Genomic DNA, 230,686 nt, shown 5'->3' with positions numbered 1-230,686 from the left:
CTTCTTGCTGAACCTCGGTCTGGAAACGCTGCACCTGCGTATGCCTCAACATTGCGGCAATGCCCAGAAAGTCGCCGAATACCTTTCTAAGAATGACAAAGTGGCATGGGTAAACTATTGCGGTCTGCCCGACAATAAGTACTACGAGTTGGCACAGAAATACATGCCGGGCGGTTCGTGCGGCGTTATCTCCTTCGGGCTGAAAGGCGGTCGTGAGGTGTCCATCAAATTTATGGATTCACTGAAGCTGGCTGCTATCGTAACCCACGTTGCCGATGCGCGTACCTGCGTGCTTCACCCTGCCAGCCATACGCATCGTCAGCTTTCTGACGAGCAACTGTTGGAAGCCGGTATCCGTCCCGACCTTATCCGCTTCTCGGTGGGTATTGAAAACGCGGATGATATTATCGCTGATATAGAGCAAGCGCTGAATGCGTAACCAAATAAATTTTGCACCACAGCGAAAAAGAAATATCGCTGTGGTGCAAAACCTTTTTTCAGATGATTTCGGCCTGATAAGCCGGAAGTCTTATTCCACTTTCAACGTAATCGGCAAACTCGCCTTACCCTGATAGAATGTCCCTGCCTTAACGACCGAAGCATCGCACTTCATCGGCATTTCCCACAAAGCGGAATTTACAGTCGGTTCTGAACCATCCATTGTATAACGTATTTCAGCGCCTCGAATGGCTGTATTGGCGTAAAGTGTACCGTCTTTCACCAGCAATCCCGGATGCGGCAGGCGGAAATTGATACCGTTCTTCGCCCAATAAGGCATTTCCATATCACTGATTTTTTCATAATACAGCGCCAGCGCTTTGTCGAAAGCTTGTTGTTCCTGTGCGCCTCGCAGTTTTTCCCATGCCGGATAAGCATTCCAACCACGCTCTGCCAGTCCCATGATTTTCGGGAAAAGAAGATATTCCACACCGCTGAAGCTACGGATTGTTTCGGCAAACAGCTGACCTTGTACACCCAGAATATTCTTTCGGCCTTCTGCCGTCAGAACAGTTTTTCCTTTTTCCGCTTTATCCAAATCAACAGAATCCCCTGCTCCATCCGTACGCAATGAACGATAGATGCTGAAAGGAAGCATGGAAAAAGAGATTGCCTCATCCACATAGCCGCCCCAGTCGAGCCCGCGCTCATCAGGATGCCCGTTGTAAGCCATATCCATATAGAAATTACCCACATTGCAGAGAATCACCGGATAACCGTTGTTGGCAATCTGATAAACCACTTCATCGTAGCCCGGAACCGTATTCCAGCAGTACACGCCTGCCGCCTGAGTCCGCAATTGCCGGTGAGCCTCTTCGGTATGCCCCAAAGCCACTTCCTGCCACCCGCTGAACTTCAGACCGTTCCTTTGCATGATGCCGGCCATTTGCGTGATGAAATACTCTGCCAAATCATGCGGTTTCGTCATACCTTCCTCTTTCATCAATGCCCGGCACTTGGGAGAACCCAGCCATACGCCGCGCGCCACCTCATCACCGCCAAGATGCACCGTAGTCAGCGGTACGCCGGCTTCCTCATACATAGCCGCAAGTTCCTGAATCACTTTCTCCATAAAGCGGTAGGCGGAAGGCATGGCCACATTTATCACATTGTCCGTATAATACTGCACGGACGCATAGCGGGAAGTATCTTCCGGCTCACTCAACAGATATTCGGCGGCCTTTTCCATATCCGTATCCTTATACCTGTTGTAACGTGCTTTCATGGAAACGATAGCCGCACGGGCATGTCCGGGAGATTCTATTTCCGGTATGACGCGGATATGCCTTTCGGCGGCGTAACGTAGCAAACCGATAAAATCCTCGCGGGAGTAATGTCCGTTGCCTACCGTTGAGGCATCCGGGTCATAGCCGCCATCGTAACAGGGATAGAGGCATCGGCTCTCGTCAGTGGTATGTCCGCGACAGCTGCCTACGGCCGTCAGTTCTTCCAGTCCCGGAATTTCCAGACGCCATGCTTCGTCATCCGCAAAATGGAAATGAAGCACATTCATTTTGTAAGAAGCGAAAATATCCACCAGCTTTTTCAGATTGTCCGCGGTAGTGAAGTTACGGGCAATGTCTATCATCTGCCCGCGGTACAAAAGGTCGGGATAATCTTCCACGGACATGGCGTCCAGCCGGTACGGCGCTTTTTTATCTTTCAGCATCGCCAGCAAAGTCTGCGTACCGTTGAAAACTCCGTGCGGCGTGGCGGCGCTGATTTTTATCCGGTCGCTGCCTATAACCATATCATAGTATTCATCGTTCACAGCTTTCGCCTTGTCGGCCAAAGTTTCCAAAGCAATTGTGACGGGAGCTTGGTCAACTATCTCCAAACCATACAAGGCGGACAGTTTCTCTTTCAGCAGCCTCGCCTCGCCGGCATACTCGCCCGGATAAGCCAAAGCCACCTTACCGTCCAGCACAACACCACCCTCGGCAGGCGTTACTTTCTTTACCGACGGCAATATATCCGACTGCTTCAAAGCCGGCGCATGCGCCAAACGGAGGTTCGATTCGTATATCTTAACCGCATCCGGATAGCCGGACAGTGATTCCGGCGAGGGCAACCCAAGCGCATTCAGCGTTACGGGAAGCGGCTTGCCTTCCTTACCGTCTGTCGCAGCTACCCAATAAGTACCCTCGGGCACATGCGAGTTCCGGTCCAGCTTGTAAGAACACAGGAAAGTGATACGCATGGAATCGCCGGGTGCCAGCGAAGTGAAGCTTTCCGTCGGATACATCTTAAAGAAGTTTCCGTTCACCGACTCCACCTTAACGGCAGGATTCCCCGCCTGCTTCACATTGCGGGGAAGCTGTGAATAATAGATTGTCCAATCTTTGGGAAGAGGAGCATCGGAGATGTTTTTAAGAACAAAGGAGTTCTCATAATAGCCGGGAGCAATGTCGCTCGCCCCCATTTCCCAGGTCAGGGAAACCGGAGCTTCGGATTTGTCACTCGTTCCGCATCCCGCCCAAAACGGCACGGTGCAAAACAATAATCCTGCAAAAGGAAGTTTCAAAATTTTCATAAAATACTTGTGTTAAGTTAATAATCGGGGGTAATTACTTAAATCTACTGCCAAAAATAAGCATTTTTAGTTTATTTACTGATAAATCTAATAGAAATTATCAGTCACAAGCTACAATTTAGAACTTTTATCTCTAAATTTGCGACCAAATTATAACCATTTTAACTAATCTACCATGGCTAAGATAACCAAAGAAGCCGCCTTGCTTTATCACTCGCAAGGCAAACCGGGAAAAATTGAGGTAGTGCCGACCAAGCCCTACAGTACACAAACCGATCTTTCACTCGCTTATTCTCCGGGCGTTGCGGAACCTTGTCTCGAAATCGAGAAGAATCCGCAAGACGCGTACAAATATACAGCAAAAGGTAATCTGGTAGCTGTAATTTCCAACGGAACCGCCGTTCTCGGTTTGGGCGACATAGGCGCGCTCAGCGGCAAGCCCGTTATGGAAGGAAAAGGGCTGTTATTCAAAATTTATGCCGGTATCGATGTATTCGATATTGAAGTGAACGAAAAAGACCCCGATAAGTTTATCGAAGCGGTCAAGGCAATCGCCCCCACTTTCGGCGGTATCAATCTGGAAGATATCAAAGCTCCCGAATGTTTTGAAATAGAACGCCGTCTGAAAGAAGAGCTCGACATCCCTGTGATGCACGACGACCAGCACGGTACAGCCATCATCTCCAGCGCCGGACTGCTGAACGCCCTGGAAGTGGCAGGCAAGAAGATTGAAGATGTAAGAATTGTGGTGAACGGCGCAGGCGCTTCCGCCACCTCTTGCACCAAGCTATACGAGTCGCTCGGCGCGCGCCGTGAAAACATCCTGATGCTGGACAGCAAAGGCGTCATCACCAGCGACCGCGAAAACCTGACCGAACAGAAACGTTACTTTGCAACCGACCGTCGCGACGTGCATACCCTTGCCGAAGCCATCAAAGGCGCCGACGTATTCCTCGGCCTGTCCAAAGGCAATGTATTGACACAGGATATGGTACGCAGCATGGCCGACCATCCCATTGTGTTCGCCCTTGCCAACCCTACTCCGGAAATATCTTACGAGGACGCCATGGCCGCACGCCCGGATGTATTGATGTCTACCGGCCGTTCCGACTATCCGAACCAGATTAACAACGTCATCGGCTTCCCCTACATCTTCCGCGGCGCGCTCGACACGCAAGCCAAAGCCATCAACGAGGAAATGAAGATTGCCGCGGTACACGCCATCGCCAACCTCGCCAAGCAACCCGTACCCGATGTAGTGAACGAGGCCTACCATGTAAACAACTTCACTTTCGGTCCTGAATACTTCATCCCGAAACCGGTAGACCCGCGCCTCATCACCGAAGTATCTTGCGCGGTAGCCAAAGCTGCCATGGACAGCGGCGTAGCCGGCAAGAGCATCGAAGATTGGGATGCCTACAAACTGCAACTGCGCGAACTGATGGGCTACGAAAGCAAACTCACCCGCCAGCTCTACGACACTGCCCGCCGCAACCCGCAGCGCGTAGTCTTTGCCGAAGGCATTCACCCGAATATGCTGAAAGCTGCCGTTGAAGCCAAAGCCGAAGGTATCTGCCACCCTATTATATTAGGTAATGACGAAGCAATCGAGAAATTGGCGAAAGAACTCGACCTCAGCCTCGAAGGCATCGAAATCGTAAACCTGCGCCATCCTGACGAATCGGAACGCCGCGAGCGTTATGCACGTATCCTTTCCGAAAAGCGTGCCCGCGAAGGCGTTACCTACGAAGAAGCCAACGACAAGATGTTCGAGCGCAACTACTTCGGTATGATGATGGTGGAAACCGGCGAGGCCGACGCTTTCATCACCGGATTGTACACCAAATACAGCAATACCATCAAGGTAGCCAAAGAAGTAATCGGCATCCGTCCGGAATACAAGCATTTCGGTACCATGCACATCCTTAACTCCAAAAAAGGTACGTACTTCCTTGCCGACACGCTCATCAACCGCCATCCCAACGCGGAAACACTGATTGATATCGCCAAACTGTCGGAATATACCGTACGTTTCTTCAACCATACGCCCGTTATGGCCATGTTGAGCTACTCCAACTTCGGAACAGACAAAGAAGGAAGTCCGGTAAGCGTGCACGAAGCCGTGGACTATATGCAGCAAAACTATCCCGACCTTGCCATTGACGGCGAAATGCAAGTGAACTTTGCCATGAACCGCGAACTGCGCGATGCCAAATACCCCTTCACCCGTCTGAAAGGAAAGGATGTGAATACGCTTATCTTCCCGAACCTGAGCTCCGCCAACTCCGCATACAAATTGTTGCAGACAATGGATATGGATTCCGAGCTTATCGGCCCGATACAAATGGGGTTGAACAAGCCTATCCACTTCACCGACTTTGAAAGCTCCGTACGCGATATAGTAAACATCACTGCGGTGGCGGTTATCGACGCCATTGTAGATAAAAAGAAAGCCGGTAAATGAAAAGACGATTATCCAAATTCCAAATAGTTTGCATTACGCTTCTTTGGGCGGCACTTTGTTACATCGTCTTGACTTCCGCCGAACGAATTGACGGGCCAATCATTCTAACGCTTATCATTTCGGCGGCATTGGTATTCATTCCTGTAATAAAAGCTCTCAAAAGAGGATAAATAATATCTTTTTATTCCTTTTTGCGGGATAAAACAACATTTTTGCTGTTTTATCCCGCATTTTCTTTATAAATTGTTTGCTTGTATCATTTTTATGTTTACTTTTGCAACCGCAACGAGAGATAAGGCGATAAGGTAATAAAGTGATGAGGCTTACACTCATGTTCATCGCACGATGATACAAAAGCAACGCCATCACCCTACCGCATCACCACTTTATAACACAAATATGTAACCAATTTAAAGAAATAGATTATGAATGCAGCTAAGGTATTAGAAGATTTGAAAAGACGGTTCCCCAACGAACCGGAGTATCATCAGGCAGTAGAAGAAGTTCTTTCTACCATTGAAGAAGAGTACAACAAACATCCGGAGTTTGACAAAGCCAATCTGATTGAACGTCTTTGCATCCCCGATCGCGTTTACCAATTCCGTGTTACTTGGGTGGATGACAAGGGTAACGTACAAACCAACATGGGTTACCGTGTACAGCACAACAACGCCATCGGTCCGTACAAAGGCGGTATCCGCTTCCACGCTTCCGTGAACCTGTCCATTCTGAAATTCCTTGCTTTCGAACAGACTTTCAAAAACTCACTGACTACCCTGCCTATGGGTGGCGGTAAAGGCGGTTCGGACTTCTCTCCGCGCGGCAAGTCAAACGCAGAGGTTATGCGCTTCGTTCAGGCTTTCATGCTGGAACTGTGGCGTCACATCGGTCCCGAGACTGACGTTCCCGCCGGTGACATCGGTGTAGGCGGCCGTGAAGTAGGTTTCATGTTCGGTATGTACAAGAAGCTGACCCACGAGTTTACCGGAACATTTACAGGAAAAGGCCGCGAATTCGGCGGTTCGCTGATCCGTCCGGAAGCTACGGGTTACGGTAACATCTACTTCTTGCTGGAAATGCTGAAAACCAAAGGCACAGACCTTAAAGGTAAGACCTGTCTGATTTCCGGTTCGGGTAACGTAGCCCAGTACACTGCCGAGAAAGTATTGGAAATGGGCGGTAAAGTTTTAACGATGTCCGACTCCGACGGTTACATATACGACCCCGCAGGTATCGACCGTGAAAAACTGGATTACATCATGGAGTTGAAGAACCTCTACCGTGGACGTATCCGCGAATATGCAGAGCAATATCCGGGCGTTAAATACGTAGAAGGCGCACGTCCCTGGAGTGAAAAAGCGGATATTGCCTTGCCGTCCGCCACTCAGAATGAAATCAACGGTGACGATGCCAGAAAACTTATCGCCAACGGTGTAATGGCGGTATCCGAAGGCGCCAACATGCCTTCTACTCCCGAAGCCATCAAAGTATTCCAGGAAGCCAAGATTCTGTATGCTCCGGGTAAGGCGGCCAACGCCGGCGGTGTATCGGTATCGGGTCTGGAAATGACTCAGAACTCCATCAAACTGGGTTGGAGCTCCGAAGAAGTAGACGAGAAGCTGAAAAGCATCATGAAGAATATCCACGCCGCTTGCGTGCAATACGGTACGGAAGAGAACGGTTACGTGAACTATGTGAAGGGAGCTAACGTTGCCGGATTCATGAAAGTAGCCAAAGCCATGATGGCACAAGGTATTCTGTAAGAACAGACAGCCATAGTATAATAAAACAGAGGCGGGAAGATACAATGTTCCCCGCCTCTATTTTTTTATTTAATAATATTGTCTACATTTACTCCCCGTTAAAAGAGATTTCAAAACGATATGACAACAAAAGAAATTCCCGTACTACTCCTTACCGGTTATCTGGGCAGTGGCAAAACGACCTTGGTAAACCATATTCTCGCCAATAAACAAGGTATCAGATTCGCGGTTATCGTCAATGACATAGGCGAGGTAAACATCGATGCAGACCTCATCCAAAAAGGCGGCGTTGTGGGCAAGAAAGACGAAAGCCTCGTTGCGCTTCAAAACGGTTGCATCTGTTGTACGCTGAAAACGGACTTGATAGAGCAAATAGGCGAAATCATGCGGATGGAGCGTTTCGATTATATCGTCATCGAAGCCAGCGGCATCTGCGAACCGGAACCCATCGCGCAGACCATCTGCTCCATTCCCCGCCTGGGCGGCATGTACACCAAGTATGGCATCTGCCGCTTGGACTGCATCACTACCGTAGTGGACGCCCTGCGCCTGCAAAGCGAATTCTCCTGCGGCGACGACCTTACCCGGAAAGGGATTGACGAAGAAGACATTGAAAATCTTATCATCCGGCAGATTGAATTCTGTAATATCATTCTTCTGAACAAGGCGACGGAAGTAAAGCCCGAAGAGCTGGAACGCATCAAGCTGATCATACGTACCCTGCAACCCGCGGCCGAAATCATCGAATGCAATTACGCGGATGTGAATTTAAAGAAGATTATCCATACAGGCATGTTCGACTTTGAACGGGTGGCTACTTCGGCGGAATGGATTCGCGGAATAGAGAAACAGGCCACCGAAGAGGAAGAGAAAGAAGCGCACGGACATCACCGCCACCATGAAGACGGGCATGCGCATCCTCACGAAGAACACGAGCACCGTCACGAAGCGCACGGACACCATCATCACCATCACGAAGGGGGCGAAGTGGAAGAGTACGGCATCGGCACTTTCGTTTACTACCGCCGTCCGGCATTCGACATTCACAAATTCGACCACTTCATCGCCACCAGATGGAGCCGCAACATCATCCGTGCCAAAGGCGTATGCTATTTCAGCCACAACCGCGACATGTCCTACCTCTTTGAACAGGCAGGCGCCCAGAAGCAACTGACCGAAGCCGGCTTGTGGTATGCCACAGCACCCGAAGAAGACCTGATTGAATTAATGCGTCAGGAACCCGGCCTGATGCGTGACTGGGATGATAAGTACGGAGACCGTATGCAGAAGATAGTCTTCATAGGACAGCACATGGACAAAGAGCAGATTATACGCGACCTCGACGAATGCCTTGAATAAGGCGTATTTCCGTTTCCACCGGAGAAGACGGCTGTTTCCCTAATGGAAACGCCCGTTCCCCTTAAAGGAAACCCGAATTTCCAAGCAGGGAAACCGAAGTTTCTACCGTAGGAAACTGACGTTTCCCTTTAAGGAAACCGGAGTTCCCGCCATGGGGCAGCCACATTACGCTGCATTTCAGCCGGCTATCCCCACCAGTCATACCGTTCTACGTACTCGTCGAAGTAGTCATCAAGCCGCAGGCCGAGAGCTTCCGCCTGGCTGACAATGTACTGCTGGGCCGTAGGGTCAATAAGGTATTCCCCTTTACGGGCGAGGTAATAGTTCTTACGCCCGAAGTAGGAAATAAGCCGCAAGCGGAATGTGCCCGCCACCCGAACCGTCAGCAACTCTGCCACCCGGGTGAAACCGCGGGCGTAGCGCACCGGCGTATTCGGACGGTAATATTCGCACTCTCCTTTCATCGACTCCAACTTCCGGGGACTAAGCGTAGGCAGGAACGGATATTGCGGGGAAGCGTTCCGCAAGGCTATATAGCGCAGGCAGGTAAAGCGTTTCGTACAATCGGCAGAGGCACATACACCGAAGTTGTAAGGCGCCTGCGAATTCTCTAAGTTATTCATTTATTTTACAGATTAGTTTGTCTCAACGCTTCATAGACAGCCGGATGCAGGAAATAGCGCACGTCCCTGCCCTCTTCCATCGCCTGGCGGATAAAGGTAGAACTTATTTCGAATGTGGGCGAAGAGGCCAGTTTTACATTTTGAGGTAAAGTATTCCCGTCCACCGCATAACCGGGACGGGGATAAATAAGAATAAAGTTTTCCGCAAGAATACGCTCCGACTGATACCAGCGGGAAAAGAGCGCCCAGTTATCAGAACCTATGATAAGGTGGAAAGTATCCTGCGGGTAAGCCTGTTTCAATTTATCAAGCGTATGGACGGTATAAGACGGGCGCGGCAGATGAAACTCGAAATCGGAAGCCCGGAACTTGGGATACCCCTCGATGGCAAGCCGCACCAGCTTCAGGCGAAGCTCATCGCTCATCAGAGAAACTTCTTCTTTCAGCGGATTATGCGGTGTCACCATAAACCAAACCTCGTCCAACCCTTCGTATTCACAAAGATAATTGGCAAGAGCCAGATGTCCGATATGTACCGGATTGAACGAACCGCTGAAAATACCTATATTCACTTGGTAAATTGAAAATTAAGAATTGAGAATTAAAAAATGCCGGAGACTATGCTATCAAAGTTCTCCTTTCAGACGCTTCCAACAGCCGTAAATATTTACGCCGCTTATGAACATCACGATAAGCATGGCTGCGGTCGGAGTGTATTCCTTCAGGTCGACATTCAATATAGCCAAAACAATAGCTCCCAGGAACAGAACGATATTCAGGACTAACAGGAGCTTATTGGCTCTCGGCGATAGCTTTTTGATTTTTGTCCGCTTCATCGGTTCAAGAATTGAGTTATTACTTTTAAAGCTTCCGCTTTAGCCGTCTCCAAATCATCGTTCACAATCACCGTATCGAACTTCGGCGCGAAACCCAGTTCGTATTCGGCTTTCGCCACACGGCTCTCAATTACTTCGGGAGCATCCGTGCCGCGGCCTACCAAACGCTTCCGCAGTTCTTCCACCGAGGGCGGCTGGATAAAAACGGACAAGGCACGCTCTCCGTAGAATTTCTTGATATTACAACCGCCCACTACATCTACGTCGAATACAACATTCTGTCCGGCCGCCAACTGCTTTTCCACCTGCGCTTTCAGCGTTCCGTAAAAGCGGTCCTGATACACTTCTTCGTATTCCAGAAACTCATCATTGGCGATGCGGCTCCGGAACTCTTCAGGAGCGAGGAAGAAATATTCCACACCATTCCGTTCGGCGCCGCGTGGCGGACGGCTGGTTGCGGAGATAGAAAAAGCCAGGTTCAGGTTCTGCGTCAGCAGATAGTTGATAATTGTGGACTTGCCCGAACCGGAGGGGGCGGAAAATATAATCAGTTTACCCATCTATGGTATTTGCTATTTGACGATTGACAATTTACTATTTAATACGCTGCATGAATATTCGGGACTTGTTCCTTACATCACATTCAGGACTTGTTCCTTAATCTGCTCCAACTCATCTTTCATCTGCACTACAATCTTCTGCATTTCAGCGTGATTGGATTTACTGCCCAAAGTATTGATTTCGCGTCCCATCTCCTGCGCGATAAAGCCTAACTTCTTGCCTTGTCCGCTGCCGCTCTCGAGCGTGCTGATAAAGTATTTCAGATGATTGGAAAGACGTTGCTTCTCTTCATTGACATCAAGTTTCTCAATATAGTAGATAAGTTCCTGTTCCAAACGGTTCTTATCATAATCTACGCTCAATGTCTTTTCAAGGGCATCCGTGATACGGTCTTTGACCTTTCCTACCCGTTCCTGCTCGTACGGGGCGACCGACTCAAGCAACCGGGCTATATTCCCGATTTTCTCACGGAACTTCTTCTCCAACGCCGCGCCTTCCTGCTTGCGGAAATCTATCAGATGCCCGATAGCCTCTTCTACCGCTACGTGAGCCACCGCCCACTCCTCGTCACTCAATTCCTGCGTTTCATTCTTCGTCATTACGTCCGGCATACGAAGCAGTGTAGCAAACCAATCGGCAGGTTCGGGGATACCGGCAGACGCGGAAATCTCCTTAATCCGCTTATAGTACGCCTCTACCAACTCCTGGTTGATAGGAGTGGCCAGTTGTTCCGCATCTTTCTTTTCAATCCAAAGGCTGAAATCGACCTTGCCGCGTTCCAGCATCCTGGATATTTCATTGCGGATTTCCATTTCCTTTTCCCTGTAAAGCGGAGCGATACGGGCAGACAAATCCATAGCTTTGCTGTTGAGCGACTTAATTTCAACATTGATTTTCTTATCGGGCAATTCGGCAGTTGCTTTGCCATAGCCTGTCATAGATTGTATCATAACAGTATAATTTTATTTTCTTAGCTAATTATCAAAGAGTTACAATCCGCGTAAATCTCTCTCGCCCGTAACTCTTCTCCAAAATATCCGACAAAGATAGCTATTCTCAATGATTATTTATTGCATTCATTGAGAATTCTTTGAGCAAATGTCAAACCAAGCTTTCCTACAAACAACTTGTGTAATCGAAACAAATCACGTAAATTTGCCACAATAAAATTCAGAATAGAAGTTATGTCATGTATCTTGCACATTGAAACGTCCACTTCAGCCTGCTCCGTAGCTGTGAGCGAAGACGGGCAGAACGTTTTCAAAAAAGAAGACCTGAACGGTCCTTCACACGCAGTATCATTGGGAGTATTCGTGGACGAGGCGTTGTCGTTTGCCGACAGCCATGCCATGCCGCTGGATGCCGTTGCCGTAAGTTGCGGCCCCGGTTCGTACACAGGATTACGCATCGGTGTATCCATGGCGAAAGGCGTTTGTTATGGCCGGAACCTGCCTCTCATCGGCCTTCCTACCCTGAAGGTGCAATGCGTGCCGGTGTTGCTTTATCACGACGATTTACCGGAAGATGCATTGCTGTGCCCTATGATTGACGCCCGGCGCATGGAAGTGTACGCCGCCGTGTACGACCGCGCACTGAAACCCGTACGTGACATAGCAGCGGACATTGTAGATGAAAACTCATACCGGGAGTTCTTGGATAAGTCCCCCGTCTACTTCTTCGGTGACGGTGCGGCCAAATGCAAAGAAAAGATAGTCCATCCCAATGCGCATTTCATCGACGGTATCCGTCCACTGGCAAGCATGATGTTTCCACTGGCGGAAAAGGCAATAGCCGAAGAAGATTTTAAAGACGTCGCCTACTTCGAACCGTTCTATTTGAAAGAGTTCGTAGCGAGCCAACCGAAAAAACTTATTTAGTGATGAGTGTTTAGTGATTAGTGATTAATGCCATGCGGCATAATAGCGCAGCCTACTAATCGCTAAACACTAATCATTAATCACTAATCACTAATCATTAATCGTTAATTACTAAAAGATTATGCAATATAATACTCAACAAAAACGGATGCCTTTGCCCGAATACGGACGCAGTATCCAAAACATGGTAGACCACGCATTGACAATCGAAAACCGCTCCGAACGTCAACGTTGTGCAAACACGATTATCAACATCATGGGAAATATGTTTCCCCACTTGCGTGATGTACCCGATTTCAAGCATAAACTTTGGGACCATCTTGCCATCATGTCCGACTTCAAGCTGGACATTGATTATCCATACGAAATTATCCGCAAAGATAATTTGAAAACCAAACCGGAAACAGTCCCTTATCCCAGTACCAAAATACGTTACCGCCACTACGGCCGTACTTTGGAAGTACTGATTAAGAAAGCCATCGACTTCCCCGAAGGAGACGAGAAGCAAAATCTCGTTGCACTGATATGCAACCACATGAAGAAAGACTATATGTCCTGGAATAAGGATACTATCGACGACCGCAAAATAGCGGACGACCTTGCAGAACTGTCCGACGGCAAACTGCAAATGACCGATAACCTTCTCCGCCTTATGTCTGAACGGATCGAGCAGAATTATCGTCCGAAAATGAATAATCAGAACAACAGGAATAACAATAGAAATAATAAAAGAAAATACTAAATAAAGCGATTAGCGATTAGTGGTCAGTGATTAGCTTTTAATGCCATACGACATCACCCTTCCACCACTAATCGCTAATCACTAACCGCTAATCACTAACCACTACTTCCATGGCCTCATTTGTAATAGAAGGCGGACACAGCCTTTCCGGTGACATTTATCCTCAAGGAGCGAAGAACGAGGTGTTGCAGATTATCTGCGCCACGCTGCTCACCGCCGAAGAGGTGACAGTGCACAACATACCGGATATTCTGGACGTGAATAACCTGATTCAACTGATGCGGGATATGGGAGTGAACGTATCGAAAAAAGGCATCGATACATACAGCTTTCAAGCGGCCAATGTTGATTTTGCCTATTTGGAGAGCGACGAGTTCCTGAAAAGATGCTCCAGCCTGCGCGGTTCGGTTATGCTCGTAGGACCAATGGTAGCGCGCTTTGGCAAGGCTATGATTTCCAAACCGGGCGGAGACAAGATAGGACGCCGCCGTTTGGATACACATTTCATCGGTATACGGAATTTAGGAGCCGACTTTGTTTACAACGAAAGGCGGGAAGTCTACGAAATATCCGCCCGGCAGTTGCAGGGAAGCTATATGTTGCTGGACGAAGCATCTGTAACGGGAACCGCCAATATCGTAATGACGGCTGTACTGGCGAAAGGTAAAACAACCATTTACAATGCCGCCTGCGAGCCTTACATACAACAGCTATGCCGGATGCTGAACCGTATGGGCGCAAAAATAGAAGGCATCGCTTCCAATCTGCTCACCATCGAGGGGGTAGACGAACTGCATGGAACAGACCATACCATTCTTCCGGACATGATTGAAGTAGGAAGCTTCATCGGTATGGCGGCCATGACGAAAAGCGAGCTAACCATCAAGAACGTTTCGCACGAAAACTTAGGTATCATCCCCGACAGTTTCCGGCGTTTGGGCATCAAAATGGAACAACGGGGTGATGATATCCATGTACCTGCACAGGACACCTATCAGATAGAATCCTTTATCGACGGTTCTATCATGACAATAGCCGACGCTCCCTGGCCCGGCCTGACACCGGACTTGCTGAGCGTATTACTGGTAGTCGCCACACAGGCAAAAGGCAGTGTGTTGATTCATCAGAAAATGTTTGAGAGCCGCCTCTTCTTTGTGGATAAACTGATAGATATGGGAGCGCAAATCATTCTGTGCGACCCGCACCGTGCCGTAGTAATCGGACATAATCACGGCTTCAAACTGCGTGGCGGTAATATGACGTCACCGGATATCCGTGCCGGCATCGCTTTGCTGATAGCCGCCATGAGCGCCGACGGTATCAGCCGTATTCATAACATCGAGCAGATAGACCGGGGATATCAGAACATAGAAGGACGGCTGAATGCGCTCGGAGCGAGAATAACGAGAATATAAACGTGATAAGGCGATAAAACGAGATGATACGAAAAGAAGAAGTATATAAAATAGGTATATTCAACAAACCTCACGGCATTCACGGAGAATTGTCATTCACCTTTACGGATGATATTTTCGACCGTGTAGAGGCTGAATATCTCATTTGCTTGCTGGACGGGATATTCGTACCGTTCTTTATCGAAGAATACCGTTTTCGCTCAGACACCACGGCTCTCGTCAAACTCGAAGGAGTAGATACGGCGGAACGCGCACGGATGTTTACCAACATTGAGGTTTATTTTCCAGTGAAACATGCCGAGGAAGCCGGACCGGGAGAACTCAGTTGGGATTTCTTCGTAGGTTTCCGTATGGAAGAAACGCATCACGGCAAACTGGGTGAAGTAACGGATGTAGATACTTCTACCATCAACACTTTGTTCGTGGTAGATTATAAAGGAGAAGAATTGCTGATTCCGGCACAGGAAGATTTTATTATGGACATCGACCAAAAGCATAAGGTTATTACGGTAGACTTACCGGAAGGATTACTCGCTTTGGACGATACGGAAGAGGTGTAAATAAGGCAGTAAAGTGTAAGGTTCAAAGTATAAATAGAAAAGTTTATAAGTGACAGCGAATAAGAAGAAAAAAAGAAGAAAAGCCTTCTGGAGTAATATCAAGTTCAAATACAGGCTGACCATTACGAACGAGAATACCCTCGAGGATATTGTCACATTACGTGTGTCCAAACTGAACGGAATCTCCGTACTGCTTTCCGTACTGACGGTACTCTTTCTTATCGCCTCTCTGATTGTCGCTTTCACTCCGTTGCGCAATTACCTGCCCGGATATATGAACAGTGAAATTCGCGCACAGGTCGTAGAGAACGCCTTGCGTGTGGATTCACTCCAGCAACTGGTGGACAGACAGAACCTGTACATAATGAATATTCAGGATATTTTCCAGGGTAGAATAAAAGCCGATACGGTTCATTCCATTGACTCGCTGACGACTGTACGGGAAGATTCACTCATGGAACGTACGCAACGCGAGGCTGAATTCCGTAAACAGTACGAAGAAACGGAAAAATACAACCTGACAAGTATCACCTCACGCCCCGAAGTAGACGGACTGATATTCTACCGTCCCACCCGCGGTATGATTTCATCTCCCTTCAATGCCGAAAAGAAACACTTCGGAACGGATATAGTCGCCAATCCGGGAGAAAGCGTATTGGCTACTCTGGACGGAACGGTCATTCTGAGCACCTACACAGCCGAAACCGGCTATTTGATAGAAGTACAGCATAATCAGGATTTTGTATCCGTCTACAAGCATTGCGGTTCTCTGTTGAAACGTGAAGGCGATACCGTAAAAGGCGGAGAAGCCATTGCTCTGGTAGGAAATACCGGACAACTGACAACCGGACCGCATCTGCACTTCGAGTTGTGGCACAAAGGAAGGGCGGTGAATCCGGAACTTTATATTGTATTTTGAGAATGAGAAATAAAATATAAAGTAAGACATAAGGTATAATTTATAAATCTGAAATCATAAAACTGATGAAGAAACAAATTGCCATACTTGGCTCTACCGGTTCTATCGGTACACAGGCATTACAGGTCATAAAGGAACATCCCGACCAATACGAAGCCTATGTACTGACTGCTAATAACCGGGTAGATGATCTGATTGCCCAGGCTCGCAAGTTCAAGCCCGAAGCAGTGGTAATAGCAAACGAAACGAAATATCAACAACTGAAAGACGCGCTTGCCGACCTGCCGATTAAAGTGTATGCCGGTGAAGAAGCTTTATGCCAAATTGTAGCGGAAGCTCCTATCGACATGGTACTGACCGCCATGGTGGGCTATGCCGGACTGAAGCCGACCATGAACGCCATTCGCGCGCGCAAAGTGATAGCCCTCGCCAACAAGGAAACATTAGTCGTAGCAGGCGAACTCATCAATGACTTGGCGCGTTTCAGCGGCACTCCTATCCTACCGGTGGATTCCGAACATTCCGCCGTATTCCAGTGTTTAGCCGGAGAGGTAGGCAATCCCATCGAGAAAGTTATACTGACAGCCTCCGGCGGTCCGTTCCGCACTTGTACAATGGAACAGCTCGCCACCGTAACCAAAGCACAGGCTTTGAAACACCCCAATTGGGATATGGGAGCCAAAATCACAATAGACTCTGCTTCCATGATGAACAAAGGCTTTGAAGTGATTGAAGCAAAATGGCTGTTCGGCGTACGCCCCGACCAGATAGAAGTAGTGGTACATCCGCAATCCGTCATTCACTCGATGGTACAGTTTGAGGACGGAGCGGTAAAAGCACAGTTGGGAATGCCGGATATGCGATTGCCCATTCAATACGCATTCTCTTATCCGGAACGCCTGAAAGCGTCTTTCCCCCGACTGGACTTCAAGCTATGTACAGACCTGACATTCGAGCAACCGGATACGAAACGTTTCCGTAATCTGGCGCTGGCATACGAAGCCTTGCATCGCGCAGGAAATATGCCATGTATCGTCAATGCCGCCAATGAAGTGGTAGTAGCCGCTTTCTTACGGGACGAAATATCGTTCCTCGGCATGAGCGATGTCATTGAGAAGACAATGGCACGCGTCTCTTTTATACAGAAACCTACTTACGAAGACTATGTAGCAACTGACGCAGAAGCCAGACGAATAGCCAAAGAACTGATAGTTAAAAATTAAATTGTAAATAATAAAATAGTAAATAATTAGATGGAAACATTCTTGATCCGTGCCCTGCAACTTATAATGAGCCTTTCATTGCTCGTAATAATCCATGAAGGCGGGCACTTCCTCTTCGCCCGCTTATTTAAGACACGAGTGGAAAAATTTTGTTTATTCTTTGACCCGTGGTTCACTCTGTTCAAGTTTAAACCGAAAAACAGTGAAACAGAATACGGCATCGGTTGGTTACCTTTAGGCGGGTATGTCAAAATCGCAGGTATGATAGACGAATCCATGGATACCGAACAGATGAAACAGCCTGTACAACCGTGGGAATTCCGTGCCAAACCGGCATGGCAACGTCTGCTGATTATGGTAGGCGGTGTATTGTTCAATTTCCTGTTGGCGTTGTTCATCTATTCCATGATACTCTTTACCTGGGGAGACGAATATGTACCTTTGCAGAAAGCTCCGCTGGGTATGGACTTCAACGAAACGGCTAAAGCGATCGGCTTCCGTGACGGTGATATATTAGTTTCCGCCGACGGCGTTCCTTTTGAACGCTATGGAGGAGATATGCTGACAAGCATCGTCGATGCACGTCAGGTTACCGTATTGCGTGACGGACAGGAAGCATCCGTATACATTCCCGAAGATATGATGGAACGCCTGCTTGCCGACAGTGTTCGCTTCGCTTCATTCCGCTACCCGTTTGTCATTGACAGTATTATGCCGGGACAGCCTGCCGCACTTGCCGGATTACAACCGGGCGACAGTATCACGCAATTGGACGGACGCAATATTGCTTACTTCGACTTTAAAGAAGAAATGCAGAACCGGCAAAAAGCGGCTGACGACAGTACCGGCCGTCTCCTCACCCTGACTTACGTCAGAGCCGGAGTAGCGGATACCGTAACGCTGACCGCAGATTCTTTATATCAAATCGGCATCGCCGCATCCCTGCAGACAAACAAGCTGCTACCTGTTGTCAAGAAAGAATATAGTTTCTTCTCGTCTATTCCTGCCGGAGTTACTTTGGGGGTAAATACGCTGAAAGGGTATGTCAGCCAGATGAAGTATCTTTTCTCTAAAGAGGGCGCCAAGCAACTTGGCGGTTTCGGAACAATCGGTAGTATATTCCCTGCAACATGGGACTGGTATCAGTTCTGGTACATGACGGCATTCCTTTCGATTATACTCGCTTTCATGAACATTCTGCCCATTCCGGCATTGGACGGCGGACATGTTTTGTTCCTCATCTACGAGATTGTAGCACGTCGCAAACCCAGCGATAAGTTTATGGAGCGTGCACAAATGGTGGGAATGTTCCTGTTATTCGGCCTGCTAATCTGGGCAAACTTTAACGATATACTCCGGTTCTTTTTCTGATAACAAGATACAAAAAAACACATCGTCTGTTATGGTCAAACAGATGATGTGTTCAGTACTGACAGATGGTGCATTTCATATAAACGTATCATCTGTTTTTTTATATTCTTATACCAAGTGTGCAATCCACTCCTCGCGGTCGCCCGGCAGAAGGTCGATAACCGGAATCTCAACCATTGTATAGCAACCCGGTTGCTGACGCATTGCGGCACGCGCCACACATACCAGCACTTGCGCGGTAAGCGCAGGATTATTGATACGCATATTGAATTCGAACAACTGGTTCTGCGTTTTTCCTGAAACGCCTTTACGGGTCAGGTTTACACCATGTCCCATATCGAGCAACGCGTCTACGCTCGGAACAAGTTTCACATGCGTCTCATCATTTACAAAATACGGATCGGCCTTGATAGCGGCAGCTACTTTCTCAAATTCGTAACCGTCGTTCAGCTCGATGTAGACCATACGGCGATGTATACCCGTACCGGTAGGAATAGTCATTGAGAGGGCAGCTTTTACACCTTCGATGGCTTTTACCGCCACCGTATGTCCCATACTCATACCCGGACCGAAGTTGGTATAAGTAATTCCCTTCGGCGCAATAGCTTCCAGCAAGGTGCGTACAACGGAATCGCTTCCCGGATCCCAACCCGCAGAAATAATAGAAACAGTGTTATGAGCTTTCGCTTCAGTATCCAGGGTACGACGTAATGCCGGAATGCCGGTATGAATATCGAAACTGTCTACCGTGTGAATTCCAAGCGCCAATATCTCTTTAGCATATTTCTCAACGCTACGTGTAGGAGTACAAAGGATGGCCACATCCACATCCTTCAGCTCTTTAATATCTTTCACAACGGAATACTCACTCAATTCCGCAGGACGGTTCTCCGCCCCCGCACGACGTACTACTCCGGCTATTTCAAAATCAGGAGCCGCTTGTAATGCCTCAAGTACAAAATGTCCGATATTGCCATAACCAACGATGGCTGCTCTTACTTTTTTCATCTTTTTACCGATTTTAGTTATCAACTTTCTATTTTATGAGCGCAAAAGTAAGCATTTTCATTTATATCTTAGTATAGAAGACTTCAAGTTTCACAGAGTTTTTCTTTTTTTAGAGACTAAAAGTCAATAATAATTCCTACATTCGCAGAATAGGAATAATAATTATATGATAGAATACATTAAAGGTGAAATTGCCGAGTTGAGTCCGGCAAGCGCAATTATAGACTGTAACGGTTTGGGGTATGCCGCAAATATCTCCTTGAACACATATGCCGCCATACAAGGAAAAAAAAGCTGCAAACTATATATTTATGAAGCTATCCGTGAAGATGCATATATCCTTTATGGTTTTGCAGACAAGCAAGAACGTGAGTTGTTTCTGCTGTTGATTTCCGTATCAGGTATCGGTGGCAATACGGCCCGTATGATTCTTTCAGCCTTATCCCCCTCCGAGTTGATAAATGTTATCAGCACGGAGAATGCCAATCTGCTGAAAACGGTGAAAGGAATCGGTTTAAAAACAGCCCAGCGTGTGATAGTTGACTTAAAAGACAAAATAAAAACCGGTGGAATGGTTTCCGGAGCGGCCGATATAACCGGTCCTGCCTTTACTGCCGCCAATGCGCAAGTACAAGAAGAAGCTGTGGCCGCCCTCACAATGTTGGGATTCGCACAAGCTCCTTCGCAAAAAGTAGTAATGGCCATCCTAAAGGAAGATGCCAATGCACCGGTAGAACAGGTTATCAAACTGGCTCTGAAAAGATTATAACCCCATACATATTATTCACACATTAAAAGCAAACAAACAATGAAGCCAGTTCCTATTCTCATGAAACAATGGTTGGGCGCCAATGAGCGCACGCGTGTGCTACCCGGTGACCAATGGTATCTCAAATTTGCAGCGAGTATCTTCCCGCTAGTACAACAATCTCCTCTGTTCAAGGAAAACGACTATGTGCAAAAAGACGCCACGGTCTCGCTCTGTATGTATTTTCAAGATGTAATTGCCCAGACCGGCGGTTGGAAAACATTCACCGAATCATATTATGCGCTGTATAATACGTATCTTCCTTTCTATCGGTTATCCGACAGCTACATCCCCGATGAAATCAATCCGGAAGATATTGCATTTGTACTGTGGACATTAAAATCCCACTTCGCACTCTATGGACCGGATGAATACACATTGCAAGATCCGTATGATAAGGACTTGCTGGATTTGGCTCAAGAAGTTTATAAACTGATGGATGAAGAATTTGAAGAAGCGCCTATCAACGAAGAACCCTCTTCATTTTTATGGGTAATGGGACCGGATTTGTTAGATATGCCTTCCACTCCTCTTCCGGAAATCACTCCTGAAACAAAATTGAGCAAGGATGTTGAACATTGCCTGGAATACAGCGGTGGCAAATCTTTACTATACTTTGCTACCTATAAAGAACTCTGCAAATTCTTTGTTGAAGTCCTGAGATGGGAAGATACTCCTTCCGCTCTACTCCCCGACTTAGAGTATAAGAAAGAATTCGTAATATACGCCAATGCCAAAGGCATGCTAATAGCCCATAATGTAGCCGCCTATTTTTGTGAAGGGCACAACCCGATGTATAATGCCGAACGCGCTGCTGCCGAAGGCTACAAACTCTTTTGCCGTCCGGGAACCTGCCCGTTCGACTTAATAAAGTACGGTATGCTCAAAGGAATATTACCTGACGTGCAGCTTCCATTTACCAACGGCAAAGAAGTATTACAGAAAAATTGGGACTTTATCGCCCGTTATTATCTATGTGAATATTATGAAGGTGAGTAAAAACACACAATCGCACCCCAATCGGAACAATAAAGCCAAACCTACAGGAAAGAGAATCGGTAAATCAAAACCATCCAAGGCTAATAACCAATTGAACAGAAGGGTGAAGTGAGTGATAAGCGGTTAGCGATTAATGATAAGTGATAAGTGATAAGTGATTAGTGATTAGTGATTGCCATACGGCATAATTGTCAGCTAATCACTTATCACTAATCGCTAACCGCTTATTGTTTATTGTTTATCATAATTCTATGATTTCCTCTTTGCACAAAGTCAGTTTCTCCAAACCATCGGTTGTTACAGCCCATGAGTTTTCAATTCCGACAGGACCTATACCGGGCAAAACGATTTTGGGTTCCAGAGCAAAGACCATACCCGGCTCCAACTCCTGCTTCATACGGGGCGCCAGTACGGGCATTTCATTTATTTCCAGACCAATGCCATGACCTATGAATTTCGCTTTTTGGTCTACTCCCATAAAGTAATCCGCAAAACCGGCTTTCGTTACTATTTCAATAGCTTTGTTGTACATATCTTCACAAACAGTTCCCGGTTTTGCCATCGCCGCAATCTCCTCTTGTATTTCTATACACGTCTGATGCGCGGTATATGCCTGTTCCGGCAACCTGCCTATGGAAAATACACGGCTCATATCACCCATATAGCCATAGAAATTTCCACCCATATCTACCATAAAGCACTGTCCCGCTTGCAGGAGAGTACCACTCACACCGCCCGGCAAGGAAGGATCGAGCCCTTTACCGCCCAATGCAAAATCATACGGAGAGGGAACCGCCGCATTGTCACCGGCCAAAAGACTTCCCATAAAAATCTCCATACTCTGTCCGAATACGCGGAATATCCCCAAACATCCCTCCAAACGCATCAACCGTTCTATTTCAATGGATAGCTGACGGTCGGTCATTCCCGGCTGATAAACCGAGGGAATCTGTTCGTACGCCTTTGTGTGGGCAGCTCCGGAACGGCGGAACATTTCAATTTCTATCGGAGTTTTTACACTTCGAGCCTGACGAATCAACGCGGTACCGCAAGGCACAACCTCTGTTTCGGGAAAACAGGCAGCCAAGCGATTATATTCCGTAAAGGATAGTTCATCACCTTCCAGCATCAACTTAGCAGGCAAAGGCAAACCACATTCCTTCAACAATTCGGTAATTTGTTCCGGCTTACGGATAGGATGGATATGTTCGCCCTCGATATCATTAGGGCGTTTTATGAACAAACGCGCAGGAGCATTCAACGGCAAATATAAATATCCGCTGACAACGCGACCGTACGTATAGATTAAGTTTACATTGCAGGTGATAAGAGCAGCATCAATGCCCTGCTGCACCATGAGAACACGTATCTTATCACGTCTTAATTTCAATTCCGGTTGTAACATCTCTTTGTTATTTATTATTCTGGAATGCAAAGGTAAGAAAAATAGTGATTAATCATTAACCGCCCATCATTAAAAAAGATGCTGCCCACACCTTCGCAGGCCGGGGCAGCACAAACCACAAATACAAATACAACTAAACAAAGTTTTTCCTTAGATAATTCCCTGACCCATCATGGCATGGGCTACTTTCATGAAACCGGCAATATTAGCGCCTTTCACATAGTTAATGTAACCGTCAGGTTCGGTTCCGTATTTCACACACTGGGTATGGATACCGTGCATAATGGCGTGAAGTTTTTCATCCACTTCGGCTGCACTCCAGCTGATATGCATAGCATTCTGTGACATTTCCAAACCACTGGTAGCCACACCGCCCGCATTCACAGCCTTACCCGGTGCATACATAATCTTGTTTTCGATAAATAGGTCGATGGCTTCGGGCGTACATCCCATATTGGAGATTTCACCTACGCAAGTCACCTTATTATCAATCAGATGCTGTGCGTCTTCACCATTCAGCTCATTCTGCGTTGCGCAAGGCAAGGCGATATCGGCTTTCACTTCCCACGGACGTTTACCCGGAACAAAAGTAGAACCCGGGAATTCATCGGCATACGGAGCTACAATATCATTGCCCGATGCACGAAGCTCCAACATATAATCTATCTTTTCGCCACTGATACCGTTCGGGTCATAAATATAACCGTCGGGACCTGAAATGGTAATGACTTTCGCCCCCAACTGGGTAGCTTTGGTAGCTGCTCCCCAAGCCACGTTTCCGAAACCGGAGATGGCAACCGTCTTACCTTTAATATCGATACCTTTGGTTTCCAACATCTGATGTACAAAATACAATCCGCCAAATCCTGTTGCTTCAGGACGTATCAATGAGCCGCCGAATTCCAACCCTTTACCGGTGAAAGTTCCCGTAAACTCACGCGTCAGCTTCTTATACATACCGAACATATAACCCACTTCACGGCCGCCCACACCGATATCACCGGCAGGCACATCCATATCCGGACCAAGATGACGCCATAATTCAAGCATGAAAGCCTGGCAGAAACGCATCACTTCCGCATCGCTCTTACCGCGCGGAGAGAAATCGGAACCACCTTTACCACCCCCCATAGGCAGAGTAGTCAACGCATTTTTGAAGGTTTGTTCAAATCCCAAGAATTTCAGAATAGAGAGATTTACAGAAGCATGGAAACGGATACCGCCTTTGTACGGACCGATGGCGTTATTGAACTGTACACGATAACCGAGGTTCGTCTGCACCTCGCCTTTATCATCTACCCACGTAACGCGGAAAGTAAAAATACGGTCAGGTTCAACCAATCGTTCTATAATCTTTGCCTTCTCGAACTCAGGATGCTGATTGTAGATATCTTCGATAGAAAGAAGTACTTCCTTTACGGCTTGAAGATATTCAGACTCGCCGGGATGCTTTGCCTCCAAAGAGGACATGATACGTTCGATATTCATAATATTACGTTTTAAAGGTTCTTACCTCGTTATTCAATAATCATTCGAGCAAAATGTCAATAAATAACATTGCAAATATAGGAAAACTTTTCAAAACACCTAAACTTTACGGCAATATTTTGATTAAATAATAATAAAACGTCAAATCTCATAAATTATAAAGAATAACAAAAACAGAATTGAGCAGCGCCATACAAGTGTCTTGCAAAGGTAATTCTTCATTCTTCATTCCTCATTCTTCATTTAAATTGCTACTTTTGTCCTCCGAACTAATAAACCATGAGAAAACATGCTTAGTAAGTTTAAACTAAATCAGCTCTATTTCAAAGATACGCAGTTTGCAAACCTCATGACACGACGTATCTTCAATGTGCTTTTAATCGCCAACCCTTATGATGCTTTCATGCTGGAAGACGATGGCCGTATCGACGAAAAAATCTTCAATGAATATACCTCGCTCTCCCTGCGTTACCCGCCGCGCTTTACACAGGTATCTACTTGCGAGGAAGCGCTGGCCCAACTATCGTCCATGCCATACGACCTTATCATATGTATGCCGGGAACAGGAGATAACGAGGGATTTGACGTAGCGCGAACCATCAAAGGACGATACGAGCATATTCCCATGGTAATTCTAACGCCGTTCAGTCATGGCATTACCAAACGTATTGCCAACGAGGACCTCAGTTCGTTCGATTATATCTTCTGCTGGTTGGGAAATACCGATTTACTGGTGTCCATCATCAAACTGATTGAGGACAAAATGAATCTGGAGCATGACGTCAGTGAAGTGGGCGTACAGATTATTCTTCTGGTAGAGGACGGAATCCGCTTCTACTCCTCTATCCTGCCCAATCTTTATAAATTCGTATTGAAGCAGAGCCAGGAATTTTCTACCGAAGCGCTGAATGCCCACCAACGTACGCTACGCATGAGAGGACGCCCTAAAATCGTCCTTGCGCGTACCTATAATGAAGCAATCGGCATATACGAAAAATACAAAAACAATATACTGGGAGTTATCACAGACGTTCGCTTCCCCCGTGTAGAACGTGGTGAAAAAGACGCGCTTGCCGGTATCAAGTTATGCGCCGCCATACGAAAGGAAGATCCGTTTGTCCCGTTGATTATACAATCTTCCGAATCGGATAACGTTTCGTACGCAGCTAAATATGATGCGTCTTTCATCGATAAAAACTCCAAGAAGATGGACGTAGACCTGCGACGTATCGTATCGGACAATTTCGGTTTCGGCGACTTCATCTTCCGTAATCCCGATACGCTGGAAGAGATTGCCCGCGTCAAAAACTTGAAAGAACTCCAAAACATCCTTTTTGCGGTTCCGGCAGAGTCGTTCCTCTATCATATCAGCCGCAATCATGTGAGCCGCTGGCTCTATTCGCGTGCCATGTTCCCCATTGGCGAGTTCTTGAAGCCTATTACCTGGAACAGTCTTCAGGATGTAGATGCCCACCGTAAAATCATTTTTGAGGCAATCGTAAAGTATCGCAAGATGAAGAATCAGGGTGTGGTGGCTGTCTTTAAGCGTGACCGCTTTGACCGCTACTCGAACTTCGCCCGCATTGGCGACGGCTCATTGGGCGGTAAAGGACGTGGCCTGGCATTCATTGACAATATGGTGAAGCACCATCCGGAATTCGACGAATTTGAGAATGCCCACGTCGCCATACCCAAAACGGTAGTGCTTTGTACGGATGTATTCGACGAGTTCATGGATACCAACAACCTGTATCAAATAGCCCTCTCCGATGCGGATGATGATTTGATTTTACGATACTTCCTGAAAGCCAAACTGCCCGACCGCTTGGTTGAGGACTTTTTCACTTTCTTTGATGTAGTAAAATCCCCTATCGCTATCCGTTCTTCCTCACTATTGGAAGATTCGCATTACCAGCCTTTCGCCGGAATATACAATACTTATATGATTCCTTATCTGGACGACAAGTATGAAATGCTCCGCATGCTCAGCGATGCCATCAAGGGAGTTTACGCTTCTGTATATTTCCGTGATTCAAAAGCCTATATGCAAGCAACAAGCAACGTTATCGACCAGGAAAAAATGGCAGTCATCCTGCAAGAGGTAGTCGGAAATCAGTATGGCGACCGCTACTATCCATCCATGTCGGGTGTAGCACGCTCGCTCAACTACTACCCTATCGGAGATGAAAAGGCGGAAGAGGGCATTGTCAATCTGGCACTCGGATTGGGTAAATATATTGTAGACGGCGGTATGACACTTCGTTTCTCTCCCTATCACCCCAACCAGGTCTTGCAAACCAGCGAGATGGAGATTGCACTAAAAGAAACCCAAACGCGTTTTTATGCGCTCGACCTGCGTAATGCCGGTCATAACTTCTCCATTGATGACGGTTTCAACCTATTGAAATTACATGTTAAAGAGGCTGAGAAAGACGGTTCCCTCAATTATATAGCTTCCACCTATGACCCTTACGACCAGATAATCCGTGACGGTTTATATCCGGGTGGGCGTAAAGTGATCACCTTTGCCAATATCTTGCAGCATGATGTATTCCCACTGCCCCGTATCCTACAATTGGCATTGAAATACGGACAGCAGGAAATGCGCCGCCCTGTTGAAATCGAATTCGCAGCTACCATGAGCCGGGAAAAAGACAAGACCGGCACATTCTATCTGTTACAAATCCGTCCGATTGTCGATAGTAAGGAAATGCTTGATGAAGACCTTACAGCCATTCCCGATGAACAACTATTGCTCCGTTCCAACAATTCATTGGGACATGGAATAATGAATGAATTGCAGGATGTAATTTACGTAAAAACTGATGATTACAGCGCTTCCCACAATCAGGAAATAGCCTGGGAGATAGAAAAACTGAACCAGCAATTCTTGAACGAAGGAAAGAACTACGTCCTGATAGGCCCGGGCCGCTGGGGCAGTAGCGATACATGGCTCGGCATTCCTGTAAAATGGCCTCATATCAGTGCAGCACGTATTATTGTAGAAGCCGGGCTGACAAACTATCGTGTCGATCCCAGCCAGGGAACGCACTTTTTTCAGAACCTGACTTCTTTCGGTGTCGGTTATTTCACAATCAACGCGTTTATAAATGACGGTGTATATAATCAAGACTTTCTGAATGCGCAACCTGCTGTACATGAGACCAAATACCTGCGTCATGTACACTTTGAACATCCGATAACAGCTAAGATGGACGGAAAGAAAAAGCAAGGAATAGTATTACTACCCGAACCGTAACATTTTATAATTAAAAATAAGCTAAAAAGTACATTAATCAACTTTTCTTTTTTTGTAGGAAATGGGACAAATGATGTCCCATTTTTCATTTATCGCTGTAAAATAGAGCTTTACACGGTTATTTTATTGCCAAAAAACAGTATCTTTGCGCCCAGTTTCAAGTTTTAATAGGTAAAAAAGATAATTAAGTATTGTCAATGGGCAAAAAATACACAACTATTTTAACTCTGTTTGTCATAATATCAGTTTTATTCGCGGGATGCGAACAAGACGAAAGACATGCTACAGGTTATGGCACAATGAACATACAACTATCCGCTAATCCAAGCATGATAGAAGTAGGCAGTTCATCCGATACACGCGGTCAATCCGATAAGCAATCGGCTATTACGACCACCCGTATGGAAGAAGTACCGGAAGCGTCATCATTTTCATTATCTTTATCCAATGAAAAGGCAGAAGTGAAGCATTGGGATTCTTATGCAGACTTTAAAGAAGGAGAGAAAATAGCTATTGGCAATTACACGCTGAAGGCCTACTATGGTGACGAAAAGAAAGAAGGTTTTAATGCTGCCTACTATGAAGGAAGTACAAATATCCAGATCCTTGAGAATCAGAATACCACTGCTGACATCACCTGCTACATAGCCAATGTACAGCTTACCGTGATTTGTTCAGAAGCTGTTCAAAAGTATTTTACAACATTTGAGATGCAGGCCCGTTCAAACACCGGCACAACTATTGATATTGCAAAAGACGACCAACGTCCTGTCTATTTAAAGCCCGGCAGTTTACAACTTGAAGCAAAAGTAAAAAAACAAAATGGTATAGGACAAACTTTAAGACTACTGGATATTGATGAGACCGAAGCACGCCAGCACTACATTATTCAAGTCGATGTAAATGGTGGTGATACGGGAAGTGGAACATTGAACATTACCTATAATACCGTCAAATCCGAAGAGGTTGTAACAATAGATATTTCGGACGCATCGCTCAATTTAAAAGCTCCGGAATTTACTGCGCAAGGTTTTGATAACGGTCAAACTATTACCTTACGTGAAGGTTCTCAACCGGAATCAATGAAAGTTACTTTAAATGCCCGTGCAGGTATCAGAGAGTGTGATTTACTTATAGAATCTCCTTATTTGAATTCTGAACCAGTAGGAATAGATGGTTTAGTGAAGCTTGTGCCTACAAGTGATGCCGCCAAAGCGATGAAACAGAAAGTAGTAGACAAAGGACTACGTCTTCTCGGACTGGAGGATGGAAAGATAGAACGGTTGGCATTGATTGACTTTACACAATTAATAATGAATATGGTATGTACCGGAGATAATGACGAATCCAGTAAGTTTACCCTACGTGCAGTGGATAAACGAGGTGTAGTACATGAAACGGAACTCTCCTTTACTACTACTTTGCAAAGCAATCAATTCTCATTCCCTGCAATTGCCAAAACGGTACTTATTGGAAGCACTGAAGCCGAAGCAGAAATTAACCTCTTAACATCCGGCATTACAGGAGAACAGGATGTTAATAATGTTATCTTTGAATACAAAAATGAAGCGAGCGAATGGGTAAAAGCTACCACCGAATGGGTAAGCGATAATACAGAAGAGGTCAAAAAACATAAAGTAAAAATCAAGAAGTTGCCCGAAATACATAGAAACTTAGTAGTACGCGCACGATATGGTAGTAAAATTTCTGAAGAACAGACATTGAGCTACCATATACCAGAATTTACTATTACGGCTGATGAGAATGACATCTGGGCACGGAAAGCAACTTTACAGGTAAAAGCTAACACAGTAGAAGCTCAAAATGCAGTACTGAAATATTTAAAATTGACATACAACGGTTCTGAAATATCAACTACGCGAAAAGGAAATACATACTTGTGGAGTGGATTAGAACCTGGAGTTACATATACCATAGTCGGAATATGCAATGAAGGTGGAGAGGTTACAAATAATGTAGAATACTCCTTACTAACAGAAGCAAAAATACAGTTGCCCAATCCAACATTTAACGAATGGACTTCTGGACGTTACAACGGGACAACTATAAATAAAGGTGGCCCATGGGCAAAACGAGGAGCTGGATTCGATTTTTCTGGATATACAACAACAGAAGAATATCAAAAAACAACATTAAGTGTAAATACGCCTGTAGCATGGGAAAATGTAAATGAAAAAACAATGCCAAATTTAACAGGAAATGCTGTTAATACTTGGTATATTGTACCCTCTACAGATAAAGTCATAATTGATGATAACACATATGTAAGAATAAGGAATGTAAGTTGGAGTGGAGTAGGAGGCGATATTTCCCCATTAGGTAGTATTGGATATTTTATAAATAAAAACGAATGTTATGCCAGTTTTCCTGGATTTGAACAATTAAATACTCCATCAATAACCTTACAACAATCTGCAGGTCGATTATTTTTAGGTTCTTATTCATATCAAAACGAAAAAGATATAGTAAATGAAGGATATCCTTTCTTTAATCGTCCTTCTCAATTAAAATTTAAATACAAATATACATCCAAAACAAGTGGGCTTACCACCGACAAAGGATATGTAAGAATTATGCTACGGAAAGGTTCTAAAAGTATATTAAAGGATAAAGAATATCTTGAATTAGATTTGGATGAAACAGCTAATATATTAACAAAAACTCTTGATATCCAATACCCATCAGTAGGATGTGAAAAACCAGATAATATATGTATAATGTTTTGTTCTTCTATTGGTGGAAAAGATTGGTTAACGAGCGAAGAAAAAATTGATAATCCAAGTGTTACAAGCCCAGAAAGCAAAGCTCAAGCCTGTGTTACCGGCTCCGAATTATATATTGACGATATTGAATTAATCTATTAATTATATAGATATGAAGAAACTATACACCTTTTTTTATTTATGCTGTATTCTAATCAGTTTTATTGCATGTGATAGAGAAAAAGTAGAATATACAGAAGGAGGCGATCCTCAAATGGTGGATATACGTTTAAAAGAACTTTTAAACGTACAAGTAACAGAAGCTCCTACAGCACGTTCTGTTACAAATACCGATGAATACATTGTTTCATTATACACAAAAGACAATAGTTTAGTAGAATCATGGACTTATAAAGATATGCCGGACTTAATCAGTGTATTATCCGGTGATTATTATATCAAAGCAATGTCCCATCAATTAAAACAGGTGGATACGAAAGCATATTTTGAAGGGACTTCGGAAGTCTTCAGTATTAAGCCAAGTGCTATTACAGAAGTAAAACCGATTACATGTGAAATGAAAAACATAAAAGCGGTGGTTACTTTCGATGAAGCCCTTAAAAAATTTTTGGGGACAGATGTTACCGTTACCATAGTTGTTGGAGAGAACTCCCATACTTATTCAGATATTGAAGAGGCCATCAACAATCCTATCTATTTTGCACCTGCAAAAGGTGAAATTACAGTGGTCTATGTAATCTTTGACGGTACAGTGGATACCTATAAAGAAAACTTTACTAAAACATACTCTGCGACATCAGGCAGTGCAGTGAACATTAACTTTACATTAACAAATGTGAGTGAAGATGTTATCGAAGATTCCGGTTTGGTATCTTTAAAAATGAAAGTAGATTTAAGTGTGACAATTATTGATAAAAATTATAACATCATAGCTGGTGAGGAAACAATCCCTGATGATGAAGATGAAGAAGAAGATAAAACTAAGCCTACTATTACAGGGCGTGGTTTTGATATAAAAGAAGCCCAAAAAGTTCCTTCCAGTGGCCAACTGACGTGTGTAGTGGATATTACTGCTTCTAATCGTTTGACACATTTGTATGTGACGATTGACTCGGAAGTTCTTACCGAAGACGAATTGGCCGGAGTAGGCTTGAAAAAGAGCTTTGATCTTGCTTATCCGGAAGAATTGCAAGAAGGATTAGGTAGTTTAGGATTCCCTGTTGCAGATCAGGTAATCGGACAGAAATCATTAGAATTCAATATTACAACTTTCGTTCCATTGCTTGCCGGTTTAGGTTCCGGTACGCACAAGTTCATAATCAAAGCAGTTGATCAAAACAACGTGGTAACAGAAGAAACGTTGACATTGATTACCGGCAACTAATAAAATATGAAAAAGCTATTTTTATATATCTTATTATGCGTTCTATGCTGTCTGACTTCTTGTAGTGAAGAAGAATTGAACGGCAATGGAATTTTAGCCTTATCGGTTAAGATGGGGGCAAGTGTTCCTTCTACTACCCGCACTCTGCCAACGCTTGATGAACTCAATAACGGCTGTGTCGTCAAACTTCGTAATAGCGATAGTAAACTAATCCGGGAGTACGAAGGAATCAGCACTGTACCTTCAAGTCTAGAATTAGTCACAGGCATGTATACAATAAGCGGGTCAGCCGGCATCAAAGTAGATGCGGCATATGATGCACCTTATTATAGTGGTTCTATGGACTTTGAGATTAAACGAAATCAAACGACCCCCATTACTCTTCCTCTCTATGTACAGAACACTGTGGTAACCACAGCTTATACAGAAGTAGCTGCTGCAAAGTTTAAAAGCAGTAAAGTAACCGTATCCATGTCAAGAGGAGCTTTGGAATTTGACAAAGAGCATCCGGAACTGACTGGTTATTTTATGCTTCCTACAGGAGAAACAGAACTGGACTGGAAAGTCGAAGCAGTGACAGTAGATGATATTTCCTACACTAAAGAAGGCACATTGAAAGATATAAAAATATCTACCAAATATACTCTGACTTTTGATTACGAAGAATTAGACCCACAAGATGGCGGTATGGCCATAACCTTGAATGTAGCCGAAGAGCCTATGTTAAAAGCATGGAATATAGGGATTAGCCGGCAACCTCGTATAGAACGATATGAAAATGGTGTTTTTCACTCCTTAAATGACCCTGTTAACTTTGCTCTTGACGATTCCGGAAAAGATGTAGACGTATTTGTTCTTACTACCTCGGAACTTAAAAGTTTAACACTAACATGCCCGGAATTTATTTCAAAGGTAGGCTTAAAATCAAGCTCTATTGACGTACTGACGATGGCGGATAATGTCAAAGAAACTATCAAAGATAAGGTTACTTTTGCAAATTACTATGACGAAGAGACTACCAACTCTATTGTTAAAATGACTTTTAAGGCTGCATTTTTTGCCGCTTTCGCAAAAAAAGAAGGAGAAGAAGACAAAGGGGGAGATTATCTGGTAGTTATAAAAGCAACCGATGCCAATGGTAAATATCGTACGGCAAATTTACGTATTTTAGTATCGAATGCTATTGTAACCACAGAATTGGTAAATGACTATGCCGTTTGGGCACATAGAGTTACAGTAGAAGCAAATGTCAACAAAACGGCCTATGACGCAGCGGAATCAAAAGATTTGGCTTTTGAATATAGAGTATTAGGCAGTGAAAATGAATGGGATAAAGCTGTTGCCACAATTGAAGAAAACAACCAAAGTAAAATGTCCGCACTTATCATAGGACTTACCCCTGGTACAACTTACGAATATCGAGCATGGTGCTCAGGTCAAAGCAGTGAATCGCCAACCTATACATTCACCACGGAACGAACAATCCAACTTAAGAACTCCAGCTTTGAGGATTGGTCGCAACCGGACAAGCCCCTACTCTTATACAAAAGTGGAGACGATATGTATTGGGATAGTGGTAACTGGGGGTCCACAACCCTGTCTGCTAACGATAATGTCACTACTTATGACGAGTCGTTGAGAGCACCGGGAACAACCGGCACACGTTCTATCAAGATGAAATCCGCCTTTGTCGGTTTAGGTTCTATCGGCAAATTTGCAGCTGGTAATGCCTTTGTGGGCAAATATATCAAAACTATCGGAACAAGCGGTGCGCAAATAGGTTTTGGGCGTCCACACGCTGCCCGCCCGGATAAATTAGTAGGATATGCCAAATACAATCCCGTTGCCATAAACTATTCCGATTTAGATTATGTAAAAAAAGGCGATATGGACAACGGATATGTTTATGTAGCTATTGGTGACTGGCCGGAAGACGGAACCGGTGACAATAATGTTCCATTTCTGGTAGACACTTCTGCTAAAAAGTTTTTCGACAAAACAGGGCCAAATGTCATTGCCTATGGAGAGATTATTTTCCCGGAAGCAACAGAGGGGGATGGTATGATACCTTTTGAAATAGAGTTAAAATACAAAGATACAAATCGTAAAGCCAAATATATCATTCTGGTAGCAACTTCCAGCCGATACGGTGATTACTTTACCGGTGGTACCGGTAGTACATTATGGTTAGACGACTTAGAATTGATTTATAATAATGATTAAACTAATAATAAAGTTTATATTTCTCATTAGCCTGCTATGTAGCATAATTCCGACAATAAATGCTCAGGGAATGAGAAATATAACGATGCATAAGTTTGTACCCAAAGGTCAATGGATCGTGGGCAGTTCAATCTCTTATTCACAGTCCGAACAGAAAGATTATAATTTTCTTGTAATAGAATCTGTGTCTGGAGATGGATACACTTTCAAAATCAGTCCATTATTATGTTATGCTTTTGCAGATAATATGGCTGCAGGCGGACGTTTCGGTTATAAACGTTCGCTGACCAAAATCAACCAGATGGATTTGGAAATAGGTGAAGACCTAAGTTTTAACTTGAACGATGTTTATTCTTTGAGCCACAGTTATTCCGGTATGGCTATGTTTAGAAATTATATCAGCCTGGGTAACAGCAGACGATTCGCTTTATTTGCAGAAACCCAGCTAACGTTTGAAGGCGGACAGTCTAAATTCATAAATGGTAAAGGAGATGATCTTACCGGTACATTCAGTAAAAAGTACAGTGTAGAGTTAGGAGTAGCTCCGGGATTAGTAGCTTTCATAAACAATTATACGGCAGTAGAAGTGAATATTGGTGTATTAGGTCTCAATTATGGGCATACCCGTCAGGTAACTGATCAGATACATATCGCTAATCAATCTTCCAGTTCCATCAATTTTAGAATCAATATATTCTCTATTGGAATGGGGATTGCTTTTTATTTATAAGAATACAGCCAATGAATACATATATCAGAATATTGTGTTGCACTTGCCTAGTCTGTCTTGCTTTTCCTTTATATGCTCAAACCGACACTTTAAGGATAGCAGATGACCATAAGATAACCAATGTATCAGATACAATCTCTGAAAAGAGATTTTTAGGAAGGTTCGACAGAGGAATTGTGAACCATTTGTTCGTGAAACGAAAAACATGGATGACTGGCTTAACCGTATCCTATGCCGGATACGACAGTGAAGATACTCAATTCTTATCACTATTGAAAGATTTTGATTGTAAAGCGAAGTTATTCACGATCAATCCTTTTGTTGGCTACTTCATTAAAGAAAACATTTGTATCGGTATTAAATTTGGATACCAAAACGTATACGCCAATTTAGGGAATATAAGTTTGGATATAGATGATGACTTAAGCTTCTCATTAAAAAACATGTCTTTTGACGAGCACTTGCTAAGTACCACCGTTTTCTACCGTTCATACGTAGGGCTGGACAGGGGAAAACGTTTTGGACTTTTCAATGAAACCTCTCTCTCATTCAACACAGGCAGTTCACGTTACAAACGTGGTAGTGAAGAAAATTTTAAAGATACCCAAACACGTATTCGTGAAGTACACATCGGATTAAATCCGGGAGCTACAGTATTTATTATGGAGAATATCAGTGCAGAACTTTCATTCGGAGTGGCAGGATTCAAATATAGGGAAGAAAATCAAACCACCAATGGAGAAAGTTCCGGTTGGAGAAAATCAAGTGGAGCGAATTTTAAAATTAATATACTGAATATAAGCATAGGTATTGTTGCATATTTATAATTATGAAGAGAAGAATTCTAAATATCAGCCTCATATTGATTTGTTTCCTATCTTGTATGCAAATCAATATTTCCTGTATCAGCAATGATATTCCCTACCCGGTCATCTCACTTCAGATACTTACATTTGAAGTAGAAGGACAGGAAGGAAGTACAATTATCGATAAGGTAACTCGTACTGTCACTGTACCGTTAAAAGAGACTATCAATTTAAAAGAGGTAGTAGTCAAACAGTGTAAGGTGACCGAAGGTGTAGAAGCTCCATTGGACTCTGCAACAGTTATTGACTTATCTTCACCCAAGAAGTATACTATATCTTTATATCAAGACTATGAATGGACAATCCAAGCAAGTCAGACAATTGAAAGAAAATTGACAATCAAGAATCAGTTCGGTAAACCTAAAATCAATAGCAAGACACATGAAATCACTGCCGAAGTTGCTAAAATGGCCAGCCAAAAGAACGTATATATATCAGATATCAAATTAGGTCCGGCCGAAATCTCAACCCAGACTTTCTTAGATCCATCAGGAAACGAGGTAGAGATTCCATTAAACACTGCCCTTGATTTTTCTTTTCCAAAGACCGTGATAGTACGCTACCATGACATTGAAGAGAAATGGACTATCTCCATATCTAGAAGTGATAAAAGTGTGGCAACCGGCGAAGCTGACGCATGGGTCAATGTGGCATGGCTTCATGGTAATGGTGAAGAAGGCGCCAACAATGGATTTGAATATAAACCTGCAGATTCTTCAGAATGGAAGGTCGTAGCAGCCGAAAATGTAAACGACGATGACGGAGAATTAACTGCACGTCTTTCAGGATTGAAGTCTAACACAACCTATGTTTACCGTGCTTATTCGGGTAGTGACTACGGAGAAGAAGTATCTTTTACTACAAGTGAACCCGTTACACTGCCGGGCGGTTCTTTCGACGAATGGCATCAAGTAGATAAAGTTTGGAATCCTTGGGCTATAAACGGTACTCCTATTTGGGATACTGGAAATAAAGGCGCCACTACAATGGGAGATAGTAACACTCAACCGACTGATGACACTTGGAATGGTAAAGGAAAAGCGGCCAGACTTGAATCCAAATTTATAGGTCTCGGCAGTATTGGCAAGTTTGCTGCCGGTAATTTATTCATTGGAGAATATATCAGAACTGAAGGAACGAATGGAGTACTTGATTTCGGGAAACCTTTTACAGCTCGGCCGACCAAACTAAAAGGACATTACAAATACTCTACAGCCCCAATATCTTATGTATCTTCCGGATATGAACATTTGAAAGAAAAGCCGGACACTTGTGCTATCTATATAGCGCTGACAGATTGGAAAGAACCTTTAGAGATACGTACCAAACCCTCTGATTTATCTGTATTCAACAAGAATGATCCGGGTGTCATTGCCTATGCAGAATTTTATAGTGGCGAGACAGTCACAGAATATAAGTCATTCGAACTGACTTTGGACTATCGGGACACAAGTCGGGTTCCTACTTATTTAGTTCTCGTTTGCTCTGCCAGTAAATTTGGTGATTTCTTTGTAGGTGGACCTGGAGCTTTACTTTATGTAGACGATTTCAGTTTAGAATACGATTACTAAATAAACACACCGTGTATTCACTCATAATGCATGGTGTGTTCTATATTAACAAACCGCCGCAGCGTTATCACCACCACCTCGCTCGGCGCAAACAAACGTACGTTCTTACGGGACGTACCGATACCATTAGTAATGATAATCGGCGTATTATTTGAGTTATACCTCAACCCGGTAAGGAAACGCTGCCCGTAACGAGACGGAATGACAGGAGCATACAGTCCGAATAAAGTAACCTGTCCGCCATGCGTATGTCCGGCAAGCACGAGGTCGGTATTGGTAACAGGAACATCCTCGGCATAGTCGGGAGTATGCGAAAGCAATATAACGAAGTCATCGGGAGAGAGCGAAAGCGTAGGCGACTGCCCGTTCTGTCCGAGGTTGAAAGGATTGCGTACTCCGGCTATCACAATCCGCCCACCGTTTCGTTTCAGAGTATCGGCTTTATGCTCCAGTAAGTGAATACCTTGACGTTCCATTTCCTTCAGGATATCATGATAACAAGCTTCATAATCATTGTTTCCAAGAACAGCATAAGTCCCCAAAGGTGTTTTCACAACTCCCAATGCCGCAATGACATCCGGAACATACTCACAACCTTCATGCAAATCACCGCCTATCAGCAGAGCATCGAGACGCAAATTATTCAGCAGGCGGGTTATATCCCTCAATCCTTTCTCCTTCAGCAAACTCCGGTAATGCAAATCGGAAACAAACCCCAGCCTGCATCCGTCGAACGCGGCAGGTACATCACGGTGTGTAAACTCATACTTCCTGACACGCTTCACATTCTTATATCCGGATGCCGAAGACTTGGACATCCGAATGGAATACTCTTCAGGGAGAGGTGAGGTAAAACTCTGCGTAGACCGACACGAAGAAAAGAACAGCAATCCCAAAACAGAAAAAAACAACAGGCTCTTACACCCTCTATAACACAACACCTGACCCATGGACTTATCTTTATTGTTTGATACAATGAATAATTTTACCCGAACAGTAGTGCAAAGATAACAAATCCTTTAACTATCTTTGTGGTATAACTTTCTAAAAGAACAACATGAAAGCAATAACGACCAACTCGTTCTACGCATGGATACTCGCCGCCCGTCCCAAGACATTGACGGGAGCCGTCATTCCCGTACTGATAGGCTCTTCCCTGGCATTCGCCGATGGAAAATTCGACATCATACCGGCACTGCTATGCGTATTGTTCGCCTGCGGCATGCAGATTGCCGCCAACTTTATCAACGACCTTTACGATTATCTGAAAGGCAGCGACCGTGCAGACCGCCTCGGCCCTGAACGCGCCTGTGCACAGGGCTGGATTACCCCCATAGCCATGAAACGGGGAATAGCAGGAACGCTTATATTCTCCTGCCTCATGGGTTGCGCCCTGCTGCAACAATGTTGGGGACGCTTACCCCACGGCGGCTGGGAACTGATACTGTTAGGGCTGCTCTGCGTAATATTCGCATTCTTATATACCACCATCCTCTCCTATCAAGGATGGGGCGACCTACTCGTATTGGTTTTCTTCGGCTTCATCCCCGTAGGCGGAACTTACTACGTACAGGCCCATATCATTACGGCCGACGTATGGGTAGCCTCGCTCATCTGCGGCCTGGTAATAGACACCTTACTGGTCGTAAACAACTACCGCGACCGGGAACAGGATGCTCTCAGCGGCAAGCGCACACTGATTGTCCGCTTCGGCGAACCTTTCGGCCGTTACCTGTATCTGGGATTAGGCATAGCAGCCGCCTTGCTCAGCCTGTGGTTTGTTTACAACGATAAAATAGAACCGCTTGCCTTCATTTGGGCTCCCTGTGTCTACCTGTACCTGCACGTACTGACATGGCGTAAAATGGCAGCAATACGAAGCGGTAAAAAACTGAACAGCATATTAGGTGAGACCTCACGTAATATGCTGTTCTTTGGCCTGCTGCTGAGCCTTGCCTTTATTCAGTAACTATTATTTCTTTCCGTACATTCTTTCGTAGTACTTCTGATAATCGCCGCTGGTCACCTCTTCCACCCAGTCCTGATTATTCAGATACCATTCGATGGTCTTAACGATACCGACTTCAAATTTTGTTTCGGGATACCAGCCTAAGGCGTTCGTTATCTTGGTGGGGTCGATGGCATAACGCTGGTCGTGACCTAAACGGTCTTTCACGAACGTTATCAACTCTTCGTTTATCCAGCTGATGTCAATCTGTCCGTCGGCGTCTTTCACTTGTTTTTTCAAGACTGCGCGATATTTCGGTTCTTCTTCCATCAGACGGCGGATAGTGGCGATAGTCAGTTTCACAATCTCCAGATTGGTCTTTTCGTTATGGCCGCCTACATTATAAACCTCACCCTCTACGCCTTTGCGCACAACGAGGTCGATGGCTTTGCAATGGTCTTCCACGTACAGCCAGTCACGTACATTGCTGCCGTCACCGTATACCGGAAGACTCTTACCTTCGAGGATATTCTTTATAATCAACGGAATCAGTTTTTCCGGGAAGTGATACGGGCCGTAGTTATTGGAACAGCGGGTAATGGTAACCGGCATTTTATAGGTATCATGATAGGCCATCACCACCATATCGGCACTGGTCTTAGACGCACTGTACGGGCTATGCGGACACAGCGGCGTATTCTCCGTGAAGAAACCTTCCGCTCCCAGCGAGCCGTAAACTTCGTCAGTAGACACCTGGTGATAGCGCACTCCGTTACGCCAGGTAGGATAACCGGATTCGTCCTTTCCCGTTACCCACGCACGACGAGCGGCATCCAGCAGATTCTGAGTACCCAGAATATTAGTCATAAGGAAAAGCTGAGGATTCTCGATACTGCGGTCTACATGGCTTTCTGCTGCAAAGTTCACCACATAATCGAATTTATATTTCGCAAACAGTTCGTCGGCAAGAATGCGGTCGCAGATATCGCCTTTAACGAAAAAACAACGTTCATCATCAATATCTTTGGCAACAGTACCCAGATTTCCGGCGTAAGTCAAGGCGTCCAATATCACAACTCTTATATCATCGTGCTTCGCCAGAATATACTTTATATAATTAGCTCCGATAAATCCGGCAGCGCCGGTTACAAGATAAGTCTTCATAAATTAAAAATTGAGAATTAAAAATTAAGAAATAGAGAAGTCACATGCTTCTTGTCAGCGGTACGAGTCCGCAAGTTCCATCAAATACTTGCCATATTCCGTCTTGCCCAGTTGTTCACCGAGGCGATGGAGCTGGTCTACATCTATCCATCCTTTGCGCCATGCTATCTCCTCGATACAGCTCACACGGAATCCCTGACGGTTCTGTATGGTAGCAACGAAATTGCTGGCTTCGAGCAGACTGTCACAGTTACCCGTATCAAGCCAGGCGAAGCCACGGCCGAAAAGCTCTACTTTCAATGTACCTTCTTCCAGATAAAGACGGTTGAGGTCGGTAATTTCATATTCACCGCGGGCAGACGGTTTCAAAGCGGCGGCTTTTTCCGTCACTGTGGAGTCATAGAAGTATAAACCAGGAACCGCATAATTGCTCTTGGGCTGTGCAGGCTTCTCTTCCAAAGAAATGGCCTTACCGTCGGCATCGAACTCCACCACGCCATACGCACGCGGGTCTTTTACATAATAACCGAAGATACACGCGCCTTTCTCGATGGAAGCGGCACGCTTCAACATGGCGGAAAAGCCCTGACCATAGAACATATTGTCACCCAGAATAAGGCATCCCGGCTCACCGTTCAGAAACTCCGCTCCAAGCACAAAGGCCTGTGCCAATCCGTTGGGATTCTCCTGTACCTTATAAGAAAAAGACATGCCAAGCTCCTCGCCCGTTCCTAACAAATCGCGAAACATGGGTAAGTCGCGCGGAGTGGAGATAATCAGCACTTCACGTATTCCCGCCAGCATCAAAGTGGAAAGGGGGTAGTAAATCATGGGCTTGTCGTAGACAGGCATAATCTGCTTGGAGATAGCCTTGGACAATGGATAGAGACGAGTGGCGCTGCCACCTGCAAGAATAATTCCTTTCATATTTCAGTTCTTTATTGGATTGACTTCAAATGTAGAATAAAATAAGAAGGAGGACAATGCCCCACGGCTCTCGTTGCTATTCAAGGTGCAAATATCTAAAAAAAATAAGACCTACCCAAATTGAAACCTAAAAATCTATTTTCCAAATGGCTTTGGCACTTCTTCCCATCTTACTTTGACGACTATTAATTGCATTTTTATCCCATTGGTCATAATTTTCAGCAATGTCTTTGGTATCTTTAAAAGACGATTCTCTATAAATCTCTTTTTTTACACTATATTCAGAATTACCTAAGTTTTTATTTAAACTTTTTTCAAGTAAACATTGATTTCCTAATCTATACACTAATTGTTCAGCGGATTCTTCATCTATTTGCCAATTTTCACTTGGATTTTGTGGCAAGATATGTTCTATAGTATCCACCTCACTATATAAATCAACTTCTCGCTGACCACCATTATACTTATTCAATTTGCCCAATATATATTTAACGATTCTATTATTGCGAGAGTTGTTGACCATACTTTTAGTATTAAACATACCAACGAACTCTTGATCATCAACATAGATTTTCTTTAATAAAGATTTAGGATAACTCTTTTCTTTGGTTATTTTGATAGCAATTTCATTAAATACTCGTTCAATGTCATTCGGATTTTTACCACAGATAACATTATATCTAAAGCCTAAAATCGTAACATCCTTTAATACTTCAATAAATAAATTCTCTGACAAATTAATCTTCGCAGCCATCAGTAAAGAGTAAGGTTGCTTTAAACCAAACATATTCAAAAGTTCAACTTGATGACAGATACTTTGATTTCCTTCCCAATATTCATCAGTATGATCTTTTAACGCCATGTAAATATCACTATAAACTATCATATCATTGATGATTTCAAAGACCTGTATATCAGTCTTTATATCATTTCGAATAGCTTTAAATAAATCATTTGCCCTGACTGTTTTATTTTTAGAATTCCAATAATAACGCACAAAATCAGGAAGTTTCTCGGCCCTTATATTTTTAGTAAGTATAGACCATTTATCTTCAAGGGTATCTAGCCGCCCCGGATGTTGTACATTAGTATCGACTAAAGAAAATAAATAGTTTTTCAGTAAATCTGATGAAGATAATTGGACACCTCGAGCATTCAATGTCTCAAATACCCTAAATGCATTCATTTCATCATTCACTGTAATAATTGTAAAAAACAAATTATCTACAAGAGTAGTGATAAATTGTGCATATTCCCTTCCGCTATTAAACTTACTGCTCAGTTCACGTTCATACCATTCAAAACATTGTTTCATCAATTTTTCTGTTGATGAGGTATTTCTCGTTCTAAGATCCCCAAGCTTCACTATATATTCTTTGTAATACCCATTATTATTTCTGTTCAATACAAGAAGATTATCATATTCCAAAGTAACCGGATCTATATTTCCGATATATGTATTGAGTAGGCTTTGTTTTCGCTTTTCATTTTCTTCTACATCTTCTCCCCTATCTATAAGTTTTTGTATCGATTTAATTGCGGCAAGAATGATAAGAGTAATCGTAGTAAAACGTTGTTGACCATCAATAATGAGATATTCCTTACTATTTGTAGTTTGTAATACTAAATACCCCATATAGTGATCTCCATTTTCCAATATCATCTTATCAATATCAACCCATAAATCATCCCATTGCTCACTATCCCAAGAGTAATCTCTTTGAAATTTAGGTACTATATATCTACGCCCATTACCAATTAATGAACCAAAATTACTCGTTGTAGTATTCTGTATTCCTTTCATAATAAATCAGTTATTACCTCACAAAGGTAATTTTTTTAATTGACAAAACTCTTAACTGCAATATTTATTTTCCTAATGTATCAATATTTGTTTAAAAGCTCTCAGCCTGCAAGCTCTATGACTTCAAGGTCTTTAAACACACCGCCGTCTATAACGAAACGCACCATCGTACGCACCTTGTGAAAACCGTAAATACCTGCCGCACCGGGGTTTATATGAAGCATACCCAGTGTCTTGTCGAACTTCACCTTTAATATGTGCGAATGCCCGCTGACGAACAGCTTGGGCGGACGTACCAGAATGCTTCCCTGTACGGACGGATCGTACTTGCCGGGATAACCGCCGATATGTTTCATCAGCACCTCGGCACCGTCTACCGTAAAACGGAGCACCTGGGGATAAAGCTGACGCAGGTCTTGCCCGTCTATGTTGCCGTACACCGCGCGAAACGGACGGAAAGCCGCCAGTTTCCGCGCAACTTCCAATGTACCGATATCACCCGCATGCCATATTTCGTCACACGGCTCGAAGTATTGCAAGTACTTCTCATCCCAATATCCGTGCGTATCCGACAGTAAACCAACTTTTGTCATCTTTCCTTTGTTTATATCTGCAAAGGTAGCTATATTTGGAAAATAAACCTAATCTTATGGAGAGCAGATATTTCAAGCGCGACATCAGTTGGCTGTCATTCAACTACCGGGTACTCCTGGAAGCAGAAGACGACACACTGCCGCTGTACGAGCGCATCAACTTTATATCCATATACTCGTCCAACCTGGAAGAGTTCTACAAAATACGTGTAGCCGACCATAAGGCCATCGCCACCGGCGCCGCGCATAGCGATGAAGAGAGCGTACAGTCTGCCATGCAGCTGGTAGCCGAAATCAACGAGGAAGTAAACCGCCAGCTGGAAGAGCGTATCCGCATCTATGAACAGAAGATACTGCCCGCACTGCGGCAACAGCACATCATTTTTTATCAGAGCCGCAACGTAGAGCCTTTCCATAAAGAATTCCTGAGACGCTTCTTCCGGGAAGAAATCTTTCCATATCTCACTCCCGTGCCCGTCAGCAAGGACAAAGTCATATCATTCTTGCGCGACAACCGTCTGTATCTGGCCGTACGCCTCTATTTAAAAGGTGTGCCCTCGGACGATCCCAACCGTATACAATACTTCGTCATGAAGCTGCCCTACAGTAAAGTGCCCCGCTTCATTGAGCTGCCCAAGCATGAAAAGAACTATTACCTGATGTTCATCGAGGACATTATCAAGGCCAATATCGATACGATTTTTCCCGGTTATGACGTAGACAGCAGTTATTGCATCAAGATTTCACGGGATGCGGATATACTGATAGATGAATCGGCCAATACATCCGAGATTATAGAGCAGGTAAAGAGTAAGGTTAAAAAGCGCAAGATAGGAGCAGTCTGCCGTTTTGTATACGACCGTGCCATGCCCGACGATTTTCTGGACTTTCTGGTAGACGCTTTCCGCATCAACCGTCAAGAGCTGGTACCCGGCGACAAGCACCTCAACATGGAAGACCTGCGGCATCTGCCCAACCCGAACAGTGCCGTACGCCCCATCCGCAAGCCCCAGCCCATGAAGCTGACTTGCCTGGACGAACGGGAGTCCATCTTCCGGTATGTGGAGAAAAAGGATTTGCTGCTGCACTATCCCTACCACTCTTTCGAGCACTTCATCCATTTCCTGTACGAAGCCGTACACGAGCCTACCGTACGCGAAATTATGGTCACCCAGTATCGTGTCGCGGAAAACTCCGCCGTTATCAACACCCTGATAGCCGCTGCGCAGAATGGCAAGAAAGTAACCGTTTTCGTGGAGCTGAAAGCCCGCTTCGATGAGGAGAACAACCTGGCAACCGCCGAGATGATGAAAGCAGCCGGCATCAATATCCTGTTCAGCCTGCCCGGACTGAAGGTACATGCCAAAGTAGCCCTTGTGCTGCGCCGCGACAGGCAAGGACACAAACTGCCCAGTTATGCCTATATAAGTACCGGAAACTTTAATGAGAAGACAGCCACGCTCTATGCCGACTCCGGCCTGTTCACCTGCAACCCGGTACTCGTAAACGACTTGCACAACCTGTTCCGCACTTTCCAGGGTAAGGAAAATCCCGTATTCCACCGTCTGCTGGTAGCGCGTTTCAATCTGATACCCGAACTGAACCGCCTCATCGACCATGAGATAGAACTGGCAAAAAGCGGAAAGCAGGGAAGGATTATCCTCAAAATGAACGCCCTGCAAGACCCCGCCATGATAGAGCGGCTGTACGAGGCTTCGCAGGCGGGAGTCAAGACAGACCTTATCGTACGGGGTATCTGCTGCCTGATTCCCGGACGGAAATTCAGCCGTAACATCCGTGTAACACGTATCGTAGACACTTTCCTCGAGCATGCCCGCGTATGGTACTTCGGGAATGGCGGAAAACCGAAACTCTTTCTCGGCTCACCGGACTGGATGCGCCGCAACCTATACCGCCGCATCGAAGCCGTAACTCCCATCTTAGACCCGGACTTGAAACGGGAGCTGTCTGATATGCTCTCCATTCAGCTATCGGACAAGCGCAAGGCCTGTTTTGTGGACGACCGCCTGCATAACCGTTGGAAATCAGCCCGTCCGCAAAAGGAGAAGATACGGTCGCAATATACTTTCTACGAATACTTGAGGGACAAACAACGACAATTCCCCTCATAACATAACCCCTCAACATTGTAAAGTAGCCCCTCAGGCTTCCAAAATATTACTTCAGGAAGCGTAAAGGGCTACTTATATTTTGCACATATACCGTGCTATCTATTGTTATCCTGAACTACGATGCGCGTGTCAACGAGCCGCTACGGTAAAGTCGGCAGACAACCCCTCGGCACTGCTTGTTCCTACCCATAACCTGAAGTCACCCGGTTCCACGCCGTAAGTCATGTCATACCCCCAAAAGGCAAGCTCGGAAACAAGCAGGGAGAATGAAACGACCGTAGACTCTCCTGCCTTAAGTGCCACACGGCGAAAAGCCTTGAGTTCCTTTACCGGACGGGTCACCGAGCCTATCTTATCCTGGATATACAGTTGGACAACTTCCACACCGTCATACCGCCCCGTATTCTTCAAATCCACTGTTACAAGCAGTTCACCGCCTACGGTAAGCATGTCCGAAGCCAACTTCAGATTACTATACTCGAACGTCGTGTAAGACAAGCCATAACCGAACGGGAACAACGGCGTATCACCTGCATCAAGATAGAATGAACGGCATCCTACGGAAGTCTGCCCCGCCTCAACAGGAATTTCGTCTATCAACATTTCGGTAGGATTGGCAGGACGTCCGGTATTATTATGCGCGTAATACATAGGTAGTTGTCCCGTCATACGCGGGAAAGTAACCGGAGTCTTTGCACTGGGATTGACCTTTCCGAACAGAATGTCGGCAATGGCAGGGCCGCCCATTGTACCCGGGTGGAATGAGTAAAGCACAGCATCCGAAGCCTCCACCTCTTTACCGATAGTGAGCTGGCGACCTGCCATGACTACCGTCACCAACGGCTTGCCGACAGCAGACAATGATTTTATAAGCTCGCTCTGCGCTCCTTGCAGGTCGAGGTTGGCAAGAGAATGCGCTTCACCCGAAAGAATAGACTCCTCTCCTACAAAAACAATTACCGCGTCCGCACGGCGTGCCGCGCTTACGGCTTTCACAATACCGCTCCGGTCCTTGTCGCGGCTATAAGCCAGCGCAGGTTCGAATATGACATTCACCTTGTCGCCGTACATCTCCTTAATGGCTTTCAACGGGGTAACGGTATGTTCCTTTTCGCCGTCGAACACCCATGTTCCCAGTTGCTCGTACGGAGCGTCCGCCATAGGGCCGACGACGGCTATCGTACGTACATTATCCGTCAGCGGAAGTGTCCCGTTACTGTTCTTCAAGAGAATTACCGATTGTTCTACAGCTTCTTTTGCGGCCTTCAGATGTTCCTCCGCATATTTCACACGTTGCGGTGTAGCGATATAAGGATTATCGAACAAGCCCATACGGAATTTCAGGCGGAGAATATTGCGCACCGCATTGTCTATCGCCTGCATGGACACTACATTTTCCTCCAAAGACCGCTTCAGGTTCTTGATAAAGGTCTCACTCACCATATCCATATCCACCCCGGCATTGACCGACTTCTCGGCGGCATCCTTACCGTCTGCGCAGAAGCCGTGATTTATCATTTCGGCAGCCGAAGCCCAGTCTGTCACTACCATTCCGTCAAACTTCCATTCATCGCGCAGGATGTCTTTCAGTACGAACTTGTTTGCCGTACCCGGCACGCCGTCGTTATCATTGAACGAAGTCATGAAAGTGGCACATCCCGCATCTACTGCGGCCTTGAAAGGGGGAAGATACACATTACGCAACACTCTTTCGGGAACAAACGTAGAATTATAATCCTTACCGCCTTCGGAAGCGCCATAAGCCACAAAGTGCTTTGCACATGCTGCCATTGAAGTAGGGCTGTTCAGTGAGCTTCCCTGAAAGCCCTTTATCATTGCCGTACCCATTACCGAAGTCAGATAAGGGTCTTCTCCGCAACTTTCAGCGATGCGTCCCCAACGCGGGTCGCGTGAAATGTCTATCATAGGCGCAAACGTCCAGCGGATACCATCGGCAGAAGCTTCCACGGCAGCTATACGTGCACCGCGCTCTACTATCTGAGGATTGAATGTGGCGGCTTGCCCCAGCGGAATGGGGAAGATAGTTTTATAGCCATGTATCACATCTCGGGATACCAACAGGGGAATACCCAAACGGGACTCCTCTACCGCCACTCTCTGTATCTTGTTCACCAATGCCGAATCGGTATAGTTCAGTATAGAGCCTACCTCGCCCTTACGTACCTTGCCTGCCAGCTCGTTGAAATCCCACGGGCTTAGCTGGTTCATCTGCCCCAACTTTTCTTCAAGGGTCATCTTGCCGAGCAAGGCTTCCACTTTATTCTCTATTTCCAAATCGGCATTCGTATTTTTTGTACCGCAAGCTGTCAGCGACAAGGCGGCAACGGCTACGGTAAATAATGTATTGGTCAGTTTCATAAATCTGTGTTGAAATTTAGTTCTTTAAATATCACTAAGCCACCGTGTGCCATTTGCATCAGAAAGCACAAATCGGATAAAAGGCTTCAGTAGGTGCAGGCCAAAAAGTTTGTACCCCATTAGTACTATTCATTAGGTATAGTCCCTTATCACCACCTGCTTCTGCATAATAGTAGGTAACAGAAGGAATATTACCTAATAAAGTTTCCGCCCCAATTTTCTTTAACGATTTATTGATGCACTCTTGGCCTAAAGCAGAATTATCCTCTAACGCATCTTTACCTCTTATAAGATATTTAAGTTCATTGAAGGAAGAAGCATACCAAGAAGTGGTATTCGGTATGATTTCCGACTTATGGCTATCCAAAGCAGTAAATGAAATATCTTCTGATTCTAATAAATTCTGCGTCATCATATAGCCATTGGATATATTTTTATTTGTGTAATTATCATTATCTATTTCTTTTAAAGCATTTTCTATGCTATTTGCATCTAAGCTTCCAAAGCCCTGTCCTTTTTTCAACGAAACCACCAAACCGTGTATACCTTTATATCCTCTCAAAGTTACGTTTTCCAAACCATTCGTTGTTTTAAAACTACTGAAATCATCATCATCCAGTATATGGAACACAACACCTTTACATGTCAGTCCGGCAGGAATAGCAGCGGCGCTACCCGGAATGATAACCACATTATTGGTAGCGTCGGATACGCAATAAAAATCACCTGCTGCCACAGTTTCCTCATCACCACCCGCCGACGGTATCGTGCACGGGAAAGTATATTGCGTACCGGATACCATAGAAGTAGTGCTGCTTATCGTCTTTGCCGATACGTTGCCCGATATGGTATAGAAATATCTGAATTCGTTCTGCTCCAACTGTACACCATCCTTTATCAGACAAACATAAGTACCGTTTAGAGTAGCCGGAGTGTACATGGCATCACCTATGGATAATCCAACATCGGACATTTCCACATTGTATGTGAACTCCTCCCCGTCCACATCTACAACAGATTCAGCCGAAAGCTCTATCAGGGAAAAAGCGTGCTCGAAGTTGATATCCAGTTCCGGAACAGGATTGGCAATCTCGCATACCAGCAAATCCATTTGCTTAAAATCGTCTAAAGAACTTTGATCGGCCTTTATCTCCACTGTATTCTTCAAGGCTTCTAAAGAAGCTATATTCGTTGGGAGACTCTCGTTATACGGATAGTAAGCGATAATCTTGCTTATGGCAGAAGTATAATATGCGTCATCACCGCCAAACCAGCCTCCGGCTTCCGTATAGGAGAATGGAACGTTGCCTATCTGTTCATTATCATCTATCAGTATAAGCCCGAGTTTATCATCGTTCTCAAACTTTATGGCATAGTCCGTATAGAATGAACGCGTACTCTGATTTGCTCTAAAACCGGTTTGCTCTACTGTATGGATAGTGAGAATGTCATCAGAAACACCCGTTGCGCTTTCTTCGTCCAAGCCCGGCATATTATCTTGTGCGCAAGCCGAGAGCAGCAATAACACAGATGCCAGTCTGATATATAAATATAGTTGTTTCATAATTGTTTATTTTTAGTGATTGATTAGAAAGTCAGGATAAGACGGACTTTGTTTTTAGCGTCCACCTGCTTATAAAATTCGGTACTGCCTATGGCTCCGTTCGCATTGAAGTTTACAACGTAAGCATTGGTATTCCCGCCATCGAATGAACTATCCCAATAAGTACCGTTCAACGGAATGTAATTGGGGTATGAAGCATTCGCAAGAACAGCCAAGTCCTTCAACTGTGTGTGAGAAGGCAAATACCAACCGGATGTATTCTCCGGTGCATCCTTACTGGTAGAAGCCGATGCCGCCGGCACTTCTATCCTTTTTTCCTCAGCTTTCGCTATAAGATATTTCGTATTAGGATATCCCAAATACTTAGTGGTTTTTCCATCTCCTACTCCATTCTCCGGATAGTCATCCCCGGATAAACCTTCACTATCAGTTCCAGTCCGCCATTGGAAGGTATCATCTTCATCATTTACCTCATCCTTTAAAGCCACTACATAGCCGCGGATATTGTCTTCAAGTTTTGAACCTGCATAATTTGCAATATCATCCGTAGCATGCTTGCCTATCTTATATATTATACCTATTGTATTGCCATCTTTATAATCCGAGCCGAACTTTCCGTCTTTATAGAAGTAATAACCTATTTCCATATACTCCTCAGTATATGCCAACTTTATGTCTGAACGGATATTGCTGAAAGTAAACGTAACCATACCACTACTCTGAGCTACCGTACGTACCCGGTCACATAAACCTTCGAAATTGATACCGCCGCTCGGTTTACTCTCCTTATAAGTTATGGAGAAACTATTATCAGTATTGATTATAAAGCCTTGCTCATCCAAGCCATCATATCCATAACCATCCATTTCTTTTATTTCTTCAGGAATCACAACCTTAAAATTAGCATCCACAATATCACCACCATCGATATTCCCATTGCTCCAACCTATTTCACCGGACTCCATATCCACTTTCAATCCCTGTTTGCTGACCGATAAGTAATACCGCTGCCATACATTAGGCAGCAAGTCACCCGTCTTCTTCGCCACATCGTTCGCATCGTCCTTGCTCGGGGTATACGTATATACGTCTCCTCCGATTTCTATCCGTATCAGAGGCTTTCCCCACATATCACCCGACACCAGCATGGCTTCTCCGTTTCTGTAATATTCTCCTCTCGTATTGTGAGTAGCAATCAGTTGGTCTGCCTCGCCTACCGGTGTCACCTCACCATCCGTGTACATTACCGCTCCATAGCCTACAAACGAAATCTTCGCGTTGTTTACCTCTTCTTCCGTGTACCCTTCAAACTTCTGAAGCTCCCACCACATCCGGGTCATCCGGTGCTTAAACACAAGGCGCATATTCTTGGAATTGACTTTGGCAGTACTTACCAGCAAATCGCAGTCAAAGAGTTTCTTCTCCGTAGTCTGATCTGTCAGGTCTATCAGTTCATCGGTAAGCGGGCTCCATGCCAACACGTCGTAGCTTGTTCCGTCCCACACATAAGGCGTGTCCTCGGTAGACATTTTTCCGTCGGCTGCCACTTTGTAGGTTTTCACGGTTTCGCCTACTTTTATGCCTACCAGTTCGTCACCGTCCCATTGATTATTTGTTATTCTGCTTACCGCCTTGCCTATCTGGGCGGAGAAAACGATGTCACCTCTCTCCCGGCTGTTATCCAATCCGGTTTCATCCGCGCACGAAACGAGCACAAGGGACATAACCGCCATAAGTCCTATATAACAGTTGTGTATATTTATTAGATTCATAATTCTGATTCTTTAAAAGTAGATTGACAATTTAATTAAGGTCGGGCTCTAAAAGTCCTTTGTCGGAGTCTGCTCCGTTAAAGTCCCAGCTTCCTATCGTTCCGTTGGAAGAAACGTCGCCTCCCGCGGCACCGGGTTGTTCGGGACTTGTCGATTTGCGGTACACCCTTACATAATCCACATACATGCTTTGGGGAAATACGGTGTCTTCCGTAGGATTGCCGCCGAAAGTTCCTCCTACCGCCACATTCAGGATAATGAAGAACGGGTGGTCGAACACCCATTCGCCATCGGTTACATCAACAGCCTTTACTCTTTTATAAAGCACATTATCCACAAAGAAGTCTATTTTAGTCTCATCCCATTCTGCCGCAAACACATGGAAGTCGGTGTCAAACCGCTGTTTCTCGTATCCAAACGTCTGGGTTATGGCGTTTCCCGCCGAATGCCCCGGAAGATGCAAGGCGCTCGATACGATATTGGGCTGGTATCCCTTGTTCTCCATAATGTCTATCTCGCCGCATGCAGGCCATTCGTCCGTAGCGTAGTTGGCGCCCAGCAACCAGAATGCAGGCCAGATGCCCGGACCGTACGGCAACATCAGACGCGCTTCAAAGCGTCCGTATTTCTGTTCAAACAGTCCTTCCGTCTTAATTCTGGCGGAAGAATACGTTATCCCCTCATAGTTGTCCTCCAATGCGGTTATCTTCAGGCATCCCAGGTTGTTGTAAGTTACATAAGAGGCGTTCTCTACTCTGTCGGTGTAGTTTTGCAGTTCCTGGTTGCCGTTTCCCGTAGCGCCCGTTTCGTGCACCCATTTCGAAGGATCGGGTTTACCGTCTTCGGTCGGCGTATCAAATTCATCCGACCAGGAAAGTACCCATTCCGTACGCTCGATGATTTCCTCATCCTTTTCGCAGCTACCCAGCAACAATGATAAGGAAATGGTAAATAAGCCCAATAATACGATTCTATAATGTTTCATAAGTCATCATCTTTAATAAAAATAAATATTATCCAAAAGAATGTTCTTGGTATTACTGTCACATCCCAGAACCAGTTGCGTTATCTGCTTGCCCGCATCGTTCAGCGGAATATCGAGCGAAAGCCATTGCCCCGCTTTGAAATCGGGATGCGTGGCCTTTGTAGCCAAATAGACAATATTGTTATTGCTGTTACTTTCGTGTATCTCGACTTTGAATTCAGAGCCTGTACCTATCTCGTCCATGCTCAATACATCCAAATGAAGATGTGTCATCGCCGAGCAATCGGCAACCGAATTGAATACGATGCCCACAAAGTTCAGATTGCTGTAATATCCGATATGATTGTCGCCGGTATCCATATCCTCATACTCCGCTGTGGAGTACTGCCACCGGGGATTCCAGTTGGCGGTAATCTTGTTCCTATAAGAATCGCTGAACAAAGAGAGTACTTCCGATTCATTTCTTTCGGGCGTAGGAGCGAAATCATAACAGTGCAGTTTTATCTGTCCGCCCGCCTCTTTCAAAGAAATAACCGCCTCTCCGCTTTTATGAACCGTTATGGCGTTATCTGCCACAGAAGCCACATCCGGGTCGGAAGATTCGAAGGTGAAGAACTTCGAGGAAACCTGCATCGTCTGGTTTACTCCATTCGGCAGGTTTATGGTTTCCGTAAGTGTCCCTATATCCACTTTTCCGGGGAAGCCGGGTCGTTCCACATCCTCTATATGGGCATGAGCCAACGTACCGAGGTATTCAAACTTAACCTCATCAATCCATATCGTATAGCCCTCGCCATCCACCGCGCCGGCGGAGTAATAGAACAAGCCTTTTTCCGAAAGCAGCTTCGCCGCGTTGGGAATAGGAATAATAACCTTGTTCCAGTTGGCATTCAGCTTTACGTCCTGTAATCCTACCAAATAGTCTTCCGTGTCATAATTTCCTATCCCGACTTCCATTTTAGCCGGCACGGAAGATTTGGCATAGAACGTCAACGCGTCATACTCCGAAAGGTTTCTGCCGGTAGAAGAATAGAAGACACCTCCCGCATAGTTGCCCATCGGGTCGCTCGGAACAGGCACTTCCACCCTTATAGATGTAGTACCGCTGTATTTGGTATCCGTATCCGTATCGAAATTTGTCACTTTTCCCCATGCCTGATACTGCAAATCGGACGAGAATCCGTCGATAAATACTTCCGGCAGATTGGGGTAAGTCGCCAACACATCCGTATCTATCTCCCTTGTGCATCCGGACAGCGAAAGCACAGCCACCGCAACCAGAAGTTTGGCTGATATATTGTTTTTGTATTTCATAAGTATCGTATTTATTTATCCGTTGATTAGAAAAGACTGAATGCTATGTAAGTTCTCACTTCCCATTCGTTGCCGCGTCCCGCACCGATGATATCCGTACTCGACTCAAAGCCGCCTACTCCGTCCGCAACATATCCGGCGACATAGCGGGGAGAGTATTGGTCCAATGTTCTGTACGTACCTCTGATACCCACACGGGTAGACAACTTGCCAAGCCATTTAGGCTGCGCGAGGTTGGTGGACAAGTCCAGCATACCCTGGAAAGGGAAAGTCAGATTAAAATCCTTGTGATAGTCATAAGGCCCCCAGTCGTTGAACTTTGCCTCCATGTTCAGTCTTAATTTCTTATAAATCATTCTCACTTCGGCACCGGCCCTTCTGATAAGGCGCGCATCGTCTCCATTAGCCTGACCCGTTCCGTAGTATGCGCTTCCTATTATTCCGAAATCATTGGTGATGCGCGAAGTTATTTTAAGGTTCGTCTCCCAGAGATCGTGCGCCGGGGCAGCTCCCCCAAAGGCAAAAGTGGAACGTCCGTTAGCCTGTATACCTATCGCCGCATCCTGTGAAGTGGGATGATGACGGTAAATAAAGCCCAATGAAGCGGCAAACGGAGCGTCTTCGTTGTTCTCATTCTCCCAGTCGTACATCCATGTGGCGGGTGTAGGGTCGTAGGTCAACAGAAGCTCGCCCGCGGTCGTTTCCCTGTTATCTCTCACGGCAAAGGGGTCATCGAGGATATTTCTGGGTCGGCCGGGAGCATTCACGCCATTAGGCATCGGACCTACAAGCGGTTTCTGCCATAAGAAATTAGGCGCTATCTGGAAATTGCCTATATTATAGGTAAAACCCGCAAGAACATTGGACTGGTTTCCGCTGCCGCTATCTTTCAGCCGCCACCCGGTAAGCGTACGGGTATAGTCCGTTCCACCTTCGGCCACCAATCCCATTATCGCACCCTGCGCATAGGCGTTGAACCGGCCGCCGCTATAAGTAAGCTTCAGCTTGCCGCCAAACGTATCGGAGGTCTTCACTACGTCCGAATAGACAACGGCATCCGCCTTATCTTCCTTGGTAGCCTGAAATGTACGTCCCACCAACGTCGTTCCCGACCATAAACCGCCGGCCACGATGTTGAAACGTCCGAATGTCCGTCCTACCATAAAGGAAGCCCTGGTGTTCTTGGGCGAAGGAATGGCGTATGACGTAGTAGAGCCTCTGCGTTGCGATAAGTCGTAATGGAAAATACCGGCTACATCGAACTTGCCTATATTCCGTTGATACTTGACGAGCAGAGCCGGGTTCGCTCCCCACCACAATTCCGGACCGAAGGCCGCTTTAAAGCCTTTAAAGAATCCCTTACCTTCGATTTCCGTCCCGAAAGGGGCTTCACCGCCATAAATGTCCATATTGTCGCCATAATTGGCTTCCGGATAAAATCCGAAGAAGTCTCCTTCGTATCCCCAATGATAGTGCCCCTTGCGGAAGAATGTTTTCAGGTTAAAGAGTTTGCCGTTCCAGTCAAAGCCCGCGCTATAAAGTTTAAACCGTTCCAACGGACCTAAATCCACATACTCGCCGTTTCCGTCCACTATATATCTGGAACGTCCCCTGTTCTCATAGAATATCTCATCTATCGGGTTCTCGGCTACATTTCCCAGAAAGTTTACGGTAACCTCCGCCTGCACATTCTCCGTCGGATTCGAAGCGACGCCTACATAGAAAGACTCCGTATGGTCGAAACCTTTAAAAGCGGGAAATTCGGTAGGAACATCCGGTTTGGAGCTTGGAGTAGTCGTGTGCGTCCCTCCCGTATTGTAAGTCGAAAATTCTCCTCTAAGCTCGCTGAGCCGTATCAACCGGGTGGTTTCACCCTGCAAGGCAGCCTTGTCGCTACGGGCGGATAAGACAGAAGACATTACGTTTATATCGGAAAACTTATTCAGGATTGAGGAAGTATTGGTTCCCGAAACATAAGGATTAATCTTATGTATATCTCGCAGCACATAGTATGCGGCACGCGGATAAAGCTCGTATATCCCCCTGTTGTCAGGCGTTCCTTTGGCGCATATGCCAAACCACTCCTCATTCATATTGTTTTCTCCCTCCACGTGGTCGAACAAATATCCGCCGTTGCTCCACGAAGCCTCGGTGTCGTGTACATCCAGATTGGTCGTCTGCCCTGATTTCCACCATCCGTCGGCAAACTGGAAGGTAAAACCGCCGATGGAGTTATTGTTGTTGCCTACTCCGGCCGCATTCAGATATATCTCCGCCCAGTTCTTGAACAATATATCCGCCTGTTCCTTTTGGGCTTCTTTCATCGTTACGGCATTGAAGGCGTCCGAACCGAACTCGGTAAACAGTACCGGCTTTCCATATTCCGCCTTTACCCTGCTGAACAAATCACCGAAAGAGTCGCCGCGATAGCAGTTCACGCCAAAGATATCAACATCCTTGCACTCCCGGGCTATGATGTCGAGGAACAAAAGGTCACCGTTACAAATGGCTATGGGATAGGATGCGTTCATCTTCTTCATTTCTACCGCCGCCTCATTAAACAATTTATAGAGATGAATTGCCTGAATGGTAGATTTACAGTCTTCCACCGGAATATCTTCGGTTTCGGCTCCCTGCCAGAACAAACCGTAGTTGTTTTCATTACCGAGCAGATAGAGAAGCAATCCCGGTGTATTATCATATTCTTTCACCAGTTCCTTGGCCTCATCCAACAGGACTTTCCGCACTTCAGGCAAAGAATAGTCGGTATTGCTCATCCACGCGCCGTTCAGCGTCACTCCATAACGTCCGAAAGAACTGTATATCATGGTATAGATACCGTATTTCTCATAAATATATTGTATCCACCTGGCAGGCACACCCATATGCTGCCTGATGGCGTTTACTCCCATATTCTTCAATAGAGACATGTCGATATCCAACGCGGCTTTAATCACGTCGTCCGGTCTGGTCCATAAAGAATACGAATAGTTGGTCCCTATCGGGAAGTAATCCCAGTTCATGCCATTCACCATAAAAGGCTTGCCGCCTACAAGCAGTTTAGCTCCCGTATGGTCGTTCAATACAGAAACTTTCTCCTGCTGTGCCCGCAGAGGACCTGCCAGAAGAATTAATAAAGATAATAATAATGCATTTTTCATAATTAGTAAAAAGATAACAAATTAGCACTCTGTGAATTGTTTTTTTCTTGTCTCATAAATTAAATTTAAAAGGTAACACTATTTTTAATTTTCTGAAACAAAGGTAACATGGCAGTACATACCATGTATACGCAAGTAAGCAGTAGAAGTAAATAAGCGTTAATATCACTTCACTGATTACCAGCAACATAACAAACACAAAGAGTAAACTTTTTCCGATGATAAATGATAAAGACACCTTTCCTATTTCTGCATTTTCCCTAACAAATGCACTCTTTCGGCAAATTCGTCTTTAGGGATAGCCGCCTTATTCCGGGTCTTCAGCCGATTGTTATAAACCGTCTGCGGAGAGCAATGGAGAAACTCCGCAATCTTTACACTGTCGTTTATTCCGAGCCGGACAAGAGCATATATTCTCAACTCCGTATTCAGGAGTTCGCCTTCTTTCAGGACAATTCTTTCTTCATCACGCAAAAGAGAATTGAAGTCCTCCACAAAATCCGGATATACATGAAGAAAAATAGCGTCGAAGCTATGGTAAAACTCTTTCAGTTCCCCCTGTACAATGGTATTACCCGAAACCAGTGATTTTATATCATCTATTTGACCTGCTTTAAGCTTCCTGCCGATGTTTTTCCTATACTCCTCGAGTTTGGTGATATAATTGGAGCATAGAGAAAACACATATCCTATGTATTCCTCTTTTACATAATTGGATTCCAGCAACCTGTTATTACTTTCCTTCAACCGCTCGTTTATCTCGCTGAGCTCCTTGTTTACATCCGCCAGCATCCTGTGAGCATCGGAAAGTTCTCCAACGTGCAAGTTAAGAAGCCGGTTCGCTTCATCCAGTTTTTTGCGGGAACGCGACAATTTCCCGAATTGAAGGCAGATGAACAATACGGATACGAACAGAACGACGGACAAGATGCTGACAATGCGGAGCGACTTACGCAATTTGCCTTCCTGCATTTCATTCCTTTGGCTGTAAGCATGCTGAAGTTTGTCCATTACCGCCGAAATATTTATCACACGTACCCTGTTGGGATATAACAAGGCCGCCTTCAGGCAATGGCTTATATAGACATACCCCCTGTCTATGTCTCCTTGCAGGTAAAGCATATTGGAGAGTTCTTCCAAAGAAGCTATATCACGGTTACAGTTTTTTATATCCGCTATCGCCGAGCAGGCCAGATACTTTTCGTAATTATATTCATCGCCCTCATTATAATACATAACGGCAAGCGCATAGGCGTTGATAGCGTCAGTCCGGGTAGCAAGCAACGACTTATCCACTATCTCCTTTAGCTTCGCTTTTATGCTGTCGCCTTCCGCGGAACGGGGATACTCCTTGTGCAGCGATGCGCAAAAGCTATAATACGAAGGATGTTCAGGCGTAATGTGATGCTTGGCCTCGTGCTTTAATTCCGTTTCAAGAGTATGATAAGAGTTTACCAGTTCCAGACGGCTCCCGATAAATTGCACCAGGTGCGAGTACAAGTATATTTTCGTATCATAATATTGAAATATCGTCTCCTCACCCAGCGAAGCCATGTCCACATGTTGCAGCTCCTTTTCGGCTTCGTGCAGCAGACCTTGAGCCGTAAGAAGAAAAACTTTATTCAATATCCACTCCTGCTTCTTGTCTTTCCGCCCCAACAAACCCGCTATCTCTATATTATCATCCACATATGCCATAGCCGAGTCTGCATTATAAACAAAATATTCATCATACAACATTTTGTTAATCCACAGTTTGTCTTCCAGTTTCAATGCCGAAGCCCGCTTACCCTGCAGTTCTTCTATCCTTTCTTCTTTCTCCAAAACATACTTTCCGCTGTTTGCCAATACCGAATCCAGTCTGGCAAGCAGCAAACTCATTTCGTTACTTCTGGAATAAAGCGTTCCAGAGACGACAAGCAATAACAATAGTGCCGATATCCTTCTCATCATAAAAAAATGTATCACATTAATTTACATCTATCTTATATTATATTTTACTATAATGAACAAAAGTACAAAAAATAATATTAACAACAAGCAGACCATTTATACAACCCTCTATTCGCCGATGTAACATTTCTGTAACATATATGACATTTCCTTGCAACACAAAAAACGTTCCTTTGCAGCCGGAAATAAAATACATGTTATGGAAACTATCTACTTATGCATTGTCATCTTCCTGTTCGTCCTCGCGGTCTTCGACCTTGTGGTGGGTGTCAGTAATGATGCGGTTAACTTTCTACAATCTGCTGTCGGAGCAAAAGCAGCATCGTTCAAGACCATACTGTTCATAGCGGGTATCGGCGTATTTATCGGCGCCGCCCTATCCAACGGTATGATGGACATCGCCCGCCACGGTATCTACCAGCCGGAGCATTTCTATTTCGCGGAAATCATGTGTATCCTGTTGGCCGTGATGCTGACGGACGTGGTGCTGTTGGATGTATTCAACACCATGGGAATGCCGACATCCACTACCGTGTCCATGGTCTTTGAATTGTTGGGCGGTACGTTCGCCCTCGCGCTTATCAAAGTGTACGGCAGCGACACTCTCGGACTGGGAGACCTTATCAACACCGACAAGGCATTGTCCGTCATCATGGCTATATTCGTGTCGGTAGCCATCGCTTTCTTCTTCGGTATGCTGGTACAATGGCTGGCGCGTATAGTCTTTACCTTCAACTACACCGGGAAGATGAAGTACAGCATCGGTATCTTCGGCGGTATCGCGGCTACTTCCATCGTCTACTTCATGCTGATAAAAGGCTTGAAGGACAGCTCGTTCATGACACCGGAAAACAAGCACTGGATACAAGACAACACCGCCATGCTTATCGGCTGTTTCTTCGTATTCTTTACCATATTGATGCAGGTGCTGCATTGGTGCAAAGTAAATGTGTTCAAGATAATCGTGCTCTTGGGAACTTTCGCCCTTGCCCTCGCCTTTGCCGGCAACGACTTGGTGAACTTTATCGGTGTGCCTCTCGCCGGTTACTCCTCTTTCATCGACTATACCGCCAACGGCACTGCTGCCGGCCCCGACGGTTTCCTGATGACCTCGCTGCTCGGCCCCGCCAAAACGCCGTGGTATTTCCTTATCGGCGCGGGCGCCATCATGGTATATGCGCTGTGCACATCCAAAAAAGCCCATAATGTAATCAAGACTTCCGTTGACCTTTCCCGTCAGGATGAAGGCGAAGAAAACTTCGGCAGCACTCCCATAGCACGTACATTGGTGCGCTTCAGCATGACGGTGGCAAACGGACTTTCCAAGGTAATGCCCGAAAGCGGCAAACGCTGGGTTGAAACCCGCTTCCAAAAGGACGAAGCCATTATCGCGGACGGTGCGGCATTCGACTTGGTACGCGCTTCCGTCAATCTGGTACTCGCCGGCCTGCTGATTGCCTTAGGTACTTCGCTGAAACTTCCGCTCTCCACCACTTACGTCACTTTCATGGTGGCTATGGGTACCTCGCTCGCCGACCGTGCCTGGGGACGCGACTCCGCCGTATTCCGTATCACCGGTGTGCTGAGCGTTATCGGCGGTTGGTTCATTACTGCCGGAGCGGCGTTCACCATCTGTTTCTTCGTTACTTTCGTCATCTATTTCGGCGGAACAATCGCTATCGTCGCCCTTATCGGCCTGGCCGTATTCATGCTGATACGCAGTCAGGTAATGTACAAGAAGCGTAAAGAGAAAGAAAAAGGCAACGCCACCATCAAGCAACTGATGCAGAGCACGGACAATATGGAGATTCTGGAATTATTGCGCAAGCATACCCGTGAGGAACTCGGCAGAATACTGGAATTCACCGAAGATAATTTTGAACGTACGGTTACCGCCTTCCTGCACGAAAACCTGCGCGGATTGCGTCGTGCAATGGGTTCCGTGAAGTTCGAGAAGCAATTGGTAAAACAGATGAAGCGTACCGGAACGCTCGCCATGTGCCGCCTGGACAACAATACCGTTCTCGAAAAGGGACTTTATTACTATCAGGGCAATGACTTCGCCAGTGAGTTGGTATACAGTGTAGGACGTCTTTGCGAACCGTGTCTGGAACACATTGACAACAACTTCAAACCGCTCGATACAATCCAGAAAGGCGAATTCGCAGACGTAACGGAAGATATCGTGTACCTGCTTCAAGTTTGCCGTCACAAGCTGGAGAATAACGATTACAGCAACTTCGAGGAAGATATACACAAAGCCAACGAGCTGAACGGCCAGCTTGCCCACCTGAAACGTGAAGAATTGCAGCGTATTCAAAGCCAATCCGGCAGCATCAAGGTCAGCATGGTATATCTGACGATGATACAGGAAGCGCAGAATATAGTGACCTACTCCATCAACCTGATGAAGGTGAGCAGAAAGTTCCAGGCGGAAGAGTAGCCAAAGCGGCCAAGAGAGTATATCAAAATGAAAATCGCTCCGTCCAGAATGACGGAATGATAACCGAAACCCGTTCAGTTCGTCCCGTGAGATGTTTTATTTCGTCTTACGGGACGATTTATTTTATCCCGCAGGACGAATGTTTTCATCCCGTGAAAGGAATATTTCCGTCCTGCGGAACGAATATCTTTATGCTGCGGAGCAGACTCATTTTTTCGTAAAAATGGACAAACAGAACAAGTATTATATATTATTTTTACCCAATAAAACCCGCTTTAGGGTTCAGAAGGTTCAAAGGTTCACTATGACCCTATTTTAGGGCCCCTTTTGAAGATATTTATCTGATTTACAATATATTGACTGTTTCAACAATCACTAATTCAATCAATTTCCGTTCTCATGCGGATTTACCGCATTGTAAGGATATATCCATTACCGCCGATTGTAGGATATACACAAAAAGGATAATCAGCAGGATATAGTAAAAAAACAAGTCATTCCATACTTGCTTGGAAGTGATTTTCGGGGGGGTAAAGGGGGTCAAAGTGAACCTGACCCCGAAATGAACCCTAAAACTTCGGACATACCGATAAAAACGCAAGGTAAAACACTAATTACCAAATAGATGGGCTACATCCGCCGTTTTATCTTTTCACCACTCATTTTCCCGGATTTTCCGTGATTTCCCCCTTCTCCGGTAAACGCCCTGTTAAGAAAAAACATGTCAAAGCCTATTTCAGTCCCATCTTTTCCGCCCGTTGCAGCATAAACGCGCGGGCGGCTTCGTACTCATTGGGAATGATGCCGTCCAATATGGCGTCCTTGATGGCGCTTTTCAATGCCCCGACCTGCCGGCAGGGCGGCAGATTGAATGTTTTCATAATCTCCTCACCGCTGACAGGGGGCTGGAAATTGCGGATACGGTCGCGTTCTTCCAAGTCTTTCAGTTTCTGGCGCACCAGTTGGAAGTTGTTCAGAAAGCGTTGTTTGCGCTCCATGTTCTTGGAAGTGATATCGGCCTCGCACAGCGTCATAAGGTCGTCTATATCGTCTCCCGCCTCAAACAGCAAACGGCGGACGGCGGAGTCGGTCACCACATCGTCCGCTATCACGATGGGACGCATGTGCAGCCCCACCAGTTTCTGCACGTATTTCATCTTCTCGTTCATGGGAAGCTTCATTCTCCGAAAGATGTCGGGTATCATCTTCTCGCCGATGAAATTATGGTTGTGGAATGTCCATCCGGCACGGGGTTCCCAACGTTTGGTCGCCGGTTTGGCTATATCGTGCAACAGGGCCGCCCAGCGCAGCCAGAGGTTACCGGTCTTTTTGCTGATGTTATCGAGCACTTCGAGCGTATGGTAGAAATTATCCTTATGCGCTCTGCCATTGCGGGTTTCAACGCCTTGCAGGGCAACCAGCTCCGGGAAGATAAGTTGCAACAGGCCGGAACGGTCTAAGTCGATAAATCCTTTGGATGGAACGGGAGATAGCAATATCTTGTTCAGTTCATCCGCAATGCGCTCTCTGGATATGATGGAGATGCGTTCTTTGTTACGGCACAAAGATTCAAAGGTATCATCATCGATGTAGAAATTCAGTTGGGTGGCAAAACGGATGCAACGCATCATGCGCAAGGGATCGTCACTGAAAGTGATGTCCGGGTCGAGCGGCGTGCGGATGGTTTTCTCCCTCATGTCCGCCATTCCGCCAAAAGGGTCTGCCAATTCTCCATAGCGTTCCCGGTTCAGGCACACCGCCAAGGCATTGATGGTAAAATCCCGACGGTTCTGGTCGTCTTCCAACGAGCCGTCCTCTACAATCGGCTTACGCGAGTCGTGCGTGTAGGACTCTTTACGCGCCCCCACGAACTCCACTTCCGTGCCGTGATACTTTAACTGCGCCGTACCGAAATTCTTGAAAACAGAAAGGTGGGCGCCGCGTCCCAAACGCTTGGCAAGCGCCTCGGCCATCGCAATGCCGCTGCCCACCACCACCACATCGATATCTTTGGAAGGGCGTTGCAGGAATATGTCGCGCACGTAGCCGCCGACTACGTAACACTCCAGCCCCAACTCATCCGCCGTTTCGGAAATCCGCTTAAATATGTTGTCACTGAAACGTTGCTTCAGTTCTTCTGTCGTCAATTCAATCATTTGCCAATAAATCATTTTGAGGGTGCAAAGATACGGATATTATTTTTTATTTTTGTCCCCACTAACATCAAGAATGAAAATTATGAAGAAAGCAGTGTTCCTTGCGTGCCTCTGCTGCACGCTCTTCTCTTGCAGCAATGTGGAGAAAAAAGCAGGCGAGAAACTCCGGGCAGCCCGCGAAGCGTTTCAACGCGGAGATTACAGCGAAGCGAAGATACAGATTGACAGCATCAAGATACTCTATCCGAAAGCTTTTGAAACACGGCGCGAGGGTATCGGGCTTATGCAACAGGTGGAGCTGAAAGAGCAGGAGAAAACACTTGTCTACCTCGACAGCATGCTCCAAGACAAGCAAAAAGAAGTGGACGCCCTCAAGAAGAATTATACTTTCGAGAAAGACGCCGAATATCAACGGACAGGCAATTACCTGCATCCCTCGCAAGTGATAGAAAAGAACCTGCACCGCTCTTACCTGCGTTTCCAAGTAGATGAAACAGGGGTTATGAGCATGACTTCCATCTATTGCGGTCCGCACAACATTCATCACTTAGCCGTAAAAGTTACCGCGCCCGACGGCAGCTTTGCCGAAACTCCGGCTTCCAAAGACAGCTATGAAACGACCGATTTGGGAGAGAAGATAGAAAAAGCGGATTATAAGTTGGGAGAAGACGGCAATGTAATCGCTTTCCTCAACCTGAACAAAGACAAGAACATACGTGTCAACTATCTTGGCGAACGCTCCTATACCACTGTCATGACACCGAACGACCGCAAGGCGGTGGCGGCTGTTTATGAACTGGCGCAGTTACTGTCTTCCATTACGGAAATCAAGAGAGAGATGGAAGAAGCCAACCTGAAGATTGAGTTCGTGAAACGCAAGATACAGGAAAGAGCAAGCAAAGATATAAAATAACGCTTCGAGCATAGTTGATGACAGCCCGTTACGCAAAACACAGTGAAGCGTCTACTCCCCGCTCATAAAGAGGGCAGATGCTTCACTGCGTTCCACCCCCTCTCTTATAAATTAGGATTCGCATTCGTCTCCTTTTCCGGAATGGCATATAGATAATACACACTGTTCGGTACAAACTTCGTTCCGTCGGGGAAGGAAGTAAACCAATGGCCTTCGGGATTATATTCTTTATAAGTATCGCCTTGCTGCCAGCAATCGTATTTCCGCTCCGCTTCCTCTTTCGTCAACGGTACACGCTCTACGGAACGTTGCGTACGGAGAATATCGGTAATGCCGAATCCCTCACCCCACAGTTCGCGCCGGCGTTCCAGCAAAATATCATCGATAAGCCGGTCTTGCGTCTTCCCCGTCAGGTCATAGCCGGCAAGTCCGCGGGCATTGCGTAATGTGTTCAACGGTTTCACGGCGTCTTCCAACCGTCCCTCGCGAGCCAGCGCTTCCGCCGCTATCAGATACATCTCGGCGGAACGCATCACGACAATATCACCGGTCTGGTCGGCGCGGATACGGAACTTACGATAACCCAAATAACCTTCACGCATCCACTGGAACAAATCCAGGCGAATATCCCCCGCTTCGAAAGTGTCCTTGAAGTGCGGGTCGGCCATAAAGCTGTTATATGCGTCGGGCGTCACCACATCGATATAATAGAAATTATAGCTGGCATCGGACTGGCTTACGGACTGAGGATGTCCCCACATCCACTCGGTATTGGATATATCGTTAAAGCCCATATACGTTTTGGAGTCCGTCATCAAAGCATATCCATCGGCAGCCTCAAGAGCAGCCCCGGCGGCTTCGTCCCATTGTCCGGTAAGCAAATACGCACGTGCCAGCAATCCGTTGACGACGCTTGAATCCGGTTTGAACTTGGAATTGTCGTCCGGACGGACATACCCTTCAAGAAGCTCCTTGGCCTTATTCAGGTCTTTGAATATCTGCGTATATATCTCTTCCAGAGTAGCCTTCCCTTTAGGCTCTGTCGTAGAGGCGGTAGGCTCCGTATAAAGCGGAACAGCCGGCGCGGCAGGGTCTTTCAGGTAAGTAAACTGGTAGTGCTGAGCCAGATGCAGATAACAGAAAGCCCGCAAAGCATAGGCTTGTCCCTGTGAATGACGGAAATCGGCCGTATCATCGTCACCGGTGGCGGTAATGGAAATGGCCGTATTGCAATTGTCTATGGTTTTGTACATCAGATACCAGGCAAATGCGGTACGGTTGTTGGCAGGCATCCCCACATCGTTAAACTGATAGGACGAGTTGAAGCCGTACATCGGACGCGACACCACATCGTCCGCCATCATATCGTCCTGCAGCATCAGGGCGCGATAACCGATATTGGCATAGGTGCTGCTGTACTCGAACAGGTTATACCACGCGCCGTTAAATATCCGACCGGCATTGGAAGGCACGGGGACGATACCCGAATCTACGGCGTCCGTAGGTTTGTTATCGAGAAAATCTCCGCCGCACGAAGACAGGACGGATAATAATCCCAGTGTAAAGACTGCTATATTTTTAATTGAAGTATTCATGTGAACAAGTGATTTAGAATGAAACATTAAGTCCGCCCGAAATGGAACGCATGGCAGGATAACGGTAATAAGTCAGTCCTGTAATACCCTGTTCCGGGTCCATTCCCTGATTCTTGGAGAAAGTCAGCAGGTTGTCCGCCTGTACAAAGAGCTGCAGACTGCTGAGGCTGATTTTCTTTATCAACGGCTGCGGGAAGTTATAAGACAGCGTAATGTTCTTCATCCGCAGGTACGAGTTGTTGAACAGGTTACGGGTAGAGTTGGAGTTCCAGTTATTGGACACCGTTTTCAAGGCCGGCACGTCCGTATCACGGTTCTCCGGTGTCCAACGTTTCAGTATCTCGGTAGACCAGGCGCGTCCGGGATTGCTTCCATTGCTCCACAGCATCGTAACGTCACGGTCTACGATATAGCCGCCTATACTGTACGCGAAGATGGCGGACAACTCAAAGCCTTTGTATGAGAACGCCGTATTGAAACCGCCGTAAACCTTGGGAAGCGAGGACTTATCCACGTAATAATAATCCGCCTGGGCGTAATCGTTGGTAGTAGTGCGCCCGGTAACATTACCCTGCGCATCCTTTACATTCCTGTACCACAACGGATCACCGTTATCAGGGTCTACCCCTGCCCATTCGCGCAGATAGAAATCGTAAACCGAACGTCCCTCTTTCAAACGGGTAACCCCGGTAACAGGCATGTCTTTCAACGGTAGGTCGGTCACGACATTCTTGTAGTGCGTAAGGTTGACGCCCATACGCCACATAAAATCACGGGTGTGTATGAGCGTTCCTTTAAGGTCTATCTCAAAGCCCGTATTCTTCAATGCGCCTATATTCTCATCCATCGAGGTATAACCCAGGGAAGTTGCCAAAGGACGGGAATACAGCAGGTCTTTGGAACGGCGCTGGAAGAAATCGAACGAACCGGAGAAACGGTTGTCGAACAATGAGAAATCAATGCCTACATTGAGGTTGAGATTAGTCTCCCATTTCAAGGCGGGCGTTGCAAGGCGGTCGGACACCAAAGCGTTCTCACCTGCTTGCGAAACGATGGAATACAGCCCGCTGCTGGCATAGTAAGTGCCCAGATTGTCATTGCCTTGCGCTCCGTAGCTGGCCTTTAAGGTCAGGGCGGAGAGCCAGTCGGTGGCGCTCTGCATGAATTCTTCGCGGTCTATGCGCCACGAAGCTCCCAATGACCAGAAGTTGCCCCAGCGTGTGCCCGGCGCGAAACGCGAAGAACCGTCGCGACGGTAGGAAGCGGAGAAGAAATACTTGCTCCGGTAGTCATACCGGGTATTAATAAGATAGCCCAACAGTGAATAGTCAATGCGATACCCCGTACCTGCGGTTACAAGCGAACCGACAGCCAGCTCCGGCATATCGGGCACAGCCATGTTGCTGCGTGCGGCCTGTAACACATCATAACGGTAAGAGTAAGCCTCTTGTCCGGCAAGGATATTGAAATGATGCTCGCCGACAGTCTTATCGTAAGTCACAATATTATTCCATGTCCAGGAGAAAGTGCGGGTATATTCGCGGCTTGCTCCGCCACCCGTATTGACCGCAGGGCCAATCTTGGGATTGGTATAATCCAGCGTATTGTAATCTATCAGGTCGAAGTTGAAGCTGGTCTTGAATTTCAATCCTTCCAGGAAAGTGACCTCAAGGAAGGTACGTCCGGAGAACTCATCCCGCATACGCTCGGATTTATCATTGGGCAAGGTTGCGGGCAGGTTCCAGTTGGCCGTGGCTCCTGACGGCCGGTAGGAACCGAAATCGTAAATCCGCTTTCCTTCCGAGTCGAGCTTGTATGTGCCGTCGGCGTTCATCTCGTACACAGGGTAGAAATCGGGCATTAAACGTCCGGCGTTGATGACATTGCTTGTCTTGGTATCGGACGACACCGGATAGTTCTGTATGGAGTGGGCGTAGCTCATATTCACGCCGCCACGCAACCAACCGGTTATCTCGCTCGAGATATTGGAACGCAGGTTGAAACGTTGGTAACCGGATTCAAGGGCAATACCCTTGTCATTCAGATAACCGGCCGAGAAATAGTACTGATTGGTCTTTCCGCCTCCGGAAACATTCAATCCGATTTCCGTACGCAACGCCTGTTGCTCCATTTCTTTCTGCCAGTCCACATTCCAAAGCGGAGTGGCTCCGGCAAGCAGCTTACCGTCCGTGCCCACCGGTTGCGGATAGTTGGGGCCATAAGGATTAGGTCCACCGCCCATCAACTTGCCCACCAGGTCTTTAGAGGCCTGTGCGGCTGCGGTCTGCGGAGTATATTTATCCGTATTCAGAGCATATTGGTTGCGCAATGCTTCCCAATAGAGCTCAAAGTACTGATCGGTACCGACACGGTCGTAATCGCGGATAGCCCGGCTGGAGCCGCCGAAGCTGGCATTGACGCTGACCGTGGTTTTCGAGTCGGTCTGTCCCTGCTTGGTGGTTATGATAATGACACCGTTGGCCCCACGCGAACCGTAGAGGGCTGCCGAAGCGGCGTCTTTCAAAACCGTCAACGAGGCTATATCTTCCGGATTAATGGAGTTGATGCTGCCGTCGAAAGGTACGCCGTCCACCACATAAAGCGGAGCGCTCGAAGCATTGATAGAGCCGATGCCGCGAATACGTATTTCCGCATCCGTACCCGGCTGGCCGCTGGGCGCGCTTGCCTGAAGTCCGGATACCGTTCCCTCGAGCGCACGCGACACGTTGGATACCTGCATCTTGGCTATTTCGCTCCCCTTGACCGTGGAAGCCGCTCCCGTAAAGCTATACTTCTTGGCAGTGGCGTAAGCCACCACCATTACCTCATCCAGTTGTTCACTGTCCGGAATCAGTTCCGCATTAATGACCGAACGCCCATTGACTTTTTGTTCGGTGGTTTTCAGCCCGATGAAGCTAAAGACCAGTGTAGCGTCCGCCGGTACGGTAAGGGTATATTTTCCATCGACGTCGGTTACCGTTCCGTTGTGAGTTCCTTTCACCAATACCGATGCTCCCGGCAAAGGTTCCCCTTCCGACATCACAACGCCCGATACACGGATATCGCCGCCCGGAGCGGCATATAACGTCACCACGAAGAGTATAAACAGTGAGGTTAAGAAAAAGCGCAGTTTACTATTCATTCCGTTAAAGTTTGGTTAGACTTCATTAACAGAAGAAAATAAACTTTGTTCAGCTATGCCTATTTTTTTTCACTCCCGCTATCCGCGTAGTATACGCTTGTTAATTCAATTAAGAGGATTCCGTCCCTTTCCTGTCGGGAGCCTACCACTTCAGCCTGGGCAGGAAACTGCTCAGACAGTCGCGCAATGCCTGCAACGTAATAGGCTTTACCAATACTTCCGAAGCGCCGCTTTTGATGGCGTTTTCACGGTCGGCGGAGAACGCGTAGGCCGTCTGCATGATGATAGGTAATGTTCCGCCTTCCTCACGTATGAGCCGCGTAGCTTCCAATCCGTTCATAATAGGCATCTTGATGTCCATCAGTATCGCATCCGTTTTGTCACGATTCTCGTGAAACAAAGAGACGATCTCCTCACCGTTCTTCGCCCACATTATCTCACACCTTTTTCCTATAATAGCTTTTATTAATTTAAAATTACTATCATCATCTTCCGCGACGAGAATGAGCGGGCGGTAATCTACTGATTGATTTCCGATTTCCATGACCTATATTATTGTTTGTCCGAGACAAAGATATAAAAAATAATATATTTGCATTATCTTTGCGCCTTATTTTTAAAAATGACATAATGATTTCTATTGACGGACTCGCCGTAGAATTTGGCGGCACAACCTTATTCAGTGACATATCTTTCGTAATCAACGAAAAAGACCGTATCGCCCTCATGGGCAAAAACGGAGCCGGGAAAAGTACGCTGTTAAAGATACTTGCCGGGGTGCGGCAACCTACCCGCGGTAAAATTTCCGCTCCCAAAGATTGCGTCATCGCCTATCTTCCCCAGCACCTGATGACAGAGGACGGACGTACCGTTTTTCAGGAAACCGCGCAGGCCTTTGCCCACCTGCATGAGATGGAAGCCGAAATAGACCGTATGAACAAAGAGCTGGAAACCCGTACCGACTACGAAAGCGACAGCTACATGGAACTTATCGAGCAGGTGTCCGCCCTAAGCGAGAAATTCTACGCCATCGACGCCACCAATTACGAAGAGGACGTTGAAAAGGCATTGCTCGGCCTCGGATTCACAAGAGAGGACTTCAACCGCCAGACCAGCGACTTCAGCGGCGGCTGGCGCATGCGTATCGAACTCGCCAAACTGCTGTTGCAGAAGCCGGACGTGCTCCTGCTGGACGAGCCGACCAACCACCTGGACATCGAGTCCATCCAATGGCTGGAAGACTTCCTTATCAACAACGGGAAAGCCGTTATCGTCATCAGCCACGACCGCAAATTCGTGGATAACATCACGACCCGCACCATTGAGGTAACCATGGGACGCATCTACGATTACAAAGTAAACTACTCCAAATACCTGGAACTCCGCAAAGAACGCCGCGAACAGCAGCAAAAGGCTTATGACGAGCAACAGAAGTTCATCGCCGAAACCAAAGAATTCATCGAGCGTTTCAAAGGGACCTATTCCAAAACCCTGCAAGTGCAAAGCCGTGTCAAGATGTTGGAGAAACTGGTACTGCTGGAAGTAGATGAAGAAGATACCTCGGCCTTGCGGCTGAAGTTCCCGCCCTCTCCGCGTTCCGGCAATTATCCGGTCATTATGGAGAATGTAGGAAAGACATACGGAGAGCACGTCGTGTTCAAAAATGCCAACCTCACCATAGAGAGAGGCGACAAAGTGGCTTTCGTAGGCAAGAACGGCGAAGGTAAATCCACGCTGGTAAAGTGCATCATGGGAGAACTGGAACACGAAGGAACGCTTACCATCGGTCATAATGTACAGATAGGTTATTTCGCCCAAAACCAGGCATCCTTGCTGGATGAGAACCTGACCGTATTCCAAACCATCGACGACGTGGCCAAAGGCGAAATACGCAACAAGATACGCGACTTGCTGGGAGCTTTCATGTTCGGCGGTCCGGAAGAGTCCATGAAGAAAGTGAAAGTGCTGTCCGGCGGCGAACGTACACGACTGGCCATGATTAAGCTGCTGCTGGAGCCCGTAAACTTGTTGATTCTGGATGAGCCTACCAACCACCTGGACATGAAAACCAAAGATATTCTGAAACAGGCTCTCATGGATTTCGACGGCACTCTGATACTCGTAAGCCACGACCGTGACTTCCTGGACGGGCTGGTGAGCAAAGTTTATGAGTTCGGCAACAAACGGGTAACCGAGCATTTGAGCGGTATCTATGAATTCCTTGAAAAGAAGAAAATGGATTCGCTTCGCGAACTGGAACGGTAAACTTTCATTAACTAACTTCCCGCAACAAATAAATTGCTCCTGTTGTTTCATTTCCATAAATCCTTAACTACGAATTAAATGAAACAATATGACGCTATCATCATAGGGTTCGGCAAAGGCGGGAAACTGCTGGCAGCCGAACTTGCCAACCGTAACTGGAAAGTGGCAATCATTGAACGTTCCCCGCAGATGTACGGGGGGACATGTGTAAACGCAGGGTGCATTCCCACCAAGACGCTTATTCACGAATCGGAACAGGCCGAACGGCTCTACCGGGACGATTACAGCAATCAGGCCAAGTACTATGCGCTCGCCGTCGGACGGAAAAACAAGCTCGTGTCATTCTTGCGGGACAAGAATTACGAACATATAAAAGCCCATCCCAACATTACCTTGTATGACGGTACGGCATCCTTTGCGTCCAACGATACGGTAAAGGTCGTTTCCCGGGATAAAAAGGAAATTCTCCTCAAAGGGAAAGAAGTCTTTATCAATACCGGGTCTACCCCTATCCTGCCCGATGTGGAAGGCATCAACGGAAGTAAGCATGTGTTCACCAGCGAAACGCTGCTCCGGCAGAGCAAGCTTCCCCATCGCCTGCTCATTCTCGGCGCCGGAGCCATCGGAATGGAGCTCGCCACCATGTATGCGGGCTTTGGAAGCCAAGTCACGTTATTGGAATCGGGCAGCCGCTTCATGCCCAAATCAGACCGGGACATTGCGGAGTCCATGCTGGAATCTCTGAAAAGGAAAGGCATCGAGATACGTTTGAACGCCTATGCCCTGTCCGTATACGATACCGCCGACGGCGTGACACTGACCTATACGGACAATGCCGACGGTACTCCCTACTTTTTGGAAGGAGACGCCCTGCTGCTTGCCACCGGGCGCAGGCCGATGACCGACGAGCTCAATCTGCACGCGGCCGGCATACGCACCGACGCTCAGGGAGCCGTCATTGTCAACGGGCATCTTCAAACTTCTTCCCCGCACATATGGGCCATGGGAGACGTTAGAGGCGGCGCTTTGTACGACTATTTATCCATCGATGACTTCCGCGTTATCGCCAACCAATTGTTCGGCAACAAGAAGCGAAATACCGATGACAGGGTTCCGGTGCCCTATGTAATTTTTACAGACCCGCCGCTGGCGCATATCGGCCTGACTGAAGAAGAAGCCGTGAAACGCGGTTATTCGCTCCAAGTGTCCCGGCTACCTGCCGCCGCCATACCGCGCGCCCGTACATTGCAGCACATAGACGGTATGATGAAAGCCATCGTCAACGCGCATACGGGACGCATAATAGGCTGTACCCTGTTTTGCGTCGATGCGCCCGAAGTCATCAACCTGGTATCGCTGGCCATGAAGAACGACCTGCATTACAGCGCCCTGCGTGACTTCATCTTTACGCATCCCAGCATGAGCGAAGGATTAAATGACTTATTCAAGGCTTTTTAGCATCTTGCGTTTGGCAGTTAAATGATTAACTTCTATCTTTGCGGCTAATCAAAGAGAGAAGAATGAAAACGAAAAGGTACATCGCATATTTCCTGTTCTTCATCAGCATGATTATGCTGATAGTACCTGTCATTCCCCATCATCACCACGAAGACGGCGCAATCTGTATGAAAAACGACCTGCCGTCCGACGGATGCTGTCATCATCAGGGTCCTTGCAACGAGCATTGTTGCTGCGACACCGGCTGTATGACCACTCACTTCTACCAACAGACGCCCAGCTCGGACAACAGCAACTTACAGCCCTGTTTCGTGTGGGTACATACTTTATTTTCCGAACCGTTGCTCAAACTCCTGACTTTACCCGAAGAAACAGGTATAAGGCAAGAGTTCGTCTACTTGGAATCTCTTCATGGCACGTTCATTACACGTGCCACAGGGCTTCGCGCGCCACCTTTTGTTCTTGCCTGACCGACAGCCGCCGAAAGCGGCCATGCTGCCGGCATCGGAATGTATGCAACTCGGTTGCACCGTCCATTCCCTAATTTTGCAATCCGAAACAAGTTAAGAACAAAAACAATTATCATGAAGAAGTTTATATTCATGGGAGTTATAGGATTATTCCTGTTAGGCTCCTGTAACAGCAAGTCCGGTGAAGGACATAATCACGAAACGGAAGAACACGCTCATGCGGGGCATGACCACGAAGGGCACGACCATGCGAACGAAGGCGCCGGACATAAGCATGACGACGGACATGACCACGGTGCGGAAGCCGCCGCCGCGCACAGTGACGAAATCATATTGCCGCCGGCCAAAGCGCAGGCTGCCGGAGTAGAGGCGGACATCATCGAGCCGGGCGTATTCAATCAGGTAATAAAAACCAGCGGTCAGGTAATGGCCGCGCAAGGCGATGAAAGCGTTGCCGTAGCTACGGTGGCGGGCGTAGTTTCGTTCCATGGCAAAGTAGTAGAAGGTATGAGCGTGAACAAAGGCACGCCGCTCGTAGTGCTCTCATCCAAAAACATGGCAGACGGAGACCCCGTACAAAGAGCACGCATCGCTTACGAAACAGCCAGGAAAGAGTACGAACGGATGAAAGAGCTTCTCCCCAATAAAATCGTTTCGGAGAAAGACTTCGCCCAAGCTCGACAGGCGTATGAGAACGCCCGTATCAGCTACGAGGCCGTTGCCAAGAACCATTCGGCTCAGGGACAGGCCGTACCTTCTCCTATCAACGGGTATGTGAAAAATCTGTTAGTAAAGGAAGGCGACTATGTTACCGTAGGCCAGCCGCTCGTAAGCATCACTCAAAACCGCAGACTGTTCCTGCGCGCCGATGTTTCGGAGAAGTATTATCCTTATCTCCGCACCATCGGTTCCGCCAACTTCCGTACTCCCTACAACAATAAGGTATATACACTGAAGGACTTGAACGGCCGCCTGCTTTCTTACGGAAAGGCATCGGGCGACAACGGCTACTATGTGCCCGTTACCTTTGAATTCGATAACAAAGGAGATGTCATTCCCGGTTCTTTTGTCGAAATATTCCTGCTCTCCTCTCCTATGGAGAACGTTATTTCACTCCCCCATACAGCTCTGACCGAAGAACAAGGCAGTTTCTTCGTATATCTGCAAGTGGATGAGGAAGGATACAAAAAGCAACTCGTCACTCTCGGAGCCGATAACGGCGAGAAGGTGCAAATCCTTTCCGGCGTCAAAGCAGGTGACAAAGTCGTGACCCAGGGCGCTTATCAGGTGAAACTTGCAGGCGCTACCAACGCAATTCCGGCGCACAGCCACGAACACTAATTCGGTGATGAGTTATTAGTTATAAGCTATTTGCTGATAAAAACGCGTAACTTGATAACTTTATAACTCATAGCTCACAACTCATAACTAAAGAAATCATGCTAAACAAGATTATACATTTCTCTCTTCAGAACCGCATACTGGTGCTGGTGGCGTCGGTACTGCTGCTGATTGGCGGTACGTATACCGCAATGCATACGGAAGTGGATGTGTTCCCCGACTTGAATGCGCCGACCGTGGTTATCATGACCGAAGCCAACGGCATGGCGGCCGAGGAAGTGGAACAACTGGTTACTTTTCCTGTGGAAACAGCCGTAAACGGCGCTACGGGAGTACGTCGCGTACGTTCTTCGTCCACCAACGGCTTCTCCGTCGTATGGGTTGAATTCGATTGGGAAACGGACGTTTACCTGGCACGCCAGATTGTAAGCGAGAAGCTGGCGGTTGTCAGCGAATCCCTTCCCTCTAACGTAGGCAAGCCGACCCTCGGCCCGCAATCGTCTATCTTAGGCGAGATGCTGATTGTGGGACTGACCGCCGACTCGACTTCCATGCTCGACCTGCGCACCATAGCCGACTGGACTATCCGCCCGCGCCTTCTTTCTACCGGCGGCGTGGCGCAAGTGGCCGTGCTGGGTGGCGATATTAAAGAATACCAGATACAACTCGACCCGGAACGAATGCGTCATTACGGCGTAACCCTTACCGAAGTGATGAACGTTACGCGCGAGATGAATCTGAATGCCAACGGCGGGGTACTTTATGAATACGGAAACGAATACATCGTACGCGGGGTAATCTCCACCGACCGGGTAGAACAACTGGCAAAAGCCGTAGTCAAGCTGCAGGACGGCGGTGCACAGACCGCAACCGCCAACGCCCGGCCTTTGGCCGCCGCTTCTCCCGTATTACTGGAAGACATAGCGGATGTACGTATCGGAGCCAAGCTTCCGAAACTGGGTACGGCTTCCGAACGCGGCAAACCCGCCGTACTGCTGACCGTGACCAAGCAACCCGCCACAAGCACTCTGGAACTGACCGACAAGCTGGAAACATCCCTGAAAGACTTGCAGAAGAACCTGCCGTCCGATGTGAAGGTCAGCACCGACATTTTCAGACAAAGCCGCTTTATAGAAAGCTCCATCGGTAACGTACAGAAATCACTGTTTGAAGGCGGTATCTTCGTCGTTATCGTCCTGTTCCTGTTCCTTGCCAATGTACGGACTACCGTAATCTCGCTGGTGACGCTTCCCTTGTCACTGATAGCTTCGCTGCTGGCGTTGCACTATATGGGATTCACCATCAACACAATGAGCCTCGGCGGTATGGCTATCGCCATCGGCTCGCTGGTAGATGACGCCATTGTCGATGTGGAGAACGTGTACAAGCGGTTGCGGGAAAACCGGCTGAAGCCGGAAGCGGAACGCCTGTCGATACTGGAAGTCGTGTTCAACGCTTCCAAAGAAGTACGTATGCCTATCCTGAACTCCACGCTTATCATTGTGGTAAGTTTCGTTCCGTTATTCTTCCTGAGCGGCATGGAAGGCCGGATGCTCGTACCTCTGGGCATCGCGTTCATCGTGGCGCTGGCTGCTTCCACGGTCGTGGCGCTGACAGTGACGCCCGTACTGTGTTCCTATCTGCTGGGAAGAGAAAAGATAAAAGATGAAAAACGTTCCACCGGCGACTCGCCGGTAGCGCGCAAAATGAAAGAATGGTACGGCACGGCTCTTACCTTTGTGCTGGGGCATAAGAAGAGCGTATTGGGCGGAACCATCGGCCTGTTTGTGGTGGCGCTTGCCTGCTTCTTCACATTGGGACGTTCGTTCCTGCCGCCGTTTAATGAAGGTTCGTTCACAATCAACATATCGTCCCTGCCGGGTATCTCGCTGGAAGAAAGTGACAAGATAGGACATCGTGCCGAAGAGCTGCTGCTTTCCATCCCCGAAATACAGACCGTAGCCCGCAAGACCGGACGTGCCGAACTGGACGAGCATGCCTTAGGCGTGAATGTCTCCGAAATAGAAGCTCCGTTCGAACTGAAAGACCGTTCGCGCAGCGAGCTGGTGGCCGACGTGCGCGAAAAGCTGGGCACGATTGTGGGCGCCAATGTAGAAATCGGGCAACCTATCAGCCACCGTATCGACGCCATGCTGTCCGGTACGAAAGCCAACATAGCCATCAAGCTGTTCGGCGACGATTTGAACCGTATGTTCTCTTTGGGTAATGAAATCAAGAACACCATTCAGGACATTCCCGGCATTGCCGACCTGAACGTGGAACAACAGATCGAACGTCCGCAGCTCATCATCGCTCCCAAGCGGGAAGTGCTTGCCAAATATGGCATTTCCTTGCCGGAGTTCTCGGAGTTTGTCAATGTATGCCTTGCCGGTGAGTCCGTATCCCAGGTATATGAGAAAGGAAAAAGCTTCGACCTGACCGTACGCGTAAAGGACGACTTGCGGGATGAAATGGAAAAGATACGCAACCTGATGATCGATACCGGCAACGGACAGAAAATACCGCTGAACTATGTAGCGGAAGTCCGCTCGGCAATGGGTCCGAACACCATCAGCCGCGAGAACGTGAAACGGAAAATCGTAATCTCCGCCAACGTGGCCGACCGTGACCTGCGCAGCGTGGTAAACGACATACAGGAACGTGTGGACGCCTCGGTGAAACTGCCGGAAGGTTATCACATCGAATACGGCGGTCAGTTTGAAAGCGAACAGGCCGCAAGCCGCACACTGGCTTTAACTTCATTCATGTCCATCGTGGTGATATTCCTGCTGCTGTATCATGAGTTCCGTAGCGTAAAGGAAAGTGCGATTATCCTTATCAACCTGCCTTTGGCATTGATTGGCGGTGTATTCGCCCTGCTCATCACAACGGGTGAAGTCAGCATTCCCGCCATCATCGGCTTTATCTCGCTATTCGGTATCGCCACCCGAAACGGTATGCTGCTGATAAGCCATTACAACCATTTGCAACAGGAAGAAGGGTACGGAGTGTACGACAGCGTGATACGCGGTTCGTTGGACAGATTGAATCCGATCCTGATGACCGCCCTGTCCAGTGCGCTTGCATTGATTCCGTTGGCACTCAGCGGCGACCTGCCCGGCAACGAGATACAAAGCCCCATGGCAAAAGTTATTCTGGGCGGATTGCTGACTTCCACTTTCCTGAACGGTTTCATTATTCCGATTGTTTATCTGATGATGCACAAGAAACCGGCAATTACAGGTGGACACGATAACGAGTAAATAACTTAATAACAGAATGTATGAAACATATACTTATAGCCGCCGCCCTCCTCTCCTGCATAGGGATGAGGGCGCAAAATACAGGCATCGACTCCGTACTTCGCCAGATAGAGGCGAACAACAAGGAATTGCAAGCCAATGCACAGCTTATCTCCTCGCAGAAGCTGGAAAACAAGACAGAGAACAATCTGCCTGACCCCACCCTCTCGTACGCCCATCTTTGGGACTCCAAGAACAGCAGTGAGACCGTAGGTGAAATGGTTGTTTCCCAGAGTTTCGATTTCCCTACGTTGTATGTAACAAGGGGAAAGATGAACCGTCTCAAAACCGGAGCGCTGGACGCACAGGCAGCAACCGTACGCCAACAGATATTGCTGCAAGCCAAAGAGGTGTGCCTGGACATCATCATGTTGCAACATCAGCAGGAACTGCTCGACGCCCGGTTGAAGAACGCCGAGGAACTGGCCGCCATGTATGCCAAACGATTGGCGACAGGAGATGCCAATGCGCTGGAAACAAATAAAATCAATCTGGAATTGCTGAATGTCCGTACCGAATCCCGTACGAACAGCACAGCCCTGAACAATAAAATCAAGGAATTGCTGGTACTTAACGGCAACCGGCCGCTTACTCCCGGCCGCCCCTTTCCCGACGGCACGGCAACACCTACCGCCCAAGCCCTCGGCCTGACAGAGTATCCCGCCATTCCATTGCCGGCCGATTTCCATCAGGTATGCGATGAACTATTGGCAGCCGACCCTTCCCTGCAATCGTTCGACAACGAGAGTGCGGCAGCCCGCAAACTTATTTCGGCAAGCAAGCAGGGCTGGTTACCGAAACTGGAGTTGGGCTATCGCCGCAATACAGAGTCAGGACATCCGCTGAACGGCGTTGTCGTAGGCTTCTCCTTCCCTCTGTTTGCAAATAAAGGAAAGGTAAAGATAGCCAAAGCGCAGGCTATGAACATCGACTTCCAGAAAGACAACGCAAAAGTAAAAGCAAGCTCCGAACTATGGCAGCTCTATGAAGAAGCCCGCAACCTGGACGCCTCCATGCAAGAATACAAACAGACCTTCCAAGATCAACAGGATTTGACGTTGCTGAAACAGGCTCTTACAGGCGGACAAATCAGCATGATAGAGTATTTCGTAGAGGTTTCCGTTGTTTTCCAAAGCAAAACCAACCTTTTGCAATTGGAAAATCAATACCAAAAAGCAATGGCACGGATATATAAGAGCAGGTTGTAGGAGTTATGAGTTATAAGTTATGAGTTATGATTCGTAACTTATAACTCATAACTCATAACTTATAACTATTTTTGGTTTTTCCGGCAAGTGGCCGCTGCGAATGCGCCATTCCTGCGGATAAAGATTATTGGCACGGTTACCGATATTCTTAACAAAACCAAGAGGCATATTCTTATACGTGAGTAAAACCACTCCGCGAGGGGCTGCATCCGAAAGGGTGACAGCCTCTTTTCGTAAATAGGCAACGGCCTGTTCATAGGATATTTCTTCGCGAGGGAAAGCATCCGGTGCCAATGCATGGCTCACAGCCAGCGCATGAGCGGGAATCCAGTCTTTACCTTTCTGTCCGGCAATCTCCAATCCGGCCTGCACAATGCGCACAGACGACTGCAATGCCGATAGTTCCGGAAGATAGCGTTTAGGGAAAGCGCTGACACTACCGCCTTTTTGAATAAACTCATATATATCCGGAGCAAGAAGCCATTCCGCCAATACCGAAAGCTGCTCTTTAGAAAGCCCCGGAGTTTTCATCCCTTTCCCCTGGGGTTTCCTTCCCTTTCCCCTGGGTTTTTCTCCTCTCACAGCCGGAGTTTCAGAAGCTTTGCCCAGGGCAAACGCCTGTTCAGCCCCGGGCTTACGGACGCTCGCCCTCGGCTTGCGGAGAACAGCCAGAAAGAAGCCTTCACCCTTTGTCTTATGAGGCAAAAAGCGGTAAACCGGAAACCGCTCTCCCTGCAATAAATTACCCGTTATATTCCAATCTTCCGCCACATCGAGCGGGAGTACTTCCGCGCCGAATTCGTCCTTTATCCAACGGACGTTTTCTTCATTCTCTTTCGTATTATACGTGCAGGTGCTATATATCAATAGCCCACCCGGTTTCAGACAAGGCCAGATATCCGAAATAATTCTCCGTTGCCGCTGTCGGCAGATTTCCACATTCTCCGAACTCCACTCGCTCACGGCGACAGGGTCTTTACGGAACATGCCTTCACCGGAACAGGGTACATCCGTCAATATCACATCAAAGAACTCTTCCAACGGTGTAAAGTCCGACGGATCGCTGTTAGTAACCACAACGTCGGGATGTCCCCACTTAGTCAGGTTCTCGGCAAGTATTTGGGAACGGTTGCGAATAACCTCGTTCGCTACCAACAAGCTATTTTCCGGAAGGATACCGCGGACATGCGTCGACTTACCGCCCGGAGCGGCACAGAGGTCGAGCATCACTGCCGGTTCTTCGCCCGCATATTGTCTTAAGGCCTGTTCCACAAACATGGACGAGGCTTCCTGCACATAATAGCATCCTGCATGAAACAAAGGGTCGAAAGTGAACGTCAGGCGCTCTTTAAGATAAAAGCCGGAAGTACACCAGGGAACCGCGCTCTCCCCGGACTGAAAGCCAAAAGGCTTTAACGGGTTCAACCGGATGCTGACGGGTTGCTCCGACTCCAAAGCGGTTACTAATTCCGTATACTCCTCATCTCCCAGCAGGGCGCGGGTATAGTCTATGAAAGAAGCGGGTAGTTCCATGTGTCGTACTGTTTTATGCCGGCAAAGGTAACATAAATATTTTGCGGCCGATAGTAGCTATTCTAAAAAAAATATCGTCTCTTTGCAACTTTCCGGATATCCGGATGCGTCTAACACACAAAGAAACCAATAAAAACAAAAATAACATGATTATGAAACGTATCATCTTCGCATTAATGGCAGCCATGATGCTCTGCACGTTGGCACAGGGAAAGAACAGAACCGTTACGGAAAACGACAGTCTGGGAAACAAGCAGAGAGTTATAGAACTGAGGGACACCATGATTGACGGAAAAGCCGTTACGGACACCCTTAGCGTCATGACTTACGAAAACAGCCCAAGCAGCGGCACGGAAAGCCATAAGGATTACAAGCACCACAGCAGTGCTTACGATTTCGGCTGGAACCTTGGTCATGACGCCAAAGAGGCGGCTATCGCCATTACGGCCATCGTGTTCGTATTCGGATTCCCTCTGGTGATTGTATTCATCATATTCTTCTTCCGCTATAAAAACCGGAAAGCCAAGTACCGCCTGGTAGAGCAAGCGCTGGCCAGTGGGCAACCGCTACCGGAAAACCTGTTTAAAGAGACCGACTCGATAGATATCCGCAGCAAGGGAATCAAAAATGTGTTTGTCGGTATCGGACTGTTCATCTTCCTTTGGGCCATTACCGACGAATTCGGACTGGGCTGCATCGGTCTGCTTATAATGTTCACAGGCTTCGGACAGCTCGTTATCTACTACACGCAGCAGGACAGAGCGCCTAGAAACAAGGAGAAAGCCGATACTGCGAGGACGGCCTTTCCGGAAAAGATTGAAGAAAAATGAGTCAGCTCAATGATATATCGTTAGTCGCACAGGTCGTGGTGTTTCGCAACACCAGGGCCTTCGACCAGTTGGTAGGAAAGTACCAGTCGTCCGTACGGCGATTCTTTCTGCACCTGACCTGCGGCGACAGCGAATTGAGCGACGACTTGGCGCAGGATACATTCATTAAAGCGTACACCAACCTGGCCTCGTTCAAAAACTTATCCAGTTTCTCTACCTGGCTCTACCGTATTGCTTATAATGTATTTTATGATTATCTTCGCACCCGTAAAGAGACAGACTGCCTGGAAACGCGCCAAGTGGATGCTCAATGCAGTACGCTGCAAAACGACATAGGACGGCGCATGGATATTTACCGTGCGCTGAGTATGCTGAAAGAAATGGAACGAACCTGCATCACTCTCTTTTACATGGAAGACCAGAGTATCGAGAAAATTGCAGGTATTACCGGTTGCCCCGCAGGAACTGTAAAAAGCCACCTGTCACGGGCCAAAGAAAAAATGGCTACTTACTTAAAACAAAATGGTTATGATGGAAAACGATGATAAACTCTTAGTTGCTTTCTTTGACGAAAACCGGCAGGAAATACCGGACAATGGTTTCACCCGCCGTGTGATGCGCCATCTGCCCGACCGTACCCGACGGATTTCACAATTATGGGCAACGTTTTGTTTCACACTGGCGTTAGTGCTGTTCTTTGCTTTCGACGGTCTGCAACTGGTACTGGGCACGCTCCGTGAAACATTTACCGTTGCCGCCCAAAGCGGAGTTACCGAAGCCAGCCCCAAATCTCTATTGGTCGCAGGCATAGTGTTGCTTTTCCTGCTCTATCGCAAAATATGTTCGCTGGCTTAAACGCCGCGGTTATTGCGAACCGTATTTTCCTCGCAGGATAAATAAACTTCCCCGCAGGATAATGTACTTAGCCCCTACCTTATTTACAGTAAGGCAAGGGCTAATTTTTTATAAACGAATGAACATATCTCAATGATATATTGTATATTTGCCAACTCATAAAACTAAATAAACTTACAAAGTTTTGAGACAGGTTCTATTCATCATATTATTTACTTTATTCTTTGGAAGCATCCGGGCGCAAAGTACCAGCGACTCTCTTGTAATGGGCTATATGCGGGAAATGGGAATCCCCCTGACCTGCAACAATAAAGTTGAACTGTTAATGACCGGCCGTGACAAATTCACCGATTTATTTGAAACGATTCGCCATGCCCGGCATCACATCCACCTGGAATATTTCAATTTCCGTAACGACTCTATCGCCAACGCTCTCTTTGACTTACTGGCGGAAAAGGTAAAAGAGGGTGTAGAAGTGCGTGCCATGTTCGATGCGTTCGGTAACTGGTCGAACAACCAACCGCTGAAAAAGCGTCATTTGCAAGCGATAAAGGCACGCGGCATCGAAATTGTCAAATTCGACCCTATCACCTTTCCTTATATCAACCACGCCATGCACCGCGACCACCGCAAGATTGTCGTCATCGACGGGAAAATCGGTTATACAGGCGGAATGAACATTGCCGACTATTACATCAACGGTCTGCCCAAAATCGGTAAATGGCACGATATACACATGCACATAGAAGGAGATGCGGTACGCTATCTGCAAGGTATCTTCCTGACGATGTGGAATCAGGAAACCGGACAACACATCGGCGGTCCGGCCTACTTCCCCGACCTGCCCCAATTTCCGGACAGCATAGCCGAGGAGATTTCGATAGTAGACCGTACTCCGCGGGAAACGCCCCGTTCCATCAGCCATGCCTACGCCGTTTCAATAGAAGCCGCCCGGAAAAACATCCAGATAGTAAATCCTTATTTCGTGCCGACGAAATCCATTCGTAAAGCCATCAAGAAAGCGTTAAAGAAAGGTACGGAAGTGGAGATAATGATACCGGCAGTATCGGACATTCCTTTTACTCCCGAAGCTTCGTTCTACATCGCACACAAACTGATGAAGCGGGGAGCAAAAATCTACTTGTTCAAAGACGGATTCCACCATTCCAAAGTAATGATGGTGGACAGCTCTTTCTGCACAGTAGGCACGGCAAACCTTAACAGCCGCAGTTTACGCTACGACTATGAGACAAACGCTTTCATCTTCGACCCGCTGACAACGCATCAACTGAACGGCATGTTCGAAAGGGACAAGAAGAACAGTACTCTGCTTACTCCCGAAATATGGAAGAAGCGTTCCGGCTGGAAAAAGTTTATCGGTTGGGTGGGTAATTTGCTGACCCCGTTCCTATAAGCCGTTCCACTATTTTTTAATCCCGAATCTTTAATTTCCCGAGAACTTTGTCTACCTTTGGCAAAGCGTTTAATAAATAACCCATGAAACAATATTTAGACTTGCTCAACCGCGTGCTGACTGAAGGCATAGAGAAAAGCGACCGCACGGGTACGGGTACCATCAGCGTATTCGGACATCAGATGCGTTTTAATATGGACGAAGGTTTTCCTTGTCTGACAACCAAAAAACTCCATTTGAAATCTATTATCCATGAACTGCTATGGTTCTTAAAGGGGGATACGAATGTAAAGTACCTGCAAGAGAACGGGGTACGTATCTGGAATGAATGGGCTGATGAAAATGGGGATTTGGGACATATCTACGGTTACCAATGGCGTTCGTGGCCGGATTACAAAGGCGGAACAATTGACCAAATCAGTGAAGCGGTGGAAACAATCAAACACAATCCAGACTCACGCCGTATTATAGTGAGCGCCTGGAACGTCGGTGATTTGGACAACATGAATCTGCCGCCCTGCCACGCATTCTTCCAGTTTTATGTAGCCAACGGACGGCTCAGCCTGCAACTTTACCAGCGCAGCGCTGATATTTTCTTGGGAGTGCCTTTCAATATCGCATCGTACGCATTGCTCCTGCAAATGGTGGCGCAAGTGACCGGACTGAAAGCGGGGGATTTCGTACATACTTTAGGAGATGCGCATATCTATCTGAACCATTTGGAACAAGTGAAACTCCAACTGAGCCGTGAGCCGAGAACGCTCCCGCAAATGAGAATCAATCCGGATGTGAAGAGTATCTTCGACTTTACGTATGAGGACTTCGAATTAGTAAATTATGACCCGCATCCGCATATCGCCGGAAAGGTAGCGGTATAAAAAGATGTCCTTTATCATTGAAAACCATTTGATTATATTAGATATATGATTAGCATTATTGCCGCAGTAGACCGCCGCATGGGTATCGGTTATGAAAACAAGTTATTATTCTGGCTCCCCAATGACCTGAAACGCTTCAAAGCGCTTACCACGGGAAATACAATCATCATGGGACGAAAAACGTTTGAGTCACTCCCCAAAGGCGCCTTGCCAAACCGCCGCAATATCGTCTTGTCTACGCATCCCGACACCCAATGTCCGGGAGCAGAAGTGTTCCCCTCTCTTGAGGAAGCCTTGAAAAACTGCGAGCAGGATGAGCAAGTCTATATCATGGGCGGAGCCAGCGTGTACCGTCAGGCGCTCCCTCTGGCAGATGCACTCTGTCTTACTGAAATAGATGCTGAAGCTCCCCGGGCGGACGCTTACTTCCCGGACGTAGACCTCGAAATCTGGCAAGAAAAAAGCAGGGATGCTCATCCGATAGACGAGAAGCATCCCTGCCCTTATGCTTTTGTCGATTATATCCGCCGATAGGACTATTCTTCCTCATCGTCTATTACTATCGGCATCTGACGTTTAATCGCTTCATGGAATGAAATCAGCGTTTCCGTACGTGATAATCCCAACGGTTGCAGCTTATCATGAATAATGCTCAACAGGTGATGATTATTCCGTGCATACAGTTTAATAAACATATCGTACTTACCTGTAGTAAAGTGGCACTCCACGATTTCGGGAATAGCCTCCAACGCTTTTGTTACGGCATCAAAAGTAGCGGGATCTTTTAAATAGATTCCGATATATGCACAAGTTTCATATCCTATCTTCTCCGGATCTATAACGTATTCCGAGCCTTTCAATATTCCCAGATTGGTGAGTTTCTGGATGCGCTGGTGAATAGCCGCTCCAGAGACATTGCAGGCTCTGGCTACTTCAAGGAAAGGAATGCGCGCATTATCGGCGATCAACTGCAGTATTTGCTCGTCTAAAGTATCCAATTGATGATGTCCCATTTCTAATCTCAATAATTAATTAAATGAATGATTTCACCGTATTCCGCTACGGCAATGTGCAAAGTTAGCCATTTTTTCTCCAATAAAAATACGAATTATAACTTTTCTTGCTAAAAAGAGAATAATCGCATATACCGGGTTATACAGACAAAAATCGTATCTTTGTGAAATGATTAAATTATAATGGATATGAAAAAGTATATTGTACTCTTACTCTGTTTAATAACTGTCGTGCCCATTTACGCACAGGTCTTCACCGACCTTTTTGCTGATAAAACTCTTCGTATAGATTATATCTTTAACGGCAATGCATCCGAACAAAGTATCTGCCTGGACGGATTATCTTCTCTTCCCGCCTGGGCAGGACGAAAGCATCATCTGGCAGAGCTTCCATTGCAAGGCAACGGACAGATTGTTATGCGTAATATAGCCGATGGAAAGATTATTTATACCACATCCTTCTCTTCGCTCTTTCAGGAATGGCTGGAAACCGATGAAGCCAAAAGTATAACCAAGGGATTTGAAAATACGTTCCTTCTTCCCTATCCGCTTCAGCCGGTGGAAATAGAAATAACCCTACTCGACCCACGCCGTAATGTTCGTGCCTCTATGAAGCACATTGTGCGCCCGGATGATGTTTTAATAGCGCAAAAAGGTATCTCGCATATCACTCCGCACAAGTATCTGCTACAAAATGGCAACCCGGGAAAATGTATTGACGTAGCCATTCTTGCAGAGGGATATACTCCTCAAGAAATGCAGACATTCTATGAAGACGCCGGCATTGCCTGTGAAAGTCTTTTTGCGCATGAGCCTTTCAAATCTATGAAAGAGCGGTTCAATATCGTAGCTGTAGCCAGCCCTTCCATCGACAGCGGAGTCAGCGTACCAAGGCTGAACGAATGGAAACACACCGCCTTCGGTTCTCATTTCAGTACGTTCTATTCCGATCGTTATTTAACTACATCGCGCGTAAAAACAATTCATGATGCTTTAGCCGGAATACCCTATGAACACATTATCATATTGGCCAACACAAAAGAATATGGCGGTGGCGGTATCTATAACTCATATACCCTCACTACGGCCCATCATCCGATGTTCCGCCCGGTAGTGGTACATGAATTCGGACATAGCTTCGGCGGACTTGCCGATGAATACTTCTATGACAATGATGTTATGACAGATACCTATCCTCTGGATGTAGAATCATGGGAACAAAATATCAGTACGCAAGTGAATTTTACATCAAAATGGAAAGATATGCTTGCCAAAGATACTCCCATCCCTACTCCAACCGGTAACAGTGAGAAATATCCGGTTGGAGTGTATGAGGGTGGCGGCTATTCGGCAAAGGGCATTTACCGTCCTGCCGATGATTGCCGCATGCGTACCAACGAATACCCTACTTTCTGTCCCGTGTGCCAACGTGCCCTGCGTAGAATAATCGAATTTTATACCGAATAACAATAATCAAACTTCAAAAGACTGACCCTATGATTAAATTTCAACGTATCGCAACTTCGGATACAGCCTTGTATGATTACATGGAAAAACTGATGACAACCTCTTTTCCTCCGGAAGAATATCGCTCATTGGCAGAACTACGTAATTATACAGATGCCAAACCGCATTTTTATTGCAATATCATTCTCCATGATGACAATCCAATCGGTTTGATTACATACTGGGATTTCGGACATTTCTATTATGTAGAGCACTTTGCTATCGATCCGTCCCAACGCAATGGCGGTCATGGCAAGAATGTTCTAAGCCATTTGTGCCAACAGATAAACAAACCTATCATATTGGAAGTAGAGGCACCGGAAGAGGAAATGGCAATACGCCGTATTAATTTCTATAAACGGCATGGCTTTACCTTATGGGAGAAACCATATATGCAACCTCCCTATAAACCCGGAGATGGCTATCTTCCCATGCTGTTAATGGCTTATGGCAATCTGGAGTGCGAAAAGGATTTTGAATACGTAAAAGAACGTATTTATCGGGAAGTATACAATGTACAGTAAAAAATAAAGGCCGCTTGTTACAAACGGCCTTTATTTATATAGTCTGAATTAACTTCTTACTGACGCGGTTGCGCAGAATAGTTAATCTTCAATGCATAAGCTTTACGAAGAGCCTCTTTGATATCTGTTACGATACCCATCTTTGTATCTTGGTCAACTTTCAAAGACACTGTCATTTGCGGCTGATCCTCTTCTTTCATACTGGCACGTTCACCAATAATATAGTCTTGGATTGCAGCAACTTCAGCATAGCTGTCATTCAACTGGATACGGCTTTCATTACCTAATTTCTTACGGAATTCAGCAGTAGGTTTTCCTACATAGATAAACGTAACCAAAGACTTCTTTTCAAGTTTTTCCAACTCTGTAGCTTGCGGAACCTTAAACTCAACCTTCAATGTTACCTCACGCATAGTTGTTACAATCATAAAGAAGAACAACAGAGTGAAGATAAGGTCAGGCAGAGAAGAAGTGTTCAACGCCGGCATTTCTTTTTTACCAGTCTTATTAAATTTTCCCATTACTTCTTATCTCCGTATTTTTTAGGTTCTGCCTCAGAGATCTTCTGAGGATAAATATCACGAATTGCCTTTTGTTGCTCATCGTTCAATTCAGCATATTTCTTTTGCCATTTTTCCTGAGCCAATTCATCACGCAACTCATTATAAGCCGCTACCAACTCATTTTGAACAGCAAGATATGCTTTGTAAGAAGAGCCACGGTCACAGCGCAAAGAAACTACATGCTTTTCCGTAATCATCATGTTGCCAAAGAAAGGAATATCTTTTGCATATTTCTCAGGTTTGGCTTCATCATTATACGGATTAGCAATAAATTCTTTTGCTTTAGCACGTAACTGTTCTGTTGTGATATAGTCGTTTCCGCACATCAACTGGTCGTTCATATTCAGGAAGACCTGCAATACGTTGCGCTCTTTCAACTTAATATCGTCATTTTTCTGGTTCTGTTCCGGTGGAGGCGGCAAACGTCTTGCCAAACCACGGTCAGTATCCATAGACGTTGTAATCAAGAAGAAGATTAACAACAGGAAAGCAATATCCGCCGTAGAACTTGAGTTAATATCAGGAACTTTTCTTTTTCCTTTTGCCATTGTAATTACTCTTTAAATTGAGTTATCTCAATTGATTATGATAATTTCTTCTTAATGCTACTAAAGATGATTGCAAGCACTGTTGCCGCAAACAAAATATAGATAGAATAAAGGAACATATCAGTTATCTTCAACCAGAACGGAACATTGTCTGTACCATCATAACCCGGGATATTGAGAGGTTCTTCACTACCCATAGCCCATGCTATAACAACAACAGCAACCAATACGATTACACCGATTAAAGACTTTAATGCAGTTCCGGGATTATCTTTCAAGGCAGTTCCGAATTGGAACAGGAAAGCAGCCACTGTAGCAACGACAGCTATACCAAACAGGCCATACATCAAATAGATCAAGGCATCAGTTTGGGCAGGTTGCCACATTTCAGAGTCAACGCTCATAAGTACTGCATCGCCTTGAGCATCTCCACCGAAGTAGAATAAGCCCAACACTACCAAGATGGCAGCGAACATTACGTACAGTACGTAGTATGATACTTTATATGATAACTTAGCCATTTTACTTATTTTTTGTATTTCAAGTCATATTTGATAACCATATCCAACAGAGAGATAGAAGAATCTTCCATTTCGCTGGTCAAAGCTTCGATCTTAGACAAGATATAGTTATAGAATACCTGCAGAATCAAAGCAACGATCAAACCGAAGATAGTTGTAATCAAGGCAACTTTCATACCGCCTGCAACAACCGTCGGAGAGATATCACCTACTTGTTGAATCTTATCAAATGCCTGCACCATACCGATTACAGTACCCAAGAATCCTAATGACGGAGCCATTGCGATAAACAGCGTGATCCAAGAACAGCCTTTTTCCAGATAACCGGCTTGTACACCACCGTAAGAAACAACTGATTTTTCAACAACATCGATACCTTGGTCGATTCTCATCAAACCTTGATAATAGATAGAAGCGATAGGACCTCTTGTGCTGCGCGCAATGTCTTTGGCAGCTTCAACGTCACCTTTTTCCAAAGCAGCTTCAATAGCAGCCATAAATTTCTTAGTGTTGATTTCAGCCAAGCTCAAATAAATGATACGTTCAATACAGAAAGCAAGACCGATAACCAATGCGATAGCAACCAAACTCATGAAAGATGCAGTACCTTCAATAAATTTAGTCTTGATTTCTTTGTGAATACCGCCCTCTTCAGCTACAACAGCAGGAGCTGCAGCTTCGTCAGCAGGAGCTGCTTGTGCTGCGGGAGCAGCTTGTTCTGTTTGTTCAGCAGCAGGAGCATCTTGAGCCTGAGCAAGTTGAGTTGAGCCAAATGTTAAGACTCCCATCACAGCAACAATTGCAAATAACTTTTTCATTGTGTGTCTAATTTTTAAGATTAATTAATTAAATTACTTATTATGTTTATTTATTGTTTTTCTCTTATCTTAAATCTTGCGGAGAGACGGGGATTCGAACCCCGGATACCCTTTAGGAGTATACACGCTTTCCAGGCGTGCCTCTTCAACCACTCGAGCATCTCTCCAATCTACGCCTTCCTTGAAATCGGGTGCAAATTACAAAAAAAATGCGAACCACAAGCGTTTTCAGCTACAAATGTATTCTTTTTTTTGTTCTTCCACAGCATTCTCAAAGTTTTATCCTCAATAAAATCTCAAAATTAATAAACTTTAAAATCTTTGGAACGTTATTTGAGTATTCCAAACACTTTTAAGGCATTTTCAGAAGTGATACAACCTACTTCCTCAGGCGACTTACCGTATATTTCCGCTACTTTTAACAGAGTATCCTTTACATTTGCGCTCTCGTTTCTCTTCCCCCGATTCGGCACAGGAGTAAGATAGGGAGAATCGGTTTCGAGAACAATCCGTTCCAAAGGAATATTTCGCAAAACTTCCGGTAAGCCCGATTTTTTGAATGTTACCACACCATTGACACCAATAAAGAAATTAGAAAACTCCAATATCCGAAGGGCCTCCTCCAATGTTCCCGTAAAGCTATGAAAGACGCCTGCCAAAGGAGAGGCCTTATAAGGTTTCAACACATTATATATATAATCGAATGCCTCACGACAATGAATGACTATAGGTAACTTATACTCCAAGGCCCATTGTATCTGCTGCTCAAAAACGATTTGTTGTTCCTTCAAAAATGTTTTATCCCAATACAGATCCATTCCGATTTCACCAATTGCCACATAGTCGTTCGGCATTACCAAATATTCGGACACAACGGCCAATTCTTTCTCATAATCGGCATTCACAGATGTCGGATGCAATCCCATCATCGGGTAACAATAACCTTTATAGTCCGAACAAACACGAAGCATCGGCTCTATGGTCGTACTATCGATATTAGGCATAAAGATATGACTTACTCCCGCTGCCTGAGCACGCTCCATTACTTGCGGCAAATCAGATTGAAATTCTTCCAGAAAAAGGTGGGAATGTGAATCTACTAACCTCATTTCGCTATCTCTTCTTTCGTTTTTTCACCGGTACGGTAATAATAAATCAAACCATAGCCGCGACACAAATCCAAGCGTTTTTCATTCGGCATCACCTCGGCATACTTCCGTTCTACCTGATTCCAGATATCTAAAATCAGAGTATCGGCCTCGTCTCGCATGGAAGCAAGAGTTTCCAGACTGCGAGCTGTCAAAGCCTGCAAATTCTTCTGTTTCTCATAACTCTCCATAAAAATATCATAATGAACTCTGACTTTAGCAATGGTAGGATTATAGATAGGAATCCCCCCTTGAGAAGTACGTCTATTCTCACCGTCAACGACCTTACGTCCCCATTCCGCCAAAGCTGTCTCTGTAGATAAATCCGGAACACTATGATTTTTAATATCCAATCCGTAATATTCTTTATGAGCGGTACGCACTTCCGAACGAATCACGGCCAGGTTCAGGACTTGAATGAAATGCGAAATATAAAGACGGGCAATCTTTACATTCGACTGATGCTTACGTCCCGCCTTTGCCTGACGTTCAAAACATTCCGCATAATAAGCCTGTGCAGCTTCAAATTTCATCAAGAAGTTCCGGGCATCCGTAAGAGTCTTTAAAGACACTGCCAAATCATATACGTTATATATATCACCTTTCGCAACTACGGCCTTTAACGCCCGTATTCTTGCTTGGTCTGTATTTGGTAATCTCCTATAAGGCATTTGCTAATCGGATTAATATCAGTTACACTTCCCGGTACATCAGCTCTTTTATAAGCTTCTCAAGCTCTTTTTTCTTTTCATCCGCTACATTCACAGCCACCAGACTATCCATCGCCCTATTGCTGTATTCCGTTATTTTATTCTCACAAAGAGTTTTAACCCCTATCTGATTATACAAATCGGTTACAGCTGTAATCTTCTCGGCCGGATTAAAATCCACAACAGTTATCCAGTGTTGTAACCGGCTTGCCTGCTCCTGACTCGCATGCTCCAAAGCTTTAATCAACATATAGGTTTTCTTATTGCACAGAATATCTCCACCGATATTTTTCCCAAAGACAGCAGCATCACCGTACACATCCAACAAGTCATCTTTCAGCTGAAAAGCCACTCCCATATTCATTCCGAAATCATACAAACGTGCCGCGTCATCCGCAGAAGCTCCTCCCAACAATGCGCCGATTTTCAAGCTCGCAGCCAACAACACGGATGTTTTCAGGCGAATCATCTCCAGATATTCCTCCTCTTTTACATCATTCCGTTGTTCAAACTCCATATCCATTTGCTGTCCTTCGCATATTTCAAATGCAGTCAAACTGAATAAATCCATTACTTCTTTCAAATGCTTTACCGGACACTGCGCCATGAACTGATAGGCCAATACCAACATTGCATCCCCCGAAAGAATAGCCGCATTATCATTCCATACCTTATGTACGGTTTCTTTTCCACGACGTTTATCGGCACGATCCATCAAGTCATCATGTAATAATGTATAATTATGATATACTTCAATACCTGTTGCCGATGAGAACGCAGGTTCAACATTCTCCTTATAAAGATTATAAGCCATCAACATCAGTACGGGACGAATTCTTTTCCCACCCATTGACAAAACATAGGTGATAGGATCATACAAGCCCTTCGGGCTGCGAACAAATCGCAAATCCGCAATATGAGAATTTATTTTTTCGAGAAGCTCGGAAGCTGTAAACATAAGTATTTCAATTTAGGAGTGGTGGAGAATGAAAAGAGGCTGCTTTTAGGCAGCCTCTTTACGCTATAAATAATTTTATTACTGCAATCGGAACATTACAGGCACCGTATACTTCACACGTACTGCCTTACCACGTTGCATGCCCGGTTTCCATTTCGGCATTGAGCTAATCACGCGGATAGCTTCCTTATCCAAATACGGGTCAACACCTCTAAGCACTTTAGCATCTACGATACTACCGTCTCTGTTAACAACGAACTGTACGGTTACACGGCCTTGAGTTCCGTTTTCCTGAGCGATAGTAGGATATTTGATATTCTTGCTCAAATACTGCATCAAGCCAGCCATGCCACCGTTAGGGAATTCCGGCATCTGCTCTACTACCTCGAAGATAGTCTGTTCTTCCGGTTCTTCCTCTTCAACAGCTACGGGAACATACTTGATTTCTACAGCCTGATTGGTTTCCTCGGATGTAGCGATAGTAGTTTCTTCCACATCGGCATCATCATCCACGATTGTCAAAGTTTCTGCAATCGAAGGAGCTTCGGGAGGGGGAGGAGCTACCTGCTCGGGTTGTTCCGTAATAGGAATGATTTCCTCTTCAAATACAAGGTCGGTAATAGCCTGGCTCGTATCAATCTTGATATCACGTTTGGTCCATTCGAATGCGATGAACATAAACGCGAGCACAATCACGTAACCGACGAGCAGCCAAGTTGACTTTTTGTTCTCCAAGTCTGCCTTAGGTGTCTTTTTAATTTCCATAATTTATAATATAATTTTAGTGTTTCTCATTTGTGGCAAATATAGTACTTTTCCCACGATTGTTCTTGCTTAGCTGTGTTTTTTTACACAATAAGCAGTGCATTTTCATTTTTTTAATTCTTCAAAAGCCCTCATCAGCTTTTGTGCCACAAATGTAACGAGATATTTTAAAAATACCGTATCTTTGGCAAGAATTTTAGATGAAACATTCAAAATTTTCTATAAGGAAGAGTTTTTCTATATAAATATAGTATAAAATCATTTCATATGAAAAAGATAACAATCGCAATCGACGGCTTTTCATCATGCGGAAAAAGTACCATGGCCAAAGACCTTGCCCGTGAAATAGGTTATATTTACATAGACAGCGGAGCCATGTATCGTGCCGTTACTTTATATAGTATAGAGAACGGTATATTCACAGGTAACGACATCGATACGGAGAAACTGAAAAAGCAAATTAAGGATATTCATATATCTTTCCAACTGAACCCGGAGACGGGACGCCCGGACACATATCTGAACGGAGCCAATGTAGAAAAAAAGATTCGTACAATGGAAGTGTCTTCCCGCGTCAGCCCCATTGCCGCTCTCGACTTTGTACGTGAAGCGATGGTGGCCCGGCAGCAGGCGATGGGAAAGGCCAAAGGTATTGTAATGGACGGCCGCGACATCGGCACAACCGTATTTCCGGATGCCGAACTTAAGATTTTTGTAACGGCCTCCCCCGAAATCCGTGCACAGCGCAGATACGATGAGCTAAAAGCCAAAGGAGAAGAGGCAGGTTTCGATGAAATTCTGGAAAATGTGAGACAACGGGATTATATAGACCAGAATAGAGAAGTAAGTCCGCTTCGCAAAGCCGATGACGCGCTGTTGCTGGACAATAGTCACATGACCATTTCTCAACAAAAAGAATGGCTGGCCGAGCAATTCGACAAGGTTTGCAAATCATAATCCTAAAACCTGCAATATGGCAAAAGTTGAAATAGATGAAGGTTCCGGTTTCTGCTTCGGAGTAGTTACCGCAATCAATAAAGCGGAAGAAGAATTGGCCAAAGGCGGAACATTATACTGTTTGGGAGACATTGTACATAACAGCCGTGAAGTGGAACGTTTGAAAGCAATGGGGCTGATCACCATCAACCATGAGGAGTTCAATCACCTGCACGACGCTAAAGTATTATTACGGGCACATGGTGAGCCCCCCGAAACCTACATAACCGCTAAACGTAACAATATTGAAATAATCGACGCCACCTGTCCGGTAGTTCTTCGCTTGCAAAAGAAAATCAAGCAGGAGTACACTCAGGAAGATAATGAAGAAAAACAAATCGTCATATACGGGAAAAACGGGCATGCCGAGGTACTGGGATTGGTAGGGCAAACCACAGGGAAAGCAATCGTTATCGAAAAACTTGAAGAAGCCAAAAGCTTAAATTTCAGCAAGAGCATCCGTCTTTATTCCCAAACCACCAAATCACTGGATGAGTTCCAAAAGATAGTGGAATATATAAAGGAACATATATCTCCGGACGTTACTTTCGAATATTACGATACCATATGCAGGCAAGTTGCCAACCGCATTCCTCATATCCGAAAATTCGCCGCTTCCCACGACTTGGTGTTTTTTGTCAGCGGAAAGAAAAGTTCCAATGGAAAAATCCTGTTCAACGAATGCAAGAAAGTCAATCCGAACTCACATCTGATTGACAGTGCAGAAGAGATAGACAACCAGTTACTCATTGGTGCAGAGTCCATTGGCATCTGTGGAGCGACTTCCACGCCCAAATGGTTAATGGAAGAAATATCCAAGGCAATAAAATCACGAATTTAAAAAGCTTTTGTTATCTTTGCCAGCAGATTTTCAAGGTAATTATTAACACTAAACAAGGAGATTGTTATGGGAACAATTAAGTGTATCGGTATTTTAACATCGGGCGGTGACGCTCCGGGAATGAATGCGGCGATTCGTGCGGTGACACGCGCAGCTATTTACAACGGACTTCAAGTAAAAGGCATATATAGAGGTTACAAAGGTTTGGTAACCGGTGAAATCAAAGAATTCAAAAGCCAGAATGTAAGCAATATCATCCAATTGGGCGGTACTATCCTGAAAACAGCGCGTTGCAAGGAATTCACCACTCCCGAAGGGCGTCAGATTGCATACGACAACATGAAGAAAGAAGGCATTGACGCCTTGGTAGTTATCGGTGGAGACGGTTCTTTGACAGGCGCACGTATCTTCGCGCAGGAATTCGATGTACCATGCATCGGCTTACCGGGAACAATCGACAACGACCTTTACGGCACAGATACAACCATCGGCTATGACACCGCCTTGAATACGATTCTGGGTGCTGTGGACAAGATTCGCGATACGGCAACTTCACACGAACGTCTTTTCTTCGTTGAAGTTATGGGACGTGACGCCGGTTTCCTCGCCCTGAACGGCGCCATCGCATCCGGAGCAGAGGCAGCCATTATCCCGGAATTCAGCACCGAAGTAGACCAACTGGAAGAGTTCATCAAGAACGGTTTCCGCAAATCCAAGAACAGCAGTATCGTACTCGTTGCCGAAAGCGAATTAACCGGCGGCGCCATGCACTATGCCGAACGTGTGAAAAACGAATATCCTCAATACGACGTACGTGTTACAATCCTCGGCCATCTACAACGTGGTGGCAGTCCTACAGCGCACGACCGTATCCTTGCCAGCCGTTTGGGTGCGGCGGCAGTAGATGCCATTATGGAAGGACAGCGCAATGTCATGATAGGTATAGACCATGATGAAGTGGTTTATGTACCTTTCACAAAAGCCATCAAGAACGACAAGCCTATCAAGAAAGACTTGGTCAATGTATTGAGAGCACTTTCCATTTGACAAAGACCTGTAAAATATAATGCAAAAGGCGCAAGAGTGGAATCTTGCGCCTTTTGCATTATAACCACTTCTCCACAATCCTCTCCGTACTGTCCCACAACTCCTGCATCTGCACATGGTCGGTGAACTTTCCGGAAAGCGGTTTCGGACGGCAACTTACATTCAGAGTACCCGTACGTTTTCCCGCATCCTCATCCAGCAGCAGATGAACAGCCGTTGCGGCCCCTTTACTGGGAGTACGGATGAAAGGACGGAAAAGAATATCCGTCAACGGGTCGAACCACATGTGCATCGTTATGATATTGGTGGAAACAATGCCCGGGTCAGCCGCATTAACCACAATACCTTTTTCTTTAAGACGGGCAGCCAGATTAAGAGTAAACAAAGTCAGCGCCAGTTTCGTATTACTGTACACAGGAATACGCCAGAAGCCTCCTTTCCTTCCCTGAAGAAAGAAATCGGGAAAGTCGAGACATCCGACAGCATAGGTACAAGATACCATATTAACGATACGGCTTCCCTCTCCCATCAGAGGAAGAAGCTTGCGTGTCAATAAATAAGGAGCGACATAATTAACGCTTACCGTACGTTCCAAACCATCCTCCGTGATACGGCGGCACGTTTCCATCGTCCCCGCATTATTCATCAGCAGACTGACAGCATCGCCACGTTTCAAAACGGTTTCGGCAAAAGCCGCCACAGACGCAAGCGAAGACAAGTCTACGCCCAATACCTCAAGATGCGGATTGCCCGTATCTCGCACCAACATTTCCCTCACCTTCTCCGCCTTTTCCGGACGGTAACAAGCCATAATAATCTTATATCCGGCCTTAGCCACAGCGCGCGTTATTTCCGTTCCCATACCGCCGTCTGCACCGGTTATGATAGCAAGTTTCACGTTTATCTGTTACAAATTATAAATTACAAAATCCAAGAAGACGGTAATCACCCTTTCGCTTCTATTCTCTCAATCTCCCGCTTCAAGCAAGCCGGAAGCTCCTCGCCCAAATGCTGATGACAAGCCATTTCAATGGAGTACATCCGTGCTATACAATAGTTGCTATGCCTGCAATTACAGCGCGCGTTCTCCTCATCACGCATACGGTTCACAAAGCCCGGTTCATTAAGTAGCGCACGCGCCATTTGTACGGCATCAAAACCATCGTCCAAAACCTCGTCTATTTTGGAACGCGACACCAGTCCGCCTACGTATATCAACGGCATCTTCAACTCCGCACGGAACTTCAAGGCATCTTCCAGGAAATAGGCTTCTTTAAACGGCACAGCGGGTATCATCCACTTACCTGCCATGCGTACTCCGTACTTCAACCACCAGCACGTCATATAATGCGTCATGCTGCGAATCGGCATTTCCCCGCGCATCACATACATAGGGGCTTTGCTTACAAACCCGCCACTCAGCACCAGCCCGTGCGCTCCCGACTGTTCGAGACGCTTGGCCACCTGCATCGTTTCGTCCATCTCCATACCACCCCGGAATCCGTCACGCATGTTCATCTTCACAAGTACCGCCATATCACTGCCGGCAGCCTTCATCACCTCCTCCATTACCATATCCATAAAACGCATACGGTTCTGCAACGAACCGCCGAATTCATCTTTACGATGATTGGTAGAGGGTGAAAGGAACTGGCTGATAAGATAACCATGCCCCGCATGGATTTCCACAGCATCAAACCCCGCCTCACGCGCCAGATTCACCGAACGCCCGTAGGCATGCGCCATCTCCGGCAATTCATCGGCACGCAGCCCTCGTACAAAAGTGGGTGAATACAGGTTAAAGCCACCGCTTGCACCGACAGGAGTACATCCGCAAATACTTTTATGCGACATATTCCCGCAATGCCCCAACTGAATGCCGGCAGCAGCGCCCTCCGCGTGTATCGCATCAGTCAGCTTGCGAAGTCCCGGAATGATTTCAGGACGCATCCACAACTGGCGGTCAAAAGAAAGGCCGCTCCGGGTAACGGCGGCATAAGCCACGGTAGTCATACCGATACCGCCCGCCGCGACCGAGCGATGATAGTCGAGCAGCATATCCGAAGGCGCATTGCCCGGACACATACTCTCAAAAGCGGCCGAACGGATGGTACGGTTGCGTAAAGTCAGCGGTCCGAAAGTGACCGGTGTGAATAATTTTGAGTTTCCCATTATTCCTTATCTTTAATATACAAAAGGTATAATACATTTTCTTTTTCCTACGGCCTCAACACCAAATTCCGCACGATAGTGTTTGTTAATCGCATCTGCGCGGGGTACCAAATTGGCAAATGTCCACCACACAAAAACCCAGGCAGCCGGAGAAGCCGTCAGCACTGCAAATCCCACCCATTCCACCAACTCACCGAAATAGTTGGCGGACGTGATATATCGATAAAGGCCTTTATTCGGAAGATAATGTCTTGTATCACCGGGCTTACGCAAATGGCGTATCACATAATCGGAATGCAGGTTTATCCCCATTCCTATGAAAAACAGCAATAATCCCCCAATCCCCCGAAAAGAAAGGAAATAGTGCCAGCCGGCAGCATATTGCTGCCCTTCTACGGTGAAATAGAAAATTCCGCCCGCCTGCATTATCCCGTTCAGCAGATTAAAAACAATACCCATCGCCATGATGGCGACCGGCATGCGGGACTTACCTTTTAATAATAGCGGAAAGATAAACGAACGCTGAAAATAGTGCAGCAAAAATAACAACAGAAAAATAAATTCCGGTACGGCAGTACCCGTTCCACTATACGCCCAAAGAATCAACATCACAAAGAAAACGGGAGACTCCATCAATATCCAGGCTAACTTGTTATCAATAGATACACCCCACGAAGCTGTACGAAACATTCCATAACCGGCCTTAATGAAATAAAGCGCAATAAAAACGAAAAGAGCCGTTAAGCCCATCGCACATAGGAACACTTGAAATGTTTGTTGACTCATATTATTCAATTTAAGTGCAACAAATATACGGAAAACTCACGAAACCGGTATCAATGCCGTTCAAATAATCTTATTGCGGTAATATCTAATCGAATAATCAACATCACCCTCCCTGCAAACTCTCCATACCACCGGAAAAACATAAACAAGCACCAGCTTCCCCGCCTCATATACTTGTAACACCGGAGAATATGTACCCGGATCCAAATTGGGAAGAACGACCAACAATTGCGTATCCGTATATTTACAGACATGACTGATTTGTATCGGACAACCGCTATTTTCAAGCGGGGCAAGTCCTAACACAATTTCCTCCAAAGCGGATAAACGCAAATTCTCACCGGTCACTACAATAGGCGCACTCGGGGTAATAGTACCGTCGTGAGAACCTGTCAAAGGATCATATATATCTTTTATAAACGGTGTATTCAGTATCTTCTCCATATTTACCACACTCTTTAATGATATTTTCCATACCCATCCCACCTATACGGTCTTCCGGGCTGCATGGCAAAATTACTCCACAGCCGATAAAGTTCCATGGCTAAAAGAATGTCTTTCCAGCCTCTCTTTTTTCTGATAGCGAACATTCCATGAATATTGATTCCGGAGTTCATTAATTCGTCAGACTTAATAGATATGTTGCATATTTCGAAACAAGACTGATGAGATAAGTGTTAAATAGATAAATCATATATGATTCTCCGCAGTAAATACCCTTTAAACGAGAAAAAGGCAGATGGAAGATAAGATACACTTACGGCTGAGATATTATTAGAAGCCTTACAATATGATATTAAAAGCCTTATAATATAGTATTGAAAGCCTTTTAATATCAATCTAAAAGCCTTTTAACAGTCAATCACCATAGGGAAGAGCTTGGCAGATGCAGCAAAGGAAACATCCTAAATCATACCGGTTCTCATCCAGAGGTATAAACAGGGATAATCATATAAATATATAACTCACAAAAATCATGATTACAGACGAGCTAAGCACAGGAATCATTGAAGCTGTCAAAACCAAACTTCCGCAAAAAGATAATTTGGCAAACACTTTAATGGATATTCTTTATATAGGGAAAGAAGCCACCTATCGCCGTTTAAGAGGCGAAGTACCCTTTACGTTGGCCGAAGCGGCTATCCTATCAAGGAAATTAGGTATATCCCTGGATACCATTATAGGAACGAGTTTCCGGGAAAATGCCGTATTCGACATGAATATCGTAGACTATCAGAACCCTTTCGAGACTTATTTCACAATTCTCGACCGATACGTGAAACTGTTCCATACCATAAAAGGGGATACGAGTTCGGAAATGGGAACTTCATCGAACATCATTCCACTGACTCTTTCAATGAAGCACGATATACTTTCCAAATTCAGGCTATTCAAATGGATGTACCAAAACGAAAGCATGAGATGCAAGCATTTCGATGAACTGGAAATACCCCAAAAGCTCATCAACGTACAAAGAGAATTTACCCGAATGACATCTCACATACATTCCAGAGATTACATCTGGGATAAAATGATTTTCAGTAATCTGGTAAACGATATTCAGTATTTCTCGGATATCCATTTACTGTCAGAGGAAAATAAAGACAACATCAAAGAAGAGACGCTTTTATTGATTGACGAACTGGAAGAACTCGCCGGCCGGGGAAAATCCGAGACCGGTAATGATATAAGAATCTATATATCCAATATAAACTTTGAAGCGACTTACAGTTATCTGGAAACAACTTCCATGCACTTAAGTATGATTAGAGTATATGCCATTAATTCTATCACAACGCAAGACAATGAAATGTTCGGCGATTTCAAAGAATGGATTCAATCATTAAAGAAGTTCTCCACCCTGATATCGGAAAGCGGTGAGATGCAGCGTATCCTGTTTTTTAAAAAGCAAAGGGAAATTATCAACGCACTTTAATTCCCTGTTTGCCGAAATCTGAAAAACCAAACCTCAAATGTGTCTGATAATGAAAGACAGATAGAATTTCTACCTGTCTTTTTCATTCGACAATGTTTTATCCTTCCAATCCTTTCAAATAGAAAAAGACACCATCCTCCATACATGATATAGTTCACCAATGTTTCATCATCTAATTCTATATTTGCAGATACCACAAATCTTTATGCCAAGTCTCGAATTAATAACTAAATATGGGAAGTGAATTATGAATAAGAACTATATTGTAACAAACCTGATTGATGAAATGAAAGAGAGAATACCCCACGGACAGAATTTGGCCAATTATCTGGCAGATACCCTATGTATGGGAAAAGAGTCCGTTTACCGCAGGCTGCGCGGAGAAGTCGCGTTCACTTTCGATGAGATAGCAATGATTTCCTGTAATTTCGGGATTTCCATCGACCAGATAATAGGAAATCACCTTCCTAACCGCGCCACATTCGATGTAAACTTGTTACTCTCACCGGACTTGTTTAAAAGCTATAATGAAATTATAGAACATTACCTGCAGGTTTTCAACTTCGTAAAAGGAGATAGCAGTACCGAAATATATACAGCTTCCAACACGATTCCTTTCACTCTCTACTCTTCCTATGAATATCTTTCCAAATTCAGGTTATGCCACTGGATGTATCAGTATGAAAAGATAAAAACGCCGAATTCCTTAGCGGAAATGCAGGTTCAGGAAAAAATCGTGGCCGCTCATAATGAGTTAAGCAACAGCATGAAAAGATGCGGAAAGACCTATTTCATATGGGATACGGACATATTCCATTCACTCGTGAAAGAAATAAAGTACTTTGCCGAACTAAACCTAATCTCAGCCAATGACGGCATCCATCTAAAGGAGGAACTGTTACAGTTACTCACCGAACTGGAAAGGCTGTCCGTCAAGGGACAATTCAACAACGGTCATGAAGCCTCCATCTATTTATCAAATATAAATTTTGAGGCAACATACAGCTATATAACGAAAAAAGATTTCCAAATCAGTCTCTTCAGAGTATATTCCATCAATTTCATGGATTCGCAAAATCCGCATATCTGCCAAATGCAAAAGGACTGGATACAATCTTTGAAAAGGCATTCCACACTTATTTCTGGAAGCGGAGAAGCACAACGCATCGCTTTCCTTGAAAGGCAAAGGAGGATAATCGAAACTTTATAGCTGCACTCGAATAAACGTTCAAAAGGGTAAACCGGGATATGCCGGTTTACCCTTTTGAGCAATAAGTCATCTTGTCCCGTATCTACATCTCTTCCTCCGGCTGAATATAATGAGTCCAGCCATTGATATTAATTTGGACGGCATGCCATGGTTCGGAAAAGAAAAAGACTATTTTATACTCATCCTGACGGTCAAGATATTCTTGCACTCCCCAATTGTTGCCTTCCATATCCGTCATTGCCAGATAATCAATCAGATTTATGTTAAACACCTTTTTCCTTGTATTTTTTTCAGTCACGACAAAACGGGTTTGACGATCCGACATCAATCGCATCGTATTCAACTCAACAGCGGCCGCCGAAGGGTTTCTTTGCTCCATATGATACGGACGGAAGCTCAGGACATCATCATCCAACAATGAATTATCATGTCCCAAATGCCCGTTGGATTCTATGATTTCGTAATCATAATCCTCCACATTCAGTTTCCAGCTATCATCCGAGTACCCCTGGAATATAAACCTTACTTTATTGGTATCCTTTATCAAATTAATAGTCTCCACCTGATTATCTGTTCCTGTAAACGCAATATTATGAATCTCACCATACCAAAGCGGCTCCAACTCATGCAGAACAATCAAGGATTCTTCCCGTTTTAATTGTAATCTCAACTCTGTAATAGAAGAGACTCCCGGAATCAAAGAAACGATATCATACGAACCACGTGCGCCTGCCCATGCCATAAATTGGTACTCACCGACAGACAGTTCTACTTCCATCCGGTAATTACCCGTTGACAGAGCATCACCTTCTTCCATCTGCTTAAATAAGAACAACCCCTCCTTGTCAAACACATAAAGCTCCACTTTATCCACCTGCGTATGAAACGCATCTGTAAAAAGCATATTATAATCATATTTGAATTTGACAAACAAACGGCATTCCGGCAAATGTTCATTGAAGCTATTGCAAGAAGTTATCATCCACGAAGTAACGATAAGCATCCCGGTAACCATGTAACGCACAAGTATTCCCTGTTTCATATTTTCCTTTTTTACCATTTTCAAATTTCTTGAGAATCTTCCGAGAACCTTCCCATCAAGATAAAAGTATGGGAGAAGTTCTCTCCTCCCTACCTTTATACAGTATGAAGATTGCTTTACCAAGCTGTCGTCACAGTTCCTCTGTCTGAGTATACCAAGTCCAAGGATTCACATTAATCTTGATTGACAGCCAACCGTCCTCGTCTTCATCTTCCTCACCCGGATCCGGTTTGGGCACGTCGGGATAGCCAGGATTATTGAATTTGTTGACATTAATATCGTAAACCGAGTTACGGACAACGCCAAACTCTCCCAGCTCATTCACCGCCAGGTCGGTGTCATCATGCTTAATCATGATCTTGTAATAATTGAAGGCATTTTTATAATACGTAAGGCTGCCTACAGTTTTCCCTCTGTCCTCAACGCCAATAACCGAAGCCCTTTTTCCGGTAAACTTATTCACCAAGTCTCCTATTTCAGTATCATCAGCGGCATCCGGCAAAGTAACCTCACCGACATTTACTCCATCCGCTCCTAAATACTTGTTATATGCAGTAGTAAGCGGAGTAGTTATCGAGGTTGGAACAGCCTTGCTATATTTATATTTCAATTCGGCTTCAATCCATTCCGTTAAAGTGGCAAAAGTGTAGTAACCGCCATCAATCAGCATCCAGTCTCCCGTTGCATCCTGGACATCGGTGTCCGTCATATCAGCTTTCTTATATTTCTTAGGTATAAACTTGGCTCTCAACAATACGTGGGTGGTATAAGCATGTACATTTCCTGCTTTATCCTGGGTATTTTCAAGGCAGTATTCACTGGTATTCGATACATTCCAAGTACCGGGGTCGGTAGTAATGTAAGTATAATCCACTCCGGAATGCGGAGCGTCATAATTAGGGTCTTTCCTATAAGAACCTTTTTTATACTGGTCGAACGGCGCACGGAAACCACCGGCCGGATTCAGTTCAAACCAAGTGGAGATTCTTTCCGATGTCGGATAGAACTTCGTATTGGTAGCGTTCAAAAGCCAACCTTCATTTTCGATGGAAGCCACATCACTTGCTTTAGTGATGAAAACACGGACTTTTGCAACCACACGGTCTATATTAATAACCAACGGATTGGCTACCGCTCCCGTCGCATTTTTATAGAGGGTCAGGTCTACCGGGTCGCCCAATCCCGGTTCTTCGGTCTTGGAAGGTTCCAAGCCTCCTTTGGCATTAGACATCATAAAACCATCGGTAAAGCTTAAAACTCCGTTCCCAGTGCTAAGAACGAGTGCATCGTTAACCGTAGCGTAAGGAGTACCACCGCTCCAGCCGCTTGGCGCTTTGTCTTTAAACTCTTTGGAAGCGTTGGCTACAATCAAAACACGTTTGGAAGCAGCCGGAACTTTGAATGCTTCCCCGGCATTTCCGGTGGGCTGTCCCGAAGCGTTTGCTCCCGCCTGCGACAAAGTAAGTTCAATATCGGCAGTCACGGTAGGGCTTGCTCCTGATGTGAAAAATATGGCTCTAACAGATTTAATCTCTGTTTCGGCAGGTGTACCATTTTCATGGTCGGGTACGTGCAATCCACGAGTAGACGCCAAAGACGGCGGTCTGACATTCAATGCCACCCATGCATCACCGGTCGGTTCAGTAATGATTCCATTGTCTACATCCGCTACAAAATCATCATTACTACATGCAGCAAATGCCATCGATGCAAGTGCTAACAAAAAATAATTTCTTTTTCTCATTTCTTCTACATTTTAATTAATACTGTTCAATCTACGTTTATTCTATCTGTTCCCTCTCCGGGATTCAATCTCAATGGCATTAGCCTTTTTCTCCGCCAATTCCTTTAAATTCTCTTCGGCTATCGCCACTCCCAGCTTTACAGCCGTCCTTAAATGTTTCTCCGCCTGTTCATAATCTCCTTTCAATAATGCAAGTACTCCCACGGCATTGTTATACTCCGGTAAATACTTATTCGATTTCACTTTTTTCAAATAACGCTCCGCGGAAAGCGTATCACCACGCAGAAGGCATGCAGAAGCTGCGTTAATATTGGCAACTTCATCTTCCGGATATAGCCTTACAGCCGTTTCAAAGACCTCTATAAATTCCTGCGAACCTTTAGGGTAACTATCAGCTACCAAGAACAATTCATTCAGACTCAGATTCTGCGGACGTTTTTTTATCATATCTTTCGCTTCATCCATACTGAAATTCCTAATATCATAATTCACTTTACAAATGGCTACACGAAGGCCTGGAAATATGTTCTTCAGGAGATACCGATAGGGTACTCCACCATGCAGCCGCATCAATTTCGTTTCCCGCCCTTCTTCGACAGACGTATTCTTTATAATCTCCAGCACCTCATCCTTATAATCCATGTCAATGGTATGGAGCGCTTTGACCAAACCCTCCCAGTTTTCACCGCCAAAAACGATATGATACAGATTTCGTGGAAAATCATATCGGGCAGTCAGATAACGGCGTAATGCCATCGCCCGTCCCTCGGATAACCGCTTGTTTACAGCCAATGTCCCTTCAGGAGAAGCATAGCCGATTATCTCCAAACGCTGTACTTCAATACTTTTATCTGATTTCAAGTCATCAATTGCCGTATGAATCTTAGTCAGTTCCACAGGATTATTCATATATTCGGGACGGATGTCCACTTTGTTCACCTCAAAATCCAAGAAACACTCTACTTGTATTTCTCTGTTTTTCACTTTCTCCGTTACCGGTTCCACATAAGTCAAATGAGGAACTACAACATACGGAGTCAACAAACGCTCAAGCACAACTTTATCGGTAACCGTCTGCATATTCATAAATACTGTTTCTCCGCAACCGCATTCTTCACTCCGGATGTCAAGGCGGGCGTCAGCCATCCAGGGTTCATAAGGTATCACGTATCGGTAGCGAAGCGTATCGTTTCGTATTCCATAGCCCCTTTGCACAGCATAAGGTTTCTTTAAGTCCGCATTTTTTTTAGCCGATATGGCGAGTGTACGCTCATAGGCCAAAAACTCATTCCGCCCTTTAAAAGAGACTTCCGGAAGATTACAAGTATCCGACGAAGAAATCAACTGGGGGGTAAAATTCACACTGCGTACGGATTTCACTTTCATACCATCCGTAATAAAATTTATTTCTATATGAAGAAAATCGCCATGCTGCTCAAACCTCACCGGTTCTATATTTATAGTTCCACTGTAAGGACGTTTCTGAGCTGCAGCTTGGCTCAAGCATAAAGCAAAGAATACGAATAGGATAAATTGTATATTTCTCTTCATTTTTTTATTCTATTTAATTACATAAATCAATGCCACACTTGCCTTAGTAGGCCCGAAATAATTTTTATTGCCATCTTTCAACTTCGTGCCACATGTAGCACACGGATATTTCTCGTATACAATATGCGCATATCCCAACCCCAAAGAAGCCTCTATACTCCAACGTTTCTTCAATATCCAAGAATGTCCTATCGAGATACCGCCACCGTACAAATGTCCCTGATAACGGTTACGTTGCATATTCTTGCTTATGAAAGACCAGTCCGGCCAGCCACCGACATTGAAATCGGCATAATGCCCGTGCAGTCCTACAAAAGTGCGGTTGAAACGTTCACAGAACCAATAACGGGCTTCCGGTTGTATCCCCCAATGCCGCAGGCGTCTACCGCTATCCGGCTTCCACGGATTATAATTAACCGGCACTTCTAATGTCCATTTACGTCCCAAGCCTATCTCTACTCCCAAATTCAGAGTTCCGGTAAAGTCATATAGAAGATTACTCTTCAAAGCAATTTTCTGCGCTTGACCCTCCGAGATAAAGCATCCCGACATCAACAATATGAATATCAATACTTTCTTCATTTATATTTTTATTAGGTTATGAAATGCTTTTCCCTAATTGGGTGACACTTACTTTAATCCGTTGAGTAACATGGCTTCCAACCGATCCGTCAGGATCTCTTATTGTAACCAAGTATATAATACCCGTTCGCGGCGCAGAGGCTACATTGGGTAATACTTCAATATATATCTTCCCGTCATCCACCGTTATACTTTCCGTATCATCCCTTGCCGCTCCGGTGGAAGGACGGAGTTTTATCCAAGCCGGCGGATTATCACTACCCTTCTCCACAAAGGCTGAAAGACAATAATAATTCATTTCATGCACGGCAACATCCGTATTTCCGGTCGGCATATATTTCAAGGTCGTTCCCCCTGCCGGAAGGGCATCCCTTTGTCTGATATGAACGGATTTTACAAGATTACCCAACTTAAGCGTTATATATGCGTTATCTCTTCTCACACCTTGATAATATTGGGTATCTTCATACCATTTTAACCAATTGGAAACATATACTTCCACTGCCGTTTTACGCGGATCGGTTGTTTCTTGATTCACGATAGGTATAAGCCCGTCAATCGGTTTTTTCAAGCCGAATACACCGCCGGCCAGCATATTCTCATTATCACGAATTGTTTTTGCCTCCGGAAAATCAGTTTTACAATCAGTGATAAACTCGAAGGCCTCATGGTCTTTATTCTCATCCGTATAGGCAATGAACACAGAATTGCTTACTCCCAAATAGTAATCGTTATTGGCAACTACCTCATACGTATTACTATCATCTATCAAGATGCTATAATCAATATCGACATTGGATGCTTTCGATGCCTTGGCGTCCGCTACCGTATCATATCCCGGTCCGTTCACTGTATTAATCGTGAATGCATAAGCATGATTACGCAGTATATCCAGCATATGTTTGCCGCTACCGATCAATGCCATTTTATAATAGTAATCTTTACCTTCGTAAGTCCCTTGAAGAATGAGATAAGTATTATTTTGCATACCTGACTCGTACAAATAAACAGGACTGTTTCCCGTCTGTTGCCAATCGTTAACCGTTTCCGGCATTATCAAAGGAGCCGAGTAGCCGGCATCAGTTCTGTATTCGGTCAGATTAGAAGTATTGTCCATTACAGAATTTCCCCAATTATGAAGTTGCCCTTGTCGGGGAACATTGACCACTGCGGTAATTCCTTTCAGTTCAAAATTAACGGCCTTATTGGTAACTGTCATTTTAGCGATAGAACGAACAAGCAATAACGGACTTCCGTCAGCATTGGCTATTTGGGTCGTATTATCCACTCGGTCTACTTCCAGTAAATAGCTCATCGGAATAGTTGCGCCACTATAATTAAACGGCATAACCGCAAGCGCAGGAGTTGCCAATGGTTCTGTCAGCAGATTCTCACAAACCTCAGACAAGGTCACAACACCCGGCTTCATCTTTCCCAACAGTTTTTCCATATTAAACTCATAACCGTTCACCGCATCACCATAATAAAACTCCACCTGGGGATTAGCCAATATCAATAGTTGATATTTACTATCATCAGCTTGTTTCGTCAGGAGTACATATCTTTTCTTTATCATCTCAAAAGCTTGTACAACTTCTATCAGCCGGGCATTTCCGCCTGCTCCCTTAAACACAAATACCCACGGGGTTTTGCCAACGGTTTCCTCATCTTCCAATCCTCTTGTCGCCGGAAGTCGATATGAGTTGACACGGGTAAAGATTTCAATCTGTACCTTTTCTTCCGCAACTGTCTCCCCTTCCGGGTTCTCCACCAAAAGCGTCTCATGTTCACATGATGCCGTCAGCATGAGAAAAGTCAAACTGAACAAACGGATTATATGTATTATAACTTTCTTCATCTTTTTACACATCGAATTGAATGAGCAAACTGATTTATAACCGATTTGGCCTGGGTAGCCACATAATTGAACTCCATAGTCCAAATATTAGCATAAGGCGTACCTATCGTATTACCTTCATTATCTTTTCCCACCCATCCCGGAGCTACCGAAGAAGACCAGTAATAACCTGTTTCACCGGCAAACTCCAAACTGCCGTCATCATGCCATCTTCTTCCTGCCGATGGAAAAAACAATGACGCATCAGTTGCCGAATTGACGATAAGCGTTCCGCCATAAGCCGCATCGGCACTATTCAGAGCCACTCCCTTATATCGGGTAACAGTACCGTTCGCCCTATCCAGCCCATCTATCATTGCTTCCGTTTTTATAGGACGTCTGTCAAAAAAACCATCCGCATAGAATCCATACATCACTTCATTCAGGATTTTAGGGACGTACAGTTCCGTCTTTACAGTCGGATCGATAGGCTGATATACAGTCGTAGGGCTTCCGTCTCCCTTCATCGGCTCATTAAACAAAGACATTCTCCATTCGGACTGATACACTTGATCGTAGCCAAAACTATTAGTTGCGATTTTATTTATCGGACCATCTGTGGGGCGATAATACCCCGGAGGGCATATTTCCAACGAATCTTTATACTTGAATCCTGTAGCAGGATCCCAAAGAGGCGGACTATCCGTATAGAATTTCGGCCAATCGGGTATGCTCCAACCGGATGATACGTTCTTATTCGTAGGATGATAGGCTCTATTAGCCAATCGGGTATGTCCTTTGGCAAGCCCCCATTGAAAATGTGCGCCGGCTTGAGTGGGATAATCCACAAACGCCACTTCATTTCCGAGATTGGATATATCGACTCCATACCATTCGGCAATACTACCCGGGTTGTTTTTATATGCTTTAGCCGTCAAGTTATATGGAGAAAACTTTCTTCCGAAAGAACTCCCCGAACTTCCGCTTCGCATCAGATAATCCGGAGCCTCCCCCTGACGTACATAGACTTTAGTCTTGTAGGTAAGAAAGTTTCCACTATCGTCATTACCCTCATAGGTAAGTTCTACGACTCCGTATCTCGGTTTATCGATATCGGTATTCCTACTTTTGAGTCCTATCCGGAAATAAATTCTCCCTTTTCCATGTACAAAGTCTCCGGTTTCACCTCTATATTCATTGGGAATAACCGGATATTTCTCCGGGTCGCCCGGTAAAGCCGTACCTATACCCGGATCAAAACTGGGTGTAGAGCTCAATACAATAAAATCCTTATAAGCGTCAGGAACTTTTGCCGTCCACTGATGCCAGTATGTATATCTCAGGCCGCTAATCACTCTCTCTCCCGTTTCATTATTCTTATAGAAAGCGCCTACATAAGGCTGGGACCAGGGATATTTCTCCGAGTTTGCAATAAAATCAAAGCGTTTCCCCTCTTGCTTTACATGTACGGTAACAGTCTTTAAAAGCTTATTCTTTCCATCATAATCTTCCGCAGCCATCAACGTTATTTCATAAGTTTCCTCCCCTATTTCATTAGGCCAGTCCAACAGAATGTCCATATAACCTGCTCCCGTTTGAGGATTGTATAAGAATCTCTCGTCATTATTCACATTCCAACTTTGAGATGCCAATGCATTAAATACTACATTCGTATCTTCCTGCCGATTGGAGCTTCTCACTTTTACGGTTTCCAGAACTCTCACTACCGGCATATTTGACCAAAATGAAATACGTGCCCCATTAAAATCGGTTATGCTGACTTCCGTATGCGAAACATTCAACATCCTATTTCCCGCTATCTCCCAATCATTGGCGATGTAATCCCATTCGGAGGCTTTTATATTCACTTCAAGCGGTTCCTTGATAATCGCTGTCAAATCCAGTTTGGTATTGAGCGGCAATCTGTAATCAAGTGGTTCTTTACTAATCTTCAACTCACAAGAAGGGCTGTAATTATCCCCCATATCAATAATAAAGTTCACTGCCTTTCCCTTATCATCCTGTTCCATCAGTCCACTGGAAGGCAGTATGATACGTTTCACTTTCTTAGCCCAATTGGCTCCCTCCGTAACAGGTACAGCATCCGAAAAATAATTTCCATCTTCATTTTTAGTAAATGCGCGTATTACTGTCCGTTTAATTGCAGGACCGCTATATCCGGCAGTGAGAGGAACTGAATTCGGTACATTACTGAAAATGATACCATTAAATGTTTCATCGAAATTATCTGCAGATTCCACTGTAACATCGACCCGCACTCCAAGTCTGTCAAGAGCCAGTTCCAATACGGAAAATTCCGTTCCATCACTCAACCGGATTCCTTTTCCACCGGACAAGACAGTTATATTTTTAAGTTCCTGTATCATTGGAATTATCTGTTCCGAAGAGAAATACTCCGCTGGATAAGCAATCCTATCCAAATCAGCATATTTCTCAATACCGTTCAAGGTATTCACAATATCCTGATGTAAGGGCTCGTTTGCCAAAAACACAAAATCGTAGCCTCCCGGAGAAACCGCATGATGAACGATATCACCCAACCATGCATTATAACGAATATTAGTAGTAAGATTACCTGTGGAACGTTCAAAGGATAAGATACGGAGAGAACGGACTACATTATCATCCGCTTCACCCGGATGTGTAGCATTCATAAGTTCCATCCCTCTCACAGAAATAGATGAGACGTCTATACCATGAGTATGTATTTCATCTATGCAGGAGGACAAAGCCGCCAGCAATAAAATGAATATCACACTCTTATTTATTATAGATTTCTGTACCACCATAATTCAACATCTTTTGTAACATGAGACCAACTCGAATCTCATATCACAAATATCGTTGAATTAAAGAAGAGAATGAATTATATCCATTTCTGATATAGACAATGGAAATATGGATAGACAACTAATTATACTATTACCGCAAGAAGATGTCTTGAATATAGAAAAGAACAGATAGCAAATAGGAAATATTGCATTATCTGCACCAATCGGAAACAAAAGTTTTGATAATCGAAACCGAAGGCTTATAATTTACAAACAAAATACACTAACTTTCCGCCTTATACTTTCTACGGGGAACTTGTCAATTATACCACTGACAAATTCCCCGTAGGAAAAAAGAAATGAAATACATAACCATCTTCAAATGATTACGAACACTGTTATTCTCTAACGTTTCTTGATAGGAATATAAGTCACATCATCCAATACATTCTTGTACGCCGGGCGGATGATACGTTTACCCTCGAAGTTCAGTTCCTCATTGCGGTGTGCACACCAACCTACGATACGAGCCATAGCAAACAGCGGTGTAAAGATTTCCTGCGGCAAACCAATCATCTCATATACAAAGCCGGAATAGAAATCAACATTGCTCGAAACGGTCTTTCCGTTATTCTTCACACGTCCAAAGACTTCGATAGCACGTTCTTCCAGCAGTTCTAGGAACGCGAACTCACGTTCCTTGCCTTTCTCGCGAGCAAGGTCGCGGGCAAGTTCCTTCAACAGTATGGCACGCGGATCGGAAATGGTATAAACGGCATGACCGATACCATATATCAGCCCCGTCTTGTTGTAAACCTCCTTGTTCAACATACGGGTAAAGTAAGTATCAATCTCATCCACATTTGTCCAATCCTGAATGTTCTCCTGCAAATGGTGGAACATATCGGCAACCTGAATATTGGCACCGCCGTGAAGCGGCCCTTTCAAAGAACCGATACCCGCTGCAATAGAAGAATAAGTATCCGTCCCGGTAGAAGAAGTTACACGTACAGTAAATGTAGAGTTGTTACCGCCGCCATGCTCTGCCTGCAACACCAGCAACAGGTCGAGAGTACGAGCATCCAGTTCCGTATAATCCTTTTTCAGCATATACAAGAAGTTTTCTGCGAGAGAAAGATTTTCCTGTGGATGACGGATGTGCAACGAACGGCCATGAGTGGCATGGCGAAGCATATTGAAGGCGTAGGCTATGATAGTTGGGAACTTTGAAATCAGTTCGATGCTTTGGCGCATCAGGTTATCTCGGGAAGTATCATCGGCATTCGGGTCGAAACGATACATCTCAAGCACACTACGTGCCAGAATGTTCATAATATTGTTTCCCTCGAGTTCAATGATATTCATCTTCGTTTTCTGTTCCAACGGCATATTATCGTTTATCAGTTCGCGAAAGGAAATCAACTCTTCCTTATCGGGAAGACGACCGGAAAGCAACAGATAGGCTACCTCTTCAAAGCCAAAACGTTTTTCTTTAAGAATGGCATGCGCCAAATCCTCAAGGTCGTAACCACGATAGAATAATTTACCCGGAATAGGCTTTAACCCACCGCCCGGAATACGTTCGTAGCCTACTACATTACCAATTTTGGTCAATCCGACCAATACCCCCGTTCCATCCTCATTACGCAAACCGCGCTTTACATCAAACTTCTTGAACAGTTCGTTCTCAATCCTGGTCGCTTCTTTCAGGTCCTCAGAGAGCTTGTAAATCAAATATTCCTTCTTCATAATTATGTATGTTTTTTATTATTTTTCGATTCTTTCCACAATTTCCCGTGTAAAAGCAGATGTAGACAATGAGACACCACCCTGCATAAAGCGAGCTAAATCAGCAGTGGCACGACCTTCCGTAAAACTATTCTCCAATGCTTTCTCTATTAGCAAAGCCGCTTCTTTCCAGCCCAGATGTTCAAGCATCATCACCGCTGAAAGAATGATAGAACATGGATTTACAACATCTTTTCCGGCAATATTTGGAGCCGTGCCATGAGTAGCTTCAAAAATAGCGTGACCTGTCTTATAATTGATATTGGCGCCCGGAGCGATACCGATACCGCCCACCATGGCAGCCAGTTGGTCGGAAACGTAATCACCGTTCAGGTTCAGTGTTGCAATGACCGAGTATTCTTCGGGAATAAGCAGCGTATTCTGCAAAAAAGCATCAGCTATACAATCTTTGATAACAAGACGCCCGTCCTCTATTTCTTTGCCAAATTCACGTTCCGCCACTTCGTACCCCCATTTCTTGAAACCGCCTTCGGTGAATTTCATAATGTTGCCTTTGTGCACCAATGTCACAGAAGGCAGATTATTTTCAAGTGCGTACAGGCAAGCTGCGCGTACCAACCGCTCCGTTCCTTCTTTAGACACAGGTTTTACACCAAAAGAAGAAGTTTCGGGAAAACGTACTTTAGTCACACCCATTTCATCATGCAAGAAACGGTAGAACTTATCGGCTTCCGGTGTTCCGGCTTCCCATTCGATACCTGCATAAATATCTTCCGTATTCTCACGAAATACACACATATTTACCTTCTGCGGTTCTTTCACCGGAGAGACTACGCCTTTATACCAACGCACAGGACGCAAACAAACATACAAATCGAGCGTTTGGCGTAATGCCACGTTCAGCGAACGGATGCCTCCGCCGATAGGGGTAGTCAGCGGACCTTTAATACCAACCTTATAAGTTCGGAATGCTTCCATCGTTTCTTCCGGTAACCAGGAACCCGCTTCATTAAATGCCCGCTCACCCGCCAACACTTCTTTCCATTCGATACTCCGGCTGTCTCCATAAGCTTTTTTCAGAGCTGTATTCACAACAGCCTGCATAGACGGGGTTATCTCCGCCCCGACTCCGTCACCTGTAATAAAAGGTACAGTAATCTTTTCCATATTCTATCGTGCATTTAATGCAGAACCGGCACGAAACCAGCCTATCTGCTGTTCATTATACGTATGTTGTACTTCAAAACTTTCTTGACTTCCGTCCTCGTGATGGAGTACCACCGTCAAGTTACGTTCCGGAACAAAATCTTTCAAGCCCACAACAGACAGTAAATCATGCTCCTGAATCTTATCATAATCCGCCTTATCGATAAAAGTCAGCGCCAGCATGCCTTGTTTCTTCAAATTCGTCTCGTGAATACGCGCGAAGCTTTTAGCCAAGATAGTACGTACATTCAGAAAACGAGGTTCCATAGCAGCATGCTCACGACTGGAACCCTCACCATAGTTTTCTTCGGCAACGACAATGGAAGGAATCCCTTCCGATTTATACAATTTAGCCGTACCGGAAACTGTTCCGTACGTGTTTGTAGAGCGGTTCCATACTTTATTTGTTTCTCCGTTGAAAGCATTGACAGCACCCATTAACATATTATCCGAGATATTCTCCAAGTGTCCGCGAAAACGGAGCCACGGACCTGCCATCGATATATGATCGGTAGTACACTTGCCCTGCGTCTTAATCAACAGAGGCATATTCAGTAAGTCTGCGCCATCCCAGGCAGGGAAAGGAGTAAGGAGTTGTAAGCGCTGTGACTGAGGCTCTACCACAATATCCGCCTTTACATTGGAAGGTGCGGTATATCCCTCACTTCCTGCCGTAAATCCCTTTAGAGGCAGTTCTTCGCCTACGGGTTCGGAGAGCTTAACCCTTTCACCGTCGGCATTCACCAATGTATCTTTCAGCGGATTAAAACACAAATCCCCGGCAATAGTCAACGCCATGGTCAGTTCGGGAGAGGCTACAAACGCGTATGTATTCGGATTACCGTCCGCCCGTTTGGCAAAATTCCGATTGAAAGAAGTTACGATAGAATTCTTGCGGGTAGGATCATCGGTCACACGCTTCCACTGTCCGATACAAGGTCCGCAGGCATTTGCCATAATTGTAGCGCCTATTTTTTCAAAAGCGTCAATCATACCGTCACGCTCTGCTGTCGCACGTATGCGTTCCGAACCCGGATTGACAATCAAAGGAGCGGCCACATGTAAATGTTTCGCCGTTACCTGACGCGCCAAAGATACCGCACGACTCAAATCCTGATAAGATGAATTGGTACAGGAACCAATGAGCCCCACTTCCATCTTACGAGGATAACCGTTCTTTAAAACTTTCTCGGAAAATTCAGAAATAGGCGTAGCCGCATCCGGAGTAAACGGTCCGTTGATATAAGGTTCCAATGTAGAAAGGTCTATGTCGATAATACGGTCATAGTACTTCTCCGGATTTGCAACCACCTCGTCATCGGTACGAAGCCCTGCGGCAACGGCAGTAGCCATATCCGCCACTTCCGCACGTCCGGTAGCTTTCAGATAAGCAGCCATACGCTCGTCATAAGGAAAAAGAGAGGTAGTGGCACCTACTTCCGCACCCATATTACAAATCGTAGCCTTTCCGGTAGCCGAAAGCGAAGCGGTACCCGACCCGAAATATTCGATAATGGCATTCGTTCCGCCTTTGACTGTCAGAATTCCCGCCAACTTCAGAATAACATCTTTAGGAGCCGCCCATCCGTTTAATGTTCCTGTAAGACGGACACCGATCAAGCGGGGCATTTTCAGTTCCCATTCCATACCGGTCATTACATCCACCGCATCAGCACCGCCTACACCGATAGCCACCATACCCAAACCGCCGGCATTCGGAGTATGAGAATCGGTACCTACCATCATACCACCGGGAAAAGCATAGTTTTCCAACACAACTTGATGAATGATACCTGCTCCGGGTTGCCAGAAACCGATACCGTAACGGGAAGAAACATCCCGAAGGAACTTATACACTTCCTCGTTCGTTTTGGTTGCAGTGGCAATATCTTCTTTTGCCCCTTTGTAAGCCTGAATCAAATGGTCACAATGTACGGTCGAAGGAACCGCCGCCTCATCACGACCGGCATTCATAAACTGCAATAAAGCCATCTGCGCAGTTGCATCCTGCATAGCCACACGGTCGGGACGAAAGTTTACATAGTCTTCGCCGCGTTTATAGTTCTTCACATTCTTCTCATCATACAAATGAGCATACAAGATTTTTTCCGCTAAAGTCAACGGACGTTGCAATATAGTCCGAATACGTTCTATTTTCCTCTCATAAAGTGCATAAAACGTTTTGAGCATTGTTAAATCATATACCATAACCACTCTTATTTTTTTAGTTTTTCAATATTGTAAAGATTACAAATTAATATAATAAACAAATTAAAATAAGGAAAAGTTTAACAAAATAAAGCATTTCTTCCCCTAAAGACTGAGATTTATTACCTTTGCAGATATGAAAGAACAAGATACGAACAGTCCCATTATACATCTCCAACGGCAGCAACTCCTGCTACGTATGGAATACGAATACGAAAAAGAAGAATTCAAACGACAGACAGAGAATATGGGTGTCGCCCGAAAAATCAAACGGGGACTTTGCTGGTATCCTGCCTCACCGGGTCGAAGTTACTATAATTCGTTGAATCAATTAGTAATAGAAATTACACATACCGAGAATACCGATATAGAACATAACTTTGAATTCGGACGTCCCGTCTGTTTCTTCCGCCAATCCGCCGATGGAAAAATCACTTACTTTAACTTTACAGCCACCGTCAGTTATGCAAACGAGGCATACATGGTAGTGATTATGCCCGGTGCGGGAACTATCATGGATATACAATCCGCCGATAATCTCGGAGTTCAGCTTTATTTCGACGAAACCTCTTACCGCACGATGTTCGAGGCGCTGGAAGATGTCCTTCGTGCAAAAGGCAATCGTCTTGCAGAATTGCGGGATATTCTGTTGGGTACGGTCAGAGCCGGATTCCGTGAACTTTACCCGGTACGTTTCCCTTGGTTGAATTCTACTCAGGAAACTGCCGTAAACAAAGTATTATGCGCTCGCGATACAGCCATCGTACACGGTCCCCCGGGAACAGGAAAAACCACTACGCTTGTAGAAGCTATCTACGAAACTCTACATCGTGAACCTCAAGTATTGGTATGCGCCCAAAGCAATATGGCTGTCGATTGGATTTCCGAAAAGTTGGTGGACAGAGGCGTAAACGTTCTACGAATCGGCAACCCCACACGTGTCAATGACAAAATGCTGTCTTTTACGTACGAACGCCGTTTTGAAAACCATCCGCTTTATCCTGAATTATGGAGTATCCGTAAAGAACTGCGGCAATTGGGCGGTAAAGCCCGCCACGGCAGTTACGATGAACGCGAAGGAATACGTAGCCGCATGAGCCGTCTGCGCGACCGTGCCACAACACTGGAAATACAAATCAATGCCGAACTGTTCGATAGCGCCCATGTCATCGCTTCTACGCTTGTAAGCAGCAATCATCGCCTTTTAAACGGGCGCCGTTTCGGTACACTGTTCATTGATGAAGCCGCCCAGGCTTTGGAAGCCGCTTGTTGGATAGCCATCCGTAAGGCAGACCGGGTAGTGTTGGCAGGAGACCACTGCCAGCTCCCCCCTACCATCAAATGTTATGAAGCCGCACGTAGTGGACTGGAACAAACTTTAATGGAAAAGGTGGTAGCCAACAAACCGTCTGTCGTATCTTTACTGAAAGTGCAGTATCGCATGCATGAGGATATCATGCGTTTCTCCTCAGATTGGTTTTATGACGGAGCACTGGAAGCGGCTCCCGAAATACGCCACCGGGGAATATTAGATTGGGACACACCCATTACTTGGCTTGACACCTCCGAAATGGATTTCAAGGAAGAATTTGTCGGAGAAACATTCGGACGTATCAACAAAGAGGAAGCCCACTTATTACTAAAAGAACTGGAAGCTTACATTCAACGAATAGGCGGTAGCCGCATTCTCGAGGAGCGAATCGACTTCGGACTAATCTCGCCCTACAAGGCACAAGTACAATACTTGCGGGGAAAAATAAAAAGCAGCGCTTCATTACGTCCTTACCGCAGTTTGATAACAGTCAATACCGTTGACGGGTTTCAAGGGCAGGAACGTGACGTTATCTTTATCAGTTTGGTACGTGCCAATGAAGAAGGACAAATCGGTTTCCTGAACGATTTACGCAGAATGAATGTAGCAATAACAAGGGCGCGCATGAAGTTGGTTATCCTGGGAGAAGCAACGACGCTAAGCCACCACACTTTCTATAAGAGGCTGCTTGAATATGTAAGAACCATTAATGACAAGCAATGAAAAAACCTCTCTCAACATAAATTGAAAGAGGTTTTTATTATTCTCTGATTTATATCAGGAATCAGTTATTTTCCGGACGGAGTTTACGAACCGTTACGGCAGTCTGCCACATTTCACTTTCACGCAACGCTTTTAGTTCTTCGTTCAGTTTCTCACGATAATCAGGCTTAGAGTTACTGTCAATAGAAATCTGAGCTTCGTTACCGGACTTAACGCTCTGATACAATTTCTGTACAACCGGTTTGATAGCATCGTGGAACGGAGTCATCCAATCCAACGCACCGCGTTGAGCTGTAGTAGAACAGTTGGCGTACATCCAGTCCATACCGTTCTTTGCAAACAACGGCATCAATGACTGAGTCAATTCTTCAACCGTTTCATTGAAAGCTTCCGACGGAGTATGGCCGTTTTCACGCAAAACCTCGTATTGAGCCAACAGTAATCCCTGGATAGCGCCCATCAAAGAGCCGCGTTCACCTGTCAAGTCTGAAGTAGCTTCACGGATGAAAGTAGTTTCAAACAAATAACCGGAACCGATACCGATGCCTAACGCAAGCGTTCTGTCCAAAGCCTTGCCGGTAGCATCCTGATAGATAGCGTAAGAAGAATTCAAGCCGCGGCCTTCGAGGAACATTGTACGCAATGACGTACCCGAACCTTTAGGAGCAACCATGATAACATCGATATCCGTAGGAGGAACTACACCGGTACGATCGCTCCATGTAATAGCGAAACCATGAGAGAAGTAAAGAGCCTTTCCGGGTGTCAGGAACGGTTTCATGGTAGGCCATACGGACATTACGGCTGCATCAGACAAAAGACACATAATAATAGTACCTTTTTGGCAAGCATCTTCAATGCTGAACAGAGTTTCACCCGGAACCCATCCGTCTGCAACAGCTTTTTCATAAGTCTTACCCTGACGCTGGCCTACGATTACATTGAAACCATTGTCGCGCAGGTTACAAGCCTGACCGGGACCTTGTACACCGTAACCGATAACTGCGATTGTTTCATCCTTTAAAATCTCACGTGCTTTTTCCAAAGGAAATTCTTCGCGGGTCATTACATTTTCAATAACACCGCCAAAATTCAATTGTGCCATTTTTTGTTTTAATTTTTATTTATGGCTTACGCCAACTAATTGATTAATAAATTATTTTCCTACAAATATCACTTTAGAACGACAAACCACTTCGTTACCATTCTTTCTAACTTCCACATCATACGTGCCGTCACCGACATAATCCTTATAAAAAGTAAGCTCGTCACCGTAATAACTCTCGGCTACATACGCCATTTCAAAACGACGGATACGGCTCTCCTTATACAACTCTATCGGAAATAAATCAAGAATATGCTCGATATAACGGATGCTGTTTACGTGCCCGTTAATATCAATATCGCTATATCTGGCATTCAGGGAAGAAGCCGGTTCCATAGAAGTCACTTTTATGCGCGAAGGTTTTTCGATGGGGCAAAGTTCGTCGCACACATAGTCCACGATACTGCCGCCATGCAAAGCCAGCAAATCGGCAGGCTTACGGGTATTGAGACTAATCATCGCCCATACGGAACGAGCATACCCTATTTTCTTTCCATCTTTATTGATAATGGCAAAGTTACGGTCGGTAAAGAGGCGGTATACATTTTCCACCCAAGTCTGGATAGAGAAATCCTCGTATTGATACGGCATCTCGTCCAACTCGATAGCCAAACGCGACAGCACCCACGTATAATTATCCTCATTCAAGGTTGCGATACCGAAACCGCGTTCCGTAGCATGAAACCCTGCACAGTTCAACAGATGGTTACCAAGCACACCCATTGTCAGGCGCCCGGTAAAGTCCACATGAAACGGTTCCGCAACAAACCTATAAGTTCCTATTTTGTTATTCTCACTCATTATTCTTGTTGTTCTTTACTCCGGCGATATTTCGCTTCACGATCCGCCAAATATTCATTTACACGTTCAAAGCAACTTGTTGTGATAGCCACACGGCCGGAACGTACAAATTGGAGCACACACTCCAACGCACGAAGCTCCTCATAGAGATTGGTTATCTCTTCACTCATGCCGTTCTTCTCTACAATAGAGAATACGGAATTTACCTCCACGATACGCGCATTGTATTTACGGATAATTTTAGATACTTCCGGCTTCTCCTCCAAGGTGGGAGTCGTTATCTTGTAAAGCGCGATCTCATGCTGATAGATTTCATCATCCGTAAAATAGTGCGCCTGCAGCACATCTATCTTTTTGGTGATTTGTTTTGTCACCTTCTCGATAGTATCCTTGTCCGTCCAAGCTGTAATGGTATATTTATGTACCCCCTTGATGGAGGATGCCGAAACGTTCAAACTCTCGATATTGATTTGTCGGCGGGTAAATACCGCCGTTACCTGATTCAGCAAACCTGCAAAGTTCTCCGAATGAACGATAATTGTATATAATGTCTTGTCCATACCTTTTTTAATTAAGAATGAAAAATGAAGAATGAAGAATTACATTTTGTATATATCTCCTTAATGAAGAATGTAGAATAAAAGAGAAACATCCCGGAATTCTTCATTCTTAATTCTCAATTCTTCATTTATATTAGCATTCCAGCAACATCTGATTCACAGAGCCACCCGGAGGTGTCATCGGCATAACATTTCCTTCTTCTTCTACGCAAGCTTCCAACAGGAACGGGCCGTCTGCCGCAATCATCTCATCAATGGCTTTCATCAGCTCTTCGCGGGTAAATACCCGACGTGCCGGAATTTCGTATGCGGAAGCGATCTTCATATAGTCAGGGTTCATCATTGGAGTAAACGAATAACGGTGATTGAAGAACATAGCCTGCCATTGACGAACATTACCGAGGAAGTTATTGTTCAGCAAAATCATCTTAACGGGAGCTTTCTGCTCCATTACCGTACCCAATTCCTGCAAGTTCATCTGCAAACCGCCATCACCCATAAAGACGCAAACCGTACGGTCGGGGCGTCCGAAAGTTGCACCGATAGCGGCAGGAAGACCGAAGCCCATTGTGCCCAAACCACCGGAAGTGACAATACTGCGTTCCCTGCTATATTTAAAATAGCGAGCGGACATCATCTGGTTCTGGCCTACATCCGTTACCAAAACAGCCTCGTTATTCGTGGCCTCACTAACGGCACGCACTACTTCTCCCATGCTCAATGTATCACCTGTCGGATGCAGCTCGGGACGGATTACTTTCTCCTCCTCCATCTGTTCGTAGGGCAGGAAACTTTCCAACCACTCTTTATGTTCGGCAGGTTTCAGCAATTCGGTTACTGCGGCAAGAGTATCTTTACAGTCACCCAATACAGCCACATCCGTTTTTACATTCTTATCTATCTCCGCAGGATCGATATCGAAATGAATTACTTTTGCTTGTGACGCATAAGTAGATATTTTACCCGTAACACGGTCATCAAAGCGCATACCCACCGCAATCAGCACATCGCATTTATTGGTATTGATATTCGGACCCAGATTACCGTGCATACCCAACATACCTTTATTCAGTGGATGGTCCGTAGGTAATGCGGAAAGTCCCAGCAAAGTACAACCGGCAGGCATACCCGCCTTTTCAATGAAAGCACGTAATTCGTTCTGCGCATTGCCGAGCTCTACACCTTGTCCCACCAACACCAACGGACGCTCCGCCTCATTTATCAAATCTGCAGCCTGTTGTATGGCTTCCTGTTCCATTTCGGGTACCGGAAGATAACTGCGTACATAATCCACTTTGGTAGGAGTATATTCCGTCTTATCCACTTGGGCATTTTTGGCAAAGTCCAGTACAACCGGACCGGGACGTCCGCTCTGTGCAATATAGAAAGCGCGGGCCACAGCCCATGCAACGTCTTCCGCACGACGAATCTGGTAACTCCACTTCGTGATAGGTTGTGTAATGCCTACCAAATCCACCTCTTGAAAGGCGTCTGTTCCGAGAAATCCCGTAGCGACCTGTCCGGCAATGACAACGATCGGTGTACTGTCTATCATGGCATCCGCAATACCTGTAATGGTATTTGTTGCGCCCGGACCGCTGGTGACCAGACATACGCCGACCTCGCCCGATACACGTGCAAAGCCTTGTGCTGCATGAGTAGCCCCCTGTTCATGGCGAACAAGGATATGATTCAGATTCTCTCGGTGGTCGTATAAGGCATCGAATACCGGCATGATGCTGCCACCCGGATAACCGAAAATGGTCTTTACTCCCTGATGTTCCAGAGAGCGCATCAATGCTTCTGCGCCTGTTATTAAGTTTTCCATATCTATTTATTATTGTTTTCGGGCACGGATTCCTAAATTATTCTATCAGCCTTACAGCCCCTTTATCTGCAGAACTTACCATACTGGCATACGCTTTCAACGCTTTCGACACTTGGCGGTCTCGGGTTACCGGTGTCATAGGACGGGCAGCCAACTCTTCATCCGTCAGCTTCACATTAATAGAGCGGTTCGGTATATCTATTTCGATGATGTCACCGTCCTGAATCTTACCGATATTACCACCCGCAGCAGCTTCAGGAGAGATATGTCCGATGCTCAGCCCGGAAGTACCGCCACTAAAGCGTCCGTCGGTAATCAACGCGCACTCCTTACCTAAATGACGGGATTTGATATAAGAAGTAGGATAAAGCATTTCCTGCATACCCGGACCGCCTTTCGGACCTTCATGAGTGATAACGACAACATCGCCGCTGACAACCTTTCCACCCAAAATACCGTCACAGGCAGCTTCCTGTGAATCAAAAACTTTGGCAGGACCGGTAAACTTCCATATACTTTCGTCCACTCCGGCAGTCTTGACCACGCAACCGTCCTGCGCTATATTTCCTTTCAGTACAGCCAATCCGCCGTCCTTGCTATAAGCATGCTGCAGGTCACGGATACAACCTTCGGCACGGTCTGTGTCCAATTCCTTATAATAAGCATCCTGCGAACCGAGTACCAGATTGAACTTTCCGGCAGCGGCACTGGAATATTTCTTGATTGCTTCCTTACAAACATTCGGGTCGGTGATGCAATACCGGTCTATTTCCTCAGCCAACGTCATTCCGTCTACACGGCGTACATTCGTATCCACCAAGCCGCCTTTGGCAAGTTCGCCCATAATGGCAACGATACCGCCGGCACGATTTACATCCTGTACATGATATTTCTGGGTATTGGGAGCTACTTTACACAAGCAAGGAGTCTTACGAGACAACATATCGATATCATCCATCGTGAAATCCGCTCCGGCTTCATGGGCTACCGCCAGCAAATGAAGCACCGTATTGGTAGAACCGCCCATTGCAATATCCAATGTCATGGCATTCAGAAAAGCTTCACGAGTGGCAATGCTGCGGGGAAGTACGCTTTCATCTCCTTCCTCGTAATACTTATAAGCGTTTTCAACAATCAGTTTGGCGGCATCTTTAAACAGTTCCTTACGATTTTTATGAGTAGCCACAATCGTACCATTACCCGGAAGCGCCAACCCGATAGCTTCGTTCAGACAGTTCATGGAATTGGCGGTAAACATACCCGAGCAACATCCGCAAGTGGGACAAGCGTGCTGTTCAATCTTGGCAACCTCATTGTCACTCACGCTCTCATCAGCCGACTTAATCATAGCATCAATCAAATCGAGGTGCTGTCCGTTCCATTCTCCGGCTTCCATAGGACCTCCGGAAACGAATACCGTAGGGATGTTCAGCCTCATCGCAGCCATGAGCATACCCGGAGTAATCTTGTCGCAATTGCTGATGCAGACCATGGCATCCGCCTTATGCGCATTCACCATATACTCCACACTGTCGGCTATAATATCGCGTGAAGGCAATGAATACAGCATACCGTCATGCCCCATCGCAATACCGTCATCAATGGCAATCGTATTGAATTCGGCGGCAAAGCAACCTTGCTTTTCTATCTCTGCCTTTACAAACTGGCCTATTTCATGCAGATGCACATGCCCCGGTACAAACTGGGTAAAAGAATTGACTATCGCGATTATGGGCTTACCCATCTGTTCTTTCTTCATACCGTTGGCCGCCCACAATGCGCGGGCACCTGCCATACGGCGGCCTTGTGTACTGAACGAACTGCGTAACTGATGTTTCATCTTATCTGTCTCCTTTTATGAAAAAAGCCTTTCTCACCATAATGAGAAAGGCTTATTATAAATATCTTTACCGTACGAATACATACACAACCTTTCTCACGCTCTTGATGCCACCACCACGACGCGAATAATATGCAGGACTGCCAGGTTAATAGATGTATGCAAATTCATAACTAAAGTATCTTTATTGTTCTTTTATTTGTTATTTCATATAAATATGCTGCAAAGGTAAGTGCTTTTTTATAAACTCCAAACAAATTGAAGAAAAAAAAGATATAAACATGAATAATCGTAAGGAAACCGTGCCTTAAAATCTTATTTTATCACTTATTAGTTTCAGATAAAACCATTCGGACGCTTTCAGAGGAAGGTATTAATCAATTACAAAGCACTTAATAATCTGAAAATTACCGGGACGCTTCCCCCTCTCGAAGCAAAATATTCGTATCTTTGCACACTGTAAAGACAAAAACAGTATTTACCAATAGAAATAACAAAATTAATGGAAACAGTAGAAAACAAGTACATCACCTTAGCATATAAGTTGTACACAATCGAAAACGGAGAAAAAGAATTCACAGAAGAAGCTCCTGCAGAACATCCGTTTCAATTCATCTCCGGTTTAGGCCTGACATTGGAGTCTTTCGAGAACCAAGTGAAAGATTTGAAGAAAGGCGACAAGTTCGACTTTACAATCAAAGCCGAAGAGGCTTACGGCGAATATGACGACGAGCACGTTATCGATCTCCCGAAGAATATTTTCGAGATAGAAGGTAAGTTCGATAGCGAACGTGTAGTAGAAGGCGCTGTAATTCCTTTGATGACCTCAGAAGGTCAACGCATCAACGGAAGTGTAGTAGAAGTAAAAGACGATGTAGTAGTAATGGACATGAATCACCCCTTGGCAGGTTGCGACTTGAACTTTGTAGGTGAAATCACAGAAAACCGTCCGGCTACCAACGATGAATTGTCAGAAATGGCACGCATGATGAGTGGCGGCGGATGCAGTGGCGGATGCGACTGTGGAGACTGCGGCGGCGGATGCGGCGACCATGAATGTGGAGACGGATGCTGCCATTGATAAATTGAGAATTGAGAATTAAAAATTGAGAAATACTATGCAGCATATAGCGCAGCATTTATTTCTCAATTTTTAATTCTCAATTCTCAATTTTTATTCGTCATTATCTCCAGTACCAGTCTATCCGTTTCATCCATTCCTTTAGAACCTATCTTTGTCAGGTTACGGATACTTTGGTCTACATCTTCATCAATAATTCCTTCAACGGAAGTGACACAACGATTTTCCATTGCCATGATGGCGGAAAGAACGGCGGTAGAAACACCGGTAGTTACTTTCAAAGCGCAACTGGGCTTGGCGCCGTCACAAATCATTCCGGTAAGGTTGGCAATCATATTCTGAACAGCAAAGGCTACCTGTTCGTAAGTACCGCCCATCAGCCAGGTAATACCGCAACTGGAGCCTGTGGCAGCTACCACGCAACCGCACAGGGCGGACAGGCGTCCCAGACTTTGTTTGATATAAATCACGGTCAGATGACTAAGCATCAGGGCGCGAATCAGTTCTTCTTCCGATTTACCGTTCTCCTCGGCATAGACAAGAACGGGTAATGTAGCGGAGATACCCTGATTTCCACTTCCCGAATTACTCATTACCGGTATCATGGCACCTGCCATACGGGCATCGCATGCACCGGACGTATACGAGAGGATATGGGAGAACACGCTATCACCCAATATCTTATGTTCATAAGTACCACGCAGCATCCTGCCCAGTCCGTGACCGTAATTCCCGTCGAAAGACCGTTCGGCAGCGGCTTTATTCAAACGGGCAGTCTCGAGAATGAAACGAATTTCGTCCAATGGAGCATTCATGGCAAAGTCGTACACTTTTCTCAAGGTCAAATCTACGGTTTGCTCTTCCGTCTCTCCGCAACTTGTATTTTGCTTATTTAAAAAGACATCATCGTTACGGGCTATATATATAAAGGTGGTATGACCTCCGGCTATAATGGCGGTAGCCTTGTTTCCCGCTGCCTCGCAACAGACTTCGATATAGAGTTTCTCCGTAATATCCTCTTTCAGGGATATATTGATACGCTTTTCACCGATAAACCGCTTTCCCTCGTTCACGGCATCAGGGTTACTGTCTTTCAGCACTTCCAGTTGATATTCCGATTTACCGATTAACGCTCCCAAAGCTACGGCAATAGGTAACCCGATCATGCCCGTACCGGGAATCCCGACACCCATTGCGTTTTTCAGGATATTGGCGCTCAACAGGACTTCTATCTTTTCCGGCTTTGCGCCCAAGGTTTCGGTTGCTTTTGCCACACATAAAGCAACGGCGATAGGTTCCGTACATCCAATGGCAGGAACTACTTCACGCTGCACCAAGGCAATAATCTGTTTCCTTTCTGTTTCAGTCATATTATAGACATATATTTTATTCGATATTTATGCAAAGATAGACGGAATAACAAATAAATAACAGACTTTATCGCACTTTTTTCATCTTGAATCTGTTATTACAAAATAATAGCGTATTTTTGCAACTCACTAAACTATATCAAATTATCAACTTTCAAAAAAGAAGTATATGAACTTTAAGAAGTGGACTACTGCCCTCATGCTTGCCTTAGCCGTCTCGTCCTGTATACAGGATGAAGCGCTTAACTCCGAAGCAGCCATTGATGCCTGTACGGGCGCGGATGTACAATTAGCTCACATCAACAGTGACTCGAAAGAAATAAATATATATGTGCACAAAGGAGCGAATTTATCGAAACAACAACTGTCGTTTACATTGCCTGCCGGTGCGACGCTCAGCGCAGACCAACATTATCCGGACGACATAATGAATACCTATGACTTCAGCAACGAGTCGCGCTCACGTACCTTTACCGTAACTTCCGAAGACGGCGAATGGCACTCTACTTATACCGTAAAGATTATACCGACCGAGGTTCCCGGTTCTTTTCATTTTGAGGAATTACTTCCATCGAACAATACCGAATACGATATTCTTTATGAGTTCGAACCCGGAACTTCAACCAGCGTGTCACGCGTTCTGCAATGGTCAAGCGGCAACCCCGGTTTCAAGCTAACCAGCATGGCCGACGGCCGTACCGGTTATCCTACCCAGCAAATCACCGACGGCTATCGCGGCAAAGGATTAAAGCTGACAACCTGCGACACCGGCAGTTTCGGTGCCATGGTGAAAATGTATATCGCGGCAGGGAACCTGTTTATCGGTTCTTTCGACCTGGCGAATGCTTTAAAAGACCCGTTACGCGCCACTAAATTCGGTATACAATATTATAAGCGTCCCGTATCTTTAAAAGGCTACTATAAGTTCAAAGCCGGAGAGATTTATACCGATGAAGGCGTCGTCCAGAAAGACAAAAAAGACCGTTTCGATATTTATGCCATACTATATGAAGCCGATGATAACACTTTCATGCTGGATGGCGGTAACAGCTTAGATTTGACTTCCGGCAAACTTGTGTCTATCGCCCGTATCAAAGAAGCAGATGCTAAAGAAACCGATACATGGACAGCATTCGACTTGCCTTTTGAAGCGGTAAACGGTAAAAGTATCGATACCGGCAAATTGCAGAATGGTAAATACAAATTAAGTATTGTCCTTTCTTCCAGTGTAGACGGCGCTTACTTCAAAGGAGCTGTTGGCAGTACATTGTATGTAGACGAATTAGAACTTATAAGCCAAGACAACTAATATAAAGTATGAAAAAGTATCATTTTATTTGCATCATAGCCGTTCTGCTGGCAATGGTTACCGGCGTACAGGCACAAGAAGAAAGAAACAAAAGTCTTATCAACTCCTATCTGCATGGTTGGGAATACGGTATAAAGGCCGGATTCAACATCGGCGGTACATCCCCCATCCCTCTGCCTAAAGAGATACGTAAAATAGACAGTTACGCACCGGGTATAGCCATTGCCATCGAGGGTAATGCCACCAAGTGGTTTGACAAAGACAAGAAGTGGGGACTTACATTAGGCCTGCGGTTAGAGAATAAAAATATGACTACCGAAGCCACCGTAAAGAACTACGGTATGAAAATCATCAACACCAACGGTGGAGAATTGGCAGGTCTTTGGACAGGCGGTGTCAAGACCAAAGTGAAGAACTCTTATCTGACGATTCCTATTCTGGCAAACTACCATATCAGCAAACGCTGGATATTGTCCGCCGGTCCCTATTTCTCCTATCTGCTGGAAGGTAACTTCTCCGGACACGTTTACGAAGGACATCTGCGTACTCCCGACCAGACAGGTTCAAAAGTGGAATTCACAGGTGAAAGTATTGCGACTTATGACTTCTCCAATGATTTAAGAAAATTCCAATGGGGCTTACAACTCGGTGGAGAATGGAAAGCATTCAAACACCTTACCGTCCATGCCGACCTGACATGGGGACTGAATAATATCTTCCAGAAAGATTTTGATACGATAACGTTTAACATGTACCCCATTTATCTGAATTTAGGGTTTGGATATGCGTTCTAAACAAGAATTTCTTATTTTTATCGTCACTCGTCACTTTTCACCTCAATGCATTAAGGATAAAACAGTTATCGAGTAACGACAAGGTATATGAGCAGTGACGACCCAATATTGGTCGTCACTTTCTGTATCATCCTAAATCAAACTAATTGATTATTCTGTCATTCAGGGCGAAGTGAAGAATCGCTTCTCCTTATATAAGTAAGAAAGTAGAGCGCAAGTTCTAATACACCTATTCAAAAGATAAAATTCGCATTGGCTATTTAAATTGGTAACGGTTATAATCACTTAATAATTGCTATATTTTTAGCATATTATATATAGCGAGCTATGAGAAAAACATAAACTTATCCCATTGTTATGACATGTATTTCCAAACCAGATTAAGGAAAAACAATTTACTCCTTCTTTTTTATATCCATAACCTTAAAATATCATGGCATACACGAAAAGACAGATTAGAATTAGAAAAACGCCAATTAATATATTTAGGTGATGAGTGGGCGAAAAATAAAATAACCAGCTGATGTATTGCATCATCTGGTTATTTTCAACACTTTAATTACTTTTACTGAAAAAAATCAGATTACTCTCTTACCAATTCAAAATCATCAACAATTAATGTACTACCCGGAGCACCCCAAAACTTGTCACCATCCTTACTTGAAGAACAAGTAATAGTCATACGATATTTCTTATTGGCATCATACAGTTTTTTCCATTCCAAAGGTAACTCAAACTTTTTCCAACTAGATTGAGCACCACCAGTCAATTGTCCAATAGCAGCAATGCGACTTGAAGTATAAATATTATTTTCTACTTCATCTGTACCAGTTAAACAATCAGACCAGTCAGTTTCATCATAAGTGGTTGTTTCATATAAAACTACACTAATCATAAATTCATCAATCTTAGTATTGTCTATTACAGCATTATGACAATTATCTTTATATGGTTTGGTATTCACAATATAGTATACATCACCAGGAACATATTTATACCACCCTCGCAAAGATATAGGTTTTTCTTCATAAGGGATACCAAATTTCGTACTATTTAAAGTATTCCCCGTATCAGTTATAAATTTTCCCAAAAATAAAGAACCAGTAGTTACTTTAGGAGCTTTGGCAAAATACATATCCTTCCCTTTTGTATCAATAGACTGAATTTTTGCTGCAGCAGAACCCGAACGAGCATTATCAGTTTGCATTATAACATAACTATCAGCAAGTTGCAAAGCCTTCAAGAAATGTGCTCCAGTATTACTACTTGCCCATCCTTCTGGTTCATAAAAAGTCATTTCTGGCTCTTGTCCTTCTACCCCGGCAACCCACTTTTCAAAATCATATACAACTTTATTTTCCACAGTACCTGAAATAAAAACTTGATACTCCTTTATAACTGTACCATCCTCAGAAGTAACAGTATAAACAACTTTTTTATTATCAGAAAAGTCCTGCGCCACACCAGGCTTAGGAACTACCGTTGCCTTATGAGAATAAGTAATTGTAGGCACTAAAGCCCTTAAATCATCAGCTGTAGCAGAAGCTTTTACCTTAAAAGTAATCGTATTATCCTCATTAATTACTGGTTGTTCTACTACAAAAGGATTATTCTCGAAAACAAAGTTCACAATGAAAGCATCTGAACTCTTTCGAGCAGAAACCTTGTACTCTGTTACCGTTGTACCATCTTCAGAAGTAACCTTATAAATCACTACCTTATTATCAGAAAAATCTTGCGCCATCTCCGGTTCAGGAGAAACTGTTGCATTTTCAGAAATTGTAATTATCGGCTTCAATGTCTTTAAGTCATCAGCTGTTGCCGTTTCAACCACCTTGAAAGTTATAGTATTATCTTCGTTGATTACTGGCTGTTCAGCTATAATATCACTATCAAACTTAAACTCTTTAATCAAAGCTTCCGAACTTTCACTACCTGTCATTTTGTGTCCCCTATATTCTACACGGACTTTCATTGAACCATTATCCACATTGACCTTGATGATCAATTCAATATCTTCACCATTGATCGCTCCTTCAACAGAAACCGCACACTTACCAACAATTAAATCCAAGTTAGCACTACCAGTAAATGAATATTTATTACTTTCAACTTTCAAAGGGCAATTATCAATAGCTAAATCTCCAATAGGGAGTGGAGTACCTGCAATTGTTATCACAAAGTTCTTCAGTTCCAAACCAATTGAAGTATCAGAAGACTTCTTGATAGTTATTTTCTGTTGCATATCTTTAGCTATTTCTACATCTGGTTCCTCATAGTAAACATTCATCAAACCTTTGTAGTCACCTGCAACTTCTTCAATTACTTTAGAATTATTCTGTGTATCATCATCGTCACTACAAGCAGTAAACAAACTCATTGAACAGATCAATGCAAATAAATAAAACAAATTTTTCTTCATACTAAGTACTTGTTTAGTTAATAAATTCCCCATATAGTTAGGGGATACATAATACTCTCTTTTTTATCAAGGGCACAAAATAACAGTTTTTAAAACCTTTAAACAAGGTCTTTTCTATAAAATAGATGTTCCTTTTTTCAGATAGGAACAATTATAAAGTTTCTTCACATTCTTAAATACTTCTATGTATTTTAAGGCGGAATCCATGCTTTGAACCGATAATCGGCGTAACCAAAAGCCCGAAAATAAAAGATTTATTGTCATTTTTGAAACGTTTTACAAAAAAAATTGTTACCTTTAAAAAGTCAAAGCCTCTTATAGCAAGGCAAATTGGCGCATTAACCTCATTATAAACTCTTAAAGCAATTGATATGTTCAACTCATTCGGCAATATTCTCCGTCTTACCAGTTTCGGAGAATCACATGGTAAAGGCATAGGCGGCGTAATAGATGGATTCCCCGCAGGAATTACCATCGATATGGACTTCGTGCAATCGGAGCTCGACCGTCGCCGTCCGGGACAATCACGTATCACTACCTCACGAAAAGAATCTGATAAAGTAGAATTCCTATCCGGCATTTTCGAAGGTAAATCTACCGGATGTCCCATCGGATTCATCGTATGGAACGAGAACCAGCACTCTAACGATTATAACAATCTGAAAGAAGTATACCGTCCCTCGCACGCCGACTATACATATAATGTAAAATACGGAATACGCGACCACCGTGGCGGCGGACGTTCATCGGCGCGCGAGACCATTTCGCGTGTTGTAGCGGGAGCTTTGGCCAAGTTGGCTTTGAAACAGCTTGGCATCCGCATCACAGCATATACTTCACAGGTAGGCCCCATCAAGCTGGAAGAAAACTATACCGCTTACGATCTCGACTTGATTGAAACCAATCCGGTACGCTGCCCCGACCCGGAGAAAGCGAAAGAAATGGAAGAGCTTATCTTCAAGATAAAAGGCGAAGGCGATACCATTGGCGGCGTGGTGACTTGCGTAATCAAAGGATGCCCTATCGGACTGGGACAACCCATTTACGGTAAACTGCAATCAGCCCTTGCTGCCGGCATGCTCAGTATCAATGCCGCAAAGGCATTTGAATACGGCGAAGGATTCAAGGGTTTGAAGATGAAAGGTTCCGAACAAAACGACGTGTTCTTTAATAACAACGGACGCATCGAAACGCATACCAACCACTCCGGCGGTATTCAAGGCGGCATCAGTAACGGACAGGACATCTACTTCCGCGTAGCTTTCAAGCCTGTGGCCACCGTACTCATGGAGCAGCATACCGTAAATATGAACGGCATAGACACCACACTCAAAGCCCGCGGACGCCACGACCCCTGTGTATTGCCCCGTGCCGTGCCTATCGTAGAAGCCATGGCCGCCATGACCCTGCTCGATTTCTACTTGATTGACCGTACTACGCAATTATAATAAATACCGCTTTACATTATATGGAAATAAAGAAATATATTGCAGAGAACGAGTCCAGGATGTTGGAAGACCTGTTCAGCCTTATCCGTATTCCCAGTATCAGTGCCAAACCCGAACATCACGACGATATGCTGGCATGCGCAGAACGCTGGGCCCAACTGCTGCTCGCAGCGGGCGCGGACGAAGCGTTGGTAATGCCTTCTGCGGGCAATCCTATCGTATTCGGACAGAAGATTGTAGACCCGGAAGCTAAAACAGTATTAATATACGCACATTACGACGTGATGCCCGCCGAACCGCTGGAGCTTTGGAAAAGCAACCCCTTTGAACCGGAAGTACGTGACGGCCATATCTGGGCACGTGGCGCGGACGATGATAAAGGACAGTCTTTCATTCAGGTAAAAGCGTTTGAATATCTGGTAAAGAACAACCTGCTGACACACAACGTAAAGTTTATCTTTGAAGGAGAGGAAGAGATTGGTTCACCCAGCCTCGAGGGCTTCTGCCAAGAGCATAAAGAGCTGTTGAAAGCCGATGTAATCCTCGTTTCCGACACCAGCATGCTGGGCGCAGACCTCCCCTCACTGACTACCGGCCTACGCGGACTTGCCTATTGGGAAATAGAAGTGACCGGCCCGAACCGCGACCTGCACTCCGGACACTTCGGCGGTGCGGTAGCCAATCCCATCAATGTACTTTGCCGGATGATAAGCAAAGTAACGGACGCCGACGGACGCATCACCGTTCCCGGCTTCTACGATGATGTGGAAGAAGTACCGCAGGCAGAACGTGAAATGATAGCGCGCATCCCGTTCGACGAGGAGAAATACAAAAAAGCCATCGGCGTAAACGCCCTTTTCGGAGAAAAAGGGTACAGCACGCTGGAGCGTAACAGTTGCCGTCCGTCTTTCGATGTATGCGGCATCTGGGGCGGCTATACGGGCGAAGGTTCCAAAACCGTACTCCCTTCCAAAGCCTATGCCAAAGTATCGTGCCGGCTGGTTCCGCATCAGGATCACCATAAGATTTCGCAACTGTTTGCCGATTATATCATGGCTATCGCTCCCGATACCGTACAGGTAAAAGTCACTCCCATGCATGGCGGACAAGGCTATGTATGCCCCATCACGCTCCCCGCATACCAGGCGGCGGAGAAAGGCTTCACCAAAGCTTTCGGCAAGAAACCGTTGGCAGTACGTCGCGGCGGTAGTATTCCTATCATCTCCACATTCGAGCAGGTATTGGGAATTAAAACCATACTGATGGGCTTCGGCCTGGAATCCAACGCCATTCACTCTCCCAACGAAAATATCCCGTTGGATATTCTGCGCAAAGGCATTGAAGCAGTTGTTGAATTTCACCTGAACTATTGATATGGACGACTTTCAGATACAAGCTATCGGTCTTATGTCCGGCACGTCGCTCGACGGGCTGGACGTTTGCTGTTGTACCTTCCGCCGCAAAGCGGGCAAATGGTCATTTCACATCGACTGCGCCAAAGGTTACGGCTATCCGGAAGAACTGAAATATAAACTGGGTACAGGCGCGCAAAATATGAGCGCGCTTGAATTCATCACCTTTCACAGCGCCTATGGCTCATTTCTCGGGAAGCGCGTCAACGAGTTCATGCAGGAGTTCGGCGTACGGCCGGACATCATCGCATCGCACGGGCATACCATCTTCCACGAACCGCAAAGGAAAATCATGTACCAGATTGGAGACGGTGCGGCCATTGCCGCCGAAACCCGTATTCCCACGGTGTCCGACTTCCGCAGGCTGGACATCATGCTGGGCGGGCAAGGCGCCCCGCTCGTACCCATCGGCGACCGCCTGCTCTTCGCCGACTATGACTACTGCCTGAACATCGGAGGATTTTCCAATATCTCGTTCGAGCAAGACGGCAAACGTATCGCTTTCGACATAAGCCCGGTGAATTACGTAATCAACCACTATTGCCGCCAAATCGGTCTGGAGTTCGACCGTGACGGAGAGATTGCCCGCCGTGGCGCTATCTGCCGACCGTTGCTGGACGAACTGAACGGAATGGAATTCTACCACCAGTCCGGCCCTAAATCATTGGGACGCGAGTGGGTGGAAACACAAGTCTACCCCATGCTGGAACGATACGGACTGAGTTTGGAAGACAAGCTGCGTACTTTCTACGAGCACGCCGCTTTCCAGATATTCCGCATCATCAACGCCAATCCGTCTTCAGCGGGTAATGGCAAACTGCTGATTACAGGCGGCGGAGCATTCAATAAATTCCTCGTAGAACGGATTGAAGCCTTATGCCCCTGCCAAATCGTAATCCCCGGCCGACAGATTATAGAATATAAAGAAGCATTGATATTCGCCTTTCTCGGTGCGCTCTACATGGCAGACGAACCCGGCTGCCTTGCATCCGTCACCGGAGCGTCGATGGACAATATAGGCGGAATATTATTCAAAGTATAAAAATCATGAAACCTATGAACGATTCCGACAGCCCCTGGGAAATCATTTCCAGCGAGTACCTGCATAAAGCCCCGTGGCTCACCGTACGCAAAGACCATGTAGTCTTGCCGAACGGTAATCATATCCCTTCCTATTACATATTGGAATATCCCGATTGGGTAAATACCATCGCCATCACGCGCGACGGGCAATTCGTTTTTATCCGCCAGTACCGACATGGTCTGCAAGAAACATCCTATGAACTTTGTGCCGGCGTATGTGAGGAAGAAGATGCTTCTCCGCTGATTTCCGCACAGCGGGAGCTGCTTGAAGAAACCGGCTACGGCAACGGTACGTGGCAGGAATACATGCAAATCTCCCCCAACCCGAGTACCCATACCAATATTACGTATTGCTTTTTGGCTACCGATGTGGAAAAGATTTCGGAGCAGCATTTGGAAGATACGGAAAGCCTCAGCGTACATCTGCTTACGCTTGCAGAAGTAAAGGAGCTGCTGCAAAAAGGAGAGATAAAGCAAGCGCTGATGGCCGCTCCATTGTGGAAATATATAGCCGAGAAAGGACTATAATCCGGCTACCGCTCTACTCAAACGGCTTGCGGAATGTACAGCCGCCTTTCCATTCGGAACAGCCGTAAGCCGTTTTTCCTTTAATAATCGTTCCTTTTCCGCAAAGCGGACAAGGTGTGCCAACCAATGCATCGGCAGGCTGATTCTCACCGGCCGTTTGCTCCGTTTTCTTTGCCGCGGACTTTCGCGGCGCTCTTTTCTTTGGCTCTTTTTTCGGTTTACCGGCAGCGGAAGCTGATGCGGCAGATGTCTTTTCGCCCTTTTCCAACGCAGGGGCTTGTATGGTGATATGACGGTTGCTGTTATCGGAAAGGACGCTCATCACAATCTCCGATACCATTTGCTTCAGTTCTTCCAGAAACTGCGAAGCGTTGTAGGTACGCTTTTCTATTTCACGCAATTTCTTTTCCCACATACCGGTCAGCTCGGCAGATTTCAACAGTTCCTCGTGAATAATCTGAATCAGCTCCACACCCGTAGGGGTGGCTATCAGGTTCTTTTTCTCCTTACGGATATAGTTACGCTTGAAGAGCGTTTCGATAATGGCGGCACGCGTGGAAGGACGGCCGATGCCGTTTTCTTTCAAAGCGTCGCGCAGTTCGTCGTTATCCACCAGTTTACCGGCGGTTTCCATGGCGCGCAGCAAGGTAGCCTCGGTATAAGGGCGTGGCGGTTGCGTCCACTTTTCGTACAAATCCGGCAGATGAGGACCGCTCTCTCCCACCACAAACGCAGGGAGCACGTTTTCATCTTCTCCGCCTTTCTCCTCTTTTTCTTCTTGCGACCGTTCCGAGAGTGTACCGAACACCACACGCCAGCCGGGCTCCAATATCTGCTTACCCGAAACTTTGAACTCGATCTGTTCCACCTCACCTATTACGGCAGTCGTCGCAAACAGGCAGTCCGGATAGAATACGGCAATGAAACGGCGTGCAATCAGGTCGAATACGCGACGTTCCATATCCGTCAGGTTCTGAGGAGGCTGGCCGGTAGGAATGATGGCATGGTGGTCTGTAACCTTCGAATTGTCGAACACTTTCTTCGACTTCGGCAGCGTAGCTCCATCCAGCGGGGCGGTCAATGTCTGATAATCACGCAAACCTTTCAGTATGCCGGGGCATTTGGGATAGATGTCGTCACTGAGGAAAGTGGTATCGACACGCGGGTAGGTCGTTACTTTCTTCTCGTAAAGCGACTGTATGGTTTTCAACGTTTCGTCGGCGGAGAAAGCAAACTTCTTGTTGCACTCCACCTGCAGGGACGTCAGGTCGAACAAACGGGGCGGAGCCTCTTTGCCGTTCTTGCGGGTGACGTTCGTTATGGCAAAAGGAGAATCCTTTATCTGCTCCAGCAGAGCCATTCCGCGCTCCCGGTCGGTGATGGGTTCTATCCCCCGGTTTTCTTCGGGTTTTGCGGCTTTGGCGGCGGTTCCCTCTTTCTGCTTTTCCGCTTCCAATACCAGTTCTTCATCACTTTTGCGGAGAATGGCGGAGAAAGTGGTATCCCGATACACTGTCTTCAGCTCCCAGTATTGTTTGGGAACAAAGTTCTGTATTTCGAGCTGACGGTTTACGATTAGCGCAAGCGTAGGCGTCTGTACACGTCCGATAGAAAGCACCTGCCGGTTCTGACCGTACTTCATGGTGTACAGGCGGGTGGCATTCATACCCAGCAGCCAGTCGCCGATGGCACGCGAAAGCCCTGCCTCGTACAACGGCTGGAAATCGGACGCATCCCTCAGCTTGGCAAATCCCTCGCGGATGGCTTCTTCCGTCAGCGAGGAAATCCACAGACGCTTCACCGGGCAACGCGCACCGGCTTTCTGCATCACCCAACGCTGAATCAGCTCTCCCTCTTGTCCGGCATCACCGCAGTTTATAATCATGTCGGCATGCTGCATGAGGTTCTCAATCACGTGAAACTGGCGTTCGTACGTAGGGTTGCTGATAAGCTTGATACCGAAACGGGGCGGAACCATAGGCAGGCTGCCCAAGCTCCACGATTTCCAGTTGGGCGTGTATTCGTGCGGCTCCTTAAGGGTGCAGAGGTGGCCGAACGTCCAGGTCACCTGGTATCCGTTTCCTTCGATGTATCCGTCTCTCTTATCTTTCGCTCCGAGTACATCGGCTATGTCACGCGCCACAGAAGGCTTTTCGGCAATACAAACTATCATTCACTTTTCTTTTTAGGTGCGGCAAAGATAATGCAAACCGAGAGCAGAAGCAAATGAAATCATCCCGCGGGACAAATAAATTCGTCTCACGAGATAAATAAATCCATCCCGTGAGATGAATAAAACCGTCCCGCAAGACGAAAAAAACCATCTCACGAGACGGATTCAAGCGGCTGTAAGAGCATTTAGCACAAATTTAAAAGCTGACTGTACAAAATTGACAATCAAATAAACATTCCGCATCATAAAAAAAACATTAGAGTTCGCAGATACATGGAAAAAGGCGTAATTTAGCAATCGAGGAAACAATCTCCGAAATCAATTATAAAACTAATAATATGGTAAAACAAATCTCAATGAAGCACATAGCCTGCCTATCCCTGCTCAGCTCATCAATGGCATACGCTGCCGAACGTCCCAACATCATTTACATCTTTACCGACCAGCATACGGCAAACGCCATGAGCTGCGCCGGAAATCCGGATTTGCACACGCCCAACCTGGACAGACTGGCTGCCGCCGGCATCATGTTCCAGAACGCTTACTGTACCGCACCGCTGAGCGGTCCTTCACGCGGCTCCATGTTTACGGGGCATTATCCCGATGCGGTAGGTTTGTCGGTTAACGGCTCTCCGCTTCCCGACTCTCTCAAGACACAGACACTGGGTACGCTCGTCAAGAATGCCGGATACGAGTGTGCATACGGCGGCAAATGGCATGTGCCCGAACTCGATATTCCCGACAAGCAATACGGTTTCGACCAGATATACAAGCACAGCGACGACGGACTGGCCGAAGCTTGCGTGAAATTCCTGTCCAAGAAGCACAACAAGCCCTTCTTCCTGGTAGCTTCGTACGATAACCCGCACAACATCTGCGAATATGCGCGCAGCCAGAACCTGCCTTACGGCAATACAGACACACCGGAACTGCGTAACTGTCCGGGACTTCCACCCAACTTCGCCAAGAATCCGTACGACGCCGATGTCATCGAAAACGAAAGAGCCAACAACTTCAACGTGTACCCCACCGCTACCTTTACTCCCGAAGACTGGCGTATGTACCGCTATACGTACTACCGCCTGGTAGAGAAAGTAGACCGTGAAATCGGTAAGATTGTCGATGCCATCGACAAAAACAACCTGTGGGAAAATACCGTCGTTATCTTCTCCAGCGACCACGGAGACGGCATAGGCGCTCACCACTGGAATCAGAAATCGGCCTTATACGAAGAAGTGGTCAACATTCCGTTCATCGTAACCCTGCCCGGCAAGAAGCACGCAGGCGGGAAGTTGCCGCAACTTATCAGCAACGGCGTCGACTTCTTCGCCACCATCTGCGACTGGACAGGAGCCAAACTACCCAAAAGCGCTGCCGGAAAATCATTCCGCAAAATAGCCGAAGAAGGTAACCCACAAGCTCCCCATCAGGATTACGTCATTACCGAAACGCGTTTCGACGGAAGCAAAACACGAGGCTGGATGGTACGTACCGAGCGCTACAAATATGTACTGTACGATAAGGGAAGACACCGCGAACAGTTGTTCGACATGAAGAACGACAGAGGCGAAACAAGAAACCTGATGATGGAAAACGCTTACGAGAAAGTGGCGCAGCAACATCGTGACATTCTCGAGAAGTATATGAATACGTATAAAATCAGACCGACACGTCCCAAATTGCATGACGTACCGGGAAAGGTGCTTCCCAAAACGGCCAATTACCAGACGGCGTATAAATAATATTTTTTATCACCAGCTCCTAATTGCTTAGTACAATTCCGCTAAATACAAAGCATCAACATCCGCAATGAATACACTGAAACCGTTTTTAATGATAAGTACCGTTTTTCCTGCCGCTCTTCCGGCACAGGAAAAACCGAACATCATCTATATAATGACCGACCAGCAGACAGCCAAGGCCATGAGCTGTGCAGGCAACAAAGACTTACATACTCCTAATATGGATAAGCTGGCGCAACGGGGCATCCGTTTCGACAATGCTTACTGCGCACATCCCTTAAGCGGACCTTCACGGGCCGCTATGTTTACAGGACATACTTCCGGAGAGGTAGGTTTGGACAAGAACGGCACTCCAATGCCCGATTCGTTACGCACCCGTACCTTAGGTAGTCTTGTAGAACAAGCCGGATATACTACCGCCTACGCCGGCAAGTGGCATGTACATACCGGATCGCTTCCGGGCAAATATGCTTTTGGTTTCGAGAATCTTCATGGTCACAATGATTTCGGACTGGCAGAAGCTTGCGTAAATTTTCTGCAGCGCAAACATAACAAACCGTTCTTTCTCGTTGCGTCTTTTGACAATCCCCACAATATCTGTCAATATGCACGTAAACAGACATTGCCTTTTGCCACCGTAAAAGAACCCCGAATAGAAGACTGCCCCAATTTGCCCGAAAACTTCAATGTATCTCCCTATGATGCCGATGTATTGGTACGCGAAAAAGCACTTAGCTATCGTATCTACCCAACCGGTAACTACACTCCTGACGATTGGCGGCGGTATCTCAATGCATACTATCGTCTTGTAGAGCATATAGATATCGAAATAGGAAAAATCATTACCGAGATAGACAGACAGAATCTATGGAAAAATACTGTTATTATCTTCACCAGTGATCATGGCGACGGGGCAGCAGCGCACCGTTGGAATCAAAAGACTGTACTCTATGAAGAAGTTACGAACATACCATTCATTGTCTGCTTACCTAAAGGCAAGAATGCCGGCAAAGTATTGCCACAACTCATCAACAACGGTGTAGACCTGTTGCCAAGTATCTGTGAATGGACAGGAGCACAAGTACCTGCAGACTGTCAGGGCGTAAGTTTCTGTTCCATCGTCGAGGAAGGTGACACACAAAAGGCCCATCAGCCTTATGTGGTAAGTGAAACCTATTTTTTCCAAACAGGCGGTACGCGTGGTTGGTTAGTCCGTACTCCAAAATACAAATATGTATTGTACGAAAGTGGGATAAACCGTGAAATGCTATACAATATGCAGACCGACCGCAAAGAAATGTGTAATCTTGCCATTGAAAGCAAGTACCGCAACATCCTTCTCCAACACCGCCAAATGTTACAGGAATGGATGAAGAAGCACCCCTTACCCGGACGCATTTCAACACTACAGTTTATTCCGAAAGAATTTGAGTAATACCGTATTCATATTTTTATTAACCTCAAACAACTATTCCATATGAATAAGATTCTATCAATTACCATACTCACTTTTTCGGCAGTCTGCGTACAGGCGCAAACTCCCGGAAAGGCCACAATCAAACTCTCCGATACGACGCTGATGCACGAAATGCGCGCAACTCCCTCACCGCTGAACGGCGCTACGGTCAGTGATCGCGCCGTATCTTTTCAATGGCCGTTGCCCGCAAGCCTCAACATTCTGCGAAGCGGATTGGACGGCGCGGAAGAGAATACTCCCAAAAAGGAAATAGACAAGAGTAAGTTGCGCTACTTCCTGCGTTACTCACAAAGCCCGGCATTCGGACAGGAAAATACCGTGCAAACGGAAACACGCTGGCCTTTCTTCAATCCCGAACAAGATTTGGCTCCGGGTACATGGTACTGGCAATACGGCTACGTTACGGACGGAAAGACCGAATGGAGCGATACGTTACAATTTACAGTAGAAGCCAATCCGCATAAATTCTGTCCGCCCGCTCTGAAAGTCGTACTTAAAAACCTGCCCGCCCACCATCCCCGCGTATGGCTCGACAAGGATGAATGGGACGGTTTCATAAAGCGCAGCGAGGGAAAGATTGAACGCAAGACTTACCTCAAACGTGCCGACAGGGTACTCGCTACGCCGATGAAGTCCGTAAACGACATCAATTCGGACTTGGCGAAGGGACTGACCAACGAAGTGCAGAAGAACGCCATGCTCACTCGTGAAAGCCGCCGCATCGTCGACAGCGAAGAAGCCAACACAGACGTACTGATTCGCGCCTATCTGCTCACCAAAGACCGCCGCTACGCCGATGAAGCCGTGAAGCGTGTCAAGGAAATGGCTACGTGGGGAGACAACAAGAATGTGGTGGGCGACTTCAACGAGGCTACCCTGCTGTCTCTCTGCTCCATGGCATACGATGCGCTGTATGATGTTTTGGACGATGCCACACGCAAGTTTCTGCTGAATGAAATAAAAGATTTCGGCAGCAGCATGTACAAGCACGACATCAACCGTCTGGAAAATCACATTGCCGACAACCATGTGTGGCAAATGACTTTCCGTATCCTGACCATGGCAGCCTTTACCGTTTACGGTGAATTGCCCGAAGCCGACGAGTGGACGGACTACTGCTATAACCTGTGGCTCGCCCGTTTCCCCGGTCTGAACAAGGACGGAGCCTGGCACAACGGCGATTCATATTTCCATGTCAATCTCCGTACACTCGTAGAAGTGCCTTATTTCTATACCCGTCTTACCGGTTATAATTACTTCTCCGATCCGTGGTATCAGGGAAATGCGCTATATGTCATCTACCAGCAACCGCCATTCTCCAAATCGGGCGGTAACGGCAGCTCACATCAGAACATCCTGACTCCGGGCGGTACGCGTGTAGGCTACGCCGACGCTTTGGCACGTATGACGGGAAATACGTATGCCGCAGACTATGTGCGCCATATCAGCGCCCGTCAGCCCGATATACTCGAACAAGGAAGCACCTCGAAAGCCGGTGGCCTCGCATGGTTCCGCCTGCAATGCGACAAACCTTTGCCAAACGGACCGGGCTTGAAAGACCTGCCCATGGGACATGTATTCCCGCAAAGCGGCCTGGCTTCGTTCTCCACCGATTTGGACGACACCGGCAAAAGCGCCATGCTCAGTTTCCGCAGCAGCCCTTACGGCAGTACTTCGCACGCCATAGCCAACCAGAATGCCTTCAATACATTCTGGAACGGTCAGTCGCTCTTTTACAGCAGCGGACATCACATCAGTTTCACCGATAAGCACAGCATTTATTGCCATCGCGGTACCCGCGCCCACAATACTATCTTGGTAAATGGCATGGGACAACGTATAGGAACGGAAGGTTACGGCTGGATTCCACGCTACTATGTAAGTGACAATATCAGCTATGTAGCGGGGGATGCTTCCAATGCTTACGGAAAGGTTATCTCTCCGCTATGGCTGCTGCGCGGCAAGCAAAGCAACCTGGAATATTCTCCGGAAAACGGTTGGGACGATACAGGACTGAAAACATTCCGCCGCCACATCGTAACGCTGGGCAAAAGCGGGTATTCTTTCATATACGATGAACTGGAAGCTGCCGAGCCCGTAACTTGGAGTTACTTGCTGCATACTGTCACCAATCCGATGAATGTAGATAAAACCAAAGAGTATGTACACGTACAGGCCACCAGCAAAGACGGCGTATCGGACGCTTATCTCTTTTCGGCCGGAACCGTAAAGACGGATACCACCGACCAATTCTTCGTGCCTGCCGTCAACTGGCTGCGTGCAGACGAGAAAGGCCGGTTCAAACCCTATCCCAACCATTGGCACTTCACCGCCACATCGGATAAGCAAAAGGTGTATCGTTTCGCAACGATTGTGTATACGCATGCCAAAGACAAGAATGCGGAAGCCGGACAGGTTGCCCCCAAAAGACTGAAAGACGGTAGCATTCAGATAGGTGACTGGAATATCAAAGCGAATATCTCCACCGGCGGGAAACCCTCTTTCGAGGTGCGGAACACACGCAAAGGATGCGATGCAAGCGTAAGCTATAAAGATTACGGTACAACGGTGGTACGCGACAACGGTAAAACGACGGAACTGAAAGACGAAGTTCCCGAACTGGAAATATAAACCTGATTGATAGTATAAGGAGTATTTTATCCTTTATCTATCCGCATATAGATATAAGCAACAGAAAGCCCTTTTCCGAGTCTTGGAAAAGGGCTTTCTGTTGCTTATACCATATATATCCCCCTGTTTGTACAGAAATGAAAGCCGGATGCACAAAACTGAAAGTTAAATCAACATACCGATAACATCAAAATACATGGGGAAAAGTCCTGTATGGAGAAAAGGCATAATTTAGCAACCGGAAAATCAGTGATTACAAACATAATACTATAAGATTCTAAATATGGAAAACATTCGAAAGATTCTCCTGTTGACATCGTGCCTCTTCATAACCTTAGGCACGTATGCGCAAAGTATCAACGTCACCGGAAAAGTCATAGATGAAGAAGGATTGGAAGTAATCGGCGCCAACATCTCAGTCAAAGGAAGCGCGGGTGTCGGTACCATTACCGATTTAAACGGACAATATACGCTGAAAGTAAACAATCCGTCCAAAGATATCCTTGTCTTTTCGTTCATCGGAATGAGAACCCAAGAAGTACATGTAAAGGGGAAAAAACGGATTGACGTAACGCTGCAATCGGACAGTAAGTTACTCGACGAAGTAGTTGTCATCGGTTACGGTACATCCAAGCGCAGCGACCTTACCGGTTCCGTCGTATCGGTAAAAAGCGAGGATTTGATGCAAACTCCCACTTCCGACGTGGCGCAAGCTCTGGCAGGACGTGTGGCGGGTGTACAAATCTCACAAAGTGAAGGCGGTCCGGGTTCCTCTATTTCCATTAATGTACGCGGTGGCATCTCCATGACTCAAAGCAACGAACCGCTCTACGTCATTGACGGTTATCCCAGCGAAGACGGTATGTCCGGCCTCGACCCTGGAGAGATTGAAAGCATCGACATTCTGAAAGACGCTTCTTCCACCGCTATCTACGGTGCGCGCGGCGCCAACGGTGTAGTAGTAATCACGACCAAGAAAGGGCCCAAAGACACAAGCAAGATGAACGTCAGCTTCGACAGTTATATAGGTGTCAGTAAAATAGCCAGAAAGTTGGATGTACTGTCTCCCAAAGAGTTTGCACTGCTCGACTATGAACGCAACTATGTTTTGGACGGCAGCAAAGGGGTGACCGGTTTCCAAAACCGTTACGGTTCTTTCCAAGACATCGACGAAAACTATGCCAACCGCGAAGGTATCGACTGGCAGGAAGAAGCGTTAGGACGTATCACCACTTCTCAAAACTATCGCGTTAATATATCCGGCGGTACTAAAGAACTGAAATACGGCATGAGTTACAACTACTTCAAAGAGTTGGGAGCCATGGTATACAGCGGTAATTACCGTCATAACATATCTTTCAATATCTCTCACAAGGCCTCGTCACGCTTTCAGGCAAACGCCCGTTTCAATTACAACCAAGGCAAAACCTACGGTATGGGTACTTCGGGACAAAGTACGCGTTTCAATAAGATGGAACATATCCTCCAATACCGTCCCATGAGCGGTATCAAAGGTACCGATACGGACTTGCTCTCCGGTGAAGACCCCATGTTCGAGGATGAACAGGACAACCCGATGCAGAACCCCATCATCTCAGCACAGGAAGAAGCCAGAACGCGCTTTACCCGCAGCCTGCAAGCCAATGGCGGATTCACATTCAACTTTTCAAAGAGACTGAGTTTTCGCAATACCATCGGTACCCGCTACCAGCTGAACCGCAACGACCAGTTCAACGGTGACTTGTCCGCTATCGCCAAACGTTCCAGTATCGGCGGATACATACAATATTCCGAAAGCAACAGCTTCCAAACCTCCAATGTACTTACCTTTAATAATTCCTATAAGAAAAAACACCGCCTCACTTTGATGCTCGGTCAGGAATGGATAGGCAGCTGGAGCAAATCACTCCGTGCGGATGCCTACCAGTTTACCAACGACGACTTGGGATTGAACGACATGGGCGCAGGTGTTCCCACTTCCATCTCCTCAAGCTATGTCAACAGCAACCGAATGATTTCTTTCTTTACACGTGCCAACTATAACTTCAAAGATAAATACCTGTTCACAGCCACCTTGCGTGCCGACGGCTCTTCCAAGTTCAGCTCCGGACACAAATGGGGCGTCTTCCCATCCGTATCAGGAGCCTGGCGTATGGCGGAAGAACCTTTCATCAAGAAGCTGAACATCTTCTCCGACTTGAAACTGCGTATCGGTTACGGTCTTGCCGGAAACAACCGCATCAGCGACTTCATGTCACTGGAAACTCTGGACTCCGTAAAATACCCCAACGGTTCTGACATCATTACAGGTTATGTTCCCTCAGGCATCCCCAGCATCGACCTACAATGGGAAGCCAATAAGACGCTGAACATCGGTTTGGACATGGGTTTCCTTGCCCAACGCCTCATCGTCACACCGGAGTTCTATCTGAACCGCAGCGACCATTTGCTGCTGAACTCACGCGTTCCATCCTCTTCCGGTTTCACCAATATGATACGTAATGTGGGCGAAACGCAGAATATAGGTTTTGACCTTGCCATAAGCTCTTTCAACATACAGCGGAAAAAGTTTTCATGGAAAACGGATTTCAACATCTCATATAACAAGAACACGATTCGCGCGCTCTCGGGTGAAGACTATTTTTACGAAGAGTACGCTTTCGGTTGGCAACAGAAGACTCACAAGATTGAGGTAGGCAAAGCCATCGGACAATTCTACGGTTACAAAACCATCGGTCTCTATCAAGTGGATGAATTCGACTATGACCCCGATACTCAAAAATATACCCTGAAAGAAGGTATTCCCTATAAAGGAAGCGACCGCAACAGTGTGCGTCCCGGCGATTGGAAGTTCGCCAACCTCGATGACACAGGCGACAGCAAGGGAGTGGTCGACGAGAAAGACAAAACCGTTATCGGCAATGCCACCCCCGACTTTTACGGAGGTATCAACAATACATTCAGATACAAGGATTTCGATTTGAATATCTTCTTCAACTTCAGCTATGGCGGCGAGATTCTGAACGCCACCAAGCTTTCCAATACCCAAAGCGGCAAAAGAAACTACAATGTGTTGGGCATCTGTGATATAGACAGCCGCTGGACATACATCAACAAACAGACAGGCGAACTGATAACCGACCCTGCCCAACTGGCAGCCGTCAATGCCGGACGTACCATAGCCAGCGTATACGATATGGAGCAGGGAGACAAATACATCCACTCCTGGGCAGTGGAAGATGCCTCTTTCTTGCGCTTGAAGAATATCTCCCTGGGGTATACCTTCCCCAAAAAGCTCATCAGGCAACTTTCCATCCAGCGGTTGCGCCTCTACTTCACAGCCAGCAACCTCTTTGTATGGACTCCTTACAGCGGATTCGATCCCGAAACATCCGTATCAGGTAACGGCCTGACGCGCGGTGTCGACTTCGGTTCCTATCCACGCAGCCGTTCCTTCGTTCTGGGATTCAACCTTACCCTATAAATCTTATAAAAACAAATGCCGATATGAAACGAATTAAATACCTATATTTTTCAAGCATGCTCTTTATGGGAGCCATATCCATATCCGCCTGTACCGATATGCTTACGGAAAAACCGGAAAACACCTACGAAAAGGACGGATATTTCATCAGAGAAGAAAATGCCGAAATGGCAGTAATCGGTACCTATGAAGGGTTGACCGAGGACTACAATCTTTGGGGGGCGGACGATATTTACTACTCTACCCGTGTGCAGAACGACAATGCCAAAGATGCTATCTTCAGTTACATCATGACTCCCGCCAATCAGATTGTCAACACCGCCTGGAAGGCCAAGTACAAAACCCTGAACCGTGCCAACTATACGATTGAAGGCATTCAGGGGATGGACGGATACCGGAACAATGAAATATTACAGTCTTATGTAGCGGAAGCCATGTTCATACGTGCCATGGTTTCTTTCGACCTGGTGCGTATGTGGGGAGACGTACCCTACGCAACCGAATACAGCAAGAGCTACGAAGCCACTTACAAACCCCGTACCGACCGTGAGCTAATTTATGACCGGATAATCAGCGACCTGACCTTTGCCAAGCAACATCTGGCGTGGGGTACTGCCTCATCCTCACCGGAACGTGCCACACAAGGGGCAGCAAGAGCATTGCTGATGCGTGTGCTGCTGCAACGTACCGGTTACAGCCTCCAAATGGACGGTACACTGAAACGTCCCGACAACGATAAACGTCAGGAATACTTCAAAGCGATTATAGAAGAATGGAAGGCCTTTCAAGAAGAAGGAAAGTTCCACGGATTCTACGAAGACGACGCTAACAGTTATGAAGCCCTATTCAAGAGTTTTTCCGGTGAAATACTGAATAATAAAGAAAGCCTGTTCGAGATAGCTTTCCAATATCCCAACCGCAAAGGCAGCCTCGGCTCAATCATAGGCGTACAAGTAGCGCAAGCCATCGTTTCCGGCAATGAAAAGAACAATGTCATGGGACGCGCCTCCGTACAATACCGTTGCCTGCCCGAATGGGGCAACTTCTATGAAGCGACAGACCAGCGCCGTGAGGTTATGGTTGCCACACACGTTTGGAACTGGGACAAAGAAAAGCATACACATGTCAAGAAAGATATTTCCGGCTATGCATTTGTAGGCAAATGGAGACGTGAATGGATGCCTTTGGGATACGATGAGCTGAATGCGACCGATGTCAACTTCTGCTACATACGTTATGCCGAAGTAGTATTATCGGCCGCTGAAGCGTACAACGAGCTGGGAGAAACAGCCAAAGCCTGGGAACTGATCAACAGGGTACGTGACCGTGCAAAAGCCACGAAATTAAATGCCGGCAATTACAACGAACTGATGAAAGCCCCGCAGGTATTAAACCTCGATTTCATAGACGACTCCAACGAAGCCGGAAAAATACGTACCGTTCTCTATTGGGAACGCGCTTTTGAACTTGCCTGCGAAGGGGTACGCAAATACGACCTTATCCGTTGGGGCATCTTGAAAGAGGCATTGCAGTTGATAGGCAGCCAAACCAGTGTCAATACCGATAGAAATACACCTTTCCCTGCCGGAAACAACTTTCAGAGTGGTAAGCACGAGCTTTTCCCTATTCCGGAAGACGAAATGCAGGTCAACTATACTCTGAACGGTAAGAATAACCCGGGATACTAAAGAAACCGGAAGTTGAAAGTCATAAGTCGAGAAATCATAAATCAAAAACTACAAATCATAACGTCATGAAGAAACAATTCATCCGCCAATGGACACTGCTGCTTCTGTTCGCATTGGCTATAACGCCGGCTGCACTGGCACAGAAAACCGGTTTAGAGCGAGTGCACGAGAATGTACGTGTCACACCCTATCCCCAGCAAGACAATCCGCTTTACCTGAATCCTTCTCCACTGATAGTACCGGTGGAGATGCGCAAGGCGGACTATTTGGAATTTCAACTGTCACAAGAACAGACTTTTCCTAAAGGAAAGACCCTACAATCCAAGCCCCTTGCCTGGTGTATGTTCAATCCGCACCGTGTGTTGGAGAACGGCACCTGGTACTGGCGTTTCCGCTCGGTAGACAAAGCCGGGAAAGCGGGTGAATGGAGCGCTACCTATAACTTCAGTGTCAGCGAAGACATCCCACAATTCGTGACCCCTACCTTCGACGCCTTTATGAAAAACATGCCGAAAGGTTACCCGCGTATATACTGCTTTTTGGAAGAGGGACTGAAGAAAGCGAAAGGGAATATCCAGACAAGTCCGGAATACAAAGACCTTACAAACAGAGCCCAAAGAGCCTTGAACAATAACTACGAGACCCATCCCACCCCCTATAAAGCGGCCAATTTGATGGGGCAGGACGCCAACCAGCTCTATACCGCCTATCGTGCCACAGGCGAGCAGAGATATGCCGACAAGATGCTGGCATACACACGCGCTTTGCTGGCAAGCACCCCCGACCCGAAACTGATTAATGACTTCTACTGCGGTGATGTACTGTTCCTCCTCACCCACACCTACGATGCCTGCTACGACCGATTGAACCGGGAAGAGCTCCAGAAAATAGAAGACCTCACCTTTCAAATTGCCAAATATCACCACAACGTACAACGTAAAGGAAGGGTAGAAAACCATATTTTCGACAACCACTATTGGCAGCGTGCCTACCGTGAGATGTTGCAGATAGGCCTGATGTTTGCCGACAAGAACGATACGGCCAAAGAAATACTGGAATACTGCTACGAGCTCTGGACTGCCCGTGCCCCGGCATCCGGCTTCAACCGCGACGGCGAATGGCACAACGGACAGGGCTACTTCCATTCTAACGTGAAAACCTTGTGGTACGTTCCCTCGCTGATGTCCTACGTCACAGGCACCGACTTCCTGCAACACCCTTTTTACAAAAACCTGGGCAAAGCGCTTGTCTATGCCTGGCCTCCCCGGAGCATGAGCGCCGGCTTCGGTGACGGTAACGAAAGTTTCAACTACGTATCCCGCCAGCGCGCGGCTCTGGCAGACTACATCGCCCGCGAAACCGGAGACCCTTACGCTATCTGGTATTGCAATGAAAACAAGACCGCGACAGCCGATATGGATATGCGTATCTACCGTATAGCCAGTGCAGACAAAATGTACCCTGCCGGCACACCACTTCCCGAAGATGCCCCCAAAGCCCTGTGGATGCAAGATACCGGAGAGATGCTGGCACATAGCAACCTCAAGCGTTATCGGGAGAACACTTTCCTCAGTTTCCGCTCCAGTCCGTTCGGTTCGGGCAGCCATACGCTTTCCGACCAAAACAGCTTCAACCTGCACTTTCGCGGAGTACCCGTATACCGCTCCACCGGCTATTACCTGCACTTCAGCGACCCGCACAACCTGCTGTCCTACCGCCATACCCGCGCCCATAACACTATTTTAGTGGACGGCATCGGACAACCTTTCACAACCCGCGCCTACGGAAAGCTGGTACGCATGTTGTCGGGAGAAAACATCTCTTATGCCTGCGGTGACGCCTCGAACGCATATTGCGGCCTGACGGACTATCCTATGTGGCAAAAGAACTTCAAGAATGCAAAAGTAGAGGAATCCGTAGCCAACGGCTTCGGCGAAACACCGCTAAAAAAGTATCGCCGCCACATCCTGTTGCTGCACCCCAACATCGTGGTCATCTACGACGAGCTGGAAGCCGGCAAACCCGTACGCTGGGACTGGCTGCTTCACAGTCCCGTACAATTCAAGTTCGATGAGAACGGCAAGGACAAGATTCTCACCACCTACTATCCCGAGAAGAAGTTCACCTCTATCGCCCGGATATTCAGCAACTCCGACTGCAAACTGTCGCAGACAGACCGATTCTTCTCGGCTCCCGACCCCAAGAAGATGCGCAAAGGCCGGGAATATCCCAATCAATGGCACATGACCGCCGCCTACGAAAAGAGTGCCGCCAATCGGATTCTTACCGTCATCACCCTGCAACCCGACGGAGCCAAGCCCCTTAACGTAATACACGATAAGAACGGCAATCCCAATGACTTCGTCCTTGCCGGAAAGTGGAAGCTCAGAGCCCAACTGGATCCTTCACAACCTGCCGAACTGCTGATACGTGATCCTAAAACCGGCGTTCTCTTCAGCTTAGGTAATAAAACACTCCAGATTGAAGGTGAGGACTACAAACGCGAACCGAGCACCTCCGTGCTATTCGATGTAATGGACGGTAAATGGACCATTCATGAAATGTCCGATATAGAACCTATGCCAACAGGGAAACTACATCATGACCAACCGTAATGAAATACCGGAAGCATGGATGAAACGGCCCCCTGCCCGAACACACTTCGGCATCGCGTTTTATCCCGAAACAGTAAGAAATCATGCTATATATATCTGTAAGCCCTTCAGTATGCACAATACTGAAAGGCTTCTAAACAGAATTGTAAGCTAATTCGCCGGCTTCGAACGAAGAGTAAACAAAACAGAAACCCTTTTTTCTGCGGAACATATACATTTGTCAACAGGAAAAGTAACGAAAAACATAGCGACTGAAAAACACAGTTATAAACTATGAACAATACCAGTATATGAAACTGAATACCTATTTATTAAGACAAGTAATCTTGATACTATGCCTCACAATGGTTTCAGCCACTTGGGCACAAGATACAAAGAAGACGGTTATCAACAAGAAAACCGTCATCAACAAGCTGGTTGTCAAAGAACAAAAGGCCGCCCCCAAAACGGCGACGCCAACCTCCAAAAAACAGACATCCGCCAAAGTTAAAGCCGCTCCAAAAAACGACAAAAAACGTAAAGTACAGCCTGTCAAGAAAGTCAACAACAGTCGTTACATCGCACTGAAGACCAACGTTCCTTTCGATGCGCTTGCCGTACAGAACCTTGCCCTGGAAGTACAACTACACAAACACATCACCATAGATTTCCCGATAATGTGGAGTATCAGCGATATTGAACGTGAGCACGCCATCCGTGGCATAGCTTTACAGCCCGAAGGACGTTGGTGGCTGAAAAAAGCAGGAACGGGACATTTCTTCGGACTGCACACTCACCTGGCATGGTTCAATGCCAAATGGGAAGACAACCGTTACCAGACAGCCAAACGCCCCCTTGCCGGAGCCGGTATCAGCTACGGTTACAAAGCAGACCTCTCTGCCCATTGGGGAGTCGAATTCAATATCGGAGCCGGTTATGCCAATATGAAGTACGATACTTTCTATAATATAGAGAACGGAGCCTGGCTCAACACCCGTATCCGTCATTACTGGGGCATCACTCGCGCAGGCCTCTCATTAGTTTATCGTTTTTAAAAAGGAAGAACCATGAAAAAGAAACTCACTACATATCTACTGTACTTGCTGTTGCCTGCCTTGATGACAGGTTGTTTGTACGAACACCCAGTGATGACCGAAGACGGAGAAATAGGCATAGACCCTACATCCGTGACACTGAATGCCAAACTAAAACTCAACCTCAAGATGCCTGCCGCCGAAGAAGGCGGCGAGGCCTTGCTTCGTCCCGAAGCCGGAGAATCCCCTCAATACCGCCACCGATTCATCATCGACGCTTACTTGAACCGTATATGCGTGGCGCGTCAGGTGATTTATCAGGACATTGCCAACGGACGTGATGAGTTGACTATCCCCGTCAATATGAAACTCCATGCACGCAATTACGAGATAGCCGTATGGAGCGATTATGTGCAAATGCCTAATGAAGAAAACGATATTACCGGAACGGAAGACTACTTTTACAATCCCACCGACAACTTTCTGCTCACCGTATACGGCAGCGAAAGTTACCGTAGCAACAACGAATACAAAGATGCTTTCTGCGGTATGGCGCAACTGGACCTTGAAGAGTATCGTGACAAGTGGAATACCCAGGTGTCGCTCGACATGGAATTGACACGTCCTGTTATGCGTTACCAACTTGTGGCAAACGATGTACAGAAGTTCCTGAAGCTCTTTAGCGACGGCAAGCTGAAAGGTGACAACTTCATAGTACGCGTCAAATATATATCTTACCTCAAAATGGGCTATAACGTACTGGAGCGTATACCCCGCCACGGGCTGATGTTCCTACAGCAGGAACGTACCATAAAGAACAGTGCCTTGAAAGACCAAACCACCTATCCGCTAACCTTCGACTACGTATTTGCCGATCCCGATGCCCTGACACGCATCCCTGTGACGGTGGAAATCGAAGTCAATAAAAAGATAGTGGCATCCGCCACTTTCAATGTCACCGGATGGGCAGGCAAGAATACTACCGTTACCTACGGTTTCCTCACGGCCGATCCCAATGGCGGTATCGATTTCAATCCCGACTTCGACGGAGAAGACGAGATTGTGGTTCCCGTATATCCCACTAAGTAACCAAACTAACTATATAATGAAATTTATTAACCAACTAATATCACATTGATTATGAAAAAGAATTTCTTATTCACAGCAATGGCATTCGTAATGGGGTTGATAGCAGCTTCATGCAGCCAGGATGAAATTATCTCAAGTAAAGACCAGACAGGAGGTGGTACTGTATCGATAGCGGTAAATATTCCGGTGAACGATCCTGTGACACGTGTAGCACCCACTATCCCCGACGGATATAAACTGCGCTGCATTCTGCAATTAGTGAAATCAAGCGACAACAGCGACATTACAGACGGAAGATATGTACAGGAAGTTGCAGCAGGAAGCGAGAAGGTGACTTTCACTTTCAATGCACCAAGTGATGCTTACAAATGCCTTTTCTGGGCGGACTATGTGAAAGGAACAGTGGCGGATGTTGCCACAGACGCTGATAATATCTATAATACGGCTGACTTGAAAGCTATCAGCTATACAGCCAACGCCGGAAGCGAGATGTTCAAGGGCGATGTAGCTGATGCTTTCTACGCCTGCTCGCTGGAACCTGTCACAGGAAACGGGTCACTCGCATCAATCACGATGAAGCGCCCTTTCACTAAAATCACATTCAAGGACGGTCAATCAGCTTACGATGAGTACACCAAAATCATAATAAAAGATTTACCCGCTCCCACCGGTTTCAACGTAATGACGGGAGAGACTGCCGGACATGCCGGTAAAGACAACTATGCAAGTATATCTTCTTCCGAACTCACTGTTGAGAACGGAAAATGGTTCAGCGTATACCTGTTTGCAGGCTTAAACCAAGGTAGCTTAGGTACAGGCAATGACATCACATTCGAACTGAAGAACGATGACGGCAGCGCAAGTAGTGGAGAACTCAAATTGAACGGTACAAGTATCACGCTGACCGGAAACACAGTAGTAGAAGCCACTGTAGAGCCACAAAAAAACGGAGATACCTCAATAGACGTAATCTTCCCCGATGGCATGGTAGACCCGAACGCTTTAGCAGTAGGTGATTTTATCAATAAAAACGGTACTTGGAGCAAAACATATTCAGACCAAGCGGTAGCTATCGTGTGGAAATTGGTAACAGACGGTGGCAAATCAGTAAACGATGCAGCAAGTAACTATACCGAGTCTGCTAATGGAACTGACATGACAAGCAAAACGATTGCAGGCTATGCGTTCGCAATTGACTGTCCCAGCCGTGCAAAATTAAAAGGAGACGATGAACTTCCGACATTGAACGGAACGAAAGAGGCCACTGAAATCTTTGGCGATGACGTATATGGAATAACCCAATCCAACAGCTTCTTGGCACAATTTACGGACTATGCTTCCCCTGTATTAACCGCGCTCGAAGCATGGAAAACAGAAAATGTTTTAGCATCCACCGAGAACGTTAGCACATGGTATATACCTACCGCTGCTCAAACAAGGGATATAGTTGGTGTAGTTCTCAATGGAGAAAATGTACAACTTCAAAATAAAGGAGCAGGTGAGTATCCTTTCCCTGCACAGATAGCAGCCATATATACTGCATGGCTGGCAGCCAGAGGCGAAAGTAAATTCCAAAACTCTTCCGGTGCAAGTTATCTTCTCACATCAGGCAGCATTATAAAAGATAATACAGACCAGCTTGCTATTATATCAGTACAGGAAGATACTCAAATAACAGTAGGAGAAGAACAACTTATCGGAAACAAAATAGGTTACCGTACCGAGAATATCGGTCAGTACACTATCCGCCCCGTCCTCACTATCTTTGATGGTATCAGCAAGGCACAATAAGAAGTTGCAGCCCACTGACAACAAGATAATTAATCATCCCCGTCTCACCCGCCGTAGCTACGAACGCGTGTGGGACGGGGTTCTATCAGTACCCCCGTACAGAATGAAGTTGTTTCAAAATATAAGAAACCTTTATCTTGTACCCATCAGTTCCGCAGCCTCCTGCAAGCACTTGCAGACGAAAACATTAATCACCTAACAAAACCATATGAAAACACCATTCTCCCCCCTCTGCCGCCATGCCGCTCACCTCTGCCTTGCAGTACTGTTACTCTCGCTCTCCGCCTGTCACGACGATGTACCGTCCGTTTCCTCCGAAGAGCCCGGCACCGAAGGAGAAGAAACAACCGAACTCTCCGATGCCTATCATGACAAAATACGTACCGCCCCTTACCCCAAAATAGATAACGAACTCTATCTGAACCCGCCCCCCCTCATCGTACCTCAAAGTATGAAGACAGGTGAGCGTCTGCTGTTCGAACTTTCACGCAGCAAAGATTTCAACACCACAGAAACCATGCGTTCCGAAGCCGATGAATGGTGCATCTTCAACCCTCACCGCAAGTTGGAAACAGGTATCTGGTACTGGCGTTTCCGCCAAGCGGACACCCACGGTACACCTCAAGGCGAATGGAGCGAACCCTATCACTTTGAAGTACCGGACGAAACACCCGTATTCGTCACCCCCGCCTTCAGCGAATTCCAAAGCCGTATGCCGCACAGCTATCCGCGCCTCCACTGCTATTTAGACCCGAAGATAGAAACTGCCCGCCTGAACGTAAAATCACACCGCGAATACAAGATGCTGACAGGTCGTGCACAAGACGCGCTCAATACCGACTACACCACGATGAACCCTAACGAAAATACCGGAACACTGTGCATACACACGCAATCGCTCTACGACGCTTGGCACCTGACACAGGACGACAAATACAACGACTGCATGTACCGGCTGCTCCGGCAGATGCTTGCATACCCTGTAAGCGACGCACTGCTGTTCGCGTCCAACTTCGCCTCTACCGACATTGCCATCTGCTATGCCCGTATCTACGACCAGCTCTATAACCGGCTGACACCGGACGAACGCGCCGCCATCGAGAAGTTGATGATGCGCGTGCTTCGCTGGTACTACCCCCAACATTGCGGAACACAAGAAAACCATATCTTCGACAACCACTTCTGGCAGCAGAATATGCGCGTAATTTTCCAGTGCGCCTTGCTGCTGTACGACAATACTGTCTATGCCGACGAAGTGCTTCCCATGCTGAAATACTATTACGAACTGTGGACGGCACGTGCCCCGGCCTCGGGCTTCAACCGCGATGGCGTATGGCACAACGGCAGTGGATACTTCAATGCCAACCTCGAAACGCTGCACTACATGCCGATGCTCTTCTCCTACGTCACAGGCACCGACTTCCTGCAACACCCGTGGTACAAGAGCGCAGGCCGCTCGCTTGTCTACACCTGGCCGCCCCACTCCAAAAGCAGCGGTTTTGGCGACGGCAGTGAGCAGGGCGATGAGCCCGCACGGCAGCGCGTCGCCTTTGCCGACTTTCTGGCACGCGAACTGAACGACTCCTATGCCGGATGGTATGCCTCGGAATGCGACGATACCATGCAGGGAGACCGGCTCTTCCGCTTGTACCGTATGTGCTCCACACGCCGCTACGACACCTCTCTGCCTGCCGATGCCGCCAAAATGGTGTGGTACGAAGACACAGGCGAAGTCACTATGCATAGTTGTCTGACGGATACGGAGAAAGACGTGAACCTGTCGTTCCGTTCCAGTACCTTCGGTTCAGGCAGCCACACCACATCAAGCCAAAACGCCTTCAACCTATTGTTCAAAGGAAAAGAGATATATCGCAGTTCGGGCTATTACCTGAACTTCAATGATGCCCACAACCTGATGTCCTACCGCCACTCGCGGGCACACAACACCATTTTAGTGAACGGCATCGGCCAGCCCTATTCCACCCGGGGCTACGGCAACATTATGCGCACACTTGAGGGCGCACACATCACCTACTGCCTGGGCGATGCCTCGAAAGCCTATTGCGGCATCTCGGATGACCCTATGTGGGTGCAAGCCTTTGAACGGGCAGGTATCACGCAAACCCCGGAAAACGGCTTCGGCGAGACACCGCTTACTAAATACCGCCGCCATGTACTTATGCTACATCCCGAAGGTATCGTCCTCATCTACGACGAACTGGAAGCATCGGAACCCGTCACCTACGACTGGTTGTTGCACAGCCCCTCGCAATTGTCTCTCAACAAAGAGTTACTTACAATCAACCATGCCGATTATAAATCCGGCTACACTGTCGTGACCCAACTGTTCTGCAATAACCCCGTCAGCATGTCGCTGACCGACCGGTTTCTCGTCAATCCCGACCCCGCCACCATGAAAGCGGGAGAAACATATCCCAATCAGTGGCACATGACGGCACGTATCGAAAGAGAAGATAAAACCCGTATTCTCGCCGTAATACAAGTGAATGCCGGCAACACGGCTCCGCAAATCATCCGTAAGACAGGCGGCACGCTGACAGTAGGTAAATGGACAATCAATGTCGAACTGGATGCCTCGAGACCTGCCGCTCTCAACATTATCCATTCGGATAATCCCGTACATTTCAGTTACGGTAAAGAAAGCCCGACACTAAACGGTGTACTCTACCCGAGGGAACATAGCATGTCGTCTCTACTTTACGATGAAACAGGCGGTGAATACAAAGTTGTAGAAGTGATTGATCAGCTGCCCGCATCCACCCGTATAGCCCGTTAACAACAAGATTATAATTTCATCGCACACAATTGTAATGCAATAGAAGAATATTATTATCCTTAAAAACAACATTATACTCCCGTTTCGAGTGAATACGTTACTTTTGTTTCGCAAGAGAAACTATAAAAACCAAAACAGCATGAAAGACAAGATTCTTCATTTATTGATTGTATTATTCATCTTCCCGGCTCTGGCATCCGCCGCACCAAAGGAAGAAAAAGTATTTGCCAATTACTTTGACATCCCGGTAAACAGCCCGGAAGGAACGGAAGTTATCGGCCGTATTCATTTGGAAAGGAACAAGGATGTGCTGACAAACCCTATTCCTGCCGGTTATCACTTTGAGATTCTCAAACAAGAGGACGGAATGTTCAAACTGGAAACCCGATACGACTTATCTAAACGTATAATGGGCGTACTCACCGTGGCCCAAGGGCAGAACACCGGAAGCACCCCTTCCAATCATCGCCTGACCATTGCCCTGAAGGACGGTGACAAACAACTGAAAAAGTTCAATATCAACGTCAAAGTTGTAAAGGAAACCTTATGGAGTTTGTTCAACAAGCGATATACCCCGAAAACACTTGAGAACAAACGTCTATACGGACGTATCAAATACACCGATGATGAAGTAGCCGCCAAGATTGACGAACTGAAAAACAACGGCTGGAAATTTGCCGGACTGGAGAAATGTTACCAAGGGCGTCCGCAAGACTATGTAGCCAAGCTCGACCCGACCAACGACCATGCGCCGAGCGGAACCATAGAATACGACTGGGCGGAAGTCGCCAACCGGATAGGCGGACTGGGTTATTCCTACGCCACTTCCAAGGTATACGGGCCTAAAGGCGACCCCGAAAAGCGAAATGAGTTAAAAGAGACCTTGTATCAGGCAATATTAACCTATACCAATTCCGTGCCCGTAGAGGGAAACGAAGTCATGGTAAATGGAAAGCCGATCGGCAATTGTACCGGTGACGGTTTCGGCATGCTGCAAGCGCACAACATGGCAGGTATGCAGACACCCACTCACCAATGGACACTGACCGACCCATTGGTAGTGCCCGTACTCCATCTGATGCCCGAACTGCTGAAAGGCATGCGCAATCAGGATGAAACCTGTCTGAAAGTGCATAACGCCCTGATACGTTACCTGCAAATCTTCTTTGCCGAAATAGAAAGCCGCCGCGCCATCGACAATCCCGATGGACGCTGGGGCGAATTGCAAGACACCATCTACTCGTCCGGTGCATGGGCAGACGCCAACCTCGGACACCGTTCACGTACATTATTGGCGTTACCCATCATCTGGGCAGACTACAACCGTCCCTTGACTTACGTACAGTATTGGTACAGCGATTTCTACCACGACCAGCCATTTAAAGGATTCAGTTTCTCACCGGGTTGGAGCCCTCACGGCATTGTACCGGACCTCAGCCGCTGGATGACCAAATATAATATTATAGCCCACAAATATATACAGTCCGGGTTCCAGCCCGACGGAACCATCTCCCACCATATAGGCAATGCGACCGATGCCGCCATGGTAGCCTATGGCTTCGAATGGTTGACGGACTGTAACAGCGGATACGGCTATTTCAAGAACACGAAATTCAAAATAGCCGATAAATACTACCAGTTCCAACTGGACCGCCTGCTGAACGTATATCCGAAACTATTCTACAAGCAGCGAATGGACTTCCTTGTTGCCGGACGTTCCTTCCTGGATGACCTGCGCGCATTTACCACCAAAACCTATACCAAGGCGGTGAAATCTATGCTCAATGCGCAGAACAAAGGCTCCAAACTGGCCGGAGTAGAACAGTTGAACACAATCTGCCGGCAACTGAAGGACAATACATTTGAATATTCGGGTACGGATGCCTATTGGGTAAACGAATATCTGGTACACCGCCGCGGTGAAAACGAAATGCCATTTTACGCTTCGCTGAAGCTGAAATCGGAACGTACCGTAGGCGCCGAGGATTTCAGTAAGAAAGTCCGCCGCTCTTGGCACATGGGATATGGTATCTTGCAAGTTAAAGTAAAAGGAGATGAATATTCCGACAAGGTTATCTGCAACTTCGACTGGCACGCCCTGCCCGGACTGACGGAAGAATGGCGTACCGATCCGATGCCGCTGGGACATGCGCAGGCATCGCTGCCGGGACTGAACAAGATTTCGGGTGTACTGGCAGACGGCAAAACCGGCATGGGTATCTATCACCATCTGCCGAAAGAAACATACAGTTCGGCCACCGCGTTCAAGAGTTACCATTTCATCGAGGACAAAATCATCGCTTTGGGAAGCGATATCGCCCGCCTGCGTCCGGGACAAGGAAATGAGATTACAACTTTCATCGACCAAACCGCATTGAACAGTCCGTTGACTTGGTGTGCGGGTGAAGAAATACAAACCGTAGAGCCCGGACAGTCAATAAACCTCACACAGGAAATAAAAGATGTATGCTGGCTGCATCAAGGCAGCAAAGGGTATGTTATCTTACCGGTAAAACAACTGTCATTACAGATAAAGAGCGGTAAGGAAATAAATATCACCGACCGCACGATAGCCGATAAGAAACCGAATTTCATTATCGCCGTAAGCCATGGAGTGCAACCCGGACAAAACCGGGATAACGCCTACCGTTACATACAGCTTCCCAACGTCAGTGCGGAAGAAATGCCGGAACGCGTGGAAGCCTTGTTGAAAAACCTGGAATTCACCATGCAAGACGGTGCCGCACATGCGGTATATTCCGATACGGACAAAACCTGGCAGTATGCTTTCTTCAAGCCGGGAAGCATTTCCGTAGGCAAAACCACGGTAACTTCCAATGATGTGGCACAGATTATGCTGCGTGATAATGGATCGGAATGGGTATTGTCCGTAAACAACCCGATGCCGGACGGGCAGAAACAAACTCTGACTTTCAGCACATCCGCCAAATTGCCCGCCGGAACCTATACCTATCAAACCAAAGGCGTATACCCGCTCGAAGGCGAAACCGTTACGGTAACATCAGAAGGCAAAGGCAGCAAGGTTACGGTAGAATTGCCGGACAGCCGCGATGCAGCAAAATACAACTATCAATCGGACTTGTACGCAGCTACGCCGATAATAGTGAACATCCCCAAAAAGTAACATGAAGAAGTACTTAAAATAACGCACAATGAATAAACTATCCATAGTATGTTTGGCTGCTGCAGGATTATCATCCTGCACCGGCTCCCAAACAACGCAATCCGAGAGCGGAAATGCAGATAACAAATCCGCCCGCCAACCCAATATCGTAATCCTGCTGACCGACGACCAGGGATACGGCGACATGAAATGTTATGGCAGTCCGCACCTGCAAACTCCCAACCTGGACCGATTGGCTGCCGAAGGAACCCGTTTCACCAATTTCTACGCCGGAGCAGCCGCTTCCACCCCTTCCCGTGCCGCCTTGCTCACCGGACGTTACGCCGAGCGTGTAGGAGTACCGGGCGTAGTAGACGATACCTCGGAAAACGGTATCAAACGCAGTGAAATCACTCTGGCGGAATATTTGAAACAGAACGACTACGCCACAGGAATCGTAGGCAAATGGCATTTAGGATATCAGCCTGAATATCTGCCGCTGCGCCACGGCTTCACCGAATTCTTCGGTCTTCCCTATTCCAATGATATGTGGCCTTACCACCCGGCACCCGACCATGCCTATCCGGCGCTGCCGCTCTACGACAACGACCGTGTGATAGAATACAACGCTCCCGTCAACCAAATGACCACAAGACTGACCGAGCGTGCCATCCGGTTCATCAACGACCACAAGGCGGAACCGTTCTTCCTTTATCTGCCCTATACCCAGCCTCACGTGCCATTGGGCGTATCGGACAAGTTCAAAGGAAAATCCGGTGAAGGCCTTTATGCCGACGTAATCATGGAAATAGACTGGAGCGTAGGCGAAATCATGAAAACCCTGAAAGCCAACGGGCTGGACGAAAATACCATTGTCATGTTTACTTCCGACAACGGCCCGTGGCTGAGTTACGGTAATCACGGCGGCAGCAACGGCGGACTGCGTGAAGGTAAAGGAACTACTTTCGACGGCGGACAGCGCGTACCTTTCATAGTCCGTATGCCGGGCGTAATCCCCGCAGGCAAGGTGAGCGACCAGTTCCTCTCCGCCCTCGACATCACGCCGACATTGGTAAACCTCACCCAATCGCAGATGCCCCGCATGAATAAATTCGACGGACAAGACGCTTGGGGTATCCTTACCGGAGAGGAAACAGGACACCGGCCTTTCTACTTTGTATACAACGGCGTAGTGGAAGCTCTGCGCGACGGAAAATGGAAATGCGTAGTTCCGCATAGCTACCGCATCGTAAAAACTCCCGGCAAGGACGGGCTACCCGGCGAACAGATTGCCAAAGGCGGAAACATCGGCCTTGCCCTCTTCGACATGGAAGCCGACCCCAAGGAAAGTAACGATATGGCAGCACAACATCCTGAAATCGCAGAGCAGATGTACGCCCGAATCAAAGAGCTCCAAAAAGAGATAGACGAAGAAATGAAACATCTTATAATTGAATAAAATACACTCGTATAAACAAAAACGAATCGTATCATGAAAAGACCCGTACTGCTATTGGCATTAACCCTGCTGGGTTGCCAAAGTATCCTGACAGCCCGGCAAATGCACCCTCTTCAGGTGAAGGTGGTGCCCGCATGGGTGGCAAATGCCTTCACGGTGGCGCAAACACAATCGGAAGCCATGTACAACGAAGTTATGAAAACCGGACTGCTTCCACGCTCTATCCAACGGGGATTACAACCCAAAACAGACTGGACGGCAGGCTTCTTCCCCGGTACGTTATGGTATCTGTACACCTACACCGGAGAAGATACATGGAAAACGCGTGCCGAGAAAGCCACCGCCTTGATGGAAGGAGAACAGAACAATGCTTTCGACCATGACATAGGTTTCAAAATGTATTCATGCTTCGGAAACGGTTATCTGCTGACCGGAAACAAGGCCTACCGCCACATCATCTTCCGTTCTGCCAAAACGCTGACCTCACGTTACTCGTACAAAACAGGACTTATCATGTCGTGGGAACCGGATGTAAAACGAGACTGGCTCTTTCCGGTCATCATAGACAACATGATTAACCTGGAATTACTGATGGAAGCCTACAAAATGTCCGGCGATACCACACTCAGGCATATCGCCGTCTCCCATGCGGACAAAACCATGAAATATCATTACCGCAAAGACATGTCCTGCCCGCATGTTGTGGACTACGAACCGGAAACGGGAGCCATGCGCAAGTACGATTGGAACAACGGTTCGGACGACACGGCGCACTCCACCTGGTCTCGCGGCCAATCTTGGGGGCTCTACGGCTTTACGATGATGTATCGCGAAACAGGTGACCGGAAATATCTGCAACACGCAGAAAAGATTGCGGATTTCCTGCTAAGTCACCCCAACATGCCCGAAGATATGATTCCTTACTGGGATTACTCCGCTCCCGAACGCTCAAAAATGCGCGATGCATCGGCAGCAGCCGTTATGGCTTCCGCATTAATGGAACTCAGCACTTATTCCGCCCGGGGAAAGAAATACTTTGAAGCCGGAGAAAAACAGCTGAAAAGCCTGTCTTCTCCCGCCTATCTGGCAAAACCCGGAACCCATAAAAACTTCATCCTGATGCATGCCACCGGAAACTTACTGCGTAACAGTGAGTTGGACGGCGCGCTCTCGTATGCCGATTATTATTACATGGAGGGATTGTTGAGATACCTGCGACTTATCAATGGGAAAGAGCTGTATAAGGTGATATAGTTGTTTTTGTTACTGCGCATACTTAGAATTAAAGTTTAGTTTATAAGAATCAAAGTTTAATTCATAAGAACCAAACTTTAATTCTTAAAGATAAAAGTTCAATTCTAAATATGCGTAGTACCAAAAGCAACTATTCTTTTCGGCGCAGGCATGTTCATATAGAGTTTTTTCGTACCTTTGCTGTACAAAACCTTATCAATCAATGAACCATGACAAAGCCTATCATATTATCCGTATTACTTTGGCTATTCATATATCCGCTTCACGCACAGACTGCCGCGCCGATCAGTTTCGTCCATATCGGATTGGACGAAGGCTTGTCACAAAGCACCGTATTCGATATTGCCCAGGACAAATACGATAATATGTGGTTTGCCACCTATAACGGACTGAACAAATATGACAGTTATACATTCACCGTATATCAGCACAATGAAAAAGACCCGCTAAGTTTAGGCTGCGATATCGTCCGTTCGTTACAGACTGACGACCAAGGCAGAATATGGGTCGGAACTTATGAAGGCCTTTCATTGTATGACAGCGACAAGGAGTGTTTCCAAAATTTCCAATACACGAAAGAAGGTAAAAACATGCCTGTCAATAAGATTGTAACAGTCAACGGGGAACTGTTGCTTATCTATACGGATGAAGAGCTTATCCTGTTCAACACCCGCACGCAATCATTTTCCAAGTCCCTGCTGAATCCCGATTTGTTTACCATCACTCCCACATCCGTCAATCGTCAGGGAGACTACATCTATATAGGAAGCCGGGAAGGCCTGTTCTCTTACTCCGTCCCGGACAACACGATCGGAAGCATCGCACCTGAGGTATTTAAAGAGAAACGCATATCCGCCGTATTGCAACAGTCTCCCACCCAGTTATGGGTAGGTACCGAAGGTAACGGACTATTCCTCATAAACCCGCTGAACGGCGACGTCAAACAATATACGGCAACACCGGGAAGCACACGCCCGATCAGTTCAGACTATATACGCGTGCTTTCGTTGGATACGCAAAACAGGCTATGGGTAGGCACTATCAATTCTCTCAACATATATCAAAAGGAAACCGATTCGTTTTCGATATACAAGAGCAACCCTCTGAGGAAAGGCAGTCTGTCGCAGACTTCCATTCGCAGCATATTCACCGATTCGCAAGGCGGAGTATGGCTGGGAACCTTTTTCGGCGGTCTGAATTATTACCACCCGTTGAAGAACCGCTTTCAAAAGATACAGTCTGTTCCCAACCGTAATTCTTTAAACAACAACATAATAAACTGCATAGTAGAGGATGGGGGAAGTAATTTATGGATCGGTACAAACAGCGGTGGCGTCAACTTCTATAATTCCAAAACCAATACATTTACCCACTATACTCAGAAAGACGGCCTGGGGTCTGATGACGTAAAGACAATCTATGTGGATGAGCAACAGAACAAAGTCTATATCGGTGTACATGCCGGCGGAATCAGTGTGTTACACCGCAACACCGGCCGCATCGAAACCTTTACCATCCCGTATCCGTCGGGCATTGCCACAAAAAGCATCTATGCCATCGTACCCATCGGTAACGGTGAATATTGGGTAGGAACATTGGGAGGGGTGGTACGTTTTAATCCCGCGCTGAAGACGTTCACTCCCGTTACTACCGAAAAGAACGGCCGACCGTTTAAAAGTACGCGAATCACCACCGTATTCAAGGACAGCAAGCAGCGCCTCTGGTTCGGAAGCGAGACAGGCCTCATCGTCTATACACAAGACGGAAACGAATTGCAAAGCATTCCCGTACTGTCTTCGGACTCCCCGCTTAATCATCGTTTTATCAACTGCATATACGAGGGAAGCAACGGTATCTTTTGGATTGGTACCCGTAACGGTATTTACCGCTTTGATGAAACGGATAAAACAAGTAAACAATATACTACTGAAGAAGGGTTACCTAACAATGTCGTATTCGGCATATCGGAAGACTTTGAAGGAAAGCTGTGGATAAGCACGGATAAAGGATTGAGCTGTTTCCAGCCCAAGACTGAAAGGTTCCGTAATTTCACAAGCAACGACGGATTGCAAAGCAACCAGTTTACAGCATCCGCCTACTGCCGTACCGCCAATGGAAAGATGTACTTTGGCGGAATCAAAGGCATCACGGCCTTTCAACCGGAAGAAATCGTAGACAATCCGTATACTCCTCCGGTCATCATCACTCACCTGCGGCTTTTCAACAAGAAAGTTACACCGGGTGACGGTACACGCATACTGAAAACCAATATCCGGGAAACCCGCAGCATAACCCTTACCGCGAGACAATCCATGTTCTCACTGGACTTCGTAGCGCCCAACTACATATCAGGCCAACACAATACTTTCGCCTATATGCTGCAAGGATATGACAAAGAATGGTATTACACAGACAATCAACGTACCGTGTCCTACTCCAACCTGCCGGCAGGGACATACCGCTTTCTGGTGAAGGCCGCCAACAGTGACGGTAAATGGAACGAGAAACCGACCGAACTGGAAATCACCGTATTACCGGTATGGTATAAAACATGGTGGGCCGTGCTGATGTTCACCGCGGCTTTCATCGCGGTTACAATTTTCATATTCCGCTACTTCTGGATGCGTAAAAGTATGCAGGCCGAGCTCCAAATGGAACGGGTGGACAAAGAGAGACAGAAAGAAGTGAACGAAATGAAGCTCCGTTTCTTCATCAACATCTCGCACGAACTGCGCACGCCACTGACCCTGATACTCGCCCCCGTACAGGAAATGATGGATAAGGTAAGTGACAGATGGCTGCACAAGCAACTGGAACATGTACAAAAAAACACCAACCGGCTGCTGCATCTGGTGAATCAGCTGATGGACTACCGGCGTGCCGAGTTGGGAGTATTCAATCTCAAGGTCAGACGTAACCCGATTCACAAAGTCATTGAAAAAGACTTCTTATTCTACGACCGGCTGGCTCAAAGGAAAAGAATAGCCTATAACCTTTCTTCAGAGGTAGAGGGAAAAGAAATCCTTTGCGACCCCAACTATCTGGAACTGATTGTCAACAACCTGCTATCGAACGCGTTCAAATACACCGATGAGGGAAAAAGCATTACAGTGGTACTGAGGGAAACCGGTAAGGAACTGCTGCTGCAAGTAAGAGATACCGGAAACGGAATACCCATCGACAAGCAAGCTAAGATATTCGAACGTTTCTATCAAGCGGACAACGAACACATGGGAAGCGGAATAGGCTTATCATTGGTACAACGCCTTGTAGACTTGCATCACGGACGAATCGAGCTGGAAAGCCGGGAAGGTGAAGGAAGCGCCTTCTCCATTTATCTACCGACAGAAGAAACGGCATATCGACCGGAAGAAATAGCAACCCGGACAAACGCCATCGGGGAACAACAGGTGTACACCACCAACAATCAGGATATGTACATCGTTGACACGGAAGATGAAAAAGAGGTAATAAAAGAAGAAACGGCAGAGAGTGACGGGACACGGAAAGAAAAGATACTCATCGTAGAAGACAATTTCGATATTCGTCGATATCTGAGTGATGAGTTGGGAAAAAGTTACCACATATCGGAAGCGGGTAACGGAGAGGAAGCATTGGCGCTCATGAAGGAGCAAGAGGCGGACTTGATTCTTACGGATGTCATGATGCCCGTTATGGACGGCTTGCAACTGTGCAAACAGATTAAGCAGAACCTGCGCACCTGTCATATACCTATCATCATACTGTCCGCCAAAGCGGATTTGAAAGAGCAACTGGAAGGATTGCAGGTAGGTGCGGACGATTATATCCCCAAACCGTTCTCGATGGCGGTGATTACCACGAAAATCAGAAACCTGTTCCGCACGCGTTACCGGGCTATCGAGCATTACTCCAACTCTTTGGAAGTAGAGCCGGAGAAAGTGGCGCTCAACGTAATGGACGAAGAACTGCTGAAAAAAGCGGTAGCCATTGTTGAGAAACACATGGATGACGTGGAATTTTCCACCGATGATTTTGCCCGTGAAATATGTATGAGCCGTTCCAACCTGCATCTAAAGTTAAAGGCGCTCACCGGAGACACAACAAATGACTTCATACGTAAAATCCGTTTCAACCGGGCATGCAAACTGCTTAAAGAGGAACGGTATACAGTAGCTGAAATCAGCGCAATGGTAGGTTTCAATACTCCTTCTTATTTCTCAACGAGCTTTAAGAAGTATTTCGGCTGTCTGCCTTCGGAATATATCAAGTCGTAACAAGATATCCATACAAAAAACTTAGAAAAACAAAATATGACAAAGTACTTCACCTTCCTTATAGCAACCATTATTGCATTGTTATCACCGCTTCATGCACAGCCTGCGGAACATATCAGTTTTGTGCATATCGGAGTGAATGAAGGGTTATCACAGAATACTATTTTTGACATAACCCAAGATAAACAGGGCAATATGTGGTTTGCCACCCATGACGGTCTGAACAAGTACGACGGTTATGATTTTACCGTATATCAACATGACGAGCAGAATCCATACAGTATCGGAAGCGATATAACCAGAGCGTGCATGAGCGATTCACAAGGAAATATATGGATAGGTACGCAGGAAGGCTTATCGCTCTATGACGCAACACAAGATAAATTCTACAATTACACCTACCCGAAGAATAAAGCCAATACCCCAATCAACGGTATGGTGGAAATCAATGAAAATCAGTTGCTCCTATTCGCAGGCAAAGACGAGAATCTTTTGCGGTTCGATACCGGAACCCGCCGATTTTCCGATACTCCGCTGCACCCTTCGCTTTTATCCATATCACCTACCGCTATCAGCAGACAAGGAGACAATATATACATCGGAAGTTATGAAGGAATGTTCGTCTACTCAATCTCCCGCAACACGCTCGAAAATGTCCTGCCGGAGAAGCTGAAAGGAAAACAAATACTCTCTATTTTACAGCAATCCCCGGTCTGCCTATGGGTGGGCACAGAAGGAAACGGATTATACAAAATCAATCCCCGGACAAAAGAAGCAATCAATTATACCCACATCCCCGGAAAGAAAGGAAGTATCAGTTCCAATTATATCCGTTCACTGATACTCGACTCGCAAAATGTTTTGTGGATAGGCACTATCAACTCTCTGAATATCTATAACGAGGCTACCGACTCCTTTAACAGCTATACCAGCAATTCAGAGGTCAGCGGAAGCCTTTCGCAAACATCCGTCCGTGACATTTTCATGGACACTCAAGGAGGAATGTGGTTAGGAACCTATTATGGCGGATTAAACTATTACCATCCGTTGAAGAATCGCTTTCATAACATACAATCCGTTGCAAAAGAAAATTCGTTAAACAGCAATACCATAGGCTGTATCAAAGAAGACGCACAAAAAGGTATCTGGATAGGTACCAATAACGGCGGTCTGAACTATTACAACCCGCAAACGCAAAAATTCACACATTATACACAGAAAGACGGCCTCGCTTCCAATGACGTAAAAGCCATACATATAGATGAAGCGCAGAATCTGGTCTATATCGGAACCCATACCGGCGGGCTCAGTATTCTGCACCGGAATTCCGGCCATATCGAAACGTTTAACAGTAGAAATACGAGAAACGTATACGACATCCGGCCGGCCGCCAACGGTGACTTATGGCTGACCGGCATGACGGTTCTTTTACGTTTTGACACCCGGCAGAAAACATTTACCCGCGTAACTCTCCAAAGTAACGGCCGCCCTTTGGAGCAGGAACAATTTACATACATATTACGTGACAGTAAACAACGCCTTTGGCTGGGCAGCGAAACAGGACTGAACGTGTACACGGAAGACAATAACGGACTATTAGTCTGCCCTATACTCCCGGACAGTTTTCCGGTACGGCGTAAGGCAGTCAACGCCATATACGAAGCACGGAACGGAATTTTCTGGATAGGAGCGCGAAACGGGCTCTACCGTTTTGACGACAGTACAAAGGAGTATAAACAGTATACCACCGCTGACGGACTGCCCAACAACGTGATACACGGAATCTTGGAAGATGCATCCGGCAGACTGTGGCTAAGCACGAACAAAGGCCTGAGCTGTTTTCAGCCCGAAGCTGAAAAATTCCGTAACTATACGGACAATGACGGGCTTCAAAGCAACCAATTTACGAATAATGCCTACTACCAAGCGTCAGACGGCCAAATGTATTTCGGCGGCATCAACGGCGTCACTACATTTCATCCGGAACAGATCGTAGACAATCCGTACACTCCACCGGTTGTAATCACCCGATTGCACCTGTTCAATCAAACGGTATTTCCCGATGACGATACCGGCATATTGAAGAAAGACATCAGCGATACGAAAAGCATCACACTATCGAGCAAGCAATCCATGTTTTCACTGGATTTCGTGGTATCGAACTACATATCGGGTAATCATAATACGTTTGCCTATATGCTGCAAGGCTATGACAAAGAGTGGTACTACTCCAATATCTTGCGTACGGTATCTTACTCCAACCTGCCGGCAGGAACCTACCGTTTCCTTGTAAAAGCAGCCAACAGCGACGGGAAATGGAATGAAATACCGACAGAACTGGAAATCACGGTATTGCCCGTTTGGTATAAAACATGGTGGGCTATCCTGTTATTCATCATCGCCTTTATCTCCATCGTCATTTTCGTCTTCCGTTACTTCTGGATGCGCAAAAGTATGGAAGCCAAACTGCAAATGGAACGCGTGGACAGTGAGCGGCAAAAAGAAATGAATGAAATGAAACTGCGTTTCTTTATCAACATTTCCCATGAATTGCGTACTCCGCTCACTCTGATTCTCGCTCCGGTACAGGAAATGCTGGATAGAGTAAGCGACCGATGGCTGCACAAGCAATTGGAACATGTCCAGAAGAATACCAACCGGCTGCTACACCTGGTGAATCAGCTGATGGACTATCGGCGTGCCGAATTAGGCGTGTTCAATCTTAAAGTAAGACTCACCCCGATACACGATGTTATCGAAAAGAACTTTTTATTCTACGACCGTTTGGCGCAACGCAAGCGAATATCCTATAACTTCAACTCCAATGTCGAGGGACGCGAGATTCTCTGCGATCCGGATTATATGGAACTGATTGTAAACAACCTGCTTTCCAACGCCTTCAAATATACCGGTGAGGGCAAAAGCGTCACTGTTACATTGCAGGAAGAGAACCATGAACTGCTTCTCCGGGTAAAAGATACAGGAAACGGTATTCCCATCGACAAACAGGGAAAAATATTCGAACGCTTTTATCAAATAGATAATGAGCATTTGGGCAGCGGCATCGGATTATCATTGGTACAGCGACTTGCAGACTTGCACCATGGACGAATCGAACTGGAAAGCGAAGAAGGGGCAGGAAGCACTTTCTCCGTCTATCTGCCCACAGAAGAATCGGCCTATCTTCCGGAAGAGAAGCAATCCGCATCAGACCCCATGGAAGAACAGAGAATGTATACCACCAACGACCAGAATATGTATGTAATCGATACGGAAGTAAAGGAAGTGACAGAGGAAACAACGGAAGCAGACAGGCAACGTAAAGAAAATATCCTGATTGTAGAAGATAATACGGACATCCGGCAGTACCTCTGCGAAGAGTTAGGCAACAGCTATCACATCCTGACAGCAGAAAACGGTGAAGAGGCGTTATCCATCGTGAAAGAACAAGAGATAGACCTTATACTGACCGACGTCATGATGCCCGTTATGGACGGCTTACAGTTATGCAAACAAATCAAACAAAACCTGCGTACCTGCCATATACCTATTATTATCCTGTCTGCCAAAACCGATTTGAAAGAGCAATTGGAGGGCTTGCAAGTGGGTGCGGACGATTACATTCCCAAACCTTTCTCAATGGCAGTGATTGTTGCGAAAATCAGGAACCTGTTCCGTACCCGGTATCGGGCTATTGAGCATTATTCCAACTCATTGGAAGTGGAACCGGAAAAAGTGGCGCTCAACCCGCTGGACGAGGAGTTATTAAAGAGAGCAATAGAAATAGTGGAACGAAATATAGATAATGTAGAGTTCTCCACAGATGAATTTGCCCGTGAGATGTGCATGAGCCGTTCCAACCTGCATATCAAGATGAAAGCGCTGACAGGCGAACCGACCAATGACTTCATTCGTAAGGTACGTTTCAACCGGGCATGCAAGCTGCTGAAAGAAGGAAGATACACAGTAGCAGAAATCAGCGGAATGGTAGGTTTTAATACCCCATCGTACTTTGCCACCAGCTTTAAAAAATACTTCGGTTGCCTGCCGTCAGAGTACGGAAAGTAACTATTCGGACAGAATTAAAATACAATTCGACAAAAGTGAGACAGGTTTGCACCTGCCTCACTTTTTATTACACGCTACTATAAGCCGAAAAGTATTTGCTTGCCTATATTTGCTTTGAACAAAAAGGCAAGAATACATATATGAAAAACAGGAAGAAACTCTTAATCGTTCTATTATGCCTCTTTTATATAATCAATGTACAGGCACAACATGAAAACATAAAACGTTTGACCTCCGATTATGAACTTTGGTACGACGAACCTGCAAGCAACAAAGGCGGCCTGATTCCCGCCAATGAATCGGAACGTCCCATAGATATAGATTGGGAACGTTGGTCGCTACCCATCGGAAACGGTTATATGGGAGCCAGTATCTTTGGCGGTACAAGTACCGAAAGATTGCAACTGACAGATAAAACTTTATATATACGGGGACTTTGGGGGGCCGAAACACAAACGTCATTCGGTGATTTATATCTGGACTTTTTCCATGACCTCCGAAGCGATTACCGTCGCAGCCTGAACTTAAACAAAGGTATCGCCGAAGTCAGTTACCAATACCAAGGCGTAAAATACCACCGCGAATATTTCATGAGTTATCCGGACAATGTACTGGTCATCAAGCTGACCGCCGACAAACCCGGAAGCCTCACTTTTACCGTTCGCCCGCAAATCGCACATTTAGTACCTTTCGGACCTCTGCAACGTACGGATACCATGACCATAGGTTACTTGAGCGGTCCCACGCAAACCCGCTTCAGCTATAACGGACGTGAAGGTAAGGTGTTCGCTAAAGATGATATGATTACGCTGAGAGGACAAACCGAATATCTGAAACTGATTTATGAAGCGCAAGTCAAAGTGATTCCCATAAATGGCAGTATGTCCGCTTGGAACGACTCTAACGCAGACCATGGTACTATCCGAGTAGAGAATGCCGATTCGGCCGTTATACTCTTGGCTTTAGGAACCAACTACCGATTATCGCCTCAAGTATTTGCCAATAAACCTGCCGAAAAGCTGAAAGGATATCCCGACCCGCATACAGAAATATCCCAACGCCTTATAAAAGCCACCCAGAAAGGATATAGCCAACTGCGCACCACTCACATTAACGACTTCTCCTCGCTTACCGAAAGGGTGCAACTGAATATCGGCCCCAAAAGCTATCTTCCCACCGACCGCCTGTTGGCTGCATACAAGGCCGGAAAGCAAGATACGTATCTGGAAGAGTTGTTTTTTCATTACGGACGTTATCTGCTTATCAGCAGTGCCCGCAAAGGTGCTCTCCCACCCACTTTGCAAGGCGTATGGAACCAGTACGAGCTGGCCCCCTGGAACGGTAACTATACCCACAACATCAACATACAAATGAACTATTGGCCTGCTTTCAACACCAATTTGACCGAACTGTTTGAGAGTTATTCCGATTACCATAAGGCTTATAAACCTATGGCCGAACAATTTGCATCAAAGTATATCAAAATACACCACCCGCAGCATTTCTCTGACGAACCCGGTGGCAATGGCTGGACTATGGGTACAGGAGCGGGAGCCTATATGGTAGGAATGCCCGGCGGACACTCCGGTCCCGGCATGGCAGCTTTCACCTCAAAACTTTTTTGGGATTATTACGCTTTCACCAATGACAAACAAATCCTAAAAGAGACATCCTATCCTGCCATACTGGGAGTAGCCGATTTTCTGAGTAAGGTTACTACCGATACGCTCGGTCTTTTACTTGCCAACCCTTCTGCTTCACCCGAGCAATATGCTAAAGCCACTAACCGTCCCTATCCCACTATCGGTTGCGCTTTCGACCAGCAGATGATATATGAAAACCATCAAGATGCCATTCGTGCCGCAAACCTGTTGGGCGAGCATAACGAAAATATCCGTCTCTTTAAAGAACAGAGTAAGCGTTTAGACCCCGTACAAATAGGGTACTCCGGTCAGATAAAAGAATACCGTGAAGAAAAGTACTATGGCGATATCGTGCTGGAACAGCATCACCGTCACCTATCACAACTTATCGGTCTTTATCCGGGCACACTGATAAATGAGAATACTCCCGCATGGCTCGATGCCGCTAAAGTAACGCTCAACCGTCGCGGCGATGTTTCTACCGGTTGGTCTATGGCCCATAAGATAAATCTTTGGGCACGTGCCAAAGAAGGTAACCGTGCACATGATCTCGTAGCTGCCTTGCTGACAAACGGTATTCGCGAAAATCTTTGGGCAACCTGCCTTGCCGTACTGCGTTCACCTTTTCAAATTGACGCCAACTTTGGCGGGACGGCCGGCATTGCGGAAATGTTGTTGCAAAGCCATGAAGGATATATACATATACTGCCTGCATTACCCGATGCATGGAAAGACGGTTCATACAAAGGGCTTACTGCACGCGGCAACTTCGAAGTATCCGCCAGTTGGAAGGAAGGACGGCTCACAGAAGCCAAAGTGTTGTCAAAACAGAATAACACTTGTGTCTTGAAATACCCCGGCATTGCATGTGCAGAACTGAAAGATACCACCGGTAAAATGATAAGATACAAATCGCTTGGTAAGGACAAAATATCATTCCCGACAAAAGCCAACCAAACATATACAATAAGTAATGTGCCGCAACACACTGTAACGGCAGCCCCACAGGATTTGACAGCCGGTTTCAACGAAGATACCGTTTCCCTTCAATGGAAACCTGCCAAAGATGCTGCCGCCTATGCCGTATACCGTACTCGCGGCAACAATCCCGATTACGAACTGATAGCAACCGGCGTGAAGCAACCGTCATACAAATATACCTCGTCAGAACTTAAAACTACCGATTTTCTGATTTTCAAGATTGTATCACTCGACCGGAAAAAGAATGAAGGAAAGGCAACAACTATCTGTGTTGAAAAGAAATAAATAACAAACCTAATAAAAACAGTTTTTATACAAATAACTATCCAACATGAAAAAACAACTCTTACTCTTCTTGACATTCTGCCTGATACCGCTTTCTATTCAGGCTGAAAACATCCAGTGTATCCACGAAAATGAACGCGAAACGCCGTATCCGCAACAAGAGCATACTTTATATATAAACCCTTCGCCACTGCTGGTTCCAAAAAGCGTCAAGCAATCGGATTTCCTGCAATTCAATCTATCAAGAAGCAAAGACTTCTCGGATGCAAGTACCGTGCTGTCCCAACCCAAGCCCTGGTGTATGTTCAATCCGCACAAAGTATTGGAAAACGGTACATGGTACTGGCGTGTGCGTTCGGTAAGCAAAGAAGGTAAAGAGTTTTCCTGGAGCAAGACATACAGTTTTACCGTAACCGATGACATACCCCGATTCGTAACACCTGAAGCCAATGTTTTTTTGAGTAGCATCCCTCAAGCGTATCCCCGCATCTATTGTTTCCTGAACGACAATCTGGAGAAAGCGCGCAGGAAAGTACGTTCACATCCGGAGTTCGAAAACATGATTACCGACTCGCGCAATGCGCTCGGTTCAAACTATGCCAACGATACCAAACCATACAGACAAATCACCCGTATGGCGGTCGAATGTGATAATCTGAATACTGCCTATCAAATGCTGAAATTGGATGTATACGCAGAAAAAATGGTACAAAACGTACGCTGCCTGTTGGCCGTAGAACCTGACAAGAAGGTTATCGGCAATGATTTCAATGCCGGAGAATTGATTTACACATTGGCATGTACCTATGAGAATTGTTACGACCGCTTCAGTTCACAAGAGCGTAAACAGATAGAAAGTATCATTATGGATGTACTGTCACTCTATTATAAGAGCCATATTCTGGAAAATGAAGAAACCCATATCTTCGACAATCATTTCTGGCAATTCGCATTCCGCCACTTCATGCAAGCCGCATTGGTGATGTACGGCAAATATCCGCTTGCCAAAGAATATCTGGAATACAGCTACGAACTTTGGACGGCACGCGCCCCGGCCTCCGGTTTCAACCGCGACGGTTCATGGCATAACGGAACAAGTTATTTCAGCGCCAATGCTGTTACCCTATCTTATGTACCCACCCTGTTCAGCTATCTGACAAAAACAGATTTCATGCAACATCCCTGGTATAAAAATGCCGGCATCGGCATGCTGTATAGCTGGCAACCCCGGGCATTGAGTGCGGGGTTCGGCGACGGACACGAAAAAAATAACGGCAAGCCCCTGCGCATCCGCAGTGCTTTTGCCGATTTCATGGCACGCACTACCGAGGACCCGTACGCCGCCTGGTATTCGTCTATCAACAACCGTTATAAAACAGAATCAGAAACGCGCCTCTACCGTATGGCATGCGGCAAACAACGTCCCCGACAAGCCGAATTACCGGCAGATGCTCCCAAAGCCGTATGGTTCAAAGATACCGGTGAAATGATAGCCAACAGCGATTTGAAGGACTATAAACATAACATCAGTCTCAGCTTCCGTTCCAGTCCGTTCGGTTCCGGCAGCCACACGCACTCCAACCAGAATGCTTTCAACTTGCACTATGGCGGAAAAGCCATTTACCATGCGGTAGGTCATTATATGAACTTCTCCGACCCGCATAACCTGTTGTCTTACCGCCATACACGCGCCCACAACACCTTATTAATAGATGGCATCGGACAACCGTTCACCACACGTGCGTATGGAAACATTGTACGCATGTTCAACGGGGAGCATGTCTCCTATGCCTTGGGAGATGCTTCCAACGCCTATTGCGGCATCAGTGAATACCCCATGTGGCAAAAGAACTTTGCCGGCCACAATCTTGAACAGTCACGCGAAAACGGTTTCGGAGAAACTCCCCTGAAGAAGTATCGCCGCCATATCTTCCTGTTGCACCCCAACATCGTGGTTATCTACGACGAATTGGAAGCAACTAAAGCGGTAAGTTGGGATTGGCTGCTGCACAGTCCGGTAAAATTCCAGATAGACGAAGCAACATCAACGTTGACAACCCGTAACAAAAAAGACAAATATATTTCTGTCGCCCGCTTGTTCAGCGAACAAAAATGTACTATCAGCCAAACGGATAAGTTTGCCGCCGAGCCAAACAGGCAAATAGGTGTCCGCGGTGAAGACTTTACCGCTCCCTGGTCGTTGACAGCCAGTTATGAACCCGGTAAGGCCAATCGTATACTTACTATTATTCAAGTGGAAGCGAACGAAAACCGAATTGTAAATATAGAACGTTCCGGCAATAACAGTTTTCAATGCGGTGACTGGAAGATTGAAGCGGAGCTGAATACCAAGCGTCCGGCAAGTCTGTATATTTGGAACCGTAAAACACAATCGACATTCAGCTATGGAAAAAACAGGCCTGTTATAAACGGTAAAATGTATAAAAACAAAAGAAAGGATTCCTCTATCTTATACGATAGCTTCAATGGGACATGGGAAATACGGGAAATGAGAGACAGGCCTGCACTCTATACAGGTGGAATACAAAAATAGCATATACCGTTGCAAATAATTAATATATTTTAATAATATCTACCGCAATATTAATACATTTGCATTTAAATCAAATATATATAACATGCATACTTATTCAAGATTGTCTATATAAGACAGATTATAATACTTTAAATTCCTTATTGTTTAACTTAAAAACAAAGTCGTATGAAAAAACACATTAGATTACTTTTTGTAACAATGATGTCTTTCATCTGTTTCGTTGCCTTTGCGCAAGAGCAACGAAGAACCATTACAGGTACAGTGAAAGATGTAAACGGAGAATCCATTATTGGTGCCAATGTTTCAGTGGAAGGAACCACTCTTGGAACAATAACAGACATTGACGGAGCTTTCAAATTAGATGCTCCGGAGAATGGTAAACTTATTATCTCATTCATTGGATATGAGAAACAAGAAATCAGTATCAACAAAAAAACCAATTTTTCCATTACATTAAAAGAAGATAGCGAAATGCTTTCTGAAGTCGTCGTAACGGCATTAGGTATTAAACGAGAAAAGAAAGCATTAGGATATGCCATGCAAGAAGTAAAAACAGACGTTTTCTCAGAAAACCGTTCTACCAGTGTTTCAAACCTACTGCAAGGTAAGGTAGCCGGCGTACAGATATCGCAATCCGGCAGTGGCGTAGGTGGGCCAACTCGTATTGTGCTCCGTGGTCTGAACTCTTTAAGCGGTAATAACACACCGCTTTGGGTAGTTGACGGACTACCTGTTCTGGATAATTCCAACAGCAATACACAGTTCTCATATTCTTCCGGAGCTGCCGACATCAACCCTGATGATATCGAAAGTATTTCAGTATTAAAAGGTGCCAATGCTGCCGCTCTTTATGGTTCAAGGGCACAAAATGGTGCAATTGTCATCACTACCAAAAAGGGTAAGGAAGGAAAATTGCAGTTGGAATATAATGGCTACGTTTCTATGAGTAAAGCCTACGACTCGTACGAATTCCAAGATGTATATGGCCAGGGTACCAATGGACAATATGCACTGGAAGCCAGTGGTTCATGGGGTCCCAAGATGACAGGACAAATGATTCCCAACTGGCGTAAAGAACTTTATGGAGATGAGTCCTACAAAGAATACGCCATGTTACCTCAGAAAAACATCATTGATGATTTCTTCCGCACAGCTTTAAACTATGTAAACTCAGTCAGCGCAACCGGCGGTAACGAGAAAATGAATGCGCGTTTCTCTTTCACCGACACCCGTAACCAGGGTATTCTGCCCAATGAATCCATGAATAAACAGAATTATAACTTAAATGTGGAAATCAAAAACAAATATCTGACCATTGGCGGTAAAGTATCTTATTTCCGTGAAAAAGTAAAAAACCGTCCGGAAACTTTCTATACCGGTGTATGGTCACATTTGATCCGTTTACCACGGAATATCCGTTTACAAGACTTACAAAACCCGGTAGGTATTGACGGTTATGTTGTGAACTGGCATGGAGAAGATACCGAATACAGAAATCCATACGGACTTATTGCAAACGGAAATGGAAACGAATTGAACAGAGACAGGTTCCAAGGCCAGGTAACCGTAGTAGGTAATATCACCGATTGGCTGAAAATAACCGGACGAATCGGTTTGGATAGAATTTCAGACAACGTAGAAACCTATATGCCTTATCATGCAAAAGCGGAAAGTCCTAAAGACTTAATGACCGTTACCAACACCGCAAGCGAAGAATTAAACGCAGACCTGATGCTGAACTTTGACAAACGATTTAAAGATTTCTCCTTAACAGCCAATGTGGGGATTGCCACCAACTACAACAAATTTAAATCTTTAGCCGGTGAAAGCGGTAAAGCAATCATTCCCAATTTCGTAGCATTAAGTAACGGTGAAAGCAAACTGGCTATTCAGGACTTTTCATCGAAACGCATCAACTCGGTTTTAGGAAATGCTACTTTGGGATATAAAGGATATGCCTTCCTTGATGTTACAGCGCGTAATGACTGGTCTTCCACCTTGCCTTCATCCAATTGGTCTTATTTCTACCCGTCTGCAAGTTTAAGCGGAATTCTGTCCGACATATTTGAACTGCCCAAAGAGTACTTTTTAAAAGTACGTGGTTCTATTGCACAGGTCGGCAACGACACAGCCCCCTATGCGCTCTATAACGTATATACTCTGGAAGCGTTAGGTAACCATACAGTAGGAAGTAGCTCTAACACATATCCATTGGCCGACCTTAAACCCGAGAAAACTTTATCATGGGAAGTAGGTGTAGACTACCGCATGTTCAATAACCGCCTGGGCATTGACTTTACTTATTATCGTTCTACCACAACCGACCAAATTCTGTCAATGACTGTTCCCGGTTCCTCCGGATATGCCAGCAAGAAAATCAATGCAGGAAAAATGGAAAGTAAAGGTGTGGAATTAATGGTAACCGGTACTCCTATCCAAACCAAAGACTGGCGTTGGGACGTGACTTTGAATTGGGGTAAAAATACAACTCGCAATGTAGAGCTGGATGAAAAGAACAAACGCTATGTATTCCCGCTCACCACCAATGTACGTGTAGGAAAGGTTGTCATTGATGAAGGTGGAAAATTTGGCGATATTGTATCCACTGCATACAAAAGAAATGAAGATGGACGTATCTTGGTAGGAGACAACGGTCTGCCTCTCATTGACACTAAATCCGAAAAGGTCATCGGTAATATGATGCCTGAATGGACAGGCTCCTTTGGTACCACACTATCTTGGAAAGACATTGTATTCAGCGCTCTTATAGACGTAAGATACGGCGGCCAATTCCTCTCAATGACCGATGCTTATGCTACCGGTGCCGGTAACTCCAAGAGAACATTGAGTGGACGTGACGGCATGGTAGTAAACGGTATTGTCGAATCAACCGGACTGGAAAACACCAAGCAGGTAACTGCTCAAGAATATTATGCTACTATCGCCGGAACTTATCCTGTAGGAGAAGAGTTTTTACACGATGCCACATACGTAAAACTGCGCGAACTCTCTATCGGCTATACACTGCCAAAAATCTGGTTCAGAAACACTCCGATAACCAATGTAAAAGTTTCTATCGTAGGACGTGACTTATTCAATATTTACAAGGCCGCTCCCGTAAATGCCGAGTTTGCACAAAACAGCCAAGACGTATTCCAAGCTTTCGAACTTGCCGCTCTTCCGTCAACAAGAACAGTAGGTTTCTCACTTAACGTAAAATTCTAAATAAATATTATTATGAAATTACATAAGATTCTAATCACACTACTTTCCGCCATTACCATCAGTAGTTGTACAAGCGGATTTGAAGAAATGAACAAAGACCCAATGGCAGTCAATGAAATATCTCCCAGTCTGTCACTGCCCAATATGCAATATCATGGTTTCCACATTGTCTATGGCGATTACCAGAGAGCCGCTCTGTTATATTCTTTCCTGTATTGCCAATATCTAGCCAATACAAGCAGCTCTTTCACCTCTGGCAATTATGTATTTAACACTTCATGGGCCGAACGCGGACTTTGGACGCCTTATTACCAACAAATGGTCAAAAGAATCCGTGAAATAGAGCCCACATTAGAAAATCATCCGGAATACAACGACATGTATCAAATCATGCGTATCAACTTAGCTATTAGCACTATAAGGATGACAGATACTTTCGGGGACATTCCCTATTTCAAAGCGGGAATAGGAGAAACGCTCATCCCTTACGATAGCCAGAAAGATATCTATTATGACGTTTTTAAGGAACTGACCGAAGCCGTCACAGAACTAAAACAGAAAAAGAGTAATCAACTCCAATATAATACTGAGGACTTAATTTACCAAGGTGATGTAGACAAATGGATCAAGTTAGCCAACTCCTTACGTTTACGTGCCGCCATGCGTCTCTCATTCATTGATCCCGATAAAGCTAAAGCCGAAGGAGAGGCTGCCTTAAAGGAATCCCTTATAGCCTCCAACAGTGACAATGCCGGTGTAACCCCGCCACAACCGAATCGCTGGGCAAACCCGTTATTACGCAGTTTGGTTGTCGATGAATCCCGAGCCAGTAAAACGATGGTTGACATGCTTACAAGCTATGGTACGGTGACCGATCCGCGTCTCACCTTAATTCTGTCTCAAAGCGGAGCGTGGGTAAAAGGAGAAGCGGACGCAGTACAATATCGAGGAGTACCCAATGGACTGCCTGTTACAGACCTTTCGCTACCCGAATATGATAATAGTCATAACTCCTGTATTTGGGGATATATGTGGGGATACGATTGGAATTCTGCCGCAAAAGGTTCTAATGTTGCAAAACCCAATACAGACGCCAACTTTACCCCATTAGGATTAATGAATTATTCTGAAGTATGTTTCCTAAAAGCTGAAGCCGCCTTACGAGGTTGGCAAGGGGCAGGAGATGCTCAGGCAAACTATGAAGAGGGGATCCGTGCTTCATTTGAAGAAATGAGAGCATTAGCTCCTGAAGGGTCCTACTCCACAACCGATGACAACACGTACATTACAACCGGACAAGTAGCTTGGAACAACGCTGATGATTTTGAAATAAAATTAGAGAAAATTATCACACAGAAATGGATAGGAATATATCCTAATTCAGAAGAGGCATGGGCTGAATTCCGCCGTACCGGATATCCTAAGCTTAATCCTGTTAAACAAAGTCTGGAACCTACGATTAATCCGGCAAATAATGAATTTATCAAAAAGCTGCGGTACGTAGACAACGAATTAAGCAATAATAAAGAATACGCAACAGACCCGACCTTAAACGGCGGCAAAGGCGATGGTCTTTCCGTTCGTGTATGGTGGGATACAGCACGGTATAAATAATTTCAAATAATCTGATTTAGGTGAAGGTATATTATTATATAGCCAAATTAAGATTATATAGTCATATACCTTCTCTTTTACAAAAAAGATACCAAATCCACAGACAAAACTGCTACCATGAATATTAAAATCTTACTACTCATCCTCTCATGCTACACCCTTACTGTCCAAGCACAGCATGATGACTTCGGTCAAGACGCCCTTATCAACCCAAGCGCAACAACTTTCAAATTCAACATCGCGCCAGGACCAATAAAACCTACCGATGCCTCTATTGCGGCGCACTATCAATGTCCCGAGTGGTTTCGTGATGCCAAATTCGGTATCTATATGCACTGGGGTATCAACTCTATTCCGGGTTATGACGGACATTACGGCCGATGGATGTACTGGTATCAGGAACCAGACTCCGCATTACGCAAATATCCCATATTGGGTTACAGAGCACATGCGCCTAAGGTATACCAACATCATTTGAAAACTTACGGACACCCTTCCAAATTCGGCTACAAAGATTTTATACCTATGTGGAAAGCCGACAAGTTCAATGCCGACTCATTGGCAGCCTTCTACAAAGAGGTTGGCGCCAAGTTTATCGGTGTAATGGCCGTTCATCACGATAACTTCGACTTATACGATTCAAGCCACCAACCTTGGAACTCCGTAAATATGGGGCCGAAGATAGACATCGTAGGAGCATGGCAGAAAGCATGCAAAAAGGTAGGCGTACACTTTGCCATTTCTTCCCATCTAAGCAACTACTGTCATGAACATATGTTTTACCAAGGTACAAATGCCGACCCCGAAGGTCCGTATGCCGGTATACCTTATGACTATATGGACCCGGCTTACGAAGGACTATACGGTAAACGTACCTCTGACCGTATCATGCGGCTGGAACCAGAATTTGCCCAATCATGGTATCTCAGAACTAAAGAACTGATAGATAAATACGAACCCGAATTACTCTATTTCGACGGTCCCCTGCCCAACGGTATATACGGCCAACAATTGGCAGCTCATTTCTACAACAAGAATCTCTCGCGCAAAGGTGTACAAAATGGCGTACTCACTATCAAAAGAGTGAGAGAAGGATATACTTTAGACCGTGAATGTTCCGGTGAAGATGATTTGCAGAAGAATCCGTTTTTGGTAGATACCACTGTCAATCCCGGCTGGTTCTATATGGGAAACTCTCTAAACATAAGCAAAGAAGGCGGGGATGCCGGTATGGGGTCAGTCGTGCAAGGAAAGACTAAAGACAAATTGCGCATGACGGCAGGACAAATTGTAGATAACCTGATAGATATCGTCAGCAAGAACGGCAATATGATGCTCAATGTAGGATTGCGAGCGGACGGCAGCTTGCCCGAAACATTCAGAGATGAGCTTATAAAGATAGGTAACTGGCTGAAATTGAACGGAGAAGCGATTTATGATACACGTCCCTTCAAAGTATACGGTGAAGGGACATTCAGCATAAATGCCGTAGCGGGTAAGAAGAAGTATGCGGACTACATGTATACGTTCACTGCAAAAGACATACGCTTCACCACCAAGGAAAATACAATATATATCTTTATATTGGACTGGCCGGGAAACGGCAAAAATATAAAGATACAAAACCTGAACAGTAAGGAGATAAAGAACATTCAATCCGTTTCATTCTTAGCTTCAGGAGAAAAAATAAAATGGGAACAAGATGAAAACGGATTGTATATCACAATGCCATCCCACCCCATAGGTGAATATGCCTATGCTTTCAAAGTAACAATCAAATAAACATTGACCGGTATGAAAATCCAGATTACTATATTTTTGATATTATCAACCCTGATAAATTTATCCAATACAAACGCTCAAACTGTAAGTATAGAGAATAATCTGCTTACCTTGCGGATACACAAACAACAAATTACAATAGAGAATAAAAAACTTCCCGATCTCAAAGTAAAAAATATACTTCTACCGGGGCAAATCATTACCTCTGAGAAAACAGAAACGTCCGACCGACTGTGGGGAGAAGGACAATCATTGGAAACTCATTATAACGATGGACGTAAGGTTACATTCACTTTATATGGCAATAATCCTTTTCTCTACATCCATACAGTAATGAAAAACCGCTCAGGACAGGATGTACGAGTAAGTCGCCTGGAAATAGCATCCGTAGAAATGAGTATAGGTGAAATGAACCAACCATTAAATACTTTGGGAAGCGGTGGATTTGCTCCTGTCCAACAGGCACAAGGAAGTTATACCTACACTCTATTAGCTGAACCCGATAGTCGGCACTCTATTCTGACGGCTTGGCTGACGCAGAAACAAGGTATAGGAGTTATGACTCCGAAACTGGACAAAGGAAAGAAAACATACAAAGTAAAAGCTGAACTGGAATTCGGCAATTATTTGGTAAGGAATGGCAAAGAAAGAGGCACCGATATCCTACTGATAGGCTTTTTCGAAGATGGAAGAGAAGGACTGGAACTATATGGAGAGTATCTTGCCAAAGCATATCAGATACAATTACCGGCAAAGCCGGAAGTTTATTGCACCTGGTATCACCGCAACCTAAACGGCTCGGGAGCTTCCACCGAAAAGATGTTACAGGAAAATGCCAATTTCGCAAAAGAAAATCTGGCGGACTTCGGACTGAATACCTTCCAAATTGACGACCATTGGCAAAATTCCATGGGTATTCCTAAAAACAGGCTGGGCTCAGGTCCTTTAAAAACTTTTGCCGAAAGTAACGAAAATTTCCCATCGGGAATGCAATATACAGCCAAGCACCTGAAACAAGTGGGATTTACTCCCGGACTTTGGTTCATGCCTTTCTCCGGTGACATGCACAACCCTTACTTCCCCAAAGAAATATTTGCAAAACATCTTTGGTCTGACGTTCCCTATGACGTAAAAAAATGGTCGGGTACTTGCATCGACGCCACAAACCCCGCAGGTGAGAAGTTTCTACGCGAACGCTTCAAAAGAATTTACGATTGGGGATACCGCTATTACAAAATCGACGGCCTGCATACCGGTGCGCCTTCAGAAAATATCTATGTAACCAGAAGCTATGACGGAGTACCTGTATACGGAAGCGCACGTCTTTATAACGACGAATATACCTTCACACAGTGCTTCCGCAAGGGACTATCCATCTTGAAAGAAGAAGCTCCGGGCGTTTTTCTTTTAGGATGCGCCGCTACTCAGAACATGAGTTCTTTCGCAGCATCCTTTGGTATGGTAGATGCTATGCGCGTAGGTCCCGATAACGACGGTGCCATACAGGGAGCATGGGGAAAAACCACAGCCGGAGCGGACTATGCAGGCAACCTGTACTTCCTGCACAACAAAGTCTGGTACAACGATCCCGACCCTTACTTTGTACGCAGCTCCAACCCGCTGAATAAAGCCCGCTGGATGATATCTTGGCAGGCCATATCCGGAGCGATGAATACGACAAGCATGCAATATGCGGAGTTAGCTCCCGAACGTTTAGACATGATAAAGCGCGCACTGCCCACCCACAACCTAAATGCCCGTCCTATTGATATTCTCGAAAATAATAAACCCCGAATCTGGATGGTAAAAAATGACAGACAGATTGTTTTGGGATTATTCAATTGGAACGAACGACAAAACACGCAAATTGATTATAGCCTGAAACGAATGGGGCTGAACGATTCAGAGAACTACGAACTGTTCGACTTTTGGGACAATAAGTATTTGGGGAATATCAAAAGCAAACTATCTCAAACATTAGCTCCTGCATCTTGCAAAGTATTGGCTGTGCGCCCTCGCAAGGTCTATCCACAAGTCATCAGCACATCCCGTCATATAACTCAAGGACTGATGGATGTAAAAGAAGAATCATGGAATCCCGACAAGAGAACCCTATCCGGAACAAGTGCGGTTGTGAAAGGAGACAGATATGAGCTCCGCATTATAGTACCGGAAGAATTTAATATTAAAAGCGCCAAGAGTAACAGCGGTAAAATGTTTATCCAAAAAGAAGGGAAACTAATACGAGTATCATTTACTCCAAAAAAATCAGGAACGATAAATTGGAATATAGAATTCAAATAACCAAAATAAGAGTGTGTAATAAAAAACGAAGAGATTTGGACAAAATCAAAAGTTCTTCAAACAAATTTACGCATACGTCAAAGTATAATGTAAGACCTTTCGACATTATCAAACCTTATTTCACAAATAATCACTTACCTTTGCTACAAGAGAAAGAAACATACCATAAAAAGATTAAAAAAATTATAACACATGAAAAGATTTCTATTATTCTCTATTGTAGCATGGTACATAACAGCCAGCTGTTTCTGCCAGATAGATTGGAAAAATTTTATGTCTCAGCAAGACATGATTTGGACTCGCCTGCCTCAAACTTGGTACGAGGCTCCTTTTATGGGCAACGGCAGTATGGGAACCTATATCTGTAAAGAACCCGGTAAAAATGCTATACGGGTAGATGTCGGTAACAGCATGGTGCATGACCATCGCACAAATGATAGAGGTGTCTACGGAAGATGCCGGTTGCTTATCGGCTACTTCCTCTTGCATCCTGCAGGAGAAATAAAATCCGGGGATATGAGACTGGATTTATGGAATGCAGAAACTACCGGATGCATCCGTACTACCTTGGGAGAAATAAAACTGAAAGCTTACGTCACTTCCGAAAGCCCTTATATCGTTGTCGAAGCTGAAGCTACGGAAGGTGAGAAGGATTTCACATGGAAATTCTATCCGGAAAATACAGACTCTCCAAGGCAATTGAACGCCATCCAAAGAAATAACAAGAAACACCTGAAAAAAGGATACGTATCGAATCCGGCGTCACAGTTATCCGTACGTAACGGAGTGAACTATTGTTGGCAGCCTTTACTGGCCGGCGGCGGTACAGCCACTGCTTGGAAAGAAATAAGAAAAAATAATACAAGTATCCTTCTTATAAGTAACGCACACTCATATCCGGAAACAGATGCATTACAAAAAGTAGAAACAGCATTGGCAAGTCTGCAAACAACCGATTTGCCCATTCTTCAAAAAGCACACCGGGACTGGTGGCATAATTACTATCCGCAAAGTTTCGTAAGTCTTCCCGATAAGAAAATGGAGAATTTCTATTGGGCGCAAATGTACAAACTTGCATCCGCAACACGCATTGGCGGCGGTCTGCTGGATAACAGCGGCCCCTGGCAAGTGCTGACTCCCTGGCCTAATGCATGGTGGAACTTGAATGTACAACTGAGTTATTGGTCTGTATATGCTTCCAACCGTCTGGAATTGGGAATGCCGCTGGTCAATGCAATCGGCAGCAATCTGAACAATCTGATAAACAATGTTCCCGAAGCTTACCGGAAAGATGCCGCAGCACTGCCTGTCGCTACCGATTTCAATCTGATAGGAGAAACCGTGAATATTCCCGGTACGGAAAAGAAAGCCCAAGTAGGAAACCTGCCGTGGATTTGTCACAACCTTTGGTTGCAATACCGTTTCAGTATGGACGAATCGATATTGAGAAATACTATATTCCCAACACTGAGACGCGCCATTAATTTCTATCTCCCCTTCCTGAAAGAAGATAAACAAGAAAAACTACATTTGCAAAGAACCTTTTCTCCTGAATATGGTATCGCTGAAGATTGCAATTATGACATTGCGTTATTACGCTGGGGATGTAATACGCTGCTTGAAACAACTAAAATTCTATCCATTGACGATGAACTGATACCTCGCTGGAAGCAAGTTATAGAGAAGCTGACCGACTATCCGCAAGACGCAAACGGCATGATGATAGGCAAAGATGTGCCTTTCAGCCGTTCACACCGCCATTACTCACATCTGTTGATGTTCTATCCGCTTTACTTGCTGAATGCCGAGCAAAACGGCAGTAAAGAACTTATGGAAAAATCTGTGGAACATTGGCATAGCCTGCCGGGTAACATCCTCGGATATACCTATACCGGAGCCTCTTCGCTATATGCCGCATTTGGTGAAGGAGACAAGGCTTTGGAAAAGCTGAACGGTTTGTTTGCCCGTACCCTGCGTCCCAATACCATGTATATGGAAAGCGGTCCGGTTATTGAGACACCGTTGTCCGGTGCACAGTGCATACACGATATGTTGTTACAAAGCTGGGGCGGAAAGATACGCGTATTCCCTGCCATACCTTCCCGATGGGGAGATGTGCAGTTCCAGAATTTAAGGACAGAAGGCGCATTTCTCGTATCCGCCAGCCGAAAAGAGGGAAAGACAACCGGTATTCGCATCAAAAGTCTCGCAGGAGAACCTTGCATCTTACGTACGGATATGGTGAACCCGATTGTCAAAGCAGGTAATGTAACGCTTACTCCAATAGGCCAAGGGGAATACTCATTAGACTTAAAGAAAGGAGAAACCGTTGTCCTGACTACCGCAGGGGGAAACATTCCTATGATTAGTCCTGTTGACGGGAAAGGACAAAACTTCTTCGGATTACAACAAGCTAAAAAATAACCGTATGACAAGAAACACCTTACACAAACTCGTATCAGGAAGCATACTGATGTTACTTCCGCTTATGGTTCAAGCGCAAATCGCTTTAAAGAACTGGACAATCGAAGACCACTCAGGCGAAGTGAAAATCATCGTATCGGGCGACACATTAGAAATTACAGCCCCCAAAGGCCTTACCTTATGGTATAACCAACGCCTTACAAGTGATTACGAAATCAGTTATCGTGTGAAAATGTTGATGCAAGGCGGCAAGTATGACCGCCTTAGTGACTTGAACTGTTTTTGGGGTGCCAACGACCCGGAACACCCCGGCAATCTTTTTGCACGCAGCGAATGGAGAAACGGCATTTTTCAACACTATAAAACGTTAAGTTTGTTCTATGTAGGATATGGTGGAAACCATAACTCCACCACCCGCTTCCGCCAATACTTTGCCAAAGCGGCGGATACCAGTGATGCAATAGCCCGCCCTGTTATCAAAGAATATACGGATAAATCGCATTTATTATTCCCGAATAAATGGTACGACATCCAAATCCGTGTGGAAAAAGGAATCACTACATATCGTATCAATGGTGAGGAATTATTCCGGTTAACCATAAAAAACAATGAAGGAGACGGACATTTCGGACTCCGCTTATTGGAAAATCACACGTTATTTACAAACTTTCAGGTCAAAAGTCTGAAGAAGAAATAACTTACAATAAATCTGATTCGGAAGTATTATTTTTACCGTTTTACAGGGTAAAAGTAATACTTCCGTTTAAGAAAATACAGAATTAAAACAGCATTCGACAAAAGTGATACACCTTTAAACTGCGCCAAAGTTCCTTTCAACAATCTTGTACAAGATATTTCCTAAATATCCATATTTTTGTCAACGAACGAAAATAACTAAAAGCTTAATAACATGAAAAGAAACTCTCTGTTATTTGCAACCGCCCTACTCATCGGTCTGACCGGTTGCAAAAACACTCCGGTTCAGAAAGAAGCCTGGATAAGCAACGCACTCGATGCCGCTTCCTATCAATTGAAATTAACCGCCGAAGAACTCTCCGGAACAAACAAGTTGCCACGCTCCATATACTCCGGTTATGATGTAAATTTCCTCGACGCACAGCTACAACGTGAAAACAAAGCGTATATCGACTCTTTGCGTCCTAATCCGGCAGCCTTGCAATTAGGACAAAGACATCTTTGCGGAATTTCCGACTGGACCAGCGGTTTCTTCCCCGGTAGCCTTTGGTACGCTTATGAAATGACCGGAGACGAGGAATTGAAGAAACGTGCTGTCGAATACACTAATATACTGAATCCGATACGTGAGCTGAAAGGTACCCATGATATAGGTTTTATGATGAATTGCAGTTACGGCAATGCTCTCCGCCTCGCTCCCAACGATACCATTAAAGCCGTACTCGTGGAAACGGCGGATAATTTATGCGCTCGTTTCAATCCGGAGATCGGTTGTATCCGTTCATGGGATTTCGGAGCATGGAACTTCCCCGTAATCATCGACAACATGATGAATCTGGACTTGCTGTTCAACGTATCCAAGTTGACAGGAAACGAAAAATATAAGAATGTGGCTGTAAAGCATGCGCAAACCACCATGAAAAATCATTTCCGTCCCGACTATACTTCCTACCACGTAGTCAGCTACAACAACGACGGAAGTGTGGAAATCAAACAAACGCATCAGGGTAAAAATGCAGAGTCAGCTTGGTCGCGCGGACAAGCATGGGGAGTATACGGCTACACTTCTTGTTATCGTGAAACTCAAGATACCGCTTTCTTACAGGAAGCTGTTCATATCGCCGGCATGATTATGGAACGTGTAAAGACAGACGACCTTATTCCTTACTGGGATTATGACGCTCCGGCAGGTGAAAAGACTCCGCGTGACGCATCGGCTGCCGCCGTCACCGCATCAGCATTTTTGGAACTCAGTACATTTATACCTGACGGAAAGAAATATTTTGACTATGCGGAAACGATTCTGAAAAATCTCTCAAGTCCTGATTACCTGTCGGCAAAAGGCAGTAACCAAGGCTATGTACTGATGCACTCCACCGGTTCGTTACCGCACGGTTCCGAAATCGATGTACCGTTGAATTATGCAGACTACTACTACCTGGAAGCGCTGAAAAGATACATAGATTTACAAAACAAGGGATAAAAGTTAGGTAAAAGGTTGTTTTTTATTAACTTTGACGAACGGGGATAATCGTTTATCCTTATTCTCTATTTATAAACGCATCTAATACATACTGCAAATGTCAAAAATAAAAAGTCTGTTATTGACAGGTTCATTACTTATCACAATTATCTGTACCGGTTTTTCCGCCAACGCTACAGAAAGACATCTTCTTGAGCAAACCATTTCTTATGAAGACTTAGGAACCGCCATCCTCTACCACCAAAGCTGGGTGGATTATCCTAAGTATACCGACCGTAAGTCCTGGCAAGAGAAAGTGGACCCGGAAATCAGAAAGATTATCATCAAAAACGGAGAACAAGCCTTGAAACACGAATGGAAACCCGACCTCGCTTCCGACTACCTTGCTTTTAAACGTACCGGTGAAATCCGTACCGGACGTGCCAACCACAAAGCCTTGCAAGCCCTTACCATCGCTGAATTGGTAGAGGGACAAGGAAGATTTATGGATGCTATCATAGACGGCGTGTGGTTTCTGTGCGAAACCTCTTGGATACACTCGGCACACCTCGGTTTTCAGAAAGACCGCTCCGGACTTCCCGACCGGAATGAACCGACCATTGAATTGGTAGTAGCCGACATCGGCGCACAAATGGCATGGACCTACTATTTCCTGAAAGACGAATTCGATAAAACAAGCCCTCTCATCAATGAACGAATTGTAGAGGAAGTCAATAAAAACCTGATAAATCCTTACTTCGCACGGGATGATTATTGGTGGATGGGATTCGGCGGCCAGCAAGTCAATAACTGGAATCCATGGGTTAACTACAATGTACTGCAAGCACTGATGCTGATAGAAAGGAGCCCGGAACGTATCCAACAGGGAGTGTGGAAGCTGATGAAATCTACAGACTTCTTTTTCAGCATGTATCATGAAGACGGTGCGTGTGACGAAGGTCCCACCTATTGGAGCGGAGCATCCGGCTATGCCTTGAAGTTTTTGGATTTATTGGCTAAAGTAACCGGAAATAAAGTGAACATATTCAGCTCCCCGCTCCTGCGCAATATGGCGCAATACATCTACCGGGTACACATCGGCGGTAATTATTTTGTCAACTTCGCCGACTCCGCACCCATAGTAAGCCCAAGTCCCGGTATTCTATATCAGTATGGTAAACTGATAGGAGACCCGGCAATGATGAAATTCGCCTCATTGATGGCACGACAAAACCAAAGTTTCAAGAATGGGGTAAACGGCTATTTCGCTTCCGCCTTAGATGAACTCTTTATGTACAAAGACATTATCAACTATCCGCAAGGCGAGCCGCTGATTGGCAGTTACTGGTTTAAAGATACCCAAATTTGTGTAGCGCGTGATACCGAAGGAAAAAGTGACGGCTTCTTTTTCGCTGCAAAAGGCGGGAATAATCAGGAGAGCCATAATCATAACGATGTAGGTTCGTGCATTCTTTACTACAATTCCAAACCGTTACTTATAGATGTAGGTGTGGGAACATATACCCGACAGACCTTCGGACCGGAACGATATACGATATGGACCATGCAATCCGATTATCATAACCTGCCTCTCATTAACGGAACAGCACAAAAGAACGGCAGAGAGTTTGCGGCGTACAATCAACAATACAAAGCCACAGCCAAAACCATATCTTATCAGATAGACATAGCCCGGGCTTATCCGCAGGAAGCAAACGTGAAAAGCTGGACCCGCAACTATACATTGCACAGAAAAAAGGATTTCACAATCACCGACAGATGGGAATTGGCAGCCTACGAAAAACCAAGCATATTAAGCCTGATGACTTGCAACGAAGTTGAGATTGACAACGACAAGAACATCATCCTGACAGGAGAAGCCGGTAAATTCAAACTGGAATACAATAAAAAGCTTTTATCGCCCGAAGCAGATATCATCGAATTGACTGATCCTAAATTAATTCACTCATGGAGCCAGAAAAAGCTTACGCGTATCCGTTTTACAATATTATCGCAACAAACTATCGGTGAAAGCAAACTGATGGTGAAGAAACTCTGATTTTACTCCATACGTAACGTACGGGCATAAAAAAAGGAGTACCGCTGTACTCCAACCTTTGTTAACCTTAAATCTAATACTATGAAAAACACATTGCAAAGATACGGACAATTGAGAAATTTGCAAATTATCCAAGAAAAAAAGTATGTTTTATAACACAGATTAAGAAAAAAGGACGGATATGCAAAAGCATTCCGCCCTTTTTTTAACATTTCCTTTTACGGATTATTCCTCATCCAATAAGATTTCAAGAATCTGGCAGGCAGCCTTCGCTACCGGAGTTCCGGGGCCGAATATAGCGGCTACACCTGCTTTATAGAGGAAATCATAGTCCTGCGCGGGAATCACACCACCTGCGATAACTACAATATCCTCACGTCCCAACTTCTTGAGTTCTTCAATAATCTGCGGAACCAGTGTCTTGTGTCCGGCAGCCAATGAAGAAACACCCACTACGTGAACGTCATTTTCCACAGCTTCACGAGCCGCTTCGGCAGGAGTCTGGAACAACGGTCCCATATCCACGTCGAAACCGCAGTCCGCATATCCGGTCGCTACCACTTTGGCGCCACGGTCGTGACCGTCCTGTCCCATTTTAGCTACCATGATACGAGGTTGACGCCCCTCTTTCTTCGCAAACTTCTCAGCCAACTCACACGCTTTGTGGAAGTCGCTGTCATTTTTACTTTCTGATGAATACACGCCTGAAATAGTTCTAATTACTGCTTTATAACGTCCTACAACTTTTTCGCAAGCATACGAAATCTCACCCAATGTGGCACGAACACGTGCAGCTTCCACTGCCAATTCCAACAGATTGCCTTCTTTCGTTTCCACACATTTGGTAATGGCTTCGAGCGCTTTCTGAACAGCAGCTTCATCGCGACCTTCCTTCAATGTCTTCAGGTTCTGAATCTGCTCCTGGCGAACAGCCGTATTATCAATCTCAAGAATATCGATGGGGGCTTCTTTCTCCAAACGATACTTATTTACACCTACAATAGTCTGTGAACCACTGTCTATACGGGCTTGCGTACGTGCGGCAGCCTCTTCGATACGCATCTTGGGAATACCGGTTTCGATAGCCTTCGCCATACCGCCCAGTTTTTCCACTTCCTGAATCAATTCCCAAGCCTTGTGCGCCAGTTCATTGGTCAGAGACTCTACATAGTAAGAACCGCCCCATGGGTCGACATTCTTGCAGATATAAGTTTCTTCCTGAATATAAATCTGCGTATTACGTGCGATACGCGCGGAGAAATCGGTAGGCAAGGCGATAGCCTCATCCAAAGCATTGGTATGCAGAGACTGTGTATGTCCCAAAGCGGCAGCCATAGCCTCAATACAGGTACGGCCTACGTTGTTGAACGGGTCTTGCTCGGTCAGTGACCAACCGGAAGTCTGGGAGTGTGTACGCAAGGCAAGTGATTTCGGGTTCTTCGGATTGAATTGCTTCACAATCTTAGCCCACAACATACGCGCGGCACGCATCTTGGCGATTTCCATAAAGTGGTTGGTACCGATAGCCCAGAAGAATGACAGACGAGGCGCGAACGCATCAATATCAATACCGGCGGCAACACCCGCACGAAGATATTCCAGACCGTCGGCCAGTGTATAGGCCAACTCGATATCCGCCGTAGCACCGGCTTCCTGCATATGATAACCGGAGATAGAGATAGAGTTGAACTTAGGCATCTTCTGAGATGTATATTCAAAGATATCGGAGATAATCTTCATAGAGAATGCAGGCGGATAGATATAAGTGTTACGCACCATGAATTCTTTCAGGATATCATTTTGGATAGTACCTGCCATTTCTTCCAGCTTAGCGCCCTGTTCCAGACCGGCATTGATGTAGAATGCCATAATCGGAAGTACCGCGCCATTCATAGTCATAGACACTGACATCTTGTTCAAAGGAATACCGTCGAAAAGCACCTTCATGTTTTCCAGTGAACAGATAGATACACCTGCCTTACCAACATCACCAACTACACGCTCGTGGTCGGGATCGTAGCCACGGTGGGTAGCCAAGTCGAATGCAACGGACAGACCTTTCTGTCCGGAAGCCAGATTACGGCGATAAAACGCATTGGACTCCTCGGCAGTAGAAAACCCGGCATACTGACGGATAGTCCATGGACGCAAGGTATACATTACAGAATACGGACCGCGCAGATAAGGCGGAATACCTGCCGCATAGTTGAGGTGTTCCATACCTTCGAGGTCTTCTTTGGTGTAAACAGGCTTCACTTCAATGTGTTCCGGAGTTTTCCAGTCAGCTTTGATGCCGTTAGCTTTTTGCCACTCAGCACCATTGGCAGGCTGAAAAGCGGCATATATATCTAAGTTTTTAAAATCTTTTCTCATCTTCTTAAAAATGATGAACAAAGAATGACGAATGAAGAATTACCATGCGGAATAAATGCTCAGCCTATTCTTCATTTTTCATTCTTAATTCTTGATTAATATCTTGTTGAATTCCTTTAATGTTTCCAGAACGTTGACACGAACATGGATAAAGTTCTCGATGCCTGCCGCTTTCAGCTCGTCCATGCAGGCAGGAGCACCGGCAACAATGAACATAGCGCGACCATTCAAAGCTTTGAAAGCAGGAACGGCATATTCCGCATATTCATCATCGCTCGAACAGAGAACCACAATATCGGCTTTAGCTTCCATCGCTGCTTCCACACCCTCCTCTACGGTCGGGAAACCGAGGTTGTCAACAACTTCATATCCGGCGCAAGCCAGGAAGTTACAAGAATATTGAGCACGTGCCTGGCGCATTGCCAAGTTACCGATAGTCAGCATAAACGCCTTAGGACGCTTGCCCGAAGCTTCCGTTTCCAGACGCAATGCTTCAAATTCGCTGGCGGCACGGTCGAAGTTCAGTGAAGGAACATCCTTTTCGCAAGTGCTGTGTCCGCCACAGCAACAAGAGGCTTCCAAAGGTTTCTTGTCGCCCGCCTTTTCGTTGAAGTTCGGGAACTGGTTAGTACCCAACAACGCTTCCTTACGCTTGGCAACAGCCGCATGACGAACCGTATTGCTTTCGTTCACGGCTGCCTGTACCTTACCGGATTTTACAGAGGCATAGAAACCGCTCTCTTCTTCCACTGCAAGGAACAGTTCCCAAGCTTGCTTGGCAATAGCCACGGTCAAGTTCTCGATGTAATAAGAACCGGCAGCAGGGTCAATCACCTTGTCAAAGTGAGATTCCTCTTTCAACAGCAACTGTTGGTTACGCGCCAGACGTTCCGAGAATTCATCGGGAGCGGCATACGTCTTATCGAACGGAACCACTGTCATAGAGTCAACGCCCGCAAGAGCAGCGCTCATAGCCTCAGTCTGCGTACGCAACAAATTTACATGTGCATCGAACAAAGTGAGGTTGAAAGTCGAGGTTTCCGCATGTATTCTCATTTTGGCAGCACAGCGGCATTCATTGTGTTCGCCTTTGTTTTCGCAATCGCGCAGACATTCCGGATTATAAGAAGCTACGATATTGGCCCACAACATACGGGCTGCACGGAATTTTGCGATTTCAAGGAAATAATTGGAACTGATACCGAAATTAAACTTAATCTTCTTGGCTACCAGAGCTGCCGGCAGTCCGGCATCGGTCAGTTGGTTCATGTATTCATTACCCCAAGCCAACGCATAGCCCAATTCCTGATAGATATATGCACCCGCATTGTTGAGTGTCAGCGCATTTACATTCAGCACGCGATATTTCGGAAGAACGGAAGTAGCTTCAATCAAGGCTTTGGCAGTAGCTACCATATCACCTTTCTCTTTACCCTTAGCCAGCATCTTGTTGAAATAATCATAGTTGATAGAACCCTGCAACTTCGTAAGGTCATAGTCTTTCTTTTGGAAATAAGCGACCAAAAGTTCCGCCAACTCCACCACATGTCCCTGGCAGGTAGAGAAGTTCAATTCCACACATTCCGCGCAGATGTCTTTCAGCAAAGTCTCGATATACTCCGCACTCAGTTCTTTGGCTTTCACGTGGAAAGAGAGTGAATCGATGCCCTTATTCAGGATATCCAATGCCTTGGCATTGGCTTCTTTAGGACATTCCACCTTTATTTCCTGGCGAACGAACCACTCATTGTTGTTTTTCTTTGTACCTCTAAGGTACGGGAACTCACCGGGAAGAGCATTTGTGGTCTTCAAACCTTCGAGGTCTTCCATGCGATAGAAAGGTTTCACTTTGAATCCTTCATTCGTCCTCCAAACGAGCTTTTTCTCAAAGTCCGCACCTTTTAAGTCTGCGGTTACTTTCTCCATCCACTGTTCCGTAGAAACCGGAGAAAAGTCCGAGAAGAGTTTTTCTTTACTGTCTGCCATAGTTTATTTAAAATTAAAATAGATGAATAGTATTCATTTTGTCATCAAGAGACTTGCAAATATAAGGAAATACTTAAAACAAAAAGGCTTTTTAGAGAAAATTGCACTTACTGATAGCACTATGTTCATCCTTATTCAAGACATATTCCCCGCATACCCCATGCTTTTGCAAAGTTGGTATTACAAAAAGAAAGGCAAACCTTTTGTTACCTCCCCTTTATTAAGTAATTTTGCGCAAAATTTTTAAAGCAATATATAATAAGGTACTATGAACTGGTTAGAAAGTCTTCTTTGGGACCCGACATCCGTTGCGCATATCGTCTGCTTATACGCATTCGTTATATCCGTAGGGGTACTGTTGGGCAAGATTAAAGTTTTCGGAGTATCGCTGGGAGTGACGTTTGTACTCTTTACCGGTATTCTGATGGGGCATTTCGGATTTACAGGTGAAACACACATTTTGCATTTCATCCGAGAATTCGGTTTGATTTTATTTGTATTCTGTATCGGTCTGCAAGTGGGGCCGTCGTTCTTCTCCTCTTTCAAGAAAGGGGGTATGACGCTAAACATGCTTGCCGTAGGCATTGTGGCACTGAATATCGTTGTCGCATTGAGTATTTACTTCATTGACGGTAATATAGACCTTCCGATGATAGTAGGTATTCTGTACGGTGCCGTGACCAATACTCCCGGTTTGGGTGCCGCCCAAGAAGCGCTGAACCAGCTGAACTATACAGGTGATCCTATTGCATTGGGATATGCTTGCGCCTATCCGCTCGGCGTAGTGGGTATCATCGGTGCTATTATCGCCGTGCGTTATATCTGCCGCATCAATCTGAAAAAGGAAGAAGAGCAACTCAATACGCAAGAAACCGATATGAAACACATGCCGCATATGCTGCATCTGGAAGTGCGTAATGAAGCTATCGACGGTAAAAAGCTGATTCAGGTGAAAGACTTCCTGGGACGTTCTTTCGTATGCTCCCGCATTCGTCACGAAGGGCATGTCAGCATCCCGAACCAAGACACGGAATTCCACATCGGTGACCAGTTGTTCATCGTATGTTCCGAGGAGGATGCTGAAGCCGTAACAGCCTTTATCGGTAAGGAAATCCAAGTAGACTGGGAGAAGCAGGATACTCCCATGGTTTCACGCCGTATCTTGGTTACCAAGTCGGAAATCAACGGAAAGAAACTGGGAAGCATGCACTTCCGCAGTATGTACGGTGTAAACGTAACACGTATCAACCGTTCGGGTATGGACTTATTTGCCGATCCTAATCTGGTGCTCCAAGTGGGTGACCGCGTAATGGTTGTAGGGCAACAAGATGCCGTAGAGCGTGTAGCCGGCGTATTGGGTAATCAGCTGAAACGTCTGGATACGCCGAATATCGTTACAATTTTCGTAGGTATATTCCTGGGTATCTTATTGGGCAGCCTGCCTATTGCATTCCCCGGCATGCCAACTCCGGTGAAATTAGGTCTGGCAGGCGGTCCGCTGGTAGTGGCCATCCTTATCGGACGCTTCGGACACAAACTTCATCTTGTAACATATACCACCATGAGCGCCAACTTAATGCTGCGTGAGATAGGTATCGTACTGTTCCTTGCCAGCGTGGGAATAGAGGCGGGAGAGCATTTTGTACAAACAGTAGTGGAAGGAAGCGGTTTATCTTATGTGGGTTATGGTTTCCTGATTACCACCATTCCGTTACTGATAATCGGCATTATTGCCCGACTTTATTGCAAGGTCAATTACTTCACGTTAATGGGTCTGATTGCCGGCAGTAATACCGATCCGCCCGCACTGGCATATTCCAATCAGGCATCGGGTAACGATGCGCCGTCAGTAGGTTACTCTACGGTTTATCCGTTAACGATGTTCCTGCGTATTCTGGCGGGACAAATGATATTGCTGGCAATGATGTAAAGATTAGTTCAAGGAGTGCTTTCAAGCTATAAATAAAATCGGGGAGAAATTTACTATAATTATAGTAAATTTCTCCCCGATTTTATTTATAATGATTATTGAGCTTATTCAGAGGGCTTTTTTATGTGATGATATATTCCCACTCCAACGAACTCGCAAACTACAGTTTCAGTTTCTTCCTTATGAACTCTTCTATATAGCTGACCGTTTCGTCAATACCCAATACGGATGAATCAATACAAAGATGATAGGTAGCAGCCGCTCCCCAAGTCTTATAACTATAATAGTTATAATATTCCGCACGCCGCTTATCCGCTTTATTCATTTTCTCCTCTGCCGCGTTCTCCGAAATAGAATGCAGACGGCATAAACGGACTATCCGATCTTCGCGCGATGCAGAAATAAAGATATTGACACAACGCGGATTATCCCGCAAAATGTAATCGGCGCAACGCCCTACGAACAAACAGGACTTCTCGGAAGCAAGCTTCCGTATCACATCACTTTGCACCTTAAACAATGCATCGTTGCTCAAGCAATTGGTTGCAGGCATGGCTCCGTCACTTATGAACGGAAAACGCATACCAAACAAACCACCTATAATTCCCTGTGAAGCCTTTTCATCCGCTTTCTCAAAGAATTCCCTGCACAATCCGCTTTCTTCGGAAGCAAGGTTAATCAGTTCCTTATCATAAAAATCAATGCCCAAGCGAACAGCCAGCTTCTCTCCGATTTCTCGTCCGCCACTACCCAACTGGCGACCTATATTTACTACAAATTTATTGTCCATAGATATATTTTATGAATGATTGGTAGCAAATATAAGTATTCTCCTGTTAAATATCAAGTTCGGGCAAAGAATCCTCTACTTTTCACCGATTCTCCATAAAACGCCTGTCACCTTTAAACAATTCCGTTATCCTCTCATCAGGGTCATTGTCCTTATATTGTTCCTGCACTTCTTTCAGTAACAGCATAAGTTCGGCTTGTTTAGCAGTATATTCAGGATTACCGTATAGATTATTCAACTCGTGCGGATCATTCTGCATATCATACATTTCCCATTCATCCACATCATTATAGAAATGAATCAATTTAAAATCAGTCGTACGAATACCATAATGGCGTTTCACCGAATGTTCGGCAGGGTATTCATAATAATGGTAATAAGCTGCCTTCCGCCAATCAGCTGGCGCATTCCCCTCATTGGTAAGAACCGGTTTCAAAGATTCTCCCTGAATATCATCCGGAATTTCTACTCCTGCAAAATCCAGGAATGTAGGAGCAAAGTCTATGTTCATAGCTATCGCATTCGATGTGCTTCCCGCCTTGATTGCTTTGGGATATCGGACAATCATCGGCATACGCTGACACTCTTCATACATGAAACGCTTGTCAAACCAGCCATGCTCTCCTAAAAAGAAACCCTGGTCGGAAGTATAGACAATGATTGTGTTATCTAATTCGCCCGTCTTTTCCAAATAATTGAGTAACCGTCCGATATTCTCGTCCACAGCAACTACGGTAGCCAAATAATCGCGCATGTATTGCTGATATTTCCAGCTGATTAACGCATTGCCTTTTAGGTTTCCGTTACGATACTCCGAAATGCGTTGCGCATAGACAGAATCCCATTTGTCCTGTACGGCAGCCGGCATACGCTTATATACCTGATAAAGACGGTTGGTAGTGTCTTTCAGCATTTCCTCACGGGTCAGCAACTTCAAATCCCAGTCATCAGTCAACGTATGCTCAATCGACATATCTTGTTCTTTGGCGGCACGTCCTCTGCCTTCGTATGTATCGAAAAGCGTGCCGGGTTCCGGGAATGTGGTGTTGTTGAACATCCCCAAATGACGGGGCGCCGGCATCCAATTGCGATGGGGAGCTTTTTGATGATACATCATGCAGAAAGGCTTACTCTTGTCCCGATGTTCCAAATACTCGATCGCTTTATCGGTAACTATGTCGGTCACGTAACCTTGCTCCACCACATGCTTACCGTTTTCAATAAAGTCGGGATTATAATAATCGCCCTGCTCATGCTGTCCGCTCAGAATACACCAGTAATCGAACCCTTGCGGTTCGGTTATCAGATGCCACTTACCAATCACTGATGTCTGATAACCTGCTGCCTGCAATAGTTTCGGGAAGGTTTGCTGACTTCCATCGAAAGTACTCGCATTATCAGTAAAGCCATTCATGTGGCTGAACTTACCCGTGAGAATACAAGCGCGCGAGGGACCTGACAGCGCATTGACTGCATAGCAGTTATCCATACGGATACCCTCATTGGCTATCCTATCCATATTCGGAGTTTGGATAAGACGACCGCCATAACATGACATCGCCTGTGTGGTATGGTCGTCCGTCATCATAAAGATAATGTTAGGACGACTTACCTCCTTCTTTGGGGAAGTACAAGCCGAGAACCCGAGGGCGGTAAGGGGCAATAGTGTATATGATAGTCGATTCATAACAACAACATTGTAAAACAATTAACTATTTATTTTCCTCTATTTATCCATTTGCTTTGAGAAAAAATCCATCATCATATCTTTTAATTTTTCTTTAATTTTAAGGTATTCTTTATCTGTGACAACATTGATCGTCTCCAATGGATCCTTTTGATAATCATAAAGTTCTTCCGCATATATTTTTCCGTCATTAAAAGATTGTCTAGTAGTAAAATCATGAGCCCACACAGTATAACGATATCCTTCTGTACGCAAAGAATACCCCATTATTGTTGTGCTGGTATATCCTCGCCTATCAGCCTCTTCTTTTGTAAATTTACGCGGATACTGACTAACAGCATAATTACGAATCCTACTCTTTTTGTTTTCCATTGCCGGAACTAAACTCTTCCCATCAATATCTGAAGGTATACCAATACCCGCTAAGTCACACAATGTGGGATATATATCAACAAATTCCGCAAAAGTATCCGCATTACCTGATGACATTCCCGGTGCAGCTATTATTAATGGCACTTTTGTCGCATTCTCAAAGTTCGTATGCTTATTCCACAAATCATGATCGCCCAAATGCCAACCATGGTCCCCCCATAAAACAATAATTGTATTGTGAAGTGTACCAAGAGAATCTAATGTATCAAGTAATTCCCCCACTTGTGTATCCAAATAAGAAATACATGCATAATATCCATGTATCAATTCTTTCTGCTTTTCTAAAGCCAAACCTGTATGCAAAGATTGATCTGTAAATATACAGAATTCAGGAATATCAGTATATTTTTTCAATTCACCACAACGATGATATGCAAGTTCAGGGCTGCCTTTTGCATGTGCTTGAAATTCAGCAATAGGCATAGATTTCCTATCATATAAATCCCAATATTTTTTAGGTGCAACAAAAGGTAAATGAGGTTTATGATAGCCAACAGCCAAAAAAAATGGTTTTCCTTTCTTTGTCAATGTTTGCAATTGCTGCTTTGCTTTTAAAGTTACAGCTCCATCTACATAAGCATTATCCGGTACATCAAGACACTCTACCGAAGGTTTTATATGAGATAATATATATCTTGCTGCTTCCGCATCTTTCAGACCTTTCTTTTTAGCTTCCATCCCATACTTCTCAACCAACAATTTTGTATCAGGATGTTGATAATATCCTAAAGCAGGATAACCATATGCCTCTGCTAAACATTCCTCCGCTTCTGTATGAGGAATGCTCCATGAATACTCACCATCTTCTTTAATAACATTCGTCGGATGAAAAATCTTACCTATGGCAGTTGTCACATATCCTTTATCCTTAAAATATCCTGGTAAAGTAACTACATTAGGATTGATATCACGAATTTTTGTTATCAAATCATAAACCTGTGTTTTATCCGGACGTAAACCAGTTAACACACTAGCTCGAGTAGCACCGGAAATAGCTTGTTGACAATAAGTATTTTGGAAAACAGTACCCAAAGTAGCTAAACGATCTATATTGGGAGTTTTTATCAGAGGAGCACCGTAGCATCCCAAAATAGGTTTCAAATCATCAACTGCAATAAATAATATATTAGGTTTCTCCTGCTGTTCTTCACGTTGTACACTATAGTCTGAAGATGAGAATGCAGACAACAATAAAGCAATATTTAATGTAGTAGCCATCATAACAATCTAAATTTAGGTAGTTCTATTCTAAGTACTCAATCTGATAATCTACAAGGGTTCTCACACACTATATACGCATTTCACCTATTGATATTCAACAGTCTCAAATTACTTAATACCATCTTCTGTGCCGTTTGTTGTATATACTCAGCTTGTTCTACTTGTAAGCCTTTTATATAGGAAGTTTGGTAAGGTTTCTGAAACATTGTAGAGAAAATTACATTAGCAGCCAAATAAGTACCAAGAGGCGAAGGATGTGTTCTGTCTTGCCAATATAAAACATAATCCGGACGTTCTCTACGCACTTGTTGCCACACCATTCCTACAGGAGCACACCATGCATTATTTTGGTAAGTCATTTCTAGATAGCTCGTTTTTAAACGTTCTTGCATCCCTATGTATGTATCTATAATGGGATAATCAGCAATTGGTGACAGACATCCATCTTTATGTCCCCATGTCATATAAAAAATGACATGGACTTCAGGACTATTAATATGTACCAAGCTATCCAAAATTCGCGCATAGGGATACGTTTCCTGTGCAACAACTTTAGTTGGCTTAGCCGGCGCTTCGCTATGTTCTTGAAGTATTACAAAATCCCATCTACCCTTTTTTATTATTTCTATTTCTTCCTGTTTCTGTAAATGCTTTTTAAAAGAATATCCTCCTCTAATACAAGCCTGATATGATAGTTTTATCTTCTGGGTAGCAGCAATTTTCTGTATATCATCCGGTAACTTATTAAAATGAGTATAACTATTACCTATAAACAAGACCCGGATCGAATCATTTATATTTTGTGCCTTAACAGTACAAATATTGATAACTATACACAATAGTATAAAGAAAAGTTTTCCCATAAGATTAGTTAATAATAATGTATATAAATAATTATAGGGTGACAAAAAACAGCCTTATGATAGTACATTTTGTTTTCGCCACCCTATACTATTTAAAACAGAGTTTATATTGCTAATATAGACTTAATCAATATTTAGGATTTTGTACCAAACTTCCTTTGGTCTCCCGAATCTCATAAGCAGGAATAGGATATAACTCATGTTTACCCGCTTCAAAATATTTACCTGCTGCCCAAACATAAGATTTCAATGTCCCATCAGCAACAGCCGCATTAAATTTCACCGCAAAATCATCAAGAGTATCAGCTAATTTATTCCAACGGATTAAGTCATAACGGCGAAAACCTTCAAAACACAACTCTCTTGCACGTTCAACAAATAAATAATCCTGTACGCTTTTCTGATCAGGAAAATCTGCTGCTGTAAAATCGATTTCAGAGTTTGCCGTAGTAGGGGCATATCCATATGCTCTTCTACGAACCTGATTCAGGCATTCTATTCCCAATTGATCCAATTGACCATCTACCTCATTAACAGCTTCTGCATACATTAAAAGCACATCTGAATATCGTAAAAGTATAAAATTAATATCCATATTTTCCAAGTCTTTCGGAGGACCAGGAATCCAATTTCTACGCCATTTTCCAGGAGCCCATGTATAGCTTTCATTACGTGGTATTTCAATAACCTTGTCATTAGCATCTATTTTAAAGGTAGCGATCGCTGTCTCCCTACGAATATCTCCTACCTCATAAAGATCATAAGCAAAATGAGTGGTCTTAATAAAGGAGTTACCCAAACCATAAGAAGAATTACGATTTATCTCAGGAGAATTATAAGAACCAATTTTACTACTATGGTCATCTTCTCCTGAAGGATTATAGAACTGTACCTCATACATAACTTCACTGGGTTCCATTACATTCTCACAAATATTTTTAAACACCTTCTCATAGCTGGCATTCAAAGAATGACGATGCGAATTAATTAATTCCGCACAGATTTCCTTCACTTTCTTATAATATTCCAAATAGTTATCAGGACGTTCCATTCTACCATTTTGATGTAGTGAATAACCGGCTCGAAACAAATACGCCCGTGCAAGTAATCCCATTGCGGCCCCTTTAGTTGGACGTCCCTCGTACGAGCTAACTTCATTATACCAAGGCAAATCAGCAACGGCAGCTTCCATATCATCTACAATCTGCTGATATACTTCTTCTCTATCTGTACGAGTTACAGCAAAATTCTCAGTCTTATCAGAAGCTGTCAATTTAAAAGGAACATCTCCCCACATACGTACCAAATCAAAATAACAGATACCTCGTAATAATCTTGCTTCTGCAATCAAGCGTTTAAAGGTTGCCTGTGATGTTTCATCTGGTAAATCTACACGATCTTTATTTGCCATAATACGATTTACACGGTCTATTCCTGTATAATAGTATCCCCACGCTTCCTCAAGCCAGTTATGAGATGTATAGATATTATAATGACCTAAGTCACGAGCTGTATGGCCTGTACCGGAACCTTTTATATGGCTCAAATCTGTATCACAGTCATTTACTAACATAAAATGTCCATATGTCATTTTTTGACTTAATACTTCATAAGCACCATTCACTGCTAATTCTAATTCCGACACATCTTTATAAAAGTCTTGTTCATCATAAAAATCATATGGTTTTTCCGCAAGGAAATCTTCACAAGAAGTAAAGAGTAGTACCGACCAGAAAATAACCATAGATATACTAATTAATCTCTTATATAATGTTTTCATAATTTTATAAGTATATAATTTTAAATTTAGAAAGTAATATTTGCTCCAAATACAACTGAAATAGCAGAAGGATAAGCACCCCAATCAATACCAGGAGTTAGTCCATTATTAGCACATGTATTGACTTCAGGATCATATCCAGAATATTTAGTCCATGTATAAAGATTATATCCTGTTGCATAAAAACGTATATTAGAAAGCTTTATTTTTCTGACTAGCTCTTTTGGAAGGGTATATCCCAAAGATATATTGTTAATCTTAAGGAACGATCCATCTTCGACATATCCGGAATGGAAATAAAGACTAGAACTACCTTCAACTGATACGTAATTATGTCCTTTATTGACAGCAGCAAGCTGTGTGGGGTCATTCAAAATATATTCACCTTTATCATTGATCACAGTGAAACGACTCATCGCCTCATCTTTCAATGTATTTCTCCAACGGTTATTAAACTTAGTATAGTACATTTTATTTGCTCCATAGATTTTATTTCCAATGGAGAAATTCAAAAACACACTCAAATCGAAACCTTTCCATGTAAAAGTATTGGTTAAACCACCATAAATTTTCGGATTTGCATTACCTATAACAGTCCTATCATCTTCCGTTATTTCCTTATTACCATCCACATCTTCAAACTTCCAATATCCTGGTTTTGGATAAAAATTCTTATCATAAGGTATTCCTTCTTTTACAATATACTTTTGTTGGGCTGCATCATATGTAAAATCATCTACTGTGTAAATACCCTTCAAACGATAACCATACATCTGCCCTAATGGTTGCCCTACTCGAATCATATAGTCACCCTTATTGAATTCAGATGTCTGAGCCCAATTAGACATTAATTCCATATAGTCCGTATTATACAATGCTTTTACTTTATTCTTGTTATGTGACAAGTTTAAATTAGTACTCCATGTAAAGTCTTTTGTTTGTATATTATGAGTGGTAATAGCAACCTCAATACCTTTATTATTTGTTTTTCCTGCATTAATCATCATCGACTTATATCCAGAAAGTAATGGTACAGGTGCATCCAATAACAGATTCTTCGTTTCAATATTATATAAATCCACACTCAATTGAACACGTTGATTCAAGAATCCCATATCAATACCTAAATTGGCTGTAACATTTGTTTCCCATTGTAAATCAGGATTATACAATTGTTTACTCACAAAACCTGATGCGGTACTTGTACCATTATAAGGAATCCATACCGACCCCATCTTTGATAGGCTCAAATAATTATCAATTTTATTATTACCAGCAGTACCATAGCTTAATCTAAGCTTCAAATTAGAAAAGACACCCAACTGTTTGATAAACTCTTCTTCCGATGCTCTCCATGCAAATGAGGCAGCAGGAAATACTCCCCACTTATGATTTGATCCAAACTTACTGGAAGCATCTGCACGTAGTGAAGCTGCAAAAAGATACTTTTCTTTGAAATTATAATTGGCACGCATAAAATAAGATAACATTTTATCGCTTTCAAGACGTGTAACAACTTTGTCAGGACTTGCTCCTAAAGACATATCAGCCAAACCAAAATTAACTTTCTCAAATTGGCGAGCACCCGACCTCAGGTAATCAGTTTTATACTCTATAAACTCTTGTCCGCCAACCAATGTCAAATGATGCTCTGGAGTAAATGACTTATCATAGGTAAGTACATTGTTATACATGAAACTTTGTTGTTCTTCTAACTCTTTCCAACCATAAGGAGCTCCAGCATTTTTTGCTTGTTTTGACCTTTCTGAATAGAATACATCCTCATTAATTGTACGTTTACGAACTCCCACAGTACCACGATATGACAAATCTTTCGTTATTTTTATTTGTACATCCCCATTAATGGAAAGAATACGATTACGCTTCTCGATCTGTTCACTTTCGATAGAAGCAATCGGACTTTGCATCTGACTGGCACCTTCCAGCATTAATACAGGGTCATCATCATCAATTAATAATTGTGCATCATTTCCACTCTTACCAATAGTCGGCCTGTATTGAATTACATGCTGCATACGACTATATGAACCACCTTCCTGAAGACTACCTAATCCAGTAGTTTTCTCATCAATATAGCTAACATTTGTTGAAAAATTAAGCCATGAAACGGGCTCCTGATGAAGTTTCAATCGGAAATTATCTCTTTTTAAACCACTACCATACCATATACCTTTATCATCATTGCGAGTATATGTAACCATATATTGTGATGTTTTACTTCCACCACTAATCGTGAATTTATGCTGCTGAGTAGTTGCGGAATGGTTCTCAAAAACTTCTTTTTGCCAATCTATTCCTTTTCGGTTACCATATAATCCATTAAATTCATCCCAAGTACCATAAGTAGGAATTGTATAATCACGCATAATATCAGGTTGATCGATAGCACGTTCATACTCCAACTTTACAAAATCATCTACAGCAAGTAAATCATATTTCTTATTTACTTTCTTGAATCCAACATACATGTCATAACTGATATTAAACTTATCAGCTTTACCACCCTTTGTAGTAACTAAAATTACTCCATTAGCACCCCGGGCACCATAAATAGCAGTAGAAGAAGCATCTTTTAAAATATCGATAGACTCAATATCACTAGACTCAATTCCTTTTAAACCGTCTTCACTAGGAAATCCATCAATTATATACAGAGGTTCATTACTCTGGGTAATAGAAGTACCTCCGCGCACTTTTATTGAGACATCCGCATCCGGTGAACCCTGAGAGCGAATTACTTGCACACCAGCCACTTTACCACTCAAAGCTTGAGTTACATCTGAAATGGGAACAGCTGCCAGTTCTTTAGAGCTCACAGAAGACACAGAGCCTGTTAAATCTTTTTTCTTAACGGTAGCATAACCAATCGTTACCACTTCATCCAACATAACAGCATCTGCTTCCAAAGTAACATTAATAACGCTCTGCCCATTAACCTTTACCTCTTTGGATGTCATACCTACATAAGAAAACACCAAAACATCTTTTGATGCGTTATTAACTTTCAAAGAATAGTTACCATCTACATTAGTAACAGTTCCTACACCGGCAGCCCCTTTCAAAGTGACACTACCACCAATAACTTCATATCCCTCACTGTCAACAACTTTACCAGTAACTACTATACTTTGTGCATACGTAGCCATAGTGACAAAAGCGAGGATACCCACAATCACTCCTTTAATTTTGTGCATAATCAAATAATCTAAGGTTTAACAATCAGAATAAATTCTTCAAAAGCAAACATACGACATGATTCTAAAAAAGATTAAAAATAATGTTTTGTATTTCTACACTTTTTTACAAATCAAATATCAATATTGTCTATTAAGTAATATTTTTGTGCAAAACACACTTTATACACGCTCTGCACAGTGATTAACAAAGTCAATTATTTTTGCCATATTCAGTTGGAAGACATCCAATATACTTTTTAAAACGGGCAGCAAAATAAGAAGGTGTATTATATCCCACCATAAAACTAATTTCAGAGACCGTATACTTCCCTTCTTTAAGTAATTGACAAGCACGATTAAACCGTATTCTATGAATAAAATCAATAGCAGATTTACCAGTTATTGCTTTCAATTTTAAATGAAGATTAGACCGACTCATATTCATCTCGCTGGCAAATTGTTCCGTAGAGAATTCTACATTACTCATATTTTTCTCAACGATAGCAATAGCCTTTTTCAAGACCTCTTCATCCATTACATTATTCGTAATCTTTTCCGGCTCTATCTCCAGCGTTTTGGAATAGCGTTCAAAAATACGATAACGAGTACGCAACATATTTAAAATCTTAGCTACCAGAACCTCCATTGAAAACGGCTTAGGAATATAATCGTCTGCTCCTACTTGCAATCCCTTTAATTGATATTTAATATCTACTTTTGCAGATAACAAGTACACAGGAATATGACAGGTTCTCAAATTCTGCTTTATTAATTTACAAAGTTTGACTCCATCCATTATAGGCATCATAACATCCGAAAGAATTAGATCCACATCATTGTCTTTCAACAGCTCTAATGCTTTCTGTCCGTTCTCCGCTTCTATTAAATTAAATTGGACAGATAAACCATTGGACAAATATTGACGTAATTCCTCATTATCTTCTACAATAAGAATCGTTCCATGTTTACCACTTTCTTCTCTCTCACTAGAATCCAGTTCTACGATTTCCGTATCATCCACATACACATCATGCGCATTCGTTGAATAAACACGTTGTTCTTCCGGTTCTCTACTACCTCCCAATAACTCTTCAGTACTATATGCCGATTTATCTTGAGGAATATAAATCGAAAAAGTAGACCCTTTTCCAACTTCACTTACTAATGTAATTTGTCCATGATGCAATTCAACCAAACGTTGAACCAAAGATAGGCCAATACCACTTCCCTCATGTCCATTCTCCATTTGATAAAAACGTTCAAATATCTTCTGCTGTTTATCATCAGGTATACCTACCCCTGTATCTATAACCTGCAAAACAATATACTTATTCTCTCTATACAATTTAACAGAAATACTTTCACCTTCTTCTGTATATTTAAAAGCATTAGATAATAAGTTGTTAATAATTAAATCTAAATAAGTACCGTCAAACAATACTTCATCATCTTGTAATTCTGAATAGAAATTATAATCTATATCTTTCCGTTTTGCCAAACTCTCATAGTTCAAAAAGTTACTTAACACCCTTTTGTATGCATTGGCATATATGGGCTTTAACTCAAAAATGCCCAATTCAGCCCGCCGATAATCCATTAATTGATTTACTAAATGTAGTAACCTTTTCGTATTCCGTTGAATATATAACAGCTTTTCACGTTCCCAATGTCCGGCAACACCGCTAAGAAGCTCTTGTAAAGGGGCTACAATTAAGGTTAACGGAGTTCGAAGTTCGTGCGAGATATTAATATAAAAACGAATTTTCATTTGACTGATTTCCTCACGTCTTTCTTTATCTAATCTCTCCATACGAATTTCTGTTTGCATACTTTTACGTAACCAAAAAAAACGAAAGACAGCTAATATCAATAAAACAAAAGACAAAACAAAAACAGAAAGAGCCCACCAAGTACAATACCAAACCGGAAGTACCTTAATGTGAAGGGCCGCCATCTCTTTACTCCACTTGCCATCATTATTTGCGGCTTTTAACAGAAATATGTAATCTCCTGCAGGCAGATTAGAGTATGATACCGGGCTGATATCACTTTGTCTATACCACTCTTTGTCATACCCCTCTAATTTATAAGCAAAAGTATTATGTTTACCTGCTATATAATTAGAAACGACAAATGAAATAGAAAAAGAGTTTTGAAAAGATCTCAGTGTTATAGAATCTACACTTTCTATATTCTCTTTAAGGATTCCTGTTTCATCATTTGGCAGAACCTCCTTATTGAATACAAAGAGCTTATTAATAACAGGCTTAGGGGTATACGGATTGTCTATTAACGTCTCTGGACGGAATGAGGTTATTCCATTTATTCCACCAAATAACATATGTCCGTTACTGACGCGACAATAGGCTCCAGCATTAAACTGGTTGCTTTGCAAACCATCAACTATCGTAAAGTTACGCAATTTTCGACTATCCGGATTAAAACAGCTCAGACCTTGATTAGTACTTATCCACAAGCGTCCATAACTATCCTCCAAAATCCCATAAATAACATTACTCGGCAAACCGTTATCTGTTGTATATTGCAGCGGCTCTTTATTTCCTTCTCGTAAGACAAAAAGTCCATTGCGAGTACCAACCCATATATAACCGGATGAAGATTCATAGATACAATTCACAAAAGACTGTTGCAATACTGAAGTTATATGAAAATCAGTATTAGTCAACAAAGATGTATCCAATTGATTATATACAGAAAGCCCCATTTCACCACCAACCCAAATACGTCTTTTAGAATCTCGAAACAATAAACGGTTATATTTTTGAATAGGATTTCCCTTTATATCTTTATTTATAATAATTGATTTTTTCCGAGTAATATCAAAATAAAAAAAACACTCTAATGAAACTATCCAAAGCCCGTCACTCTCATCTGATATAATGGAGTAAATATTATTACTTGGTAAATCGCTATTTTGCTGATTATAAAACTCTTTCTTTCCAGTTCTACGATGCAACACCATCATTCCACCAGCATGTGCACCTACATATACTTTGTCAGCCAATTCATCTACATATACAGTTTTAATATCTTTAAAAGGAACACCTGCAGATGTATCCGAATTAAATAAATAATTCCTATAAGATCCGGTCGCATTATCATAAAAATTCAAACCACCATCACTAGTACCAATCCATAAATTATTTCTTTTATCTTCCACAATGCAACTAACAACATTATCACTAAGCGAATTAAAAAAGGGAATATGTTTTATCTGTTGAAAACGATTACATAAAGGATGATAATAGTTCAACCCGCCCCAATATGTCCCCAGCCACATACCACCTTGTGAATCTCTGAATATACAACGTACGGAATTTTGAGACAAAGTTCCAATTTGAGACATCGAGCTTTCTATTAAAGAGAAACAGTCTTGTCCTTCTTTATATATATTCAATCCGCTATAAGTCCCTACCCATAAACGATTTTCTTGATCTAAAGCAAGTGAGCGTACATAATTGGAACTCAAACCAGATGTTTTATCTTCGTAACAATAGTTCTTTAACTTTTTAGCCTTTAAATCATACATATATAGACCGCTTCCTTCGGTCGCTATCCATATTCTATTAAACATCTGGCATAAAATTCCATGTATCCGTGCCTTAATTGGTAGCTCTACTAACTTTTTCAACGATCCATCTCGTAAAAAATAGGTATATACCCCACTCTCTGTACCGATATAAACACAGTCCCCCTGCCTGACTAATGCAGAAGGTTTCAGCAGATGCAAAGCGGTAGACAGAGTATCACTCATGAAATGTCCGCCTTTCACATCAAAAAGCAAGATACCCTCCGCTGTTCCAATCATCAGCCAGTCCTTCTGTAAAGGCACAATATTCATGACAGCCACATTTTGTCCCCTTTTCTTATAATAGAAATTAGAGAACTCATTCTGACGACGGTTATAAAGCGACAAGCCGTCCCGTGTTCCTATCCAGATACGATTATCGTCATCGATAACAACGCAACGGGTAATATCATTCGCTATACTCTTGGGATTCTTGTATTGATGACGATAGACCGTAAAATTATAACCGTCGTATTTATTAAGGCCGTCATAGGTGGCAAACCATAAATTACCTTCTTTATCCTGATTAATTCCAAATATTGTACTATGCGACAGTCCATCTTCCAAACCTATATGCGTGAAACGCATTCCATCGATTTCATCGGCAAACCCGATACCGGTAAATAACATTCCACATAGCATTAGTAAAAGTCGAAATATCTTCATATATTATATTATTAATACAAGGCAAAGAAACAAAAATATATTAATTATATATGATTTTAACTATTATTTTTTTACTTGGGCTTTCAGGGAATACTTGCAGGGGAATAAAAGAAAAACCCGGTACAGGATTAAATATACGCCCGTCCGCATCAGTCGGAGCCACCTTCAAATGACCATTTACACAGGAGATTTCCAAGGTCCCGTTCTCTTTTCGGATACGCATATTCTTAGAGCCAACCTCGGTAACATCCGAAGGTGAAGCGATTACCGGCAAAACCATATATGCGGAATAAGGACAATGGTCCATCTTTATGGTTACCCCCTGTTTAGAATAAATATAGTCCATACTCACCGGTATCGAACCTTGGATAGGAGTTTGCTGGTCAATATCTACCAAATGCGTATTAACATGGAAATTATGCGTATCTTTTTCTTTAGTATACGTAATATCCGTATCCAAGTCATCGAGATTGCTGTAATTTGTTCCGTATTGCACCATTTCGACCCGAGGAGTTCCGCTCATTAGATACTTCCGGCTATTACTCTGCATATTAGGCGCTTCTATCAATGTATACTGATTCATTGTAGCAGCGAATACAGGACCTGCTTGCGCATGCCATAACAATGAGACGGCTCCTCCCATAGGATGAGTTCCTTTTACTTTATATTCAGCATCATAACCCGTAAATGTAGCTCTCCACGGACCTTCCGCAACCAGCCATGTACGAATATCCCGGAAGAATTTCACGCCATATTCCGCGTCGCGCGGCAACGTTTTGTTCGGTGTGGCTTTAACAGGCGGCAACTCCAGAAACGCGGTCAGAGCTTTCGCATGTCCGAAGGTGTGATGAATACAAGCCGGAATCCCCGAAGCGCGATAATCCCGACCGGCATGAAGCAGTCCGTCAACCGTTGATTTTCTCAACAATCGCACGTTACGGCGGATAGCTTCCAGATATTCGGGATGGCGGTCTGCCAATGCATAATAGCCCCCCATAAAACCATCACTCGTACGTCCGCCCCAATACGTCCACTTGAAGCTACGCGTACCCCAGCTGTTATCCCACGCTCCGTCGGGTAGCATAAATTCCAGATGGGTATTCATCGAACGTTCCACGATAGCCAACAACTCCTGATTATCCGCCATAAGCGCATAATAGGCCAGATTAGGCAATGATTCTTCTATGTTATAGCCCAAATCGACAGGAAGGCAACCGTTTTTTGTAGGGCTCCAAATCTTAGGTCCTTCACCATATAAGAAACAATCATTCTCCGTGAAGAAGTTTTTCAAGTCCGAGGCTACTATCCGGGCTTCTTCCTGAAAATCAGGACGGTTAAACATTCCACCAAGGGCTTGCAGGGCATAAGTAACCGAAGCTGAATAATTCACATTATTCAAACGTTTCATTTTTCCCTGCATACGACGGCTGTACATTTGAGGATTTTTCATCATGAATTCACCGGCTTCCAATAATTGTTGCTTCCAGTGATTCCGGGTAGAGTCATCCAGCAAATGTCCATGATAGTGCAACGCCTCATACAAAGCGATAGCGGCAAAGACGGTTGTACCGCTCCAGTCCGATACGTGCACGTCATTCATCCATGAGCCGTCCGGACGATGCACATTTTCCATCCAGGCCATTAAACGCTTGGCCGCAATCAAATATTTATCATTGCCGGTCTTATCCGCCAGATACATCAAAGGCAGCACGGCGTCACCTATCCGTCCGTGAATACGGGCACACGCAGGGCACAGAATACCTCCGTCAAGCGCCGGATTCAGCTCCGCGCATTGATAAGTCAGCAGAGTATCCACCCACTCCACCAACAAATTTTCCGCTTCATTACGTAAATCACTGTCTGAAAAAACGATATTTTCGGCACGTACCTGTCCGGATAAAGACAGCACATAAAGCAGTGCTGCAAAGAACACATTTCTCATACTATTAACATTAAGATTTATTTTTCAAAAGTAAAGCTTTCGGCTAATATTCGGCCATTCTTTTATCCAATACCCCGCAACATCTGTCCAGAACCAGCCGCAATATTGTTCAAATCCCGCTAAATTTGTCGAAAATTAGCCGATAGAAACAATATTGACAGCATTTTGTACACAAAAAAGCGTGTATTCCCCTTGAATGTCCTACCTTAGCGACTGTTAATAAAAACTGATATAGCATGAAAAACTTACCTCTATTAATGTGTACTGCTTTCTGCGGGTTGCATACGGCCCAGGCGGACGCAGCAGACAACAAAAAAAACGAAAGGCCCAATATCCTTTGGCTCACCTTCGAAGATACCAGCGCTTACGAGTTCGGTTGTTACGGCAACAAGGATGTACACACCCCCAATGCGGACAGTCTGGCTGCTCACGGCATACAATTCATGAACGCGTGGTCGGTGGCTCCGCAAAGCTCTGCTGCACGCTCGTCGCTTATTACGGGTTGCTACTCCTCGACCTACGGCATGGATGTCCATCCTGTTTCATACGATACTCCGGCAAACATCTTCTTCCCGCAATGGCTGCGTGAGGCCGGATATTACTGCACCAACAACAGCAAGACACACTACAACTCCACCACGGATAACAAAAGCTGCTGGGACGAATGTACCACGAAAGCCTCCTACAACAGTCCGCAGCGCGGCAAAGACCAGCCGTTCTTTGCCGTATACAACACGGTAACCTCCCACATGGGACGCGTCCGCACTTTCCACACCGACGGCCGAAGAGATTATACCACAGAAGGCATTTATCCCGAACTGCTCACCCTGCCCTCCTACGTGCCCGACCTGCCCGAAGTGCGTTCCGACTATGCCGGCCATCTGGAAGCCGTACAGGATGTAGACACATGGCTGGGTTTCTTCCTGAAAGACTTAAAGGAAAAAGGATTGGATGACAACACGATAATCTTCTTCTTCAGTGACCATGGCGGTTGCGTTCCACGCGGCAAAGGCTACTTGTATGAAAGCGGTTTGGAAGTGCCTATGATAGCCTATTTCCCGCCCAAATGGCAACACCTGGCAGGAGAAAAAGCATCCGGAAAAGAATATTCTTTGGTCAACTTCACAGACTTAGGACCTACCGTACTCAGCCTTGCAGGCGTAAAACCGCCCAAGCACATGCAGGGAAAGGCATTATTCGGGAAGTACGCATCCGATGAAAAGCGTGAAATCCAATTCGCATTAGCGGCCAACCAACTGCACCACTTCATGCCGGTACGCGCCGCGACCGACGGACGTTTTAAATACATCCGCAGCTACATCCCTTACCGTCAGTTCGCCCTGCGCAATTACTACCAATGGGGAATGCCGTCCAATAAGGCATGGGACAAACTGGTCTTGGGAGGACACAACACCAACCCCGACTGGGCGCAGACCTTCAACGCCCATCCCGCCGAAATGCTGTTCGACCTCGAGAAAGACCCGGGTGAATTGCACAACCTGTCCGACTCTCCCGAATACGCAGAAGTATTGGTGAAGATGCGCACAGCACTCTCCGACCACATCCGCGCCACCAAAGACCTGGGCTTCTTCATGCCTACCTCTCGCGAGAATGTGGTATTATATGATAAAGTACGCAAAGAGAAATATCCTTTGGACGAACTGTACAATCTTGTAGAATTAGCAGGTACAGCCCATGCGGGCGATGCTCCCGTGTTCGAGAAAGCGTTATCCAGCCAATATCCCGAAATGCGCTATTGGGCGTCCGTCGGTCTGGCGCAACTCGGAGCCAAAGGAGAGCTAAAAACCTGCCCCGCACCCCTGCTTGCCTTACTGAATGACGCAGATCCCTACATAGCCTGTGAAGCCGCCTATGCCGCCGCTTATCTGGGAGAAACCGCCAAAGGCATCGAACGCCTGAACAATCCGGCAAAAGAAGCCGACCGGAAAATCGGTTATTCCCTGTTAGAATGCCTCTCTCTGGATAAGGCCATGCAACCCGCCATCCGCGTTCATCTGGCAGACCTGAAAGACAAAGCCGAAACGCTTCCGCGCAAAGCGAACGAAGATGCCGGCCTCATGGCGCGCGGTATCCTGGTCAATCTCGGTGAAATGGATATAAAGAACCTTCATGGTCCGGAGTCCTACCAATTAGGCCTGAAGCTGAATCACGGACGCAGACCCATGGTGCCGCTTCCAAACTGATGAGCCGGACGACAGGTTCCTCAGGCGCCTTGCGCCTGTGCCTTAAACTTACGGAACTGCCACGTCAGCATTGCCGCCGCTATCAGGCTGGCCAGCAAGTCGGAAATCGGCATGCTGTACCAAACGCCTGCCGCACCGAAAAAGCGAGGCAGAATTATCAGGCAAGGCAGTAACACCACCATCTGGCGGGTAAGGGAAAGAAATATTGCCTTACTCGCCATTCCTATGCTCTGGAAAAAGTTGGCCGTCACCATTTGAAAGCCGATGATGGGGAAAAACATCACTACAATGCGCAATCCCTTTGCCGAGAGGGCAATCAGTTCGGCATCCGACGTAAAGATGCTGACTACCAAATCGGAAAACAGCATACCCGCGACAAAGCCGAAAGTCGTTACCCCGGTCGCATAGATTATCGTCAGCTTCAGCGTCTTGGTGACACGGCCGTATTGTCCGGCTCCGAAATTATAACCCGCAATGGGCTGCATTCCCTGGTTCAATCCCATTACAATCATCACAACGATAAACACCAGCCGGTTGACAATACCGAAAGCGCCGATAGCCAAATCGCCGCCATACTTTTTCAGCCCCTGGTTGATAAGGATTACGATGAAACAGGCCGCCATATTCATCAGGAACGGCGACATACCGATAGCCAACGAATCAAAGACAATCTTACGCTTCAGGCGGAAAATACCGCGATGGAAATGCAGCAGCTCATCTTTATCGCTGAATATCCTGAGCTGCCATATCAACGATATAACCTGCGCCAGAATCGTAGCGACAGCCGCCCCGCGAATACCCCAGCCGAAGCCGTAGATAAATACCGGGTCGAGTATCGTATTGATAACCACCGTAGCGATAGTGGCATACATCGCCTTCTGCGGATGCCCCGAAGAGCGCAGCACCGCGTTCAGTCCCAGATAAAGATGCGTAATGGCGTTTCCGAGAAGGATAATCTGCATGTAGTCGCGCGCATATCCCACAGTCTCGTCGCTGCCGCCGAAAAAGTAAAGAATAGGGTCGAGGAACGCCATTACCACCACCGTAAAAGCCACCCCCAGCAGAATATTCAGTACAAACACGTTACCCAGCACCCGTTGAGCCGTATCATAGTCCTTCTGCCCCAATTTGACGGAAATCAGCGTAGCCGCTCCCACGCCCACCAGCGAACCGAAAGCCGCCGCAAGGTTCATCAGAGGGAAGGTCAGCGCCAATCCCGAAATAGCCATTGTACCTACACCATGACCGATGAAGATGCTGTCCACCATATTATATAAGGAAGACGCCGTCATGGCGATAATTGCCGGAACGGCATACTGCATCAATAATTTACCGATATTCTCCGTACCCAACGCTGTGGGTGTTTTTTGTCCTGCCATACTTTTTACCTGTTTTTCGAGGGCGCAAAGGTACTCAAAATTCGTCAGGTGAGCAAGTATCCCGCTTCGTCTTAAGGAAAAGGCACCCTCTCTCCTATCCGAAAAGCATCAGAGACAGGGATGAAGGAGCGCTCACCCCGGCTTTGAGTTTCATCTCCAGGTTAGAGATATACATCTTCAACCTGGGGATATCCATCTCTAGGTTGGAGATACACATCTTCAGCCTGAAGATAAAGTTCATTCCCTACCTTAGGCAGGCTTTCCGGCGGAGCCGGACTATCTTCTTCCCTACCCGAAGCTATCTTTTCCCAAGACTTTGCCTGATGAATACTTAACAGCCCGCCACAGCGCACACGGCCTCTGCGGTGAATAAATTCCCCTAAAGGTTCGGTATCTGAAAAATGTTTCGTATTTTTGTCCCCAAATTGAGTGAATTATAGCGAAATGAACGTATTAGAACTAAGTGAACAAGAAATCATTCGTCGCAACAGCATGAATGAACTTCGCGCGATGGGCATCGAACCCTATCCCGCAGCAGAGTATGTAACCAACGCTTTCTCTACCGATATCAAAAATGAATTTAAAGATGACGCCGAACCGCGTCACGTAGCCGTAGCCGGACGCATCATGAGCCGCCGTGTTATGGGGAAAGCGTCTTTCATCGAGTTACAGGACTCTAAAGGCCGTATCCAGGTATATATCACCCGCGACGACATCTGCCCGGGCGAAGACAAGGAAATGTATAATACCGTATTCAAACGCTTGCTCGATTTAGGCGACTTCATCGGCATCGAAGGCTTTGTATTCCGCACCCAAATGGGCGAAATCAGCATCCATGCCCAGAAGCTGACCGTTCTTGCCAAGAGCATCAAGCCGCTTCCTATCGTAAAATATAAGGACGGCGTGGCTTACGACTCGTTCGACGACCCGGAACTGCGTTACCGCCAGCGTTACGTAGACCTCATCGTGAACGACGGCGTCAAAGAAACATTCCTGAAGCGCGCCACAATCATCAAGACCATGCGTGCCGTACTGGACGAAGCCGGCTATACGGAAGTGGAAACACCGATTCTGCAATCCATCCCCGGCGGCGCAAGCGCACGTCCCTTCACAACTCACCACAACTCACTGGACATGGATCTCTACCTGCGTATCGCCACCGAGCTGTACCTGAAGAGACTCATCGTAGGCGGTTTTGAGGGTGTATACGAAATCGGAAAGAACTTCCGCAACGAGGGTATGGACAAAAACCACAACCCGGAATTCACCTGCGTAGAGCTGTACGTACAATATAAGGACTACAACTGGATGATGGGATTCACCGAGAAACTCCTCGAACGCATCTGTATCGCAGTAAACGGCGGCACAGAAACCACCATCGACGGAAAGACCATCAGCTTCAAGGCTCCTTACCGCCGTCTGCCCATCCTGGACGCCATCAAGGAAAAGACCGGTTACGACCTCAACGGCAAGAGCGAGGAAGAAATCCGTCAGGTGTGCCGCGAACTGAAAATGGAGATTGACGACACCATGGGCAAAGGCAAGCTGATAGACGAAATCTTCGGCGAATTCTGTGAAGGCACATTCATACAGCCTACTTTCATCACCGACTATCCGGTGGAAATGAGCCCGCTGACCAAAATGCACCGCAGCAAACCGGGACTGACCGAACGCTTCGAGCTGATGGTAAACGGCAAAGAGCTGGCCAACGCATACAGTGAGCTGAACGACCCCATCGACCAGGAAGAACGCTTCAAAGAGCAGTTGAAACTGAGTGAAAAGGGCGACGACGAGGCCATGTTCATCGACCAGGATTTCCTGAAAGCGCTGCAATACGGCATGCCTCCCACATCGGGTATCGGTATCGGCATCGACCGTCTGACCATGCTGATGACCGGACAGGCATTCATTCAGGAGGTATTATTCTTCCCGCAGATGCGTCCCGAAAAGGTTACCCCGAAAGACGCGCCGGCCAAATTTATGGAGTTGGGCATTCCGGAAGAATGGGTGGCGGTCATCCAGAAGGCCGGCTACAACCTGGTTAGTGACATGAAAGATGTAAACCCGCAAAAGTTGCATATGGACATTTGCGGCATCAACAAGAAATATAAATTGGAACTGGCGAATCCGACCGTGAAAGATGTGGAAGGTTGGGTTGAGAAAATCTAAGAAATGAAACTACCCGGTAAGATAGCCATTATGGGCGGAGGAAGTTGGGCCACTGCCATTGCTAAAATGGTATTGGCGCAAGAAGATACTATAAATTGGTATATGCGGCGTGACGACCGCATTGCCGATTTTAAGCGTCTCGGTCATAACCCTGCCTACCTGACGGGCGTCAAGTTTGATACCAAGCGTATCAATTTCAACTCAAACATCAACGATGTAGTCAAGGAATCGGATACACTTATCTTTGTGACTCCTTCTCCTTATCTGAAAGCTCACTTGAAGAAGCTGAAGACAAAAATCAAGGATAAATTCATTATTACAGCCATCAAGGGCATCGTACCCGATGATAACGTGATTGTATCGGAATACTTCACGAAAGAATACGGTGTACCGGCGGAGAACATTGCCGTACTGGCAGGCCCCTGCCATGCGGAGGAGGTTGCGCTCGAACGGCTTTCTTATCTTACGATAGCCTGTCCCGATATAGACAAGGCGGACAAGTTTTCCCGTCGCCTGGCCAGTTCATTCATCAAGACTTCCGTCAGCAACGACGTGGCCGGCATCGAATACGGTTCCGTGCTCAAAAACGTATATGCCATTGCCGCAGGGATTTGCAGCGGCTTGAAGTATGGCGACAATTTCCAGGCGGTACTCATGTCCAACGCCATCCAGGAGATGGACCGCTTCCTGCAAACCGTACATCCGCTGAACAGAAACATCAGTGATTCCGTTTATCTGGGTGACATGTTGGTGACGGGATACTCCAACTTCAGCCGTAACCGTACGTTCGGTACGATGATAGGCAAGGGATATTCCGTAAAAAGCGCCCAGATAGAGATGGAAATGATAGCCGAAGGTTATTACGGAACCAAATGTATCAAGGAAATCAACAAGCATTACCACGTGAATATGCCGATACTGGATGCTGTGTACAACATCTTGTATGAACGTATCTCACCGATGATTGAAATTAAGTTACTGACTGACTCTTTCCGGTAATACGGAAAAAGGAACAGGAAGGACGAAATACAGAATTTAAAACCTATAATATTATGATTAGTTTGAACATTGAAAAGACTCTTGGATTCATTTCCAAAGAAAACGTTTTCGCCTACGAAGCTCAAGTTAAGGCTGCACAAGAAGCATTGGAAAACGGTACCGGTAAAGGTAATGACTTTTTAGGCTGGCTGCACCTTCCCTCTTCTATTACAAAGGAGCACTTGGCAGACCTGAAAGCTACCGCGCAAGTATTGCGTGAAAATTGTGAAGTAGTGATTGTTGCCGGAATTGGCGGAAGCTACCTCGGTGCACGCGCCGTTATCGAGGCTTTGTCAAACAGTTTCACATGGTTGCAAGACAAGAAGTCCGGCCCGGTTATTCTGTATGCAGGACACAACATCGGTGAAGATTATCTGTACGAACTTACCGAATATCTGAAAGATAAGAAATTCGGTGTCATCAATATTTCCAAATCAGGAACTACTACCGAAACGGCTTTGGCTTTCCGCCTGCTGAAAAAGCAATGCGAAGACCAACGCGGCAAGGATATGGCAAAAAAAGTGATTGTTGCCGTTACAGACGCCAAGAAGGGTGCCGCACGTGTCACCGCAGACAATGAAGGCTACAAATCTTTCATTATTCCCGATAACGTAGGCGGTCGTTTCTCCGTACTCACTCCGGTAGGTTTGTTGCCCATCGCAGTAGCAGGATTTGACATCGAGAAGCTGGTAGCCGGCGCAGCAGCCATGGAAAAGACTTGCGGAAAGGATGTTCCGTTCGCGGAGAACCCGGCAGCCATCTATGCGGCTACCCGCAATGAGCTTTACAAAAACGGCAAGAAGATTGAAATCCTCGTAAACTTCAACCCCAAGCTGCACTACGTGAGCGAATGGTGGAAACAACTCTACGGTGAATCCGAAGGTAAAGAGAACAAGGGTATCTTCCCGGCATCCGTAGATTTCTCTACCGACCTGCACTCCATGGGACAATGGATTCAGGAAGGCGAACGTACCATTTACGAGACCGTCATCTCAGTAGAAAAGACCCAGTACTCCCTGCAAGTTCCTTCGGACGAAGCCAACCTCGACGGCCTGAACTTCCTCGCCGGCAAGCACGTAGACGAAGTGAACAAGATGGCAGAACTCGGCACGCAGCTGGCTCACGTAGACGGTGGCGTACCCAATATGCGCATCGTTATCCCCGTACTGAATGAGGAAAGTATCGGCGGATTGCTGTATTTCTTTGAAAAAGCATGCGGTATCAGCGGTTATCTCCTGGGCGTCAATCCATTCAACCAACCGGGTGTGGAAGCCTACAAGAAGAATATGTTCGCCTTATTAAACAAGCCGGGCTACGAAGAAGAATCCAAAGCAATTCAGGCAAGACTGTAATAAATTGAAAATCGGGAGTTGAGAATTGAGAAATAGCTGCGCACAAATAATCATGCGCAATGTCAAGAAGCTGTTTCTTTATTCTCAACTCTTGATTTACCCACCCCCCATTTCTCAATTCTCAATTCTTAATTCTCAATTTACCAAGTGTTCAAAGAATCAATTACCCGCTATTTGAAAAAACACGGATACGCTGATATCCGGCTGAAAGCCGTCCTTTTTGATATGGACGGTGTATTATTCAATTCCATGCCCTATCATGCGGATGCCTGGCATAAGGTGATGGAACGCCATGGTCTGCACCTGAGCAGAGAGGAAGCTTATATGCATGAAGGACGTACCGGAGCCGCCACAATAAATCTTGTATATCAGCGGCAGTACGGCAAAGACGCTACTCCTGACATGATAGAAAGTATCTATGCCGAGAAAAGCGAAGAATTCAACAAACACCCCGACCCTGAACGTATGCCCGGTTCCTGGGAGGTGCTGCAAAAAATAAAAGCGGAAGGATTGACTCCCGTATTGGTAACCGGTTCCGGCCAGCACTCTCTGTTAAACCGGTTGTCCCATAACTTTCCCGGTATGTTCCGGCGCGAACGTATGGTAACCGCTTTTGATGTGAAATACGGTAAGCCCAACCCCGAACCTTATCTTATGGGATTGGAAAAAGCAGGCGTAAAAGCCAACGAAGCCATTGTCATTGAGAATGCCCCTATCGGTGTACAGGCCGGAGTAGCAGCGGGTATATTTACGGTTGCCGTCAATACCGGCCCATTGGACGGGCAAGTGCTATTGGATGCCGGAGCCGATTTATTGTTTCCTTCCATGCAGGCTTTCTGTGATGATTGGGAAATAGTGCGGAAAGAGCTCGCGTCACAAGAATAATCATAAATATTATTTACTTTTTACATCGGCTTTACTTAAAGTTGATAAAGTCTTTATAGACCTAAAATACAGAAAAACAGATATTTAATTTTACACAAAAGATATTAATATTAAAATATTTTAGTTTTCATTTGGATGTTAGATAAAACAATAATAAATTTGCGCCGTCAATATTTATTAATTACTAACATTTAAAATTATGGACAAACTAACTAGAATTAAAACTTTAATCGCCTGTGCTATCGTAGCATTAGGGTTTTCATCTTGCTCAGAAGATCAAACTTCATTGTCTATTGACAATATCCAAGGGAAAGCTATCATCAAAGGAAGCTTCGTTTATGATGATAACAAAACCTCATCAAGCAGTACTGCGGTAAATACCGAAAAGCCCGTGATGAACACGACTGTTTATGTAATGATAAATAACTCTTCTTTTAACAACAACAGTTCCAGTTACGGAGGATATACCACTCTTGAAACAACAACGGATGCCCAAGGTAAATACGAAATCGAAATTCCCGCCGTTGAAAATGGAGTTACGGTTACTATTAAGGCCAAATCATTTGAGGCGCCGTATTATAAAATCAACTCTAACAGCGGTAGCGGCACTACCCAAAATTCTGTTATCGCCAAAGATGCCGTATATAGCTCACCGGAAATAATATTAAGCGACATAAAGCCTAATGATATTATCGCCGCAGGAAAGGCAACATATAACCATGAGGAATTAGATAAAACCGTCTTCAACTATTAATGCAGAATAAATAATAAACGCATGAAAAAGATATTATCCGTCTTTATAATCTGTTTGCTGCCATTAATGGGAGCAAATGCGCAGGAGAAGGCTGCCAAGCAGTATCTTCCGGAAGCAGGAGATTGGGCCATCGGCGTCAATGTAATCCCTTTGCTGAAGCACATCGGTGGTAATAACAACGATACATTCGGTGGTGGTTCGTCTTTTACAAAAGACAACAGTGACTTCAATTTAATACCGGATGTTTCTATTTTGGCCAAATACATGTTGACAGACAACATCGCACTGCGCGCCAACGTAGGTTTCATGTTCGGAGCCGACAAATACAGAGGTTATGTGCAAGATGACAAGGCTCTTTTGGACAATCCTCTGAGTGAAGATAAAATTATCGATGCCTGCCGTGTTAGCAACAACGGCATGAGCCTCAACCTGGGAATGGAATACCGCAAAGGTTCGAAGAGAGTACAGGGCGTGTTTGGAGCAGGTGTCCTTTTCGCCTTTCAGACACAGAAATACACTTACGAATGGGCCAATGAAATGACTACCGTCAACCAACAACCGAGTATTTCTCCTGAATTCAGCGGCAATGGTATATACTCAAACGGATACCGCCCCCTGGAAACAAAAGATAACGGTACTTTCTACACGGGACTTACCGGAAGTGTCGGCGTAGAATGGTTCGTTGCTCCTAAAATCTCTTTAGGCGCCGAGGTTAACGTAACAGCATATTATATGTTCGGGTCCCAGTCCTACCAAAAAACAGAAGGATATAACACCACACTCGGTAAAATCGAAGAAAGAACCGATTTAAGCAGCCCGGGCGACAGAGGTTTCCACATCGGAACAGAAAGCCTTGGCGGTGCCTTAAACATGACATTCTATTTCTAAACTAAGACTTATAATAATAGAAAACTCCCTTTGCACATGGCTGCAAAGGGAGTTTTTCGTGATTACATACAATTCACACCAAATATAAAAAATTAGATTTTAAGAACCAAATAGGCTGATTGTTTGGTTATTTTATATAAAGTAACTACATTTGTTTCGATAAAAATATTGATAGCATTAGCTATTGTTTTGAGGACTAAGAAAACGACCAAATTTCAAAACCAACCTTAAAAACATTAGTTAGTGCCTACGTTTTGGCGTGGGCATTACTCTTGGTATGGTTGGTGGGTGCTTGGTCGTACCTCTTAGTCAAAGGAGTAACCTCACGCCTTTTGCGTGTTTGAAACAATAGGTGCTATAAATACAAAACTATTATTCACCTAAAAATTCATGACATGGCAAATTTTGTGATTTTACTCTTGTTATTCGGTTCATTTATGACATTTATTGCTTTTACTGTTGGAATGTTTAGTCCTAAAACCGTTAAATGTCAAACTCGTGGAAAAGCCGCATTAATTTATCTCTCTGCATCAGTCGGATGTTTCTTTTGGGCATGTGCTGTTATTAGTATGACTACACCAAAATCTGACTCCATAGATGAGATAGACGAACAATATGCTATTGTTGCCGCAGAAATGGCAGATGCCGCAGCAAAAGATGAAGAATACATGCGGTCACAACAAATTACAAAATCAGCAAAAGAAATAGAATCTTCGATAGGAAAGCCTATAAAAGTAGGACATTTCATCTATACTGTACAAAACATTTCATTCCGCAAAAGCGTAGGGGATGAAATTCTGGAAGAAACAGCCGATGGAATTTATATGCTTGTCAACTTATCAATTAAAAATGTCAGCGAAGAAACTCGAACATTAGATGGTTCTTTTTTCGCTGTTACTGATAAAAAAGGAATTAAATATGAATTTTCCACAGATGCAGCCACAGCATTGGAAATGTCCGGCAGAAAGACACTCTTCCTAAAAGACTGTCAACCTAATATCACAACGAAAGGTGTGCTCATTTTTGAAGTTCCGCAAAAAAGCGAATACTATTTGCACTTAATTGGTAGCTTTTGGGGAGAACAATCAGTGAGGATATTGTTAAGATAAAAAGTAATGAATACGGGACTAAAGTTCCGTATTTTTATTTTTTAAACTTTACAAATGAGTGGTCTATGAAAAAGTCGATACTTTCCTTTGTTTTTAATTCCATTTCATGGAGAAATTCCTTGAACGCTTTTATAGGGATTTTCATGTCAGACAAGACTGTTTCTATTTGAAATAATGACAAGTCTCTTTCGCTCTCGTGTATTTTTTCAGTAAACCCTGTTTTTTCATTTTTCACTATGGTGTACGTTGGAGCATCTTCCACAACCGTATACCCTTGCGTCAATATAAAATCAATAAAAATCTCGGTGGGGTAACTGTCTGGAAGTCTATCAGAGAGTCTTTTGTGCTTTTGGGAGTTCGACATTTATTGTTACGATTATTGGTTCTTTAATTTTCGTGCTGTGTATCTTTTCAGTCAGACACACAAGTTCTTCATCCGCAAAGATAGGTGGTTTTGCTGAATTTTCAGATACTTCCCAACCGTAATCTTGCAAATTTTTATATGCAAGACGGTTTTCCAATAATTGAATTAACCATACTTTAGCAGATGCGATAGTTGCTTCCACTGTTTTTCCTTTTGACGCAAAATCATGGGTTGCCGCACAGTAGCTAAGAAAAAAATTCTCTTTGTCTGATTTAAACATCACAAGTTTTACTGAAACTGTTTCCATAAATTGATAGGTTTTATATGTCAGTTATTTTTCTATAACTAACACGAATTTGGTTTTTATCTATGATTTTATTAAACTTTGCTTTCAATGAATCATTTCGGGTATTATAATTAAACTGAAATTCTGCACAATATTTAGAAAGATGTTTTTTGCTTGGTCTATGGTAAGTTCCCATTATTAAACGCTTTAAATGTGACCATGCACCTTCAATCGTATTTGTGTAAACATTCCCTCTAACATATTCCTTACTTTTATGTTTCACCACACTATGCTTATAGTTCTTATCCAATTTGGTATAAGCCCACCACTCATCGCTCATAATATGGGAACCGCTTTTTATTCGTTTATAAATGATTGGTTCTAATGTTTTACGTTTAGTATTCTCTACTGGCATTATAGATAAACGCCCCCCACGTTGTACAACTCCAAATACTGGAGTCTTGTTCTCAGAACCACGACCACGCTTACCACGTTTGCGTCCTCCTATGTACGTTTCATCAACTTCAACTGTACCCCGAAGTTGATTCTCAGAACTACGATGCTCAAACATATATCGCACTTTTTGTAATAGGTAATATGCGCTTTTCTGCGTAGTTCCGATTATTTTAGCTAATTCAATAGAACTGATACCTTTCTTTGATAATGCTATTAAATAGTAGGTAAGAAACCATTTCTGTAACGGAATGTTTGAATTTTCATAAATAGTTCCCGTTCTCACCGAAAACTGTCTTTTACAATGCGCACACTTGAAAGTTCTCCTGTTTTTATAACGGTACACTTTTTGCGCATTGCCACAATGCGGGCAGACTGGAGTATTTCCCCATCTGCGTTTCTCAAAGTATTCCCTACATGCTTCTTCATCGGGAAACTGTTTGAAAAAGTAGAAAAGATTGTAATTTGCACTCATTTTTCACCGATTTTTATTTGAAGTTACGAAAAATCAATGAAAATTCCAAATATCTGAATAACAA

Annotated in this window: 155 protein-coding genes and 1 tRNA gene (1 of these 156 running past the window's edge); 86 read left to right on the top strand and 70 right to left on the bottom strand. The window is 45.2% G+C overall.

What is annotated here, in order from left to right; all coding sequences use genetic code 11:
• Positions 1 to 439 carry the final stretch of an O-acetylhomoserine aminocarboxypropyltransferase/cysteine synthase family protein gene (locus tag BUB52_RS02130; protein WP_009123271.1) on the top strand. It extends 842 nt beyond the left edge of the window, so only the last 439 of its 1,281 coding nucleotides appear in the window; its start codon lies beyond the left edge, outside the window; its stop codon occupies positions 437 to 439.
• Positions 440 to 529: 90 nt separating this feature from the next.
• Here the strand turns inward: BUB52_RS02130 and BUB52_RS02125 are convergent, their stop codons facing one another.
• Positions 530 to 3,031 (bottom strand): family 20 glycosylhydrolase, encoded by a 2,502-nt coding sequence (locus BUB52_RS02125; protein ID WP_009123270.1) that lies wholly within the window; start codon positions 3,029 to 3,031, stop codon positions 530 to 532.
• Positions 3,032 to 3,206: 175 nt separating this feature from the next.
• Between BUB52_RS02125 and BUB52_RS02120 the strand changes: the two genes are divergently transcribed.
• From BUB52_RS02120 to BUB52_RS02105, 3 genes are all read left to right on the top strand, one after another.
• On the top strand, positions 3,207 to 5,495 hold the full coding sequence (locus tag BUB52_RS02120; RefSeq protein WP_009123269.1) for an NADP-dependent malic enzyme: 2,289 nt from the start codon (positions 3,207 to 3,209) through the stop codon (positions 5,493 to 5,495).
• A gap of 425 nt (positions 5,496 to 5,920) precedes the next feature.
• A complete protein-coding gene (locus BUB52_RS02110) occupies positions 5,921 to 7,258 on the top strand; it encodes an NADP-specific glutamate dehydrogenase (RefSeq protein WP_009123266.1) in 1,338 nt (445 codons plus the stop codon).
• A 120-nt stretch (positions 7,259 to 7,378) separates the two neighbouring features.
• A complete protein-coding gene (locus BUB52_RS02105) occupies positions 7,379 to 8,617 on the top strand; it encodes a GTP-binding protein (protein WP_009123265.1) in 1,239 nt (412 codons plus the stop codon).
• A gap of 185 nt (positions 8,618 to 8,802) precedes the next feature.
• On the opposite strand, the gene BUB52_RS02100 is transcribed toward BUB52_RS02105, so the two are convergent.
• From BUB52_RS02100 to BUB52_RS02080, 5 genes are all read right to left on the bottom strand, one after another.
• Positions 8,803 to 9,240: a DUF6078 family protein gene (locus BUB52_RS02100; protein ID WP_039951136.1), complete on the bottom strand. Its 438-nt coding sequence runs from the start codon at positions 9,238 to 9,240 to the stop codon at positions 8,803 to 8,805.
• Between the two features lie 5 nt (positions 9,241 to 9,245).
• Positions 9,246 to 9,812, bottom strand: a complete 567-nt coding sequence (nadD, locus tag BUB52_RS02095) for a nicotinate (nicotinamide) nucleotide adenylyltransferase (RefSeq protein WP_009123263.1) — start codon at positions 9,810 to 9,812, stop codon at positions 9,246 to 9,248.
• Between the two features lie 54 nt (positions 9,813 to 9,866).
• Entirely contained in the window at positions 9,867 to 10,076 is a 210-nt protein-coding gene (locus BUB52_RS02090) for a hypothetical protein (RefSeq protein WP_009123262.1), read from the bottom strand.
• Positions 10,073 to 10,636, bottom strand: coding sequence for a guanylate kinase (gmk, locus tag BUB52_RS02085; protein ID WP_009123261.1), 564 nt, complete (start codon positions 10,634 to 10,636; stop codon positions 10,073 to 10,075). The genes BUB52_RS02090 and gmk overlap by 4 nt, the downstream gene beginning before the upstream one ends.
• Positions 10,637 to 10,708: 72 nt before the next feature.
• A complete protein-coding gene (locus BUB52_RS02080; protein ID WP_009123260.1) occupies positions 10,709 to 11,587 on the bottom strand; it encodes a YicC/YloC family endoribonuclease in 879 nt (292 codons plus the stop codon).
• A 234-nt stretch (positions 11,588 to 11,821) separates the two neighbouring features.
• Between BUB52_RS02080 and tsaB the strand changes: the two genes are divergently transcribed.
• The 7 genes from tsaB (at position 11,822) to rseP (ending at position 18,744) form a co-directional block, all read left to right on the top strand.
• Complete coding sequence (tsaB, locus tag BUB52_RS02075; RefSeq protein ID WP_022219009.1) at positions 11,822 to 12,514, top strand: tRNA (adenosine(37)-N6)-threonylcarbamoyltransferase complex dimerization subunit type 1 TsaB; 693 nt, start codon at positions 11,822 to 11,824, stop codon at positions 12,512 to 12,514.
• A 121-nt stretch (positions 12,515 to 12,635) separates the two neighbouring features.
• Positions 12,636 to 13,256, top strand: coding sequence for a DUF4290 domain-containing protein (locus BUB52_RS02070; protein WP_009123257.1), 621 nt, complete (start codon positions 12,636 to 12,638; stop codon positions 13,254 to 13,256).
• Between the two features lie 110 nt (positions 13,257 to 13,366).
• Positions 13,367 to 14,671, top strand: coding sequence for a UDP-N-acetylglucosamine 1-carboxyvinyltransferase (gene murA / locus BUB52_RS02065; RefSeq protein WP_009123256.1), 1,305 nt, complete (start codon positions 13,367 to 13,369; stop codon positions 14,669 to 14,671).
• 23 nt (positions 14,672 to 14,694) lie between these two features.
• On the top strand, positions 14,695 to 15,231 hold the full coding sequence (rimM, locus tag BUB52_RS02060) for a ribosome maturation factor RimM (protein ID WP_009123255.1): 537 nt from the start codon (positions 14,695 to 14,697) through the stop codon (positions 15,229 to 15,231).
• 49 nt (positions 15,232 to 15,280) lie between these two features.
• Complete coding sequence (locus BUB52_RS02055) at positions 15,281 to 16,150, top strand: M23 family metallopeptidase (protein WP_009123254.1); 870 nt, start codon at positions 15,281 to 15,283, stop codon at positions 16,148 to 16,150.
• 65 nt (positions 16,151 to 16,215) lie between these two features.
• Positions 16,216 to 17,373: a 1-deoxy-D-xylulose-5-phosphate reductoisomerase gene (locus tag BUB52_RS02050; protein ID WP_009123253.1), complete on the top strand. Its 1,158-nt coding sequence runs from the start codon at positions 16,216 to 16,218 to the stop codon at positions 17,371 to 17,373.
• Positions 17,374 to 17,403: 30 nt separating this feature from the next.
• The gene (gene rseP / locus BUB52_RS02045; RefSeq protein WP_009123252.1) at positions 17,404 to 18,744 is read left to right on the top strand and encodes an RIP metalloprotease RseP; all 1,341 of its coding nucleotides are present in this window, start codon (positions 17,404 to 17,406) and stop codon (positions 18,742 to 18,744) included.
• Positions 18,745 to 18,852: 108 nt separating this feature from the next.
• On the opposite strand, the gene BUB52_RS02040 is transcribed toward rseP, so the two are convergent.
• Positions 18,853 to 19,752: a diaminopimelate dehydrogenase gene (locus BUB52_RS02040; protein ID WP_009123251.1), complete on the bottom strand. Its 900-nt coding sequence runs from the start codon at positions 19,750 to 19,752 to the stop codon at positions 18,853 to 18,855.
• 166 nt (positions 19,753 to 19,918) lie between these two features.
• Here BUB52_RS02040 and ruvA point away from each other — a divergent pair, with 166 nt between their 5' ends.
• Both ruvA and BUB52_RS02030 read left to right on the top strand, forming a co-directional pair.
• Complete coding sequence (gene ruvA, locus BUB52_RS02035; protein ID WP_009123250.1) at positions 19,919 to 20,521, top strand: Holliday junction branch migration protein RuvA; 603 nt, start codon at positions 19,919 to 19,921, stop codon at positions 20,519 to 20,521.
• A 39-nt stretch (positions 20,522 to 20,560) separates the two neighbouring features.
• The gene (locus tag BUB52_RS02030) at positions 20,561 to 21,559 is read left to right on the top strand and encodes a DUF3843 family protein (RefSeq protein WP_009123249.1); all 999 of its coding nucleotides are present in this window, start codon (positions 20,561 to 20,563) and stop codon (positions 21,557 to 21,559) included.
• Between the two features lie 241 nt (positions 21,560 to 21,800).
• Here BUB52_RS02030 and BUB52_RS02025 read toward each other — a convergent pair whose 3' ends face one another.
• Positions 21,801 to 22,964, bottom strand: coding sequence for a M24 family metallopeptidase (locus tag BUB52_RS02025; protein ID WP_009123248.1), 1,164 nt, complete (start codon positions 22,962 to 22,964; stop codon positions 21,801 to 21,803).
• Positions 22,965 to 23,114: 150 nt separating this feature from the next.
• Positions 23,115 to 24,452: an NADP-specific glutamate dehydrogenase gene (gene gdhA, locus BUB52_RS02020; RefSeq protein WP_009123247.1), complete on the bottom strand. Its 1,338-nt coding sequence runs from the start codon at positions 24,450 to 24,452 to the stop codon at positions 23,115 to 23,117.
• A gap of 289 nt (positions 24,453 to 24,741) precedes the next feature.
• Between gdhA and BUB52_RS02015 the strand changes: the two genes are divergently transcribed.
• The 7 genes from BUB52_RS02015 (at position 24,742) to BUB52_RS01985 (ending at position 37,229) form a co-directional block, all read left to right on the top strand.
• Positions 24,742 to 27,711 (top strand): PEP/pyruvate-binding domain-containing protein, encoded by a 2,970-nt coding sequence (locus tag BUB52_RS02015; RefSeq protein WP_009123246.1) that lies wholly within the window; start codon positions 24,742 to 24,744, stop codon positions 27,709 to 27,711.
• Positions 27,712 to 27,908: 197 nt separating this feature from the next.
• Positions 27,909 to 30,596 carry a DUF4493 domain-containing protein gene (locus BUB52_RS02010; protein ID WP_009123245.1) on the top strand — a complete coding sequence of 896 codons (2,688 nt, stop codon included), beginning with the start codon at positions 27,909 to 27,911 and terminating at the stop codon, positions 30,594 to 30,596.
• Positions 30,597 to 30,606: 10 nt separating this feature from the next.
• Positions 30,607 to 31,839, top strand: a complete 1,233-nt coding sequence (locus tag BUB52_RS02005) for a DUF4493 domain-containing protein (RefSeq protein ID WP_009123244.1) — start codon at positions 30,607 to 30,609, stop codon at positions 31,837 to 31,839.
• 6 nt (positions 31,840 to 31,845) lie between these two features.
• Positions 31,846 to 34,062: a DUF4493 domain-containing protein gene (locus tag BUB52_RS02000; RefSeq protein WP_083554534.1), complete on the top strand. Its 2,217-nt coding sequence runs from the start codon at positions 31,846 to 31,848 to the stop codon at positions 34,060 to 34,062.
• Complete coding sequence (locus BUB52_RS01995) at positions 34,055 to 34,792, top strand: hypothetical protein (protein WP_009123242.1); 738 nt, start codon at positions 34,055 to 34,057, stop codon at positions 34,790 to 34,792. Before BUB52_RS02000 ends, BUB52_RS01995 begins: the two co-directional genes overlap by 8 nt.
• A gap of 11 nt (positions 34,793 to 34,803) precedes the next feature.
• Positions 34,804 to 35,619 carry an outer membrane beta-barrel protein gene (locus tag BUB52_RS01990; protein WP_009123241.1) on the top strand — a complete coding sequence of 272 codons (816 nt, stop codon included), beginning with the start codon at positions 34,804 to 34,806 and terminating at the stop codon, positions 35,617 to 35,619.
• A gap of 2 nt (positions 35,620 to 35,621) precedes the next feature.
• Positions 35,622 to 37,229 (top strand): PCMD domain-containing protein, encoded by a 1,608-nt coding sequence (locus BUB52_RS01985; RefSeq protein ID WP_039951128.1) that lies wholly within the window; start codon positions 35,622 to 35,624, stop codon positions 37,227 to 37,229.
• Positions 37,230 to 37,246: 17 nt separating this feature from the next.
• Here the strand turns inward: BUB52_RS01985 and BUB52_RS01980 are convergent, their stop codons facing one another.
• Positions 37,247 to 38,179, bottom strand: a complete 933-nt coding sequence (locus BUB52_RS01980; RefSeq protein WP_083554533.1) for a metallophosphoesterase — start codon at positions 38,177 to 38,179, stop codon at positions 37,247 to 37,249.
• 107 nt (positions 38,180 to 38,286) lie between these two features.
• On the opposite strand from BUB52_RS01980, the gene menA reads away from it, so the two are divergent.
• On the top strand, positions 38,287 to 39,198 hold the full coding sequence (menA, locus tag BUB52_RS01975; RefSeq protein WP_009123238.1) for a 1,4-dihydroxy-2-naphthoate octaprenyltransferase: 912 nt from the start codon (positions 38,287 to 38,289) through the stop codon (positions 39,196 to 39,198).
• A gap of 3 nt (positions 39,199 to 39,201) precedes the next feature.
• On the opposite strand, the gene rfbB is transcribed toward menA, so the two are convergent.
• The 4 genes from rfbB to BUB52_RS01955 form a co-directional block, all read right to left on the bottom strand.
• A complete protein-coding gene (rfbB, locus tag BUB52_RS01970) occupies positions 39,202 to 40,341 on the bottom strand; it encodes a dTDP-glucose 4,6-dehydratase (RefSeq protein WP_009123237.1) in 1,140 nt (379 codons plus the stop codon).
• A 54-nt stretch (positions 40,342 to 40,395) separates the two neighbouring features.
• Positions 40,396 to 41,268 carry a glucose-1-phosphate thymidylyltransferase RfbA gene (gene rfbA / locus BUB52_RS01965; protein WP_009123236.1) on the bottom strand — a complete coding sequence of 291 codons (873 nt, stop codon included), beginning with the start codon at positions 41,266 to 41,268 and terminating at the stop codon, positions 40,396 to 40,398.
• Positions 41,269 to 41,395: 127 nt separating this feature from the next.
• On the bottom strand, positions 41,396 to 43,072 hold the full coding sequence (locus tag BUB52_RS01960) for a DUF262 domain-containing protein (RefSeq protein WP_009123235.1): 1,677 nt from the start codon (positions 43,070 to 43,072) through the stop codon (positions 41,396 to 41,398).
• A 101-nt stretch (positions 43,073 to 43,173) separates the two neighbouring features.
• Positions 43,174 to 43,665, bottom strand: coding sequence for a metallophosphoesterase family protein (locus BUB52_RS01955; protein ID WP_009123234.1), 492 nt, complete (start codon positions 43,663 to 43,665; stop codon positions 43,174 to 43,176).
• A gap of 56 nt (positions 43,666 to 43,721) precedes the next feature.
• Between BUB52_RS01955 and BUB52_RS01950 the strand changes: the two genes are divergently transcribed.
• On the top strand, positions 43,722 to 45,797 hold the full coding sequence (locus BUB52_RS01950; protein WP_009123233.1) for an RNA degradosome polyphosphate kinase: 2,076 nt from the start codon (positions 43,722 to 43,724) through the stop codon (positions 45,795 to 45,797).
• Between the two features lie 129 nt (positions 45,798 to 45,926).
• Here BUB52_RS01950 and BUB52_RS01945 read toward each other — a convergent pair whose 3' ends face one another.
• From BUB52_RS01945 to BUB52_RS01915, 7 genes are all read right to left on the bottom strand, one after another.
• Positions 45,927 to 48,176, bottom strand: coding sequence for a glycoside hydrolase family 3 N-terminal domain-containing protein (locus BUB52_RS01945; protein ID WP_009123232.1), 2,250 nt, complete (start codon positions 48,174 to 48,176; stop codon positions 45,927 to 45,929).
• Positions 48,177 to 48,234: 58 nt separating this feature from the next.
• Positions 48,235 to 49,740, bottom strand: coding sequence for a fimbrillin family protein (locus tag BUB52_RS01940; RefSeq protein ID WP_009123231.1), 1,506 nt, complete (start codon positions 49,738 to 49,740; stop codon positions 48,235 to 48,237).
• A 23-nt stretch (positions 49,741 to 49,763) separates the two neighbouring features.
• On the bottom strand, positions 49,764 to 51,512 hold the full coding sequence (locus BUB52_RS01935; protein WP_009123230.1) for a fimbrillin family protein: 1,749 nt from the start codon (positions 51,510 to 51,512) through the stop codon (positions 49,764 to 49,766).
• A gap of 31 nt (positions 51,513 to 51,543) precedes the next feature.
• Positions 51,544 to 52,497 carry a glycoside hydrolase family 16 protein gene (locus BUB52_RS01930; protein ID WP_009123229.1) on the bottom strand — a complete coding sequence of 318 codons (954 nt, stop codon included), beginning with the start codon at positions 52,495 to 52,497 and terminating at the stop codon, positions 51,544 to 51,546.
• Positions 52,498 to 52,509: 12 nt separating this feature from the next.
• Positions 52,510 to 53,811 (bottom strand): carbohydrate binding domain-containing protein, encoded by a 1,302-nt coding sequence (locus tag BUB52_RS01925; protein WP_009123228.1) that lies wholly within the window; start codon positions 53,809 to 53,811, stop codon positions 52,510 to 52,512.
• 26 nt (positions 53,812 to 53,837) lie between these two features.
• On the bottom strand, positions 53,838 to 56,972 hold the full coding sequence (locus BUB52_RS01920; RefSeq protein WP_073212578.1) for a glycoside hydrolase family 2 TIM barrel-domain containing protein: 3,135 nt from the start codon (positions 56,970 to 56,972) through the stop codon (positions 53,838 to 53,840).
• A 243-nt stretch (positions 56,973 to 57,215) separates the two neighbouring features.
• A complete protein-coding gene (locus BUB52_RS01915) occupies positions 57,216 to 58,925 on the bottom strand; it encodes a DUF6377 domain-containing protein (protein ID WP_039951125.1) in 1,710 nt (569 codons plus the stop codon).
• Between the two features lie 199 nt (positions 58,926 to 59,124).
• Between BUB52_RS01915 and BUB52_RS01910 the strand changes: the two genes are divergently transcribed.
• On the top strand, positions 59,125 to 61,368 hold the full coding sequence (locus tag BUB52_RS01910; protein ID WP_009123224.1) for an inorganic phosphate transporter: 2,244 nt from the start codon (positions 59,125 to 59,127) through the stop codon (positions 61,366 to 61,368).
• A 731-nt stretch (positions 61,369 to 62,099) separates the two neighbouring features.
• Here the strand turns inward: BUB52_RS01910 and BUB52_RS01900 are convergent.
• Positions 62,100 to 63,524 carry a CCA tRNA nucleotidyltransferase gene (locus BUB52_RS01900; RefSeq protein ID WP_039951124.1) on the bottom strand — a complete coding sequence of 475 codons (1,425 nt, stop codon included), beginning with the start codon at positions 63,522 to 63,524 and terminating at the stop codon, positions 62,100 to 62,102.
• Between the two features lie 82 nt (positions 63,525 to 63,606).
• Between BUB52_RS01900 and BUB52_RS01895 the strand changes: the two genes are divergently transcribed.
• Positions 63,607 to 64,437, top strand: a complete 831-nt coding sequence (locus tag BUB52_RS01895) for an outer membrane protein assembly factor BamD (RefSeq protein ID WP_174263184.1) — start codon at positions 63,607 to 63,609, stop codon at positions 64,435 to 64,437.
• 104 nt (positions 64,438 to 64,541) lie between these two features.
• On the opposite strand, the gene BUB52_RS01890 is transcribed toward BUB52_RS01895, so the two are convergent.
• The 3 genes from BUB52_RS01890 to BUB52_RS01880 all read right to left on the bottom strand — a co-directional run bounded on the left by BUB52_RS01890 (position 64,542) and on the right by BUB52_RS01880 (position 69,718).
• The gene (locus BUB52_RS01890; RefSeq protein WP_039951122.1) at positions 64,542 to 66,032 is read right to left on the bottom strand and encodes a RagB/SusD family nutrient uptake outer membrane protein; all 1,491 of its coding nucleotides are present in this window, start codon (positions 66,030 to 66,032) and stop codon (positions 64,542 to 64,544) included.
• Between the two features lie 13 nt (positions 66,033 to 66,045).
• Positions 66,046 to 69,174, bottom strand: coding sequence for a SusC/RagA family TonB-linked outer membrane protein (locus BUB52_RS01885; RefSeq protein WP_009123218.1), 3,129 nt, complete (start codon positions 69,172 to 69,174; stop codon positions 66,046 to 66,048).
• Between the two features lie 142 nt (positions 69,175 to 69,316).
• Positions 69,317 to 69,718 (bottom strand): response regulator, encoded by a 402-nt coding sequence (locus BUB52_RS01880; protein WP_009123217.1) that lies wholly within the window; start codon positions 69,716 to 69,718, stop codon positions 69,317 to 69,319.
• An 86-nt stretch (positions 69,719 to 69,804) separates the two neighbouring features.
• Here BUB52_RS01880 and BUB52_RS01875 point away from each other — a divergent pair, with 86 nt between their 5' ends.
• The 6 genes from BUB52_RS01875 (at position 69,805) to BUB52_RS01850 (ending at position 79,218) form a co-directional block, all read left to right on the top strand.
• On the top strand, positions 69,805 to 71,439 hold the full coding sequence (locus BUB52_RS01875) for an ABC-F family ATP-binding cassette domain-containing protein (protein ID WP_022218983.1): 1,635 nt from the start codon (positions 69,805 to 69,807) through the stop codon (positions 71,437 to 71,439).
• Between the two features lie 78 nt (positions 71,440 to 71,517).
• The gene (locus BUB52_RS01870) at positions 71,518 to 72,897 is read left to right on the top strand and encodes an FAD-dependent oxidoreductase (RefSeq protein WP_009123215.1); all 1,380 of its coding nucleotides are present in this window, start codon (positions 71,518 to 71,520) and stop codon (positions 72,895 to 72,897) included.
• Positions 72,898 to 72,959: 62 nt separating this feature from the next.
• On the top strand, positions 72,960 to 73,367 hold the full coding sequence (locus BUB52_RS01865) for a DUF6769 family protein (protein WP_039951117.1): 408 nt from the start codon (positions 72,960 to 72,962) through the stop codon (positions 73,365 to 73,367).
• Between the two features lie 114 nt (positions 73,368 to 73,481).
• The gene (locus BUB52_RS01860) at positions 73,482 to 74,708 is read left to right on the top strand and encodes an efflux RND transporter periplasmic adaptor subunit (protein WP_009123212.1); all 1,227 of its coding nucleotides are present in this window, start codon (positions 73,482 to 73,484) and stop codon (positions 74,706 to 74,708) included.
• 98 nt (positions 74,709 to 74,806) lie between these two features.
• Complete coding sequence (locus tag BUB52_RS01855; protein WP_009123211.1) at positions 74,807 to 77,971, top strand: efflux RND transporter permease subunit; 3,165 nt, start codon at positions 74,807 to 74,809, stop codon at positions 77,969 to 77,971.
• A gap of 20 nt (positions 77,972 to 77,991) precedes the next feature.
• On the top strand, positions 77,992 to 79,218 hold the full coding sequence (locus BUB52_RS01850; protein ID WP_009123210.1) for a TolC family protein: 1,227 nt from the start codon (positions 77,992 to 77,994) through the stop codon (positions 79,216 to 79,218).
• Between the two features lie 45 nt (positions 79,219 to 79,263).
• Here the strand turns inward: BUB52_RS01850 and BUB52_RS01845 are convergent, their stop codons facing one another.
• Entirely contained in the window at positions 79,264 to 80,751 is a 1,488-nt protein-coding gene (locus BUB52_RS01845) for a methyltransferase RsmF C-terminal domain-like protein (RefSeq protein ID WP_009123209.1), read from the bottom strand.
• 146 nt (positions 80,752 to 80,897) lie between these two features.
• Here BUB52_RS01845 and BUB52_RS01840 point away from each other — a divergent pair, with 146 nt between their 5' ends.
• The 6 genes from BUB52_RS01840 to BUB52_RS01815 all read left to right on the top strand — a co-directional run bounded on the left by BUB52_RS01840 (position 80,898) and on the right by BUB52_RS01815 (position 85,262).
• A complete protein-coding gene (locus BUB52_RS01840) occupies positions 80,898 to 81,581 on the top strand; it encodes a DUF6249 domain-containing protein (protein WP_039951166.1) in 684 nt (227 codons plus the stop codon).
• Positions 81,578 to 82,126: an RNA polymerase sigma factor gene (locus BUB52_RS01835; protein ID WP_009123207.1), complete on the top strand. Its 549-nt coding sequence runs from the start codon at positions 81,578 to 81,580 to the stop codon at positions 82,124 to 82,126. Before BUB52_RS01840 ends, BUB52_RS01835 begins: the two co-directional genes overlap by 4 nt.
• Positions 82,110 to 82,436 carry a DUF5056 domain-containing protein gene (locus tag BUB52_RS01830; RefSeq protein WP_009123206.1) on the top strand — a complete coding sequence of 109 codons (327 nt, stop codon included), beginning with the start codon at positions 82,110 to 82,112 and terminating at the stop codon, positions 82,434 to 82,436. The genes BUB52_RS01835 and BUB52_RS01830 overlap by 17 nt, the downstream gene beginning before the upstream one ends.
• A gap of 232 nt (positions 82,437 to 82,668) precedes the next feature.
• Complete coding sequence (gene cls, locus BUB52_RS01825) at positions 82,669 to 83,850, top strand: cardiolipin synthase (RefSeq protein WP_317043272.1); 1,182 nt, start codon at positions 82,669 to 82,671, stop codon at positions 83,848 to 83,850.
• An 83-nt stretch (positions 83,851 to 83,933) separates the two neighbouring features.
• On the top strand, positions 83,934 to 84,728 hold the full coding sequence (locus BUB52_RS01820; RefSeq protein ID WP_009123204.1) for a thymidylate synthase: 795 nt from the start codon (positions 83,934 to 83,936) through the stop codon (positions 84,726 to 84,728).
• A 78-nt stretch (positions 84,729 to 84,806) separates the two neighbouring features.
• The gene (locus tag BUB52_RS01815) at positions 84,807 to 85,262 is read left to right on the top strand and encodes a dihydrofolate reductase (protein WP_373129858.1); all 456 of its coding nucleotides are present in this window, start codon (positions 84,807 to 84,809) and stop codon (positions 85,260 to 85,262) included.
• Positions 85,263 to 85,264: 2 nt separating this feature from the next.
• Here BUB52_RS01815 and BUB52_RS01810 read toward each other — a convergent pair whose 3' ends face one another.
• Positions 85,265 to 85,741, bottom strand: a complete 477-nt coding sequence (locus tag BUB52_RS01810) for an Lrp/AsnC family transcriptional regulator (protein WP_009123202.1) — start codon at positions 85,739 to 85,741, stop codon at positions 85,265 to 85,267.
• Between the two features lie 189 nt (positions 85,742 to 85,930).
• Here BUB52_RS01810 and BUB52_RS01800 point away from each other — a divergent pair, with 189 nt between their 5' ends.
• Both BUB52_RS01800 and BUB52_RS01795 read left to right on the top strand, forming a co-directional pair.
• A complete protein-coding gene (locus tag BUB52_RS01800) occupies positions 85,931 to 87,208 on the top strand; it encodes an IgA Peptidase M64 (protein WP_039951165.1) in 1,278 nt (425 codons plus the stop codon).
• A gap of 29 nt (positions 87,209 to 87,237) precedes the next feature.
• Positions 87,238 to 87,771, top strand: a complete 534-nt coding sequence (locus BUB52_RS01795) for a GNAT family N-acetyltransferase (protein ID WP_009123200.1) — start codon at positions 87,238 to 87,240, stop codon at positions 87,769 to 87,771.
• Positions 87,772 to 87,827: 56 nt separating this feature from the next.
• On the opposite strand, the gene BUB52_RS01790 is transcribed toward BUB52_RS01795, so the two are convergent.
• From BUB52_RS01790 to BUB52_RS01750, 9 genes are all read right to left on the bottom strand, one after another.
• Positions 87,828 to 88,292: an ExbD/TolR family protein gene (locus tag BUB52_RS01790; RefSeq protein ID WP_005657168.1), complete on the bottom strand. Its 465-nt coding sequence runs from the start codon at positions 88,290 to 88,292 to the stop codon at positions 87,828 to 87,830.
• Positions 88,292 to 88,882, bottom strand: a complete 591-nt coding sequence (locus BUB52_RS01785) for an ExbD/TolR family protein (protein ID WP_009123199.1) — start codon at positions 88,880 to 88,882, stop codon at positions 88,292 to 88,294. Before BUB52_RS01785 ends, BUB52_RS01790 begins: the two co-directional genes overlap by 1 nt.
• A 35-nt stretch (positions 88,883 to 88,917) precedes the next feature.
• Complete coding sequence (locus BUB52_RS01780) at positions 88,918 to 89,403, bottom strand: hypothetical protein (RefSeq protein ID WP_009123198.1); 486 nt, start codon at positions 89,401 to 89,403, stop codon at positions 88,918 to 88,920.
• Between the two features lie 5 nt (positions 89,404 to 89,408).
• Positions 89,409 to 90,221 (bottom strand): MotA/TolQ/ExbB proton channel family protein, encoded by an 813-nt coding sequence (locus tag BUB52_RS01775; RefSeq protein ID WP_009123197.1) that lies wholly within the window; start codon positions 90,219 to 90,221, stop codon positions 89,409 to 89,411.
• A 79-nt stretch (positions 90,222 to 90,300) separates the two neighbouring features.
• Positions 90,301 to 90,388: transfer RNA gene (locus BUB52_RS01770), tRNA-Ser, on the bottom strand.
• A gap of 162 nt (positions 90,389 to 90,550) precedes the next feature.
• On the bottom strand, positions 90,551 to 91,330 hold the full coding sequence (locus BUB52_RS01765; RefSeq protein WP_009123196.1) for a TatD family hydrolase: 780 nt from the start codon (positions 91,328 to 91,330) through the stop codon (positions 90,551 to 90,553).
• A complete protein-coding gene (locus BUB52_RS01760) occupies positions 91,327 to 92,040 on the bottom strand; it encodes a hypothetical protein (RefSeq protein ID WP_009123195.1) in 714 nt (237 codons plus the stop codon). Before BUB52_RS01760 ends, BUB52_RS01765 begins: the two co-directional genes overlap by 4 nt.
• 22 nt (positions 92,041 to 92,062) lie before the next feature.
• On the bottom strand, positions 92,063 to 93,037 hold the full coding sequence (locus BUB52_RS01755; protein WP_009123194.1) for a polyprenyl synthetase family protein: 975 nt from the start codon (positions 93,035 to 93,037) through the stop codon (positions 92,063 to 92,065).
• 78 nt (positions 93,038 to 93,115) lie between these two features.
• Positions 93,116 to 93,802, bottom strand: coding sequence for an energy transducer TonB (locus BUB52_RS01750; RefSeq protein ID WP_009123193.1), 687 nt, complete (start codon positions 93,800 to 93,802; stop codon positions 93,116 to 93,118).
• Positions 93,803 to 94,069: 267 nt separating this feature from the next.
• Here BUB52_RS01750 and cmk point away from each other — a divergent pair, with 267 nt between their 5' ends.
• From cmk to pfkA, 3 genes are all read left to right on the top strand, one after another.
• Positions 94,070 to 94,759 (top strand): (d)CMP kinase, encoded by a 690-nt coding sequence (gene cmk, locus BUB52_RS01745; RefSeq protein ID WP_009123192.1) that lies wholly within the window; start codon positions 94,070 to 94,072, stop codon positions 94,757 to 94,759.
• Positions 94,760 to 94,775: 16 nt separating this feature from the next.
• Positions 94,776 to 95,639, top strand: a complete 864-nt coding sequence (locus tag BUB52_RS01740; RefSeq protein WP_009123191.1) for a 4-hydroxy-3-methylbut-2-enyl diphosphate reductase — start codon at positions 94,776 to 94,778, stop codon at positions 95,637 to 95,639.
• A gap of 66 nt (positions 95,640 to 95,705) precedes the next feature.
• Positions 95,706 to 96,686, top strand: coding sequence for a 6-phosphofructokinase (gene pfkA / locus BUB52_RS01735; RefSeq protein ID WP_009123190.1), 981 nt, complete (start codon positions 95,706 to 95,708; stop codon positions 96,684 to 96,686).
• 58 nt (positions 96,687 to 96,744) lie between these two features.
• Here the strand turns inward: pfkA and BUB52_RS01730 are convergent, their stop codons facing one another.
• The 4 genes from BUB52_RS01730 to BUB52_RS01715 are packed head-to-tail and all read right to left on the bottom strand — an operon-like array spanning position 96,745 to position 100,088.
• On the bottom strand, positions 96,745 to 97,584 hold the full coding sequence (locus BUB52_RS01730; RefSeq protein ID WP_009123189.1) for an SDR family oxidoreductase: 840 nt from the start codon (positions 97,582 to 97,584) through the stop codon (positions 96,745 to 96,747).
• Between the two features lie 47 nt (positions 97,585 to 97,631).
• Entirely contained in the window at positions 97,632 to 98,858 is a 1,227-nt protein-coding gene (locus tag BUB52_RS01725; RefSeq protein ID WP_009123188.1) for an NADH:flavin oxidoreductase, read from the bottom strand.
• A 12-nt stretch (positions 98,859 to 98,870) separates the two neighbouring features.
• Positions 98,871 to 99,644, bottom strand: coding sequence for a DUF1295 domain-containing protein (locus BUB52_RS01720; RefSeq protein ID WP_009123187.1), 774 nt, complete (start codon positions 99,642 to 99,644; stop codon positions 98,871 to 98,873).
• A gap of 60 nt (positions 99,645 to 99,704) precedes the next feature.
• The gene (locus tag BUB52_RS01715; protein ID WP_009123186.1) at positions 99,705 to 100,088 is read right to left on the bottom strand and encodes a DUF4469 domain-containing protein; all 384 of its coding nucleotides are present in this window, start codon (positions 100,086 to 100,088) and stop codon (positions 99,705 to 99,707) included.
• Positions 100,089 to 100,620: 532 nt separating this feature from the next.
• Here BUB52_RS01715 and BUB52_RS01710 point away from each other — a divergent pair.
• Both BUB52_RS01710 and BUB52_RS01705 read left to right on the top strand, forming a co-directional pair.
• Positions 100,621 to 101,580, top strand: coding sequence for a hypothetical protein (locus BUB52_RS01710; protein ID WP_009123184.1), 960 nt, complete (start codon positions 100,621 to 100,623; stop codon positions 101,578 to 101,580).
• A gap of 247 nt (positions 101,581 to 101,827) precedes the next feature.
• Positions 101,828 to 102,790 (top strand): hypothetical protein, encoded by a 963-nt coding sequence (locus tag BUB52_RS01705; RefSeq protein ID WP_009123182.1) that lies wholly within the window; start codon positions 101,828 to 101,830, stop codon positions 102,788 to 102,790.
• 82 nt (positions 102,791 to 102,872) lie between these two features.
• Here BUB52_RS01705 and BUB52_RS01700 read toward each other — a convergent pair whose 3' ends face one another.
• The 9 genes from BUB52_RS01700 to BUB52_RS01660 all read right to left on the bottom strand — a co-directional run bounded on the left by BUB52_RS01700 (position 102,873) and on the right by BUB52_RS01660 (position 117,501).
• Positions 102,873 to 103,832: a FimB/Mfa2 family fimbrial subunit gene (locus BUB52_RS01700; RefSeq protein ID WP_039951163.1), complete on the bottom strand. Its 960-nt coding sequence runs from the start codon at positions 103,830 to 103,832 to the stop codon at positions 102,873 to 102,875.
• Between the two features lie 130 nt (positions 103,833 to 103,962).
• The gene (locus BUB52_RS01695; RefSeq protein WP_009123180.1) at positions 103,963 to 105,576 is read right to left on the bottom strand and encodes an Mfa1 family fimbria major subunit; all 1,614 of its coding nucleotides are present in this window, start codon (positions 105,574 to 105,576) and stop codon (positions 103,963 to 103,965) included.
• 42 nt (positions 105,577 to 105,618) lie between these two features.
• On the bottom strand, positions 105,619 to 107,127 hold the full coding sequence (locus BUB52_RS01690; RefSeq protein ID WP_009123179.1) for a DUF3868 domain-containing protein: 1,509 nt from the start codon (positions 107,125 to 107,127) through the stop codon (positions 105,619 to 105,621).
• Between the two features lie 9 nt (positions 107,128 to 107,136).
• Positions 107,137 to 107,709 carry a DUF3575 domain-containing protein gene (locus BUB52_RS01685; RefSeq protein ID WP_009123178.1) on the bottom strand — a complete coding sequence of 191 codons (573 nt, stop codon included), beginning with the start codon at positions 107,707 to 107,709 and terminating at the stop codon, positions 107,137 to 107,139.
• A 16-nt stretch (positions 107,710 to 107,725) separates the two neighbouring features.
• On the bottom strand, positions 107,726 to 109,567 hold the full coding sequence (locus tag BUB52_RS01680) for a hypothetical protein (protein WP_039951112.1): 1,842 nt from the start codon (positions 109,565 to 109,567) through the stop codon (positions 107,726 to 107,728).
• The gene (locus tag BUB52_RS01675) at positions 109,564 to 112,323 is read right to left on the bottom strand and encodes a fibrobacter succinogenes major paralogous domain-containing protein (RefSeq protein WP_254302502.1); all 2,760 of its coding nucleotides are present in this window, start codon (positions 112,321 to 112,323) and stop codon (positions 109,564 to 109,566) included. Before BUB52_RS01675 ends, BUB52_RS01680 begins: the two co-directional genes overlap by 4 nt.
• Before the next feature lie 420 nt (positions 112,324 to 112,743).
• The gene (locus BUB52_RS01670) at positions 112,744 to 114,087 is read right to left on the bottom strand and encodes a citrate/2-methylcitrate synthase (RefSeq protein WP_009123175.1); all 1,344 of its coding nucleotides are present in this window, start codon (positions 114,085 to 114,087) and stop codon (positions 112,744 to 112,746) included.
• Positions 114,088 to 114,105: 18 nt separating this feature from the next.
• A complete protein-coding gene (icd, locus tag BUB52_RS01665) occupies positions 114,106 to 115,254 on the bottom strand; it encodes an NADP-dependent isocitrate dehydrogenase (RefSeq protein ID WP_009123174.1) in 1,149 nt (382 codons plus the stop codon).
• 3 nt (positions 115,255 to 115,257) lie between these two features.
• Positions 115,258 to 117,501, bottom strand: coding sequence for an aconitate hydratase (locus BUB52_RS01660; protein WP_009123173.1), 2,244 nt, complete (start codon positions 117,499 to 117,501; stop codon positions 115,258 to 115,260).
• Positions 117,502 to 117,637: 136 nt separating this feature from the next.
• Between BUB52_RS01660 and BUB52_RS01655 the strand changes: the two genes are divergently transcribed.
• Positions 117,638 to 119,536, top strand: coding sequence for an AAA domain-containing protein (locus BUB52_RS01655; protein WP_009123171.1), 1,899 nt, complete (start codon positions 117,638 to 117,640; stop codon positions 119,534 to 119,536).
• Positions 119,537 to 119,597: 61 nt separating this feature from the next.
• On the opposite strand, the gene ilvC is transcribed toward BUB52_RS01655, so the two are convergent.
• From ilvC to ilvD, 5 genes are all read right to left on the bottom strand, one after another.
• Complete coding sequence (ilvC, locus tag BUB52_RS01650; protein ID WP_009123170.1) at positions 119,598 to 120,641, bottom strand: ketol-acid reductoisomerase; 1,044 nt, start codon at positions 120,639 to 120,641, stop codon at positions 119,598 to 119,600.
• Between the two features lie 51 nt (positions 120,642 to 120,692).
• Positions 120,693 to 121,442 carry an acyl-[acyl-carrier-protein] thioesterase gene (locus tag BUB52_RS01645; protein ID WP_009123169.1) on the bottom strand — a complete coding sequence of 250 codons (750 nt, stop codon included), beginning with the start codon at positions 121,440 to 121,442 and terminating at the stop codon, positions 120,693 to 120,695.
• Complete coding sequence (gene ilvN / locus BUB52_RS01640) at positions 121,442 to 122,002, bottom strand: acetolactate synthase small subunit (protein ID WP_009123168.1); 561 nt, start codon at positions 122,000 to 122,002, stop codon at positions 121,442 to 121,444. The genes BUB52_RS01645 and ilvN overlap by 1 nt, the downstream gene beginning before the upstream one ends.
• A gap of 133 nt (positions 122,003 to 122,135) precedes the next feature.
• The gene (gene ilvB, locus BUB52_RS01635) at positions 122,136 to 123,830 is read right to left on the bottom strand and encodes a biosynthetic-type acetolactate synthase large subunit (protein WP_009123167.1); all 1,695 of its coding nucleotides are present in this window, start codon (positions 123,828 to 123,830) and stop codon (positions 122,136 to 122,138) included.
• Positions 123,831 to 123,867: 37 nt separating this feature from the next.
• Positions 123,868 to 125,670, bottom strand: coding sequence for a dihydroxy-acid dehydratase (ilvD, locus tag BUB52_RS01630; RefSeq protein ID WP_039951110.1), 1,803 nt, complete (start codon positions 125,668 to 125,670; stop codon positions 123,868 to 123,870).
• A gap of 502 nt (positions 125,671 to 126,172) precedes the next feature.
• On the opposite strand from ilvD, the gene BUB52_RS01625 reads away from it, so the two are divergent.
• Positions 126,173 to 126,751 carry an FKBP-type peptidyl-prolyl cis-trans isomerase gene (locus BUB52_RS01625; protein ID WP_009123165.1) on the top strand — a complete coding sequence of 193 codons (579 nt, stop codon included), beginning with the start codon at positions 126,173 to 126,175 and terminating at the stop codon, positions 126,749 to 126,751.
• An 86-nt stretch (positions 126,752 to 126,837) separates the two neighbouring features.
• On the opposite strand, the gene BUB52_RS01620 is transcribed toward BUB52_RS01625, so the two are convergent.
• Positions 126,838 to 128,121 carry an L-cysteine desulfidase family protein gene (locus BUB52_RS01620; RefSeq protein ID WP_009123164.1) on the bottom strand — a complete coding sequence of 428 codons (1,284 nt, stop codon included), beginning with the start codon at positions 128,119 to 128,121 and terminating at the stop codon, positions 126,838 to 126,840.
• A gap of 169 nt (positions 128,122 to 128,290) precedes the next feature.
• Between BUB52_RS01620 and BUB52_RS01615 the strand changes: the two genes are divergently transcribed.
• Both BUB52_RS01615 and BUB52_RS01610 read left to right on the top strand, forming a co-directional pair.
• Positions 128,291 to 129,430: a PCMD domain-containing protein gene (locus BUB52_RS01615; protein ID WP_009123163.1), complete on the top strand. Its 1,140-nt coding sequence runs from the start codon at positions 128,291 to 128,293 to the stop codon at positions 129,428 to 129,430.
• A gap of 8 nt (positions 129,431 to 129,438) precedes the next feature.
• Complete coding sequence (locus BUB52_RS01610) at positions 129,439 to 130,224, top strand: porin family protein (protein ID WP_009123162.1); 786 nt, start codon at positions 129,439 to 129,441, stop codon at positions 130,222 to 130,224.
• Positions 130,225 to 130,807: 583 nt separating this feature from the next.
• On the opposite strand, the gene BUB52_RS01605 is transcribed toward BUB52_RS01610, so the two are convergent.
• Entirely contained in the window at positions 130,808 to 132,646 is a 1,839-nt protein-coding gene (locus tag BUB52_RS01605; protein WP_039951107.1) for a PCMD domain-containing protein, read from the bottom strand.
• 371 nt (positions 132,647 to 133,017) lie between these two features.
• On the opposite strand from BUB52_RS01605, the gene aroC reads away from it, so the two are divergent.
• Genes aroC through BUB52_RS01585 form a run of 4 tightly spaced genes read left to right on the top strand, consistent with a single transcriptional unit; the run spans position 133,018 to position 137,117 of the window.
• Positions 133,018 to 134,094: a chorismate synthase gene (gene aroC / locus BUB52_RS01600; RefSeq protein WP_009123159.1), complete on the top strand. Its 1,077-nt coding sequence runs from the start codon at positions 133,018 to 133,020 to the stop codon at positions 134,092 to 134,094.
• Positions 134,095 to 134,114: 20 nt separating this feature from the next.
• The gene (locus BUB52_RS01595) at positions 134,115 to 135,467 is read left to right on the top strand and encodes a dipeptidase (protein ID WP_009123158.1); all 1,353 of its coding nucleotides are present in this window, start codon (positions 134,115 to 134,117) and stop codon (positions 135,465 to 135,467) included.
• 1 nt (position 135,468) lies between these two features.
• Entirely contained in the window at positions 135,469 to 136,548 is a 1,080-nt protein-coding gene (locus BUB52_RS01590; protein ID WP_009123157.1) for an anhydro-N-acetylmuramic acid kinase, read from the top strand.
• Between the two features lie 5 nt (positions 136,549 to 136,553).
• The gene (locus BUB52_RS01585; RefSeq protein WP_009123156.1) at positions 136,554 to 137,117 is read left to right on the top strand and encodes an NUDIX hydrolase; all 564 of its coding nucleotides are present in this window, start codon (positions 136,554 to 136,556) and stop codon (positions 137,115 to 137,117) included.
• 13 nt (positions 137,118 to 137,130) lie between these two features.
• Here BUB52_RS01585 and BUB52_RS01580 read toward each other — a convergent pair whose 3' ends face one another.
• Entirely contained in the window at positions 137,131 to 139,290 is a 2,160-nt protein-coding gene (locus tag BUB52_RS01580; protein WP_009123155.1) for a DNA topoisomerase 3, read from the bottom strand.
• Positions 139,291 to 139,628: 338 nt separating this feature from the next.
• On the opposite strand from BUB52_RS01580, the gene BUB52_RS01575 reads away from it, so the two are divergent.
• From BUB52_RS01575 to BUB52_RS01455, 25 genes are all read left to right on the top strand, one after another.
• Positions 139,629 to 141,032 carry a sulfatase family protein gene (locus BUB52_RS01575; RefSeq protein ID WP_050792292.1) on the top strand — a complete coding sequence of 468 codons (1,404 nt, stop codon included), beginning with the start codon at positions 139,629 to 139,631 and terminating at the stop codon, positions 141,030 to 141,032.
• A gap of 67 nt (positions 141,033 to 141,099) precedes the next feature.
• On the top strand, positions 141,100 to 142,467 hold the full coding sequence (locus tag BUB52_RS01570; protein WP_009123153.1) for a sulfatase family protein: 1,368 nt from the start codon (positions 141,100 to 141,102) through the stop codon (positions 142,465 to 142,467).
• A 42-nt stretch (positions 142,468 to 142,509) separates the two neighbouring features.
• Positions 142,510 to 145,140, top strand: coding sequence for a DUF4962 domain-containing protein (locus BUB52_RS01565; RefSeq protein ID WP_009123152.1), 2,631 nt, complete (start codon positions 142,510 to 142,512; stop codon positions 145,138 to 145,140).
• Between the two features lie 283 nt (positions 145,141 to 145,423).
• Positions 145,424 to 148,624: a SusC/RagA family TonB-linked outer membrane protein gene (locus BUB52_RS01560; RefSeq protein WP_009123150.1), complete on the top strand. Its 3,201-nt coding sequence runs from the start codon at positions 145,424 to 145,426 to the stop codon at positions 148,622 to 148,624.
• 23 nt (positions 148,625 to 148,647) lie between these two features.
• Positions 148,648 to 150,312, top strand: coding sequence for a RagB/SusD family nutrient uptake outer membrane protein (locus tag BUB52_RS01555; RefSeq protein ID WP_039951102.1), 1,665 nt, complete (start codon positions 148,648 to 148,650; stop codon positions 150,310 to 150,312).
• Positions 150,313 to 150,377: 65 nt separating this feature from the next.
• Positions 150,378 to 152,927 (top strand): DUF4962 domain-containing protein, encoded by a 2,550-nt coding sequence (locus BUB52_RS01550; protein WP_009123148.1) that lies wholly within the window; start codon positions 150,378 to 150,380, stop codon positions 152,925 to 152,927.
• Positions 152,928 to 153,217: 290 nt separating this feature from the next.
• The gene (locus tag BUB52_RS01545; RefSeq protein ID WP_009123146.1) at positions 153,218 to 153,961 is read left to right on the top strand and encodes a DUF3575 domain-containing protein; all 744 of its coding nucleotides are present in this window, start codon (positions 153,218 to 153,220) and stop codon (positions 153,959 to 153,961) included.
• A gap of 12 nt (positions 153,962 to 153,973) precedes the next feature.
• Positions 153,974 to 155,029 (top strand): DUF6562 domain-containing protein, encoded by a 1,056-nt coding sequence (locus tag BUB52_RS01540; RefSeq protein WP_009123145.1) that lies wholly within the window; start codon positions 153,974 to 153,976, stop codon positions 155,027 to 155,029.
• Positions 155,030 to 155,080: 51 nt separating this feature from the next.
• Positions 155,081 to 156,820, top strand: a complete 1,740-nt coding sequence (locus BUB52_RS01535; RefSeq protein ID WP_009123144.1) for a DUF6562 domain-containing protein — start codon at positions 155,081 to 155,083, stop codon at positions 156,818 to 156,820.
• A gap of 208 nt (positions 156,821 to 157,028) precedes the next feature.
• A complete protein-coding gene (locus BUB52_RS01530; protein WP_009123143.1) occupies positions 157,029 to 159,617 on the top strand; it encodes a DUF4962 domain-containing protein in 2,589 nt (862 codons plus the stop codon).
• Positions 159,618 to 159,756: 139 nt separating this feature from the next.
• Positions 159,757 to 162,762 carry a polysaccharide lyase family 8 super-sandwich domain-containing protein gene (locus tag BUB52_RS01525; protein WP_009123142.1) on the top strand — a complete coding sequence of 1,002 codons (3,006 nt, stop codon included), beginning with the start codon at positions 159,757 to 159,759 and terminating at the stop codon, positions 162,760 to 162,762.
• Between the two features lie 28 nt (positions 162,763 to 162,790).
• Positions 162,791 to 164,200 carry a sulfatase family protein gene (locus tag BUB52_RS01520; protein ID WP_009123141.1) on the top strand — a complete coding sequence of 470 codons (1,410 nt, stop codon included), beginning with the start codon at positions 162,791 to 162,793 and terminating at the stop codon, positions 164,198 to 164,200.
• A gap of 33 nt (positions 164,201 to 164,233) precedes the next feature.
• Positions 164,234 to 165,454 (top strand): glycoside hydrolase family 88 protein, encoded by a 1,221-nt coding sequence (locus BUB52_RS01515; protein ID WP_009123140.1) that lies wholly within the window; start codon positions 164,234 to 164,236, stop codon positions 165,452 to 165,454.
• A gap of 209 nt (positions 165,455 to 165,663) precedes the next feature.
• On the top strand, positions 165,664 to 169,710 hold the full coding sequence (locus BUB52_RS01510) for a hybrid sensor histidine kinase/response regulator transcription factor (RefSeq protein ID WP_009123139.1): 4,047 nt from the start codon (positions 165,664 to 165,666) through the stop codon (positions 169,708 to 169,710).
• A 36-nt stretch (positions 169,711 to 169,746) separates the two neighbouring features.
• Entirely contained in the window at positions 169,747 to 173,778 is a 4,032-nt protein-coding gene (locus BUB52_RS01505) for a hybrid sensor histidine kinase/response regulator transcription factor (protein WP_009123138.1), read from the top strand.
• Positions 173,779 to 173,918: 140 nt separating this feature from the next.
• Positions 173,919 to 176,687 (top strand): glycoside hydrolase family 95 protein, encoded by a 2,769-nt coding sequence (locus BUB52_RS01500; protein WP_009123137.1) that lies wholly within the window; start codon positions 173,919 to 173,921, stop codon positions 176,685 to 176,687.
• A 46-nt stretch (positions 176,688 to 176,733) separates the two neighbouring features.
• Complete coding sequence (locus BUB52_RS01495) at positions 176,734 to 179,241, top strand: DUF4962 domain-containing protein (RefSeq protein ID WP_009123136.1); 2,508 nt, start codon at positions 176,734 to 176,736, stop codon at positions 179,239 to 179,241.
• 168 nt (positions 179,242 to 179,409) lie between these two features.
• Positions 179,410 to 182,469 carry a SusC/RagA family TonB-linked outer membrane protein gene (locus BUB52_RS01490; protein WP_009123135.1) on the top strand — a complete coding sequence of 1,020 codons (3,060 nt, stop codon included), beginning with the start codon at positions 179,410 to 179,412 and terminating at the stop codon, positions 182,467 to 182,469.
• 12 nt (positions 182,470 to 182,481) lie between these two features.
• A complete protein-coding gene (locus tag BUB52_RS01485) occupies positions 182,482 to 184,083 on the top strand; it encodes a SusD/RagB family nutrient-binding outer membrane lipoprotein (protein WP_009123134.1) in 1,602 nt (533 codons plus the stop codon).
• A 117-nt stretch (positions 184,084 to 184,200) separates the two neighbouring features.
• Positions 184,201 to 185,865, top strand: a complete 1,665-nt coding sequence (locus tag BUB52_RS01480; protein ID WP_009123133.1) for an alpha-L-fucosidase — start codon at positions 184,201 to 184,203, stop codon at positions 185,863 to 185,865.
• Positions 185,866 to 185,877: 12 nt separating this feature from the next.
• A complete protein-coding gene (locus BUB52_RS01475) occupies positions 185,878 to 188,169 on the top strand; it encodes an alpha-galactosidase (protein WP_009123132.1) in 2,292 nt (763 codons plus the stop codon).
• Positions 188,170 to 188,361: 192 nt separating this feature from the next.
• Positions 188,362 to 190,593, top strand: a complete 2,232-nt coding sequence (locus BUB52_RS01470) for a glycosyl hydrolase family 95 catalytic domain-containing protein (protein ID WP_009123131.1) — start codon at positions 188,362 to 188,364, stop codon at positions 190,591 to 190,593.
• A gap of 4 nt (positions 190,594 to 190,597) precedes the next feature.
• Entirely contained in the window at positions 190,598 to 191,290 is a 693-nt protein-coding gene (locus tag BUB52_RS01465) for a DUF6250 domain-containing protein (RefSeq protein ID WP_039951099.1), read from the top strand.
• 213 nt (positions 191,291 to 191,503) lie between these two features.
• Entirely contained in the window at positions 191,504 to 192,772 is a 1,269-nt protein-coding gene (locus tag BUB52_RS01460; protein ID WP_009123129.1) for a DUF4995 domain-containing protein, read from the top strand.
• A 97-nt stretch (positions 192,773 to 192,869) separates the two neighbouring features.
• Positions 192,870 to 194,810 carry a heparinase II/III domain-containing protein gene (locus BUB52_RS01455; RefSeq protein WP_009123128.1) on the top strand — a complete coding sequence of 647 codons (1,941 nt, stop codon included), beginning with the start codon at positions 192,870 to 192,872 and terminating at the stop codon, positions 194,808 to 194,810.
• A gap of 225 nt (positions 194,811 to 195,035) precedes the next feature.
• On the opposite strand, the gene scpA is transcribed toward BUB52_RS01455, so the two are convergent.
• Positions 195,036 to 197,183, bottom strand: a complete 2,148-nt coding sequence (gene scpA / locus BUB52_RS01445) for a methylmalonyl-CoA mutase (protein WP_009123127.1) — start codon at positions 197,181 to 197,183, stop codon at positions 195,036 to 195,038.
• 84 nt (positions 197,184 to 197,267) lie between these two features.
• Positions 197,268 to 199,169 (bottom strand): methylmalonyl-CoA mutase small subunit, encoded by a 1,902-nt coding sequence (gene mutA / locus BUB52_RS01440; RefSeq protein ID WP_009123126.1) that lies wholly within the window; start codon positions 199,167 to 199,169, stop codon positions 197,268 to 197,270.
• Between the two features lie 22 nt (positions 199,170 to 199,191).
• Here mutA and BUB52_RS01435 point away from each other — a divergent pair, with 22 nt between their 5' ends.
• Both BUB52_RS01435 and BUB52_RS01430 read left to right on the top strand, forming a co-directional pair.
• Positions 199,192 to 199,416, top strand: a complete 225-nt coding sequence (locus BUB52_RS01435) for a hypothetical protein (protein WP_009123125.1) — start codon at positions 199,192 to 199,194, stop codon at positions 199,414 to 199,416.
• Between the two features lie 21 nt (positions 199,417 to 199,437).
• The gene (locus BUB52_RS01430; RefSeq protein ID WP_009123124.1) at positions 199,438 to 201,099 is read left to right on the top strand and encodes a putative transporter; all 1,662 of its coding nucleotides are present in this window, start codon (positions 199,438 to 199,440) and stop codon (positions 201,097 to 201,099) included.
• 160 nt (positions 201,100 to 201,259) lie between these two features.
• On the opposite strand, the gene BUB52_RS01425 is transcribed toward BUB52_RS01430, so the two are convergent.
• The 8 genes from BUB52_RS01425 to BUB52_RS01390 form a co-directional block, all read right to left on the bottom strand.
• On the bottom strand, positions 201,260 to 201,889 hold the full coding sequence (locus tag BUB52_RS01425) for a cytidylate kinase-like family protein (RefSeq protein ID WP_009123123.1): 630 nt from the start codon (positions 201,887 to 201,889) through the stop codon (positions 201,260 to 201,262).
• 82 nt (positions 201,890 to 201,971) lie between these two features.
• Complete coding sequence (locus BUB52_RS01420; RefSeq protein ID WP_039951095.1) at positions 201,972 to 203,576, bottom strand: sulfatase family protein; 1,605 nt, start codon at positions 203,574 to 203,576, stop codon at positions 201,972 to 201,974.
• 39 nt (positions 203,577 to 203,615) lie between these two features.
• The gene (locus BUB52_RS01415; protein WP_009123121.1) at positions 203,616 to 205,229 is read right to left on the bottom strand and encodes a sulfatase; all 1,614 of its coding nucleotides are present in this window, start codon (positions 205,227 to 205,229) and stop codon (positions 203,616 to 203,618) included.
• Between the two features lie 80 nt (positions 205,230 to 205,309).
• Entirely contained in the window at positions 205,310 to 206,092 is a 783-nt protein-coding gene (locus BUB52_RS01410) for an SGNH/GDSL hydrolase family protein (protein WP_009123120.1), read from the bottom strand.
• Between the two features lie 127 nt (positions 206,093 to 206,219).
• Entirely contained in the window at positions 206,220 to 207,872 is a 1,653-nt protein-coding gene (locus BUB52_RS01405; protein WP_039951093.1) for a RagB/SusD family nutrient uptake outer membrane protein, read from the bottom strand.
• A 26-nt stretch (positions 207,873 to 207,898) separates the two neighbouring features.
• Positions 207,899 to 211,087 (bottom strand): SusC/RagA family TonB-linked outer membrane protein, encoded by a 3,189-nt coding sequence (locus tag BUB52_RS01400; protein WP_009123118.1) that lies wholly within the window; start codon positions 211,085 to 211,087, stop codon positions 207,899 to 207,901.
• Between the two features lie 193 nt (positions 211,088 to 211,280).
• Positions 211,281 to 215,324 carry a two-component regulator propeller domain-containing protein gene (locus BUB52_RS01395; RefSeq protein WP_009123116.1) on the bottom strand — a complete coding sequence of 1,348 codons (4,044 nt, stop codon included), beginning with the start codon at positions 215,322 to 215,324 and terminating at the stop codon, positions 211,281 to 211,283.
• A gap of 40 nt (positions 215,325 to 215,364) precedes the next feature.
• Positions 215,365 to 217,266 (bottom strand): ulvan lysase-like protein, encoded by a 1,902-nt coding sequence (locus BUB52_RS01390; protein WP_009123115.1) that lies wholly within the window; start codon positions 217,264 to 217,266, stop codon positions 215,365 to 215,367.
• Positions 217,267 to 217,502: 236 nt separating this feature from the next.
• Between BUB52_RS01390 and BUB52_RS01385 the strand changes: the two genes are divergently transcribed.
• A complete protein-coding gene (locus BUB52_RS01385; RefSeq protein WP_009123114.1) occupies positions 217,503 to 219,470 on the top strand; it encodes a sulfatase family protein in 1,968 nt (655 codons plus the stop codon).
• A 20-nt stretch (positions 219,471 to 219,490) separates the two neighbouring features.
• Here the strand turns inward: BUB52_RS01385 and BUB52_RS01380 are convergent, their stop codons facing one another.
• A complete protein-coding gene (locus BUB52_RS01380) occupies positions 219,491 to 220,849 on the bottom strand; it encodes an MATE family efflux transporter (RefSeq protein ID WP_009123113.1) in 1,359 nt (452 codons plus the stop codon).
• A 444-nt stretch (positions 220,850 to 221,293) separates the two neighbouring features.
• Between BUB52_RS01380 and lysS the strand changes: the two genes are divergently transcribed.
• The 7 genes from lysS (at position 221,294) to BUB52_RS01345 (ending at position 229,044) form a co-directional block, all read left to right on the top strand.
• A complete protein-coding gene (gene lysS / locus BUB52_RS01375) occupies positions 221,294 to 223,018 on the top strand; it encodes a lysine--tRNA ligase (protein ID WP_009123111.1) in 1,725 nt (574 codons plus the stop codon).
• Positions 223,019 to 223,021: 3 nt separating this feature from the next.
• Positions 223,022 to 224,017 (top strand): NAD(P)H-dependent glycerol-3-phosphate dehydrogenase, encoded by a 996-nt coding sequence (locus BUB52_RS01370; RefSeq protein ID WP_009123110.1) that lies wholly within the window; start codon positions 223,022 to 223,024, stop codon positions 224,015 to 224,017.
• Between the two features lie 53 nt (positions 224,018 to 224,070).
• Positions 224,071 to 225,408: a glucose-6-phosphate isomerase gene (locus BUB52_RS01365; protein ID WP_009123109.1), complete on the top strand. Its 1,338-nt coding sequence runs from the start codon at positions 224,071 to 224,073 to the stop codon at positions 225,406 to 225,408.
• A 147-nt stretch (positions 225,409 to 225,555) separates the two neighbouring features.
• On the top strand, positions 225,556 to 226,293 hold the full coding sequence (locus BUB52_RS01360; RefSeq protein WP_009123108.1) for an inorganic diphosphatase: 738 nt from the start codon (positions 225,556 to 225,558) through the stop codon (positions 226,291 to 226,293).
• Positions 226,294 to 226,492: 199 nt separating this feature from the next.
• A complete protein-coding gene (locus tag BUB52_RS01355; protein ID WP_009123107.1) occupies positions 226,493 to 227,047 on the top strand; it encodes a hypothetical protein in 555 nt (184 codons plus the stop codon).
• Positions 227,048 to 227,068: 21 nt separating this feature from the next.
• On the top strand, positions 227,069 to 227,935 hold the full coding sequence (locus BUB52_RS01350) for an outer membrane beta-barrel protein (protein WP_009123106.1): 867 nt from the start codon (positions 227,069 to 227,071) through the stop codon (positions 227,933 to 227,935).
• Positions 227,936 to 228,330: 395 nt separating this feature from the next.
• Positions 228,331 to 229,044, top strand: coding sequence for a DUF4352 domain-containing protein (locus BUB52_RS01345; protein WP_009123104.1), 714 nt, complete (start codon positions 228,331 to 228,333; stop codon positions 229,042 to 229,044).
• A 329-nt stretch (positions 229,045 to 229,373) separates the two neighbouring features.
• Here the strand turns inward: BUB52_RS01345 and BUB52_RS01335 are convergent, their stop codons facing one another.
• Together BUB52_RS01335 and BUB52_RS01330 are read right to left on the bottom strand one after the other, a co-directional pair.
• Positions 229,374 to 229,715: a hypothetical protein gene (locus BUB52_RS01335; protein WP_009123102.1), complete on the bottom strand. Its 342-nt coding sequence runs from the start codon at positions 229,713 to 229,715 to the stop codon at positions 229,374 to 229,376.
• A gap of 13 nt (positions 229,716 to 229,728) precedes the next feature.
• Positions 229,729 to 230,622, bottom strand: a complete 894-nt coding sequence (locus tag BUB52_RS01330; RefSeq protein WP_009123101.1) for an IS1595 family transposase — start codon at positions 230,620 to 230,622, stop codon at positions 229,729 to 229,731.
• Positions 230,623 to 230,686: the final 64 nt, after the last annotated feature.

It is taken from the genome of Bacteroides clarus YIT 12056 (genome assembly GCF_900129655.1).
In the GTDB taxonomy this organism is placed as follows: domain Bacteria; phylum Bacteroidota; class Bacteroidia; order Bacteroidales; family Bacteroidaceae; genus Bacteroides; species Bacteroides clarus.
Note: the sequence above shows the minus strand (reverse complement) of the source record. Positions and strands in the feature narration are given on the sequence as shown.

What these genes read in the sequence shown, in the direction of transcription:
- BUB52_RS02125 (WP_009123270.1), bottom strand. Translation starts at nt 3,031, where the DNA reads ATGAAAATTTTGAAACTTCCTTTTGCAGGATTATTGTTTTGCACCGTG.
- BUB52_RS02120 (WP_009123269.1), top strand. Translation starts at nt 3,207, where the DNA reads ATGGCTAAGATAACCAAAGAAGCCGCCTTGCTTTATCACTCGCAAGGC.
- BUB52_RS02110 (WP_009123266.1), top strand. Translation starts at nt 5,921, where the DNA reads ATGAATGCAGCTAAGGTATTAGAAGATTTGAAAAGACGGTTCCCCAAC.
- BUB52_RS02105 (WP_009123265.1), top strand. Translation starts at nt 7,379, where the DNA reads ATGACAACAAAAGAAATTCCCGTACTACTCCTTACCGGTTATCTGGGC.
- BUB52_RS02100 (WP_039951136.1), bottom strand. Translation starts at nt 9,240, where the DNA reads ATGAATAACTTAGAGAATTCGCAGGCGCCTTACAACTTCGGTGTATGT.
- BUB52_RS02090 (WP_009123262.1), bottom strand. Translation starts at nt 10,076, where the DNA reads ATGAAGCGGACAAAAATCAAAAAGCTATCGCCGAGAGCCAATAAGCTC.
- gmk (WP_009123261.1), bottom strand. Translation starts at nt 10,636, where the DNA reads ATGGGTAAACTGATTATATTTTCCGCCCCCTCCGGTTCGGGCAAGTCC.
- BUB52_RS02080 (WP_009123260.1), bottom strand. Translation starts at nt 11,587, where the DNA reads ATGATACAATCTATGACAGGCTATGGCAAAGCAACTGCCGAATTGCCC.
- tsaB (WP_022219009.1), top strand. Translation starts at nt 11,822, where the DNA reads ATGTCATGTATCTTGCACATTGAAACGTCCACTTCAGCCTGCTCCGTA.
- BUB52_RS02070 (WP_009123257.1), top strand. Translation starts at nt 12,636, where the DNA reads ATGCAATATAATACTCAACAAAAACGGATGCCTTTGCCCGAATACGGA.
- murA (WP_009123256.1), top strand. Translation starts at nt 13,367, where the DNA reads ATGGCCTCATTTGTAATAGAAGGCGGACACAGCCTTTCCGGTGACATT.
- rimM (WP_009123255.1), top strand. Translation starts at nt 14,695, where the DNA reads ATGATACGAAAAGAAGAAGTATATAAAATAGGTATATTCAACAAACCT.
- BUB52_RS02050 (WP_009123253.1), top strand. Translation starts at nt 16,216, where the DNA reads ATGAAGAAACAAATTGCCATACTTGGCTCTACCGGTTCTATCGGTACA.
- rseP (WP_009123252.1), top strand. Translation starts at nt 17,404, where the DNA reads ATGGAAACATTCTTGATCCGTGCCCTGCAACTTATAATGAGCCTTTCA.
- BUB52_RS02040 (WP_009123251.1), bottom strand. Translation starts at nt 19,752, where the DNA reads ATGAAAAAAGTAAGAGCAGCCATCGTTGGTTATGGCAATATCGGACAT.
- ruvA (WP_009123250.1), top strand. Translation starts at nt 19,919, where the DNA reads ATGATAGAATACATTAAAGGTGAAATTGCCGAGTTGAGTCCGGCAAGC.
- BUB52_RS02030 (WP_009123249.1), top strand. Translation starts at nt 20,561, where the DNA reads ATGAAGCCAGTTCCTATTCTCATGAAACAATGGTTGGGCGCCAATGAG.
- BUB52_RS02025 (WP_009123248.1), bottom strand. Translation starts at nt 22,964, where the DNA reads ATGTTACAACCGGAATTGAAATTAAGACGTGATAAGATACGTGTTCTC.
- gdhA (WP_009123247.1), bottom strand. Translation starts at nt 24,452, where the DNA reads ATGAATATCGAACGTATCATGTCCTCTTTGGAGGCAAAGCATCCCGGC.
- BUB52_RS02015 (WP_009123246.1), top strand. Translation starts at nt 24,742, where the DNA reads ATGCTTAGTAAGTTTAAACTAAATCAGCTCTATTTCAAAGATACGCAG.
- BUB52_RS02010 (WP_009123245.1), top strand. Translation starts at nt 27,909, where the DNA reads ATGGGCAAAAAATACACAACTATTTTAACTCTGTTTGTCATAATATCA.
- BUB52_RS02005 (WP_009123244.1), top strand. Translation starts at nt 30,607, where the DNA reads ATGAAGAAACTATACACCTTTTTTTATTTATGCTGTATTCTAATCAGT.
- BUB52_RS02000 (WP_083554534.1), top strand. Translation starts at nt 31,846, where the DNA reads ATGAAAAAGCTATTTTTATATATCTTATTATGCGTTCTATGCTGTCTG.
- BUB52_RS01995 (WP_009123242.1), top strand. Translation starts at nt 34,055, where the DNA reads ATGATTAAACTAATAATAAAGTTTATATTTCTCATTAGCCTGCTATGT.
- BUB52_RS01990 (WP_009123241.1), top strand. Translation starts at nt 34,804, where the DNA reads ATGAATACATATATCAGAATATTGTGTTGCACTTGCCTAGTCTGTCTT.
- BUB52_RS01985 (WP_039951128.1), top strand. Translation starts at nt 35,622, where the DNA reads ATGAAGAGAAGAATTCTAAATATCAGCCTCATATTGATTTGTTTCCTA.
- BUB52_RS01980 (WP_083554533.1), bottom strand. Translation starts at nt 38,179, where the DNA reads ATGGGTCAGGTGTTGTGTTATAGAGGGTGTAAGAGCCTGTTGTTTTTT.
- menA (WP_009123238.1), top strand. Translation starts at nt 38,287, where the DNA reads ATGAAAGCAATAACGACCAACTCGTTCTACGCATGGATACTCGCCGCC.
- rfbB (WP_009123237.1), bottom strand. Translation starts at nt 40,341, where the DNA reads ATGAAGACTTATCTTGTAACCGGCGCTGCCGGATTTATCGGAGCTAAT.
- rfbA (WP_009123236.1), bottom strand. Translation starts at nt 41,268, where the DNA reads ATGAAAGGAATTATTCTTGCAGGTGGCAGCGCCACTCGTCTCTATCCA.
- BUB52_RS01960 (WP_009123235.1), bottom strand. Translation starts at nt 43,072, where the DNA reads ATGAAAGGAATACAGAATACTACAACGAGTAATTTTGGTTCATTAATT.
- BUB52_RS01955 (WP_009123234.1), bottom strand. Translation starts at nt 43,665, where the DNA reads ATGACAAAAGTTGGTTTACTGTCGGATACGCACGGATATTGGGATGAG.
- BUB52_RS01950 (WP_009123233.1), top strand. Translation starts at nt 43,722, where the DNA reads ATGGAGAGCAGATATTTCAAGCGCGACATCAGTTGGCTGTCATTCAAC.
- BUB52_RS01945 (WP_009123232.1), bottom strand. Translation starts at nt 48,176, where the DNA reads ATGAAACTGACCAATACATTATTTACCGTAGCCGTTGCCGCCTTGTCG.
- BUB52_RS01940 (WP_009123231.1), bottom strand. Translation starts at nt 49,740, where the DNA reads ATGAAACAACTATATTTATATATCAGACTGGCATCTGTGTTATTGCTG.
- BUB52_RS01935 (WP_009123230.1), bottom strand. Translation starts at nt 51,512, where the DNA reads ATGAATCTAATAAATATACACAACTGTTATATAGGACTTATGGCGGTT.
- BUB52_RS01930 (WP_009123229.1), bottom strand. Translation starts at nt 52,497, where the DNA reads ATGAAACATTATAGAATCGTATTATTGGGCTTATTTACCATTTCCTTA.
- BUB52_RS01925 (WP_009123228.1), bottom strand. Translation starts at nt 53,811, where the DNA reads ATGAAATACAAAAACAATATATCAGCCAAACTTCTGGTTGCGGTGGCT.
- BUB52_RS01920 (WP_073212578.1), bottom strand. Translation starts at nt 56,972, where the DNA reads ATGAAAAATGCATTATTATTATCTTTATTAATTCTTCTGGCAGGTCCT.
- BUB52_RS01915 (WP_039951125.1), bottom strand. Translation starts at nt 58,925, where the DNA reads ATGATGAGAAGGATATCGGCACTATTGTTATTGCTTGTCGTCTCTGGA.
- BUB52_RS01910 (WP_009123224.1), top strand. Translation starts at nt 59,125, where the DNA reads ATGGAAACTATCTACTTATGCATTGTCATCTTCCTGTTCGTCCTCGCG.
- BUB52_RS01900 (WP_039951124.1), bottom strand. Translation starts at nt 63,524, where the DNA reads ATGATTGAATTGACGACAGAAGAACTGAAGCAACGTTTCAGTGACAAC.
- BUB52_RS01895 (WP_174263184.1), top strand. Translation starts at nt 63,607, where the DNA reads ATGAAGAAAGCAGTGTTCCTTGCGTGCCTCTGCTGCACGCTCTTCTCT.
- BUB52_RS01890 (WP_039951122.1), bottom strand. Translation starts at nt 66,032, where the DNA reads ATGAATACTTCAATTAAAAATATAGCAGTCTTTACACTGGGATTATTA.
- BUB52_RS01885 (WP_009123218.1), bottom strand. Translation starts at nt 69,174, where the DNA reads ATGAATAGTAAACTGCGCTTTTTCTTAACCTCACTGTTTATACTCTTC.
- BUB52_RS01880 (WP_009123217.1), bottom strand. Translation starts at nt 69,718, where the DNA reads ATGGAAATCGGAAATCAATCAGTAGATTACCGCCCGCTCATTCTCGTC.
- BUB52_RS01875 (WP_022218983.1), top strand. Translation starts at nt 69,805, where the DNA reads ATGATTTCTATTGACGGACTCGCCGTAGAATTTGGCGGCACAACCTTA.
- BUB52_RS01870 (WP_009123215.1), top strand. Translation starts at nt 71,518, where the DNA reads ATGAAACAATATGACGCTATCATCATAGGGTTCGGCAAAGGCGGGAAA.
- BUB52_RS01865 (WP_039951117.1), top strand. Translation starts at nt 72,960, where the DNA reads ATGAAAACGAAAAGGTACATCGCATATTTCCTGTTCTTCATCAGCATG.
- BUB52_RS01860 (WP_009123212.1), top strand. Translation starts at nt 73,482, where the DNA reads ATGAAGAAGTTTATATTCATGGGAGTTATAGGATTATTCCTGTTAGGC.
- BUB52_RS01855 (WP_009123211.1), top strand. Translation starts at nt 74,807, where the DNA reads ATGCTAAACAAGATTATACATTTCTCTCTTCAGAACCGCATACTGGTG.
- BUB52_RS01850 (WP_009123210.1), top strand. Translation starts at nt 77,992, where the DNA reads ATGAAACATATACTTATAGCCGCCGCCCTCCTCTCCTGCATAGGGATG.
- BUB52_RS01845 (WP_009123209.1), bottom strand. Translation starts at nt 80,751, where the DNA reads ATGGAACTACCCGCTTCTTTCATAGACTATACCCGCGCCCTGCTGGGA.
- BUB52_RS01840 (WP_039951166.1), top strand. Translation starts at nt 80,898, where the DNA reads ATGATTATGAAACGTATCATCTTCGCATTAATGGCAGCCATGATGCTC.
- BUB52_RS01835 (WP_009123207.1), top strand. Translation starts at nt 81,578, where the DNA reads ATGAGTCAGCTCAATGATATATCGTTAGTCGCACAGGTCGTGGTGTTT.
- BUB52_RS01830 (WP_009123206.1), top strand. Translation starts at nt 82,110, where the DNA reads ATGATGGAAAACGATGATAAACTCTTAGTTGCTTTCTTTGACGAAAAC.
- BUB52_RS01820 (WP_009123204.1), top strand. Translation starts at nt 83,934, where the DNA reads ATGAAACAATATTTAGACTTGCTCAACCGCGTGCTGACTGAAGGCATA.
- BUB52_RS01815 (WP_373129858.1), top strand. Translation starts at nt 84,807, where the DNA reads ATGGGTATCGGTTATGAAAACAAGTTATTATTCTGGCTCCCCAATGAC.
- BUB52_RS01810 (WP_009123202.1), bottom strand. Translation starts at nt 85,741, where the DNA reads ATGGGACATCATCAATTGGATACTTTAGACGAGCAAATACTGCAGTTG.
- BUB52_RS01800 (WP_039951165.1), top strand. Translation starts at nt 85,931, where the DNA reads ATGAAAAAGTATATTGTACTCTTACTCTGTTTAATAACTGTCGTGCCC.
- BUB52_RS01795 (WP_009123200.1), top strand. Translation starts at nt 87,238, where the DNA reads ATGATTAAATTTCAACGTATCGCAACTTCGGATACAGCCTTGTATGAT.
- BUB52_RS01790 (WP_005657168.1), bottom strand. Translation starts at nt 88,292, where the DNA reads ATGGGAAAATTTAATAAGACTGGTAAAAAAGAAATGCCGGCGTTGAAC.
- BUB52_RS01785 (WP_009123199.1), bottom strand. Translation starts at nt 88,882, where the DNA reads ATGGCAAAAGGAAAAAGAAAAGTTCCTGATATTAACTCAAGTTCTACG.
- BUB52_RS01780 (WP_009123198.1), bottom strand. Translation starts at nt 89,403, where the DNA reads ATGGCTAAGTTATCATATAAAGTATCATACTACGTACTGTACGTAATG.
- BUB52_RS01775 (WP_009123197.1), bottom strand. Translation starts at nt 90,221, where the DNA reads ATGAAAAAGTTATTTGCAATTGTTGCTGTGATGGGAGTCTTAACATTT.
- BUB52_RS01765 (WP_009123196.1), bottom strand. Translation starts at nt 91,330, where the DNA reads ATGAGGTTAGTAGATTCACATTCCCACCTTTTTCTGGAAGAATTTCAA.
- BUB52_RS01760 (WP_009123195.1), bottom strand. Translation starts at nt 92,040, where the DNA reads ATGCCTTATAGGAGATTACCAAATACAGACCAAGCAAGAATACGGGCG.
- BUB52_RS01755 (WP_009123194.1), bottom strand. Translation starts at nt 93,037, where the DNA reads ATGTTTACAGCTTCCGAGCTTCTCGAAAAAATAAATTCTCATATTGCG.
- BUB52_RS01750 (WP_009123193.1), bottom strand. Translation starts at nt 93,802, where the DNA reads ATGGAAATTAAAAAGACACCTAAGGCAGACTTGGAGAACAAAAAGTCA.
- cmk (WP_009123192.1), top strand. Translation starts at nt 94,070, where the DNA reads ATGAAAAAGATAACAATCGCAATCGACGGCTTTTCATCATGCGGAAAA.
- BUB52_RS01740 (WP_009123191.1), top strand. Translation starts at nt 94,776, where the DNA reads ATGGCAAAAGTTGAAATAGATGAAGGTTCCGGTTTCTGCTTCGGAGTA.
- pfkA (WP_009123190.1), top strand. Translation starts at nt 95,706, where the DNA reads ATGGGAACAATTAAGTGTATCGGTATTTTAACATCGGGCGGTGACGCT.
- BUB52_RS01725 (WP_009123188.1), bottom strand. Translation starts at nt 98,858, where the DNA reads ATGGGAAACTCAAAATTATTCACACCGGTCACTTTCGGACCGCTGACT.
- BUB52_RS01720 (WP_009123187.1), bottom strand. Translation starts at nt 99,644, where the DNA reads ATGAGTCAACAAACATTTCAAGTGTTCCTATGTGCGATGGGCTTAACG.
- BUB52_RS01715 (WP_009123186.1), bottom strand. Translation starts at nt 100,088, where the DNA reads ATGGAGAAGATACTGAATACACCGTTTATAAAAGATATATATGATCCT.
- BUB52_RS01710 (WP_009123184.1), top strand. Translation starts at nt 100,621, where the DNA reads ATGATTACAGACGAGCTAAGCACAGGAATCATTGAAGCTGTCAAAACC.
- BUB52_RS01705 (WP_009123182.1), top strand. Translation starts at nt 101,828, where the DNA reads ATGAATAAGAACTATATTGTAACAAACCTGATTGATGAAATGAAAGAG.
- BUB52_RS01700 (WP_039951163.1), bottom strand. Translation starts at nt 103,832, where the DNA reads ATGAAACAGGGAATACTTGTGCGTTACATGGTTACCGGGATGCTTATC.
- BUB52_RS01695 (WP_009123180.1), bottom strand. Translation starts at nt 105,576, where the DNA reads ATGAGAAAAAGAAATTATTTTTTGTTAGCACTTGCATCGATGGCATTT.
- BUB52_RS01690 (WP_009123179.1), bottom strand. Translation starts at nt 107,127, where the DNA reads ATGAAGAGAAATATACAATTTATCCTATTCGTATTCTTTGCTTTATGC.
- BUB52_RS01685 (WP_009123178.1), bottom strand. Translation starts at nt 107,709, where the DNA reads ATGAAGAAAGTATTGATATTCATATTGTTGATGTCGGGATGCTTTATC.
- BUB52_RS01680 (WP_039951112.1), bottom strand. Translation starts at nt 109,567, where the DNA reads ATGAAGAAAGTTATAATACATATAATCCGTTTGTTCAGTTTGACTTTT.
- BUB52_RS01670 (WP_009123175.1), bottom strand. Translation starts at nt 114,087, where the DNA reads ATGAAGAAGGAATATTTGATTTACAAGCTCTCTGAGGACCTGAAAGAA.
- icd (WP_009123174.1), bottom strand. Translation starts at nt 115,254, where the DNA reads ATGGAAAAGATTACTGTACCTTTTATTACAGGTGACGGAGTCGGGGCG.
- BUB52_RS01660 (WP_009123173.1), bottom strand. Translation starts at nt 117,501, where the DNA reads ATGGTATATGATTTAACAATGCTCAAAACGTTTTATGCACTTTATGAG.
- BUB52_RS01655 (WP_009123171.1), top strand. Translation starts at nt 117,638, where the DNA reads ATGAAAGAACAAGATACGAACAGTCCCATTATACATCTCCAACGGCAG.
- ilvC (WP_009123170.1), bottom strand. Translation starts at nt 120,641, where the DNA reads ATGGCACAATTGAATTTTGGCGGTGTTATTGAAAATGTAATGACCCGC.
- BUB52_RS01645 (WP_009123169.1), bottom strand. Translation starts at nt 121,442, where the DNA reads ATGAGTGAGAATAACAAAATAGGAACTTATAGGTTTGTTGCGGAACCG.
- ilvN (WP_009123168.1), bottom strand. Translation starts at nt 122,002, where the DNA reads ATGGACAAGACATTATATACAATTATCGTTCATTCGGAGAACTTTGCA.
- ilvB (WP_009123167.1), bottom strand. Translation starts at nt 123,830, where the DNA reads ATGGAAAACTTAATAACAGGCGCAGAAGCATTGATGCGCTCTCTGGAA.
- ilvD (WP_039951110.1), bottom strand. Translation starts at nt 125,670, where the DNA reads ATGAAACATCAGTTACGCAGTTCGTTCAGTACACAAGGCCGCCGTATG.
- BUB52_RS01625 (WP_009123165.1), top strand. Translation starts at nt 126,173, where the DNA reads ATGGAAACAGTAGAAAACAAGTACATCACCTTAGCATATAAGTTGTAC.
- BUB52_RS01620 (WP_009123164.1), bottom strand. Translation starts at nt 128,121, where the DNA reads ATGACTGAAACAGAAAGGAAACAGATTATTGCCTTGGTGCAGCGTGAA.
- BUB52_RS01615 (WP_009123163.1), top strand. Translation starts at nt 128,291, where the DNA reads ATGAACTTTAAGAAGTGGACTACTGCCCTCATGCTTGCCTTAGCCGTC.
- BUB52_RS01610 (WP_009123162.1), top strand. Translation starts at nt 129,439, where the DNA reads ATGAAAAAGTATCATTTTATTTGCATCATAGCCGTTCTGCTGGCAATG.
- BUB52_RS01605 (WP_039951107.1), bottom strand. Translation starts at nt 132,646, where the DNA reads ATGAAGAAAAATTTGTTTTATTTATTTGCATTGATCTGTTCAATGAGT.
- aroC (WP_009123159.1), top strand. Translation starts at nt 133,018, where the DNA reads ATGTTCAACTCATTCGGCAATATTCTCCGTCTTACCAGTTTCGGAGAA.
- BUB52_RS01595 (WP_009123158.1), top strand. Translation starts at nt 134,115, where the DNA reads ATGGAAATAAAGAAATATATTGCAGAGAACGAGTCCAGGATGTTGGAA.
- BUB52_RS01590 (WP_009123157.1), top strand. Translation starts at nt 135,469, where the DNA reads ATGGACGACTTTCAGATACAAGCTATCGGTCTTATGTCCGGCACGTCG.
- BUB52_RS01585 (WP_009123156.1), top strand. Translation starts at nt 136,554, where the DNA reads ATGAAACCTATGAACGATTCCGACAGCCCCTGGGAAATCATTTCCAGC.
- BUB52_RS01580 (WP_009123155.1), bottom strand. Translation starts at nt 139,290, where the DNA reads ATGATAGTTTGTATTGCCGAAAAGCCTTCTGTGGCGCGTGACATAGCC.
- BUB52_RS01575 (WP_050792292.1), top strand. Translation starts at nt 139,629, where the DNA reads ATGGTAAAACAAATCTCAATGAAGCACATAGCCTGCCTATCCCTGCTC.
- BUB52_RS01570 (WP_009123153.1), top strand. Translation starts at nt 141,100, where the DNA reads ATGAATACACTGAAACCGTTTTTAATGATAAGTACCGTTTTTCCTGCC.
- BUB52_RS01565 (WP_009123152.1), top strand. Translation starts at nt 142,510, where the DNA reads ATGAATAAGATTCTATCAATTACCATACTCACTTTTTCGGCAGTCTGC.
- BUB52_RS01560 (WP_009123150.1), top strand. Translation starts at nt 145,424, where the DNA reads ATGGAAAACATTCGAAAGATTCTCCTGTTGACATCGTGCCTCTTCATA.
- BUB52_RS01555 (WP_039951102.1), top strand. Translation starts at nt 148,648, where the DNA reads ATGAAACGAATTAAATACCTATATTTTTCAAGCATGCTCTTTATGGGA.
- BUB52_RS01550 (WP_009123148.1), top strand. Translation starts at nt 150,378, where the DNA reads ATGAAGAAACAATTCATCCGCCAATGGACACTGCTGCTTCTGTTCGCA.
- BUB52_RS01545 (WP_009123146.1), top strand. Translation starts at nt 153,218, where the DNA reads ATGAAACTGAATACCTATTTATTAAGACAAGTAATCTTGATACTATGC.
- BUB52_RS01540 (WP_009123145.1), top strand. Translation starts at nt 153,974, where the DNA reads ATGAAAAAGAAACTCACTACATATCTACTGTACTTGCTGTTGCCTGCC.
- BUB52_RS01535 (WP_009123144.1), top strand. Translation starts at nt 155,081, where the DNA reads ATGAAAAAGAATTTCTTATTCACAGCAATGGCATTCGTAATGGGGTTG.
- BUB52_RS01530 (WP_009123143.1), top strand. Translation starts at nt 157,029, where the DNA reads ATGAAAACACCATTCTCCCCCCTCTGCCGCCATGCCGCTCACCTCTGC.
- BUB52_RS01525 (WP_009123142.1), top strand. Translation starts at nt 159,757, where the DNA reads ATGAAAGACAAGATTCTTCATTTATTGATTGTATTATTCATCTTCCCG.
- BUB52_RS01520 (WP_009123141.1), top strand. Translation starts at nt 162,791, where the DNA reads ATGAATAAACTATCCATAGTATGTTTGGCTGCTGCAGGATTATCATCC.
- BUB52_RS01515 (WP_009123140.1), top strand. Translation starts at nt 164,234, where the DNA reads ATGAAAAGACCCGTACTGCTATTGGCATTAACCCTGCTGGGTTGCCAA.
- BUB52_RS01510 (WP_009123139.1), top strand. Translation starts at nt 165,664, where the DNA reads ATGACAAAGCCTATCATATTATCCGTATTACTTTGGCTATTCATATAT.
- BUB52_RS01505 (WP_009123138.1), top strand. Translation starts at nt 169,747, where the DNA reads ATGACAAAGTACTTCACCTTCCTTATAGCAACCATTATTGCATTGTTA.
- BUB52_RS01500 (WP_009123137.1), top strand. Translation starts at nt 173,919, where the DNA reads ATGAAAAACAGGAAGAAACTCTTAATCGTTCTATTATGCCTCTTTTAT.
- BUB52_RS01495 (WP_009123136.1), top strand. Translation starts at nt 176,734, where the DNA reads ATGAAAAAACAACTCTTACTCTTCTTGACATTCTGCCTGATACCGCTT.
- BUB52_RS01490 (WP_009123135.1), top strand. Translation starts at nt 179,410, where the DNA reads ATGAAAAAACACATTAGATTACTTTTTGTAACAATGATGTCTTTCATC.
- BUB52_RS01485 (WP_009123134.1), top strand. Translation starts at nt 182,482, where the DNA reads ATGAAATTACATAAGATTCTAATCACACTACTTTCCGCCATTACCATC.
- BUB52_RS01480 (WP_009123133.1), top strand. Translation starts at nt 184,201, where the DNA reads ATGAATATTAAAATCTTACTACTCATCCTCTCATGCTACACCCTTACT.
- BUB52_RS01475 (WP_009123132.1), top strand. Translation starts at nt 185,878, where the DNA reads ATGAAAATCCAGATTACTATATTTTTGATATTATCAACCCTGATAAAT.
- BUB52_RS01470 (WP_009123131.1), top strand. Translation starts at nt 188,362, where the DNA reads ATGAAAAGATTTCTATTATTCTCTATTGTAGCATGGTACATAACAGCC.
- BUB52_RS01465 (WP_039951099.1), top strand. Translation starts at nt 190,598, where the DNA reads ATGACAAGAAACACCTTACACAAACTCGTATCAGGAAGCATACTGATG.
- BUB52_RS01460 (WP_009123129.1), top strand. Translation starts at nt 191,504, where the DNA reads ATGAAAAGAAACTCTCTGTTATTTGCAACCGCCCTACTCATCGGTCTG.
- BUB52_RS01455 (WP_009123128.1), top strand. Translation starts at nt 192,870, where the DNA reads ATGTCAAAAATAAAAAGTCTGTTATTGACAGGTTCATTACTTATCACA.
- scpA (WP_009123127.1), bottom strand. Translation starts at nt 197,183, where the DNA reads ATGAGAAAAGATTTTAAAAACTTAGATATATATGCCGCTTTTCAGCCT.
- mutA (WP_009123126.1), bottom strand. Translation starts at nt 199,169, where the DNA reads ATGGCAGACAGTAAAGAAAAACTCTTCTCGGACTTTTCTCCGGTTTCT.
- BUB52_RS01435 (WP_009123125.1), top strand. Translation starts at nt 199,192, where the DNA reads ATGAATAGTATTCATTTTGTCATCAAGAGACTTGCAAATATAAGGAAA.
- BUB52_RS01430 (WP_009123124.1), top strand. Translation starts at nt 199,438, where the DNA reads ATGAACTGGTTAGAAAGTCTTCTTTGGGACCCGACATCCGTTGCGCAT.
- BUB52_RS01425 (WP_009123123.1), bottom strand. Translation starts at nt 201,889, where the DNA reads ATGGACAATAAATTTGTAGTAAATATAGGTCGCCAGTTGGGTAGTGGC.
- BUB52_RS01420 (WP_039951095.1), bottom strand. Translation starts at nt 203,576, where the DNA reads ATGAATCGACTATCATATACACTATTGCCCCTTACCGCCCTCGGGTTC.
- BUB52_RS01415 (WP_009123121.1), bottom strand. Translation starts at nt 205,229, where the DNA reads ATGATGGCTACTACATTAAATATTGCTTTATTGTTGTCTGCATTCTCA.
- BUB52_RS01410 (WP_009123120.1), bottom strand. Translation starts at nt 206,092, where the DNA reads ATGGGAAAACTTTTCTTTATACTATTGTGTATAGTTATCAATATTTGT.
- BUB52_RS01405 (WP_039951093.1), bottom strand. Translation starts at nt 207,872, where the DNA reads ATGAAAACATTATATAAGAGATTAATTAGTATATCTATGGTTATTTTC.
- BUB52_RS01400 (WP_009123118.1), bottom strand. Translation starts at nt 211,087, where the DNA reads ATGCACAAAATTAAAGGAGTGATTGTGGGTATCCTCGCTTTTGTCACT.
- BUB52_RS01395 (WP_009123116.1), bottom strand. Translation starts at nt 215,324, where the DNA reads ATGAAGATATTTCGACTTTTACTAATGCTATGTGGAATGTTATTTACC.
- BUB52_RS01390 (WP_009123115.1), bottom strand. Translation starts at nt 217,266, where the DNA reads ATGAGAAATGTGTTCTTTGCAGCACTGCTTTATGTGCTGTCTTTATCC.
- BUB52_RS01385 (WP_009123114.1), top strand. Translation starts at nt 217,503, where the DNA reads ATGAAAAACTTACCTCTATTAATGTGTACTGCTTTCTGCGGGTTGCAT.
- BUB52_RS01380 (WP_009123113.1), bottom strand. Translation starts at nt 220,849, where the DNA reads ATGGCAGGACAAAAAACACCCACAGCGTTGGGTACGGAGAATATCGGT.
- lysS (WP_009123111.1), top strand. Translation starts at nt 221,294, where the DNA reads ATGAACGTATTAGAACTAAGTGAACAAGAAATCATTCGTCGCAACAGC.
- BUB52_RS01370 (WP_009123110.1), top strand. Translation starts at nt 223,022, where the DNA reads ATGAAACTACCCGGTAAGATAGCCATTATGGGCGGAGGAAGTTGGGCC.
- BUB52_RS01365 (WP_009123109.1), top strand. Translation starts at nt 224,071, where the DNA reads ATGATTAGTTTGAACATTGAAAAGACTCTTGGATTCATTTCCAAAGAA.
- BUB52_RS01355 (WP_009123107.1), top strand. Translation starts at nt 226,493, where the DNA reads ATGGACAAACTAACTAGAATTAAAACTTTAATCGCCTGTGCTATCGTA.
- BUB52_RS01350 (WP_009123106.1), top strand. Translation starts at nt 227,069, where the DNA reads ATGAAAAAGATATTATCCGTCTTTATAATCTGTTTGCTGCCATTAATG.
- BUB52_RS01345 (WP_009123104.1), top strand. Translation starts at nt 228,331, where the DNA reads ATGGCAAATTTTGTGATTTTACTCTTGTTATTCGGTTCATTTATGACA.
- BUB52_RS01335 (WP_009123102.1), bottom strand. Translation starts at nt 229,715, where the DNA reads ATGGAAACAGTTTCAGTAAAACTTGTGATGTTTAAATCAGACAAAGAG.
- BUB52_RS01330 (WP_009123101.1), bottom strand. Translation starts at nt 230,622, where the DNA reads ATGAGTGCAAATTACAATCTTTTCTACTTTTTCAAACAGTTTCCCGAT.